At 52.7% G+C, this 230,686-nt stretch carries 201 protein-coding genes, 1 tRNA gene, 3 pseudogenes and 1 riboswitch (1 of these 206 running past the window's edge); of the genes and pseudogenes, 96 read left to right on the top strand and 109 right to left on the bottom strand.

The window, feature by feature from the left end; translation table 11 throughout:
* The 4 genes from igaA to hslO all read left to right on the top strand — a co-directional run.
* Positions 1 to 1,590, top strand: the 3' portion of a protein-coding gene (gene igaA / locus HV243_RS01565; protein WP_049040650.1) for an intracellular growth attenuator protein IgaA. 546 nt of this gene lie to the left of the window's left edge; the window shows 1,590 of its 2,136 coding nt (coding positions 547-2,136); the start codon falls outside the window, past its left edge; it ends in the stop codon at positions 1,588 to 1,590.
* A 62-nt stretch (positions 1,591 to 1,652) separates the two neighbouring features.
* Positions 1,653 to 2,321: a GMP/IMP nucleotidase gene (gene yrfG / locus HV243_RS01560; RefSeq protein ID WP_019078147.1), complete on the top strand. Its 669-nt coding sequence runs from the start codon at positions 1,653 to 1,655 to the stop codon at positions 2,319 to 2,321.
* Between the two features lie 10 nt (positions 2,322 to 2,331).
* Positions 2,332 to 2,733 carry a ribosome-associated heat shock protein Hsp15 gene (gene hslR, locus HV243_RS01555; RefSeq protein ID WP_019078146.1) on the top strand — a complete coding sequence of 134 codons (402 nt, stop codon included), beginning with the start codon at positions 2,332 to 2,334 and terminating at the stop codon, positions 2,731 to 2,733.
* Between the two features lie 24 nt (positions 2,734 to 2,757).
* On the top strand, positions 2,758 to 3,636 hold the full coding sequence (gene hslO / locus HV243_RS01550; protein ID WP_053388958.1) for an Hsp33 family molecular chaperone HslO: 879 nt from the start codon (positions 2,758 to 2,760) through the stop codon (positions 3,634 to 3,636).
* An 82-nt stretch (positions 3,637 to 3,718) separates the two neighbouring features.
* Here hslO and HV243_RS01545 read toward each other — a convergent pair whose 3' ends face one another.
* Positions 3,719 to 5,437, bottom strand: a complete 1,719-nt coding sequence (locus HV243_RS01545; protein WP_053388952.1) for a DUF4153 domain-containing protein — start codon at positions 5,435 to 5,437, stop codon at positions 3,719 to 3,721.
* A 378-nt stretch (positions 5,438 to 5,815) separates the two neighbouring features.
* On the opposite strand from HV243_RS01545, the gene pckA reads away from it, so the two are divergent.
* Entirely contained in the window at positions 5,816 to 7,438 is a 1,623-nt protein-coding gene (gene pckA, locus HV243_RS01540; protein WP_016154801.1) for a phosphoenolpyruvate carboxykinase (ATP), read from the top strand.
* 74 nt (positions 7,439 to 7,512) lie between these two features.
* Here the strand turns inward: pckA and envZ are convergent, their stop codons facing one another.
* Entirely contained in the window at positions 7,513 to 8,865 is a 1,353-nt protein-coding gene (gene envZ, locus HV243_RS01535; RefSeq protein WP_029139732.1) for a two-component system sensor histidine kinase EnvZ, read from the bottom strand.
* Positions 8,862 to 9,581, bottom strand: coding sequence for a two-component system response regulator OmpR (gene ompR, locus HV243_RS01530; protein WP_001157751.1), 720 nt, complete (start codon positions 9,579 to 9,581; stop codon positions 8,862 to 8,864). The genes envZ and ompR overlap by 4 nt, the downstream gene beginning before the upstream one ends.
* Positions 9,582 to 9,806: 225 nt before the next feature.
* Between ompR and greB the strand changes: the two genes are divergently transcribed.
* The 6 genes from greB (at position 9,807) to HV243_RS01500 (ending at position 17,154) form a co-directional block, all read left to right on the top strand.
* Positions 9,807 to 10,280 (top strand): transcription elongation factor GreB, encoded by a 474-nt coding sequence (gene greB, locus HV243_RS01525; RefSeq protein ID WP_016154802.1) that lies wholly within the window; start codon positions 9,807 to 9,809, stop codon positions 10,278 to 10,280.
* Positions 10,281 to 10,378: 98 nt separating this feature from the next.
* Positions 10,379 to 12,712 (top strand): Tex family protein, encoded by a 2,334-nt coding sequence (locus HV243_RS01520; protein WP_016154803.1) that lies wholly within the window; start codon positions 10,379 to 10,381, stop codon positions 12,710 to 12,712.
* A gap of 430 nt (positions 12,713 to 13,142) precedes the next feature.
* Positions 13,143 to 13,370, top strand: a complete 228-nt coding sequence (gene feoA / locus HV243_RS01515) for a ferrous iron transporter A (RefSeq protein WP_003023519.1) — start codon at positions 13,143 to 13,145, stop codon at positions 13,368 to 13,370.
* Between the two features lie 18 nt (positions 13,371 to 13,388).
* Positions 13,389 to 15,707 carry a Fe(2+) transporter permease subunit FeoB gene (gene feoB / locus HV243_RS01510; protein ID WP_053388953.1) on the top strand — a complete coding sequence of 773 codons (2,319 nt, stop codon included), beginning with the start codon at positions 13,389 to 13,391 and terminating at the stop codon, positions 15,705 to 15,707.
* 11 nt (positions 15,708 to 15,718) lie between these two features.
* Positions 15,719 to 15,955, top strand: coding sequence for a [Fe-S]-dependent transcriptional repressor FeoC (gene feoC / locus HV243_RS01505; RefSeq protein ID WP_047358169.1), 237 nt, complete (start codon positions 15,719 to 15,721; stop codon positions 15,953 to 15,955).
* Between the two features lie 236 nt (positions 15,956 to 16,191).
* Complete coding sequence (locus HV243_RS01500) at positions 16,192 to 17,154, top strand: Rpn family recombination-promoting nuclease/putative transposase (RefSeq protein WP_053388954.1); 963 nt, start codon at positions 16,192 to 16,194, stop codon at positions 17,152 to 17,154.
* Positions 17,155 to 17,198: 44 nt separating this feature from the next.
* Here the strand turns inward: HV243_RS01500 and bioH are convergent, their stop codons facing one another.
* Positions 17,199 to 17,969 carry a pimeloyl-ACP methyl ester esterase BioH gene (bioH, locus tag HV243_RS01495; protein ID WP_016154806.1) on the bottom strand — a complete coding sequence of 257 codons (771 nt, stop codon included), beginning with the start codon at positions 17,967 to 17,969 and terminating at the stop codon, positions 17,199 to 17,201.
* Between the two features lie 37 nt (positions 17,970 to 18,006).
* Here bioH and gntX point away from each other — a divergent pair, with 37 nt between their 5' ends.
* From gntX to gntT, 3 genes are all read left to right on the top strand, one after another.
* Positions 18,007 to 18,690, top strand: a complete 684-nt coding sequence (gene gntX / locus HV243_RS01490) for a DNA utilization protein GntX (protein ID WP_016154807.1) — start codon at positions 18,007 to 18,009, stop codon at positions 18,688 to 18,690.
* 58 nt (positions 18,691 to 18,748) lie between these two features.
* Positions 18,749 to 19,324, top strand: coding sequence for a Fe-S biogenesis protein NfuA (gene nfuA, locus HV243_RS01485; RefSeq protein ID WP_003023509.1), 576 nt, complete (start codon positions 18,749 to 18,751; stop codon positions 19,322 to 19,324).
* Positions 19,325 to 19,703: 379 nt separating this feature from the next.
* Entirely contained in the window at positions 19,704 to 21,020 is a 1,317-nt protein-coding gene (gene gntT / locus HV243_RS01480; protein WP_003023507.1) for a gluconate transporter, read from the top strand.
* An 80-nt stretch (positions 21,021 to 21,100) separates the two neighbouring features.
* On the opposite strand, the gene malQ is transcribed toward gntT, so the two are convergent.
* Both malQ and malP read right to left on the bottom strand, forming a co-directional pair.
* The gene (malQ, locus tag HV243_RS01475) at positions 21,101 to 23,188 is read right to left on the bottom strand and encodes a 4-alpha-glucanotransferase (RefSeq protein ID WP_053388955.1); all 2,088 of its coding nucleotides are present in this window, start codon (positions 23,186 to 23,188) and stop codon (positions 21,101 to 21,103) included.
* A gap of 9 nt (positions 23,189 to 23,197) precedes the next feature.
* Positions 23,198 to 25,591: a maltodextrin phosphorylase gene (gene malP, locus HV243_RS01470; RefSeq protein ID WP_053388956.1), complete on the bottom strand. Its 2,394-nt coding sequence runs from the start codon at positions 25,589 to 25,591 to the stop codon at positions 23,198 to 23,200.
* A gap of 629 nt (positions 25,592 to 26,220) precedes the next feature.
* Between malP and malT the strand changes: the two genes are divergently transcribed.
* Positions 26,221 to 28,926: an HTH-type transcriptional regulator MalT gene (gene malT / locus HV243_RS01465; RefSeq protein WP_053388957.1), complete on the top strand. Its 2,706-nt coding sequence runs from the start codon at positions 26,221 to 26,223 to the stop codon at positions 28,924 to 28,926.
* 41 nt (positions 28,927 to 28,967) lie between these two features.
* Here malT and HV243_RS01460 read toward each other — a convergent pair whose 3' ends face one another.
* The 3 genes from HV243_RS01460 to glpE form a co-directional block, all read right to left on the bottom strand.
* Positions 28,968 to 29,726, bottom strand: coding sequence for a DeoR/GlpR family transcriptional regulator (locus HV243_RS01460; protein WP_003023499.1), 759 nt, complete (start codon positions 29,724 to 29,726; stop codon positions 28,968 to 28,970).
* A gap of 15 nt (positions 29,727 to 29,741) precedes the next feature.
* Positions 29,742 to 30,572: a rhomboid family intramembrane serine protease GlpG gene (gene glpG / locus HV243_RS01455; protein WP_016154811.1), complete on the bottom strand. Its 831-nt coding sequence runs from the start codon at positions 30,570 to 30,572 to the stop codon at positions 29,742 to 29,744.
* Positions 30,573 to 30,742: 170 nt separating this feature from the next.
* Positions 30,743 to 31,069 (bottom strand): thiosulfate sulfurtransferase GlpE, encoded by a 327-nt coding sequence (gene glpE, locus HV243_RS01450; RefSeq protein WP_003023495.1) that lies wholly within the window; start codon positions 31,067 to 31,069, stop codon positions 30,743 to 30,745.
* A 198-nt stretch (positions 31,070 to 31,267) separates the two neighbouring features.
* On the opposite strand from glpE, the gene glpD reads away from it, so the two are divergent.
* Positions 31,268 to 32,776, top strand: a complete 1,509-nt coding sequence (gene glpD / locus HV243_RS01445) for a glycerol-3-phosphate dehydrogenase (protein ID WP_047358174.1) — start codon at positions 31,268 to 31,270, stop codon at positions 32,774 to 32,776.
* 108 nt (positions 32,777 to 32,884) lie between these two features.
* Here glpD and glgP read toward each other — a convergent pair whose 3' ends face one another.
* The 6 genes from glgP to asd all read right to left on the bottom strand — a co-directional run bounded on the left by glgP (position 32,885) and on the right by asd (position 43,724).
* Positions 32,885 to 35,332: a glycogen phosphorylase gene (gene glgP, locus HV243_RS01440; RefSeq protein WP_016154813.1), complete on the bottom strand. Its 2,448-nt coding sequence runs from the start codon at positions 35,330 to 35,332 to the stop codon at positions 32,885 to 32,887.
* 19 nt (positions 35,333 to 35,351) lie between these two features.
* On the bottom strand, positions 35,352 to 36,785 hold the full coding sequence (gene glgA / locus HV243_RS01435) for a glycogen synthase GlgA (protein WP_016154814.1): 1,434 nt from the start codon (positions 36,783 to 36,785) through the stop codon (positions 35,352 to 35,354).
* Positions 36,785 to 38,080, bottom strand: coding sequence for a glucose-1-phosphate adenylyltransferase (gene glgC / locus HV243_RS01430; protein ID WP_016154815.1), 1,296 nt, complete (start codon positions 38,078 to 38,080; stop codon positions 36,785 to 36,787). Before glgC ends, glgA begins: the two co-directional genes overlap by 1 nt.
* 13 nt (positions 38,081 to 38,093) lie before the next feature.
* Positions 38,094 to 40,070 (bottom strand): glycogen debranching protein GlgX, encoded by a 1,977-nt coding sequence (glgX, locus tag HV243_RS01425; protein ID WP_019078135.1) that lies wholly within the window; start codon positions 40,068 to 40,070, stop codon positions 38,094 to 38,096.
* Positions 40,070 to 42,253: a 1,4-alpha-glucan branching enzyme gene (gene glgB, locus HV243_RS01420; protein ID WP_016154817.1), complete on the bottom strand. Its 2,184-nt coding sequence runs from the start codon at positions 42,251 to 42,253 to the stop codon at positions 40,070 to 40,072. The genes glgX and glgB overlap by 1 nt, the downstream gene beginning before the upstream one ends.
* A gap of 364 nt (positions 42,254 to 42,617) precedes the next feature.
* Positions 42,618 to 43,724: an aspartate-semialdehyde dehydrogenase gene (gene asd / locus HV243_RS01415; RefSeq protein WP_053389189.1), complete on the bottom strand. Its 1,107-nt coding sequence runs from the start codon at positions 43,722 to 43,724 to the stop codon at positions 42,618 to 42,620.
* Between the two features lie 190 nt (positions 43,725 to 43,914).
* Here asd and yhgN point away from each other — a divergent pair, with 190 nt between their 5' ends.
* Together yhgN and HV243_RS01405 are read left to right on the top strand one after the other, a co-directional pair.
* Complete coding sequence (gene yhgN, locus HV243_RS01410) at positions 43,915 to 44,508, top strand: NAAT family transporter YhgN (protein WP_003023480.1); 594 nt, start codon at positions 43,915 to 43,917, stop codon at positions 44,506 to 44,508.
* Positions 44,509 to 44,994: 486 nt separating this feature from the next.
* Positions 44,995 to 45,441 (top strand): hypothetical protein, encoded by a 447-nt coding sequence (locus tag HV243_RS01405; RefSeq protein WP_053389190.1) that lies wholly within the window; start codon positions 44,995 to 44,997, stop codon positions 45,439 to 45,441.
* A gap of 94 nt (positions 45,442 to 45,535) precedes the next feature.
* Here HV243_RS01405 and gntU read toward each other — a convergent pair whose 3' ends face one another.
* The 5 genes from gntU to HV243_RS01380 all read right to left on the bottom strand — a co-directional run bounded on the left by gntU (position 45,536) and on the right by HV243_RS01380 (position 50,623).
* The gene (gene gntU, locus HV243_RS01400) at positions 45,536 to 46,876 is read right to left on the bottom strand and encodes a gluconate transporter (protein WP_053389191.1); all 1,341 of its coding nucleotides are present in this window, start codon (positions 46,874 to 46,876) and stop codon (positions 45,536 to 45,538) included.
* A complete protein-coding gene (gene gntK / locus HV243_RS01395; protein WP_003023475.1) occupies positions 46,876 to 47,406 on the bottom strand; it encodes a gluconokinase in 531 nt (176 codons plus the stop codon). The genes gntU and gntK overlap by 1 nt, the downstream gene beginning before the upstream one ends.
* A gap of 141 nt (positions 47,407 to 47,547) precedes the next feature.
* Positions 47,548 to 48,543, bottom strand: coding sequence for a gluconate operon transcriptional repressor GntR (gntR, locus tag HV243_RS01390; protein ID WP_016157654.1), 996 nt, complete (start codon positions 48,541 to 48,543; stop codon positions 47,548 to 47,550).
* A gap of 223 nt (positions 48,544 to 48,766) precedes the next feature.
* A complete protein-coding gene (gene yhhW / locus HV243_RS01385) occupies positions 48,767 to 49,462 on the bottom strand; it encodes a quercetin 2,3-dioxygenase (RefSeq protein ID WP_016154822.1) in 696 nt (231 codons plus the stop codon).
* Between the two features lie 123 nt (positions 49,463 to 49,585).
* Positions 49,586 to 50,623: an oxidoreductase gene (locus HV243_RS01380; protein ID WP_053389192.1), complete on the bottom strand. Its 1,038-nt coding sequence runs from the start codon at positions 50,621 to 50,623 to the stop codon at positions 49,586 to 49,588.
* A 456-nt stretch (positions 50,624 to 51,079) separates the two neighbouring features.
* Here HV243_RS01380 and yhhY point away from each other — a divergent pair, with 456 nt between their 5' ends.
* The 3 genes and pseudogenes from yhhY to HV243_RS25445 all read left to right on the top strand — a co-directional run.
* Entirely contained in the window at positions 51,080 to 51,568 is a 489-nt protein-coding gene (gene yhhY, locus HV243_RS01375) for an N-acetyltransferase (protein WP_016154824.1), read from the top strand.
* 46 nt (positions 51,569 to 51,614) lie between these two features.
* Positions 51,615 to 52,496 (top strand): annotated as a pseudogene (locus tag HV243_RS25685) (hypothetical protein); the annotation flags it as partial.
* A pseudogene (locus HV243_RS25445) lies at positions 52,491 to 52,602 on the top strand (hypothetical protein); the annotation flags it as partial. The pseudogenes HV243_RS25685 and HV243_RS25445, both read left to right, overlap by 6 nt.
* An 82-nt stretch (positions 52,603 to 52,684) precedes the next feature.
* On the opposite strand, the gene ggt reads toward HV243_RS25445, so the two are convergent.
* The gene (gene ggt, locus HV243_RS01365) at positions 52,685 to 54,430 is read right to left on the bottom strand and encodes a gamma-glutamyltransferase (protein ID WP_046274514.1); all 1,746 of its coding nucleotides are present in this window, start codon (positions 54,428 to 54,430) and stop codon (positions 52,685 to 52,687) included.
* Positions 54,431 to 54,548: 118 nt separating this feature from the next.
* Between ggt and HV243_RS01360 the strand changes: the two genes are divergently transcribed.
* Positions 54,549 to 54,989 (top strand): DUF2756 family protein, encoded by a 441-nt coding sequence (locus HV243_RS01360; protein WP_016154827.1) that lies wholly within the window; start codon positions 54,549 to 54,551, stop codon positions 54,987 to 54,989.
* Here HV243_RS01360 and ugpQ read toward each other — a convergent pair.
* The 11 genes from ugpQ to livK all read right to left on the bottom strand — a co-directional run bounded on the left by ugpQ (position 54,986) and on the right by livK (position 65,455).
* Positions 54,986 to 55,729 carry a glycerophosphodiester phosphodiesterase gene (gene ugpQ, locus HV243_RS01355; RefSeq protein WP_019078127.1) on the bottom strand — a complete coding sequence of 248 codons (744 nt, stop codon included), beginning with the start codon at positions 55,727 to 55,729 and terminating at the stop codon, positions 54,986 to 54,988. The genes HV243_RS01360 and ugpQ overlap by 4 nt on opposite strands.
* Positions 55,726 to 56,796 carry a sn-glycerol-3-phosphate import ATP-binding protein UgpC gene (locus HV243_RS01350; protein ID WP_016154829.1) on the bottom strand — a complete coding sequence of 357 codons (1,071 nt, stop codon included), beginning with the start codon at positions 56,794 to 56,796 and terminating at the stop codon, positions 55,726 to 55,728. The genes ugpQ and HV243_RS01350 overlap by 4 nt, the downstream gene beginning before the upstream one ends.
* A gap of 2 nt (positions 56,797 to 56,798) precedes the next feature.
* Positions 56,799 to 57,644, bottom strand: coding sequence for a sn-glycerol-3-phosphate ABC transporter permease UgpE (gene ugpE, locus HV243_RS01345; protein ID WP_003023450.1), 846 nt, complete (start codon positions 57,642 to 57,644; stop codon positions 56,799 to 56,801).
* Positions 57,641 to 58,528: a sn-glycerol-3-phosphate ABC transporter permease UgpA gene (gene ugpA / locus HV243_RS01340; protein ID WP_016154830.1), complete on the bottom strand. Its 888-nt coding sequence runs from the start codon at positions 58,526 to 58,528 to the stop codon at positions 57,641 to 57,643. Before ugpA ends, ugpE begins: the two co-directional genes overlap by 4 nt.
* Positions 58,529 to 58,640: 112 nt before the next feature.
* The gene (ugpB, locus tag HV243_RS01335; protein WP_053389195.1) at positions 58,641 to 59,957 is read right to left on the bottom strand and encodes a sn-glycerol-3-phosphate ABC transporter substrate-binding protein UgpB; all 1,317 of its coding nucleotides are present in this window, start codon (positions 59,955 to 59,957) and stop codon (positions 58,641 to 58,643) included.
* Between the two features lie 248 nt (positions 59,958 to 60,205).
* Positions 60,206 to 60,487 carry a hypothetical protein gene (locus HV243_RS01330; protein ID WP_019078125.1) on the bottom strand — a complete coding sequence of 94 codons (282 nt, stop codon included), beginning with the start codon at positions 60,485 to 60,487 and terminating at the stop codon, positions 60,206 to 60,208.
* Between the two features lie 101 nt (positions 60,488 to 60,588).
* A complete protein-coding gene (gene livF, locus HV243_RS01325) occupies positions 60,589 to 61,302 on the bottom strand; it encodes a high-affinity branched-chain amino acid ABC transporter ATP-binding protein LivF (protein WP_085951092.1) in 714 nt (237 codons plus the stop codon).
* 17 nt (positions 61,303 to 61,319) lie between these two features.
* Positions 61,320 to 62,087, bottom strand: a complete 768-nt coding sequence (gene livG / locus HV243_RS01320) for a high-affinity branched-chain amino acid ABC transporter ATP-binding protein LivG (RefSeq protein WP_003023438.1) — start codon at positions 62,085 to 62,087, stop codon at positions 61,320 to 61,322.
* Positions 62,084 to 63,361, bottom strand: a complete 1,278-nt coding sequence (gene livM, locus HV243_RS01315) for a branched chain amino acid ABC transporter permease LivM (RefSeq protein ID WP_016157662.1) — start codon at positions 63,359 to 63,361, stop codon at positions 62,084 to 62,086. The genes livG and livM overlap by 4 nt, the downstream gene beginning before the upstream one ends.
* Positions 63,358 to 64,284 (bottom strand): high-affinity branched-chain amino acid ABC transporter permease LivH, encoded by a 927-nt coding sequence (gene livH, locus HV243_RS01310; protein ID WP_003023435.1) that lies wholly within the window; start codon positions 64,282 to 64,284, stop codon positions 63,358 to 63,360. Before livH ends, livM begins: the two co-directional genes overlap by 4 nt.
* A 61-nt stretch (positions 64,285 to 64,345) precedes the next feature.
* Positions 64,346 to 65,455, bottom strand: a complete 1,110-nt coding sequence (livK, locus tag HV243_RS01305) for a high-affinity branched-chain amino acid ABC transporter substrate-binding protein LivK (protein ID WP_053389196.1) — start codon at positions 65,453 to 65,455, stop codon at positions 64,346 to 64,348.
* Between the two features lie 424 nt (positions 65,456 to 65,879).
* On the opposite strand from livK, the gene panM reads away from it, so the two are divergent.
* Positions 65,880 to 66,263 carry an aspartate 1-decarboxylase autocleavage activator PanM gene (gene panM / locus HV243_RS01300; RefSeq protein ID WP_053389212.1) on the top strand — a complete coding sequence of 128 codons (384 nt, stop codon included), beginning with the start codon at positions 65,880 to 65,882 and terminating at the stop codon, positions 66,261 to 66,263.
* Positions 66,264 to 66,420: 157 nt separating this feature from the next.
* Here the strand turns inward: panM and livJ are convergent, their stop codons facing one another.
* The 5 genes from livJ to ftsY all read right to left on the bottom strand — a co-directional run bounded on the left by livJ (position 66,421) and on the right by ftsY (position 72,150).
* The gene (gene livJ / locus HV243_RS01295; protein WP_029139730.1) at positions 66,421 to 67,524 is read right to left on the bottom strand and encodes a branched chain amino acid ABC transporter substrate-binding protein LivJ; all 1,104 of its coding nucleotides are present in this window, start codon (positions 67,522 to 67,524) and stop codon (positions 66,421 to 66,423) included.
* Between the two features lie 267 nt (positions 67,525 to 67,791).
* The gene (gene rpoH, locus HV243_RS01290) at positions 67,792 to 68,646 is read right to left on the bottom strand and encodes an RNA polymerase sigma factor RpoH (protein ID WP_005121585.1); all 855 of its coding nucleotides are present in this window, start codon (positions 68,644 to 68,646) and stop codon (positions 67,792 to 67,794) included.
* A 255-nt stretch (positions 68,647 to 68,901) separates the two neighbouring features.
* The gene (ftsX, locus tag HV243_RS01285; RefSeq protein WP_016154839.1) at positions 68,902 to 69,960 is read right to left on the bottom strand and encodes a permease-like cell division protein FtsX; all 1,059 of its coding nucleotides are present in this window, start codon (positions 69,958 to 69,960) and stop codon (positions 68,902 to 68,904) included.
* Positions 69,953 to 70,621, bottom strand: coding sequence for a cell division ATP-binding protein FtsE (gene ftsE, locus HV243_RS01280; protein ID WP_003023420.1), 669 nt, complete (start codon positions 70,619 to 70,621; stop codon positions 69,953 to 69,955). The genes ftsX and ftsE overlap by 8 nt, the downstream gene beginning before the upstream one ends.
* A gap of 2 nt (positions 70,622 to 70,623) precedes the next feature.
* Positions 70,624 to 72,150: a signal recognition particle-docking protein FtsY gene (gene ftsY / locus HV243_RS01275; RefSeq protein WP_053389197.1), complete on the bottom strand. Its 1,527-nt coding sequence runs from the start codon at positions 72,148 to 72,150 to the stop codon at positions 70,624 to 70,626.
* Positions 72,151 to 72,426: 276 nt separating this feature from the next.
* On the opposite strand from ftsY, the gene rsmD reads away from it, so the two are divergent.
* Both rsmD and HV243_RS01265 read left to right on the top strand, forming a co-directional pair.
* Positions 72,427 to 73,023, top strand: coding sequence for a 16S rRNA (guanine(966)-N(2))-methyltransferase (rsmD, locus tag HV243_RS01270; RefSeq protein ID WP_016157666.1), 597 nt, complete (start codon positions 72,427 to 72,429; stop codon positions 73,021 to 73,023).
* Entirely contained in the window at positions 73,013 to 73,288 is a 276-nt protein-coding gene (locus tag HV243_RS01265) for a DUF1145 family protein (protein WP_016154842.1), read from the top strand. Before rsmD ends, HV243_RS01265 begins: the two co-directional genes overlap by 11 nt.
* Positions 73,289 to 73,372: 84 nt before the next feature.
* On the opposite strand, the gene HV243_RS01260 is transcribed toward HV243_RS01265, so the two are convergent.
* Entirely contained in the window at positions 73,373 to 73,747 is a 375-nt protein-coding gene (locus tag HV243_RS01260) for a DUF2500 domain-containing protein (protein WP_016154843.1), read from the bottom strand.
* A 141-nt stretch (positions 73,748 to 73,888) separates the two neighbouring features.
* Between HV243_RS01260 and HV243_RS01255 the strand changes: the two genes are divergently transcribed.
* Both HV243_RS01255 and zntA read left to right on the top strand, forming a co-directional pair.
* Positions 73,889 to 74,515, top strand: coding sequence for a lysoplasmalogenase (locus HV243_RS01255; RefSeq protein WP_016154844.1), 627 nt, complete (start codon positions 73,889 to 73,891; stop codon positions 74,513 to 74,515).
* Positions 74,516 to 74,589: 74 nt separating this feature from the next.
* Positions 74,590 to 76,788, top strand: coding sequence for a Zn(II)/Cd(II)/Pb(II) translocating P-type ATPase ZntA (zntA, locus tag HV243_RS01250; RefSeq protein ID WP_053389198.1), 2,199 nt, complete (start codon positions 74,590 to 74,592; stop codon positions 76,786 to 76,788).
* 46 nt (positions 76,789 to 76,834) lie between these two features.
* Here zntA and tusA read toward each other — a convergent pair whose 3' ends face one another.
* The gene (gene tusA / locus HV243_RS01245; protein WP_003827551.1) at positions 76,835 to 77,080 is read right to left on the bottom strand and encodes a sulfurtransferase TusA; all 246 of its coding nucleotides are present in this window, start codon (positions 77,078 to 77,080) and stop codon (positions 76,835 to 76,837) included.
* Between the two features lie 168 nt (positions 77,081 to 77,248).
* Between tusA and HV243_RS01240 the strand changes: the two genes are divergently transcribed.
* Together HV243_RS01240 and HV243_RS01235 are read left to right on the top strand one after the other, a co-directional pair.
* Positions 77,249 to 77,914, top strand: coding sequence for a 7-cyano-7-deazaguanine/7-aminomethyl-7-deazaguanine transporter (locus HV243_RS01240; RefSeq protein WP_019078120.1), 666 nt, complete (start codon positions 77,249 to 77,251; stop codon positions 77,912 to 77,914).
* 72 nt (positions 77,915 to 77,986) lie between these two features.
* Positions 77,987 to 78,544, top strand: a complete 558-nt coding sequence (locus tag HV243_RS01235) for a DcrB family lipoprotein (protein WP_016154847.1) — start codon at positions 77,987 to 77,989, stop codon at positions 78,542 to 78,544.
* Between the two features lie 3 nt (positions 78,545 to 78,547).
* Here HV243_RS01235 and HV243_RS01230 read toward each other — a convergent pair whose 3' ends face one another.
* Positions 78,548 to 79,765: an MFS transporter gene (locus tag HV243_RS01230; RefSeq protein ID WP_047358184.1), complete on the bottom strand. Its 1,218-nt coding sequence runs from the start codon at positions 79,763 to 79,765 to the stop codon at positions 78,548 to 78,550.
* 133 nt (positions 79,766 to 79,898) lie between these two features.
* On the opposite strand from HV243_RS01230, the gene HV243_RS01225 reads away from it, so the two are divergent.
* Together HV243_RS01225 and acpT are read left to right on the top strand one after the other, a co-directional pair.
* Positions 79,899 to 80,948: an AI-2E family transporter gene (locus tag HV243_RS01225; RefSeq protein ID WP_047358185.1), complete on the top strand. Its 1,050-nt coding sequence runs from the start codon at positions 79,899 to 79,901 to the stop codon at positions 80,946 to 80,948.
* A gap of 62 nt (positions 80,949 to 81,010) precedes the next feature.
* Positions 81,011 to 81,601 carry a 4'-phosphopantetheinyl transferase AcpT gene (gene acpT / locus HV243_RS01220; protein ID WP_046274499.1) on the top strand — a complete coding sequence of 197 codons (591 nt, stop codon included), beginning with the start codon at positions 81,011 to 81,013 and terminating at the stop codon, positions 81,599 to 81,601.
* Here acpT and HV243_RS01215 read toward each other — a convergent pair.
* Positions 81,593 to 82,099 carry a phenolic acid decarboxylase gene (locus tag HV243_RS01215; RefSeq protein ID WP_016157682.1) on the bottom strand — a complete coding sequence of 169 codons (507 nt, stop codon included), beginning with the start codon at positions 82,097 to 82,099 and terminating at the stop codon, positions 81,593 to 81,595. The genes acpT and HV243_RS01215 overlap by 9 nt on opposite strands.
* Positions 82,100 to 82,198: 99 nt before the next feature.
* On the opposite strand from HV243_RS01215, the gene HV243_RS01210 reads away from it, so the two are divergent.
* The 3 genes and pseudogenes from HV243_RS01210 to nikR all read left to right on the top strand — a co-directional run bounded on the left by HV243_RS01210 (position 82,199) and on the right by nikR (position 83,552).
* Complete coding sequence (locus HV243_RS01210; protein WP_053389199.1) at positions 82,199 to 83,059, top strand: LysR family transcriptional regulator; 861 nt, start codon at positions 82,199 to 82,201, stop codon at positions 83,057 to 83,059.
* Positions 83,056 to 83,136, top strand: a pseudogene (gene nikE, locus HV243_RS25440) (nickel import ATP-binding protein NikE); the annotation flags it as partial. The gene HV243_RS01210 and the pseudogene nikE, both read left to right, overlap by 4 nt.
* 14 nt (positions 83,137 to 83,150) lie before the next feature.
* On the top strand, positions 83,151 to 83,552 hold the full coding sequence (gene nikR / locus HV243_RS01205) for a nickel-responsive transcriptional regulator NikR (RefSeq protein ID WP_005121550.1): 402 nt from the start codon (positions 83,151 to 83,153) through the stop codon (positions 83,550 to 83,552).
* Positions 83,553 to 83,631: 79 nt separating this feature from the next.
* Here nikR and HV243_RS01200 read toward each other — a convergent pair whose 3' ends face one another.
* The 3 genes from HV243_RS01200 to HV243_RS01190 are packed head-to-tail and all read right to left on the bottom strand — an operon-like array spanning position 83,632 to position 88,567.
* Complete coding sequence (locus HV243_RS01200) at positions 83,632 to 84,756, bottom strand: ABC transporter permease (protein WP_046274497.1); 1,125 nt, start codon at positions 84,754 to 84,756, stop codon at positions 83,632 to 83,634.
* Entirely contained in the window at positions 84,756 to 87,503 is a 2,748-nt protein-coding gene (gene rbbA / locus HV243_RS01195; protein WP_053389200.1) for a ribosome-associated ATPase/putative transporter RbbA, read from the bottom strand. The genes HV243_RS01200 and rbbA overlap by 1 nt, the downstream gene beginning before the upstream one ends.
* Complete coding sequence (locus tag HV243_RS01190; protein WP_181603924.1) at positions 87,500 to 88,567, bottom strand: HlyD family efflux transporter periplasmic adaptor subunit; 1,068 nt, start codon at positions 88,565 to 88,567, stop codon at positions 87,500 to 87,502. Before HV243_RS01190 ends, rbbA begins: the two co-directional genes overlap by 4 nt.
* Positions 88,568 to 88,978: 411 nt before the next feature.
* Positions 88,979 to 89,162, top strand: a riboswitch (M-box (ykoK) riboswitch).
* Positions 89,163 to 89,217: 55 nt separating this feature from the next.
* On the opposite strand from HV243_RS01190, the gene HV243_RS01185 reads away from it, so the two are divergent.
* Positions 89,218 to 90,231, top strand: a complete 1,014-nt coding sequence (locus HV243_RS01185; protein WP_016154873.1) for a magnesium transporter — start codon at positions 89,218 to 89,220, stop codon at positions 90,229 to 90,231.
* A 38-nt stretch (positions 90,232 to 90,269) separates the two neighbouring features.
* Here the strand turns inward: HV243_RS01185 and HV243_RS01180 are convergent, their stop codons facing one another.
* On the bottom strand, positions 90,270 to 91,463 hold the full coding sequence (locus tag HV243_RS01180; protein ID WP_149330495.1) for an NAD(P)/FAD-dependent oxidoreductase: 1,194 nt from the start codon (positions 91,461 to 91,463) through the stop codon (positions 90,270 to 90,272).
* Between the two features lie 229 nt (positions 91,464 to 91,692).
* Here HV243_RS01180 and pitA point away from each other — a divergent pair, with 229 nt between their 5' ends.
* On the top strand, positions 91,693 to 93,192 hold the full coding sequence (gene pitA / locus HV243_RS01175; RefSeq protein ID WP_016154875.1) for an inorganic phosphate transporter PitA: 1,500 nt from the start codon (positions 91,693 to 91,695) through the stop codon (positions 93,190 to 93,192).
* A gap of 64 nt (positions 93,193 to 93,256) precedes the next feature.
* On the opposite strand, the gene uspB is transcribed toward pitA, so the two are convergent.
* Positions 93,257 to 93,592 carry a universal stress protein UspB gene (gene uspB / locus HV243_RS01170; protein ID WP_003023371.1) on the bottom strand — a complete coding sequence of 112 codons (336 nt, stop codon included), beginning with the start codon at positions 93,590 to 93,592 and terminating at the stop codon, positions 93,257 to 93,259.
* A 393-nt stretch (positions 93,593 to 93,985) separates the two neighbouring features.
* On the opposite strand from uspB, the gene uspA reads away from it, so the two are divergent.
* Together uspA and dtpB are read left to right on the top strand one after the other, a co-directional pair.
* Positions 93,986 to 94,423: a universal stress protein UspA gene (uspA, locus tag HV243_RS01165; RefSeq protein WP_003023368.1), complete on the top strand. Its 438-nt coding sequence runs from the start codon at positions 93,986 to 93,988 to the stop codon at positions 94,421 to 94,423.
* A 281-nt stretch (positions 94,424 to 94,704) separates the two neighbouring features.
* On the top strand, positions 94,705 to 96,177 hold the full coding sequence (gene dtpB / locus HV243_RS01160; protein ID WP_016154876.1) for a dipeptide/tripeptide permease DtpB: 1,473 nt from the start codon (positions 94,705 to 94,707) through the stop codon (positions 96,175 to 96,177).
* A 200-nt stretch (positions 96,178 to 96,377) separates the two neighbouring features.
* On the opposite strand, the gene HV243_RS01155 is transcribed toward dtpB, so the two are convergent.
* Complete coding sequence (locus HV243_RS01155) at positions 96,378 to 96,881, bottom strand: Rrf2 family transcriptional regulator (protein WP_016154877.1); 504 nt, start codon at positions 96,879 to 96,881, stop codon at positions 96,378 to 96,380.
* 232 nt (positions 96,882 to 97,113) lie between these two features.
* Between HV243_RS01155 and HV243_RS01150 the strand changes: the two genes are divergently transcribed.
* Complete coding sequence (locus HV243_RS01150) at positions 97,114 to 98,313, top strand: NAD(P)/FAD-dependent oxidoreductase (RefSeq protein WP_053388687.1); 1,200 nt, start codon at positions 97,114 to 97,116, stop codon at positions 98,311 to 98,313.
* Positions 98,314 to 98,357: 44 nt separating this feature from the next.
* Here HV243_RS01150 and rsmJ read toward each other — a convergent pair whose 3' ends face one another.
* Both rsmJ and prlC read right to left on the bottom strand, forming a co-directional pair.
* Positions 98,358 to 99,107 carry a 16S rRNA (guanine(1516)-N(2))-methyltransferase RsmJ gene (gene rsmJ, locus HV243_RS01145; protein WP_046274491.1) on the bottom strand — a complete coding sequence of 250 codons (750 nt, stop codon included), beginning with the start codon at positions 99,105 to 99,107 and terminating at the stop codon, positions 98,358 to 98,360.
* Positions 99,108 to 99,115: 8 nt separating this feature from the next.
* Entirely contained in the window at positions 99,116 to 101,158 is a 2,043-nt protein-coding gene (gene prlC / locus HV243_RS01140) for an oligopeptidase A (RefSeq protein ID WP_053388688.1), read from the bottom strand.
* A 214-nt stretch (positions 101,159 to 101,372) separates the two neighbouring features.
* Here prlC and HV243_RS01135 point away from each other — a divergent pair, with 214 nt between their 5' ends.
* Positions 101,373 to 102,215, top strand: a complete 843-nt coding sequence (locus tag HV243_RS01135; RefSeq protein ID WP_016154881.1) for a 23S rRNA (adenine(2030)-N(6))-methyltransferase RlmJ — start codon at positions 101,373 to 101,375, stop codon at positions 102,213 to 102,215.
* Positions 102,216 to 102,319: 104 nt separating this feature from the next.
* Positions 102,320 to 103,672 (top strand): glutathione-disulfide reductase, encoded by a 1,353-nt coding sequence (gene gorA / locus HV243_RS01130; RefSeq protein WP_046274489.1) that lies wholly within the window; start codon positions 102,320 to 102,322, stop codon positions 103,670 to 103,672.
* A gap of 66 nt (positions 103,673 to 103,738) precedes the next feature.
* Here the strand turns inward: gorA and dinQ are convergent, their stop codons facing one another.
* Together dinQ and HV243_RS01120 are read right to left on the bottom strand one after the other, a co-directional pair.
* Positions 103,739 to 103,822 carry a damage-inducible type I toxin DinQ gene (gene dinQ, locus HV243_RS01125; RefSeq protein WP_003837776.1) on the bottom strand — a complete coding sequence of 28 codons (84 nt, stop codon included), beginning with the start codon at positions 103,820 to 103,822 and terminating at the stop codon, positions 103,739 to 103,741.
* Positions 103,823 to 104,203: 381 nt separating this feature from the next.
* Positions 104,204 to 105,598, bottom strand: a complete 1,395-nt coding sequence (locus tag HV243_RS01120; RefSeq protein ID WP_016157700.1) for a cytochrome-c peroxidase — start codon at positions 105,596 to 105,598, stop codon at positions 104,204 to 104,206.
* A gap of 425 nt (positions 105,599 to 106,023) precedes the next feature.
* Here HV243_RS01120 and HV243_RS01115 point away from each other — a divergent pair, with 425 nt between their 5' ends.
* Positions 106,024 to 107,673 carry an alpha,alpha-trehalase gene (locus tag HV243_RS01115; RefSeq protein ID WP_016154885.1) on the top strand — a complete coding sequence of 550 codons (1,650 nt, stop codon included), beginning with the start codon at positions 106,024 to 106,026 and terminating at the stop codon, positions 107,671 to 107,673.
* A gap of 27 nt (positions 107,674 to 107,700) precedes the next feature.
* Here HV243_RS01115 and HV243_RS01110 read toward each other — a convergent pair whose 3' ends face one another.
* Complete coding sequence (locus HV243_RS01110) at positions 107,701 to 109,290, bottom strand: STY4199 family HEPN domain-containing protein (protein WP_053388689.1); 1,590 nt, start codon at positions 109,288 to 109,290, stop codon at positions 107,701 to 107,703.
* Between the two features lie 167 nt (positions 109,291 to 109,457).
* Between HV243_RS01110 and HV243_RS01105 the strand changes: the two genes are divergently transcribed.
* On the top strand, positions 109,458 to 110,012 hold the full coding sequence (locus tag HV243_RS01105; RefSeq protein ID WP_053388690.1) for a GNAT family protein: 555 nt from the start codon (positions 109,458 to 109,460) through the stop codon (positions 110,010 to 110,012).
* A 71-nt stretch (positions 110,013 to 110,083) separates the two neighbouring features.
* Positions 110,084 to 110,434: a lysozyme gene (locus HV243_RS01100; protein WP_053388691.1), complete on the top strand. Its 351-nt coding sequence runs from the start codon at positions 110,084 to 110,086 to the stop codon at positions 110,432 to 110,434.
* Positions 110,435 to 110,452: 18 nt separating this feature from the next.
* On the opposite strand, the gene HV243_RS01095 is transcribed toward HV243_RS01100, so the two are convergent.
* Together HV243_RS01095 and HV243_RS01090 are read right to left on the bottom strand one after the other, a co-directional pair.
* Complete coding sequence (locus HV243_RS01095; protein WP_053388692.1) at positions 110,453 to 111,055, bottom strand: response regulator transcription factor; 603 nt, start codon at positions 111,053 to 111,055, stop codon at positions 110,453 to 110,455.
* A gap of 547 nt (positions 111,056 to 111,602) precedes the next feature.
* A complete protein-coding gene (locus tag HV243_RS01090) occupies positions 111,603 to 112,361 on the bottom strand; it encodes an SDR family oxidoreductase (RefSeq protein WP_053388693.1) in 759 nt (252 codons plus the stop codon).
* A 119-nt stretch (positions 112,362 to 112,480) separates the two neighbouring features.
* Here HV243_RS01090 and HV243_RS01085 point away from each other — a divergent pair, with 119 nt between their 5' ends.
* The 3 genes from HV243_RS01085 to HV243_RS01075 all read left to right on the top strand — a co-directional run bounded on the left by HV243_RS01085 (position 112,481) and on the right by HV243_RS01075 (position 116,073).
* Positions 112,481 to 113,380 (top strand): LysR family transcriptional regulator, encoded by a 900-nt coding sequence (locus HV243_RS01085; RefSeq protein ID WP_016157706.1) that lies wholly within the window; start codon positions 112,481 to 112,483, stop codon positions 113,378 to 113,380.
* A gap of 47 nt (positions 113,381 to 113,427) precedes the next feature.
* Complete coding sequence (yhjD, locus tag HV243_RS01080) at positions 113,428 to 114,456, top strand: inner membrane protein YhjD (protein WP_016154892.1); 1,029 nt, start codon at positions 113,428 to 113,430, stop codon at positions 114,454 to 114,456.
* Positions 114,457 to 114,750: 294 nt separating this feature from the next.
* Positions 114,751 to 116,073 carry an MFS transporter gene (locus tag HV243_RS01075; RefSeq protein ID WP_003023312.1) on the top strand — a complete coding sequence of 441 codons (1,323 nt, stop codon included), beginning with the start codon at positions 114,751 to 114,753 and terminating at the stop codon, positions 116,071 to 116,073.
* 93 nt (positions 116,074 to 116,166) lie between these two features.
* Here HV243_RS01075 and HV243_RS01070 read toward each other — a convergent pair whose 3' ends face one another.
* Both HV243_RS01070 and pdeH read right to left on the bottom strand, forming a co-directional pair.
* Positions 116,167 to 118,227 (bottom strand): AsmA family protein, encoded by a 2,061-nt coding sequence (locus tag HV243_RS01070; protein ID WP_053388694.1) that lies wholly within the window; start codon positions 118,225 to 118,227, stop codon positions 116,167 to 116,169.
* A 76-nt stretch (positions 118,228 to 118,303) separates the two neighbouring features.
* Complete coding sequence (gene pdeH / locus HV243_RS01065) at positions 118,304 to 119,071, bottom strand: cyclic-guanylate-specific phosphodiesterase (RefSeq protein ID WP_016157708.1); 768 nt, start codon at positions 119,069 to 119,071, stop codon at positions 118,304 to 118,306.
* 230 nt (positions 119,072 to 119,301) lie between these two features.
* Between pdeH and HV243_RS01060 the strand changes: the two genes are divergently transcribed.
* Positions 119,302 to 120,231, top strand: coding sequence for a sugar kinase (locus HV243_RS01060; RefSeq protein WP_016157709.1), 930 nt, complete (start codon positions 119,302 to 119,304; stop codon positions 120,229 to 120,231).
* A gap of 64 nt (positions 120,232 to 120,295) precedes the next feature.
* Here HV243_RS01060 and HV243_RS01055 read toward each other — a convergent pair whose 3' ends face one another.
* The 4 genes from HV243_RS01055 to HV243_RS01040 form a co-directional block, all read right to left on the bottom strand.
* A complete protein-coding gene (locus HV243_RS01055) occupies positions 120,296 to 121,789 on the bottom strand; it encodes a pitrilysin family protein (protein ID WP_053388695.1) in 1,494 nt (497 codons plus the stop codon).
* A 222-nt stretch (positions 121,790 to 122,011) separates the two neighbouring features.
* Positions 122,012 to 123,298 carry a C4-dicarboxylate transporter DctC gene (gene dctA / locus HV243_RS01050; protein WP_003023301.1) on the bottom strand — a complete coding sequence of 429 codons (1,287 nt, stop codon included), beginning with the start codon at positions 123,296 to 123,298 and terminating at the stop codon, positions 122,012 to 122,014.
* Positions 123,299 to 123,455: 157 nt separating this feature from the next.
* The gene (gene hmsP, locus HV243_RS01045; protein WP_032931922.1) at positions 123,456 to 125,462 is read right to left on the bottom strand and encodes a biofilm formation regulator HmsP; all 2,007 of its coding nucleotides are present in this window, start codon (positions 125,460 to 125,462) and stop codon (positions 123,456 to 123,458) included.
* Positions 125,463 to 125,688: 226 nt separating this feature from the next.
* Positions 125,689 to 125,796: a type I toxin-antitoxin system toxin Ldr family protein gene (locus tag HV243_RS01040; RefSeq protein ID WP_016154898.1), complete on the bottom strand. Its 108-nt coding sequence runs from the start codon at positions 125,794 to 125,796 to the stop codon at positions 125,689 to 125,691.
* Positions 125,797 to 126,221: 425 nt separating this feature from the next.
* On the opposite strand from HV243_RS01040, the gene megL reads away from it, so the two are divergent.
* On the top strand, positions 126,222 to 127,418 hold the full coding sequence (megL, locus tag HV243_RS01035; protein WP_003023295.1) for a methionine gamma-lyase: 1,197 nt from the start codon (positions 126,222 to 126,224) through the stop codon (positions 127,416 to 127,418).
* Between the two features lie 117 nt (positions 127,419 to 127,535).
* Positions 127,536 to 128,834, top strand: a complete 1,299-nt coding sequence (locus tag HV243_RS01030; protein ID WP_053388696.1) for an amino acid permease — start codon at positions 127,536 to 127,538, stop codon at positions 128,832 to 128,834.
* Between the two features lie 33 nt (positions 128,835 to 128,867).
* Here HV243_RS01030 and HV243_RS01025 read toward each other — a convergent pair whose 3' ends face one another.
* From HV243_RS01025 to HV243_RS00980, 10 genes are all read right to left on the bottom strand, one after another.
* The gene (locus HV243_RS01025) at positions 128,868 to 130,070 is read right to left on the bottom strand and encodes a sigma 54-interacting transcriptional regulator (protein ID WP_053388697.1); all 1,203 of its coding nucleotides are present in this window, start codon (positions 130,068 to 130,070) and stop codon (positions 128,868 to 128,870) included.
* A 176-nt stretch (positions 130,071 to 130,246) separates the two neighbouring features.
* Positions 130,247 to 131,251 (bottom strand): dipeptide ABC transporter ATP-binding subunit DppF, encoded by a 1,005-nt coding sequence (dppF, locus tag HV243_RS01020; protein WP_053388698.1) that lies wholly within the window; start codon positions 131,249 to 131,251, stop codon positions 130,247 to 130,249.
* Entirely contained in the window at positions 131,248 to 132,231 is a 984-nt protein-coding gene (gene dppD / locus HV243_RS01015; RefSeq protein WP_019078085.1) for a dipeptide ABC transporter ATP-binding protein, read from the bottom strand. Before dppD ends, dppF begins: the two co-directional genes overlap by 4 nt.
* A 10-nt stretch (positions 132,232 to 132,241) precedes the next feature.
* Entirely contained in the window at positions 132,242 to 133,144 is a 903-nt protein-coding gene (gene dppC, locus HV243_RS01010) for a dipeptide ABC transporter permease DppC (RefSeq protein WP_016154902.1), read from the bottom strand.
* A 9-nt stretch (positions 133,145 to 133,153) separates the two neighbouring features.
* Positions 133,154 to 134,173: a dipeptide ABC transporter permease DppB gene (gene dppB / locus HV243_RS01005; RefSeq protein WP_016154903.1), complete on the bottom strand. Its 1,020-nt coding sequence runs from the start codon at positions 134,171 to 134,173 to the stop codon at positions 133,154 to 133,156.
* A gap of 161 nt (positions 134,174 to 134,334) precedes the next feature.
* Entirely contained in the window at positions 134,335 to 135,942 is a 1,608-nt protein-coding gene (dppA, locus tag HV243_RS01000) for a dipeptide ABC transporter periplasmic-binding protein DppA (protein WP_016154904.1), read from the bottom strand.
* On the bottom strand, positions 135,857 to 136,093 hold the full coding sequence (locus HV243_RS00995; RefSeq protein WP_137398959.1) for a hypothetical protein: 237 nt from the start codon (positions 136,091 to 136,093) through the stop codon (positions 135,857 to 135,859). The genes dppA and HV243_RS00995 overlap by 86 nt, the downstream gene beginning before the upstream one ends.
* Before the next feature lie 487 nt (positions 136,094 to 136,580).
* A tRNA-Pro gene (locus HV243_RS00990) sits at positions 136,581 to 136,657 on the bottom strand.
* Between the two features lie 91 nt (positions 136,658 to 136,748).
* Positions 136,749 to 138,443, bottom strand: a complete 1,695-nt coding sequence (eptB, locus tag HV243_RS00985) for a kdo(2)-lipid A phosphoethanolamine 7''-transferase (protein WP_053388699.1) — start codon at positions 138,441 to 138,443, stop codon at positions 136,749 to 136,751.
* Positions 138,444 to 138,653: 210 nt separating this feature from the next.
* Complete coding sequence (locus HV243_RS00980; RefSeq protein WP_016154906.1) at positions 138,654 to 139,856, bottom strand: MFS transporter; 1,203 nt, start codon at positions 139,854 to 139,856, stop codon at positions 138,654 to 138,656.
* On the opposite strand from HV243_RS00980, the gene HV243_RS00975 reads away from it, so the two are divergent.
* The gene (locus HV243_RS00975) at positions 139,855 to 140,031 is read left to right on the top strand and encodes a hypothetical protein (protein ID WP_165500021.1); all 177 of its coding nucleotides are present in this window, start codon (positions 139,855 to 139,857) and stop codon (positions 140,029 to 140,031) included. The genes HV243_RS00980 and HV243_RS00975 overlap by 2 nt on opposite strands.
* A gap of 76 nt (positions 140,032 to 140,107) precedes the next feature.
* Here the strand turns inward: HV243_RS00975 and HV243_RS00970 are convergent, their stop codons facing one another.
* Entirely contained in the window at positions 140,108 to 140,809 is a 702-nt protein-coding gene (locus HV243_RS00970; RefSeq protein ID WP_053388700.1) for an autotransporter outer membrane beta-barrel domain-containing protein, read from the bottom strand.
* 159 nt (positions 140,810 to 140,968) lie between these two features.
* Between HV243_RS00970 and tag the strand changes: the two genes are divergently transcribed.
* Positions 140,969 to 141,538, top strand: a complete 570-nt coding sequence (gene tag, locus HV243_RS00965; RefSeq protein WP_016154908.1) for a DNA-3-methyladenine glycosylase I — start codon at positions 140,969 to 140,971, stop codon at positions 141,536 to 141,538.
* Positions 141,528 to 141,968, top strand: coding sequence for an N-acetyltransferase (locus HV243_RS00960; RefSeq protein ID WP_016157718.1), 441 nt, complete (start codon positions 141,528 to 141,530; stop codon positions 141,966 to 141,968). Before tag ends, HV243_RS00960 begins: the two co-directional genes overlap by 11 nt.
* Here HV243_RS00960 and HV243_RS00955 read toward each other — a convergent pair.
* A complete protein-coding gene (locus HV243_RS00955) occupies positions 141,937 to 144,270 on the bottom strand; it encodes a molybdopterin guanine dinucleotide-containing S/N-oxide reductase (RefSeq protein ID WP_047358206.1) in 2,334 nt (777 codons plus the stop codon). The genes HV243_RS00960 and HV243_RS00955 overlap by 32 nt on opposite strands.
* A gap of 159 nt (positions 144,271 to 144,429) precedes the next feature.
* Between HV243_RS00955 and HV243_RS00950 the strand changes: the two genes are divergently transcribed.
* From HV243_RS00950 to ghrB, 6 genes are all read left to right on the top strand, one after another.
* Positions 144,430 to 145,092 carry an OmpA family lipoprotein gene (locus HV243_RS00950; RefSeq protein ID WP_016157720.1) on the top strand — a complete coding sequence of 221 codons (663 nt, stop codon included), beginning with the start codon at positions 144,430 to 144,432 and terminating at the stop codon, positions 145,090 to 145,092.
* A 101-nt stretch (positions 145,093 to 145,193) separates the two neighbouring features.
* Positions 145,194 to 146,210: a LacI family DNA-binding transcriptional regulator gene (locus tag HV243_RS00945; protein ID WP_005133828.1), complete on the top strand. Its 1,017-nt coding sequence runs from the start codon at positions 145,194 to 145,196 to the stop codon at positions 146,208 to 146,210.
* Positions 146,211 to 146,309: 99 nt separating this feature from the next.
* Positions 146,310 to 147,059, top strand: coding sequence for a xylose isomerase (locus tag HV243_RS00940; protein WP_053388701.1), 750 nt, complete (start codon positions 146,310 to 146,312; stop codon positions 147,057 to 147,059).
* Between the two features lie 3 nt (positions 147,060 to 147,062).
* A complete protein-coding gene (locus tag HV243_RS00935) occupies positions 147,063 to 148,001 on the top strand; it encodes a sugar kinase (protein WP_053388702.1) in 939 nt (312 codons plus the stop codon).
* A 70-nt stretch (positions 148,002 to 148,071) separates the two neighbouring features.
* A complete protein-coding gene (locus tag HV243_RS00930; RefSeq protein ID WP_003827389.1) occupies positions 148,072 to 149,352 on the top strand; it encodes an MFS transporter in 1,281 nt (426 codons plus the stop codon).
* 22 nt (positions 149,353 to 149,374) lie between these two features.
* Positions 149,375 to 150,349: a glyoxylate/hydroxypyruvate reductase GhrB gene (ghrB, locus tag HV243_RS00925; protein ID WP_016154914.1), complete on the top strand. Its 975-nt coding sequence runs from the start codon at positions 149,375 to 149,377 to the stop codon at positions 150,347 to 150,349.
* A 58-nt stretch (positions 150,350 to 150,407) separates the two neighbouring features.
* On the opposite strand, the gene HV243_RS00920 is transcribed toward ghrB, so the two are convergent.
* A complete protein-coding gene (locus tag HV243_RS00920; protein ID WP_016154915.1) occupies positions 150,408 to 151,118 on the bottom strand; it encodes a DUF3053 domain-containing protein in 711 nt (236 codons plus the stop codon).
* Between the two features lie 380 nt (positions 151,119 to 151,498).
* On the opposite strand from HV243_RS00920, the gene HV243_RS00915 reads away from it, so the two are divergent.
* The 3 genes from HV243_RS00915 (at position 151,499) to cueP (ending at position 153,009) form a co-directional block, all read left to right on the top strand.
* Positions 151,499 to 151,789: an HTH-type transcriptional regulator gene (locus tag HV243_RS00915; RefSeq protein WP_016157726.1), complete on the top strand. Its 291-nt coding sequence runs from the start codon at positions 151,499 to 151,501 to the stop codon at positions 151,787 to 151,789.
* A 279-nt stretch (positions 151,790 to 152,068) separates the two neighbouring features.
* Positions 152,069 to 152,281 carry an RNA chaperone/antiterminator CspA gene (gene cspA, locus HV243_RS00910; protein WP_000014594.1) on the top strand — a complete coding sequence of 71 codons (213 nt, stop codon included), beginning with the start codon at positions 152,069 to 152,071 and terminating at the stop codon, positions 152,279 to 152,281.
* A 188-nt stretch (positions 152,282 to 152,469) separates the two neighbouring features.
* On the top strand, positions 152,470 to 153,009 hold the full coding sequence (gene cueP, locus HV243_RS00905) for a copper-binding periplasmic metallochaperone CueP (RefSeq protein ID WP_016157727.1): 540 nt from the start codon (positions 152,470 to 152,472) through the stop codon (positions 153,007 to 153,009).
* A gap of 63 nt (positions 153,010 to 153,072) precedes the next feature.
* Here the strand turns inward: cueP and glyS are convergent, their stop codons facing one another.
* From glyS to HV243_RS00890, 3 genes are all read right to left on the bottom strand, one after another.
* Positions 153,073 to 155,142 (bottom strand): glycine--tRNA ligase subunit beta, encoded by a 2,070-nt coding sequence (gene glyS / locus HV243_RS00900; RefSeq protein ID WP_053388703.1) that lies wholly within the window; start codon positions 155,140 to 155,142, stop codon positions 153,073 to 153,075.
* 9 nt (positions 155,143 to 155,151) lie between these two features.
* Complete coding sequence (gene glyQ / locus HV243_RS00895) at positions 155,152 to 156,063, bottom strand: glycine--tRNA ligase subunit alpha (protein ID WP_001168551.1); 912 nt, start codon at positions 156,061 to 156,063, stop codon at positions 155,152 to 155,154.
* A gap of 95 nt (positions 156,064 to 156,158) precedes the next feature.
* Entirely contained in the window at positions 156,159 to 156,467 is a 309-nt protein-coding gene (locus HV243_RS00890; protein ID WP_016154920.1) for a YsaB family lipoprotein, read from the bottom strand.
* A 173-nt stretch (positions 156,468 to 156,640) separates the two neighbouring features.
* Here HV243_RS00890 and HV243_RS00885 point away from each other — a divergent pair, with 173 nt between their 5' ends.
* Positions 156,641 to 157,636 carry an acyltransferase gene (locus HV243_RS00885; protein WP_046275799.1) on the top strand — a complete coding sequence of 332 codons (996 nt, stop codon included), beginning with the start codon at positions 156,641 to 156,643 and terminating at the stop codon, positions 157,634 to 157,636.
* A gap of 40 nt (positions 157,637 to 157,676) precedes the next feature.
* On the opposite strand, the gene yiaA is transcribed toward HV243_RS00885, so the two are convergent.
* The 4 genes from yiaA to xylA all read right to left on the bottom strand — a co-directional run bounded on the left by yiaA (position 157,677) and on the right by xylA (position 161,498).
* A complete protein-coding gene (yiaA, locus tag HV243_RS00880; protein WP_016154922.1) occupies positions 157,677 to 158,114 on the bottom strand; it encodes an inner membrane protein YiaA in 438 nt (145 codons plus the stop codon).
* Positions 158,115 to 158,483, bottom strand: coding sequence for an inner membrane protein YiaB (gene yiaB, locus HV243_RS00875; RefSeq protein WP_047415855.1), 369 nt, complete (start codon positions 158,481 to 158,483; stop codon positions 158,115 to 158,117). It lies immediately after the preceding gene.
* Positions 158,484 to 158,649: 166 nt separating this feature from the next.
* A complete protein-coding gene (gene xylB, locus HV243_RS00870; protein WP_053388704.1) occupies positions 158,650 to 160,104 on the bottom strand; it encodes a xylulokinase in 1,455 nt (484 codons plus the stop codon).
* 71 nt (positions 160,105 to 160,175) lie between these two features.
* Positions 160,176 to 161,498 (bottom strand): xylose isomerase, encoded by a 1,323-nt coding sequence (gene xylA / locus HV243_RS00865; RefSeq protein WP_016154925.1) that lies wholly within the window; start codon positions 161,496 to 161,498, stop codon positions 160,176 to 160,178.
* A 365-nt stretch (positions 161,499 to 161,863) separates the two neighbouring features.
* On the opposite strand from xylA, the gene xylF reads away from it, so the two are divergent.
* From xylF to xylR, 4 genes are all read left to right on the top strand, one after another.
* Positions 161,864 to 162,856, top strand: a complete 993-nt coding sequence (xylF, locus tag HV243_RS00860; RefSeq protein WP_016154926.1) for a D-xylose ABC transporter substrate-binding protein — start codon at positions 161,864 to 161,866, stop codon at positions 162,854 to 162,856.
* Positions 162,857 to 162,965: 109 nt separating this feature from the next.
* Positions 162,966 to 164,507 (top strand): xylose ABC transporter ATP-binding protein, encoded by a 1,542-nt coding sequence (locus HV243_RS00855; RefSeq protein ID WP_053388705.1) that lies wholly within the window; start codon positions 162,966 to 162,968, stop codon positions 164,505 to 164,507.
* Complete coding sequence (xylH, locus tag HV243_RS00850) at positions 164,485 to 165,666, top strand: xylose ABC transporter permease XylH (RefSeq protein WP_016154928.1); 1,182 nt, start codon at positions 164,485 to 164,487, stop codon at positions 165,664 to 165,666. The genes HV243_RS00855 and xylH overlap by 23 nt, the downstream gene beginning before the upstream one ends.
* Before the next feature lie 80 nt (positions 165,667 to 165,746).
* The gene (gene xylR, locus HV243_RS00845) at positions 165,747 to 166,925 is read left to right on the top strand and encodes a D-xylose utilization transcriptional activator XylR (RefSeq protein ID WP_016154929.1); all 1,179 of its coding nucleotides are present in this window, start codon (positions 165,747 to 165,749) and stop codon (positions 166,923 to 166,925) included.
* Positions 166,926 to 166,967: 42 nt separating this feature from the next.
* Here the strand turns inward: xylR and HV243_RS00840 are convergent, their stop codons facing one another.
* Positions 166,968 to 167,792 carry a protein bax gene (locus HV243_RS00840; protein ID WP_016154930.1) on the bottom strand — a complete coding sequence of 275 codons (825 nt, stop codon included), beginning with the start codon at positions 167,790 to 167,792 and terminating at the stop codon, positions 166,968 to 166,970.
* A gap of 316 nt (positions 167,793 to 168,108) precedes the next feature.
* Here HV243_RS00840 and malS point away from each other — a divergent pair, with 316 nt between their 5' ends.
* Together malS and avtA are read left to right on the top strand one after the other, a co-directional pair.
* Positions 168,109 to 170,139, top strand: a complete 2,031-nt coding sequence (gene malS, locus HV243_RS00835) for an alpha-amylase (RefSeq protein ID WP_053388706.1) — start codon at positions 168,109 to 168,111, stop codon at positions 170,137 to 170,139.
* A gap of 134 nt (positions 170,140 to 170,273) precedes the next feature.
* Positions 170,274 to 171,566 carry a valine--pyruvate transaminase gene (gene avtA, locus HV243_RS00830; RefSeq protein ID WP_242672055.1) on the top strand — a complete coding sequence of 431 codons (1,293 nt, stop codon included), beginning with the start codon at positions 170,274 to 170,276 and terminating at the stop codon, positions 171,564 to 171,566.
* A gap of 36 nt (positions 171,567 to 171,602) precedes the next feature.
* Here avtA and HV243_RS00825 read toward each other — a convergent pair whose 3' ends face one another.
* Both HV243_RS00825 and HV243_RS00820 read right to left on the bottom strand, forming a co-directional pair.
* Entirely contained in the window at positions 171,603 to 172,076 is a 474-nt protein-coding gene (locus HV243_RS00825) for a 4Fe-4S dicluster domain-containing protein (protein ID WP_053388707.1), read from the bottom strand.
* A 236-nt stretch (positions 172,077 to 172,312) separates the two neighbouring features.
* Entirely contained in the window at positions 172,313 to 173,053 is a 741-nt protein-coding gene (locus HV243_RS00820) for a MipA/OmpV family protein (protein ID WP_053388708.1), read from the bottom strand.
* A 121-nt stretch (positions 173,054 to 173,174) separates the two neighbouring features.
* Here HV243_RS00820 and HV243_RS00815 point away from each other — a divergent pair, with 121 nt between their 5' ends.
* Positions 173,175 to 174,128 carry a LysR family transcriptional regulator gene (locus HV243_RS00815; protein ID WP_016157735.1) on the top strand — a complete coding sequence of 318 codons (954 nt, stop codon included), beginning with the start codon at positions 173,175 to 173,177 and terminating at the stop codon, positions 174,126 to 174,128.
* 47 nt (positions 174,129 to 174,175) lie between these two features.
* On the opposite strand, the gene HV243_RS00810 is transcribed toward HV243_RS00815, so the two are convergent.
* From HV243_RS00810 to HV243_RS00770, 9 genes are all read right to left on the bottom strand, one after another.
* A complete protein-coding gene (locus tag HV243_RS00810) occupies positions 174,176 to 175,312 on the bottom strand; it encodes an HlyD family secretion protein (protein WP_181603922.1) in 1,137 nt (378 codons plus the stop codon).
* A gap of 5 nt (positions 175,313 to 175,317) precedes the next feature.
* A complete protein-coding gene (locus HV243_RS00805) occupies positions 175,318 to 175,641 on the bottom strand; it encodes a DUF3302 domain-containing protein (protein ID WP_016154947.1) in 324 nt (107 codons plus the stop codon).
* Between the two features lie 184 nt (positions 175,642 to 175,825).
* The gene (aldB, locus tag HV243_RS00800) at positions 175,826 to 177,364 is read right to left on the bottom strand and encodes an aldehyde dehydrogenase AldB (RefSeq protein WP_019078065.1); all 1,539 of its coding nucleotides are present in this window, start codon (positions 177,362 to 177,364) and stop codon (positions 175,826 to 175,828) included.
* A 92-nt stretch (positions 177,365 to 177,456) separates the two neighbouring features.
* Positions 177,457 to 178,608, bottom strand: coding sequence for an L-threonine dehydrogenase (yiaY, locus tag HV243_RS00795; protein WP_053388709.1), 1,152 nt, complete (start codon positions 178,606 to 178,608; stop codon positions 177,457 to 177,459).
* A 188-nt stretch (positions 178,609 to 178,796) separates the two neighbouring features.
* Positions 178,797 to 180,641: a selenocysteine-specific translation elongation factor gene (gene selB, locus HV243_RS00790; RefSeq protein ID WP_053388710.1), complete on the bottom strand. Its 1,845-nt coding sequence runs from the start codon at positions 180,639 to 180,641 to the stop codon at positions 178,797 to 178,799.
* The gene (gene selA, locus HV243_RS00785) at positions 180,638 to 182,029 is read right to left on the bottom strand and encodes an L-seryl-tRNA(Sec) selenium transferase (RefSeq protein ID WP_016154951.1); all 1,392 of its coding nucleotides are present in this window, start codon (positions 182,027 to 182,029) and stop codon (positions 180,638 to 180,640) included. Before selA ends, selB begins: the two co-directional genes overlap by 4 nt.
* Positions 182,030 to 182,127: 98 nt before the next feature.
* Positions 182,128 to 182,736: a glutathione S-transferase gene (locus tag HV243_RS00780; protein ID WP_046275795.1), complete on the bottom strand. Its 609-nt coding sequence runs from the start codon at positions 182,734 to 182,736 to the stop codon at positions 182,128 to 182,130.
* 70 nt (positions 182,737 to 182,806) lie between these two features.
* Positions 182,807 to 183,943 carry an HlyD family secretion protein gene (locus tag HV243_RS00775; protein ID WP_016157740.1) on the bottom strand — a complete coding sequence of 379 codons (1,137 nt, stop codon included), beginning with the start codon at positions 183,941 to 183,943 and terminating at the stop codon, positions 182,807 to 182,809.
* A 2-nt stretch (positions 183,944 to 183,945) separates the two neighbouring features.
* Entirely contained in the window at positions 183,946 to 184,308 is a 363-nt protein-coding gene (locus HV243_RS00770) for a DUF3302 domain-containing protein (protein ID WP_047359011.1), read from the bottom strand.
* Between the two features lie 533 nt (positions 184,309 to 184,841).
* On the opposite strand from HV243_RS00770, the gene mtlA reads away from it, so the two are divergent.
* The 3 genes from mtlA (at position 184,842) to mtlR (ending at position 188,714) form a co-directional block, all read left to right on the top strand.
* On the top strand, positions 184,842 to 186,758 hold the full coding sequence (gene mtlA / locus HV243_RS00765) for a PTS mannitol transporter subunit IICBA (protein ID WP_016154956.1): 1,917 nt from the start codon (positions 184,842 to 184,844) through the stop codon (positions 186,756 to 186,758).
* Positions 186,759 to 186,978: 220 nt separating this feature from the next.
* Positions 186,979 to 188,127 carry a mannitol-1-phosphate 5-dehydrogenase gene (mtlD, locus tag HV243_RS00760; protein WP_016154957.1) on the top strand — a complete coding sequence of 383 codons (1,149 nt, stop codon included), beginning with the start codon at positions 186,979 to 186,981 and terminating at the stop codon, positions 188,125 to 188,127.
* The gene (gene mtlR / locus HV243_RS00755; protein ID WP_005120486.1) at positions 188,124 to 188,714 is read left to right on the top strand and encodes a mannitol operon repressor MtlR; all 591 of its coding nucleotides are present in this window, start codon (positions 188,124 to 188,126) and stop codon (positions 188,712 to 188,714) included. The genes mtlD and mtlR overlap by 4 nt, the downstream gene beginning before the upstream one ends.
* Positions 188,715 to 188,726: 12 nt before the next feature.
* Here the strand turns inward: mtlR and HV243_RS00750 are convergent, their stop codons facing one another.
* Positions 188,727 to 188,933 (bottom strand): hypothetical protein, encoded by a 207-nt coding sequence (locus tag HV243_RS00750; RefSeq protein WP_016154958.1) that lies wholly within the window; start codon positions 188,931 to 188,933, stop codon positions 188,727 to 188,729.
* Between the two features lie 292 nt (positions 188,934 to 189,225).
* Here HV243_RS00750 and HV243_RS00745 point away from each other — a divergent pair, with 292 nt between their 5' ends.
* The 8 genes from HV243_RS00745 (at position 189,226) to trmL (ending at position 201,232) form a co-directional block, all read left to right on the top strand.
* Positions 189,226 to 189,588: a YibL family ribosome-associated protein gene (locus HV243_RS00745; protein ID WP_016154959.1), complete on the top strand. Its 363-nt coding sequence runs from the start codon at positions 189,226 to 189,228 to the stop codon at positions 189,586 to 189,588.
* 487 nt (positions 189,589 to 190,075) lie between these two features.
* Positions 190,076 to 190,717 carry a DUF3251 domain-containing protein gene (locus HV243_RS00740; RefSeq protein ID WP_181603921.1) on the top strand — a complete coding sequence of 214 codons (642 nt, stop codon included), beginning with the start codon at positions 190,076 to 190,078 and terminating at the stop codon, positions 190,715 to 190,717.
* Positions 190,718 to 190,760: 43 nt separating this feature from the next.
* On the top strand, positions 190,761 to 195,266 hold the full coding sequence (gene sadA / locus HV243_RS00735) for a trimeric autotransporter adhesin SadA (RefSeq protein ID WP_181603920.1): 4,506 nt from the start codon (positions 190,761 to 190,763) through the stop codon (positions 195,264 to 195,266).
* A 294-nt stretch (positions 195,267 to 195,560) separates the two neighbouring features.
* Entirely contained in the window at positions 195,561 to 197,216 is a 1,656-nt protein-coding gene (lldP, locus tag HV243_RS00730; RefSeq protein WP_053388712.1) for an L-lactate permease, read from the top strand.
* On the top strand, positions 197,213 to 197,989 hold the full coding sequence (gene lldR / locus HV243_RS00725) for a transcriptional regulator LldR (protein ID WP_003024170.1): 777 nt from the start codon (positions 197,213 to 197,215) through the stop codon (positions 197,987 to 197,989). The genes lldP and lldR overlap by 4 nt, the downstream gene beginning before the upstream one ends.
* Entirely contained in the window at positions 197,986 to 199,176 is a 1,191-nt protein-coding gene (gene lldD / locus HV243_RS00720) for an FMN-dependent L-lactate dehydrogenase LldD (RefSeq protein ID WP_016154962.1), read from the top strand. The genes lldR and lldD overlap by 4 nt, the downstream gene beginning before the upstream one ends.
* Positions 199,177 to 199,371: 195 nt before the next feature.
* On the top strand, positions 199,372 to 200,712 hold the full coding sequence (locus tag HV243_RS00715) for an aromatic acid/H+ symport family MFS transporter (RefSeq protein WP_016154963.1): 1,341 nt from the start codon (positions 199,372 to 199,374) through the stop codon (positions 200,710 to 200,712).
* A gap of 46 nt (positions 200,713 to 200,758) precedes the next feature.
* Positions 200,759 to 201,232: a tRNA (uridine(34)/cytosine(34)/5-carboxymethylaminomethyluridine(34)-2'-O)-methyltransferase TrmL gene (trmL, locus tag HV243_RS00710; RefSeq protein ID WP_016157744.1), complete on the top strand. Its 474-nt coding sequence runs from the start codon at positions 200,759 to 200,761 to the stop codon at positions 201,230 to 201,232.
* Between the two features lie 181 nt (positions 201,233 to 201,413).
* On the opposite strand, the gene cysE is transcribed toward trmL, so the two are convergent.
* From cysE to HV243_RS00685, 5 genes are all read right to left on the bottom strand, one after another.
* Positions 201,414 to 202,235 (bottom strand): serine O-acetyltransferase, encoded by an 822-nt coding sequence (cysE, locus tag HV243_RS00705; protein WP_016154965.1) that lies wholly within the window; start codon positions 202,233 to 202,235, stop codon positions 201,414 to 201,416.
* Positions 202,236 to 202,312: 77 nt separating this feature from the next.
* Complete coding sequence (gene gpsA, locus HV243_RS00700; RefSeq protein WP_016154966.1) at positions 202,313 to 203,332, bottom strand: NAD(P)H-dependent glycerol-3-phosphate dehydrogenase; 1,020 nt, start codon at positions 203,330 to 203,332, stop codon at positions 202,313 to 202,315.
* Positions 203,332 to 203,799 (bottom strand): protein-export chaperone SecB, encoded by a 468-nt coding sequence (gene secB / locus HV243_RS00695; protein WP_003024155.1) that lies wholly within the window; start codon positions 203,797 to 203,799, stop codon positions 203,332 to 203,334. Before secB ends, gpsA begins: the two co-directional genes overlap by 1 nt.
* 46 nt (positions 203,800 to 203,845) lie before the next feature.
* A complete protein-coding gene (gene grxC / locus HV243_RS00690) occupies positions 203,846 to 204,097 on the bottom strand; it encodes a glutaredoxin 3 (RefSeq protein ID WP_003024152.1) in 252 nt (83 codons plus the stop codon).
* Positions 204,098 to 204,148: 51 nt separating this feature from the next.
* Positions 204,149 to 204,580, bottom strand: a complete 432-nt coding sequence (locus HV243_RS00685; RefSeq protein ID WP_005120473.1) for a rhodanese-like domain-containing protein — start codon at positions 204,578 to 204,580, stop codon at positions 204,149 to 204,151.
* A gap of 247 nt (positions 204,581 to 204,827) precedes the next feature.
* On the opposite strand from HV243_RS00685, the gene gpmM reads away from it, so the two are divergent.
* From gpmM to HV243_RS00670, 3 genes are read left to right on the top strand one after another with little or no spacing between them, the layout of a single operon-like run.
* Positions 204,828 to 206,372 carry a 2,3-bisphosphoglycerate-independent phosphoglycerate mutase gene (gpmM, locus tag HV243_RS00680; RefSeq protein WP_053388713.1) on the top strand — a complete coding sequence of 515 codons (1,545 nt, stop codon included), beginning with the start codon at positions 204,828 to 204,830 and terminating at the stop codon, positions 206,370 to 206,372.
* 33 nt (positions 206,373 to 206,405) lie between these two features.
* Positions 206,406 to 207,665, top strand: a complete 1,260-nt coding sequence (envC, locus tag HV243_RS00675; protein ID WP_242672056.1) for a murein hydrolase activator EnvC — start codon at positions 206,406 to 206,408, stop codon at positions 207,663 to 207,665.
* 3 nt (positions 207,666 to 207,668) lie between these two features.
* Complete coding sequence (locus tag HV243_RS00670; RefSeq protein ID WP_053388715.1) at positions 207,669 to 208,601, top strand: divergent polysaccharide deacetylase family protein; 933 nt, start codon at positions 207,669 to 207,671, stop codon at positions 208,599 to 208,601.
* On the opposite strand, the gene HV243_RS00665 is transcribed toward HV243_RS00670, so the two are convergent.
* The 3 genes from HV243_RS00665 to kbl all read right to left on the bottom strand — a co-directional run bounded on the left by HV243_RS00665 (position 208,602) and on the right by kbl (position 212,062).
* Entirely contained in the window at positions 208,602 to 209,639 is a 1,038-nt protein-coding gene (locus tag HV243_RS00665; protein ID WP_046275752.1) for a glycosyltransferase, read from the bottom strand.
* A 191-nt stretch (positions 209,640 to 209,830) separates the two neighbouring features.
* On the bottom strand, positions 209,831 to 210,856 hold the full coding sequence (gene tdh, locus HV243_RS00660; RefSeq protein WP_181603919.1) for an L-threonine 3-dehydrogenase: 1,026 nt from the start codon (positions 210,854 to 210,856) through the stop codon (positions 209,831 to 209,833).
* A 9-nt stretch (positions 210,857 to 210,865) separates the two neighbouring features.
* The gene (gene kbl, locus HV243_RS00655) at positions 210,866 to 212,062 is read right to left on the bottom strand and encodes a glycine C-acetyltransferase (protein ID WP_053388716.1); all 1,197 of its coding nucleotides are present in this window, start codon (positions 212,060 to 212,062) and stop codon (positions 210,866 to 210,868) included.
* A gap of 215 nt (positions 212,063 to 212,277) precedes the next feature.
* Between kbl and rfaD the strand changes: the two genes are divergently transcribed.
* Genes rfaD through HV243_RS00620 form a run of 7 tightly spaced genes read left to right on the top strand, consistent with a single transcriptional unit; the run spans position 212,278 to position 219,539 of the window.
* Complete coding sequence (gene rfaD / locus HV243_RS00650; protein ID WP_003827312.1) at positions 212,278 to 213,210, top strand: ADP-glyceromanno-heptose 6-epimerase; 933 nt, start codon at positions 212,278 to 212,280, stop codon at positions 213,208 to 213,210.
* A gap of 2 nt (positions 213,211 to 213,212) precedes the next feature.
* On the top strand, positions 213,213 to 214,259 hold the full coding sequence (gene rfaF, locus HV243_RS00645) for an ADP-heptose--LPS heptosyltransferase RfaF (RefSeq protein WP_046275755.1): 1,047 nt from the start codon (positions 213,213 to 213,215) through the stop codon (positions 214,257 to 214,259).
* A 3-nt stretch (positions 214,260 to 214,262) separates the two neighbouring features.
* Positions 214,263 to 215,231: a lipopolysaccharide heptosyltransferase RfaC gene (rfaC, locus tag HV243_RS00640; RefSeq protein WP_047358803.1), complete on the top strand. Its 969-nt coding sequence runs from the start codon at positions 214,263 to 214,265 to the stop codon at positions 215,229 to 215,231.
* Positions 215,232 to 215,247: 16 nt separating this feature from the next.
* A complete protein-coding gene (locus tag HV243_RS00635; RefSeq protein ID WP_181603918.1) occupies positions 215,248 to 216,531 on the top strand; it encodes an O-antigen ligase family protein in 1,284 nt (427 codons plus the stop codon).
* A complete protein-coding gene (locus tag HV243_RS00630) occupies positions 216,524 to 217,537 on the top strand; it encodes a glycosyltransferase family 2 protein (RefSeq protein ID WP_046275757.1) in 1,014 nt (337 codons plus the stop codon). Before HV243_RS00635 ends, HV243_RS00630 begins: the two co-directional genes overlap by 8 nt.
* A gap of 1 nt (position 217,538) precedes the next feature.
* On the top strand, positions 217,539 to 218,594 hold the full coding sequence (gene rfaQ, locus HV243_RS00625) for a lipopolysaccharide core heptosyltransferase RfaQ (protein ID WP_046275758.1): 1,056 nt from the start codon (positions 217,539 to 217,541) through the stop codon (positions 218,592 to 218,594).
* The gene (locus tag HV243_RS00620) at positions 218,595 to 219,539 is read left to right on the top strand and encodes a glycosyltransferase (RefSeq protein ID WP_046275759.1); all 945 of its coding nucleotides are present in this window, start codon (positions 218,595 to 218,597) and stop codon (positions 219,537 to 219,539) included.
* A 26-nt stretch (positions 219,540 to 219,565) separates the two neighbouring features.
* On the opposite strand, the gene HV243_RS00615 is transcribed toward HV243_RS00620, so the two are convergent.
* Genes HV243_RS00615 through HV243_RS00600 form a run of 4 tightly spaced genes read right to left on the bottom strand, consistent with a single transcriptional unit; the run spans position 219,566 to position 223,592 of the window.
* The gene (locus HV243_RS00615) at positions 219,566 to 220,576 is read right to left on the bottom strand and encodes a glycosyltransferase (RefSeq protein ID WP_046275760.1); all 1,011 of its coding nucleotides are present in this window, start codon (positions 220,574 to 220,576) and stop codon (positions 219,566 to 219,568) included.
* Positions 220,577 to 220,627: 51 nt separating this feature from the next.
* On the bottom strand, positions 220,628 to 221,647 hold the full coding sequence (locus tag HV243_RS00610; protein ID WP_046275761.1) for a glycosyltransferase: 1,020 nt from the start codon (positions 221,645 to 221,647) through the stop codon (positions 220,628 to 220,630).
* A 30-nt stretch (positions 221,648 to 221,677) separates the two neighbouring features.
* Positions 221,678 to 222,475: a lipopolysaccharide core heptose(I) kinase RfaP gene (gene rfaP / locus HV243_RS00605; protein WP_046275762.1), complete on the bottom strand. Its 798-nt coding sequence runs from the start codon at positions 222,473 to 222,475 to the stop codon at positions 221,678 to 221,680.
* A complete protein-coding gene (locus HV243_RS00600) occupies positions 222,468 to 223,592 on the bottom strand; it encodes a glycosyltransferase family 4 protein (RefSeq protein ID WP_046275763.1) in 1,125 nt (374 codons plus the stop codon). The genes rfaP and HV243_RS00600 overlap by 8 nt, the downstream gene beginning before the upstream one ends.
* A gap of 424 nt (positions 223,593 to 224,016) precedes the next feature.
* On the opposite strand from HV243_RS00600, the gene waaA reads away from it, so the two are divergent.
* Both waaA and coaD read left to right on the top strand, forming a co-directional pair.
* Entirely contained in the window at positions 224,017 to 225,294 is a 1,278-nt protein-coding gene (gene waaA, locus HV243_RS00595; protein ID WP_016154983.1) for a lipid IV(A) 3-deoxy-D-manno-octulosonic acid transferase, read from the top strand.
* Between the two features lie 8 nt (positions 225,295 to 225,302).
* Positions 225,303 to 225,782, top strand: coding sequence for a pantetheine-phosphate adenylyltransferase (gene coaD, locus HV243_RS00590; protein ID WP_047358802.1), 480 nt, complete (start codon positions 225,303 to 225,305; stop codon positions 225,780 to 225,782).
* A gap of 47 nt (positions 225,783 to 225,829) precedes the next feature.
* On the opposite strand, the gene mutM is transcribed toward coaD, so the two are convergent.
* The 4 genes from mutM to radC all read right to left on the bottom strand — a co-directional run bounded on the left by mutM (position 225,830) and on the right by radC (position 228,104).
* Complete coding sequence (gene mutM, locus HV243_RS00585) at positions 225,830 to 226,639, bottom strand: bifunctional DNA-formamidopyrimidine glycosylase/DNA-(apurinic or apyrimidinic site) lyase (protein ID WP_019078041.1); 810 nt, start codon at positions 226,637 to 226,639, stop codon at positions 225,830 to 225,832.
* Between the two features lie 98 nt (positions 226,640 to 226,737).
* A complete protein-coding gene (gene rpmG / locus HV243_RS00580; RefSeq protein WP_003024094.1) occupies positions 226,738 to 226,905 on the bottom strand; it encodes a 50S ribosomal protein L33 in 168 nt (55 codons plus the stop codon).
* Positions 226,906 to 226,925: 20 nt separating this feature from the next.
* A complete protein-coding gene (rpmB, locus tag HV243_RS00575; RefSeq protein ID WP_003024071.1) occupies positions 226,926 to 227,162 on the bottom strand; it encodes a 50S ribosomal protein L28 in 237 nt (78 codons plus the stop codon).
* A gap of 276 nt (positions 227,163 to 227,438) precedes the next feature.
* Positions 227,439 to 228,104, bottom strand: coding sequence for a DNA repair protein RadC (gene radC / locus HV243_RS00570; RefSeq protein WP_016154986.1), 666 nt, complete (start codon positions 228,102 to 228,104; stop codon positions 227,439 to 227,441).
* Positions 228,105 to 228,276: 172 nt separating this feature from the next.
* Here radC and coaBC point away from each other — a divergent pair, with 172 nt between their 5' ends.
* From coaBC to slmA, 3 genes are all read left to right on the top strand, one after another.
* On the top strand, positions 228,277 to 229,497 hold the full coding sequence (gene coaBC, locus HV243_RS00565) for a bifunctional phosphopantothenoylcysteine decarboxylase/phosphopantothenate--cysteine ligase CoaBC (protein ID WP_088583168.1): 1,221 nt from the start codon (positions 228,277 to 228,279) through the stop codon (positions 229,495 to 229,497).
* Entirely contained in the window at positions 229,475 to 229,933 is a 459-nt protein-coding gene (gene dut / locus HV243_RS00560; protein ID WP_016154988.1) for a dUTP diphosphatase, read from the top strand. Before coaBC ends, dut begins: the two co-directional genes overlap by 23 nt.
* 116 nt (positions 229,934 to 230,049) lie before the next feature.
* The gene (gene slmA / locus HV243_RS00555; protein WP_016154989.1) at positions 230,050 to 230,646 is read left to right on the top strand and encodes a nucleoid occlusion factor SlmA; all 597 of its coding nucleotides are present in this window, start codon (positions 230,050 to 230,052) and stop codon (positions 230,644 to 230,646) included.
* The last annotated feature ends 40 nt before the right edge of the window (positions 230,647 to 230,686 follow it).

Raw genomic sequence — 230,686 nt, 5'->3', positions numbered from 1 at the left:
GAACTGCTGAATATTCGCCAGGAAACCCATGAAGAATATGCGCTTAGCCGCCCATCGGGATTGCGCGAGGCGTTACTGATTGCCGCATCGTTCCTGCTGTTCTTTTTCTGTTTGATAATCCCGGATACGTTTGTTCCGTGGACAGTTGGTGGCGCGGTGCTGCTACTGGGGGCGGGTCTGTGGGGGCTGTTCGCCCCACCGTCTAAAACCGCCCTGCGGGAAATTCATTGTCTGCGCGGTACGCCGCGTCGCTGGGGGCTGTTTGGCGAAAACGACCAGGAGCAAATTAATAATATCTCACTAGGTATTATCGATCTGATTTATCCACCGCACTGGCAGCCTTACATCGCACAAGATCTTGGCCAGCAAACGGATATTGATATTTATCTCGATCGCCACGTTGTTCGCCAGGGACGTTTTTTATCGCTGCATGACGAAGTCAAAAACTTCCCGTTACAGCACTGGCTGCGCAACGCCGTCATCGCGGGCGGCTCGTTGCTGGTGCTGCTGATGCTGCTGTTTTGGATCCCGCTGGATATGCCGATAAAGCTTACGCTTTCCTGGATGAAGGGCGCACAAACTATCGAAGCCACCAGCGTTAAACAGCTTGAAAACGCGGGCGTTCGCGTGGGTGACACGCTGCATCTGAGCGGTACGGGTATGTGTAACATTCATACCCAAGGGAGCTGGAATGCGCAGCCTTCCGCGCCGTTTATGCCTTTCGATTGCACGCAAATTATCTGGAATGACGCGCGCGCATTACCGCTGCCTGAGTCCGATCTGGTGAATAAAGCCACCGCGCTCACGCAGGCGGTAAACCGCCAACTGCACCCCAAAGCGGATGATGACTCTCGCGTCAGCGCATCGTTACGCTCGGCAATTCAAAAGTCCGGAATGGTGTTACTGGACGATTTTGGCGAGATCGTCCTGAAAACGGCCGATCTGTGCGCGGCCAAAGATGAATGTGTACGTTTAAAAAATGCACTGGTTAACCTTGGTAACAGTAAAGACTGGACGGCGCTGGTGAAACGGGCGAACGCAGGCAAACTGGATGGCGTGAACGTGCTGCTGCGTCCGGTAAGCGCGGAGTCGTTGGATAATCTGGTGAATACCTCTACGGCGCCGTTTATTTCACGCGAGACTGCGCGAGCGGCCCAGACGCTGAATAGCCCAGCCCCTGGCGGTTTCCTGATTATCAGCGACGAAGGCAGCGATCTGGTCGATCAGCCGTGGCCGACAACCTCGCTATATGACTATCCCCCACAGGAACAGTGGAACGCCTTCCAGCGTCTGGCGCAGATGCTGATGCAGACGCCGTTTCGCGCGGAGGGGATCGTCACCAATATTTCGACCGACGCCAATGGCACCCAGCACATTGGCCTGCACCGTATCCCGGATCGTTCAGGATTATGGCGCTACCTTGGCACGACGCTGCTGATGTTCTCCATGCTCGGATGCGCTGTCTACAACAGTATACAGGCTTTCAGACGCTACCAGCGTCACCGCTCCCGCATCACGGAAATTCAGAGCTACTACGAAAGTTGCCTGAATCCAACGCTGATTGACAACCCGGAAAGCCTGATTCGATAACACGCTCGCGCGACAGGATATGCTACCCTGTCGCGCATCATGTTTTCTTCTGGGGAGTTTCCATGCAGATCAATATTGCCTGGCACGATGTCGATACCGTGTTGTTAGATATGGACGGCACGCTGCTCGACCTGGCATTCGATAACTATTTCTGGCAAAAACTGGTGCCGGAAACCTATGGCGCGAAACAGGGTATCTCTCCCCAGGAAGCCCAGGACTATATTCGTCAGCAGTATCATGCCGTGCAGCATACGCTAAACTGGTACTGCCTGGATTACTGGAGCGAATGCCTGGATCTTGATATTTGCGCCATGACAACGGAACAGGGACCGCGCGCCGTTTTGCGTGAAGATACTGTACCGTTTCTTGATGCCTTAAAAGCCAGCGGCAAGCGCCGTATTTTGCTCACCAACGCGCATCCCCATAACCTGGCGGTGAAGCTGGAGCATACCGGTCTGGCCTCACACCTTGATTTATTACTTTCCACCCACACATTTGGTTATCCCAAAGAGGATCAGCGGTTATGGCACGCTGTGGCTGAAGAAACGGGAATGAGTGCAGAGAAGACGCTGTTTATTGACGACAGCGAACCCATTCTCGACGCCGCTGCTCTGTACGGTATTCGTTACTGCCTCGGCGTGACCAATCCCGACTCAGGCATCGCGGAAAAACAGTACGCACGCCATCCGTCACTGAATGACTACCGCCGACTGATCCCCTCACTGATGTGAAGGAGACGCCATGAAAGAAAAGCCCTCTACTGAAGTCAGGCTGGATAAATGGCTGTGGGCTGCACGCTTTTACAAAACGCGTGCGCTAGCCCGCGAAATGGTTGAAGGCGGTAAGGTGCATTACAACGGCCAGCGCAGCAAACCGAGCAAGATTGTCGAGCTGAACGCCACCCTCACCCTGCGCCAGGGAAATGACGAGCGAACGGTCATTATCAAGGCTATTACCGAGCAGCGTCGCCCGGCCACGGAAGCCGTTACGCTGTATGAAGAAACTGCGGAAAGCGTAGAAAAACGCGAAAAAGTGGCTCTGGCGCGTAAACTTAACGCGTTAACCATGCCGCACCCGGACAGGCGACCGGACAAGAAAGAGCGCCGCGACCTGTTACGATTTAAACATGGCGACAGCGAGTGACTGTCACCTGCAAGAGAGATGATTATGCCGCAACATGACCAATTACATCGTTATCTGTTTGAAAACTTTGCCGTGCGCGGCGAGCTGGTGACCGTTTCGGAAACCCTGCAACAGATCCTCGAAAATCATACTTACCCGCAGCCGGTCAAGAACGTGCTGGCTGAACTGCTGGTCGCCACCAGCCTGCTCACCGCCACGCTGAAGTTTGCCGGTGATATCACCGTACAGCTGCAGGGCGATGGTCCGCTGAGCCTGGCCGTCATTAACGGCAACAACAATCAGCAGATGCGCGGCGTGGCCCGTATGCAGGGCGATATCCCTGAAGGCGCTGATCTCAAAACGCTGGTAGGCAACGGCTACCTGGTGATCACCATTACCCCAGAAGAAGGCGAGCGCTATCAGGGCGTGGTTGGTCTGGAAGGCGACACGCTGGCCGCCTGTCTGGAAGATTACTTCATGCGTTCTGAACAGTTGCCGACACGTCTGTTTATCCGTACTGGCGACATCGATGGCAAACCCGCTGCTGGCGGGATGCTTCTGCAGGTAATGCCGGCGCAAAACGCGCAGGCAGATGATTTCGATCACCTGACAGCCCTGACCGAAACCATCAAAACCGAAGAGCTGTTAACGCTCCCGGCCAACGAAGTGCTGTGGCGCTTGTACCACGAAGAAGAGGTTACTCTCTACGATCCGCAGGACGTTGAGTTCAAATGCACCTGTTCACGCGAACGCTGCGCTGGCGCACTGAAAACGCTGCCGGACGAAGAAGTGGACAGCATTCTGGCGGAAGAAGGCGAGATCGATATGCACTGCGATTACTGCGGGAGCCACTATCTGTTTAATGCCATGGACATTGCTGAGATCCGTAGCAACGCTTCCCCGGCGGACCCGCAGGTACATTAATCACCACTGCCTATCCGGCCCACAATCGTCGACCGGATAGGCGTTCGCACCGCCATCCATCAAAACGCTATCTGCAACACGCTCACTCGTTGTAATAATTCATCGGCAATCGGGTGCCATCAATGGTGATATCACGCCAAACTCTGGGGGCTGAATTCAGTTGATGATTCGCCACCGCCTGCAGCAGTTTATCCTTATTGAATCCTGCAGGTAGCTGACCTGATGCGATGAGTTCCCATTTATCCTCTTTCCTGGCAAAGACCAGACTCTCACCATCGCCAAAAGCATACAGCACCTGCTCAGGCTTACCATCAGCATTGAGGTCCTGATCGACCAGGACGCATGCATCCTGCTCAACGCAGGATGTAATGCGGTAGCTCTGCCCTTTGACAAACGCCCAGAAGGTCTCATCGGGTTGCCTGCTACCCGGAGCTATCATCACTTTCGGCGCTAGTTGAGTGATAGTCAGGTTCTGCATGGGATCGCGACGTCCTTGCAGCAGAGAATTTAAGTCGCGCCGACGCTTACTGTCTTGGTTAAACGCCGCATCTTTTTGTAATGCCTCCAACGCCGCACGTCCCGGTTTTCCGCTATTACCCAACATATACAGGCTGACCTGATCCGGCTTAATTTTGCCGCTATGATACAGCCCCATATGGCTGTTGACGCTGATGCACCAGGCATCAATAACCGGCGACGACAGCAAAATCAACAGCCCCAACGCCAGCAACGACACGCAAAGAATCACCTTCCCCTGAAGCTCAAGCGAATTGCGCCCACGGCGTAAAATACTCGCCAGATAGCCAAACGACCAGAGCAGCAGCACGCAGACCACCAGCACGCCATATAAGCGCTCGGGCGTCCAACCGTACTGTTGAATTCGCACCCACAGTGACCAACCGGCAATCAGCATATAGATGGGCGCGACAACCAGGGCGCATTTGATCAGGTAGCGTAACGCGGCTGGATAGGGAAGCGCCTCTTTCTGCGGCTCGCGAACGATAGCCATCAACAGCAGCAGGAGCAGCGCCAGCGTTGACATCAACCCGGCCGCAGACACCCGCTGCGAGATAGCCTCCAGGCCGGTGAAGGGCAAGGTCAGTACAAACATCAGCGCCAGCAGCGCGACCAGGGGTAACAGACCGGTGGCGATCAAAGTCAGTAACTTTTGGACCGCCGCAACCAGACGCGACTGCGTGCGGGTCAGTACCACCGCCAGTGCGGTAACCAGGCCAAAGGCCACGTAGCCAAACCAGTCGGTATCAAAGAAAAGTGTGTCGAAGAAAGTAATACCAACGAGCTTAAACATCTCGCTCCATAGCAGGAGCACCATCCAGAACAGACCGTTGGCGACAAAGACAATCAGTAACGTCAGCGCATTAAGCCACAAACTAGCATAAAACTGCGCATAGCGGGCCTGCTGGCGGGATGCGTGGAGCGAGTACTGAATCCATGGCAATGCCAGCATCGCCATCAGCAGTAAGCGCCAGCCGTACAACATAAAAATATCATTTTGCCGCCACTTATCGCTGCCCTCGACTTGCCACTTTAGCCAGACGCTCATCGCCAGCACGACAACAAAGATCAGCGCCATCCAGTACCACAGCGCACGTTGTTTGAAAGAGACAACGGTGAGTAAAAGCGCCGAAGAGAGAGCAATTGTCGCGGGCATGCCATAGAACAGCCAGCCGTCATTATGCGGCACCAGATATGTCATCAGCAGGTAGCACAATATCCCCTGTAACAGGCCGATAGATATCATGCCCCAGCGAGTAGTACGTGAAAGTTCAACACTATCCATGTCGTCACCCAGAATGAAGAGAAAAGGTAATTATTGCATCAACTTCACAATTTTGAGCATTGATAGGCCGATCCCGGACCACTGCGACGGGAAGTGAATCGATATTGTTTATGTATGAGTTACGTTATTTTCTTACGTGAATGCGATTACACTCACAAGTTTCCCGCCAAAAACACTCCCTATTAACGTTTTAAGAACATTTTCCACAACAAAAAAGGGTTTCCTGCCATAATATCCGCCTCTTTGTGACAGGAGTCGCAGCGCATTCGGTTATCCGTGATTTTCCCGGATGCGTAAATCTATGAGCCTTGTCGCGGTTAGCAATCCCTAAAAAACCTTACTATTCCAGGTAATACATATTGGCTAAGGAGCAGTGAAATGCGTGTGAACAACAGTTTAACCCCGCAAGATCTCAAGGCTTATGGTATCAATGACGTTCAGGATATCGTTTACAATCCAGACTACGACACGCTTTTCCAGGAGGAACTTGATCCAAACCTGGAAGGTTATGAGCGTGGCGTGTTAACAAACCTGGGCGCCGTTGCCGTTGATACCGGTATCTTTACCGGACGTTCGCCAAAGGATAAGTATATTGTCCGTGACGACACCACGCGCGACACGCTCTGGTGGTCCGACAAAGGTAAAGGTAAGAACGACAACAAACCGCTCTCCCCGGAAACCTGGCAGCATCTGAAAGGATTAGTCACCCAGCAGCTTTCCGGCAAGCGTCTGTTTATCATTGATGCATTCTGCGGCGCTAACGCCGATACCCGCCTTTCCGTACGCTTCATTACCGAAGTAGCCTGGCAGGCGCATTTTGTTAAAAACATGTTCATCCGCCCAAGCGACGAAGAGCTGGTTGATTTCAAACCTGATTTCATCGTGATGAACGGCGCTAAATGCACTAACCCGCAGTGGAAAGAGCAGGGTCTGAACTCCGAAAACTTCGTGGCTTTCAATCTGACTGAGCGTATCCAGTTGATTGGTGGCACCTGGTACGGCGGCGAAATGAAGAAAGGTATGTTCTCCGTAATGAACTACCTGCTGCCGCTGAAAGGCATTGCCTCCATGCACTGCTCGGCAAACGTCGGGGAAAAAGGTGATGTGGCAGTCTTCTTTGGCCTGTCCGGCACAGGAAAAACAACGCTGTCCACCGATCCGAAACGCCGCCTGATTGGCGATGACGAACACGGCTGGGATGACGACGGCGTGTTTAACTTTGAAGGCGGTTGCTACGCGAAGACCATCAAACTGTCTAAAGATGCCGAGCCGGAAATCTACAACGCAATCCGTCGTGACGCGCTGCTGGAAAACGTCACCGTGCGCGCAGATGGTTCCATCGACTTCGACGACGGTTCCAAAACCGAAAACACCCGCGTGTCCTACCCGATTTATCACATCGATAACATCGTTAAGCCGGTGTCAAAAGCGGGTCACGCCACCAAAGTGATCTTCCTGACCGCCGACGCGTTTGGCGTGCTGCCGCCGGTCTCTCGTCTGACGGCAGACCAAACCCAGTACCACTTCCTGTCTGGCTTCACCGCCAAACTGGCCGGTACCGAACGTGGCGTCACCGAACCAACCCCAACCTTCTCAGCCTGCTTTGGCGCAGCATTCCTGTCACTGCACCCAACGCAGTACGCAGAAGTACTGGTGAAACGTATGCAGGCGGCAGGTGCGCAGGCATATCTGGTTAACACCGGCTGGAACGGTACCGGCAAGCGTATCTCTATCAAAGATACCCGCGCGATTATCGACGCTATCCTGAACGGTTCGCTGGATGACGCAGAAACGTTCCGTCTGCCGATGTTTGACCTGGCTATCCCAACCGAGCTGCCGGGCGTGGATACTCGCATTCTCGATCCGCGTAATACCTATGCTTCTCCGGAGCAGTGGCAGGAAAAAGCCAACGCGCTGGCAAAACTGTTTATCGAGAACTTCGAGAAATACACCGATACCCCTGCGGGTGAAGCGCTGGTTAGCGCCGGACCGAAGCTGTAACAAAGAGTGCCGGATGGCGGTTTCGCCTTATCCGGCCTACAGCAACAAAAAGGGAGGCATTTCGCCTCCCTTTCTTATGCGTCTTTCGTGATGCCCTGCGCGCGAGTGAAGGGAACCGGAAGCCAGGCGCGGATCGACAACCCTCCTCGTTCACTGGTGCCAATTTCCAGCATACCGTTATGGTTATCGATAATACGCTGCACAATCGCCAGACCCAGGCCCGTGCCGCTGGTACTACGCGCGCTGTCGCCGCGGACAAACGGCTGGAACAGGTGTTTACGCTGCTCCGGCTTGATGCCCGGACCATCATCTTCTACCTGGAACCAGGCGCGATGCGTCTCCGTACCGCTGCTGACCTTAATCCAGCCGTTGCCGTAACGGGCGGCGTTAACCACCATATTGGCAACCGCACGCTTGATCGACAGCGGGTGCATTTTCACCTGAATGCTGCCCGGCAGCAGCGCAGTTTCGATTTCACGTTCATAGCCGCTTTCCGCTGCGACCACTTCGCCTAACACCGAGTTCAGATCCGCCATCTCCATCGGCATCTCCTGACCGGTACGCAGATAATCGATAAACTGCTCGATAATGGCATTACACTCTTCGATGTCCTTATTGATGGATTCCGCGAGATAACCATCCTCTTCGCCCATCATTTCGGTCGCCAGACGAATACGCGTCAGCGGAGTACGTAAATCGTGGCTCACGCCCGCCATTAACAGCGTACGGTCATCGGCCAGCTGCTTCACCCCCGCGGCCATATGGTTAAAGGCACGGGTAACAGAGCGCACCTCTGAAGCGCCATACTCACGCAACGGCGGCGGAATGATACCTTTCCCCACCTGCAGCGCTGCATGTTCAAGATCCACCAGCGGTCGGTTCTGGATACGGATAAACAGCCACGCGCCACCGATAGCCAACAGCATAATCGCCAGCGTGTAGCGGAACAGCGGTGAGAAATCGCCCTGATGGATCTCCGTCAGCGGCACGCGTACCCAGATATTGGGCGACAGCCAGGTTTTCAGCCATACGACCGGCGAGCTTTTGTTCACCTCAACGCGGACTTCCGTCGGACCGCCCAGTTGCTGCGCCATCTGATGGCTTAAGAATTCATAGTGTTGCGCCCAACGCAGTCCAGCTTCTTCAGCGGCCTCGTTGGAATAGAGGGAAATACCCAGCTCACGATAAATTTCCCGGCGGAATGCGGGCGGCACCACCAGTTGCGTACCGTCCTCCAGCTGCAGTTTATCGGTCATCAGCATACGAACTTCGTAGGCCAGGACCTTATTAAACTGCTGGAGGCTCGGCAGTATCGCGAAGTTCAGCACTACCAGGTAAGTCGTCACCAGGCTGGCAAACAGCAAGGTGACGATGAGCAATAACGTGCGGGCAAACGAACTTCGTGGCGAGAAGCGCATTCGCCTCATGCTTTAGAACCGTCCGGAACAAAGACGTAGCCGAGACCCCACACGGTCTGAATGTAGCGCGGATGCGCCGGGTCCTCTTCCACCATACGACGCAGGCGAGAAATCTGGACGTCGATAGAACGCTCCATCGCCGAATATTCACGACCACGGGCCAGGTTCATCAGCTTGTCGCGGGACAGCGGCTCGCGCGGGTGGCTTACCAGCGCTTTCAGTACTGCAAATTCCCCGCTGGTGAGCGGCATTGGCTCATCTTCACGGAACATTTCACGCGTACCGAGGTTCAGTTTAAACTTACCAAAAGCAATGACCGCTTCTTCCTGAGAAGGCGCGCCCGGCAGTTCGTTCGCCTGACGACGCAGTACAGCGCGAATACGCGCCAGCAGTTCTCGCGGGTTAAACGGTTTCGGAATGTAATCGTCAGCGCCGATTTCCAGCCCAACGATACGATCGACTTCTTCACCCTTCGCCGTGACCATAATGATCGGCATCGGGTTGCTTTGACTGCGCAGGCGACGGCAAATAGACAGGCCATCTTCTCCCGGCAGCATTAAATCCAGCACCATCAGGTGAAAGGACTCACGGGTCAGCAGACGATCCATCTGCTCAGCGTTAGCGACGCTTCGAACCTGGAAGCCCTGCTCGGTCAGATAACGCTCCAGAAGCGCACGCAAGCGCATGTCGTCATCGACCACCAGAATCTTATAGTTCTCTTGCATTGTTATTACTCCCAAAGGTTCGCAACAATTAAGTGTATATTCTTAAGAAAGCTAACGTGAGTCACCAGCGAATTCTGGTATGAATTCCAGGCTAAATTGTTACAAAGCATATTAAACAGCAGCTTAAGTATACAATGTTTCTCGCAATACATTATTTATTCTGTTGATATGCTCGCGTAATACTAATTGTGCGCATCATCACAGAGTCGAAGGTAAAACAATAAGATGAAAACGCCCCTGATAACCCGCGAAGGGTATGAAAAACTCAAACAAGAGCTGAATTACCTCTGGCGTGAAGAGCGCCCGGAAGTCACTAAAAAGGTTACCTGGGCCGCAAGTCTGGGTGACCGCAGCGAAAATGCCGACTACCAGTATAATAAAAAGCGTCTGCGTGAGATCGACCGCCGTGTCCGTTATTTGACCAAGTGCATGGAGAATTTGAAAATCGTCGATTACTCCCCGCAGCAAGAGGGCAAAGTCTTCTTTGGCGCGTGGGTCGAGATTGAAAATGACGATGGCGACATCCGTAAATTCCGTATTGTCGGCTACGATGAGATCTTCGGTCGTAAAGATTACATTTCTATCGACTCACCGATGGCGCGGGCGCTGCTGAAAAAAGAGGTCGGCGATCTCGCGATAGTCAACACCCCTGGTGGTGAAGCCAGCTGGTACGTGAACGAAATTGAATATGTTAAGTGAGACCGGAACAATCCGAAGCCCCGGTAGATGACTGGCATTTTTGCCAGTCAATCCGTATAACTATCCCCTGATTTTTTATCCTATAGACGAAGCTATCCATGATGAATGATTCTTTCTGCCGCATTATCGCAGGTGAAATTCAGGCTCGTGCTGAACAGGTAGAAGCTGCCGTTCGCCTGCTTGACGAAGGGAACACCGTGCCGTTTATCGCACGTTATCGTAAGGAAATCACCGGCGGTCTGGACGATACGCAACTGCGTAATCTGGAGACCCGTCTGGGATATCTGCGTGAACTGGAAGACCGCCGTCAGGCAATCCTGAAATCTATCGGCGAGCAAGGCAAACTGACCGACGATTTGGCGAACGCGATCAACGGCACGTTAAGTAAGACCGAACTCGAAGATCTCTATCTGCCGTACAAACCTAAGCGCCGCACCCGTGGGCAGATAGCCATTGAGGCCGGACTGGAGCCGCTGGCAGATCTGCTGTGGAACGAACCGTCCCATGACCCGGAAACCGAAGCCGCAAAATATCTCAACGCCGAAAACGGCGTGGCCGATACCAAAGCTGCCCTCGATGGCGCACGCTACATTCTGATGGAGCGCTTCGCCGAAGACGCTGCGCTGCTGGCAAAAGTGCGTGATTATTTGTGGAAAAACGCCCATCTGGTTGCCGCCGTGGTTAGTGGCAAAGAAGAGGAAGGCGCTAAGTTCCGCGATTACTTCGATCACCACGAACCTATTTCTACCGTTCCATCCCACCGTGCGCTGGCCATGTTCCGTGGTCGTAACGAAGGCGTGTTGCAGCTTTCACTAAATGCCGATCCGCAATTCGATGAGCCGCCAAAAGAGAGCCACGGCGAGCAGATTATCCAGGATCACCTGGGACTGCGCCTGAACAACGCCCCCGCTGACAGCTGGCGTAAAGGCGTTGTTAGCTGGACGTGGCGCATCAAAGTGCTGATGCACCTTGAAACTGAGCTGATGGGTACCGTGCGTGAACGTGCGGAAGATGAAGCGATCAACGTCTTTGCCCGTAACCTGCATGACCTGCTGATGGCCGCCCCGGCCGGGCTGCGCGCCACAATGGGTCTCGATCCGGGTCTGCGTACCGGTGTAAAAGTGGCGGTGGTTGACGGTACCGGCAAGCTGGTCGCGACCGACACTATTTATCCGCATACCGGCCAGGCAGCCAAAGCCGCCGTTGCCGTGGCGGCGTTGTGTGAAAAATACAACGTTGAGCTGGTCGCGATTGGTAACGGCACGGCGTCGCGCGAAACCGAGCGTTTCTTCCTCGACGTGCAGAAACAATTCCCGAAAGTGACCGCACAGAAAGTGATTGTCAGCGAAGCCGGGGCATCGGTTTACTCTGCTTCCGAGCTGGCGGCGCTGGAGTTCCCGGATCTCGATGTTTCGCTGCGTGGCGCGGTGTCTATCGCCCGTCGTTTGCAGGATCCGTTGGCGGAGCTGGTGAAAATCGATCCGAAATCTATCGGCGTGGGCCAGTATCAGCACGATGTAAGCCAGACGCAGCTGGCGCGCAAGCTGGATGCGGTGGTGGAAGACTGCGTGAATGCCGTCGGCGTCGATCTGAATACCGCCTCCGTGCCGCTACTGACCCGCGTTGCTGGCCTGACGCGCATGATGGCGCAAAACATCGTCGCCTGGCGCGATGAGAACGGTCAGTTTCAGAACCGTCAGCAACTGCTAAAAGTTAGCCGCCTGGGGCCAAAAGCCTTTGAACAGTGCGCGGGCTTCCTGCGTATCAACCATGGCGATAACCCACTGGATGCTTCTACCGTTCACCCGGAAGCTTATCCGATTGTGGAACGCATTCTGGCCGCAACCGAGCAATCGCTGCGTGACCTGATGGGCAACAGCAACGAACTGCGCAATCTGAAAGCAGCCGATTTTACCGACGAACGCTTCGGGGTGCCGACCGTCACCGACATCATCAAAGAGCTGGAAAAACCGGGCCGCGACCCGCGTCCTGAATTTAAAACCGCGCAGTTTGCTGATGGCGTAGAAACCATGAACGATCTGCTGCCGGGAATGATTCTGGAAGGGGCAGTCACTAACGTCACGAACTTCGGCGCGTTTGTTGATATTGGCGTTCATCAGGATGGTCTGGTGCATATCTCTTCATTGTCGAATAAGTTCGTCGAAGATCCACACACCGTGGTGAAAGCGGGCGACATTGTGAAAGTGAAAGTGCTGGAAGTTGACCTGCAACGTAAGCGTATCGCACTGACCATGCGTCTGGACGAGCAGCCGGGTGAAACCAATGCGCGTCGCGGCGGCGGGAATAACGATCGCACTCAAAGCAATCGCCCGGCGCCAAAAGCCGCGAAACCTCGTGGTCGTGACGCACAGCCTGCGGGTAACAGCGCCATGATGGATGCGCTGGCGGCGGCAATGGGTAAAAAACGCTAGTGTGACTTTTTTGCCGGATGGGGGGATAACCTCCTTATCCGGCTAACTTGTCGCAATTAATTTGTAAGCCGGATAACACGCGTGAGCGTCGCCATCCGGCATATTTAGTCTATTTCCCGCTTTTACCGCCATATATTTATCACTTCATTAACAGATGAAACCTTAATTAAACATTAAGATCCTCACTAATTATTTCCGTGAATCATTCGTTCTCAACCAGAATAAATATTGAGGAATATCAAAATTGGCGCAAATTATTATCCAATTGTACATTCCGTCACATTTATTCTATTGATGATAGAAACCATTCTCATTATCATTGATCTGTTGATTATTTACTCTTTCCTTACGTTGGCTAATCATCTGGCCTCATGCCGCCTTGCCGCCCCATGAGGTAATCATCCAGTTAGCGAGATATAAGTAGGTCCCTATGCAATTCACTCCTGACAGTGCGTGGAAAATTACCGGTTTTGCCCGTGAAATCAGCCCGGCTTATCGTCAGAAACTGTTGTCACTTGGCATGCTACCCGGCTCCTCTTTCAACGTGGTACGCGTCGCCCCACTCGGCGATCCTATCCATATCGAAACGCGTCGCGTAAGTCTGGTATTGCGTAAGAAAGATCTGGCGTTATTAGAAGTGGAAGCGGTTTCCTGTTAATACAGTGAGTCTATAAAAATGAAAAAACTAACCATTGGTTTAATTGGCAATCCTAATTCCGGCAAGACTACTTTATTCAACCAGCTTACCGGCGCACGCCAGCGTGTAGGCAACTGGGCTGGCGTTACCGTTGAGCGTAAAGAAGGTCATTTCGCAACGACGGACCACCAGGTCACGCTGGTTGATTTACCCGGCACCTATTCTCTGACGACAATCTCATCCCAGACCTCTCTCGATGAGCAGATCGCCTGTCACTATATTTTAAGCGGCGACGCGGATCTCTTGATCAACGTGGTCGATGCTTCAAACCTTGAACGCAACCTCTACCTGACGTTGCAACTGCTTGAGCTGGGCATCCCCTGCATCGTCGCGTTGAATATGCTGGATATTGCCGAGAAGCAGCAAATCCGTATCGATATCGATGCCCTCTCCGCTCGCCTTGGCTGCCCGGTGGTTCCGCTGGTATCCACCCGCGCCCGCGGCATTGAAGCGCTGAAACTGGCGATCGATCGCTACAAAGAAAACGACACCGTCGAGCTGGTTCATTATGCCCAGCCGCTGCTGCAGGAAGCGGATTCCCTCGCCGATGCGATGGCCAAAGATATGCCGTTAAAACAGCGCCGCTGGCTGGGCCTGCAGATGCTGGAAGGTGATATCTACAGCAGGGCCTACGCGGGTGATGCCGCGCAAAACCTTGATGCCGCCATTGCACGTCTGAGCGAGACAATGGACGATCCGGCACTGCATATCGCCGATGCGCGCTATCAGTGCATTGCCGCTATCTGCGATACCGTCAGCAACACCCTGACGGCAGAGCCGAGCCGCTTCACCACCGCAGTAGATAAAATCGTCCTCAACCGCTTCCTCGGGCTGCCGATTTTCCTGTTCGTGATGTACCTGATGTTCCTGCTCGCCATCAACATTGGCGGCGCGCTGCAACCGTTGTTTGACGTCGGCTCCGTAGCGCTCTTTATCCATGGGATTCAGTGGATTGGCTACACGCTGCACTTCCCGGACTGGCTCACTATCTTTTTGGCGCAAGGTCTTGGCGGCGGGATTAACACCGTGCTGCCACTGGTACCGCAAATCGGCATGATGTACCTGTTCCTCTCCTTCCTTGAAGACTCCGGTTACATGGCGCGCGCCGCGTTTGTAATGGACCGTCTGATGCAGGCGCTGGGACTGCCGGGCAAATCGTTTGTCCCGCTGATCGTCGGCTTTGGCTGTAACGTACCGTCAGTGATGGGCGCACGTACGCTGGACGCCCCGCGTGAACGTCTGATGACCATCATGATGGCGCCGTTTATGTCTTGTGGCGCTCGCCTGGCGATTTTCGCCGTCTTTGCCGCTGCGTTCTTTGGTCAGAACGGTGCGCTGGCGGTCTTCTCACTGTACGTACTGGGCATCGTTATGGCGGTATTGACCGGCCTGATGCTCAAACACACCATCATGCGTGGCGAAGCAACGCCGTTCGTGATGGAGCTGCCGGTGTACCACGTGCCGCACATTAAGAGTCTGATTATTCAGACCTGGCAACGCCTGAAAGGCTTCGTTCTGCGTGCGGGTAAAGTCATCATCATCGTCAGCATTTTCCTCAGCGCGTTTAACAGTTTCTCGCTGAGCGGAAAAATCGTCGACAACATCAACGACTCTGCTCTGGCTTCCGTCAGCCGCGTAATCACGCCGGTCTTCAAGCCGATTGGCGTTCACGAAGATAACTGGCAGGCAACCGTAGGTCTGTTCACCGGCGCGATGGCGAAAGAAGTGGTTGTCGGTACGCTGAACACGCTCTATACCGCAGAAAACATTCAGGAAGAAGAGTTCAACCCGGCAGATTTCCACCTCGGTGACGAGCTGCTCGGCGCGGTAGATGAGACCTGGCAAAGCCTGAAAGACACCTTCAGCCTGAGCGTACTGGCTAACCCTATTGAAGCCAGCAAGGGCGACGGTGAAATGGCTACGGGTGCAATGGGCGTGATGGGCGAAAAATTTGGCAGCGCTGCCGCCGCTTACAGCTACCTGATTTTCGTGTTGCTGTATGTGCCATGTATTTCGGTAATGGGCGCTATTGCACGTGAATCCAGCCGTGGCTGGATGGGCTTCTCGATTCTGTGGGGCCTGAACATCGCCTACTCTCTGTCGACGCTGTTTTATCAGGCGGTCAGCTACAAAGAGCACCCGACCTACAGCCTGGTGTGCATTTTAGCTGTCATCCTGTTTAACATTGTGTTGCTGGGCCTGCTGCGTCGAGCTCGCAGTCGCGTGGATCTCGCACTGCTGGCGACCAACAGGACGGCAAGCTCCTGCTGTTCCAGCACCACTGGCGACTGCCACTAAGGTTATCGACAATGGCATCGCTTATTCAGGTTCGTGATTTATTGGCTTTGCGGGGACGCATGGAGGCAACTCAAATTAGCCACACGCTGCACACCCCGCAGCCCATGATTGACGCCATGCTGAATCAGTTAGAAAAGATGGGTAAAGCGGTGCGGATTCAGGACGATGCCGACGGGTGTCTTTCCGGAAGCTGCAAGAGTTGTCCGGAAGGTAAAGCCTGCCTGCGCGAGTGGTGGGCTTTGCGCTAGTTCGATGCCGGATGGCGCTACGCTTCCGGTCTAAAAATGACTGCAAACGTCCTGTCCGGATAAAGCGTTTATGCTGATATCCGGCTTTTTGCGTAATGGATTCCACAAAGATGTCTCTGTTTCAGCAAAGCAGATCTATCCTCCAGCCTGTCGCGCATCGTTATCAACTCGTGAATGATTACTGGCGACCAGGGAAGTAGAGTCTCGTCATCTTGTTTCTCAGGTGACGGATCGCCATGAATACTGACACGACTGCTACGCCGCATGACGCGATTTTTAAAACGTTCTTAAACCACCCTGCTACCGCACGCGACTTTCTTCGGCTCCATCTTCCAGCCTCTTTGCAAAAACTGTGCGATCTGAAAACGCTACAACTGGAATCGGGCAGCTTTATTGAGGACGATTTGCGCACGTACTATTCCGATGTGCTGTGGTCATTAAAAACCCGCGAAGGCGATGGCTATATTTACACCATCATTGAGCATCAGAGCACCGCCGATGCCCATATGGCATTTCGGCTGATGCGTTATGCCATTGCGGTTATGCATCGCCATTTGGCTGCAGGTCACAAGAAACTCCCGCTGGTGATACCCATGCTTTTTTATCATGGCGCGGCAAGCCCATACCCCTACTCACTCTGCTGGCTGGACGAATTTGACGACCCAAAGGCCGCCAGACAACTTTATACCTCAGCGTTTCCACTGATCGATATCACCGTGGTTCCCGATGACGAGATCATGCAGCATCGCCGGATGGCGCTGTTGGAACTCATCCAAAAACATATTCGTAAACGCGATTTGATGGGACTGGTAGAAAAACTGGCCATCCTGATTATTAAAGGACACGCTAATGACAGCCAGTTGAAAGCCTTGTTTAATTATCTAATGCAGGTCGGGGACACCGCACATTTTACCGAGTTTCTTCATGAGGTCGCCGAACGTTTACCCCAACATAAGGAAAAGTTGATGACTATCGCCGAAAGATTACGACAAGAAGGGCATCTTAATGGTCTTCAGGAAGGTCATATGAAAGGGTTACAAGAGGGATTACAAGAAGGGTTACAAACGGGCTTACAACAAGGTAAACGAGAGGAAGCTTTACGTATTGCATCAACCCTGCAGGCTGATGGTATCGACCCGCTGACCATCTTCAGAATTACCGGCCTGACCGCTGAGGATCTGGCTACGCGCAGCCATTAATCTCAAGCCCGGTAAGCGCGGCTCTACCGGGCAACACAACAGATTTATAGGCGTTTTTTTAACGCCACCAGCGCTGCGCAGAACTCTGCAGGATGCGAGATAAACGGTGCATGCGCCGCTTTAGCAAATATCAACGACTCGCTATGCGGCCACAGGGCATCGAGCATTGGGACCACTTTGCGCGGAACCAGTCCATCGAGATAGCCGTACAACCGCAGAAAAGGCATGTCCACAGCGCACAGAGGCTCACGCAGATCGACCGTTTTCAGGATCTCCAGTCCGCCATTGAGCACCTCGACATTCGGCATGGGTAACGCCAGCACTGTTTTCTTCAGTGCCCGCGCATCCTGACGCGCGGTGTCCGTGCCCATCGTCTGCAACGCCAGAAAACGTTCCACCGTACGCTGGAAATCTTCGCTCAACTGCTGCTGGAAACCTGCCAGCACTTCTGGCTTGATACCCGGCCACTCGTCGCGCGCGCTAAAGCAAGGGGAAGACGCCACGGTCACCAGCGCCTGAACACGTTCAGGATGGGTTAACGCCACCTGGCTTGCGACCAGCCCGCCCAGACTCCAGCCAAGCCAGATGGCTTTCTCCGGTGCCTGTTTTACTACCCGCTCAGCCATCTCTTCCAGCGACATTGCGCCGAACCCCTGGCTGCGACCAAATCCCGGTAAGTCGACAAGATGCAGCGTGAAATGCGAACTCAATTCCTCGCTTATGCAATGCCACACTTGCGCATTCAGTCCCCATCCGTGCAGCAGCACAAGATGGCAATTTCCCGAACCCTGGGTCTGCCACCAGATGTCATTCATCAGTTATTGTTCTCTTTTAGCCTGAAAGGATGCTTCTATGCTAACAGTACCGGGATTGTGCTGGCTATGCCGAATGCCCCTGACGTTAGGGCATTGGGGGATCTGTTCAGTCTGCACACGGGCAACGCATCAGCACGTCAGCCGGTGCCCTCAATGTGGACTCCCTGCCGCGCATACCGTCGTTCCCTGCGGGCGCTGTCTGCAAAAACCACCGCCGTGGCAGCGACTGGTTACCGTCAGCGACTATGCTCCGCCATTGAGCGGGCTTATCCACCAGCTCAAGTTTTCCCGACGTGGCGAAATGGCCCCCGCTCTTTCACGCTTGTTGTTGCTGGAGGTATTACAGGCCCGGCGCGTCAGCGGTCTTCCTCTGCCGGACAGGCTCGTCAGCGTCCCGCTCTGGCAACGCCGGCACTGGCGCAGAGGGTTTAATCAGAGCGACTTACTGTGTCGTCCCCTGGCCCGCTGGCTGGGCTGCGATTGGGACAGCCGGGCCATCACGCGGGTTCGGGCAACCGCCACACAGCACCATCTCAGCGCCCGATTACGTAAACGTAACCTGAAAAACGCCTTTCGCCTTGAATTGCCAGTGCAGGGACTCCATATGGTCATTGTGGATGATGTCGTCACTACCGGAAGTACCGTCGCGGAAATCGCGCAGCTGCTTTTACGCAACGGCGCGGCGACTGTCCAGGTATGGTGCCTGTGTCGAACCTTGTAGAGCCTCGATGATGGGCGTATTATAACCAAGTAAAATAGTCAACTATTAGGCCATTACTATGATCCATATTTCCGATGCTGCACAAGCGCACTTTGCCAAACTGCTGGCAAATCAGGAAGAAGGGACACAAATCCGCGTATTTGTGATTAATCCCGGCACGCCTAACGCTGAATGCGGCGTTTCTTATTGTCCGCCGGACGCCGTGGAAGCAACCGACACCGCCATTAAATTTGACCTGCTGACCGCATATGTTGATGAACTGAGCGCACCGTATCTGGAAGATGCAGAAATCGATTTCGTTACCGACCAGTTAGGCTCCCAGCTGACCCTGAAAGCACCAAACGCCAAAATGCGTAAAGTTGCCGATGATGCGCCGCTGATGGAACGCGTGGAGTACATGCTGCAATCGCAGATCAACCCACAGCTGGCAGGTCACGGTGGTCGCGTCTCTCTGATGGAAATCACCGATGAAGGCTACGCTATTCTGCAGTTTGGCGGCGGATGTAACGGCTGTTCAATGGTGGATGTAACGCTGAAAGAAGGTATCGAGAAACAGCTGCTGGCTGAATTCCCTGAACTGAAAGGCGTTCGCGATTTAACCGAACACCAGCGCGGCGAGCACTCTTACTACTAACGCCTCAACCTGTAGAGTTTCCGTAGGCCCGTTAAGACGCATCCGCGCCGCCATCGGGCATTGATGCCGGATGGCAGCGTAATCGCTTTATCCGGCCTACAACCTTGCATTTTTCCGCATATTTCCTGCAACAATCCCCCTCATAATTTGACCAGCCTCTCATAATTTAAATTTTGCCTGCCCAGGTGATTTTCAAGCGCCGCATGTTACCCGTATCATTCGCATCAGCACCTAACACACACATAACAGCCAGCTAAACTGATTAGTTTTGAAGGCAACCAGCATTGGTGCTGAGAATGCTCTGTTCCCGGTCGGGACAATCGGAATTTGTCATCTAAACACTGACGTTACCCATAACAAAGTAAAGGCCAGGTAAATCATGCCATTAGTCATCGTTGCTATCGGTGTAATCTTGTTACTCCTCCTGATGATCCGTTTCAAAATGAACGGTTTCATCGCTCTCGTCCTGGTGGCGCTTGCTGTCGGATTGATGCAAGGGATGCCACTGGATAAAGTCATCGGTTCGATTAAAGCCGGTGTCGGCGGAACCCTTGGCAGCCTCGCCCTGATTATGGGTTTTGGCGCCATGCTGGGCAAAATGCTGGCGGACTGCGGCGGCGCACAGCGCATCGCAACCACCCTGATTGCTAAATTCGGCAAAAAACATATTCAGTGGGCGGTGGTATTAACCGGCTTCACCGTCGGTTTTGCCCTGTTCTACGAAGTCGGCTTCGTGCTGATGCTGCCGCTGGTGTTCACCATCGCCGCTGCTGCCAACATCCCGCTGCTGTATGTTGGCGTGCCGATGGCTGCTGCGCTGTCCGTAACTCACGGCTTCCTGCCGCCGCACCCAGGTCCGACCGCTATTGCCACCATTTTCCATGCAGATATGGGTAAAACCCTGCTGTTTGGTACGATTCTGGCAATCCCGACCGTTATTCTCGCCGGTCCGGTGTACGCTCGCTTCCTGAAAGGCATCGATAAGCCAATCCCGGAAGGTCTGTACAGCGCGAAAACGTTTACCGAAGAAGAGATGCCTGGCTTTGGCGTCAGCGTCTGGACCTCCCTGGTACCGGTTATCCTGATGGCGATGCGCGCCGTGGCGGAGATGATTCTGCCAAAAGGCCACGCTTTCCTGACGGTGGCAGAATTCCTGGGTGACCCGGTCATGGCAACGCTTATCGCGGTGCTGATTGCGATGTTCACTTTTGGTCTGAACCGTGGACGTTCGATGGATCAGATCAACGACACGCTGGTGTCCTCCATCAAAATCATCGCGATGATGCTGTTGATCATTGGTGGTGGCGGTGCCTTCAAACAGGTCCTGGTGGATAGCGGCGTGGACAAGTACATCGCGTCAATGATGCACGGTTCAAACGTTTCTCCGCTGCTGATGGCATGGTCTATCGCTGCGGTACTGCGTATCGCACTGGGCTCCGCAACCGTAGCGGCGATCACCGCTGGTGGGATTGTGGCACCGCTGATTGCAACGACCGGCGTAAGCCCTGAGCTAATGGTTATTGCGGTTGGTTCCGGTTCCGTCATTTTCTCCCACGTGAACGATCCAGGCTTCTGGTTGTTCAAGGAGTACTTCAACTTGACCATCGGTGAAACCATCAAGTCATGGTCAATGCTGGAAACCATTATCTCCGTCTGCGGTCTGGTAGGATGTCTGCTGCTGGGTATGGTGGTCTGATAAAACTGTGCCGGGTGGCGCTTCGCTTACCCGGCCTACCTGCTATCACCCTAAAAAAGCCGGGGAAATCCCCGGCTTTTTTACTTCTTCTTCGCGGCCGCTTTTCGGCGCTTATCCAAATCCTTAATCAGCTTGTTCACACCGTCATCGGCAAACATCTGCTCCAGCGTGGCGGTGAGCTTACGCCGCCAGTTTTTGTACTGGTTGCTGGTCCCCGGAATATTGACAGGCTCAGCCATATCCAGCCAGTCTTCCGGTTGCAGGCCCAACAGCGCACTGTTACTGTCAGCGATGTAGCGTTGCATGCCGCGATTAAGAATCGGCGTCATCGACATCAGTGACGCCTTGTGACCAGCACGTTTTGGCAGGCACCCGTATTTGTGCAGCGCGTCCAGCAGCCCCTGTTTCGCCAGTTCTCTGTCCTGATACAACCCACGCAACACGACTTCATCCGGATACAGACCCAGTGCCTTACCCAGCGTCAGATCGCCGCTATCCCAATAACCTTTAAGCGTAGGAAGGTCATGCGTCGCCGCGACTGCCATTGATTGTTCCGGGTACGCTTTCGGCGCGCGGAAATTTTTCTCATGGTCATTCTCAAAATAAAGCACTTTGTAGGAGTACACGCCGCTATCACGCAGCTTGCTGACGATCTCTACCGGCACAGTCCCCAGATCTTCACCAATTACCATGCAGTGATGACGTTTACTTTCCAGCGCCAGAATTGAAAGCAGATCGTCGACCGGATAATGCACGTAGGCGCCGTGATCGGCAGTTTCACCGTAAGGGATCCACCACAGACGCAGCATCGACATAACATGGTCGATACGCAACGCACCGCAGTTCTGCATATTGGCACGCAGCAGTTCGATAAACGGTTCGTAAGCGCGTGCCGTGATGATATGCGGATCCATCGGCGGCAATCCCCAGTTTTGCCCGAGCGGACCGAGAATATCCGGCGGTGCGCCAACCGAGGCTTTCAGGCAATACAACTCGCGGTCGCACCAGGTTTCCGCCCCGCCTTCGGCCACGCCGACAGCCAGATCGCGATATAATCCAATCGGCATCGCAAAGCCCTGGCTGGTTTTCCAGCAGTCAGCAAACTGGGTATACGCCAGCCACTGCAACCACAGGTAGAAATCCACTTCATCACGATGCTCTTCGCAAAAGCGTTTTACCTCTGGCGAATCCACCGACTGGAAAGCTTGCGGCCACACCGGCCAGCCCCAGCGCAGTGCGTCCTCTTTCACCTGATGTGCATGCAGCGCGTCAAAGGCCGCCTGCCAGTACAGGCTATCCCCTTCCTGAGTCACAAACTGACGAAATGCCGCCATCTGCTCATCGTCACGTGCAGAGAAGCTTTTCCACGCCATACGCAGCGCTGTCATCTTCAATGCGGTAACGGCAGAATAATTAACCCACTCGGTATCACGCGCGCGTTGCAGAGCTTGCTGAGTCGCGGGTTTCTGCCACCAGGCCTGCGCCTCTTTACTCAGGCGAAAATCGTCTACTGCGTTCACATCTATATAAATAACGTTCAACCAGCGGCGTGACGACGGGCTGTACGGACTGGCACTCTCCGGGTTCGCCGGATACAGCGCGTGAATCGGATTCAGGCCGATAAACGCGCCGCCGCGTTGCGCCACCTCCACCAGCATGGCACGGAGATCGCCAAAGTCGCCAATCCCCCAGTTTTTTTCTGAACGCAGGGTATAGAGCTGAACGCATGCGCCCCACAGCTTCTGCCCGGCTAATAGAGCCTGCGGCTCATAGCAGCGTTTCGGCGCGACGATGATGCGGCAATGGGTACGCAACTCCCCCTGGGTGAGGGTAAGCGTGTGATACCCTTCCGGCAGCTTCGCCGGAAGGTTGAACGATTTACCGCCGACGGCATGCCCTTTGTGCTGCACGCCCTCTTCGGTGGTCAGCAGCCAGGTAAACTCTCCGCGTCCCTCAACTGCCAGCGGCATTTTCTTACCAGCGGTATAAACCATGACATTCGGCACCGGGGTCACCGCCACCTGAGCGGTGGCGGTGGAGCGATGCATAGCGTCAAGCAAACGCCGCTTGGTTTCGACGCCAATAGACTGCGGTTTACCGTGGGCATTAATGTAATTGGGGCTAATCCCCGCCGCCAACGCGGCATTATCCAGACGTTTGCTTTCCATCGCGATTCCTTAACGTTTCGCCTGCCAGATACGAGTCTGATAATCGCGGATGGAGCGATCCGAACTGAACATGCCGCAACGCGCGGTATTCAGAATCGCCGCCCGGGTCCAGGCTTCCTGGTCACGATACAACACGTCAACCTGCTTCTGGGCTTCAACGTAGGCCGCGAAGTCCGCCATTACCAGATACGGGTCACCGCCCTGCTTGCCGATACTGTGCAGCATCTGGTCGAAGGCATGTTTATCGCCGTCGCTATACTTCCCGCTTTCCAGCTCTTTCAGAACAGCATCCAGCACTTTATCTTTCTTACGCCATTTCACCGGGTCGTACCCTTTGGCCTTGAGCGCCTTCACCTCTTCCACGGTATGACCAAAGATAAAGATATTCTCGTCACCGACCTTCTCGGCGATTTCGACGTTTGCGCCATCCAGCGTACCGACGGTTAACGCACCGTTCAGCGCCAGCTTCATGTTACCGGTGCCGGAAGCCTCTTTCCCGGCGGTGGAGATTTGCTCAGAGATATCTGCCGCCGGGATCAGCATTTCCGCCGCCGAGACACAATAATCCGGCAGGAATACGACCTTCAGCTTGTCGCCCACTTGCGGGTCGTTATTGATGGTTTCTGCAACCTTGTTAATGGCGAAGATGATATTTTTCGCCAGGTAGTAACCCGGAGCGGCTTTCGCGCCAAACAGGAATACGCGCGGCACGCGATCGGCCTGCGGGTTCTCACGGATTTCTTTGTATAACGCCAGAATATGCAGCAAGTTGAGGTGCTGACGCTTGTACTCATGCAGGCGTTTAATCTGAATATCAAAGAGAGCGTTAGTCGTTATCTCAATACCGGTACGCGCTTTAATAAACTTCACCAGACGCGCTTTGTTCGCCAGCTTGATGTCACGATACTGCTGACGAAACTTCGCGTCGTCGGCGTATTTTTCCAGGTTAATCAACTGATCGAGGTCGTTGGCCCACTCTTTTTTCAGCGATTTATCCAGCAGCGCGGCAAGTGCCGGGTTGCACTGCTTAATCCAGCGACGCGGAGTAATCCCGTTAGTGACGTTATGGAATTTGTTCGGCCAGAGCTGATGATATTCCGGGAACAGATCCTTCACCACCAAATCGGAGTGCAGCGCCGCCACGCCGTTAACCGCAAAGCCGCTGACCACACACATGTTGGCCATACGCACCTGTTTGTTATGCACCACCGCCAGCTTCGCCCAAATTTCAGCGTCACCCGGCCAGGTTTTATCGACCAGCTTCTTAAAGCGGTCGTTAATCTCTTTGATGATTTGCATATGGCGCGGCAGTAGTGCTTTCACCAGCTTCTCGTCCCAGCACTCCAGCGCCTCTGGCATCAAAGTGTGGTTGGTATAAGCAAAGGTCTTACTGGTAATAGCCCACGCATCGTCCCAGCTCATCTGGTGCTCATCAATCAGCACACGCAGTAGCTCAGGGATGGCGATGGTCGGGTGAGTATCGTTGAGCTGAATCACCTCAAAATCAGCCAGCTCATGCAGTTTACGCCCTGCCAGATGATGGCGGCGCAGAATGTCAGCTACGGAGCAAGCGCACTGGAAGTATTGCTGCATCAGGCGCAGCTTTTTACCCGCGGTGTGGTTGTCATTCGGGTACAGCACTTTGGTGAGTTTTTCAGCGTCGATGCCCTGCTGCTCTGCGCGCAGAAAATCGCCGTCATTAAATTTGGTCAGGTTAAACGGATGCGCGTGACTGGCCTGCCACAGACGCAGCGGTTGCGCCACGCCGTTACGGTAGCCGAGAACCGGTAGATCCCAGGCCTGGCCGGTGATAACAAACCCCGGCTCCCAGTGCCCTTCTTTGGTGACCTTGCCGCCAATCCCTACTTGCACATCCAGTGCCTCGTTGTGACGGAACCACGGATAGCTGCCGCGATGCCAGTCATCCGGGGCTTCCATCTGCTGCCCATCGGCAAATGACTGACGGAACAGGCCGTACTGGTAGTTGAGACCATAGCCCGTCGCCGATTGACCGACTGTCGCCATCGAATCAAGGAAGCAGGCCGCCAGGCGTCCCAATCCACCGTTACCCAGCGCCGGGTCGATCTCTTCTTCCAGCAGGTCGGTCAGGTTGACGTCATGCGCTTTCAGCTCATCGCTCACCGCCTGATACCAGCCGAGATTGAGTAAGTTGTTGCCAGTCAGACGGCCAATCAAAAACTCCATCGAGATGTAGTTAACATGGCGCTGATTTTTTGCCGGCTTCGCCGCAGGCTGGGCGCTGAGTAACTCAGCCAACGCCCCACTCACTGCCTGCCACCACTGGCGCGACGTCATTTCTTGAGCCGACAGTAAACCGAAGCGCTGCCACTGACGCGTCAGGGCAGCCTGAAATTGATCTTTGTTGAAAGTAGGCTGTGACATAGGGGTTCCAGATCCTTAGGTAATAAAACAACGTTATCGCTAGTTTGCCAGGCTCGTTGTTGACCTTCCTCATCCTGGCACGGATTAGGCAGGGAGGAGGAGCGGGGATGAGCATAAAAGTGTGATCGCTGCCACTTAAAGGGGGTGTTATCGCCCGTAAATTCGCGTAAGTCCGGCATAACGCCCCTGTAATGCCCAACGGACGACGCATTAATAACAAGAGATAAATCGACAATATCAAATAGAGGGGTGACGATGGGAAACAATCTGTAAACAGAGAAATAGTTTCTAACCTGAAATATCCAAGGTGGATAAGATAATTCACATAAAACTTTTAAGTCGGCCACAAAATTCGGCTCTTTACATTAAGCAACTGAGTAACCTTATAAAAAGGGAGGTATTTTTCGGCTCAGCCAAAATACCGATGGATCCAGTCGCCACGCCTGTTGTGACTCTTTAAAGCAATTAATGTAATAGATGTTTAGATTTGTGACATAGTGCAAAATCAGACACACAAAAAGTCCGCTTAGCTTGCATAAAACACTAATCTGGCCGACCTTATATCTATTAATTACGAAGCGCAAAAAAAATCATTTTTCCCCATTTTCACACAGTGAAGTGACTAACTTATGTTGATTCCGTCTAAATTAAGTCGTCCGGTTCGACTCGACCATACGGTGGTTCGTGAGCGCCTGTTGGCTAAACTTTCCGGCGCGAACAATTTCAGGCTTGCCCTGATAACAAGTCCTGCTGGTTATGGAAAAACAACGTTGGTTTCACAATGGGCAGCGGGGAAGAACGACTTAGGCTGGTACTCTCTGGATGAAGGCGATAATCAACAAGAGCGCTTTGCCAGCTATCTGATCGCCGCTATCCAGCAGGCAACCGGTGGACACTGCACCACCAGCGAAGCGATGGTGCAAAAGCGCCAATACGCCAGCCTGACGTCACTGTTTGCGCAGCTATTTATTGAACTGGCCGAGTGGCATCGCCCGCTCTACCTGGTAGTGGATGATTATCATCTCATCTCCAATCCGGCAATTCACGAAGCGATGCGTTTCTTCCTGCGTCATCAGCCTGAGAACCTCACGCTGGTCGTGCTGTCGCGTAACCTGCCGCAGTTGGGTATTGCCAACCTGCGAGTACGCGATCAGTTGCTGGAGATAGGCAGCCAACAGCTGGCGTTTAACCACCAGGAAGCCAAACAATTTTTCGATCGACGTTTGTCCTCGCCTATCGAAGCGGCAGAAAGCAGCCGGATGTGCGATGACGTTGCTGGCTGGGCCACGGCGTTACAGCTGATTGCCCTCTCCGCCCGCCAGAACAACCACTCTGCACACCAGTCCGCACGCCGCCTCGCCGGGATCAACGCCAGCCATCTGTCCGATTATCTGGTTGATGAAGTGCTGGACAGCGTCGACCTCGGCACCCGTCATTTCCTGCTGAAAAGCGCCATTCTGCGCTCAATGAACGACGCACTGATCGTCCGGGTCACCGGGGAAGAAAACGGCCAGATGCGGCTGGAGGAGATTGAGCGCCAGGGATTATTCTTGCAGCGGATGGATGACGTCGGTGAGTGGTTCAGCTACCACCCGCTGTTTGGCAGCTTTTTACGCCAGCGCTGTCAGTGGGAACTGGCAAGCGAACTGCCCGAAATACACCGCGCCGCCGCTGAAAGCTGGATGGCGCAAGGCTTCCCCAGCGAAGCTATCCACCACGCGCTGGCGGCAGGCGACGCGCATATGCTACGCGATATCCTGCTTAACCATGCGTGGGGACTGTTTAACCACAGCGAACTGACATTACTGGAAGAGTCGCTGAAAGCCCTGCCGTGGGAAAGTCTGCTGGAAAATCCGCGTCTGGTTCTGCTGCAAGCCTGGCTGATGCAAAGCCAGCACCGCTACGGCGAGGTTAATACCCTGCTGGCGCGCGCTGAGCAGGAAATGAAAGGCGACATGGAACCGACGCTGCACGCCGAATTTAACGCCCTGCGTGCGCAGGTCGCGATTAACGACGGCAATCCTGACGAAGCCGAGCGCCTGGCAAAGCTGGCGCTGGATGAGTTACCCATCGCCTGGTTCTATAGCCGTATCGTCGCCACCTCGGTACATGGTGAAGTCCTGCACTGTAAGGGCGATCTCACGCGTTCTCTGGCGTTGATGCAGCAAACCGAGCAAATGGCACGCCACCATGACGTCTGGCATTACGCGCTGTGGAGTTTAATTCAGCAAAGTGAAATTTTTTTTGCCCAGGGCTTTTTACAGGCCGCCTGGGAGACTCAGGAAAAAGCGTTTCAGCTGATCAAAGAGCAGCATCTGGAACAGTTGCCGATGCACGAGTTCCTGGTGCGTATTCGCGCGCAGCTGCTGTGGGCATGGGCGCGCCTGGACGAATCGGAAGCGTCTGCCCGCTCGGGTATTGAACTGCTTTCCACATTCCAGCCGCAGCAACAGCTACAGTGCCTGGCGCTGCTGATTCAATGTTCGCTGGCCCGGGGAGATCTGGATAATGCGCGTAGCCTGCTCAACCGCCTGGAAAACCTGCTGGGTAACGGTCACTATCACAGTGACTGGATCTCGAACGCCGATAAGGTACGGGTGATTTACTGGCAAATGGTGGGCGACAAAAACTCGGCCGCCAACTGGCTGCGCCACACGCCGAAACCGGAATTCGCCAATAACCACTTTCTGCAAAGCCAGTGGCGCAACATCGCCCGCGCGCAGATCCTGCTGGGCGAGTTTGAACCGGCTGAGATTGTGCTGGAAGAGTTGAATGAAAATGCGCGCAATCTGCGCCTGATGAGCGATCTGAACCGTAACCTGCTGCTGCTTAATCAGCTCTTCTGGCAGGCAGGACGCAAAAATGACGCACAGCGCGTGTTACTCGACGCGCTGCAGCTGGCGAACCGCACCGGATTTATCAGTCACTTTGTCATTGAAGGTGAGGCCATGGCGCAGCAACTGCGTCAGCTGATTCAGCTCAATACCTTACCGGAACTCGATCAGCACCGCGCCCAGCGTATTTTGCGTGAGATTAACCAGCATCACCGCCATAAATTCGCCCACTTCGATGAAGGATTCGTTGAGCGTCTGCTTACTCACCCGGAAGTACCGGAGCTTATCCGGACCAGCCCGCTGACCCAGCGCGAATGGCAGGTTCTGGGACTGATTTATTCGGGCTACAGCAACGAGCAGATCGCCGGAGAATTGGCCGTCGCGGCAACGACCATCAAGACGCACATCCGCAATTTGTATCAAAAGCTCGGCGTCGCACACCGCCAGGATGCGGTGCAACATGCGCAGAAACTGCTGAAAATGATGGGGTATGGGGTTTAGTTAATGCCTGATACGCTACGCTTATCAGGCCTGGAATTAACTTAGCACAGCTCTAACTGAATATGATGGTCCGCAATAACCTGCATCACGCCAGCTGGCGGCAGCGTGTCGGTATACACCGCATCCACCATGCTGATACTGCCCATATTCACCATCGCGTTACGCCCAAACTTCGAGTGATCCACCACCAGCATCACATGCCGTGAATTCTCAATAATCGCGCGCTTGGTGCGAACTTCGTGATAATCAAACTCCAGCAGGGAGCCATCGCTATCGATACCGCTAATCCCTAAGATGCCGAAGTCCAGGCGGAACTGAGAAATAAAGTCGAGGGTCGCTTCGCCCATAATACCGCCGTCGCGGCTACGCAGTTCGCCACCGGCGAGTATGATGCGGAAATCCTCTTTCGCCATCAGCGTATTCGCCACATTGAGGTTGTTGGTCACAATGCGTAAATTGCTGTGATTGAGCAGCGCGTGAGCCACCGCTTCCGGCGTAGTGCCGATATCAATGAACAACGTAGAACCGTTCGGGATCTGCGTGGCAACTTTGCGGGCAATGCGCTCTTTTTCCGCCGTCTGTGTCGCTTTACGGTCATGCCACGGGGTGTTGACCGAGCTGGAGGGCAGCGCCGCGCCACCGTGATGGCGCAAAATCATGTTCTGATCGGCCAGATCGTTAAGATCTCGGCGAATCGTCTGCGGGCTGACGGAGAAATGCTCCACCAGCTCCTCAGTACTGACGTATCCCTGTTTCTTTACCAGCTCGATGATCGCGTCATGTCGTTGTGTTTGCTTCATTATTGTTCCCTGAAATTACGTTCGTTTTCGTACATTCATAGTATCGGCAAACGCCATTGCCAGACCCACGGCCAGCCCGGCGATATGTGCGCCGTTCGCCATCGACATGCCGAACACATCAAACCAGCCGGCAACAATCCAGATCAAAGCAAAGATAATCAAACCACGCTGCAGGAAAATACCACTTTGTGGATCGCGCTCGCCGCGCAACCACACATAACCCATCAGCGCATATACCACGCCAGACAGCCCACCAAACCACGGGCCGCTAAATTTCTGCTGAACGTAGCCGCTTAGCAGGGCGCTGATCACGGTAATTACAATCAGTTTTCCGCTGCCCAGACGCTTTTCTACCGCACCGCCGAGATACCACCACCACAGCAGGTTGAACAGAATATGCATCAGCGAGAAGTGCATAAAAGCGTGGGTGAAATAACGCCAGAATTCAAATTTCAGCGAAGGGTCAAACGGCCATGCCAGCCAGAGCATCACGGTCTGGTCGCCCAGCGTGTTCATCGCGATAAACACCAGCACACACGCGGCCATCACCACCCAGGTTACCGGGCCTGCGCGTTCGCGCAATGTGGCCAGGAACGGATAACGCTGGTAGCGCAGACCGCTGTCGGTATGACCCGACTGCCAGCTTGCCGCGAGGTAACGCGGATCGCCTGGATTCTCCAGAAACCGCGCCAGCTCAGCATGCACTCGCTCAGCCTGGGACTCATCCGCCAGCCAGACATCCGTTTGCTGATGTTGTTGAATCGTCAGGATAACGCCCTGTGTCGCCATATAATCAACAAATGCCTGCGCCACGCGGGGGTTAGCAAAAGAGGTAATCATCAACATGGTTGCTGTCGCTTATTCCACACAAAAGAGGACAGTATATATACCCTTCTTACTTCGAGCTGCATCTTTGTTGGCTTTCCTCACTCACTCCGGTCACATACTGTTCGTACGCGCCCGGAGATTTGCTGCGTCGCCGTCGCGATGCAACTCGAATTAATTTGGGTATAGTCTTACGAACCGTATGCCACTTCTGCCGGAAAATGTCGATGCCAGGCGTCGAAGCCGCCGTCAACACTGTAAACCGCGTCATAGCCCTGCTGAAGAAGATATTGCGCCGCGCCTTTACTGCTGTTGCCGTGATAACACATTACTAACACGGCGGTGTCGAAATCATGCTCGCGCATAAATGACCCCAGCGTGTCGTTCGTCAGATGAAACGCCTGCGGGGCGTGACCCATCGCATAGCTTTGCGGGTCGCGGATATCCACTAACACCGCGGCCCCCTGGTGCAGCTTCTGATGCGCTTCTTCGACATTAATACATTCAAACTGATCCATTGCTCTCTCTTCTTTATATTGCAGGTGACGCTTTTCAGACATGTTACTTCTTAGTGTACGTCCCGACGGCAATTAAACGCCATAATGTTATATGTATCACTGTAAATTGTTTATCCGATGTTACCAATGGCGCGATTCTTTGCTATTATGCTCGATAACGAACATTAATGAGCTATAACGAAAGTGCGAGAGGCCAGCATGGAAACCAAAGATCTGATTGTGATAGGTGGAGGCATCAACGGTGCCGGTATCGCGGCAGATGCCGCTGGACGCGGTTTATCCGTGCTGATGCTGGAAGCGCAGGATTTAGCCTGTGCCACCTCTTCCGCTAGCTCCAAACTCATCCACGGTGGCCTGCGCTACCTGGAACACTACGAATTTCGCCTGGTGAGCGAAGCGCTGGCTGAGCGTGAAGTGCTGTTGAAAATGGCACCGCATATCGCCTTCCCGATGCGCTTTCGTCTGCCCCATCGCCCGCACCTGCGTCCAGCGTGGATGATCCGCATTGGTCTGTTTATGTACGATCATCTGGGCAAACGCACCAGTTTGCCGAGTTCGACCGGTTTGCGTTTTGGCGCAGATTCCGTAATGAAACCTGAGATTGTGCGCGGTTTCGAATATTCTGACTGCTGGGTAGACGATGCGCGACTGGTTTTGGCAAACGCCCAAATGGTCGTACGCAAAGGCGGAGAGGTGTTAACCCGCACTCGCGCTACCTCCGCTCGCCGTGAAAACGGTTTGTGGATTGTTGAAGCTGAAGATATCGATACCGGTAAAAAGCACACCTGGCAGGCGCGTGGTCTGGTCAATGCCACCGGCCCATGGGTGAAAGAGTTCTTCGACGACGGCATGCATCTGCCATCGCCGTACGGTATTCGTCTGATTAAAGGCAGCCACATCGTGGTGCCGCGCGTCCATACCCAGAAGCAAGCTTATATTCTGCAAAACGAAGATAAACGTATTGTGTTTGTCATCCCATGGATGGACGAATTCTCGATCATCGGGACGACTGACGTCGAATACAAAGGCGACCCGAAAGCGGTAAAAATTGATGAGAGTGAAATCAATTACCTGCTGAAGGTCTACAACGCGCACTTTAAGAAACAGCTGGGCCGTGACGATATCGTCTGGACCTACTCGGGCGTACGTCCGCTGTGCGATGACGAGTCCGACTCGCCGCAGGCTATCACCCGTGATTACACGTTGGATATCCACGACGAAAACGGCAAAGCGCCGCTGCTGTCGGTCTTTGGCGGTAAGCTGACGACCTACCGTAAGCTGGCCGAACACGCGATGGAAAAACTGGCGTCGTACTATCAGGGAATCGGTCCGGCGTGGACAAAAGAGTGCATTCTGCCAGGCGGTGACATCGGCGGCGATCGTGAAGATTACGCGGCCAAACTGCGCCGTCGCTACCCGTTCCTGACCGAGTCGCTGGCGCGCCATTATTCGCGCACCTACGGCAGTAACACCGAATGGATTATCGGGAAAGCCACCTCGCTTGCCGAGTTAGGTGAAGACTTCGGCCATGAGTTCTATGAGGCCGAGCTGAAATATCTGGTCGATCACGAATGGGTGCGCCGTGCGGAAGATGCGCTGTGGCGTCGCACGAAAGAAGGTATGTGGCTGAACGCTGAACAGCAGTCGCGCATGACCCAGTGGCTGGCGGAGTACATTGAGAAACAGCAGCTGTCGCTGGCGTCTTAAGACACTCGATATAAAACTGTAGGCCCGGTAAGCGTCAGCGCTACCGGGCCTTTTGCCGGATGGCGGCTAACGCCTTATCCATCCGGCCTACAGATCGTCCTGCCCTTGTTACAACCGCACCGAGTCGATATGCCAGATGTTTTCGGCGTACTCTTTGATCGTCCTGTCCGACGAGAAGTAGCCCATGTTGGCGATATTAATCATCGACTTGGTGGTCCACTCTTCCGGGTGGCGATACAGTTCGTCAACCTTATCCTGGCAATCAACGTAGCTGCGATAATCCGCCAGAACCTGATAGTGGTCGCCAAAGTTGATCAGCGAGTCAACCAGGTCACGATAGCGCCCCGGCTCCTCAGGACTGAATACACCGCTGCCAATCTGCGTCAGCACCTGGTGCAGCTCTTCGTCTTTCTCGTAATACTCACGCGGCTTGTAGCCCTGGCTGCGTAAGGCTTCGACCTCTTCCGCCGTATTACCAAAGATAAAGATATTTTCTGCGCCCACATGCTCCAGCATCTCGACGTTGGCACCGTCCAGCGTCCCAATGGTCAGCGCGCCGTTGAGGGCAAACTTCATATTACTGGTACCAGAGGCTTCGGTCCCGGCCAGCGAAATCTGCTCAGACAGGTCGGCAGCAGGAATAATCACCTGCGCCAGGCTGACGCTGTAGTTAGGAATAAACACCACTTTCAGCTTGTCACCAATTTGCGGATCGTTGTTGATCACTTTCGCGACGTCGTTGATCAGGTGAATGATGTGCTTCGCCATGTAATAGGCCGAAGCCGCTTTACCGGCGAAGATATTCACGCGCGGCACCCACTCGGCGTCAGGATCGGCCTTAATGCGGTTGTAGCGGGTGATCACATGCAGCACGTTCATCAACTGGCGTTTGTATTCGTGAATACGCTTGATCTGCACATCAAACAGCGATTTCGGGTTCACCACCACGTTAAGCTGCTGGGCAATGAGCGTTGCCAGACGTTTTTTATTCTCCAGTTTCGCACGGCGCACCGCCTGATTTACCAGCGGGTAATCGCAGTGCTGTTCAAGCTCGCTTAGCTGGCTGAGATCGGTTCGCCAGGTGCGGCCAATGTTCTCATCCAGCACCTCAGAGAGCGATGGGTTAGCCAGTGCCAGCCAGCGGCGTGGCGTCACGCCGTTGGTGACGTTACAGAAGCGAGTCGGGAAAATCTTCGCAAAGTCAGCAAACAGCGACTGCACCATCAGGTTGGAGTGCAGCTCAGAAACGCCGTTAACCTTGTGGCTCACCACCACTGCGAGCCATGCCATACGCACCCGGCGGCCATTGGATTCATCGATAATCGACGTCCGTCCCAGCAGACTGGTATCGTTCGGATACTGTTCCTGCAACGTCTTCAGGAAGTAGTCGTTAATCTCAAAGATGATTTGCAGATGGCGCGGCAGAATTTTGCCCAGCATATCGACAGGCCAGGTCTCCAGCGCTTCGCTCATCAAGGTGTGGTTGGTATACGAGAAGACCTGGCAGCAGACCTCAAACGCATTATCCCAACTGAATTTGTGCTCATCGATCAGTAGACGCATCAGCTCAGGAATCGACAGTACCGGATGGGTGTCGTTGAGGTGAATGGCGATCTTATCTGCCAGGTTGTCGTAGGTTTTGTGCAGTTGATAATGACGGTTCAGGATGTCCTGTACCGTGGACGAGACCAGGAAATACTCCTGGCGCAAACGCAGCTCGCGTCCGGAATAGGTGGAGTCATCCGGATACAGCACGCGGGAGACGTTCTCGGAGTGGTTTTTATCTTCCACCGCCGCAAAGTAGTCGCCCTGGTTAAATTTACCGAGGTTGATTTCGCTACTGGCCTGGGCATTCCACAAGCGCAGCGTATTGGTGGCGTCTGTGTCATAACCGGGAATAATTTGGTCGTAGGCTACCGCGAGGATCTCTTCAGTTTCTATCCAGCGCGTTTTCTTGCCTTCCTGCTGAATACGCCCGCCAAAGCGCACTTTGTAGCGCGTATTGTGGCGTTTGAATTCCCACGGGTTACCGTATTCCAGCCAGTAGTCCGGTGACTCTTTCTGTCGGCCATCAACAATGTTCTGTTTGAACATGCCGTAGTCATAACGAATACCGTAGCCGCGTCCCGGCAGACCCAACGTAGCCAGTGAGTCCAGGAAGCAGGCCGCCAGGCGCCCGAGGCCACCGTTGCCAAGACCAGGGTCGTTTTCTTCATCGATCAGATCTTCAAGATCCAACCCCATACCTTCCAGCGCATTTTTGACATCGTCATAAATACCCAACGATAACAGTGCATTGGAAAGTGTGCGGCCAATCAGAAACTCCATTGACAGATAATAAACCTGTCGAGTTTCCTGGGATAATTGCGCACGGTTAGAACGCAGCCAGCGCTCCACGAGACGATCGCGCACCGCGAACAACGTGGCGTTCAGCCACTCATGTTTATTGGCAATGACCGGGTCTTTACCAATCGTGAACATCAGCTTGTAGGCGATAGAATGCTTAAGTGCCTCTACGCTGAGTGTGGGCGATGCATAAGTAAATGGAGCATTCATATAGGTGATTCCTGGATATCTATTTCAAACGATAGTAAAGCTCACGGTATGACTTCGCCGCGACTTGCCAGCTAAAATCCATGGTCATGGCCTGACGTTGTACAAACCGCCACAGCGAAGGCCGGGACCACAATACGAAAGCACGCCGAATCGCGCGTAGCAGCGACCAGGCATTACTATCTTCAAATACAAACCCACTGGCGATACCATCCGCCAGGTTTTCCAGCGAACTGTCAGAGACCGTATCAGCCAGCCCACCGGTGCGCCGCACCAGCGGCAGCGTGCCGTACTTCAGTCCATACAACTGCGTTAAGCCACACGGCTCAAAACGGCTGGGGACCAATATAACGTCGGCCCCACCCATGATGCGGTGCGAGAAGGCTTCGTGATAGCCAATCTGTACGCCCACCTGTCCAGGATGTTCCGCCGCCGCGGCGAGGAAACCTTCCTGTAAAACCGGATCGCCCGCACCAAGCAATGCCAGCTGTCCACCCTGCTCTAACAACCCCGGTAGCGCTTCCAGCACCAGATCCAGCCCTTTCTGACTGGTCAGGCGGCTGACTACGGCAAATAACGGCACTTTGTCGTTAACCTTAAGTCCCATCGCGATCTGTAGCTGGCGTTTGTTCTCCGCTTTCTCTTCCAGCGTTTCACGCGTATACCGCGACGCCAGCAGCAGATCGGTTTCCGGGCTCCAGATTTTTTCATCAACGCCGTTCAGCACACCGGAAAGACGTCCTTCACGATGACGCTGCTGCAACAGACCTTCCATGCCGTAGGCAAACTGCGGCTCGGTAATTTCCCGCGCGTAGGTCGGACTGACCGCCGTAATGTGGTCGGCGTAGTACAACCCGGCCTTCAGGAAAGAAATCTGCCCGTTAAACTCCAGTCCGTGCACGTTAAAGAACGACCATGGCAATTGGATGTCATCCATATGCTTTGCATAAAACATGCCTTGATACGCCAGGTTGTGCACAGTGAACACCGATTTCGCCGGATGGCCGCGCGCCGCCAGATACGCCGGGGCCAGACCGGCATGCCAGTCGTGCGCATGCACCACATCCGGGCGCCAGAATGGGTCAAAGCCACAGGCCATTTCACTGCCGACCCAACCCAGCAGCGCAAAACGCAGCACGTTATCGGTATATGCAAACAGGTTAGTGTCGTGATACGGGCTACCGGGACGGTCATAGAGATGCGGCGCGTCAATCAGGTAAATGCCCACACCGTTGAAATGCCCGAACAACAGCGTAATACGTCCGGCGAAGGTATCGCGACGCGTCACTACCTGCGCATCGGGAATGCCGCGACGGATATCAGGAAACGCCGGGAGCAGCACGCGGGCATCCACACCGTCCGCGATTTGCGCTGCGGGTAACGCCCCAATAACATCCGCCAGTCCCCCGGTTTTTAACAAAGGGAACATCTCTGAACAAACGTGTAAAACCTGCATTATCGCTCCTGTTTGATCTGCAGTTTGCGCAGCATTTCACGCGTGACCAGTACAATACCTTCCTCTGAACGGTAGAAACGACGAGCATCTTCTTCCGCGTTTTCACCAATCACCATGCCTTCAGGAATAACGCAGGCGCGGTCGATAATGCAACGACGTAAGCGGCACGAACGTCCCACCCACACTTCAGGTAACAACACTGCCGAATCAATGTTACAGAATGAATTCACCCGCACTCGCGGGAACAGAACGGACTGCACTACCACCGAACCAGAAATAATACAGCCGCCGGAGACCAGCGAGTTCAGCGTCATTCCGTGGCTACCGGAACGGTCCTGAACAAATTTCGCTGGCGGCAGTGATTCCATATGCGTACGGATTGGCCAGTCCTGGTCGTACATATCCAGTTCAGGCGTCACCGAAGCCAGATCGAGGTTTGCTTTCCAGTAGGCTTCCAGCGTTCCCACATCGCGCCAGTACGGCTCGGATTCCGGGTCAGACTGTACGCAGGACAATGGGAATGGATGAGCATATGCCATGCCAGCTTCGGTGATTTTCGGGATGATGTCTTTGCCAAAATCGTGACTGGATTTTTCATCGAGATCATCTTCCGCCAGCAGTTCATACAGATAATCGGCGTCGAAGATGTAGATCCCCATACTGGCAAGCGATTTGGTCGGATCATTAGGCATCGCTGGCGGGTTGGCAGGTTTTTCAACGAACTCGATAATTTTATCGGTGTCGTCCACGTCCATTACGCCAAACGCGCTGGCCTCTTCAATAGGCACTGGCATACAGGCCACTGTGCAACGCGCGCCTTTCTCAACGTGGTCGATCAGCATGCGTGAGTAGTCCTGCTTATAAATATGATCGCCCGCGAGGATCACCACATATTCCGCTTTATAGCGTCGAATGATGTCCAGGTTTTGGGTCACCGCATCCGCCGTACCGCGATACCAGTTTTCACCCTGCATCCTCTGCTGGGCAGGCAGCAGATCGACGAACTCGTTCATCTCTTCGCTAAAGAACGACCAGCCGCGCTGAATATGCTGCACCAGCGTGTGTGACTGGTACTGAGTGATCACGCCGATACGGCGGATCCCGGAATTAAGACAGTTGGATAAGGCAAAATCGATAATGCGGAACTTACCGCCAAAGTGCACGGCAGGCTTGGCACGCTTATTGGTTAAATCTTTCAGGCGAGTACCGCGGCCACCGGCCAGGATCAGGGCAACAGATTTTAATGGCAGCTGGCGCGCCAACATTACACGATCGTTCTTCTCTAAACTTACCATGACTAACTCCTTTTTATCTTCTCTGGAACACACACAGTCCGTGCGCAGGTCCCTGCCAGACCGCCGTAAGCACCGGATTATCCTCTCCGGCAAATGGGGGAATGGCGTGCCATTCCCCTTCAGGTAAAACGATATCTGTCACCTCAAGCGTGGCGTTTATTGCAATCAGGAAACGATCTGAAAGCAGGATTTGCATCTGCCTCGGGCCGTTATGCCACTCATCCGCACTTAAGGGTTGTGCGTACTTATTCAGCCAACGAACATTTCCATCGCCCTCTTCCCACCAGCAATCGCCTGTTAATGCAGGTATTTGCCGGCGCAGATGAATCAACGCGGCGGTAAATGTGGTTAGCCCACTGTTTGCCTGCTGCCAGTCCAGCCAGGTTAAGGCGTTATCCTGGCAGTAAGCGTTATTATTACCGTGCTGGCTATGACCATGCTCATCACCCGCCAGCAGCATCGGCGTTCCCTGGGAGAGCAACAGCGTGGTTAACAGCGCATGAATGCTGTCGCGCCGCCGCTCAATCAGGTCCAGCGAGCCGCCTAATCCTTCTTTACCATGATTGTCACTGTAGTTATTGCTAGTGCCGTCGCGATTTTCCTCACCATTCGCTTCATTGTGCTTATTTGTGAAGCAAACGCAGTCGCGTAGCGTAAAACCGTCATGCGCGGTCACCAGATTGACCGTGGCGCTGGGATTGCGGCCCGGGCGTTTAAACACGTCGCTGGATGCGGCAAAACGTCCGGCAAACTCGCCCAACGAGAGATTACGCTGGAGCCAAAAACGTCGCGTTGCATCGCGGAAATGGTCATTCCACTCGGCAAACGGCGGGGGGAAATTCCCCACCTGATACCCGCCTTCACCAATATCCCACGGTTCCGCAATCAGCTTGGCGCGTGAGAGCAGCGGACAGTTTTGGATCGCGGTAAACAGCGGAGCATCCTGACGAAACTCAGGCGTACGCCCCATGACGGAAGCCAAATCAAAACGAAAACCATCCACATGGCAGGTTTCAACCCAGTAGCGCAGGCACTCGCATGCGTATTCCACAACGCCAGGATGGCTCAGATTGATGGTGTTCCCACAACCGGTCCAGTTGTAGTAATCGCCATCATCTCTGATCCAATAATAGCTACGGTTATCAATTCCGCGCAGCGAGAAGACAGGTCCTTCGAGATCCAGCTCGGCGCTGTGGTTCAAAACGATGTCGAGAATGACCTCAATACCCGCTTTGTGCAGCGCTTTTACCGCGTCGCGAAACTCATCAAGCGCACTCTCCGGCGAGCTGGCATAGGCCGGATGCAGCGCGTACATCGCCACCGGGTTGTAGCCCCAGTAGTTTGACAGGCCCAGTCGCTGAAGCCGCGGTTCGCTGGCGAAATGCGCCACCGGTAACAGCTCCAGCGCGGTAATGCCGAGGCGCTTGAAATAGTCGATCATCACCGGATGACCCAGCGCTTTGTAGGTCCCGCGAATCTCTTCCGGCAGGTCAGGATGCAAATACGTCAGCCCTTTGACATGCGCTTCGTAAATTACGGTATTGCCCCACGGCGTGCGCGGCGGGGCATCATCCTCCCAGTCATAATGGTCGGACACCACCACGCCCTTCAGCGCGATGGCGGCGTTATCATGATGATCCGGTTCATTCAGCCCACCATGCAGCAGTGGGTTATCTTTTAACTCGCCATCCACCCGACGCGCGCAAGGGTCAAGCAGCAGTTTCGCCGGATTAAACCGGTGGCCCTGCTGCGGTTGCCACGGACCATGTACGCGATAGCCATAGCGTAGACCGGGACGGGCGTTGGCCAGATAGCCGTGCCAGACATCGCCGCTACGCCCCGGCAGGTCGTAGCGGAGTTCGCAGCCTTGCTCATCGAATACGCATAATTCAACGCGTTCAGCGTGGGCCGAAAAGAGGGTGAAATTGACGCCATGGCCGTCATACGTTGCACCATGGGGGGTGGCGTTGCCGGTTGCCAGTTGCGTCATTATCCCTCCCGCACCAGCCAGATCGTTGCCAGCGGTGGCAACGTCAGGCTCAGTGAGTGCTGACGACCATGACTGGCGATTTCATCGCTGTGCACCGCGCCGCCGTTACCGGTATTGCTACCGTGATAATGCATCGAGTCGGTATTGAGGATTTCGCGCCATTTGCCCGGCTGATTGATACCGAAGCGATAGCCGTGGCGAGGTACTGGCGTAAAGTTGCTGATAACGATGATTTCATTACCGACTTTGTCACGACGAACGAAAGCCAGCACCGAACGTTCTTTGTCATCCACCACCAGCCACTCGAAGCCATAAGCGTCAAAATCAAGCTCGTGCAGCGCTTTGTGATGACGATAGGTAAGGTTCAGATCGCGCACCAAACGCTGTACGCCGTGGTGCCAGTTATCGCCGCCTTCCAGCAGATGCCAGTCGAGGCTGGCGTCATGGTTCCACTCACGCCCCTGAGCAAACTCGTTGCCCATAAACAGCAGTTTCTTGCCCGGGAAGGCCCACATCCAGCCGTAGTAGGCGCGCAGGTTGGCAAACTTCTGCCATGCGTCTCCCGGCATGCGATCGAGAATTGATTTTTTACCGTGTACCACTTCATCGTGCGACAGCGGCAGGACAAAGTTTTCGGTGTAGTTGTACAGCATGCCGAAGGTCAGCTTATCGTGATGGAACTGACGATGAACCGGATCCAATTTCATGTAGTCCAGCGTGTCGTGCATCCAGCCGAGGTTCCACTTATACCAGAACCCTAAACCGCCCATATCCTGTGGCCTTGAAACGCCGGCAAAGTCGGTGGACTCTTCCGCCATGCTCACGGCCCCCGGCACCTGCTCGCCAAGAATACGGTTGGTATTACGTAAAAACTCAATGGCTTCGAGGTTTTCACGACCGCCAAATTCGTTCGGGACCCACTCCCCTTCTTTACGGCTGTAGTCGCGATAAATCATCGACGCCACGGCATCTACGCGCAGCGCATCGATACCAAAACGTTCAATCCAGTACAGGGCATTGCCCACCAGATAGTTACTGACTTCACGGCGACCGTAGTTGTAGATCAGCGTGTTCCAGTCCTGGTGATACCCTTCGCGCGGGTCGCTGTGCTCATACAGATTGGTGCCATCAAACTCTGCCAGACCAAAGTCGTCCGACGGGAAATGGCCCGGCACCCAGTCGAGAATGACGTTCAGTCCGGCCTGATGCGCGGCATTCACAAAATAGCGGAAATCATCACGCGTCCCGAAACGACGGGTCGGCGCATACATACCGGTAGGTTGGTAGCCCCAGCTACCGTCGAACGGATGCTCATTAATCGGCAACAGTTCGAGATGGGTAAAGCCCATCCACTTGACGTAAGGCACCAACTGATCCGCCAGTTCGCGGTAGCTCAGCCAGAAGTTGTTATCGGTATGACGACGCCATGAGCCCAGGTGCACTTCATAGATAGAGATCGGCGCGTCAAACTGGTTGGCTTTTTTTCGCTCCTCGCTTTGCACCACTTTTTCCGGCAGACCGCAGATAAGCGACGCGGTTTCCGGGCGCATTTGCGCTTCGAAGGCGTAAGGGTCCGCTTTGATTCGCAGCTTACCGTTCGCATCGATCATCTCGTATTTATACAGTTGACCATGCTGCGCGCCGGGGATAAACAACTCCCAGATACCGCTTTCTTTGCGCAGGCGCATCGGGTGGCGACGGCCATCCCAGTAGTTGAACTGCCCAACCACTGACACGCGTTGAGCGTTAGGCGCCCAGACGGAGAAGCGCGTACCAGTTACGCCATCCATGGTATCCGCATGCGCGCCCAGCGTTTCGTAAGGTCGCAAGTGCGTACCTTCAGATAACAGCCAGGCATCCATATCCTGGATCAGCGGGCCAAAACGATAAGGGTCATCAATCAGATTCTCCTGTCCATGCCAGACAACAGCTAACTGATAGCGAAAGAAATTTTTACGGCGGGGAAGTACAGCACAGAAAAAACCGCGAGAGTCGAGGCAGTCCAGCTTGCCGACTTTGCGTCCGGTTTTGGGTTCGATCACCCACACTTCGGTGGCGTCAGGTAATAGGGCGCGGACTTCAAGTCCAGCGTCAGTTTGGTGCATACCGAGTACGGAAAAAGGATCCGCAAAATGGCCTGCAATTAGCGCATTAATCACGTCTCTATCGATACGAACGGACATGGTTGTCATCCTGTTTTATGGTGTCACGCCTTCCAACTGATCTTCGACATCAGGTAGTGACACTTTTTTTGACCTGAACGGCGCAGCACAATTGTGCATCCTCTCTGCGTCGTCCCACCTTCAGGCAACAACTTAATACCTCCGGTACTAAGTCACCCTTAAAGAATAGCCAATGCTTTATCTTACTCCTGGTAAAAAATGAAACATCTGCGCTTACTCCTGTATTACGCAAAAAAATGGGTGACTCAGCACCCATTGTTAAAACACGCAATCACTCTGCCGGAAAGCCGTATTGACTGATCCGGCCAGGTGGTTCGCGTCGTTTGTAGGCCTGATAAACGTGGCGTCATCAGGCCGTCCCACATTACGCCAACTGACGCAGCATACGGCGCAATGGCTCCGCAGCACCCCACAGCAACTGGTCGCCCACAGTAAAGGCTGACAGGAACTCCGGTCCCATATTCAGCTTACGCAGACGGCCTACTGGCGTGGTCAGCGTGCCGGTAACGGCCGCCGGGGTTAACTCACGCATGGTGATATCCCGATCGTTTGGCACGACTTTGGCCCACGGATTGTGCGCTGCCAGCAGTTCTTCCACGGTCGGAATAGACACATCTTTTTTCAGTTTAATGGTGAACGCCTGGCTGTGGCAGCGCAGCGCACCGACGCGCACGCACAGACCATCAACCGGGATCACGGAAGAGGTGTTAAGAATTTTGTTGGTTTCAGCCTGTCCCTTCCACTCTTCGCGGCTCTGACCGTTATCAAGTTGTTTGTCGATCCACGGAATCAGGCTACCGGCCAACGGTACGCCAAAGTTATCAACCGGCAGTTCACCGCTGCGGGACAGGGTCGTCACTTTACGTTCGATATCGAGAATAGCAGAGGAAGGGGTTGCCAGTTCATCGGCCACATGGCCATACAGATGACCCATCTGGGACAGCAGTTCGCGCATATGGCGCGCGCCGCCGCCGGAGGCCGCCTGATAGGTCGCCACAGAAACCCAGTCAACCAGGTCATTGGCAAACAGGCCACCGAGGGACATCAGCATCAGGCTAACGGTACAGTTACCGCCGACAAAGGTCTTAATACCTTTGTTCAGGCCGTCAGTGATGACATCCTGGTTAACCGGATCGAGAATGATGATGGCATCGTCTTTCATGCGCAGCGAAGAGGCCGCGTCAATCCAATAACCCTGCCAACCGCTTTCACGAAGCTTTGGATAGATTTCGTTGGTATAATCGCCGCCCTGACAGGTCACGATGATATCGAGCGCCTTCAGCGCATCCAGATCAAAAGCGTCCTGAAGCGTGCCGGTCGTGGTTCCACCGAATGTCGGTGCCGCCTGCCCGAGCTGGGAAGTAGAAAAGAAAACAGGGCGAATGGCGTCGAAGTCACACTCCTCAACCATGCGTTGCATGAGAACAGAGCCGACCATACCGCGCCAGCCGATAAAACCAACATTTTTCATAGCGTTTTTTCCTGCAGAGATGTGTGCTGTGTATGCTAACCAGTATCCTACTGGCCTATCCTTCACCATACAAAAAGCAGCCAAAGTCGCAAGTGAAATTAATCAATGATAGCGAAGCCATCAGTAATGCGACTTATCCCGCTGCGCAAGCAAGCAGAAAGTCCGCGGTAATAGTAAGGGAATTTGAGTTATGAATGAAATCATTTCAGCGGCAGTTTTATTGATCCTTATTATGGACCCGCTCGGAAATCTGCCCATTTTCATGTCCGTATTGAAACATACCGAACCGAAACGCCGCCGCGCGATTATGATTCGCGAGCTGTTCATTGCGCTGTTGGTGATGCTGATATTCCTGTTTGCTGGCGAGAAAATACTGGCATTTCTTAACCTGCGCGCGGAAACCGTATCGATCTCCGGGGGCATCATTTTGTTCCTGATCGCCATTAAGATGATTTTCCCCAGCGCCACCGGGAATAGCACCGGGCTTCCGGCAGGCGAAGAGCCGTTTATCGTGCCACTGGCGATTCCGCTGGTAGCGGGTCCAACAATCCTGGCTTCATTAATGCTGTTATCACATCAGTATCCGAACCAGATGGGGCATCTGGTGATTGCTCTGCTGATCGCCTGGGGTGGTACTTTTGTGATTTTGCTGCAGTCTTCGCTGTTTTTACGCCTGCTGGGCGAGAAAGGGGTTAACGCACTGGAGCGCCTGATGGGGCTGATTCTGGTGATGATGGCTACCCAGATGTTCCTCGACGGCGTACGGATGTGGATGAAGGGGTAATCTCCCCTTTTTGGCTCAGATAGCATGTTACCCGGAGAACAGTTCCGTTCACGTTATGCTCATTACTTCTCTGAGATCTCGTCACCAGTGAACGTGTTAAGGGGGCTACGCAACCCCCTTAACAATCCAGGCTCTCCGGCACCGCTGTAATTTCAGGTATTCCTTACGCTTTTAACTCGCTGAAAAAACGTATTTTCATTTCTGCGAGGTGCATTCCGGAATGCCCTCTTGTCAGCATCGCGGATTGGCATTATCTTCTCGCTGCACCTGCAAAATCAGGTGCCAGGATTGGTCCCCTGATTACCTCATTCGCGATAAAATTCACTTTTGTCGTGCGACCAGCTACACCTCAATGGTGGGCTGGACGGTGGCGTCGTAAGACGCGCCGGTATCCAATGAGGCCGGTAGGACCAACTCCGTTCAGCCCGCCACCAAAAGGTTGGTCCCTTAGGTGGCGGTAAAATTTGACTCATTGGAGGCTGCCCTATGGCGACTACCCCTCTCTTTTCACACTCTTTATTTACCCTGCCCTTTAGCCCTGCCACGGATTTCACCGAACTGGCGGATAACTGCGAGCGTTTTGTCGAAGGGCTGGTTGAATGCCATGACCCGGTTGAAAAACTGGCGATTTGTGCACGTCTGTCGGCCTGTCTCGCGTTATTGCAACCGACCTTAACGGAGTCTGTACCGCAGCATCTGCAAGCGAGCCTGACGGTAGAAACATTCCCGACCCGTTTTCCCCTTTTCGAGCCGGAACCAGACCAAATGGGGCGCTACTGTCAGTTATTAACGCACCTGCTGATGAGTAAAACGCTGTCTGACGAGATGGAACGAGTGACGGGTGACTTACTGCAGGATCTGGTGGGCTATTTCGCCGATACGCTAAAAGCGCCGCGCTGGCTGAAAACAGAAGAAGGGCTGGTCGTGCTATAAAAAAGCCGGGTAGCGCTTGCGCTTACCCGGCCTACGGTGTGGATGTGTGCTCGTTTCCAGGCCCGGTAAGCGCAAGCGCCACCGGGCAATGCCATCAGCTCAACAGCTGAAAGGCAATCATACCGACAATCGCACCGACCGTGCCGAGAATAGTTTCCATCATCGTCCAGGTCTTCAGCGTTTGCGCTTCGGTCGCACCGGTAAATTTACCGAACAACCAGAAACCGGCGTCGTTAACGTGGCTGACCACGATAGAGCCGCCCGCGATACAGATAGACAGTGCCGCCATCTGGGCACCGGAGTAGTTCAGTAGCTCAATCACCGGCATCACCAGACCGACCGCCGTTAAGCAGGCCACAGTCGCGGAACCCTGAATGATACGCACCGCCGCCGCCAGCACGAAGCAGGTGATAGCAATCGGCAGGCCCATACCGGTTAACGCTTCGCCCAGCGCCGGACCGACGCCAGAATCAACCAGAACCTGTTTGAACACACCGCCCGCACCAATCACCAGCAGAATAATCCCCGCCGGCTGCAGCGCATGGCCACAGATCTCCATCACGCGGTCTTTTGGCATGCCCTGGCGTACCGCCAGACCGTAAATCGCCACCAGACAGGCAACCAGAATCGCGGTAAACGGGTGACCGATAAACTCGAACCATTCATAGGTTGTAGAACCGACCGGAACAAAGCGTGCGGCGATAGTTTTCAGCCCCACCAGTACCAGCGGCAGCAGGATAAGCGATAAGCTGAAGCCAAAGGACGGCATTTTGCCTTCGCCCAGATGCGGCTCGGAAATATCTTCCGGTACGTGCAGCTCGACGTAACGGCTGATGAAATTCCCCCACAGCGGCCCGGCGATAATCATGCCCGGAATCGCGGCACACAGGCCAATCAGGATCATCCAGCCAAAGTCGGCGTGCATCTGAGAGGCCAGCAGCATCGGCGCAGGCCCAGGCAGCAGGAATGCCGCAGCAGCCGCCACCCCCGCAAACAGCGGGATCACAAGCTTAACCAGGTTTGTCCCCGTATGGCGCGCCATTGAGAATGCCACGCTAATCAGCAGCACAATCGCCACCTCAAAGAACAGCGGCAGCGCGCAAATCAGACCGGCCAGGCCAATCGCATAATGTGCGCGGCTGTGACCGAAGGATTTCAGCATTTTGACGGCAATCTGATCGACAGCTCCGGTCTCATGCAAAATCTTGCCGAACATCGCCCCCAGCGCCACAACAATCGCCAGGAAACCGAGCGTGCCTCCCATCCCTTTTTCCATGGTCGCCGCGATTTTATCGAGCGGCATACCGGAAAAGAGACCTGCACCAATGGATACCACCATCAAAGCAACGAAGGCGTGCATACGCGCCTTCATCACTAAAAACAGCAGTAATAAAACGGACCCTACTGCTGTTAAAACAAGCGTTAATGTACTCACTACTTACTGCCCTGGTTAATAACCTCAATGGTGCTGGCGACCACACCGTCCAGTGGTTGATCGATATCGACCACCAGTACATCGTTTTCATTCGCACCCGGTTCTTCCAGCGCTTCAAACTGGGTCACCAGCATCTGCGTTTTGAAGAAGTGGCCTTTACGCGCTTTCAGGCGGCTTTCGATAACGTCAAAATCCCCTTTCAGATAGATGAAAGAGAGGTTCGGGTTACCGTCGCGTAACTGGTCGCGATAGACTTTTTTCAGGGCGGAACAGACGATCAGCGAAACCTTGTTGGTACGCTGCATCGCAAAGGCGGCGTCATTCAACGCCTGTAACCACGGTTTGCGGTCGTCATCGTTGAGTGGCTCACCAGAAGCCATTTTCATGATGTTGCTGCGCGGATGGAGAAAATCGCCATCAAGAAACGCGGCCTGCAGTTGATGCGCCACTTCGCTGGCGACAGCAGATTTACCGCTGCCCGATACGCCCATCAGAACGTAAACGTGGTGATCATGATTAGTCGTGCTCAAAGCGTTGCCCCCACTGGTACAAGAATCAGGAAATTGTTACGGGTAACTGTTATCGGTAACATTGTCCAGCCGGATAAATAGAGAAGCAATATCCATTCGTGCTCGAAGTGTATAAGTGTGAGCTACTTCAAACTTGTTGGCTTAAATAGATCCGCCCGGTGACAAGGTGAAACCTAAATCTAACATTTTAGGTGTGACGGCCTCACCGCGGATGCGCGCCAGCAGACGTTCTGCGCCAATGCTGCCCATGCGTTCACGCGGCGTGAGCACGCTCGCCAGACGCGGCTCCATCACCTGCCCGATGTCGTGACCGTGGAATCCGGCAATCGCCATGTCATCAGGGATTTTCAGCCCTAAACGCTGGCATTCGAAGGCCGCCCCTACCGCCAGGTCATCGTTGGTACAAAAGACACCATCGAGCTGCGGGTATTCACGCCGCGCCTGACGGATAAGTTCAATACCGGAGGAGTAGGAAGAGGACTGCTCCACCATCACGCTGTACGGCACCAGGTCGGCATCGCGCATTGCCTGCTCGTAGCCTCTCTGTTTGATGATAGTACGTTCATCAAGGCGTGCGCCAAGATAGGCAACATGACGGTGCCCGCGGGCGATGATAGCGGCTGTCATCTGACGCGCGGCTTCGAAGTTGTCGAAGCCCACGGCAATATCAAGACATGGGGACTGGCTGTCCATCAGCTCAACCACTGGGATACCGGCAACCTCAATCATTTTCAGCGTACGGGGCGTATGGCTACGTTCGGTGAGGATCAGGCCATCAATATTCCACGACAGCATCGATTCCAGACGCTCTTGTTCCATCTCAGGCTTATAGCCGTAGTGCGCCAGCATGGTTTGATAACCATGAGCGTCAGTGACAGCCTCAATGCCGCGTAGCACTTCAGCAAAAACCTGGTTGGTGAGAGACGGTAACAGCACGCCGATAGCGCGGCTGGTGGCGTTAGAAAGGATATCAGGAGCGCGATTGGGAATATAACCCAGCTCATCAAGTGCAGCGGCAATTTTGCCCCGCAGCGCCACGGAGACCTGCTCCGGGTTACGCAAAAAGCGGCTGACCGTCATTTTGGTCACGCCCACGCGGTCGGCTACATCCTGAAGTACGGGTCTTTTCTTTTTCATCGTCCTGAAGCGTTAAAAAGGGATAGATTCCCCCAGTTTACCACGGACGTGCGTGAACCTTCGCAGAGAAAAAAAGGAGTTTTTTATTGTGAGAAATACACAAAATCATTCGAGTTGCATCAAGGCGGCGACGCAGTAAATCCCCGGGAGCGTACATTAAGTACGCGACCGGGGTGAGCGAGGAAAGCCAACACAGATGCAGCTTGAAGGATGCCGTGTATTTTTATACTGGCGGCAGATCAAACAACAACACTTCGCTGTCGCTGTCGGCATGAATAGAAATGGCCTGCTCATCCCAGATTGCCAGACCATCGCTGGTGGTCGCTTTGGTCCCGTTAATTGTCACGTTACCTTTTACTACCTGGATCCAGACGCGGCGTTCAGCGGCAATCTGATGCACCGACTGCTCATCTTTGATCAGTGCCCAACGGTAAAGCTCCATATCCTGGTACACTTTCAGCGAGCCATCACGGGCATCCGGCGACAGCACCAGTTGTTTACCCTGAGCGGCATCAAAACGGCGCTGCTCATAGCGTGGGGTAATACCGTTTTCCTGCGGCATGATCCAAATCTGATACAGATGCAGCTTCTCAGTATTGCTCGGGTTGTACTCCGAGTGACGGATCCCCGTCCCGGCGCTCATTATCTGGAACTCACCGGCCGGAACCTGCTCTTTGTTCCCCATGCTGTCCTGATGTTCCACCGCGCCTTCCAGCACGTAAGTCAGGATTTCCATGTCTTTATGGGGGTGAGTGCCAAAGCCCTGACCTGCGTCGATCACGTCATCGTTAATCACGCGCAGTGCCGAGAACCCCATAAAGTTTGGGTCATAGTAGTTGGCAAAAGAGAAGGTATGCCAGGAATCGAGCCAGCCATGATTAGCGTGGCCACGGTCATTAGCTTTGCGTAAGTAGATCATTGTGTTCACCCCCAGATGTTTTCGATGGAGTAAGTGTGGACTCAATCCGCCGGGGATCATAGAGGGTGAAAATTGACTCCTCTGTTCAAAAAAAATGAACAAGCCCAGTGGAGTCTGCGCAAGCTATTTGGCGAGAGTTATCGTCGCCGGAGAAGCCTGTTCAAAGGCGCGTTCGAGGAGTTCCAGGTTGGTAAGAACTTCAGATTCCTTGACGTAATTAGGCGTACCGGTTGTCAGCGTCTGGTAAAGCGCATCATAGACGCGACCATAGTCCCCCACTTCCGGCTGCACCTCTTCTTTTACCGTCAGGCCGTCATCATTGACGTACTCCAGCATCCCAATGGAATCGTCAGCCGCGAAACCTGGCTCACCTGGCATGATATTGGCCTTCAGGCTGGTTTCCTGCTGGTCGATGCCGTACTTCACAAACGAGCCTTTGGTACCGTGAACGATAAACTTCGGATAGTCGATTTTCACCAAGTGACTGGTTTTAACAATGGCTTTCAGAGAGCCGTAGAACAGCTGTGCTTCAAAGGTATCGTCCGGATTCGCTTTATTGCGCAGGCTGCGGATGTCATAGGCCACGCAATCGGGACGACCGAACAGCGAGATAATCTGATCCATGGTGTGTACGCCCAGACCATAGAATGCGCCGTCCTGCGGCAGTCCCGGCTTGGTTTCCGCCTCGGGGCGGTAGTAATCGAAATGGCTTTCAACCTCAACAATTTCGCCGAGCTTGCCGCTCTCAATCGCTTTTTTAGCGGTGAGGAAGCAGGAATCAAAACGACGGTTCTGATATGGCGTAACGGTCAGCCCTTTGCTTTGCGCCAGTTCGAACAGTGCTTTTGCTTGCGCAAGCGTCGGCGTGAAGGGTTTCTCAACCAACACGTTTTTACCCGCTTCCAGCGCGCGTTTGGCGTATTCAAAATGGCTGTCAGCATGGGTACAGACGATCACCAGCTTCACCTGCGGATCGTTTAAGATCTCGTCAAGGTCACTGGTGAAGTGAATATGTGAATATTGTGGCGTCTGCTCTTCCGGCTTGGCGTGGCGGCGAAAAATGTGCGCGACATGCCAGCTATTTTTGCGGTTGAGGACGTACGGCAAATGGTAGCGAGTGGTGCTTTTACCAAAACCAATAAATGCGCAGTGTAAGGTCATGAGACGATCCTTTCGAAGGTGATTGTCTACACCATAGCGCAAAGCGGCTGGAGACTGAATGTTGGATTCTTTGCCGGATGGCGCTTGAACTGCACCACAGGGCGACAGGATCGGCCGTCGGCGTCGCAGGCAGTTTGTTCACGGCAAGCGCGCAGGGCCCGGAGCGTACTAAATGTACGTGAGGAGCACGAGCACTTCCCGGGGACGAAATGGCAAGTAAGCCAGGCAGACACAAAACCTCAAAAAAAAAGCCAGCAAAAGCTGGCTAAAGTAATACTGGAAGCAATGTGAGCAATGTCGTGCTTTCAGGTTCTCCGTAGGGGTTCCCCTGAACGCAGAGCAATAATAATCATTCTCATTCGCACTTGTCTACTTCTTTTTACAAAAAAATGCAGTTGACGGAATTTTCTTTCTCAGCGAGTGTAAATACACAATTAACCCTGCTGGAGATAAGGAATGAGTGAGATAGTGATACGCCACGCTGAACCGAAAGATTACGACGCAATTCGTCAGATCCACGCCCAGCCGGAGGTGTACCACAACACGCTACAGGTTCCTCATCCTTCCCTCGAGATGTGGCAAGCGAGGCTAACCGAGCAAGCCGGGGTCAAACAACTGGTTGCCTGTATTGACGATATCGTCGTGGGGCATCTCTGTATTGAGGTCGCGCAGCGTCCGCGCCGCAGCCATGTGGCCGATTTTGGTATCTGCGTGGATGCTCGGTGGCACAATCGCGGCGTTGCCAGCGCGTTGATTCGCACGATGATCGACATGTGCGACAACTGGCTGCGCGTCGAGCGTATTGAGCTAACGGTATTTGTTGATAATGAGCCGGCCGTGGCGGTGTATAAGAAATACGGCTTTGAAATCGAAGGCACAGGTAAGAAATACGGCCTGCGCAACGGTGAATACGTGGATGCCTACTTTATGGCGCGTATGAAATAAAATTAAGGGCGAGTCTTATCGCCCTTCTTATTGAAAGGACGCAAGAGTGAAAAAGTACCTTCTCCTGGTGTTGCTGGCAGCACTCTCCCCTGCTTTCGCCACTACCGTACAAAATCTCGATTCCGTGCCCAGCGCTATTCAACACCCGGAAGGTAAACAGATTTTTGCTGAGCAAATGGCGGGAGCAACCCCTGCCAAAGGATTTGGCGAGCTTCCACAGGGATTATCTGAGAACGCGTGGATTGCCTGGGTTGCGCCGAATGAAGATCCTGACAACCTGATCCTCACGGGTGCCAAAGCCTGGGGCAAAGACGGCAAATATATCGGTGTCGCCTGTTTCGCCGACAATCCGGCCGACGCCGGGCAGGCAAAGAAATACGCGGATAACAACTGTCCGGAAAACTACAGCAACGGGCGCGCCAATAAATTATATCTCGGCGTTTTTTCCTGGCAGAACCAACAGCTAACGCCGATTGCACGCTCGGAAAAACCATTAAACCAACTCTCTGAGTGGAATAAAACCGCCGAAAAAGAGAGCGATGATGAGTCCGTCAGACCGCTGGCCTATTATACAAAACTGGATCTGGCACCGTACCGGATCGCACCCGATACGCTGGCGTTTGGGGTGCGCGGTGGATACTCTGAGGCGTATTCCGGCGGCGGCGCATTTTATGAAGTGCTGGAGCTCTATGCGATCAAAGATAACAGGATAATCAACGTGTATTCCGACCTTGTTTATCAATATACGGACATCGCCGGAGAGTGGAATAAAGACGGTACAAGACAGCACGACATCAGCGAAAGTAAATATATCCTCAAAATGCGTTCGGCAAAAACGCACGAGTTTTATGATTTAGAGCGAGTAAACCTGCAGGATAAAAGCAGCCAAATATTCCGCTGGTCTGAATCGCTGCAGCGATATGCGCCATTCATCATCGATAAAAGATAGCGGTGAAATCGTTGGTTTAGGCACTGCCTGGCCGCTGGAGAAATATTTACAAGACTACGAAAAGAGCAAAACAACACGAAGCTAAGGTTACCTGGAGACAAAGAATTATAATAACTGCCATTGGGCCTTCCAAACCGGCCCTCTTCCAGCGAAGAGGGCCATTATCCTCAGTAACCCGCCGTTAAATCATCCACGGAACGCGGGTCGGACGCGCCATACAGTGCGCCATCCGGTCCAACCATAATGCTCTGCGTGCTGCCCATCGCTTCTTTCAGCGCCACTTTCTGTCCTTTTTGCTCCAGCAGCTTGATTGTATCCGGGCTGAAGCCCTTCTCGATGCGAAGCTCGTCCGGCAACCACTGATGATGGAAGCGTGGTGCATTGGTCGCTTCGGCGACGTTCATCCCGAAATCAATGCTGTTGACCACCATTTGCAACACAGTAGTGATAATTCGGCTCCCGCCTGGGCTGCCGGTAACCAGCCAGGTTTTCCCATCTTTTACCACGATAGTCGGCGACATAGATGACAGCGGACGCTTCTTCGGTCCGACCGCGTTGGCATCGCCGCCTACCAGACCGTATACGTTCGGTACGCCCGGCTTGGCAGAGAAGTCGTCCATTTCATTATTGAGCAGAATGCCAGTGTTACCCGCCACAATACCGGTCCCGAAGGTGGTATTCAGGGTATAGGTCACCGCCACGGCATTGCCGTCTTTATCCACCACCGAGAAGTGAGTGGTCTGATTGCTTTCATACGGGGCGAGCTTGCCAGGTTTAATCTGGCTGGAAGGCTTAGCCTTGTTGATATCAATCTGATCGGCAAGCGTTTTAGCATAGGCTTTGTTGGTCAGTGCCTGCCATGGCACTTTCACAAAATCGGGATCGCCCAGATACTCCGAGCGGTCAGCGTAGGCATACTTCTCCGCTTCAGCCATGACCTGCATGGCGTCGGCGCTGCCAAACCCGTATTTCTTCATATCAAAGTTTTCAAGAATATTGAGGATCTGCACGATGTGAATACCGCCAGAGGACGGCGGCGGCATGGAGAAGACCTGATACCCGCGATAGTCACCGCTAATCGGCGTACGCTCCACGGCTTTATAGCTGGCTAAGTCCTCTTTGGTCATCAGCCCGCCGTTCTTCTGCATTTCCCCGGCGATCTGATCGGCAATAGCGCCTTTATAAAACGCATCAGGGCCGCTTTCGGCAATCATTTCCAGGCTTTTCGCCAGGTTCTTTTGCACCAGCTTATCGCCTTTTTTCAGCGGCTCACCGTCTTTCCAGAAAATGGCTTTGCTGTTCTCGTGATTAGGGAGCACTTCACTGCCATAGGTTTTCAGATCGTCGGCCAGTGCGTCATTAACCACAAAGCCCTCTTCCGCCAGCTTCATCGCCGGACGTACCACTTTGTTCAGCGGCATCGTGCCGTATTTCTCCAGCGCCAGCGAGAAACCCGCGACGGTACCTGGCGTACCGGATGCCAGATGCGACGTCAGCGACTTTTTCGCATCGGCGTTGCCCTGCTCATCAAGGAACATGTCGCGGGTCGCGCCAGCAGGGGCCATTTCGCGAAAATCAATCGCCGTGGTGTTACCGTCTTTGGTACGCAGCAGCATAAAACCGCCACCCCCCAGATTGCCCGCCTGGGGATGCGTCACCGCCAGCGCGTAGCCAACGGCCACGGCGGCATCGACGGCATTCCCACCCTGTTTAAGAATATCCACCCCCACCTGAGTGGCAAGCGCATCCACGGAGGCCACCATCCCCTGCTGTGCACGCACGGGATGGAACACATCCTCCTCAACACCGTATGATACCGGCGGCGGCGCAGCCGGAGCGGCCGCAACGCTAAAACAACTTCCTGAGAGCAGAGCAGCAATGGCTACCCGGCGTAAAAACGTCGGTTTTATCATCGTTATTCTCCAGATGTATGGGGGTCAGCCCCCACTAAGCCTGGTGCATAACTCTGAAATAATCATCGTAACGGCGAGAAAGGAGTAAACTTAAGAGATCCCCGAGAGGAGAAAAGCGATGAAACGACTCTTACTTTTAGCCATGCTGTTGCCGTTTGCAGGCTTTGCACAGCCCATCAACACCATGAATAACCCGAATCAACCCGGTTATCAGATCCCGAGCCAGCAGCGTATGCAAACCCAAATGCAATCGCAGCAGATTCAGCAGAAAGGGATGCTCAATCAGCAGTTGCAAACGCAGACGCGTATGCAACAACAGCATATGGAAAACCAAATCAATTCCAACTCCCAGCGCGTCCTTCAGTCTCAGCCTGGCGAGTTTAATTCCAGCCAGCAGCAAATGCTGCCCAACAGCAACGGTGGGATGTTAAGTGGACCCCGTAACCCGGACAGCTCGCTGAATAAGCAACATATGCTGTCGGAGAAAAAGAACGGCGACATGCTGAAGCCCTCCAGCACGCCGCAGCCTAACGTTCCGTTAAAAACAATTGGGCCTTAACAGGGCTGGAAATCCGGACCAATCGTATCAATGGCATCGGTACAGATGCAGTCCACTCCCCAGCGCAGCAGTTCCGCCGCGCGCTGGGGTCGGTTGACGGTATACACCAGAATACGCAGCCCTGCGTCGCGCAGCGCATCCACGCGCGCTTCATCCAGCAGCTTGTGATTAAGATGAATAGAGACGCAACCCAGCCGCGTTGTCAGCTCACGCCAGTCCTCGCGCCACTCATCAAGCAGTAAGCCTCTCGGCAGTTCAGGCGCCGCCTGCTGCGCCGCTGCAAGCGCGTCAATTTCAAAGGATGACAACAGCGGTGGTGTCATTCCCGCCCACAGTTCCCGAGCGGCCAGCGCTACGGCTTTGCCGGTTAACGTTCCGGTGCCGGTGGTGGGTTTAATTTCAATATTCGCCATCATACCGTGCTGACGGCAGCGCTCGGCCACTTGCGAGAGCAGCGGTAGCGGTTCGCCTTTAAACTCACCGCTAAACCAGCCACCGGCGTCCACGCGCAATAAATCCTGCCAGTTCAGCTCGCCTGCCACACCCCAACCATTGCTGGTGCGTTCCAGGTTGTCGTCATGCAGCAAGAAGATCTCACCGTCTTTCGACAATTTAGCGTCAAACTCAATCATGGTATGCCCGTATCGCGCCCCCATGTCGATCGCCGCCAGGGTGTTTTCCGGTGCCAGCTTACCGCCGCCGCGATGGGCGACGATATGGGGGTAAGGCCAGTTACTCATACGCGTTGTCCTGTTTCGCCATCAAAAAGATGCAGATGATTTTCTGGCAGATGCAGCCACAGCGTGCTGCCTGCCGTCGGGCGATGCTGATGCGCCAGTCGCACCACCAGCTTTTGCTCACCCCAACGTCCGTGTGCCAGGTTATCCGCTCCCAGCATTTCCAGCGTGTCGACGACCAACGGCACGCCGCCTTCGGCCTGCGAGCTTAGCGCAATATGCTCCGGGCGGATACCCAACGTCATGTTGCGCCCACCAGACTCCCTCGCGCTTCTGCCGAGGGGCAACGTCATGCCGTCATCCAGCTCAAAATGGGTGCCCGAGGCGCTGATGCGCCCGTCCAGCAGATTCATCGCCGGGCTGCCGATAAAACTCGCCACAAAGCGGCTGGCAGGCTTTTCATATACCTCAACCGGCGTGCCGATCTGCTCGGCAATGCCTTTGTTCATCACCATCACCCGCTGGGCGAGGGTCATCGCTTCAACCTGATCGTGCGTCACATACAGTGAGGTGGTTTTCAGTCGGCGATGCAGATGCTGTAACTCCAGACGCATCTGTACGCGCAGCTTGGCATCGAGGTTAGACAGCGGCTCATCGAACAGGAATACCGCTGGATCACGGACAATCGCCCGCCCCATCGCCACACGCTGGCGCTGACCGCCAGAAAGCTCGCGCGGACGACGCTTGAGCAGTTCACCCAGCTCGAGAATACGCGCCGCCTCTTTCACCCGTTCGGCAATATGCTCCTTGCCCATCCCGCGGATTTTCAGCCCCCAGGCCATATTTTCTTCCACGCTCATATGTGGGTAGAGCGCGTAGTTCTGAAAGACCATCGCAATGCCGCGATCCTTAGGCTCCATTTCGGTGACGCGTTTATTATCAATCCAGATATCGCCGCCGCTCACCCGTTCAAGCCCGGCCACCATCCGTAGCAGCGTTGACTTACCGCAGCCGGATGGGCCAACCATCACGATAAATTCTCCGTCCGCGACATCCAGTGTCAGCGGTTTAATCACCTGGGTTTTGCCGTCCCAGCTTTTGGTTACTGCCTGTAGTTTTAAACCAGCCATTTTTATTTCTCACTATCGACCAGGCCACGTACGAAGGCACGCTGCATGGCTAACACGATGATTACCGGAGGGATGAGCGTCAGCAGCATGGCTGCCATTACCTGATTCCACTGCGTGGTGCCTTCACCAGTAGCAATCATGCCTTTGATACCTGCCACCGCAGTGCCCAAATTGACATCGGTAATAATTAACAACGGCCACAAATACTGGTTCCAGCCGTAGATAAAGGTGATCACAAACAGCGCCGCCAGATTGGTTTTTGACAGCGGTAGTACAATATCGCGGAAAAAACGCATCGGTGACGCGCCGTCAATACGCGCCGCCTCAACCAGCTCATCCGGCAGGGTCATAAAAAACTGCCGGAACAGGAACGTCGCAGTCGCCGATGCCATTAACGGCAGCGTCAGACCCGCATAGCTGTCGAGCATTTTCAGGTTGGCGATCACTTCCACCGTCGGGAAAATACGCACCTCGACCGGCAGCATCAGCGTGATAAAAATCATCCAGAAGAACAGGTTACGCAGTGGAAAGCGGAACCAGACGATGGCGAATGCGGAGAGCATAGAGACGGTGATTTTCCCTACCGTAATACTGAACGCCATGATGAAACTGTTGAGCATCATCAGCCAGAACGGCGCGCTGTTGACGCCCACGCCGTTGACCCAGATGTATTTCATGTTTTCCAGCAGCTGTGTGCCGGGAACCAGCGTCATCGGCGTTTCAAAGACTGCTTTGTTATCCAGCGTCGCCGCGACAAACGCGACGTACAGCGGAAACAGGATCACCATGATCCCCATAATCAACATGGCATGGCTGAATATTGTCAGCCCACGACGATTCTCAATCATTGGTAACGCACCTTACTTTCCACATAGCGGAACTGCACCACCGTCAAAATAATGACCAGGAACATCAGCACTACCGATTGGGCGGCCGAGGCGGAGAGATCCAGCCCGACAAAGCCTTCGCGATAGATCTTATAAATCAACGTAGTGGTCGCCTGTACCGGCCCACCCGCCGTGGCGGCATCGATCACCGGGAAGGTATCAAAGAAGGCATAAACCAGATTCACAACCAGCAGAAAGAAGCTGACCGGTGCAATCAGCGGCAGCGCCAGCTTAAAGAAGCGGCGAACCGGTCCCGCACCATCAATCGCGGCGGCTTCAATCAGCGACCGCGGAATAGACTGTAGTGCGGCAAAGAAGAACAGGAAGTTGTAACTAATCTGCTTCCAGACCGACGCAAACACCACCAGAAACATCGCCTGACCGCTGTTTTGCGCATGGTTCCAGTCATAGCCAAACTCACCGAGAAAATGGGTAATCAGCCCGCGCCCTGGGTTAAACAGAAAGATCCACAATACGGCGGCGACGGCGGGCGCGACGGCGTAAGGCAACAGCATCAGCGTCTGGTAAAAACGGCTGCCGCGCACCACGTAATTCACCAGCGCCGCAAAAAATAACGACACCAGCAAACCGCTTACCGTGACTAGCGTACTGAACTTAATGGTGGTCCAGAATGAATCAAGGTAGTACGGGTCATGAAACAGCGCGATAAAGTTTTCCAGTCCGACAAACTGGCTAGAAAGACCAAACGGATCAACGGATTGTAGTGAGTACCACAGCGCTTCACCGGCGGGCCAGATAAAGAAAATAACGGTGATAACCAACTGCGGGGCCACCAGCAAATAGGGAAGCCAGCGCGAGCGGAACACCGGACGGGATGAAGACATGTAGGTTCTTTTCCTGGAAGGTGCCAGATTGCGGTGCAAACACCGTATCCGGCCTACAAACTACACGCATTTGTAGGCCGGATAAGTCGCAGCCGCCACCCGGCATTTCACATTACGATTTAGTCGATTGCTCAAAGCGGCGCAGTAACTGATTGCCACGCTCAACGGCAGCATCCAGCGCCTGCTGCGGGTTTTTCTTCCCGGTCCAGACGCTTTCCAGTTCTTCATCTACGATGGTGCGGATCTGCGGCATGTTGCCCAGACGCAGCCCTTTGGTGAACGGCAACGGTGGCTTGTTCAGCATCTGGCGGGTGGCGATATCAGCCCCAGGGTTCTTATCATAGAAGCCCTGCTCGCGGGTCAAGTCGTACGCGGCGGTGGTAATGGGCAGGTAGCCGGTCTTCTGGTGCCATTCGGCAGCAATTTCAGGCTTCGCCAGGAAGTTGAGGAACTGTGCCACGCCTTCGTAGGTTGCTTTGTCTTTACCCTGCATCACCCACAGGCTGGCTCCCCCGATAATCGCGTTCTGCGGCGCGCCCTTCACATCGGCATCGTACGGCATCATGCCCACGCCATAGTTGAATTTGGCGTAGTGGCGGATGTCAGCCAGAGAACCGGAAGAGGCAGTGGTAATGGCACAATCCCCGTTATAGAACTTCTCGGTAGACTCGTCTTTACGCCCGAAGTAGCTGAAATCCCCTTTTTTGTTCAACTCTTCCAGCAGGGCGATATGTTTCACCTGTTCCGGTTTATTGAATTCCAGCACCGCGTCAGTACCGTCAAAGCCGTTGTTTTTGGTGGCCACCGGCAGACCATTCCAGGCGCTGAAGTTTTCAATCTGAATCCATCCCTGCCAGCCGCTGGCGTAGCCGCACTTCATGCCTGCTGCTTTCAGCTTCGCGGTGTATTCCGCCAGATCCTGCCAGGTTTTTGGCGGCTGCTCAGGGTCTAAACCGGCTTTTTTGAAGGCATCTTTGTTGTAGTACAGCACCGGCGTGGAGCTGTTAAACGGCTGGGAGAGTAAGTGTCCGCTTTTAGAGTCGGTGTAATAACCGGAAACCGTCGGCACGAACTGAGACTCATCGAAGTTAATACCAGCCTCTTTGAATACTTCATAGACCGGTTTAATGGCTTTCGAGGCCATCATCGTTGCCGTGCCCACTTCATAAACCTGCAGTAGCGCAGGTGCGTTTCCGGTACGGAAAGCCGCAATACCTGCGCTCAGGCTCTGCTCGTAGTTGCCTTTGTACTGCGGAACAATTTTGTAGTCGGGATTGGCGGCATTAAAACGTTGCGCCAGTGAATCAACTTCTTTACCCAGTTCACCTTCCATTGAGTGCCAGAACGGGATAGTGGTGACGGCCAGAGCCTGACCTGCAAACGCCAGGCTAAGTGCCAGTCCTAAAGCTGTATGTCGTAACGATATCATCGGTTATCTCTCTTGTTGTGCCGGATGCGCGATATCACGCGTTTTATGCTCGCGGGGGTAACATGACATGCTCGAATGACAGAAAAATAACTTTTTTATTACAAAAAAAAGATAGTAAGGCGACAAACAGATGGCAAGGCGGTGAAAGCGTAGTGACAGGAAAATGCGGGGTGGTGCACAACAAAGCCGGGTAGCGCTATGTCTTACCCGGCCAGGATGACGTTATCTGTTGCAGCCAACAAGGAACATTAATCTTTACGCCAGCGTCGTTCATATTCATTCTGTAAACGCTGCTGTTCCCGCCGCTCACGTTCGCGCTGAATATCCGATTTCTCATCTTCCCAGCCCGGGCAGACAGAGGTGGTGAACACTTCACAGGGCGAGCTGGACTGGGCTAACGAGTTGTCCGGTTTCTCTTCCCAGATTGAAGGGTCGCGCGGGTCGAACGCTGGCGGTGTTAAGGCCAGGGTATTTGATGAAAGCGTCAAAAACAAACCGCCAATCATCATGCAGATACCGGAACGTATCATCCTTTCTCCATGTTCACTGTTATTATTGATAACTATTCTCAATAATAACATAGAGCAATAAAAAGGGGCCATATCAGGCCCCCTTGTCCATTCAGAGAATGTTAACCGCCCAGATACGCGCTGCGCACTGCTTCGTTAGCCAGTAACGCATCACCGGTGTCTTCCAACACCACATGACCGTTTTCCAGCACGTAGCCGCGATCGGCGAGCTTCAGCGCCTGGTTAGCGTTCTGTTCGACGAGGAAGATTGTCATCCCCTGCTCGCGCAGTTGTTCGATGGTGTTGAAGATCTGCTGGATGATAATCGGCGCCAGACCCAGCGACGGCTCATCAAGCAGCAGCAGCCGCGGCTGACTCATCAGCGCACGGCCTATCGCCAGCATCTGCTGTTCACCGCCGGACATCGTGCCCGCACGCTGAATTCGACGTTCATGCAGGCGGGGAAACAAGTCATACACCCACTTGATGCGTTCCTGAAACTGGTCCTTTTCGGCAAAGAAGCCGCCCATCGCCAGGTTCTCTTCCACCGTCATGCGGGAAAACACGCGACGCCCTTCCGGAACAATCGCTACCGCTTCGCGCATGATTTTCGCCGTCTGCCAGTCGGTAATGTCTTTCCCATCAAAGACAATTCGCCCACTTGTCGCACGCGGATCGCCGCACAGCGTACCAAGCAGCGTGGTTTTTCCCGCACCGTTGGCGCCGATAAGCGTCACGATTTCACCCTGATTGATATACAAGCTGACGTCGTGCAGCGCCTGTATCTTGCCGTAGTGGGCGCTGACTTTGTCAAAGGACAACATGACTTTTTCCATATTATGCGTCACCACCATTATGCTTCACCTAAATAGGCGCGGATCACGTCCGGGTTGTTACGAATCTGTTCCGGCGTCCCGTTCGCCAGCGGCGTGCCCTGATTCACCACGTAAATACGGTCGGAAATACCCATCACCAGCTTCATGTCGTGCTCAATCAACAAAATGGTGGTGTTGTGATGGTTACGCAGTTCAGCAATCAGCTCGTCCAGCTCTTTGGTCTCTTTCGGGTTGAGGCCTGCGGCGGGTTCGTCGAGCATCAGGATTTCCGGCTGGGTCACCATGCAACGAGCAATCTCCAGACGGCGCTGGTCGCCGTAGGCCAGGTTACTGGCCTGACGGTTGGCGTGCTCCAGCAAACCAATACGCTCCAGCCAGGTGGCGGCGCGATCCAACGCTTCACTCTGCGCGCGACGGAACGACGGGGTTTTCAACAGGCCGGAGAAGACGCCGGTTTTCAGCTGCTGATGTTGCGCCACCAGCAGGTTTTCAATCACCGTCATCTCGCGAAACAGACGCACGTGCTGGAAAGTACGCACCACGCCCATCCGCGCAATTTGCTGACCCGGCAGCCCTTCCAGATGCTGGTCGCGCAGCTTAATCGTCCCACCCGTCGGCTTATAAAAACCGGTCAGGCAGTTAAAGACCGTGGTTTTTCCCGCGCCGTTTGGCCCGATTAACGAGACGATCTCCTGTGGTCTCAGCTCCAGTTCAACGTTGTTTACCGCCAGCAGACCGCCGAAGCGCATCATCAGGCCGTTGACGGATAATAATGGCTGACTCATGCCTGCTCTCCTTTTGCTTCCCCGTTTTTCAGCTTCAACTGCGGACGGGTCATCGGCAACAAGCCCTGCGGACGCCAGATCATCATCAGTACCATTAAACCACCCAGCATTAACATGCTGTATTCATTGAAATCACGCATCAGCTCGCGTGACACCACCAGCAGGATGGCCGCGAGGATCACTGCAAACTGTGAGCCCATTCCGCCCAGTACCACAATCGCCAGCACAAAGGCCGACTCGGCAAAGGTGAAGGATTCCGGGCTGACAAAACCCTGACGCGCGGCAAACAACGTACCGGCAAAACCGGCAAACGCGGCGCTGATGGTAAAAGCGGTCAGCTTGATGCGCGTAGGGTTTAAGCCCAACGAGCGACAGGCTATTTCATCTTCGCGCAGCGCTTCCCACGCACGACCCAACGGCATACGCAGCAGACGGTTGATGACAAACAGCGAGAAGACCACCAGCAGCAGCGCCACCAGATAAAGGAAAATCACGCGGTCAGAGGGATCGTACTTCACGTTAAAGAAGTTGCTGAAGGTATCCCAGCCACCTTCACGGGCAGTACGGCTGAACTCCAGACCGAAAAAGGTCGGTTTCGGGATCTGGCTGATACCGTTCGGGCCACCGGTCACTTCAGTGTTGTTGAGCAGCAGGATACGGACGATTTCGCCGAAGCCTAAAGTCACAATCGCCAGATAGTCACCGCGCAGGCGCAGTACCGGGAAGCCGAGCATAAAGCCCGCAGCAGCGGAAACCAGCCCCGCCAGCGGCAGACAGGTCCAGAAGCCGAGTCCGTAATAGTGGTTCAGCAGCGCGAAGGTGTAAGCACCGATGGCATAGAAGCCGCCGTAGCCCAGCACCAGCAGACCGGAAAGCCCTACCACCACGTTTAAGCCGAGGCCGAGGATGATATAAATCATCGTCAACGTGGCAATATCAACCGTACCGCGCGACACCATAAACGGCCACGCCACGGCAATCACCAGCAGCGCGACCAGGAACAGCTTCTGTTTAACGGTGGAGCCATCAATCGCCGGCAGAATAAACTTCGGTCCGGAGACACTCTTCAGGCCCTTCTGGAAAGCTGGACGCAACAGTTGGAAGAGAAAAACCACGCCAGTGCCGATAAACACCCACTGCCAGCGGATATCCGCGGCGCTATCCACCACCAGTTTGGTGCCGTCAAGCTCCAACTGGACGCCCATAAAGACGCCCGCCAGGATGAAGAACATAGCGGCAGAGAGCAGCGCCATTGCAAAATGCATCGGTTTCATACTTTCTCTACCTCCGGGCGACCCAGAATACCGGTCGGCATCACCAGCAGCACCAAAATCAGCAGCGCGAATGAAACCACGTCTTTGTATTCGGTACTCAGATAAGCAGAGGAGAGCGCTTCCGCGACCCCCAGAATCAGACCGCCGATCATCGCCCCAGGAATGCTGCCGATGCCGCCCAGTACCGCCGCAGTAAAGGCTTTCATCCCGGCCATAAAGCCGATATAGGGGTTAATTACGCCGTAGAACTGGCCGAGCAGTACGCCCGCTACCGCCGCCATTGCCGCGCCAATCACAAAGGTCAGCGCAATCACGCGATCGGTATTTATGCCGAGCAGGCTGGCCATTTTCAGGTCTTCCGCGCAGGCACGGCAGGCACGGCCCATACGGGAGTAACGGATAAACAGCGTCAGCGCCAGCATCGCCAGGAAGGTTACAATCCAGATAACCAACTGCATGGTGGTGATGGAAGCAGAGAAGTTTTCGCTACTGCCGACGGTCCACTGGCCGTTAAACAGGCTGGGCAGCGCCACATCGCGCGAACCTTCCGTCAGGCTGACGTAGTTTTGCAGGAAGATGGACATCCCGATAGCGGAAATCAGCGCGATCAGGCGCTTAGAGCTGCGCACGGGCCGATACGCTACGCGTTCAATGCTCCAGCCGTAGGCGCTGGCAATCACAATCGCGCCGACAAAGCCCGCCGCGACCAGTAGCCAGCTGGAATCAATACCCATCATCATTAACGCAGCGATGATCATAAAGGAGACATAGCTGCCGATCATATACACCTCGCCGTGGGCGAAGTTGATCATGCCGATAATGCCGTACACCATCGTGTAACCGATAGCGATCAGCGCGTAGGTGCTTCCCAGCGTGACGCCGTTAAACATCTGCTGCAAGAAATAGAGGAACTGCTCGGACATAAGGTAACCTTTCTTAACCCGCCCGTTTTACACGGGCGGTGGGATAACTCGTCTTCAGCTATTACTTCGCGACGGTCGATGATCCGTCCGCGTGCCACTGGAAGACACCAAACTCAAATCCCTTCAAATCGCCTTTTTCGTCCCATTTCAGCGGCCCAATCACGGTGTCAGCCCCGTGTGCTTTCAGATCTTTCACCAGCTCCAACGGCTCTTTGCTACCGCTGCGATCCATTGCTGTCGCCAGTGACTGGACGGCTGCATAAGTGATCCACACGTACGGCCCGGTTGGATCTTTCTTGTCAGCTTTGAGCGCATCGACGATAGCTTTATTCGCCGGATCCTGGTCATAGCGTTTTGGCATGGTCACCAACATGCCTTCAGCGGCATCACCGGCAATGTTAGACAGCGACGTATTGCCCACGCCCTCAGGCCCCATAAACTGGGTATTCAGCCCGACGGAGCGAGCCTGGCGCAGCATTTGTCCCATTTCCGGGTAGTATCCGCCGTAATAAACAAAATCGATATTTTCTTTTTTCAGGCGGGCGATCAGCGCAGAAAAATCTTTTTCCCCGGCAGTGATCCCGTCAAAGAAGACGATATTGGCTTTGCCCGCTTTCAGGCTCTCCTGCACTGAACGCGCCAGGCCTTCACCGTATTGCTGTTTATCGTGAATGATGGCGATGCGTTGCGGCTTCACCTTCTCCAGAATGTATTTCGCGGCGGTCGGCCCCTGAGAGGAGTCCAGGCCCGCTGTACGCATAATGTGTGCGTAACCGCGCTGGGTAAGTTCCGGGTTGGTCGCGCCCGGGGAAATCATCAGAATGCCTTCGTCTTCATAGATATCTGATGCGGGCTGCGTGGAAGATGAGCACAGATGACCAATAACGTACTGAATGCCATCATTGACGATTTTGTTCGCTACCGCAACGGCCTGTTTCGGATCGCAGGCGTCGTCATATTCGACGGCAACCAGTTTGTCGCCTTTGACCCCGCCTTTGGCATTGATATCTTTAATGGCCTGACGTGCGCCATTAAATTCCATATCACCCCACTGCGCGACCGGACCTGACATCGCCCCGACAACAGCGACCTTGATATCCTCCGCCATGACCGCGTGTGACATTGCCAGTGCTATCACCCCTGCGATGATTGTTTTCGCATTCCGTTTCATTTTCCTGAATCCCCATTCGTGATGATGTATATATTTTGTATTTATGTGGTTAAAAAGCAGACTGTGCTTTTTTTGAACTGTACTATTTTTACCAGTCTCGTTAATGGTTTAGCGCAGTTTTTTAAGCAAATTACGGCTAAAATCTCTATTTTTCAGTCGATTAAGAAAAGATAATATTCTGCTTTTCACTATAGATAAACAAAAAAAAGTGCATTTGTCAGCATAAAATAACGGCACAAAGAGCGGAATAAAATGCTGCATTCCAGGGTATTATCCTGCCTGTTTTTCAATCTCTACTGTTTCAATCTGTCATTGTCGTTGTTACAAAACTATTAACCTGGTTAATCGCATTAAAAAGAGAAAGCATCCGGGCGAATTATTTCGGTACACTGATTCCATCTTTTGTGATTTGGACATGCTGTTAATGAAGCTGACCATCGTTCGTTTAGATAACTTTAGCGACCAGGACCTGATTGATCTGGGCAAAATCTGGCCGGAATATTCCGCCTCATCATTAAGCGTAGATGAAACGCACCAGATCTACGCCGCACGCTTTAACGAGCGTCTGTTAGGTGCCGTGCGGGTAACCCTGAGCGGCACACAAGGCGCACTGGATTCATTGCGCGTGCGCGATATCACCCGCCGTCGCGGCGTCGGGCAGTATTTGATCGAAGAAGTGATCCGGGAAAACCCTGACGTGAGTTCGTGGTGGATGGCCGACGTCGGCGTTGAAGACCGCAGCGTGATGGCCGCATTTATGCAGGTGTTAGGGTTTACGGTCCAGGAGAATGGCTGGGAGAAACGGTAGAAAACCGCCCCCAACCAATTGTATTACGAGTATTTTCCCAAGAATTTTGTGTTGCAGGCAGGCGGCAAGTTATAAAATCCCCGGAGCTTACATAAGTAAGTGACCGGGGTTGAATAACGCAGCCAACACACCTGCGGCACGAAAGGCGCCGGGAAAATCACTTGGCGTCTGTCGCCGTCCCGTTTGCATGCCAGTCAAACACGCCGAATTCGAAGCCTTTCAGGTCGCCCTTCGCATCCCATGACAGCGGCCCCATCACGGTTTCCACTGAGTTTGCTTTCAGGTATTTGGCAATTTCAGCGGGATCGTCAGACTGGTTCAGACCGGCCTGCAAAGATTGCAGCGCGGCGTAGGTGGTCCATACGAATGCGCCGCTCGGATCCTGTTTCTTAGCTTTGATAGCATCTACGATGGGTTTGTTCGCTGGAACCTGGTCGTAGTTCTTCGGTTTCGTTACCAGTAAACCTTCTGCAGATTCACCGGCGATGTTAGACAGCGACACGTTCGCTACACCTTCTGGCCCCATAAACTGGGTTTTCAGACCCGCGGCGCGTGCCTGGCGCAGGATTTGCCCCATTTCCGGGTGGTAACCGCCGTAGTAAACGAAATCGATGTTCTCTTTCTTCAAACGTGCCACCAGCGTAGAAAAATCTTTTTCCCCGGCGGTGATCCCGTCAAAGAACACCACGTTGGCGTTACCCTTTTTCAGGCCATCCTGCACCGCGCGGGCCAGGCCTTCACCGTACTGCTGCTTATCATGAATAATCGCGATGCGCTGCGGCTTCACTTTTTCAACGATATATTTGGCGGCCGTTGGGCCCTGATCGGAATCCAGACCAGTGGTACGCATTACCAGGCTATAGCCGCGCGCGGTCAGCTCCGGCGCCGTTGCCGCTGGAGTGATCATCAGAATACCTTCGTCTTCATAGATGTCTGACGCAGGCTGAGTGGAAGAAGAGCACAGGTGACCGATTACGTATTTAATCCCGTCGTTGACCACTTTGTTCGCAACCGCTACCGCTTGTTTCGGGTCACAGGCATCGTCATATTTCACCATGACCAGTTTGTCACCTTTCACGCCGCCCTTGGCATTGATATCCGCAATTGCCTGCTCTGCGCCGGTAAATTCCTGATCGCCATACTGCGCTACCGGGCCAGACATCGCCCCGACGACGGCAACTTTAATATCCTTAGCAAACGCCATATTGCTCAAAGACAGGGCGATACATCCTGCCAATAACGCTTTACCCTTCATATTCATCCTGACAATCCCCATTATTGTGGTTATTACGTGTGTTGTGATGTTGTTGTTCAGCACTTTATTTCGATTATTGGATAGCCACCCGTGCTTTAGCAGCATACTCTGCTAAAACATACCCGATTTTTATTATTTTGGAATAGCTAAATTTGACATGCAGATAACAACCTGATGACAAATAGCATAAACGTCAGAGGAGAGGGAGAGATAAAAACAAAAAACCCCGGATTTTCATCCAGGGTTTATCAGCATTTCCAGGTCGGCGGAAGATTATGCTTCGATCGCCGCACGCAGTTTTTTCATGGCGTTCTTTTCAAGCTGACGAACACGTTCAGCAGAGACGCCGTAGCGATCGGCCAGTTCTTGCAACGTCGACTTGTTGTCTTCGTCCAGCCAACGGGCGCGAATGATGTCCTGGCTACGCTCGTCCAGACCCTCCATTGCGTGGGTCAGTTTGTTCGCGGCCTGATCTTCCCAGTTATCTTCTTCAATGCCGTCGGCAAAGTTAGATGATTTATCCTGCAGATAAAGAACCGGTGCCATCGGCTGGCTGTCAGACTCGTCGTCTGAAGACATGTCAAACGTCATGTCCTGCGCCGCCATACGGGATTCCATTTCGCGCACGTCTTTGCTGGAAACACCCAGCTCACGAGCAACCATTTCAACTTCATCCTGATTGAACCAGCCCAGACGCTGCTTGGTTTTACGCAGGTTAAAGAACAGCTTACGCTGCGCTTTGGTGGTCGCGACTTTTACGATACGCCAGTTACGCAGAACGTATTCGTGGATCTCAGCTTTGATCCAGTGCACGGCGAAAGAAACCAGGCGCACACCCACTTCCGGGTTGAAACGGCGCACGGCTTTCATCAGGCCGATATTGCCTTCCTGAATCAGATCCGCCTGCGGCAGGCCATAGCCCGCATAATTACGAGCAACATGAACAACAAAGCGCAGGTGAGACAGGATCAGCGTTTTAGCTGCTTCCAGATCGCCCTGGTAATGCAGCTTTTCAGCAAGTAGCCGCTCCTCGTCAGCCGACAACATCGGCCACGCGTTCGCAGCCCGGATGTAAGATTCCAGGTTACCAACAGGGGCTAAAGCTAAATTTTGCATTTCTTTGGTCATTCAAATCCTCTCAATCTTTTCATCTGACGGGTTGGCTAAAACCAATAGCAACAACCATGCCAGAGCTTATGAGCAACGAGAATATCATTCAATCTTTTATCAGACAGTGATTTTATCCACAAGTTCCATGTCGTAATGTGTATAGATTACGCACAAAATGTGACATCACAATGAATACGCTGGGAAGAGATAACAGGGACTCTTTCCCTGCAGAGCGAACTACTCAGTGCAGGGAAAGATTATACCAGAGATTTTTTAATCGGGGGTAAAGTGGCGTAAATGTTGAACCGTGGCAAGCCAGGCTGCCACCCAGCCAATCATCGAGCACACCAGCAGTAATAACAGGCATTCATCGAATGATAAGCCGTTGATATCAAACTTAGTTCCAAAAACCTGCGCCACCTCAGTAACCGCTGACGACAGGCGCATCACCAAAATTTCTGACAAAATCAGTGAAAGAAATGCGCCGGAAAAACCGAGCAGCGCACCGCCGTAGAGGAACGGACGCAGGATAAACCCATCCGTCGCGCCAATCAGTTTCTGCACGTTAATGGTATCGCGACGCGCAAAAATACTCAGCCGCACACTGTTACCGATGACGAGGAAGACCGCCGCTACCATCAGCACGCCAATCATCGCGGAGACGCGTCCGACAAGGCCCGTCAGCGCAGCCAGACGGGCAAACCAGCTGTCATCCATGCGCACTTCATCAATACCGTTGATTTGTGCGATACGGTCGCGCAGCGTGTTCAGCGACTCCGTGCCCTGGAAGTCCAGTTTCGGGATAACTACCGCCACGGCCGGTAGCGGGTTCTCTTCCAGCATATCCAGCGCGCCGCCAAAGCCGGACCAGTTACGGAATTCGCCCAGCGCGTCATCGCGGGAAAGATAATTCACTTTCTCCACGCCCTGCTCGGCCTGCAACTGACCAACCACCCGCGCCGCTGCATCATCATCCAGCGTTTTTTGCAGGTAAACGGTGATCTGCGGAGAAGGATAATACTGGCTTGCCGCATGGTCGACGTTCTTATAAACCATGTAGCATACGCTTGGCAGCGTCAGGGAGATGGCAATAACCATCACCGTCAGGAACGTCGCCAGCGGCTTGCTTTTCAGGTCCTGTAACGCGCCCTGGAACGCGTAGCGTACCTGCTCGTTAAAGACATTGGTTTTACGCGAGTTCGGCTTTGGCGCGGCTTTCGCCCGCTTTGGCGCGTTACGACCGCCATCTCCCGGCGCGCCGCCCGATTTACGGAAGCGATCCAGTCGGCCACCGAACTGTTTGATTTGATTAATAGCGTCACGTCTATTCATGGGCCAGGCCTCCATGCAGATGTCCATCGCTCAGAACCATTTGGCGATAGGAGCGACGGGAGATCAGGCCAATATCGTGCGTGGCCATTAATACCGTGACCCCGACGCGGTTAAACTCTTCAAACAGGCGAAGGATCCCTTCCGACAACGCGTCATCCAGGTTCCCCGTAGGTTCATCCGCCAGCAATACCGCAGGTTTGTTCACTACCGCACGGGCGATGCCCACGCGCTGTTGTTCACCGCCGGAGAGCTGAATAGGGAAGTTTTTCGCTTTGTCCAACAGTCCGACCTTATCCAGCGCCGCTGACACGCGACGACGAATATCGTCCCCGCTGGCACCCGCGATGATCAGCGGGATTGCCACGTTGTCAAACACGGTTCTGTCCATCAACAGGTGGTGATCCTGAAAAATCATGCCAATCTGACGACGCAGAAACGGCACTTCACGGTTTTTCAAACGGCTGATGTCATGTCCGCTGAAGTAGATTTTCCCGGCGCTGGGCCGTTCAATTCCACAAATCAGCTTCAGCAGGGTACTTTTCCCCGCGCCGGAGTGGCCGGTCAGAAATGCCATCTCGCCAGGCTGCATATGGAAGGTAACTCCCTGCAGCGCTTGTCTCCCACCGAGATAGGCCTTGCTGACATGTTCAAAGCGAATCATTGTTAATCCTCTCGGGCAAAAAGTGCCTCTATAAAATCGTCCGCTTTAAACGGACGTAAATCCTCGATACGTTCGCCCACACCGATATAGCGGATAGGGATGCCAAACTGATCGGCAACCGAGAAGATGACCCCGCCCTTCGCTGTACCGTCCAGCTTAGTCAGGGTGATACCGGTTAAGCCCACGGCTTCATGGAACAGTTTGGCCTGGCTTATCGCATTCTGCCCGGTGCTGGCGTCGATAGTCAGCATAACTTCATGCGGCGCATCTTCGTCGAGCTTCTTCATGACGCGAACGATTTTTTTCAATTCTTCCATCAGGTGCGATTTGTTCTGCAAACGCCCTGCGGTATCAGCGATCAGCACATCTACATTACGCGCCTTCGCCGCCTGGATAGCATCAAAGATGACGGACGCGGAATCCGCGCCGGTATGCTGAGCAATCACCGGGATGTTGTTACGCTGACCCCAGACCTGCAGCTGCTCTACCGCCGCCGCACGGAAGGTATCGCCTGCCGCCAGCATCACCGATTTACCCTGCTGCTCAAACTGACGCGCCAGCTTTCCGATAGTGGTGGTTTTACCCACGCCGTTGACGCCAACCATTAAGATAACAAACGGCGTCTTGCCATCAACATTCAGCGGTTCTTCCACCTTCGCCAGAATCTCGCCCATCTCTTCTTTCAGCAGGCCGTACAGCGCTTCCGCGTCTTTGAGCTGCTTACGGCTGGCACCTTCCGTCAGATTCGCAATAATCTTGCGGGTCGTTTCTACGCCCACGTCGGCGATCAGCAGTTGTTCTTCCAGCTCTTCAAACAGATCATCGTCGATCTTTTTACCACGGAACAGACTGATAAATCCGGAACCAAGGTTTTCTTTTGTTTTCAGGAGGCTGCGTTTCAGACGCGCAAAGAAACCTTCTTTCGTTGGTTTTTCCTGCTCCTGGACTCCCTCTTCTTCTGTCGGTGCTTCTACGGCAGGTTCTTCTACCGGCACCACCATCACGGCTTCTTCAGCTGCCTCAGCAGCCAGCGCCTGCGCTTCCAGCTCTTCATCAGTCAGGTGCGGTTCGTTTTCGGCTTCTTCTTCAACCGCCTCAACGATTTCCACGGTTTCCGCTTCGGCCTGCCACTCTTCGGCAGAAACCTCTTCGGTTTTCACCTCTTCCGGCAGCGGCAATTCTTCGCGTTCGATAACCGTCGCTGCTGGCGTTTCCACAACGGGTTCTGCTGCAGGTTCAGCAACCCGCTCAATCTCCGGCTGCGATTGTTCGGCAACAGGTTCTGCTTCCGGCTGCAGTTTTTCGATTTCCGCAACCTGTTCAGTCACTTCAACAACTTCAGCTGCAAAAGCTTCCGTTTCCGCCTCGCTACGGGTTTCCTCGGCGCGCGGCGGTTCGTCAACGACGGTAGTTTCTTCAGCAACCGGTTGTTGTTCTTCGTTTTTTAATTCTGTCTCGTTTTCCGGTGCCTGCTCTTTTTGACCAAAGCCCAGCCAGGAAAAAAAGCCACGTTTTTTCTCTTTCGCCATTTGCGACTACACTCCCCCGCTGTTGCTTCATGGCACAGCGTCAACGCTATGTACATAGCAGCTAAAAAAATGATGAAATAGTCTATCACTTATACCCAATGAATTTCGAGTTACGTCAAGGCGGCAAGCGCACGAATCCCGATGAGCTTACTTTTAGTAAGTGATTCGGGTGAGTAAGTGCAGTCAACGAAGAGGTAACTTGAAAGGCGACGGGTTAACTTAACTCACATCACCGCCTGGAATGACACGTCAGCAGCGGATTGAGCAATAATTGAAATGAAAAAACCGAATCACTCTGGTAGCGGCCAGATCCGCATTATTGGCGGCCAATGGCGTGGCCGTAAACTCCCGGTTCCGGATAGTCCCGGTCTGCGCCCAACCACCGACCGCGTACGCGAAACCTTATTTAACTGGCTGGCCCCGGTAATGGTCGATGCTCACTGCCTGGACTGCTTCGCCGGCAGCGGCGCGCTGGGGCTAGAAGCCCTCTCTCGCTATGCGGCAAATGCGACGCTTCTGGAAATGGATCGCGCGGTATCACAGCAGCTACAAAACAATCTCGCCACGCTGAAAGCCCCCCATGCCCGGGTCGTCAACACCAATACCCTGACATTTTTGGCCCAGACGGGTACGCCGCATAACGTGGTGTTTGTTGACCCGCCGTTTCGCAAAGGATTACTGGAAGAAACATTAACTCTTCTGGAAACTCATGGCTGGCTGGCAAATGAAGCGTATATTTACGTTGAAAGCGAAGTAGAAAACGGTTTGCCGCCGGTTCCGGTGAACTGGTCGCTGTACCGCGAAAAAGTCGCCGGACAGGTCGCCTATCGCCTTTACCAACGTGAAGCACGAGGAGAACACGATGCTGATTAACCTGGGACGCCTGCTGATGTTGTGCGTCTGGGCATTTTTACTACTCAATATTTTCCAACCCTTTCCACGCCCGCTTAACATCTTCGTTAACGTCGCACTGATTTTTATGGTGCTAATGCACGGCATGCAACTGGCGCTGTTAAAAAGCACCATGCCTAAAGATGGCCCGCAGATGACCCGCGGAGAGAAAATCCGTATTTTTCTGTTCGGCGTCTTTGAGTTACTGGTTTGGCAGAAGAAGATTAAAGATCAGTTGAAAAAGTAACTGTGATCTTTTCGCCCGGCGGCGCTTAGCAGGCCGGGGCGACAAAATCTCCAGGCCGGACAAAGCGTAAGCCGCCATCCGGCATCAGTCAGATGAAACCTTGGCGTTCACTGTAAAATCAACAAAACGCGAACCTTTGTAACTCAGCGTTCCCTTATCCCCGACCGTTAACGCATGGTACTGCTGGGCATCCAGACGAAACGTCTGCTCGAAGCCGCCACTTTGTGGCTTAAAACTGACTTCATAGCGCATGCTGGTCCCCGCCGGGCTCACTTCCTGCTGGCGGGATCGCCGATCGTTAAGCGGTTTTTCCCGTTTGTTACTCACCACCACCTGCTTTTGCACTAACGGCGCAGTATCATTATCGGCTTTTTCACGCCGCTGCTGAACGAAGCGAAACGACGCAGCAACAACGATTAATACAATGATAACAATGAAAAAAAGTGGTGGTTTGCTCATATTATTAACCCATCAGAAAATGCGGAAATAAGCATACATTGCCTGTTATGGTGTTGTCATCTGGCAGTGTCGACCTCTACACTGAACAGTAGAGCCGTGAGCACCCCGCTTACGAAAAAATAACGAATTCAAGGAACTAAGATGCTTTGGTCGTTTATCGCTGTCTGCCTTTCCGCATGGTTGTTCGTGGATGCTTCCTATCGTGGGCCCGCCTGGCAACGCTGGGTCTTTAAACCCCTAACCTTACTCCTGCTGGCGCTGCTGGCCTGGCAGGCGCCAATGTTTAATGCTGTCAGCTATCTGGTGCTGGCTGGCCTGCTTGCCTCGCTGCTGGGCGATGCGCTGACGCTGTTACCGCGCCAACGCCTTTTGTATGCCGTGGGGGCATTCTTCCTGTCGCATCTGCTGTATACCATTTACTTCGCCAGCCAAATGACGCTGTCGTTCTTCTGGCCTTTGCCGTTGGTGCTGGTGGTGCTGGGGGCGTTGCTGATTGCCGTGATCTGGACGCGTCTGGAAGAGCTACGCATCGCTATCTGTACCTTTATTGGTATCACGCTGATGATGGTCTGGATGGCTGGTGAGCTGTGGTTCTTCCGCCCGACCGCTCCGGCGCTGTCGGCCTTTATGGGCGCATCACTCCTGTTCATCGGCAACATTGTCTGGCTGGGTAGCCATTACCGTCGCCGCTTCCGCGCCGATAACGCAATTGCTGCCGCCTGCTACTTCGCCGGACATTTCCTGATTGTTCGTTCGTTGTATCTTTAAAACGCTTGACTCTGGAGTCGACTCCAGAGTGTATCCTCCGGTTAATATGAAATGATTATCAACCGGAGGATGCCATGTCGACACCCGATTCCAGTGGCAAAAAAGCCCCACAATTTTCTTCTTTCAAGCTAGCGCCTGCGCCACAAAAGACTGACGACTGCTGCTGCGAAGGAAGTTGCGCCACCCCACCACCCGTATCCGGTACCGTAATGGGTACCCGCTACTCCTGGAAAGTGGCAGGCATGGACTGTGCAGCCTGCGCCCGAAAAGTGGAGAATGCGGTCCGCCAGGTCAACGGCGTCAACCAGGTCCAGGTTCTGTTCGCCACCGAAAAACTGGTAGTCGACGCGGGTTCCGATATCCGCCTGCAAGTTGAAAGCGCAGTGCAAAAGGCAGGCTATACCCTGCGCGATGAGCAAGCGCCAGACGCCGCCCCCGAGTCGCGGTTTAAAGAGAACCTGCCGCTGATTTCGCTGATTATCATGATGGCGATTAGCTGGGGGCTGGAGCAGTTCAATCACCCCTTTGGCCAGATAGCATTTATCGCCACCACTCTGGTAGGTCTGTATCCCATTGCCCGTCAGGCCCTGCGTCTGATGAAAACCGGCAGCTACTTTGCCATTGAAACGTTGATGAGCGTGGCCGCCATTGGCGCACTGTTTATCGGCGCGACGGCAGAAGCCGCCATGGTGCTGCTGCTGTTTTTAATTGGCGAACGCCTGGAAGGATGGGCCGCCAGCCGCGCACGTAAAGGGGTCAGCGCACTGATGGCGCTCAAGCCGGAAACCGCCACGCGCCTGCGTAACGGCGAGCGCGAAGAGGTTGCTATCAATACTCTCCAGCCAGGCGATGTTATCGAGGTTGCCGCGGGTGGGCGTTTACCTGCCGATGGCAAGCTGGTCTCCGGGTTTGCCAGCTTTGATGAAAGCGCCCTGACCGGCGAATCGATACCGGTTGAGCGCGCCACCGGCGAGAAAGTCCCGGCGGGCGCCACCAGCGTGGACCGTCTGGTAACGCTGGAAGTACTCTCCGAACCGGGTGCCAGCGCCATTGACCGTATTCTGAAATTGATTGAAGAAGCGGAAGAACGCCGCGCCCCCATTGAGCGCTTTATTGACCGTTTCAGCCGGATTTACACCCCAGCCATTATGGCGGTTGCGTTGTTGGTCACCCTTGTACCACCGCTGCTGTTTGCCGCATCCTGGCAGGAGTGGATTTATAAGGGGCTGACGCTGCTGCTGATTGGCTGCCCATGTGCGCTGGTGATTTCCACACCCGCAGCCATTACCTCTGGCCTTGCCGCCGCGGCGCGTCGTGGCGCGTTAATCAAAGGCGGGGCCGCGCTGGAGCAGTTGGGTAGGATAACGCAGGTCGCGTTTGATAAAACCGGCACCCTGACCGTCGGTAAACCGCGCGTCACGGCGATTCACCCGGCAAGCGGTATTGGCGAGGCAGAACTGCTGGCGCTGGCGGCAGCAGTAGAGCAAGGCGCGACGCACCCGCTGGCGCAGGCGATTGTTCGGGAAGCCCAAACGCGCGAACTGACTATCCCTGTCGCAAAAGATCAGCGGGCGCTGGTTGGCTCTGGCATTGAAGCACTGGTCAACGGCGAACGCGTGCTGATTTGCGCCGCCGGTAAGCAGCCTGCCGATGCTTTTGCCGGGCAGATAAGCGAGCTGGAAAGCGCGGGTCAAACGGTGGTGCTGGTGCTGCGTAACGATGCCGTTCTCGGCGTGCTGGCTCTACAGGACACGCTGCGCGACGACGCCCGAAGCGCCATCAGCGAGCTTAATCAGATTGGCGTGAAAGGGGTGATCCTGACGGGTGATAACCCGCGAGCGGCAGCAGCTATTGCCAGTGAATTGGGTCTCGAATTCAAAGCGGGTCTATTACCGGAAGATAAAGTACAGGCCGTTACCCATCTTAACCAACAGTCGCCGCTGGCGATGGTCGGCGATGGCATCAACGATGCTCCGGCAATGAAAGCAGCCACCATTGGCATTGCGATGGGAAGCGGTACCGATGTCGCGCTGGAAACCGCCGATGCCGCCCTGACCCACAACCGCCTGCGTGGTCTGGTGCAAATGATTCAGTTAGCCCGTGCCACCCACGCCAATATTCGCCAGAACATTGCGATTGCGCTAGGCCTGAAGGGGATTTTTCTCGTCACCACGCTGCTCGGAATAACCGGACTGTGGCTGGCGGTGCTGGCAGATACGGGGGCGACGGTACTGGTGACCGCTAACGCGCTGCGGTTACTACGTAAAGGATAATGCGTCTGTGCCGGACGGCTGTTGCATTAGCGCCATCCGGCTAAGATTACTGGCCTTTGCGCACCAGATAGCGGTACGGCAGAGAGTCGGTCTCTTTTGCCACCAGCTCATGCTCCATAAAGGTACAGAAGCCGGGAATGTCACGGGTTGTCGCCGGATCGTCGGCGACAATCAGCAGCGTTTCACCCGCCTGCATGCCGCGCACGGTTTTACGCACCATCATTACGGGTTCCGGGCAGCGCAGCCCCTGGGCATCAAGAGTATGGTCGGGAGAGGTAAACAGATCGCTCATCGTAGTCTCGTTCATTCAAAAACGGCGTTATTTTACGCTCTGTTGTGGCGTAAGCCAATCAGGTTAACGATTGCGTGAAAAACAACCATTGCAATGTGCTCTTAAAACAGTATCATGCGACGGTTTTTTATTGGGTTCCCTCACCCCATCCAACAAAAAGGTCACAATATGACTCCGTTTACACAATCTCAACGCGTAAAAGCGTTGTTTTGGCTATCGCTATTTCATCTGCTGGTGATCACCTCCAGCAACTATCTGGTGCAGCTACCGATCTCCATTTTTGGTTTCCATACCACATGGGGCGCTTTCAGCTTTCCGTTTATTTTCCTCGCGACCGATCTGACCGTGCGTATTTTTGGCGCACCGTTGGCACGACGTATCATCTTTGCGGTAATGATCCCCGCGCTGCTGATCTCCTATGTCGTTTCATCACTGTTCTATATGGGATCGTGGCAGGGATTCGGCGCACTGCTGCACTTTAATCTGTTTGTCGCCCGTATCGCCGCCGCCAGCTTTATGGCTTACGCGCTGGGTCAAATTCTGGATGTGCATGTCTTTAACCGCCTGCGTCAGAATCGTCGCTGGTGGCTGGCACCAACGGCCTCCACGCTGTTTGGCAACATCAGCGATACGTTAGCCTTCTTCTTTATCGCTTTCTGGCGCAGCCCAGATGCCTTTATGGCCGAGCACTGGATGGAAATCGCGCTGGTCGACTACTGCTTCAAAGTGCTGATCAGCATTATTTTCTTCCTGCCGATGTACGGCGTGCTGCTGAATATGTTACTGAAAAGGCTGGCAGATAAATCCGAAATCTCTGCATTGCAGACGAGTTAAAGGTTCATTTTCCGAGTTGTGATAAGATGGACGAATGAGCCGTTATGGCCGTTTATCGAAAGGAAGAAGTCAATGCGCAATCTGGTTAAATATGTCGGTATTGGCCTGCTGGTTATGGGGCTTGCGGCCTGTGATAATAGCGATACAAAAGCGCCAGCAGAGGGTGCTGCCGCAGAAAGTAGCGCCACCGGACAACCGGTCAGCCTGTTGGACGGTAAACTCAGTTTTTCCCTGCCAGCGGATATGACCGATCAGAGCGGCAAACTGGGCACCCAGGCGAACAATATGCACGTTTATTCTGACGCAACCGGCCAGAAAGCGGTGATTGTGATTGTTGGCGACAATACCAACGAAGACCTGGCTGTGCTGGCAAAACGCCTGGAAGATCAGCAGCGTAGCCGCGACCCGCAGTTGCAGGTCGTCACCAATAAATCTATTGAGCTGAAAGGCCACACGCTGCAGCAGTTAGACAGCATCATCTCGGCCAAAGGCCAGACCGCTTACTCTTCCGTGGTGTTGGGTAAAGTCGATAACCAACTGCTGACTCTGCAAATCACGCTGCCTGCTGACGATCAGCAAAAAGCGCAGACTACCGCAGAAAACATCATTAACACGCTGGTTATCCAGTAACGGTTAAGACGATGACTCGGCCTCCGGTGACACCACCTGAGGCCGTTTTTTTAATCGCCAGGTCAGCAATAACGCCACCGCCACCAGCCCTGCCGCCGCCAGATAGATAACCGGCACGCCCGCCCACGTCATGACCAGCCCGGCCAGCGGCCCCGTAACTCCCAGTGATAAATCCATAAACACCGTATACGTCGCCAGCGCAGCGCCCTGATTTTGCTGCGGGACGGCTTTTACCGCCACCACGCCCAGCGCCGGGAACACCAGCGAGAACCCTGCACCGGCCAGCAGGACGCCGCTTTTCGCCATCCACGGCATGGAAGCCATCCCCACCAGCAGCAACCCAACAATCTCGACGCTAAAGCAGATCATCGCCACATTTAGTCCACCTAAACGGTTGATACCATTTGGGAATAACAAGCGGGTCCCCACAAACGTGCAGCTAAAAAGCGTCAGCGCGAAAGCGGCACCGTCCCAGCCTTTGGCATCATAAAACAGGGTAATGAAAGTGGCGATCACTCCAAATCCGGCTGAGGCCAGGGCCAGCGCCATGCCGTACAACCAGACACGCCCAAGCACCGCGCGAAACGGCAACGGTTTGCCTTTGCTGGCCTTCACCGCCGGACGAGGGAGCGCCAGCAGTATTGCCAACAGCGCCACGCCCATCACGGTCAGCGCCAGTCCCTGTAAGCCACCCCAGGCATAAAACAGAACGCCCAGCGGAGCGCCTATCGCCATCGCGCCATAGGTCACGATGCCGTTCCACGAAATCACCCGTCCGATATGCATTGAACCAACGACCCCAACCCCCCACAGCGTAGAGCCAGTCCCGGCAAAGCTTTGCCCGATCCCTAGAATCACGCGCCCCAGGCATAACAGCAGCAGGCTGGCCAGCGGCCAGCCATTCGTGAAGCCCGCCAGGAAGTAGCCCAGACCACTTAAAAAACAGCCACACAGTCCGAATACCACAATCTTCTTTGGCCCCAGCAGGTCGGCATAGCGACCTGCATGTGGACGGCTCAGCAGCGTAGCGAAATATTGCAGGCTGATGACCAGCCCTGCCCAAAAAGCACTAAATCCCATCACATCATGGACATAGCCTGGCAATACAGCGAGCGGCAGACCAATGGTCAGGTAGCTGGCGAAGTTAAACATCACCACAGAGACAATACGCAGATTAAGGCGTAAACCGCTAAGCGTCGGTTCAGCGACGGGTTCGGGCATGGAGGATCACCACGTTTTCACAACAGTGTTTCATTTCTACCATGTTGCCGGGCAGAAATCAGTAGTCAGTTTAGGAATATCAGTCGCAAGCCAGCCGCTACACTTAATGCAAAAACGCAAACAGGAAGACGACATGACAACCGCCCAGCCCGATAAAACGGGTTTGCACATTCTGCTCAAACTGGCCGCTCTGGTGGTGATCCTCGCGGGTATTCATGCCGCGGCGGATATCATCGTACAGCTTCTGCTGGCCCTTTTTTTTGCCATTGTATTGAATCCGCTGGTCACCTGGTTTATTCGCCGGGGTGTACGTCGGCCGGTCGCGATAACGTTAGTCGTGGTGGTAATGCTGATCGTTCTTACGGCGTTAATCGGCGTTCTGGCGTCATCCATTACTGAATTCATGGCCATGCTGCCAAAATACAACAAGGAGCTGACGCGCAAGGTTCTGTATCTGCAAGAGATGGTGCCTTTTCTGAATCTGCATATGTCCCCGGAGCGCATGCTGCAACGTATGGACTCCGACAAGCTGATGACCTTCACAACCACGCTGATGACAAGTCTTTCCGGTGCCATGGCCAGCGTCGTTCTGCTGGTGATGACGGTGGTCTTTATGTTGTTTGAGGTGCGTCATGTCCCCTATAAGCTGCGCTTTGCGCTGAACAACCCCCAAATCCATATTGCGGGGCTCCATCGGGCGCTGAAAGGTGTTTCTCACTATCTGGCGCTGAAAACGTTGCTCAGCTTATGGACCGGTGCCATCGTCTGGCTGGGACTGGCGCTAATGGGGATTCAGTTTGCTCTGATGTGGGGTGTGCTGGCATTCCTGCTAAACTACGTGCCCAACATTGGCTCGGTCATTTCCGCCGTTCCACCCATGATCCAGGCGCTGCTGTTCAACGGCGTTTACGAATGTGTGCTGGTTGGGGCGCTGTTTCTGGTGGTGCATATGGTAATTGGCAACATCCTCGAGCCCCGCATGATGGGGCACCGGCTGGGATTATCGACGCTAATCGTCTTTCTCTCTCTGTTGGTGTGGGGATGGCTGCTTGGTCCGGTAGGTATGCTGCTCTCCGTGCCGTTAACCAGCGTGTGTAAAATCTGGATGGAAACCACCACTGGCGGTAGCAAACTGGCAATTTTGCTGGGACCCGGCAGGCCCAAAACCCGATTACCTGGATAAACTTGCAAACAGCATGTATAGAATGGTAAACAACCCCATTATTACTAAAGGTTAGCCCTGATATGTACCGGATCGTTCTTGGGAAAGTTTCTGTTTTAAGCGCTGGCACACTGCCTGCCGCACTGCGTGAGCAGGCCCCGCAAGGCGCTCGTCGTGCGCGCTGGCTGGCAGGTCGCGTGCTGCTTTCCCATACTCTTTCGCCATTACCGGACATCGTCTACAGCGAGCAAGGAAAACCGGCCTTTTCCGCCGACACACCGCTGTGGTTCAATCTCAGCCACAGCGGTGATGATATTGCCCTGCTGCTCAGCGACGAAGGGGAAGTCGGCTGTGATATTGAAGTCGTTCGCCCGCGCGATAACTGGCAGACGCTGGCAAATACGGTGTTCAGTCTCAGGGAACATGCCGAAGTTGAGGCCGAACGCCCGGAGCAACAGCTGGCGGCGTTCTGGCGCATCTGGACGCGTAAAGAAGCTATCGTGAAACAGCGTGGCGGCAGCGCCTGGCAAATTGTCAGTGTCGACAGCACCGCGCTAACCTCCTCACTCTCAGTCAGCCAGTGCCAGCTCGATACCCTGAGCCTGGCGGTGTGTACGCCCACGCCGTTTACTCTGACCGCCGACGCCGTGCAGCGTCTGGAAGCCTTAGCGTAAATTTTCCGGGAAGTTTTCCGGCAATTCACTGGCCGCACAGGCAATAACGCTGTCATTATTCGCCCCACAGTCACGCACGAAGGTGATGGTCGCAAACTCGTCAATCACCTCAGTTGGATATGCCGGACCCGCATCGCGATATGACATCATCAGCGGAATATGGTCATTCTGGAAACAGACCGTTTTTTGCGGATTGTTAATCACCCAGCGTGGGAAAAAGATGGTGCCGTGAAAGAGTTTGTCGCCCAGATTTACGATCAGGCTGACGTCGGTCCCAGTCGGTTCGGTCCATGAAATTTTATAAACACTCTCGCCAACCCGCACAATGTACGCCCGCTGATCCTTCACCCAACGATTCCCCACAATGCCGCTGTGAATACGGTAATCCAGAGTGGTGTCGTTTTTCACGTAGATCTCGTAATTCCAGCCATTATCGTAGGTATAGACCAGATGTTTGCCGACAAAGCCGCTCAAATCATGTTTATCAAAAGTGCTCATATTCGTTCTCCTCTTACTTGATGCGAGGATCTTACCGCTTCAAAAATTGGATAAATAACGCTATGTTTACATCATATTCATTCAATTTTTAGATGAGTTATGCACAAGACAACGCTGGAGCAATGGGCCTTACTGGAGAAAGTGGTGGAGCTGGGCAGCTTTGCTAAAGCTGCGGAAGAGACCAACCGTAGCCAGTCTTCGGTGAGCTACAATCTGGCGCTACTGCAGGAGCGGCTTGGCGTGACGCTGCTGACGCCGGAAGGTCGCAGGGCGGTATTAACCCCTGCGGGAGAGCTACTGTTGGGCCAGGTCAAACCGTTACTGAAGGCCTTTTTATGGGTGGAAACCCGGGCAGCAACGTTGCAAAACGGCACGCGAACGCGGCTGGATTTCATGGTAGATAGCATCTTCCCACGCAAACGCCTGTTCGCGATCCTCAAGCAGTTTCAGCTGGCGTGGCCGCAGACGCAGGTACGTTTGACCGAAGTGCTGGAGAATGGTGACGATCGACTGGCGGCGCATGCCGATGCGGACGTGATGGTCCTGACCCGACGCCAGGATATCACCGGCCGCGGCGAATGGCTGATGAATATTGACTTCGTGGCCGTTGCCCACCGCGATCACCCGCTCTGCATGCTGGATGCGCCGCTGGATGAAGACGCGTTACGCGCGTGGCCGCTGATTCGCATTGCCGATCGCGACAACCCGCAGCAAGCGGTGCGCGATGCCTGGACCTTCTCGACCATTGATGCCGCGATTGAGGCGGTGATGTATCAGGTCGGTTACGGCTGGTTGCCTGAGGAGCGAATTCAGCAGCAGCTTGAGCAGGGGCTATTACGACCGCTGCCGTTAAGCCATGGCGCTCGCCGTGCCACCCCGCTGCATCTGATCGTCAAAGACACGCTCGCGCCGCTGGATGAACAGGTAACAACCCTGCTGCGTTTATTGCGAGAGCATTAACCTTTTCCCCGGATGCCGGACGTGTGTTACAAAATACGCTATTCCCCTTACTCCCTGTGCGCCCACGCGCCACATGAAAGGTTAATTGCAGATGCAACGAGTCACCATTACCCTCGATGACGATTTACTGGAAACGCTCGACAGCCTGAGCCAGCGCCGTGGCTATAACAACCGTTCCGAAGCGATCCGCGATATTCTGCGCGGCGCACTGGCGCAGGAAACCACCCAGGAGCACGGCACTCAGGGATTCGCAGTGCTCTCGTATGTTTATGAGCATGAGAAGCGTGACCTGGCGAGCCGTATTGTTTCCACCCAACATCACCACCACGATTTATCAGTCGCCACGCTGCACGTGCACATCAACCATGACGACTGTCTGGAAATCGCTGTGCTAAAAGGTGACATGGGCGATGTGCAGCATTTTGCCGATGACGTGATTTCCCAGCGCGGCGTGCGCCACGGTCATCTGCAGTGCCTGCCGAAAGAAGAGTAATTGCTTGTTTTGTTGCCCGGCCTACATTCATTCCCGTTTGTAGGCCGGGTAAGGCGCAGCCGCCACCCGGCAATAATATTTACGCCATCGTGCCAATCGTCTTTCTGAAACGCAGCAGCGCTATCACGAAGAACGTACTGCCAATCGCCAGCAGCGTCAGGAACTGCGGCCAGACAATATTAAATCCTGCGCCGCGGTAAAGAATCGCCTGCGCAAGGCTAACAAAATGGGTAGTCGGCATCGTCAGCATAATGTCCTGCACCGCCTGCGGCATGCTTTCACGCGGTGTAGAGCCGCCGGAGAGCATCTGTAACGGCAGCAGTACCAGAATCATCAGCAGCCCCAGTTGTGGCATGGAGCGCGCCAGCGTGCCCATAAAAATGCCGATTGATGTGGTGGCGAACAGGCTCAGCGCCACTCCCAGCATAAACAGCGGTATCGAGCCTTCAATCGGTACGCCGAGCACACCTTTTACCATCAGCATCAGTGACAGACCGGAAACCACCAGCACCACCAGCCCCATCGACCAGATTTTTGCCATCATGATTTCAAATGGCGTCACCGGCATCACCAGCAGGTGCTCAATGGTCCCATGTTCACGCTCGCGAATCAGCGCCGACCCGGTAAGCACAATCGCCAGCATGGTGATGTTGTTGATAATCGCCATCACCGCGCCAAAGCGGGCGGGTTCCAGATTGGGGTTAAAGCGCATACGCATTTCCAGCGCCACCGGCAGCTCGCTGTTATCGCGGAAACGCGACACAAAGCTGTTCACCTCGCCACCGATGATATTCTGGATATAGCTGTTGCCGGTAAAGGCCTGGCTCATCCGCGTGGCATCGACGTTAACCTGAATATCCGGCTGCCGCCCAGCCAGTACATCGCGCTGAAAATCAGGCGGAATGTTCACGGCGAAGGTATAGCGCCCGGCATCCAGCCCGGCATCCATCTCATCGGCGGTAATCATCTCCGGCGGTAAAAACCACGGACGATAAAAACTGTTCACAATGCGATTCGACAACTGTGACTGGTCCATATCGGCAATGGCAATCGGCGCCAGGTGCAGCGACCCAGGCAGAACGGTCGCAGAAGAGTAAACCGAGACCGTGAAGGCGAAGACGATCAGCGTCAGCATCGCTTTGTCACCCAGCAGGCTGCGTAACTCTTTGATGCCGAGGTTATAAATATTCCGTAATCGGCGCATCACCCCTCCTGTTTTTTCAGCAGTAATACGCTCAGACCAATGACCACTGGAATGGCTACCGCCAGTGGAATAAACAGCGGCCAGAGATCGGTCAGATCCAGCGCTTTAGAGAACGTCCCGCGCGCGATGGTCAGAAAATGGCTGGTCGGGTAAATTTCGCCAATCCACCGTCCCGGCCCTTCCAGCGAGGCGACCGGGTCGATCATCCCGGAAAACTGCGTCGCCGGGATCAGCGTAATAATCGCCGTACCAAAAATGGCGGCGATCTGACTTTTCATAAACGTGGAAATTAACAATCCCAGCCCGGTGGCAATGGTGACGTACAGCAGCGCGGCCAGCGTCAGGGTCAAAAAACTCCCCTTATGCGGGACGCCGAATACAAACACCGACAGCGCGCACAGCAGCAGGAAGTTCAGCATGCCCAGCACGATGTAAGGCAACTGTTTGCCGAGTAAAAACTCGCTGCGGGTAGTGGGCGTCACGTACAGGTTGATAATCGACCCCAGCTCTTTCTCACGCACCACGCTCAGAGCGCTGAGCATGGAGGGGATCATCATCAACAGCAGCGGGATCACCGCCGGAACAATCGCTGGCAGGCTTTTCACATCCGGGTTGTAACGATAGCGAGTTTCAATGGTCATCAATCCGTTTTGCCCGCTGGTATTTGGCTGACGCGCCATCACATCCTGCAGCCAGGTCTGGTGCATCGCCTGCACGTAGCCTCTGACCGTTTCCGCACGGCTCGGCATTGCGCCATCGACCCAGACGCCAATCTTCACCGGCGTTCCACGCGCGATATCGCGGCCAAAATTTGGCGGGATCTCTATGGCTACCGCGACTTCGCCCGAGCGCATCCGTTTGTCCAGCTCGTCATAACTGGTGAGCGGCGGCTGCTCGATAAAATAGCGCGATCCCGCCAGATTCAGCGTCCACGCCTGGCTGCTGACTGTCTGGTCACGATCGAGCACCGAAAAACGCAGGTTTTCCACATCCATGCTGATGCCGTAGCCCATGATCAGCATCAGGATCACCGTGCCCATCAGCGCCAGCGTTGAACGTACCGGATCACGTCGCAGCTCCAGCGCTTCGCGGCGGCTGTAGCTGAACAAGCGCCGCAGGCTAAATCCCTGGTGCGGCGGCTGACTGTTTTCATGCACTGACGGGACATTGGCTGGCGGTAACTGAGCCTCCGGCGCCGGACCTGCCGCTTCCTGTAACCAGGAGATAAACGCTTCTTCCAGACTGGCGGCACCACGCTGTTTCACCAGCTCCTGCGGCGTACCGCTGGCCAGGACTTTTCCGGCGTGCATCAGCGACATACGGTCGCAGCGCTCCGCTTCGTTCATAAAATGGGTGGAGATAAAAATGGTCACTTTATCCTGACGCGACAGATCGACCATCAGTTGCCAGAACATGTCTCTCGCCACCGGATCGACCCCGGAGGTTGGTTCATCGAGAATGAGCATCTCCGGGCGATGGATCACCGCCACCGCCAGCGACAGGCGTTGACGGATCCCCAACGGCAGCGCGCCAGGCAACGCGTCTTCGACATCGGTCAGCGAAAAGCGCTCACTCATTTCTTGTACCCGCCCCGGGATTTCTGCTTCGGGGATATGGAACAACCGCGCGTGTAGCTCGAGGTTTTGCCGTACGGTCAGCTCGCTGTAGAGCGAAAACGCCTGCGACATATAGCCTACCCGGCGACGGGTATCGATATTCTTCGGGTCAACCGCTTGCCCAAACAGCCACGCCTCACCTTCACTTGCGGGTAGCAGCCCGGTGAGCATTTTCATGGTGGTGGATTTACCGCAGCCGTTGGAGCCGAGAAAACCGAAGATTTCCCCGCGCGGAATACGAAAGTTAACGTGGTCAACGGCCACGAACTTGCCGAAGCGCATGGTCAGATCTTTCGCCTCGATGGCAATCTCTTCCTGCTCAGCGTGATACGGCGGGATCACCACTGGCTTATGCGCCTGACGCTGGGCTTCGGGTAACAGCGCGATAAACGCCTGCTCCAGCGTGTCGGTGTTGGTTTTTTCGCGTAGCTGCTGCGCGCTCCCGGTGGCCAGCACCTCCCCGGCGTTCATCGCCACCAGCCAGTCAAAGCGCTCGGCTTCTTCCATGTATGCGGTCGCAACCAGCACGCTCATGTTGGTCTGCCGTTGGCGAATGCTGTTAATCAGATCCCAGAACTGGGCGCGGGAGAGCGGGTCGACCCCGGTGGTAGGTTCATCGAGAATTAACAGTTCCGGGTCATGGATCAACGCGCAGCACAGCCCCAGCTTTTGCTTCATCCCACCCGAGAGTTTCCCGGCCGGACGATCGCGAAACGGCGCCAGTCCGGTGCTGTTCAGCAGCTCGGTAATCCGCGCTTCGCGCTCCGCTTTGTCATGGCCAAACAGCCGGGCAAAGAAATCGACGTTCTCATACACCGACAGCGTGTGGTACAGGTTTTTCCCCAACCCCTGCGGCATCCAGGCAATGCGCGGGCAGACATCCCGGCGATGTTTCGGGTCGCGCATATCGCCGCCCAGCACCATCACGTTACCGTGTTCAATGACTCGCGCGCCGGAGATGAGCGACAGCAGGCTTGATTTTCCGACGCCATCCGGGCCAATCAGCCCCACCATACAGCGGGCGGGGATATCCAGCGTGATATTGTTCAGCGCTACCGTTTTCCCGTAATGCTGACTCACGCCGTCAAGGTGCGCCACGGGAGGAACGGGAACCAGCGCCAGATGCGTCATTGCGGCAACCTCACCATCAGGTCGTCAGGCCAGGCTCGATTTTCATCGATACGCACCCACGCCATGCCCGGCAGACCGGTTTTCACGTACTCGAGATGCTGCTGCAACAGCTCTGGCGGGATCCGCGCTTTAACGCGGAACATCAGCTTCAACCGCTCATCGCTGGTTTCAACCGTTTTCGGTGTAAACTGCGCGACGCTTGCCACAAAGCTGATGGTCGCCGGAACACGCAGATCCGGTGCGGCATCCAGCACCAGGCGCGCTTCGCCGCCAATCTTCAGTAAGCCAGCCTGTTCGGTAGGCAAGAAGAACGTCATGTAGACATCACTGAGATCGACCATATTCAGGACGCGCCCACCCGCAGAAAGCACCTCACCCGGCTCAGCAACGCGGTACTGCACGCGACCATCGCGCGGGGCTTTCAGCTCGCTGTCATCAATATCAGCCGCAATACGACGTTCGGTGGCCTGCGCAGCTTCTACGCGGGTTTGCGCCTGAATGATGCTGGTGCGAGCGGCTTCAATTGCGGCTTTTGCCGCTGAGACCTGCGCCTTTGCGGATTCCAGCGCGGCGCGTGCGCTTTCTGCCGCGGCCCGATCGTCATCCAGTTGTTGCTCAGACACGGCCCCACGCTGGGATAGCGAACGGGAACGCACGTGGCGTTTAGAAACCGACTGCAGCTCCGCCTCGCGCTGTTTTACTACCGACTGCGCGGCGCGCATTTCACTTTGCCGCTGTTCCAGCAGCGCTCGCGCCGCCGCCACCGCGCTTTCGGCCTCTTTGATTTGCGCGATCGCTTCCAGCCGCTGCTCCTGCAGCACGCGAGTATCCATTTTCGCCAACCCCTCGCCCTGACGAACGAACTGCCCTTCCGACACAAGGATCGTGTCAATTCGCCCGGCAATCTTGGTAGCAATATCCACTTCGGTGGCTTCAATTCTGCCGTTGCTGGCTGCGAACCCCTCCGGTATTCCGGCAGGACGGAGCATCCACCATGCTATCGCGGCCACCACGACCAGGATGCCCGCCCCCCACCACATCACATGACGCTTAAACTTATCCATATTCGACCCGCCGTAATCCCTGTTATCAAACGATGCGTGTCACAAAGCCCGCTGAATAGCTATTCAGCGGGAGATTCCATCCGGGATGAGAAGGAATAAGAAACTATGGCCAGAGAGCGGACAGGCGTTAAGGCAACCTGCGCCGCGCAGGAAGTGAATGACGAAAATGCTGTGAAATCGGGTAGTAATGTTGTCATCATCAGCGTTCCTGGCCGGAAATGAAACACGCATACTCATAACTGCTGTCTATTGAATACTAACACCTGGATTCAATATGTCTATTCGGTTGTAGTTTCCACTTCAGCCCTATCGCGCTCTGGCACAGGGAATATTTCGTATATCAACGATTGATAAACATTCACAACTATAAACATAATCAATAATTAGACATCGCTATAATAGTGGCTCATTTACCGATCTCGTTATGGCGAGGCTCCTGTACAAATACAAGTTACCGCCCTGCTGGTATCGAGAGAGGCCACTCAGGGAAATACAGGCATCCATCGAATCAAGGTGTTGCCAAGGTAACTTCTGACGATTACACCATCGGGCAGATACGTTGTTCAGTGCTAAAACCAGGACGTAGGGATCCGCCTGCGCTAACCCTGTCTTGTTCGCCCCTATGAGAGATTTTTATAGGGAATTACACCATGTCATCTATGCCACTCTGCGCCGCCCATCATCCTATGCCGGATTTCAATGGCGATGCTATCGCGCAATATATGCGCACCGATTTTATTACCCTGCCGGATCATCTCAGCGTGAACGGCGCTCGTGAATACTTTGTCTCCCAGCTCACAACGGATGATATTCCAGGCCAGGTCTTTGTTGTGGCTGGAAAAGCGCTGCGCGGGGTGTTATCCATCAAGCGCTTATTGCAGGAAAAAGATACATCGCTGAACATCAACCATCTTACGGACAGTTGTTTGTTTCATGTAAAGCCTGATGATGAACGGGCACAGGTCGTTGCCGAGTTAGCCGAACGCGAACTCGATCTGGTGGCTGTCGTTGAGAAAGGTGAGCTGGTCGGTTGTCTGATGGAAAAAGAGATCGCTCATCTACAGGAAGATGATGTTACCGAAGATGTTCAGCTTCAGGGGGCAACGTTGCCGCTGGAAAAACCCTACCTGGAGATTAGCCCGTGGACATTGTGGAAAAAACGTTCTGTCTGGCTCCTGCTGCTTTTTGTCGCAGAAGCCTATACCAGCAGCGTTCTTCAACATTTTGAAGAGGCGCTGGAATCTGCTATTGCACTGGCCTTTTTTATTCCACTATTAATTGGTACTGGCGGCAACAGCGGTACGCAGATCACCTCAACGCTGGTACGTTCAATGGCGCTGGGAGAAGTACGGCTGCGCGATATGGGTCGGGTGATCCGCAAAGAAGTTTCAACTTCGCTGCTGATTGCCCTGACGCTGGGTCTGGCAGGCTGCTTGCGCGCGTGGATGATGGGTATCGGAGTGGAAATCACGCTAATCGTCAGCCTGACTCTGGTTTGCATTACGTTGTGGAGCGCCGTGGTGTCATCAGTGATCCCCATGGTGCTCAAGCGTATCGGCATTGATCCCGCCGTGGTTTCCGCCCCGTTTATCGCCACGCTTATCGACGGTACCGGGTTGATTATCTACTTTAAAATCGCCCAGTATTTTCTTGGTCTGAACTAATGATAACGCCCGGCAGCCCAGGTTGTCGGGCACCACGGTCAGGCAGGTGTCAAATCCTGCGCGCATGCCCAGGCGCTCGACCACGCCCACTGGAAGTTATAGCCGCCCAGCCAGCCGGTGACGTCCATGACTTCGCCGATAAAGTAGAGTCCCGGCACTTTGCGCGCTTCCATCGTGCGCGATGACAGCTCGTTGGTATCGACGCCGCCCAACGTGACTTCAGCGGTACGATACCCTTCCGTACCGTTCGGCTGCACCCGCCATTCGGTCAGCGTCTCAACCAGCGTTTGCTGATCGCGTACATTAAGCTGCTTCAGCGAGACATCCGGGATTTGCCCTAACTGCTGTAAGCATTCCACCAGACGCTTTGGCAACTGCATTGCCAGGGTGTTCTTTAAGCTTTGATTAGGGTGTGCGCTACGTTGGTCATCGAGGAAGCTCGCGAGGTCAACATCCGGCAACAAATTAATGCTGACAAATTCACCTGGCTGCCAAAAACTGGAAATTTGCAGCACGGCCGGACCAGAAAGCCCGCGGTGCGTAAAGAGCAGGTTTTCACGAAATACGGTGCCGTCCTCGGCGGTGATAACGGAAGAAACGGATACGCCAGAGAGCACCTGAAGCTGCTCCAGTAGCGGCTTATGTAAGGTGAAAGGCACCAGCCCTGCGCGCGTAGGCAAAACGTTCAGGCCGAACTGTTCCGCAATTTTATAACCAAACGGCGTCGCGCCCAGACCCGGCATAGAGAGACCTCCGGAGGCGATAACCAGCTTTTTCGTGCCGACACTCATCCCATTCAATGCCAGGACAAAATCGTCACCATCTCGCTCAACGCTCAGGATTTCGCTACGTAACCGCATAGTTACGTTACCTTTTTCACACTCATCCACCAGCATATCGACAATTTGCTGGGCGGAATCATCGCAGAAAAGCTGGCCTAGCGTTTTTTCATGCCAGGCAATACCGTGCTTACCCACCAGATCGATAAAATCCCACTGTGTATAACGCGCCAGCGCCGATTTGCAAAAATGCGGGTTTTGACTCAAATACGCAGCCGGCTCGACATAAAGGTTGGTAAAGTTGCAGCGGCCCCCGCCAGACATGAGAATCTTGCGCCCGGGCTTTTTACCATTATCAATTAGCAGTACGCGACTACCTGCTTGTCCTGCCTGCGCGGCACAAAACATACCCGCTGCGCCAGCGCCTATAATAACGGTATCAAACCTTTCCACGTTGCGATCCTCTCTAAAAAGCGGGAGTGAATTGTAAAGATTCCTCAGTGGTCGCACCAGCACCAAACTACCGATAAAGGGTATTTATCTGAAATATATAGGATAATTCTTTAGTGGTGTGAAACAAAGCAGGAGACAAATCAAAAAAACTCTATATTTCACTTTGCCCGCGCCGCCAAAGTCACTGATAATGCGCCGCGTTCATGTCCTCAAAATGGCGTAACGTCCTATGCTACATTTGTTTGCTGGCCTGGATTTACATACCGGGCTTTTACTATTGCTTGCTCTGGCTTTCGTGCTGTTCTACGAAGCAATTAATGGCTTCCATGATACAGCCAATGCTGTCGCAACTGTGATCTATACCCGTGCAATGCGTTCGCAATTGGCGGTGGTCATGGCTGCGGTGTTCAACTTCTTTGGTGTTTTGCTGGGCGGTCTCAGCGTGGCGTATGCCATCGTGCATATGTTACCAACGGATCTGCTGCTTAATATGGGATCGTCACATGGCCTCGCCATGGTGTTCTCCATGTTGCTGGCGGCAATTATCTGGAACCTGGGTACCTGGTACTTTGGTCTGCCTGCATCCAGCTCCCACACGCTGATTGGCGCCATTATCGGTATTGGTTTAACCAATGCGCTGATGAACGGCACCTCGGTGGTGGATGCACTTAACATCCCGAAAGTTATCGGTATTTTTGCCTCGCTTATCATCTCACCTATTGTCGGTCTGGTGGTTGCAGGTGGTCTTATTTTCATTCTGCGTCGCTACTGGAGCGGTACGAAAAAACGTGCCCGTATCCACCTGACGCCGGCAGAACGTGAAAAGAAAGACGGAAAGAAAAAGCCGCCGTTCTGGACGCGTATTGCACTGATCCTCTCCGCTATCGGCGTGGCGTTCTCCCACGGCGCGAACGATGGTCAGAAAGGCATTGGTCTGGTGATGCTAGTGCTGATTGGCGTAGCGCCAGCAGGTTTCGTGGTGAATATGAATGCTTCCGGTTACGAAATTACCCGTACCCGCGATGCAATCAATAACGTCGAAGTCTTCTTCCAGCAGCGCCCTGACCTGCTTAAACAGGCCACAGGCGTAGACCAGCTGATTCCGTCCCCGACGGACGCGGCACCAGCGACGCCGACCGAGTTCCATTGCCACCCGGCGAATACCATCAACGCGCTGGAACGTGCGAAAGGTATGCTGGCGAATCTGGAAACCTACGACAAGTTAAGCGTCGAACAGCGTGGTCAGTTGCGCCGTATTATGCTGTGCATCTCTGATACCACCGATAAAGTGGTTAAGCTGCCTGGCGTAAGCGCTGACGATCAGCGTCTGCTGAAGAAACTGAAATCTGACATGCTGAGCACCATTGAGTACGCGCCTATCTGGATCATTATGGCCGTCGCACTGGCGCTGGGTATTGGTACGATGATTGGCTGGCGTCGCGTGGCAACCACCATCGGTGAGAAAATCGGTAAGAAAGGCATGACCTATGCCCAGGGGATGTCGGCGCAGATGACCGCCGCAGTCTCTATCGGTCTTGCCAGCTACACCGGTATGCCCGTTTCCACCACACACGTTCTCTCCTCTTCCGTTGCGGGAACGATGGTTGTTGATGGCGGCGGTTTGCAGCGTAAAACGGTGACCAGCATTCTGATGGCCTGGGTCTTCACCCTGCCAGCAGCAATTCTTCTTTCCGGCGGGCTGTACTGGCTCTCCCTGAAGCTTATCTAAGCGAATGCGCGGTAAAAAAGCGGGTCAGGAAACTGGCCCGCTTTTTTTGTATCTGTCGTTGGAATCAGTGCCAGATAATCAGCGCAACCATGCTGATTAGCACCAGGCCGCATAGCGCGCTGGTGAGAATGAACTGACCGCGAACCCGCTCACAGCGGCGAATAAATTCATCATCATGATGATCGCGGTAACGCTGAGCGTAGATATACCACACCAGACGCATCTGCTTGTTCGGTTGCCCATGCGAGGTAAAAAAGCCCCCTCCATCTACATACTGGTAAAGCAATGGATCGCAACCACGAAGTACTACTAGCAGTGCGCGTAGCGAAGAAAAATAGCGCGCCATATTAACAATGCAAACGACACATAAAGCCCAGAACAATGCAATGGTGCTTATCATACCCCCTCCCCGGCGACCCGCCCACGGAACTCCTTTCCGGGACTACCGCTCCCCGATACCCTGCCAAACCATTCAGTGAAGAGTACTGAAGAAACCGTTCGTATTAGTATCACGCATTCGAACGCCCCTCTAGATAGTGTAGGAGATTAGTTAATTTTTTTGCCAGAAGGTTAATCGCTATCAATGCAATTAACTAAAAAATTTGTTTAACTGCTTGGCAAGCAAGGCGGATTGACGGATTATTCTGGTCGCTATAATGTAAGGATAGTCCTTATATGGTACGTTTTTACGACTGGGCTAGCCCCGCGCGCAAGGTTCGCAGGACGCGGATGACGCGGCGGCAGAGAAACGCCAGCAGGCTAGTCATCGACAACTTATGGAAGGAGTAACACTATGGCTTATAAACACATTCTTATCGCGGTTGATCTTTCTCCGGAAAGCAAAGTTCTGGTTGAAAAAGCGGTCTCTATGGCGCGGCCTTACAATGCTAAAGTTTCCCTTATCCACGTTGACGTAAACTATTCCGACCTGTACACCGGCCTTATCGACGTGAATCTGGGCGACATGCAGAAACGCATTTCTGAAGAAACCCACCACGCGTTAACCGAGCTGTCCACCAACGCAGGCTACCCTATCACCGAAACCCTGAGCGGTAGCGGCGACCTGGGTCAGGTTCTGGTTGATGCCATCAAAAAATACGACATGGATCTGGTCGTTTGTGGTCACCACCAGGATTTCTGGAGCAAACTGATGTCCTCCGCGCGCCAACTGATCAACACCGTCCACGTCGACATGTTGATTGTTCCGCTGCGTGACGACGAAGAAGCATAAAATGCTTGCCGCCGGGATATAGCCCGGCCTGCTGCAAGTAGTTAAGCCTGTAAACGCCCGCCTGTGCGGGCGTTTTTGTTTTTATCATTCGGACACAATTAGTACATCAATCCAACAAACAAATCATAATTAGTGTGATCAACTAATTGGATCGAAAACCATCTCTATAATACTCTACTCTCGCGGACAATAGCCGCAGTCTATAACAAAATAAGACTTTTTCGGCGCGTTTAAGCATACGCGTTCATACTTTTCGGGATGGCTTTGAAAGGCGATGGAATATGAATAAAACTGCACCTACGGGCTTGCTGCAGCAACCTCGTCCGTTCTTCATGATCTTCTTTGTAGAATTATGGGAACGATTTGGCTATTACGGCGTTCAGGGCATCCTGGCGGTATTCTTTGTTAAGCAGCTAGGATTTTCACAGGAACAGGCATTTGTCACCTTTGGTGCCTTTGCTGCGCTGGTCTACGGCCTGATCTCGATCGGCGGCTACGTCGGCGACCACCTGTTAGGCACTAAGCGCACGCTGGTTCTCGGTGCCATTGTGCTGGCAATCGGCTACTTCATGACCGGGATGTCGCTGCTCAAGCCCGATCTGATCTTTATTGCTTTGGGTACCATTGCCGTCGGTAACGGGCTGTTTAAAGCCAACCCGGCAAGCCTGTTGTCAAAATGCTATCCACCAAAAGACGCCCGTCTGGACGGTGCTTTCACCCTGTTTTATATGTCGATTAACATCGGTTCGTTGCTGTCGCTGTCGCTGGCGCCGGTGATTGCCGATAAGTTTGGCTACGCGGTGACTTACAACCTGTGCGGGGCCGGGCTTATCGTCGCGCTGCTGGTCTACTTTGCCTGCCGTGGGATGGTAAAAAATATCGGTTCTGAGCCAGACCATAAGCCGCTGAATTTCCGTAATCTGCTGTACGTGCTGGCCGGTACGGTAGTGATGGTATTTATCTGCGCCTGGCTGATGCACAACGTGCAGATTGCCAACCTGGTGTTGATCGTCTTGTCGCTTGCCGTGACTATCATCTTCTTCCGTCAGGCATTCAAACTGGATAAAACCGGGCGCAACAAGATGTTCGTGGCCTTCATCCTGATGCTGGAAGCGGTTGTGTTCTACGTGCTGTACGCGCAGATGCCGACATCGCTGAACTTCTTTGCTATCAATAACGTGCACCATGAAATTCTCGGTTTCGCCATTAACCCAGTGAGCTTCCAGGCGCTGAACCCGTTCTGGGTGGTGCTGGCAAGTCCGGTACTGGCCGCGATCTATACCCGTCTGGGAAACAAAGGCAAAGACCTGACTATGCCGATGAAATTTACGCTCGGTATGTTCCTGTGCTCGTTGGGCTTCCTGACGGCAGCCGCTGCCGGGATGTGGTTTGCGGATGCGCAGGGGCTGACGTCGCCGTGGTTTATCGTGCTGGTATATCTGTTCCAGAGCCTGGGTGAACTGCTGATTAGTGCCCTGGGATTGGCGATGGTCGCCGCTCTCGTGCCGCAGCACCTGATGGGCTTTATTCTCGGGATGTGGTTCCTGACGCAAGCCGCCGCCTTCCTGATGGGCGGGTATGTCGCCACGTTTACTGCCGTACCGGAGAACATCACCGACCCGCTGCAAACGCTGCCGATCTACACCAACGTCTTCAGTAAGATAGGCCTGGTCACCCTGGCTGTCACGGTGGTGATGGCGATTATGGTGCCCTGGCTGAACCGAATGATTAATACGCCAGATAGCAGTAAATAAGCTTTTTTTATCATTAACCGCGAGTCACATCGCGGTTTTTTTTGCCTTTTAAGTCCTGCATTGTAAGAGCGTAGTTTATACAAACAGGTCATCATGCATGGACATGACCATGAACGATATTGCGTTGATTAAGACTTCAGTTTTATCACGCCAGTGGAAAACGCTTCTAACCGAGGATGAGCACCGGGCATTTTCAATCGCTACCCTTTGCGAGCGTTAATCCACTCCTGAACTTCGACCACAAAAGTGTCCGGCGCTTTGCGGTACATTTTGCGCGCCAAATCCAGAATCGTATGCTGACCGAGCGCTTCTTCCATTCGCTGCTGAGCCATATCCATTACCGAGCGCACACCACAAATGCCTTCACAGGCCCACTCCGGCGGATGCTCCTCAAATACCGCCAGCCGTTGGCGAATCTCACGACACTCAAAGATGCGCTTATCGCCATCAATGGCATTCACCACGTCCAGCACCGTAATGTGTTCAGCAGGTTTAGCCAACTGGAAACCGCCGCCCTTTCCCTCAATGCTGCGCACCAGGCCCGCTTTCGACAAACGGGTGAAAATTTTCGCCAGGTAGTCGTACGGCACGCTTTGCAGCTCGGCAATTTCCCGCACGCTCATATCCCGCGCGTCGCCCTTGCTGTCGACCATACACATCAGGCTATGAATGCCGTACTCAACCCCGGAACTGTAAAATGCCATTCTCTTATCTCAGCCAAAATGAATCTGAGTTAATTGTAGCTTTTTCGTCTCATTCATTCCAGACAGCAGCACAACCCATATTTATATAAAAACTTTAATCATATATTTATCAAATAGATAATCAAACATCCTACGACATCAGGACAAAAAGGATCCTGATCGCATTGCAATTCTTAACTACGACAAATAAAATCCGAGTAACTTATTCGTAGTCACCAGAGAGAACCCCCCAATGCGTAAACGAATTCTGATCGTGGGCGCCGGCTTTGCCGGTATGTGGGCAGCATTAAGCGCCGCACGACTGGCGGATAAACATCAGCAGGCCATTGATATTACAGTAATTGCACCACAGCCAGAGCTGCGTGTCCGCCCACGCTTTTATGAACGCGCCGTACAAACCCTGGTCGCCCCGCTGCAACCCTTGTTTGACGTTACCGGCGTCAACTTCCTGCAAGGTCACGTCGAGCAGATCATCCCGGACTCTAAAGAGGTGAGCTGGAAAGATGCCAACGGAGAAATTCATCTGCGCCGCTACGACCGCCTGGTACTCGCCAGCGGGAGTCACGTTAACCGCGACGCCGTTGTCGGTGCAGCCGAGCATGCGTTTGACCTCGACCAGCTCGAGAGCGCCACCGCACTGGAGCAGCACATTACAGACCTGGCATTACAGCCGGAAAGTGAGACTCGCAATACGGTGGTGGTCTGTGGCGGCGGCTTTACCGGGATTGAGATGGCGCTGGAATTACCTGGTCGTCTGCGTGAGATTCTGGGTGCCGATGCTAAGACCAGAGTGGTCGTAGTTGAGCGCGGTGCTCAGCCTGCCGGGCGCTGGAGCCAGGAATTACGCGACGTGATAATCAAAGCCTCCGCTGAACTGGGCATCGAATGGTTGGTAAATGCAGAAGTAGAAAGCGTGGATGCCGGGGGCGTAACGCTGAAAGATGGGCAGGTTATTGCCTCTCAAACAGTTATCTGGACCGTCGGCGTGCAGGCCAATAGCCTGACAGCACAGATTAACGCCCCGCGCGATCGACAGGGCCGCCTGCATGTGAATGCCAATCTGCAGGTCGTGGGTCATGATGATATCTACGCCACTGGCGATGTGGCCTACGCCGCCACCGATGACAAAGGCAACTATGCGTTAATGACCTGCCAGCACGCTATTTTGTTGGGTAAATTTGCCGGTAATAACGCCGCTGCAAGCCTGCTAGGAGTAGAACCTTCACCGTACCGTCAGGAGATGTACGTCACCTGTCTGGATCTCGGCGCGTGGGGCGCGGTGTATACCGAAGGATGGGATCAGCAGGTCAAACTCACTCGCGCAGAAGCGAAGAAACTGAAAGTATCGATTGTCAGTGAACTGATTTATCCGCCGAAAGCGGAAAGAGCCGTCGCATTTGAGATGGCTGACCCATACGCACCGTTTGTTTAAGCAGTAATGCCGGATAGCGGCTAACGCCTTATCCGGCCTACAAACTACGCGGTCCCCGCGTAAATATCAAACCGATGCCCTTTCGTGACTACCGCGTTCGGCGTGGCGACACCCGCCAGCGGCGGTGCGTAATCCGGGCGCTTCACTACCACACGTTTAGTGGCTAGCTGACGCGCAGGCTCCAGCAGCCCATCCGCATCCAGGTCCGGCCCCACCAACGACTGAAACACGCGCATCTCTTTTTTCACCAGCGCGCTTTTCTGCTTATGCGGGAACATCGGGTCGAGGTACACCACCTGCGGACGCGGGGTGATATCGGTTAACGCCGTCAGGCTTGAGGCGTGGATCAGTTGTAAACGTTCCTGCAGCCACGGACCGATTTCCGGGTCTGCATACCCTCGCGCCAGGCCATCATCCAACAGAGCTGCAACGACCGGGTTACGTTCCAGCATCCGCACGCGGCAGCCTACTGAGGCCAGCACAAACGCATCGCGCCCCAGCCCCGCAGTCGCATCAACCACATCCGGCAGGTAATCGCCTTTAATGCCAACCGCCTTCGCCACCGCTTCGCCGCGACCACCGCCAAATTTGCGCCGATGAGCCATCGCACCGCCAACGAAATCCACGAAGATACCGCCGAGTTTGGGCTCATCACGTTTGCGCAGTTCCAGATGTTCCGGTGTCATCACCAGCGCCATCAGGTTATCTTCATCGTGCGTAAGATTCCAGCGGGCGGCAAGAACAGATAAGGCGCCGTCTCCGGCGCCTGTTTCATCTACTAAGCAGATTTTCACGTGAATAATCAGCCTTTAATCCCGTAATGCTCCAGCATTGCATCCAGTTGCGGCTCACGGCCACGGAAGCGCTTGAACAGTTCCATCGGCTCTTCAGAACCACCACGGGTGAGAATGTTATCGAGGAACGATTGTCCGGTTTGACGGTTGAAAATCCCTTCATCTTCAAAGCGAGAGAATGCATCCGCCGCCAGCACGTCGGCCCACAGGTAGCTGTAGTAACCCGCCGCATAGCCACCAGCAAAAATATGGCTGAAGGCATGCGGGAAGCGGCCCCACGTTGGGCCCGGCACCACGGCGACCTGCTTTTTAATTTCCGCCAGCGTTTCGAGGATTTTCGCCCCTTGCTGTGGGTTAAACTCCGCATGCAGACGGAAATCAAACAAGCCAAACTCCAGTTGACGCAGAATAAACAGCGCCGCCTGGTAATTTTTCGCCGCCAGCATTTTATCCAGCAACTCCTTGGGCAGCGGCTCACCGGTCTCAAAGTGACCAGAGATAAATGCCAGCGCTTCGGGCTCCCAGCACCAGTTCTCCATAAACTGGCTCGGCAGTTCGACCGCATCCCACGGCACGCCGTTGATACCTGAAACACCGGCGGTTTCGATACGGGTCAGCATATGGTGCAGACCGTGGCCGAACTCGTGGAACAGGGTGATCACTTCATCGTGGGTAAACAGCGCGGGTTTGCCGTTCACCGGGCGGTTAAAGTTACAGGTCAGGTAGGCAACAGGCTTTTGCAGCGTACCGTCGGCTTTACGCATCTGGCCGACGCAGTCGTCCATCCACGCCCCGCCACGTTTATGTTCACGGGCATACAGGTCAAGATAGAAACTGCCGCGCAGTTCGTTGTTTTCGTCATACAGTTCGAAGAAACGTACTTCCGGGTGCCAGACGTCAACATCAGTGCGCTCTTTAGCGGTAATGCCGTAAATACGTTTAACCACTTCAAACAGGCCGTTAACGGCTTTGTTTTCCGGGAAGTATGGACGCAGCTGCTCGTCGCTGATGCTATAGAGGTGCTGTTTTTGTTTCTCGCTGTAGTAAGCGATATCCCACGGCTGCAGCTCATCGACACCAAATTCCGCTTTCGCGAAGGCGCGCAGTTGAGCCAGCTCTTTCTCGCCCTGAGGACGGGCACGTTTCGCCAGGTCGGTAAGGAAGTCGAGTACCTGCTGCGGGTTTTCCGCCATTTTGGTGGACAGAGATTTAAAAGCGTAGCTTTCAAAGCCCAGCAGCTGTGCCAGCTCGTGGCGCAGCGCGAGGATCTCTTCCATTATCGGGCTGTTGTCCCATTTACCAGCGTTTGGCCCCTGGTCAGACGCGCGAGTGGAGTAAGCGCGATACATCTCCTCACGCAGCCCCTGGTTATCACAGTAGGTCATCACCGGCAGGTAGCTTGGGATATCCAGCGTTAACAGGTAGCCTTCCTGCTGTTTAGCATCAGCCTGGGCTTTTGCAGCCGCCAGCGCGCTTTCCGGCATGCCGGAGAGTTCCGCTTCATCAGTCACCAGCTTAGTCCAGCCCATCGTGGCATCGAGGACGTTATTGCTGTAGAGATTGCCCAGCTCAGACAGGCGGGTGGCAATCTCACCATAGCGCAGCTGTTTTTCCTTCGGCAGACCAATACCAGAAAGCTCGAAATCGCGCAGCGCGTTATCGACCGCTTTTTTCTGTGCGGTGTCCAGGGTGGCGTAATGATCGCCGTCACGCAGGTCGCGGTACGCTTTGTACAGACCTTCATGTTGTCCAACCCAGGTGCTGTATTCAGACAGCAGCGGCAGCGTTTGTTCGTAGGCTTCGCGCAATTCCGGGCTATTCTTCACCGAGTTCAGGTGGCTAACCGGAGAGAAAATACGTCCCAGCACATCGTCAACTTCCGCCAACGGCTGGCAAAGATTTTCCCAGGTGTACGGCGCGCCCTGCGCAACCACTCGCTCAACGTTTTCGCGGCAATCGTTCAGCGCCTTAGTCACGGCAGGCACGACGTGCTCAGGCTGAATTTTAGAAAATGGCGGCAGTTCGAAGGGGGTCAGCAATGGATTGGTCATTAGCGCGGTCCTGTTGAAAAGAGTGAATGAAGCGCGTATCCGGCGCTGTGCATATTAATTTGTACAATGGGGTTAAGTGTAGAGGATTTCAATGCCAGGCGTTGCGCTTTCGCGGCAGTGACGACTTTTCTGTATACTGTGGCGATACGCTTTATTTTCGCCCGATATTGCGCTGTTTTCGGGCCTACGTTTATAACCTGGAACACGTTTACCCATGCTGAGTTATCGCCACAGTTATCACGCTGGCAACCACGCCGACGTCCTTAAACACACCGTCCAGAGCCTGATCATCGAATCGCTTAAAGAGAAAGAAAAACCGTTTCTCTATCTGGATACCCATGCTGGCGCAGGCCGTTATCAGCTGAGCAGTGAGCATGCCGAACGTACCGGTGAATATCTGGAAGGGATCGCCCGTATCTGGCAGCAGGACGATTTGCCTGCCGAACTGGAACCCTACATTGGCGTGGTGAAGCACTTCAACCGTAGCGGCCAACTGCGCTACTACCCCGGCTCTCCGTTAATTGCTCGCCAGTTGCTGCGAGAACAGGACAGCCTGCAATTAACGGAACTGCACCCGAGCGACTTTCCTTTGCTGCGCGGCGAATTCCAGAAAGATGAGCGCGCACGCGTGGCCAAAGCCGATGGTTATCAGCAGCTAAAAGCAAAATTACCGCCGGTTTCCCGTCGCGGGCTGATCCTTATCGATCCCCCCTACGAAATCAAAAGCGACTACCAGGCGGTGGTGACCGGTATTAACGAAGGCTATAAGCGTTTCGCAACCGGCACCTATGCGCTGTGGTATCCGGTAGTTCTGCGCCAGCAAATCAAACGCATGATCCACGACCTGGAAGACACCGGTATCCGCAAAATTCTGCAAATTGAGCTGGCGGTGCGTCCGGACAGCGATCAGCGCGGCATGACGGCGTCCGGTATGATTGTAATAAACCCGCCGTGGAAGCTGGAGCAGCAGATGAACAGTGTCCTGCCGTGGTTGCACAGCAAACTGGTTCCGGCAGGAACCGGTCATACGTCGGTAAGCTGGATCGTGCCGGAGTAATCGCAGTCATCGGTGGAACCTTTTAATTTCAGGTATACAATCGCGAATATTTTGGCGGATGGCGTAACGCTTCTCCGCCCTACAATGAACATGAAGGAGCGGTCATGACCAAGCACTATGATTACATCGCTATTGGCGGCGGCAGCGGCGGTATTGCCTCCATTAACCGTGCAGCAATGTACGGCCAGAAATGCGCGCTGATTGAAGCTAAAGAGCTAGGCGGCACCTGCGTTAACGTTGGCTGCGTACCGAAAAAAGTGATGTGGCATGCCGCACAGGTCCGCGAAGCAATCCACATGTACGGGCCGGATTACGGTTTCGACACCACCATCAATAAGTTCGATTGGGATAAACTGATCGCCACGCGTACCGCTTATATTGATCGCATTCATACCTCGTACGACAACGTGCTGGGCAAAAATAATGTCGATGTGATTAAAGGCTTTGCCCGCTTTGTGGATGCCAAAACCATTGAAGTGAACGGTGAAACCATTACTGCCGATCATATTTTGATTGCTACCGGTGGTCGCCCGAGCCATCCGAGCATTCCGGGTGTGGAATACGGTATCGACTCCGACGGTTTCTTTGAGCTGCCCGCGCTGCCAAAACGCGTGGCCGTTGTTGGCGCAGGCTACATCGCCGTTGAACTGGCGGGCGTAATTAACGGTCTGGGTGCACAAACGCATCTGTTCGTGCGTAAACACGCGCCGCTGCGCAGCTTCGACCCGATGATCGTCGACACGCTCGTTGAGGTGATGAACGCCGAAGGCCCGACTCTGCATACTCACGCGATACCAAAAGCGGTCGTTAAAAACGCTGATGGTAGCCTGACCCTGCAACTGGAAGATGGTCGTAGCGAAACGGTAGATTGCCTGATTTGGGCGATCGGTCGTGAACCTGCCACCGACAACTTCAACCTGGCGGTTACTGGCGTGAAAACCAACGAAAAAGGCTACATCGTCGTTGATAAATTCCAGAACACCAGCGTGCCGGGTATTTATGCCGTCGGCGATAACACCGGGGCCGTTGAGCTGACGCCGGTTGCCGTTGCCGCGGGCCGTCGTCTGTCCGAGCGTCTGTTTAACAATAAGCCGGACGAACATCTGGACTACAGCAACATCCCGACCGTGGTCTTCAGCCATCCGCCTATTGGTACCGTGGGCCTGACCGAGCAGCAGGCTCGCGAACAGCACGGCGATGATCAGGTGAAAGTGTATAAATCATCGTTTACCGCGATGTATACCGCTGTCACCACCCACCGTCAGCCGTGCCGCATGAAGCTGGTTTGCGTCGGTCCGGAAGAGAAGATTGTCGGTATTCATGGCATTGGTTTTGGGATGGATGAAATGCTGCAAGGCTTCGCGGTCGCTCTGAAAATGGGCGCAACCAAGAAAGACTTTGATAACACCGTTGCCATTCACCCAACGGCATCTGAAGAGTTTGTCACCATGCGTTAATCGCGCTTCAGGAATGTTAAAGGGCAAAGAGGGGTTAGCTCTTTGCCCTTAGTTACGTTTCCGCTATTAGTTCAGCAGTTGCAGCAGATAGCGGATCAGCTCCAGCAACGCGATTAACGCTCCCAGAACGATGATTGCTTTATCAATCACCCGTTTTCTCCATCAGAGGGAGTGAGAATGCATCCGCTTACTCATCCATTGCCTGTCACGGCGCATGTCCCAGTGTTAGATGATGGAACTCTCACTCCGGCCAGAGCATCGGCCAACGGCACCACCCGTACAGCCGATCAGGACTTAGAAAGCGTTTAGCGCGCGTCCGGAATGAAAATGCTTCAGAGCTAACTGGATAAGTATACAGTTGTTTTAATCAAAACAACCAGCGTATTCTTGCAATACTACCGGTATGGTAATACGATTGAAGGGTTAGATGATGGAACTCTCACTTCGGCCAGAACCACCAACTCGGGCTGAAGCGTAAAAAAACCGACGCGAAGTCGGTTTTTTTACGTCCGAATCTGGACCACAGAGAAATTATTTACCCTGCATATACGGTGTATATACCCCATTAAGGCTTTCGAGGAATGCCACGATATCGTCGATATCTTCCTGAGGCAGTTCTTTACCCACCTGATAACGCAGCATCAGTTTTACCGCGCCGTCGAGCGTAGGCACATCACCGCGATGGAAATAAGGCGCAGTCAGCGCAACGTTACGCAATCCAGGGACTTTCTGACGCAGCTTGTCACGTAATTCATTGGTGACGTTCATGCGGCCAATATCTGCAGCAGTGACCTCGCCGAAATTAAAGTCCTTTTTCAGACCCAATGGCTCAAATGAACGTCCGCCTAAAATAATACCGCCATGACAGGTCGCGCACTTATTATCTTTAAACAACTGATAGCCATGTTTTTGCTGAGCGGTTAAGGCCGCTTCATCACCACGCAGCCATTTATCAAACGGCGAATTTGGCGTAATCAGCGTTTTCTCAAACTCAGCAATCGCATCGGTAATATTATCCCCACTGAATCCCTGCGGATAAACGGCAATGAACTCTTGCTTAAGTTGCGGATCCTTGTCCAGTTTCTGGATAATTTCATCCCAGGATTTAGACGCCATTTCGATAGGGTTCAACGGTGGGCCACCGGCCTGCGCCTGCAGTGTTGGCGCACGGCCATCCCAGAATTGCTCAACGTTAAAGACCGAGTTAAATACCGTTGGCGCATTGATAGGGCCAACCGCGCCGCCGACACCGATTGACGTTTTCCGGCCATCCACGCCGCCCGCATTCAGGGCGTGACAGTGCGCACAAGAAATCGTGCTGTCGCCGGAAATACGCGGGTCATGGTAAAGCGTAAAACCAAGCGCTACTTTGCGGGCATCGGTCGGGATGCTTTCCGGTATCGGCTGTACAGGTTCATTACGATGCTGCGTGGCAGTATCGTTACTGGCGTAGTACTGCTCACGCTGTTTCGCAATCCAGCCCAGGATCTCTGCTCGCTCCGTATCGCTTACTTTGCCAGCCCAGTGCAATGCGGTATAACGCGTCGGCGGCATGGTCTCGTACTGCATCACCCACTCAATTTTATTCAGATCGCTTTGCGAAACGGGTTTATCCGCGACCAGCGCCGCACGAACGGCCTCAAGATTGAATGATTTGTATCCCAGTTGAATATCGTAATTCATCAACTGCTTAGCGACGGGAAAAGAAGAATAGAAAGGTAATTCAGCCGAAGGAGTGTGACAATAATCGCATCCTTTTTCACGTAAGAACCCTAGTACTTTATTATTTTCTTCCAGCGTAGAGGCCTGAACATCAGCCTGTTTACTCCGTTGATTATCGTGATACCACACATAACCGGATAATCCAAAATAACAAATCGCGACGCCAGCTATGGCAATCACGGTAAGACGGGTAATGATTTTCATTATTTTACCCTCACCGTTGTGAGTTATTGTGACCCAGAAAATTAGAATAATTAATAGACAGTCTTTGTCAGACCTGACCATCATAGGAAATGAGGGAATTACTATTTTGATAAGTATCAAGCAATTACATGGAGGAGAACTATCGATAGAATAGCCTGTGCCTATTATAGAGTTAAACGTTACCAGGTTGTGTTCACACCTCGTTGCAATCGAATGTTCTGAAAATGGAATATCCTCAGGTTGTGCAGAATTCAGAATTATTCATTATTTTCATTAGGATAGATTTATTTTTTGGATATTGCGCAGCACTAAAATGTGATCGACCGCACGCTTTACTCACCAGATACCGAAGCGAATGTCTACGCTTAATTGACGAGCGGGCAATAGCCTTAATCTTTCAACGTCCATCGGAGGTCTTTCGCATTATGCTCAACCAGAAACTACCCCACGCCCCTTCTGAAGAAATGACGATCGACATCGATCTGCTTTATGAAATGGATCCGTGCGAGTTAAAGCTGGATGAAATGATTGAGGCGGAGCCTGAACCAGAGATGATTGAAGGGTTACCCGCCTCAGATGCGTTAACTCCCGCCGATCGTTACCTCGAGCTGTTTGAACACGTTCAGTCGTCGAAACTGTTTGCCGATAGCAAAACCTTCCCCGACTGTGCGCCGAAAATGGATCCGCTGGATATTTTGATCCGCTATCGCAAGGTTAAACGCCACCGCGACTTTGATCTGCGACGCTTCGTCGAGAACCACTTCTGGCTCCCGGAAACGCCCTCCAGTGAATATGTTTCTGACCCGGCAAATTCGCTGAAAGAGCATATCGATCAACTGTGGCCGGTGCTGACGCGCGAACCACAGGACCACATTCCCTGGTCCTCGCTGCTGGCGTTACCGCAGTCATATATTGTGCCCGGCGGACGTTTTAGTGAAACCTACTACTGGGATTCCTACTTCACCATGCTGGGTCTGGCGGAGAGCGGTCGCGAAGATCTGCTGAAATGTATGGCGGACAACTTTGCCTGGATGATTGAAAACTATGGTCACATCCCGAACGGTAACCGTACTTACTACCTGAGTCGTTCGCAGCCGCCGGTCTTTGCGCTGATGGTCGAACTGTTTGAAGAGGATGGCGTACGCGGTGCGCGTCGTTACCTTGATCATCTAAAAATGGAGTACGCGTTCTGGATGGATGGCGCAGATTCCCTGGTACTCAACCAGGCCTACCGTCACGTGATCAGAATGTCGGACGGCTCCCTGCTCAACCGCTATTGGGACGATCGTGATACGCCGCGCGATGAGTCGTGGCTTGAAGACGTCGAGACTGCCAAGCATTCGGGTCGCCCACCCAATGAAGTGTATCGGGATTTGCGCGCGGGCGCGGCCTCCGGCTGGGATTACTCCTCGCGCTGGCTACGCGATGCAGGCCGTCTTGCCAGCATACGCACCACTCAGTTCATCCCTATTGATCTGAACGCGTTCCTCTACAAGCTGGAGAGCACTATCGCCAATATTTCCGCACTGAAAGGCGACAAAGAAACTGAGGCGCAGTTTCGCCAGAAAGCCAATGACCGCCGCGATGCGGTGAATCGCTATCTCTGGGACGATGAAAACGGCTGCTATCGCGATTACGACTGGCGGCGCGAACAAATGGCTCTGTTCTCTGCCGCCAGTATTGTTCCGCTGTATGTCGGCATGGCAACGCATGAACAAGCCGACCGACTTGCCAATGCGGTCCGCAGTCGCCTGCTAACCCCCGGAGGGATTTTAGCCACGGAGCATGAAACGGGTGAGCAATGGGATAAACCCAACGGCTGGGCGCCGCTGCAGTGGATGGCGATCCAGGGTTTCAAACTTTACGGCGACGACCATCTAGGGGATGAAATCGCCCGTAACTGGTTGAAAACGGTGAATCTCTTTTATCAGGAACACCACAAGCTTATCGAAAAATACCACATCGCCGACGCCGCGCCGCGCGAAGGCGGCGGCGGAGAATATCCGTTACAGGACGGCTTTGGCTGGACCAATGGCGTGGTGCGCAGACTCATCGGTCTGTATGGCGAACCCTAGCAGCTGACGGTCTGAATTATCAGACGGTCAGTTAATCGCATCGTACAGTTCGGCGTGAATTTTCTGCCATTTCTTGTTCTCTGGGCTTGGCTGCGCGCGAACGCGTAGCTCGGCCTGTTCAAGGTCATACTGCTGACGCGCGACAACCGCCGGCACCGAACAAAAACTTTGCAGGTAGCTTTTATGCAGCGATGTGAGTGACGCCCCATTCGCCATCGCATGGCTGACCGTGGTCATAAAATGCCGACATGGCTTACTCTCACTCATCTGCGAAGGGTAACGCAGCAGCAGCCTCAACACCTCGGTATTGCCTGCCGAGAATGCCTGCTCCGTCCACGCCAGCTTCCAGTCCATCCCGCCCTGCAGGAAAAGTGACGTCACACGGGTGTCGTTGCGCTCGATAGCCGCGCGCATGTTAAAGGCATCCCAGGTGATGCCCATTCGGGTCACCGACTCCCGCGCACCAGGGGCATCACGCCGTGGCTCCTCCTGCACGATTTCAACGGATTGCCCGGAAGACGCTTGTGGCGCTGGCGAAGTGAATAACCAGAACGCGCCCAGCGAAATCACCAGCACCATCACACCGACCGCTACCCACAACATGCCGGAAATCAGCTGTTCACGTTCTTCCGCCGTGCGCCTGGCCCGCTTCTCCGGCGGATCGATACTGTCTGCGATTTCCTGTTTATCGCCCCCCGCCTGCTCGTCTTTTTGCTTTGCGCTTTCCCAAAACTGGCGAACCATCGCCTCATCGGACTCCATATACGACGCAGGATTAATGCGCGTTCGCCGTTCTTCAAATGCCCGCTGCACAGGGTGAGTAATCTGTCGGTACTGGCAATCCAGCAACAGCAGTTGTACTGAGGTTAGCGGCTGCTGCGCGATAACGCAGTTACGGGCCAGGCGGCAGTCATCCAGGAACATCCTCAGCGTGATACGTGGCTCAACAAACGACATGAGCACCGAGGTGTCGTTAAAAATCTCGCTAAAATGCCGAACGAATAACTTCTTATCGACAACCATCAGCGCCAGTTCGCTAAACATCATGCCGTCCAGCGCATCCCGACTTTCCCCCAGCTTTAACCAGCGACGCAGACGTTCACCGCCAAAGTGCTGTTTCAGGAAGCTGTTGAGCGGATGTTGATCCGGCCATACCCGCGCAATCAGGGATTTGAGGGTTAATTCTATTGCGCGAAGCTGACGCTGCGCCCGCATCTGCGCATCCGGCTCTGCACGTTCAATCTCGGTTGGATACTTCAGGAGGGGCTGTTGCTGGCGCAACTGTTCCAGAGAAGCGACAAAGCGCAGCGCAGAAATCAGCTGGTTTTCGCTGACGTCCTGGCCATTTTCATATTGCGGCACGCTCTGCTGAAGATGGCGTAGCCGCAACGTGAACTGACTCAATTGCGCGTCATTCATCTGCAACCGCCTGGCGACAACGCCCCAACCTCCCAGATTCAATCGCGCCTGGTCAAGCTGCTCAAGAAACCAGCGTGGATCTTTACCCTCTGCGACGCGCACGCCAAGCATCAGTAAAATTTCTACCGAGGCTTGCCGGATTATCCCCAAACAATGTTCGAATGGTGTACATGTCGCCTGTAACGCGCTATTGGTCATTATCTTCCCTAAAAGGACCCAAAAAGTGCGGCCTCACAATGGTGTGTAGTTATCTTTTTTAAATGCAGCGCTGTGCCGCCACAGACTAAAACATATTCATATAGTAAATAAATATGTTTTACAGTGACTTCCACACAATCATTGAAAATTATTCTGGAGATAAGCCTGTGCCTGTACTGAAAACCTCGCGTTTGATCTGCCGCCCGCTCACGCATGACGACTGGGCGTTTTTCTTAACGTTACAGCAGAACGCAGATGTGATGCGCTTTGTCGCTGACTCGCGTACCGAAGAGGAGATACGGACAGTCTTTGACTCCCGCTTGCCTAAATGGTCTCCCGGCAGTCCACACTGGCTGTGCCTGGTCCTGTGCGATAAGGCATCGGGCGCATCGCTTGGGGTAAACGGATATATTCAGGATAGAAATGAATGTGCCGAGGTCGGCTTTCTGCTCACTCCCGAGGCGCAGGGCAAAGGTTATGGCGCTGAATCCCTGCATGCCGTTTGCGATTATGCGTTTACCGCCGGAGGACTACGCCGACTGACGGCCTGCGTCACCGCAGGAAACGATGCCTCACGGCGTCTACTGGAAAAGGTCGGGTTCATTCTCGAAGGCACGCTGCGAGAAAGCTACTGGCTACATCAAACCTGGCATGATGACTGGATTTTCGGCCTGTTAAAACAGGAATATCAGCCGCCCGCGCCATCAGGCGTTTTGCTGTAAAAAATGGCTGGATGGCGGCTGGCGTAACGGGGTGTGTTTCTTAAAATAGGTCTTTTTGTACAGAGATTATTATGCCGCTGCATTCGACGCATTTCACGCCCGCCTGTATCGCATTTATTAAGCAATGGCAGGGCCTGTCGCTAGAAAAGTATCAGGACAAAAAGGGGATCTGGATCATTGGCTACGGGCACGAAATCACCGCAGATGAATCCTTTGATGCCCCAATTATGCTGATGCAGGCCGAAACATTGCTGCTCGCGGATATAAATATCTGCGAGGCATTCATCCATAAGGAAATGCCGCAAATACAAGATCGGTTTCAACAGGAAGCGTTAATTGCATGGATGCTCAGCGTGGGGATTAGCCGGTTTTGCACTGCTGAATTCTGGCCGGGGGCTATTTCACAGCCAGAAACAGTCTGACTGTGAAATATTTTCCCATTATAGGGTGTCGTTTAGCATCATTGCCGCCTGCGTACGGTTTTTTACCTCCAGGCGCTGATACAGCGATTCAAGATGGGCTTTTACCGTTCCTGTACTGATATTTAATAATCGACCAATTTGTTTATTAGATTCTCCGGCGGCCAGCATCGTCAGAATCTCCCGCTGACGCGCGCTGAGCAATCTGATATTTTGCCCGCCACATTCGGTCGCTGCGATGCAATCTCTGGGGATAAACATCATACCTATCGCGACGCTATTGAGTGCCAGCGTGAAGGTTTCCGCATCAGAATCGCGCGGAACAATGGCCAGCACGTTTAATTGCGTGACTTCCTGTAGCCATTTTTTACGGCAGTCCGTTGCGGTTACCAGCACTTTTACCTTCGCAAAGCGCTCTGCTATCTGTTGCAGCAAGCTACGGCAGAACTCAGCGTCAAAATCTCCATCCAGCATTACCAGTGCATCAGGATTCTCTTCCAGCGTCCGCCAAAGATCATCTGCCTGACTGACACCCTGAACATTCACTCCTGGAATACGCTCTTGCAAAATTACATTCATTCCATGAATAAATATTGACTGCCTGTCAAACATTATTAACTGCATTATTTATCTCCGTCTGAATAAGATATTAGCCTTAACACGCGGAAGGGTATTATCCGAGGGGCAAAATATGAAGTCACCATTTGGCGGAGGCCATTTTACCGATAGACGGAGAAGAAAGAAGCAGACGTTATAAATAGTTACAGCTGAAACCAAAGAATCACACAAAGGATCAAAATCGGGGTCAAATATTCAGAAAATCCTTAATATTTGATGTTCAAACCTGGATTATTAATATTAATAACCCGGAGTTTATATTCTTAGCTAAAAATAAGGAACTCACGATAACAGACAAATATGTTACAAAACAAAATATCGCATTAAATGATCATTCGGGCATGAGAATGGGGAGGTGATCATGGTTTCTGATGCAACAAATCCACTCCCGAAGAAGAATGAACTCTTCAGAACGTTTATCCCCGATCTCTTTCAGCACCGCGATTGCGGTATCAGATTCCAAATAATACCGGCTAACGCCACCAGTTATATTTTGACTTCTGATGGCGCGCCGGTTTTCGATTGCTCAAAAGGCTAAGTAAGAGGCGGTCGATTACAGGAACATCCCGCCAGAGACTTCGATACGCTGTGCCGTCATCCAGGCCAGCTCATCGCTGAGCAACGCAGCAATGGCGTCGCCAATATCGTCCGGTAACCCAACACGCCCCAGCGCCGTCTGCGATGCAATATAGGCATTCAATTGCGCATTATCCCGCACGTTTCCGCCGCTAAAATCCGTCTCGATTGCCCCAGGCGCAATAATATTCGCCGTAATGCCGCGCTCTCCCAGCTCTTTCGCCTGATAACGGGTTAACACCTCCATCGCCCCTTTCATGGCAGCGTAAGCGCTGTAACCCGGTAGCGCAAAGCGCGACAATCCGGTCGAGACATTAAGAATGCGTCCGCCGTTGTTGATCAGCGCCAGCAGGTTCTGTGTCAGGAAAAAAGGTCCTTTAAAATGGATGTCCAAAAGCTGGTCAAATTGCGCCTCAGTGAACGCCGGATACGGTGCGTTAATACCAACTCCGGCATTGTTCAATAAATAATCAAAGGTGTCGCTTTGCCAGTGCGTTTGTAGGGTTTCCTGCACCTGTTTGACAAACTGAGGGAAAGTGGAAATATTTCCGACGTTCAACGGTAATGCTGCAGCTTTACCGCCAGATTGGCGAATTTCATTTACAACTTGCTGCGCTTCTTTTTCATTGCTGTTCCACGTCAGGATGACACCAATGCCTTTACTCGCCAGCTTTAGCGCCGCGTTTTTACCGAGTCCACGGCCGCCGCCGGTCACCAATGCGATACGTTGCGTCATAAGAAACCTCATTTCAGGTGTTGTGAAGATTGAGACAAAGCTTATTAGGTGCTAGAAAAACAATAAATACCGCTTACTGCGCATTACTGTTTCATTTAGAACAACAATAGGGCATGAGAATGGATAAAATTCACGCAATGCAGTTGTTCATCCGCGTCGCAGAACTGGAGAGCTTTTCGCGCGCGGCAGACACCCTCGGACTTCCTAAAGGTAGCGTATCGCGTCAAATCCAGGCCCTGGAAAATCACCTGGGCACACAGTTGTTGCACCGCACAACCCGCCGCGTTCAGCTCACGCAAGACGGCATGATCTATTACGAACGAGCGAAAGATTTGTTGAGCAATCTCGATGAACTGGATGGGCTATTCCATCACGACCCGGCCAGCATCAGCGGCAAGCTGCGCGTCGATATGCCGGTTGGTGTGGCGAGAAATCTGGTGATGCCCCGCTTACCGGCCTTCTTGCATCAGTATCCGGGGCTTGAGCTCGAACTTAGCAGCAGCGACCGCCTGGTGGACCTGATCCGCGAAGGCTTCGACTGTGTGGTACGCGTGGGGACGCTGAAAGATTCAGGGCTGATTGCGCGCCCGCTGGGGAAACTCACGCAGATTAACTGCGCCAGCCCGCAATACCTCGCCCGATTTGGTTATCCAGAAAGCCTGGAGGATTTAGCCTCGCATGCGGTGGTGCACTACTCAGTCAATTTGGGAACACGTGCGCAAGGCTTTGAAGTAGCGACAGACAACGGTGCTAAATGGGTTAAAACCGGCGGCATGCTGACGGTGAACAGTACCGAAACGTATCATGCGGCATGTCTTGCCGGTCTTGGCATTATTCAGGTACCGCGCGTGGGCGTGCGTGATGCCCTGCGCGCCGGTACGCTGATTGAAGTATTGCCGCAATATCGCGCCGAACCATTACCGGTTTCATTGCTCTATCCGCATCGCCGTAACCTCTCCCGCCGCGTACATCTGTTTATGGAATGGCTGACCGGCGTGATGAAAGACTATGTGGACTGACAAGCTATACTGTCCTGAGAATGAACAGAACAAGGATTACTGCCCTGATGACGCAGGAAAAAGAGATTAAACGCCCCATTCAGGAACTTGAGCACGCACCAATCCCAAAAATTGAGACCCTGGAGCGTAAAAATACAGAAACCAACGGTAAGACCAACCAGGCGCTGAAAACCGCCCTGACCTTCGCCGATAAAATTCAACGCCAGCCCATGATTGCCCATCTGATTCGCGCCGCGGAGAGATTTAACGATCGTATGGGAAATCAGTTTGGCGCCGCCATTACCTACTTCTCGTTTCTGTCGATGATCCCTATCCTGATGGTGTCGTTTGCCGCCGCGGGTTTTATTCTCGCTTCGCACCCTACGCTGTTGCAGGATATCTTCAGCAAAATCCTGCTCAACGTCAGCGATCCGACGCTCGCCTCCACGCTGAAAAACACCATCAATACCGCCGTTCAGCAACGCACTACCGTCGGTCTGGTGGGTCTTGCCATCGCGCTCTATTCCGGAATTAACTGGATGGGAAACCTGCGCGAAGCTATTCGTGCCCAGTCGCGGGATGTCTGGGAGCGGACCCCACAGGATCAGGAAAAAATTTGGGTCAAATATCTGCGTGATTTTGTCTCATTGATTGGCTTACTGATTGCGCTAATTGTTACGCTGTCCATTACCTCCATCGCCGGTTCCGCCCAGCAGATGATTATCTCTGCGCTGTATCTCGACGGCATCGAATGGCTGAAGCCCGCCTGGCGGCTGATCGGCCTGACCATCTCTATTTTCGCCAACTACTTGCTGTTCTTCTGGATTTTCTGGCGGCTACCGCGTCACCGACCGCGCAAAAAAGCGCTCATTCGCGGCACGTTTATCGCGGCACTGGGGTTTGAAGTCATCAAAATGATCATGACGTACACGCTGCCATCACTGGTGCAATCGCCGTCAGGCGCGGCGTTTGGTTCCGTACTTGGACTGATGGCGTTCTTCTACTTCTTCGCCCGTCTGACTCTGTTTTGCGCTGCCTGGATTGCCACAGCGGAGTACAAAGACGACCCGCGTATGCCGGGGAAAACCCACCGCTAATCTTTGTTAACTGCCGGATAACGCTACGCTTATCCGGCCAACCCAATGCTTACGTCGAAATTCTGCGCATTATCAGAATTAAAATCCAGCCCGTAACTTTTGTTTAACCAAAAACCAGTTTTATCATCCAAGTTTTAAATTATGTGAAGCATTTCATGGAAGTGAAATCTCCAGCCTAAAAATTATCCCCTTTTTGCTCCGTTTTTGACCAATCGCAAGGTTTGTTACAGATTGAAATGTCTCTTTTGCTGTGCGTAATATGGCCTTTCGTTCGACCAAAAATAAGAAAATATTATGCAAGCAACAGCCACAACGCTCGACAACGAACAGGAACATACCCCGGTAAACTCGCGCAATAAAGTCGTCGTCGCCTCACTCATTGGCACTGCCATTGAGTTCTTCGACTTCTATATCTACGCCACCGCCGCGGTGATCGTGTTCCCCCATATCTTCTTCCCGCAGGGGGATCCGACCGCGGCAACGCTGCAGTCCCTTGCCACCTTTGCTATCGCCTTTGTGGCACGGCCTATCGGTTCTGCTGTGTTCGGGCATTTTGGCGATCGCGTAGGGCGTAAAGTCACGCTGGTTGCCTCACTGCTCACTATGGGGATCTCGACGGTTGTCATTGGCCTGCTGCCGGGCTATGAAACTATCGGTATTTTCGCCCCGCTGCTGCTGGCGCTGGCGCGTTTTGGTCAGGGTTTAGGACTGGGCGGTGAATGGGGCGGCGCGGCGTTACTGGCGACGGAAAACGCACCGCCGCGTAAACGCGCGCTGTACGGATCATTCCCGCAGTTGGGCGCACCTATCGGCTTCTTCTTCGCCAACGGCACTTTCCTGCTGCTCTCCTGGCTGCTGACCGACGAGCAGTTTATGAGCTGGGGCTGGCGCGTACCGTTCATCTTCTCTGCGGTGCTGGTGATTATCGGTCTGTACGTTCGCGTTTCGCTGCATGAATCCCCAGTCTTTGCCAAAGTGGCTGCGGCGAAAAAACAGGTGAAAATCCCGCTGGGTACCCTGCTGACAAAACATGTCCGCGTGACGATCCTCGGCACGTTCATCATGCTGGCGACCTATACGCTGTTCTATATCATGACCGTCTATTCCATGACGTTCAGCACCGCCGCGGCGCCTGTAGGGCTTGGCCTACCGCGTAATGAAGTGTTGTGGATGCTGATGATGGCGGTTATTGGCTTTGGCGTCATGGTGCCGGTGGCGGGCCTGCTGGCCGATGCGTTTGGTCGTCGCAAGAGCATGCTCATCATCACCACGCTTATTATTCTGTTTGCGCTGTTTGCCTTTAAACCGCTGCTCGGCTCTGGCAATCCGGTGCTGGTGTTCGCCTTCCTGTTGCTTGGTTTGAGCCTGATGGGTTTGACATTTGGTCCGATGGGCGCGCTACTGCCGGAGCTGTTCCCGACCGAAGTGCGCTACACGGGGGCGTCGTTCTCGTACAACGTTTCGTCGATTCTTGGTGCTTCCGTTGCCCCTTACATTGCCGCATGGCTGCAGGCGAATTACGGTCTGGCGGCGGTCGGTACGTATCTGGCATCAATGGCGGCGTTAACGCTGATTGCGCTGCTGTTAACCCACGAAACCCGCCATCAGTCATTGTGATTCTTTGGCTGTAACCACCGTCTGCGGCCTACGTTGAGCATGAAATGTAGGCCGCAGAAGTGAAGCGTTAGCGCCATCCGACAACGGCAAAAATCACTTCTTCATTTGCGACAAAATGGTCCGGCATTGATTAGCGTCCCCTTCAGAAGGTGAAATCAGCGCCAGCAAGGCCGCCGCGGGCGTCACCAACGTTGCCAGCGCGGCAGCAACCGCACCGCGCGCAATCAGCGGCCCGGCCTTCACGCCGGCCTGCGGATTCTTAAAGGTGCCGCGAACATACAGCGGCGAACGCAGGGTAATAATACGAATGCCTTTGCTCTCCGGATCGATGGTTAAATCCAGTTGCTCCGACGCAAAACTCGCCGTACCAGTGACATTAATGACCGCGTTTTCCGTGTCGAAGGCAAAAATCTGCGGGCGGGCTACGCCGTTAACAATATCCAGATTCGCCGCCGCGCAGTTCACCCGCACCTCGTCATCACCAAATATCTGTCCAACAAGATAGTTGCCCAGATTCAAGCCAACAATTTCCATCAGATTCCGGCTGATCAAACCGTCGTTCATCAGCAGCTTCAGGTTGCCATTGCTGTTACCAAGCAGCGCCGCTACCGAGTTTCCGCTCCCGCTAAACCTGGCGTCACCGTTCATTTCACCGAGCGTTTTCTGCATCAGCTCCACATCCGGCATCAGCGCTTTTAACTTCAGGCGGCGAGCCTGGATATCCGCCTGCCCCCGCATCGGCTTTTTATCCCCTTCCAGATGGATGCTGGAGACAATGCTGCCTCCCGCGAGGCCAAATTTCAGCGGCTGCAGGCGCAGGTCGGCATTTTTCAGGATGATATGGGTGGAGAGATCGCTGATCGGCAGGCTACTGCCGTGCTCAATACGCCGTCCTTTGAAACGTACGTCAGCGTCCATCACGTTCCATTTGTCGGTTTCAAAACGGTCATACGGCAAGACCTTGTCCGCGGGCTGGACGCTCTTCTCACCTTTGCGCTGTTCAGATTGTTTGGCCCGCTCGGCCCCTTTGCCTGAATCCACACCGATCAGCGGCCCCAAATCAGCCAGCCTCAGTTGGCGTGACTCAACATCCCCTTTCAGCATTGGGCGCGGCTTACCGGTGGTATAGGCCAGCGTTCCGTGAATATCGCTGTCGCCAATTCGGCCATTAAAATCGCGGTAATCAAAAACAGAGGATTTTTCCGGGTCAATTTTCGCGACCAGATGTCCGTCGGTTTCAAACGGCGGCGTATCCGGGAGCAGCACGCCGGTCAAATCGTACAAATCCCCTAGCGAATCTCCCGAGAATTTAAGCCGCAGATCCGCCCCGCCCATATTCATCGGATCGTTTATCGTACCCATAAACGCCACACGCGTATTACCCGAACGGAAATCAGCCTGAATCGGGAAAGGAGTTCCTTCACCGCGCAGCGCCAGCATTCCGCCTATCTTCCCGCGACCGCTTAGCGGTTCGCCGTTATATCGGCCTTGCGCTTTCAGACCAAACACGTAGTCCTCAATGTGGGCGTTGCTCTCTTTACTTTTTGCGCCAGTCACTTCGCTAAAGGGCAACGGCTTACCCAGCGGATCGACCAGGATCTCAATCTCTGACTTCGTCACCTTATCGTTAATGGCGATGCGCCCTTGGTCGAACAGAATGTTATCCAGCCGGAAAGACCAGGCTGATGGCGGCGCTTTGGGATCGCGGTTTTCATCCCCTGCCAGGTTAAAGGTCCAGTTATTGTTTTTCTCCGACAGGCGGATAAGCCGCGCATCGGGTTTTACCAGCTTGATCCACGGGAGCCAGACGGTTTTTGTCAGCAATGCCAGTGGGGCGAGCGTGGCTTCAACGCGCGGGAGATGCACCATGGTGACGTCAGGAATGTCCGGCGGGTTGCCGAGAATGATATCCTCAGCATGAACATGCGGCCACGGAACCCAGCTACGCCAGCCGGTTTCCTGTTTTTGGCGTTCCCAAACCACGCCCAGGTCACCCCGTATGGCGAAGGGACGGTTGAGTTCTGTAGAGACTTTCTGGTTGATGGTCGGTTTGAGCCGGTTCCAGTCAAATGTCGCAATCACGATGATGAGTACGACGATCAACAACAAGAAAACCCCTATTACTGAAGTGGTTATTTTGCCTGTTCTCGTCATGTTTAACCTCCTTACTTTCTTCCTTGCCTGTCCTAAAGATAGTCCAGCAGAGGAAAGGAGGCGCTCTACATCCTTATCAAAGCGACAGAATTACGTCTTCAAGGGTATCCAGAGGCACTGGACGAGAGAGAAAATAGCCTTGCGCAGCGAAAGCCGGAGAGTTTTGCACATCACGCCACTCTTCCAGCGTTTCAACGCCTTCGACAATCACACCGCGGCAATAGCGGTTCATTAGCTGTAACAGCAGCGTAAAGAGATTGCGGCCCTCCGGCGTCTGGCGCAGCATGACAAACAGATCCCGCGCCACTTTGATATAGTCGTAACTCACTTCGCTCAGAGCCGAGAAGTTTGCCATTCCGGTGCCAAAATCATCCAGCCAGAGCGGGCCAAACTCGCACATTGAGGCGAACGACGAGCCTTTCGGCAAGCGGATATGTTCCACCAGTTCAAAGCGCAGCCACGGCAGACATTCGATGATTTTCAGGATTTCGGGATCCTGGCGCATTGCAATCAGCGTTGGCCCGTCGACATTCACGGATGCCAGCAGATCGTGGGCTTTGAAAAACGCCCCTTTTTGTTCAAGCTGTACAAGCTGCTCTTTCACCACATCTACACGATGTCGTACGGCCACTTCGGCGAAATAGCGGTCCGGCGCGATACGTTGGGAGGGGTTTTCAGGATGGCTCACGACGGTCAGCAGCTCAACGGCCATCAGCCGTCCGTTGGTCTGATAAATCGGCTGGTAGGTGTAAGCACGCTCGCACTGCAGCCAATAGCGTCTCTCCTGCAAGTTTTCAATACTCGCATCGAGCGTAATTAGCTGCTGGGTAACCTGCTTTATCATCTGAGATGTCCTGTAAATAAGAGTGTGACTGATCGGACTCGTCAAAGGTTATCGGCGCTCAGGCGAAGAACTTTACGTTCAGCCCTACGCAAAATAGAAACTAAGCGGCAAAAAACGACGCAGAACACGTGCTGGCTCAAAAAAATAATGGAACGATGTTTTAATATAGTTGACCACTTAACACCCACAGCGCACACTAACGCTAATTTTTTTCAGAGCAGGTTACGACTATGTCCAGAAAGATTGCCGTGATTGGCGAATGCATGATTGAGCTGTCACAGAAAGGCGCTGACGTTCAGCGCGGATTCGGTGGCGACACGTTGAATACATCCGTTTATATCGCCCGTCAGGTCGATGCTGCGGCACTTTCCGTACACTATGTGACTGCGCTGGGTACCGACAGTTTTAGCCAACAAATGCTGGAATCCTGGCAGAGCGAAAATGTGGATACCTCATTAACCCAACGCATGGAAAACCGCCTGCCGGGCCTCTATTACATTGAAACCGATAGCACCGGCGAGCGCACCTTCTATTACTGGCGTAATGAAGCCGCCGCAAAATTCTGGCTTGAGAGCGAACAGTCCGCCGCTATTTGCGAAGAACTGGCGACATTTGACTATCTGTATCTGAGCGGAATCAGCCTGGCTATTTTAAGCCCGGCAAGTCGTGACAAGCTGCTGTCGCTGCTGCAAGAATGCCGCGCCAACGGTGGAAAGGTCATTTTTGACAATAACTACCGCCCACGTCTGTGGAGCAGTAAAGAAGAGACCCAGCAGGTGTATCAGCAAATGCTGGAATGCACCGATATCGCGTTCCTGACGCTGGATGATGAAGACGCGCTGTGGGGTGAAAAACCGGTTGCCGAGGTGATTGCCCGTACTCACGCGGCTGGCGTACAGGAAGTGGTTGTGAAACGCGGTGCTGACTCTTGCCTGGTTTCCATCGCAGGCGAAGAACTCATCGACGTTCCGGCCGTAAAACTACCGAAAGAGAAGGTTATCGATACGACCGCTGCGGGTGACTCCTTCAGCGCCGGATATCTGGCGGTACGTCTGACCGGTGGCGATGCCGCTGATGCCGCAAAACGTGGCCACCTGACGGCAAGCACCGTTATTCAGCATCGCGGGGCGATTATTCCTCGCGACGCCATGCCGCAATAATCTGGCGTTCTGGCAGGCCGGATTAGACGTTAACGTTGCGTCCGGCCTGCAGGTCACGATTCCCTTATTGCACCGGCGGGATGTCCGTCACTTCAGGATGTGATTCATCCGTTTCTACCGACGTTGCCGCGGCGGTAACCGGCACCATAATGCTATCCCACGTCGCCTGCAGATCCTTCATATTGAATTCAGGTTCACCCTTCGGCTGCAACAGAATTAACGCCATATCTTGCGACAGTTGCTGACGCAGGTCCTGATTCAGCATCTCAACACTCAGGTTGTTCAGGAAGCTCTGACGTAAACGCTGATACTGTTCAGGCGCAATATCTACGACCTGGTTTTGCAGCGAGCGCAAACGCTGGCTGATCAAAATATCGGTATTGGTGCGACCATAGGTGGCAAACAGCTTCTGCAGTTCCAGATTCTTTTGCGCCACCAGCGCATTAAATTCTTCTTCCGGCAGCCCCTTATCGCGCACTTTGGCCAGCTCACGCGCAACCGTGCTGAGGTTCGCGTTCAGCTTACCGTTCGGTGATTCAACGTTAATGGCACATTGCGCGCGCAGGAACAGCACCCGACAGTCAAAGCCAAGGCCAATGTCTTTGGCATTGTTTTTGGTGAGCTCCTGCTGAATGTGCCAGAACAACGCTTCACGGGCTAAATCAGCGCGCCAGTAACGTAACAGCGCGGCAGATTCACGGATCGGCTGCCACGGCGTATCCCACATAATAGACAGGCGATCCTGACGTACCGCATCGGTCATTATGCTTACGGCCTCTGCACGCAGCGGAGAGAGCGTGGGTACCGGCGCAGGCGTTTCACGTTTACCTTTTAATTCGCCAAAGGTTTTATTGATTTGATCAGCCACGCTGCGCGCATCTACGTTACCGACGATAATCAGCGTCATCGCATCCGGGGTATACCATTTCTGGTAGAAGGACTGGATTTTCGTCGCATCAACAGGCGTTTTCAGCGGATCGGCAGGATCGTGACCCAGCAGCGTCGATCCCTTCAGACGATAGCGCCACCATCCCTCTTTGGTATCTGACGGCCAGGTTGCAACCATATCTTCGCTACTCAGCGCATGATTGACCGATTCAGGGGTGATGCTCAGATTACCGGAAATATTCGCCAGATAAGAAAGTGACTCTTTCAGCAGATCGTTGCGGCTGTTAGGCAGACTGAGGTTATACAGCGTGGAATCATAGGAAACGATAACGGGCGGCATGGGACGACTGGGATCGAACCCCTGCTGCCACAGAGAACGGGCTTGCGTAGCATCGAGGCCACCGCTTTGCGTCAGCGCGATACGCGGGATCGCATGGCTGAAACCACTCTGTTGTGTACTTTCGGTGAGTGAACCGGTATTGACCAGCAGGCGAACCTCAATACGGTCGCTGGGGCGCTGGGGAGTGGCTAAAACTTGCCACTGTAACCCATTTGCCAGCGTGCCCTGTTGCCACGCCGGGTCAGGCTGGAGCGCATCTGCCTGCACATAGCCGGCAGTGGCCATCATCAGCAAGCCGCCCGCTAAAAGTCGAATTTTTGTGCCCTGCATGTGAACCCCTGATCAACTATCCTGGAAATAAAAAGACAGCCCGCGAGAGGACTCTCTGAATATGACGTTAAAAACACTTCGTGTTAGACCGCAAGAACATAAAAATGTCACGGAGGAAGTGAAAAAATCCCGACGCCGCCGAATCGGCGGTTTCAGGCACAGGGGTTAATTATGCGCAAACGCCCGCAGTCCTGGAAGGGACTACGGGCATAAGTGGAGAGATTAAGAGGATATTTCGTGCGTTTTGCCATCCGGCGCACGATTATTCAGCACATCATCCAGCTTTTTATGGTCCAGTTCTTTCACCCATTTCGCTACTACAACAGTTGCCACACCGTTACCGACCAGGTTAGTCAGCGCACGGGCTTCAGACATAAAGCGGTCAATACCGAGAATCAGCGCCAGACCAGCAACCGGTAAATGGCCCACAGCGGAGATAGTCGCGGCCAGAACAATGAAGCCACTCCCGGTCACACCCGCAGCACCTTTTGAAGAGAGCAGGAGCACCACCAGCAGGGTTATCTGATGGAAAATATCCATATGGCTGTTGGTGGCCTGAGCGATAAATACCGCCGCCATCGTCAGATAGATTGATGTCCCATCAAGGTTAAACGAGTAGCCCGTGGGTATAACCAACCCGACTACCGACTTGCGACAGCCCAGTTTTTCCATCTTATCGAGCATACGCGGCAGCGCGGACTCGGAAGAAGAGGTGCCCAGAACGATCAGCAGTTCTTCACGGATATAGCGGATGAATTTGAAAATGCTGAAGCCGGTTGCGCGCGCAATCGAGCCCAACACCACAACCACAAACAGAATACAGGTGATGTAGAAACAGATGATCAACTGACCCAACTGCACCAGCGTCCCGACGCCATATTTACCGATGGTAAAGGCCATGGCACCGAAAGCACCGATCGGCGCCAGGCGCATGATCATGTTGATGATGCCAAAAATAACCTGCGAGAAGCTTTCAATCACGTTGAAAATCATCTGGCCTTTGCTACCTAAACGATGCAGCGCAAAACCAAACATAACCGCAAACAGCAATACCTGCAGGATGTTGCCACTGGCGAACGCGCCAATGACGCTACCCGGGATAATATCCATCAGGAAGCCTACGATCCCCTGGTCTTTTGCCTGTTCGGCGTAAATCGCAACCGCTTTGGCATCCAGCGTCGCCGGATCGACGTTCATACCGGCACCGGGTTGCACCACGTTGACGATGATAAGGCCGATGATCAGCGCAATCGTACTGACAATTTCAAAATAAAGCAGTGCAACCGCACCGGTGCGGCCTACGGCTTTCATACTTTCCATGCCTGCAATGCCGGTCACGACAGTACAGAAGATGACAGGTGCGATGACCATTTTGATGAGCTTCACGAAAGCATCACCAAGTGGCTTCATTTGGGCGCCTAATTCAGGGTAGTAATGGCCAAGGAGGATACCTATGGCAATTGCTGTCAGGACCTGAAAGTAAAGGCTTTTGAATATAGAGGTTTTCATAGGGTGTCCTTAAAGTAAAAACCACAGGTCTTGTAAGGTTTTGTTTAACCTGCGGCCTTAAAGTAACACCCACACAACATGACAGAAATGCGCCTGGATCATAATTGATACAGAAATGTTAAAAATTTTGAGCTGGCTCGCACAAGCGAGACCTTTTTTAACTTTTGTAATCAGCGTTTTTCGGCGTCAGATAACGTTCTTCGAAGATATTCGCCGGAACCGGCCGGGCAAACAGGAACCCTTGTGCCACTTCTACCCCCGCTTGTGATAACCATTCGCGTTGCGCTTCGGTTTCGACGCCCTCAGCGATCATCTGCAAATTGAGGCTATGTGCCAACTGAATGATGGCGGAGATCATGCTGCAATCTTCAGGGACGCCATCGACAAACATCTTATCGATTTTGAGTACATCCACCGGGAGCGACTTCATGTGCTGCAGCTGCCGCAGACCCGCATAGCCCATACCAAAATCGTCCAGCGCGATACGCACGCCCGCGTTGCGCAGCGGGCGTAAAATAGCCACAGCGGCATTAGGATCATCAATGTGCCGGCTTTCGGTCACTTCCAGAATCAACGTCCCAGGCTTGATGCGATAGCGGTTTAGCAACTCCAGCAGATCCGACACCATACTCGGATGCATCAGCTGTAGTGCAGACAGGTTCACCGAGAGCGGCAGCATCAGGCCGCGTTCCTGCCAGGCTGACAGCTGGCGGCATGTCTCCTCCAGCACCCAGTAACCGACCGTCACCATCAGGCCACAGGACTCAATCCTGTCGATTAACCCTTCTGGCAGCTCCCAGCTTCCATCTGGCTGCTGCATTCGCAATAATGCTTCTGCGCTCAATACCTTACCGCTGGACATCTCCACCTGCGGCTGCATCCAGAGCGCAAACTGATGGTTATCCAGCGCGGTAAGAATATCGTTCTCTTCCGTCAAACGCTGTTGCGCCTCTTCCATCTGCAACGGGTCAAAGAACTGAATCCGGTTTTTACCCTTGTGACGCGACGTTAACACAGCTGAGAGTGCGCGGTGGTAAAGCTGTTCTGCGGTCAAATCGCCATTAAACATCGCCACCCCAATGTTGCAGGTTGGACGGAGTTGAATGCCCTGAATCGGCAATCTCTCGTTAACGATAGTGAGTACTTGCTGACCTAGCGTAATAGCGTGCCAGGGTTCTTTCACACCATGTGCGATGATGGCAAAGTCATAGCCGCTCACCTGGGTAAGCACCATTCTGGGGGCCAATACTGACTTCAGCTTTTCAACCAGCGTAAGCAGCAGGATTTCCCGCTGGGTCTCGGATAACACACCCGCGGTATCACGCAGGGTTTCGCAGGTGACAATCATCAACGCCGTTGTCTGCTGGCGGTTCACAACCTGCTCCAGCAGCGCCATCAGAAACGACTTGTTGGGCAGCTCAGAAACCGGGAATCGCATTGAATGGTCGCTTTGCTCTTCGCTGCGGCGCTGAATCAGTTGCTGATTGAGGTTGTAGCTACGCACCAGCAGGCCAATCTCGTCGTCCTGATGCAGACGCGGCAATGCCAGCTGATAGCCAATCAGATCCTGCTGGGGAATGTCGTTCAGCTCACGCGCTATTTTACGTAATGGATGCAAAATCAATCTGTTAATACACCATGAGATGGCTACCGTGAGTATTAACGAGAGAAGTAAGTAAATGGTCACTAACGTGGAGAGCGTACTCATCACAAACTTGTACATACGGTACGAGTCCGCCTGCAGCACCAGATACGCCAGCGGTTGCGGATTCGCTGAACGCTCAAGAGAATAGACCGGCAGCGAAATTTGTACCGGAAGTTCAAACAGGCGAGTCACCGTAACCGGAACCGGGCGTTCAGGAATAAAGCTCATCCGCAGCGCCTGAAACTGATTCGGAAGCACCACATCGGCGCGACTGACCACGCCTGCTGGTCGAATACTTCTTAAAATAGCTTCTGCTTCGGGAATATCCCCTTTCAGGATCGTGCCCGACAGAGGCTCACGGACGGAGCGAGCGATACTTTCCAGTTGCGTAGCCGTGTTGTAGCGATTCTGCTGGACCAGATGGAACAACAAAACGGTGCAAAAAATAAACACAAACACCATGACAACGGCCGCAACCATTGCCATCTGCTTAATTGTTAACGAGCGACTGACACGCAAACTGACTCTCCACGGATAGACGAAACTGCCGTCAGAGTATACCCGATCGTAGCGGTATTAAGAGAGGCGGTATCTGAAAACTTCCCAGCATGCATTATCCCGACAGGATAGGCACCTGGCGACGAGATTTATCTGCATTTAAGCCGAAAAAGGCCGCAAGATTCCCCCCTGCGGCCTGGTTCGGGCGCATGTTGCCATCACGGCAGACAGACGCCCGCAAGATGCATTACTTCCTGTTACGCAGCCAGCTCACAATCAGGCTGGCAATAATGCCAGCGATGATCGGAGCCGCTAAATCGTGCCAGAAGGCCACGCCTAACTGTGCGAGCGTCATATAGCCGCCTGTGTTGCAATGGCAACTGTTCGCGGCTATTCTTAACTTGTCTGGAGTCAAGTTAGCCCCCGTCTTGTTGCCTGGTTTATACCTAACAACGTGCGGGGGTTTTCTCTTTCCAGCAACCGATGCCGCCGGGGATCAAGCCCCCGCAACATTGCGCCTCACCGGGAATTCCCGGCTTGCCGCTGATTCTACGGTAGCCTACTTGCCATATCACTGCGCAATATACGGCTCTGCGTAGCGCCTCGCATTTCACCTGTTTTCTCACCATTACGCTGGAAAGATTCTTGCCAGTTGGCAACATTCCTGCCGCTCCTCAATACAGAAAAAGACATATCTCATTGATATCTATACTTTCATTTTCTGGCACAGCGATTGCTATTTGATTGTGAGCTGTTCTGTTCCGAATCAAAGGAGATATCATGTCTGACTGTCGTACTTACGGATTCAACACCCAGATCGTTCACGCGGGGCAACAACCCGACCCTTCTACTGGCGCGCTCAGTACGCCTATTTTCCAGACTTCAACGTTTGTTTTTGACAGCGCCGAACAAGGTGCCGCCCGCTTTGCGCTCGAGGAGTCCGGGTACATTTACACCCGTTTGGGTAACCCCACCACCGATGCGCTGGAGAAAAAGCTGGCGGTACTGGAAAGAGGTGAAGCCGGGCTGGCAACCGCATCCGGTATTTCTGCCATCACCACCACGCTGCTGACGTTGTGCCAGCAGGGCGACCATATCGTTTCCGCCAGCGCGATTTACGGCTGCACCCACGCGTTTTTGTCGCACAGCATGCCGAAGTTTGGGATTAACGTCAGCTTCGTCGATGCGGCAAAGCCTGAAGAAATCCGCGCCGCCATGCGCCCGGAAACCAAAGTAGTGTATATCGAAACGCCCGCTAACCCGACGCTGTCGCTGGTCGACATTGAAACGGTAGCCGGTATCGCCCATCAACAAGGCGCATTGCTGGTGGTGGATAACACCTTTATGTCACCGTACTGCCAGCAGCCTTTACAGCTAGGCGCGGATATTGTGGTACACAGCGTCACTAAATATATCAACGGTCACGGAGACGTGATTGGCGGCATCATTGTTGGTAAGCAGGAGTTTATTGACCAGGCGCGGTTTGTTGGTCTGAAAGATATCACCGGCGGCTGCATGAGTCCTTTCAACGCGTGGCTGACGCTACGCGGCGTTAAAACACTGGGGATTCGTATGGAACGCCACTGTGAAAACGCATTGAAAATCGCCCGCTTCCTCGAGGGGCATCCATCCATTACCCGCGTTTATTATCCTGGCTTGTCTTCACACCCGCAGTATGAGCTGGGCCAGCGACAGATGAGCCTGCCAGGAGGAATTATCAGCTTCGAAATCGCTGGCGGCCTCGAGGCTGGCAGACGGATGATCAATTCTGTAGAATTGTGCCTCCTCGCGGTCAGTCTCGGTGATACCGAAACCCTCATTCAGCACCCAGCGTCTATGACACATTCGCCCGTTGCGCCAGAGGAACGGCTTAAAGCAGGTATTACCGACGGGCTTATCCGTCTTTCTGTGGGTCTTGAAGATCCAGAAGATATTATTAACGACCTTGAACACGCCATCAGAAAGGCAACATTCTGACCATTATGACCTGAACCGACGCCGATCGGTTCAGGTTGTTGAGAATCAAGGCACAACAGTCTGGTAATACGCGCAATCCTGTTTCGGGGAGAGCGCGTATTTTGGGCAGGGGGTTCTATGCAGGACGACACATTACAACTAAGCAACAATACAGCAACCACCGTACCATTCTCAAAGAAAATACCGTTTACGAAATATGACTTTGGCTGGGTATTACTGTGTATCGGCATGGCAATTGGTGCTGGAACGGTACTGATGCCGGTACAAATAGGCTTAACAGGCATTTGGGTATTTATCGTCGCCTTTATTATTGCCTATCCAGCAACCTATATTGTGCAGGATATTTATTTAAAAACATTATCAGAAAGTGAAACTTGTAATGACTATACCGATATTATCAGTCATTACCTGGGAAAAAACTGGGGCGTATTTCTTGGCGTCATCTATTTTTTGATGATTATTCACGGCATATTTATCTATTCCTTATCCGTGGTTTTTGACAGTGCCTCATATATCAAAACCTTCGGCTTAACCGATGCCGATCTTTCACAATCGATAATCTATAAAGTGGCCATTTTTGCCGTGCTGGTGGCCATTGCTTCCGGGGGAGAAAAGCTGCTGTTTAAAATCTCCGGCCCGATGGTGGTAGTCAAAGTGGGGATCATCATCGTGTTTGGTTTTGCGATGGTTCCGCACTGGAACTTCTCTAATATCAGCGCATTCCCTGAAGCATCGGTCTTCTTTCGCGACGTATTGCTGACCATCCCGTTCTGCTTCTTCTCGGCGGTGTTTATTCAGGTGTTGAACCCAATGAACATCGCCTACCGCAAGCGGGTAGCGGACCGGGTTCTGGCCACCCGCATGGCAATACGCACACATCGCATCAGTTACATTACGCTGATTGCGGTCATTCTGTTTTTCTCATTCTCTTTTACCTTTTCTATTAGTCATGAAGAGGCCGTTTCGGCCTTCGAACAAAATATTTCCGCACTGGCGCTGGCAGCGCAAGTCATTCCTGGGCAAATTATTCATATCACCTCAACGGTGCTAAATATCTTCGCCGTATTAACCGCATTCTTTGGTATTTATCTGGGGTTCCACGAGGCGATTAAGGGTATTATTCTTAATGTTCTGAGCCGTATTATTGATGTGGAGAAAATTAATCCCCTGGTGCTTACGCTGGGTATTTGCACCTTTATTGTTATCACCCTGGTGATCTGGGTGTCATTTCGTGTATCGGTACTGGTGTTCTTCCAGTTGGGTAGCCCACTTTACGGGATTGTGTCGTGTATTATTCCGTTTTTCCTGATCTATAAAGTAACGCAACTGGAAAAACTACGCGGGCTGAAAACCTGGCTAATCCTGTTGTACGGGATCCTGCTGTGCCTGTCGCCATTATTGAAGCTGATTGACTAATCCGTTTACAGCGCCGTCAGTCACTGACGGCGCTTAACTCACACTCTCCAGTTGATAGCTGCGAATTTTATTCAGTACCGTGGTATGTGACACCCCCAGCGCTTTAGCGATATGCCGCGACGACACATTCTCTTCCACCATCTGTTCAATAAGCTGGCGTTCAGCACACAAAACCTGTTCTTTAAAAGGACGTTCTGTCGGCGTCAGCTCAACAGCAGGCAAATTCACCATCCCTAATTCTTCCCGCGTAATGAAGTCGGATTCCGCCATCAGCATCAGGCGAATGATGGTATTTTCCAGTTCGCGAACGTTTCCCGGCCAGGTGTGATGATGCAGGGCATCAAAGCAGGCTTTATCCAGAATGATCCGTCGCTGGAATTCCTTCGCGTATTTCTGCACAAAGTGGCGAATCAATAGGCTGATATCCTGCGGGCGCTCCCGCAGGGGCGGAATGGTCAGTGAAAGTACATTGATGCGGTAATAGAGATCGGCGCGCAGCAGACGTTGTTCCACCATCTCTTCCAGATTGGCGTTGGTTGCCACAATAATGCGCACATTGACCGGAATAATTTGCGCCCCGCCAACGCGACGAATCCCGCCATCCTGAAGTACGCGCAGTAATTTAGCCTGTAAGCTCAGCGACATTTCACCAAATTCATCGAGAAAAAGGGTGCCTTTATCGGCCATTTCAAACAGCCCTTTTTTGCCTTTACAATCTGCACCGCTAAAAGCCCCTTTCTCATAGCCAAAGAATTCACTCTCCATCAACGACTCAGGTAGCGCAGAGCAGTTGACCGGAATAAACGGATAAAAACGTCGCTGCCCGGAATTATGGATAGCCCGGGCCAGAAGTTCTTTGCCAGTACCCGTATCGCCGCGGATCAAAACGGTATATTTGCTGTCGGCAATTTTTATCGCCTTTTCGATAAGCGAGTGCATGCTCTGGCTGCTACAAATAATGTCAGAGAAATAGCGCGGGCGTTCCGGCTCAGGCGTTGACAGTTCGCTTATCTCTTCACACAGGTAAGCGACGTTAATAATATCGGCGCGCCGGCCTAAACAGGATTGCACGCAGGAAATATCCTGTAACTGACGGCACCAGGATTTAATCAGGATCCGTCCAGGCGTGACTTTCATGGAGATGATATTGATATCGCAGCAGGAAAATTCCTTCAGGACATCCTCAACCATCGACAGACGATCAATTGTTTTAATATCCCAGCGTATCGTGACCACATTTGCTCCTGACAGTTAGCAACTGCGAAATAGATATTTCTGTGACGAGAGGAAATCTGACTACATTTTAGACGCTGTGGAATAATGTTCTGCCAGAGGACTCACATTGTGGACGTAAAAACAAAATATAAAAAAACCGGAGCACAAGGCTCCGGTTATCAGGTCATAACCCACGTTTATTGCTGTGGATTTTCATCCTGGTCAACAGCGAAACAGGCCACGAGTTGTCCACCGTAATCCTTCAGCTGCGGCTGAAGCTGGGTACACGGACCAAAACGCCGACGGCAGCGGGCATTGAACGCACAGCCCGGCGGTGGATTCAGCGGGCTTGGCAGCTCACCGGTCAGCTTGATACGCTCGCGGCGATCGTCCGGGTTCAGGCGTGGCGTCGCGGAGAGCAGCGCCTGCGTATACGGATGACGCGGATTATTGAAGATCTGATCCTTCGTTCCTTTTTCCACACAGCGGCCTAAATACATCACCATCACCTCATCGGCAATGTGCTCTACCACCGACAGGTCATGCGAGATAAAGACGTATGACAGCCCCAGTTCCTGCTGCAAGTCCATCATCAGGTTCAGCACCTGCGCACGAACAGAAACGTCCAGCGCCGAGACCGGTTCGTCGGCAATCACCACGTCTGGATCAAGCATCAGCCCGCGAGCGATGGCAATACGCTGACGCTGACCGCCGGAGAACATGTGCGGATAGCGGTCGTAGTGCTCGGTTTTCAGCCCCACTTTCGCCATCATCGCCAGCGCTTTTTCACGACGCTCCTCTTTACTTAGCATGGAGTTGATCAGCAGCGGCTCTTCCAGAATCTGCCCTACTTTCTTGCGCGGGTTCAGGGAACCGTAAGGGTTCTGGAACACAATCTGGATTTTCTGCCGGCGCAGCTTCTGCGCCTGCGGGTCGTGCTTAAGCAGATCCTGCCCCTGATAATACAGCTCACCGCCGGTCGGGACTTCAATCATCGTCAGCAGGCGACCAAGGGTGGATTTCCCACAGCCCGACTCTCCTACCACCGCCAGCGTTTTGCCGCGTTCCAGGGTAAAGGAGACGCCGTCCAGCGCTTTCACCAGGCGTTCCGGGGCGAACATCCCCTTCTTCACCGGGTAGTGTTTTTTCAGGTCAATTGCCTGCAACAGCGGCTGTGGCAAAGCGGCCTTTTGCGTACTCATAGCCCAGGCCTCCCGGCATCATCAAGTGGGTAGTGGCATTTCGACTGACGACCGCCTTCCAGCAGGTTCAGTTCAGGTTCTTCAGCGCGGCATTTGTCAGTCGCATAGGGGCAGCGCGGGTTCAGTAAACAACCGGTCGGGCGGTCATATTTACCTGGCACCACGCCCGGCAACGAAGCCAGACGCGCTTTATCCTGAGCGAACTCCGGCAACGCGCGCAGCAACGCCTGGGTATACGGATGACGCGGCGCGCGAAAAATATCCTGCGCGGCCCCGGTTTCCACTACCTGCCCGGCGTACATCACAATGATCTTGTGCGCCGCTTCGGCCACCAGCGCCAGGTCGTGCGTGATTAAGACCAGCGCCATGTTCTCTTTTTGCTGCAATTCCAGCAGTAGCTCGATGATCTGCGCCTGAATGGTCACATCCAGCGCCGTTGTCGGTTCGTCGGCAATCAACAGCTTTGGACGACAGGCAATCGCCATCGCGATCATCACGCGCTGGCTCATCCCACCAGACAACTGGTGCGGATAGACATCCAGACGCGAGGCCGGATCGGGGATCCCCACCAGCGTCAACAGGTCAATCGCCCGCTGAATACGCGTTTTTTTGTTGCCGCCCTGGTGCACCTTAATGGCTTCCATAATTTGGTAGCCGACGGTGTAGCACGGGTTAAGGCTGGTCATCGGGTCCTGGAAGATCATCGCCACTTCCGCGCCCACTAACTGGCGACGCTCTTTCTCAGAGATGCGCTTCAGGTCACGACCATTAAACTCCAGATTTTCGGCCATAACGCGGCCTGGGTAGTCAATCAATCCCATGATCGCCAGCGAGCTGACGGACTTACCAGAGCCGGACTCCCCTACAATGCCAACCACTTCACCCTGGTTCACGCTGTAACTAATGCGGTCTACGGCACGGAATTCGGACCCCACATCGCCGAAGTGCACCGATAATTTATCTACATTTAATAACGCCATCTCGAACCTCTTACTGCTTCAGTTTGGGATCGAGCGCGTCACGCAGACCGTCACCCATCAGGTTAAATGCCAGCACCGTCAGCAGGATTGCCAGCCCCGGGAAGGTCACGACCCACCAGGCGCTTTGGGCAAATTGCAACACGTCAGAGAGCATGGTGCCCCATTCCGGCGTAGGCGGCTGTGCGCCCATCCCCAGGAAGCCGAGGGCAGCCATATCGAGAATGGCGTTAGAGAAGCCAAGCGACGCCTGAACAATCAGCGGCGCAAGACAGTTAGGAAGAATATTGACGAACATCTGGCGCATCGCACCGGCTCCGGCCACGCGGGATGCGGTAACGTAGTCGCGGTTAACCTCCACCAGGACGGCGGCGCGCGTCAGACGCACATAGTGCGGCAATGCCACGAACGTCAGCGCCAGCGCGGCATTGCCAATCGAGGGCCCAAATACCGCCACCAGCACCAGCGCCAGTAACAGGCTCGGCAGTGCCAGCATGATATCGACCACACGCATGATGACGTTATCGACAATCCCACCAAAGTAACCGGCAATCAGCCCGAGAATCACGCCCATCAGCAGGGAGAGCACCACCACCAGACAGCCGACCAACAGAGACAAACGCGCACCGTACATCAGGCGGGACAGCACATCGCGGCCCACATCATCAGTACCAAACAGATGCGCCATGGTACCGCCTTCCTGCCACGCAGGAGGAGCCAGCAGCGTATCGCGGAACTGCTCTGCCGGGTTGTACGGCGCGAGGACGTTGGCAAAGACCGCAATCAGGATCATCACTACAACGTACACCAACCCAACAACCGCACCTTTGTTGCGTTTAAAATAGTGCCAGAACTCCTGCAGCGGGGTCATGGGCACCGGTGCAGCAATAACTTTATTTTCAGTAACCTGTGACATGATGGCCCCTTACTTCCTATGCCGAATACGCGGGTTCACCACGCCGTACAGCAGGTCTACCAGCAGGTTGACGAGGATAATCATCGTCGCGACCAGCAGTACCCCGCCCTGTACCACTGGATAATCACGGCGTTGTAGCGCATCGATCAACCAGCGTCCCAGTCCCGGCCACGAGAAAATAGTCTCGGTCAGGATCGCCCCAGCCAATAACGTACCGACCTGCAGGCCGATAACGGTCACAACGGGCAGCATCGCGTTACGCAGAGCGTGAATGATGATGACGCGCATACGGGTCAGGCCTTTGGCGCGTGCGGTACGAATGTAATCTTCACCCAGTACTTCCAGCATCGATGAACGAGTCATACGCACAATTACCGCCAGAGGAATGGTACCAAGCACCATTGCCGGCAGGATCATATGCGCCAGCGCATCGATAAAGTTGCCCTCTTCACCCCAAATGGCGGTGTCAATCAGCATAAAACCGGTCAGGGGATTGGAATCATCAAGGAACACCATGTCGCTCACCCGACCGGAAACCGGCGTCAGGTTCCACTGCACGGAAACCAGCATGATCAGCATCATGCCCCACCAGAAAATCGGCATGGAGTAACCGGTCAGCGCCAGGCCAACGGCAGTGTGGTCGAAAATTGAGCCGCGCTTAACGGCAGCAAGTACACCCACCGGAATACCCACCGCAACGGCGAAAATCATCGCGCAGACGCCAAGTTCCAGCGTTGCTTTAAAGCGAGGAACGAACTCTTCCCACACCGGTAATCGGCTTTTCAGCGAGATACCTAAATCACCATGCATAACCCCCCAGATGTAATGGAGGTACTGCTGCCACATCGGTTTATCCAGACCGAGTTCAGCCAACAGTTGAGCATGACGCTCAGGGGAAATTCCACGCTCACCCGCCATGATCATTACCGGATCGCCGGGGATCATATGAACGAAAGCAAAGGTGAGAAGAGTGATACCGATAAACGTGGGGATGACGAGTCCCAAACGTCGGAGAATGAACTGCAACATAACCCGGATTCTCTCTAATGACGCACGGCCTGGAACCGTGAATCTGTATTGCTCACAAATCTTATCTCCCCCTCCAGCGAGAGGGAGATAAAGCATTACTGTCAGGTGGCGCTACGGTGACCCGACTTAACGGTCCGTAGCGCTGCCTGGCTTGCTTTTAATTATTCGACAGAGACGTTTTCGAAGTGATGTTTGCCTAATGGATCAACCACATAGCCTTTCACTTCTTTACGCACTGGTTCATACACGGTGGAGTGAGCAACAATCAGAGCCGGGGCCTGATCGTGCATAACAACCTGAGCTTGCTTGTACAGTTCAATACGTTTGTTGTGATCGTCGGTCGCACGCGCCGGCTGGATCAGATCTTCAAACGGCTTGTAGCACCAGCGAGAGTAGTTGGAACCGTCTTTCGCTGCCGCACAGCTGAACAGGGTGGCGAAGAAGTTGTCCGGATCCCCGTTGTCACCGGTCCAACCCATCATCACCGCCTGATGCTCACCCGCTTTGGCGCGTTTCAGATATTCGCCCCACTCGTAGGTCACAATCTTGGCCTGAACGCCAATTTTCGCCCAGTCAGCCTGAACCATTTCCGCCATACGGCGGGCGTTCGGGTTGTAAGGACGCTGTACCGGCATGGCCCACAGCTCAACGGTGAAGCCTTTATCCTGACCCGCTTCCTTCAGCAGCGCTTTAGCCTTTTCAGGATCGTAGGTGTAGTCTTTAACGTCGTCGTTATAGCCCCACATGGTCGGTGGGATCAGGTTTTTCGCGGCAACGCCAGCGCCCTGATATACCGCTTTAATGATGGCTTCTTTGTTCACCGCGTAGGTCAGCGCCTGACGGACTTTCACGTCATCAAACGGTTTCTTCTCGGTGTTGAAAGAGAGGTAGCCAACGTTCAGACCGGCCTGCTCCATCAGGTTAATGTTTTTATCCTGCTTCATGCGCGCGATATCTGCCGGGTTCGGGTACGGCATCACCTGGCACTCGTTCTTCTGCAGTTTGGCGTAACGCACGGAAGCGTCAGGCGTAATGGAGAAGACCAGACGGTCAATCTGTGGCTTGGTGCCCCAGTAACCTTCGAATGCTTTATACAGAATACGGGAGTCTTTCTGGTACTGCTGCAGCTGGAACGGACCGGTCCCAATTGGGTTCAGATCCACTTTCTCCGGGGAACCGGCTTTCAGCATGTTGTCTGCATATTCTTTGGAAAGAATAGAAGCGAAGTCCATCGCCAGGTCAGCCAGGAAAGGCGCCTCCGGGCGAGTCAGCACGAACTGAACGGTTTTATCGTCCACTTTTTTCACTTCGGAGATCAGATCTGGCAGACCCATCCCTTCGAAGTATTCATAGCTACCGCCAGAGACTTTGTGGTACGGGTTCTGGGCATTTTTCTGACGATCGAAAGAGAACACCACGTCATCGGCGTTTAAATCGCGCGTCGGTTTGAAATCTTTGTTGTCCTGCCACTTCACGCCCTGGCGCAGGTGGAAGGTATAGGTTTTACCGTCTTCGCTGATTTCCCACTTCTCAGCAAGGCCCGGGATCACTTCAGTTGTACCGGTTTTGAACTCGACCAGGCGGTTATAGATCGGTACGGAGCTGGCATCATAGGTCGTGCCAGAGGTGAAAAGCTGTGGGTTAAAGCCTTCAGGAGATCCTTCTGAACAATAAACCAGAGTTTTAGCCTGTACGCTTGCGGCGCAGGTCATAGCCACCAGGCTCAGACCAAGCTTCAGCATCCCTGACTTCTTCAAGGAAATACTCATTCTTCTGCTCCAAATGTGATGTTTGTTGTTTTACCCTTTGCAGTGGGTTTGCACCGCCTGGCCTTTTTTGTTTTTTACCCGGCCGGGTCGGCGTTAAGAGGATAGGGATTCCGTTCACATAAGCGACTGAGTTGCAGTGCGGATTCTCCATGAAATGCCCCTCATGCCCTACAATCTGTCAACAGAATGTGAAAACGTCAATACAGGTAACCGTGATTTACACCAACGGTGAGAATTCGCAAACAAAGATTAAAAAAAGTGCAGAAGGACATTTTCAGCAGGGAAATTTGTGCTACGCGCACTATGCCAGAATAAACATCTTCATATTTCGCAACATTTGGTGATTAACATTTATGCAAATTATTAAAACTTTCTAAATTAATGCTGCATATCTGAGCGATTAATGCCATGAACGCTAAAGCGCACAGCGGAAAATGCCAGGTTCAGCCATAAGTAGCGCAAAAAAAGTTTCAAGCAAATATAAAAAAAGGCAATGGAATATGTCACAGAATCGTTAACAGTCAGTGGGAAGTGGTGCACAATTTTTGCAGATAAAAGGAAGGTCAATTTTGGTCGGAGAGAGAGGATTACTCGCCACTAATGCAAAAAACCCTGCTCGTTGAGCAGGGTTTTGAATTTGGTCGGTGATAGAGGATTCGAACCTCCGACCCCTTCGTCCCGAACGAAGTGCGCTACCAGGCTGCGCCAATCACCGAATGCGGGGCGCATCTTACTGCTCAGCCGCGCCCCCGTCAATCCCTTAGTATCAAAATGCCATTTGATCGGCGAGAAAGTCAGCAGCCCAATTACTGAGCCGTAACCTTCTTCGCGTCCGGGATACGGCACCAGTTGTTATTCTCGTTAATACCGCCATTTGGCGAGGTATAACCGAGGCAACCCAAGATAGTGTCGTACAGTTCCACATGACGACGCGGCACCTTCATATCAGCTTCTTGCTTCAGGTGTGCAAACGCCTTCGCATGGTCTGGGTCTTCCAGATATTTATCTGACATCCACACCAGCATAGGAACGCGGAACTGCTCTGGCGGAGCCATTTTACGCGGCGTACCGTGCAGGTGCTCACGCTCGTTAATCGACTCACCGTGATCGGCGGCGTAGAACACTATCGCTTTCTTATCCCGCAGTTGATCAAACACTTTGGTAATAAAGTGATCAACATAGGTTACCGAGTTATCAAAAGAGTTAATCATCTCGGCTTTCGAGCAACCGCTATCCACATTGACACACTCCGGCTTCCACTGCGCATAGTCGCGGGTGTAGCGCTGCGTGTAGTTAAAATGCGAACCTTTGGTATGCAGAATAATCAGACGTTTGCCATCATCGTCATTCGGTTGCAGAGACTGCTGCATTTCGGTAATCAACAGCATATCGTCAACGTTCTTGCCACGGTTACGCGGCTCTGCGCCAATCTGCTCTCGGTAAGCGATGTTCTCCGCCATAGTATTGCTGTAGAACCACATCTCGCTTTGCATCGCGTAGAGGTCTGTCTTGAACCCTAACTGACCGAGCACGGAAAAGACGTTTTGTTCTTTCAGGGTACGCTGCGGGTTTTCTTCCGCCCCACCTTCACGCACAAACATACAGCGCAGCGAAAGCTTGGTCGCTGTGTCACAGGAATATCCACGGAACGCGGCCAGGTTTTTCTCCTGGGCGAGCCTTGGCGTGGTATTTCGCTCATAGCCAAAAATCCCCATATGGTCCCAGCGGGTGGTTTCGCCGATAATAAAGACCACATAGGTGTCGTCGAGGTTCTTGGGCTCAACATAGGTAAATTTCTTCGCCGGGTTCATCAGCGATTTGTTGTCTGAGGATTCATCCACCTGTGCCCAGGCGTACAAACCCAGCGCAGAGAGCCAGTTTGACGGCAAATAAGAGTTCGCCACAACCCCGCCATAGCTGGGTAAATCGATACCAGTTTCTCGCTCCACGCTTCTCTGTTGCATGCTCAGCAGGCGAATGGGTACCCATACCATCAGGCCAGCCAGTAAAACTACCGCTACGCTACGCCACCTCATGCCCGGTGTACGAATTTGTCTCATCAACGTGTAGCGGCAGCGGTTACTCCAAATCAGCACCAAGGGAATAATACTGACCGAAACCAGCCACACGATGAAATGCCAGCCGACGACTTCTTTCGATAAATCAATATCCGTGGTCATTACGGAGGCGATAATACCGTAACCAATTACCACGTTCAGGAAGGTCATATAATAACTGGCGCCGGCAGAACACAGCACCACACAGGTTGCCAGGACACGCCAGGCGCGGCGGCCAAACAAAGAGAGAAGGCGTAGTAAAAAGAAGGTCACCAGCACAGTGCCGGCCAATTCAACAACCGCGGAGAGTCCTTTCCAGACGGTAAAATCGTGCGCATATCCGCTAAAGCGACGGAAAAATACAGCACAGTTCATAAACAAACCGATATAGATTGCCAGCAAGAAACTGAGTTTCTGCTGCGTCATCGACTTAATGTATCTCATGCAAACAAACCCTGGAAATCGGGATAAAAAACCCTGAGCAGCGATCAATCAGACCTGACAGAGGAAAAATGCGACAACAGCAGAGGTGAAATGTCTACGGGCGCGGGTAAGTAGACCACAGGAGGGAGCAAAAGTGCTTATAGAGAATGAAAATGGCGCATAAATTTTTGTAAATATATGCGCCAGGTATTAATCATACTAATAATAGATTTAGGCGTGCGCCTCGGTATAGACGCTACGTTGTGGCTGACGAATAGTGGTAGAAAGCGCCAGCGAAATGATTAACAGCGCAAAGATGACGCAGAAGGTCACATAGAACCCGCCAAACAACGAGGCGATAATGGAACCGCAAATGCTACCGATACCGAAGCCCAGGTAAATAACACCGTAGTTTTTAGCCAGGTTATTCAGACCGAAGAACTCGCTGACCAGTGACGGGAATACGGTGATGGTGCCGCCAAAGTTAAATGCGACACAGGCAATTGCCATAAAGAAGGTTACGTCATTCAGCGGTGCGAACAACAGTGCAGCCATACCGACCAGCGAAACGACCTGACCAATGGTGATCACGCGAATACGGGAGATTTTATCGGACAGAATCCCCAGCACCAGACGACCCGACAGGTTCGCGATAGAAATGACGGTAACCGCATTCGCCGCCGTCGCCACATCCATATGCGCCAGGCTTTGTGCGATATCTTTCGCCACGCCAATGACGTACAGACCGCTCATACACGCTGTCAGGAACATGACTGCCAGCATCCAGTACTGCGGTTTGCGCATGGATTGCGCCAGGGTGTAGTCGTTCTCAACCACGCCATTCTTCGCTTTCACTTCCTGATTCGGCGCATCTTTCATCAGCGTGGAGCCAAAGACGATCATCACCAGTACGATCGCACCCCAAATCATGAAGGTTTTTTCCAGGCCCACGGTGCTCAGCAGTTGGCTGTCGATAAATTTAAAACCGAGGCTGCCAAGGCCATAAGAACCGATGGCAAAGGCGGAAATCAGCCCTTTACGCTCAGGGAACCATTTTACGCAGTTGGAAAGCGTTAACAGGTAACCTGCGCCATCCGCCAGACCAACCAGCACACCAGCGCTCAGCCACAGCATAATCAGGCTGTTGGAATGGGCGGTTAAGAAGAAACCGACGCCGAGTAAAATACCGGAGGCCATGGTGACGCGTTTCACGCCAAAACGTTCCTGCAGCTTGCCGGCAACGGAAGAGGAAATCGCCAGCCCGAGGCTCAGCAGGCCAAAGGAAAATGCCACCTGACTTACCGGCGCATCGAGCTTAGAAGAGAGCGCGCCATTAAACAGGCTCCAGGTATAAACAGAACCTAAAGCAAATTGGGTAATAATCGTGCCGATCAGTGTTAGCCAGCGAGTACGCTGATAATCAGAAGTTTTCATGGCAGTCTTCCTGCATAAGCAAAATGGGAAATTCTCTGCCAACAACCATACCGAAGCGCTTTTATGGCCAGGAGAAAACGGCATGAAATGCCGCCAGGACGGAATGAAATGCCTGGAATGCGGAATGAATGACGAGACAAAAAGTCGGGTTACTGAATTTTATCGTAAGAGTTAGTACACGCTATCGCTGAGGGGCGTGTGATTGTTGATCTCAATATGTAACAGAGATGTTTATATGATGATTGTTTGCGTTAAAATTTGGCACTCACTCCCATGGTGTACATATAGTCGCTGTTATTGGCGCTATTTTCCGCCTGCGAAAGCGCCGCGTAAGCCGCCATGTGCCGGTTCAACAGCATATCTGCGCCAACGGTAACATCCAGCCAGTTACCGTCTTGACCCGCCGCCGTCATGCGACTGAGGCCCGACTGCGCTTTCCAGATATTCTCGCCAAACTGCTGGTTATAGCTGATTTGTGCCCACGGTCGCACATCACCGAACTGAGAATTGACTCGCCAGCCTAACGTGCTGACGCTGGCATGCCACAGCGGATCGTTCTGCGTTACCGACGTCACGCTATCGCCAAATTCGTTGTAAGTAGACGTGGTCGAACCGTCATAATGCAGCGCGGCCACCGGACCGGTCGTCACCTGCCCTGAAAGCGGAAAGTTCCAGCCCATACTCATGCCGCTGGTCGCATCCATAGGCGTTTCATCCGCCAGATTCACCACGGGACCCGCCACGTTTTGAGTGGAGCGAATACGTTCTTCCAGAATGTCGTTATAACGTGGTTGGTGATCGCTGTCCCATGTATAACGTTCAGCCGTATGCCCTGACATCGCATCAACGATATATTCTTGTTGCCAGCCATATGCTGTATTGATGAACAGCGCACAAACTACGACGCTCGCCAGAGTTAACCTTTGGCGACCACTACTGTTTCTTATAATCATCAACGCGACTCCAGAAAAGAGCCGAATTCGGCGATATTATTGTCATTGTGTGAAGGATATCGGGCCCATCAGGCCCTGTATTAAATATTGTCTTTTTAGCTGGCGCGTCAAGGCGGGCCGAATGAAATTTTTACGCCAGTAAAAACAGCGAGGAAGAATATGCAGCGTTGCGGATGGGTCAGCCAGGACCCACTTTACATTGCCTACCACGACAAGGAATGGGGCGTCCCCGAAACAGATGGCAACAAGCTGTTCGAAATGATCTGTCTGGAAGGCCAACAGGCCGGTTTATCGTGGATCACCGTGCTAAAGAAACGGGAAAATTATCGCCACGCCTTCCACCATTTTGACCCGGAAAAAGTGGCGGCCATGACCGAAGAGGATGTGGAAAGACTGGTACTGGATGCTGGCATTATTCGCCATCGAGGAAAAATTCAGGCCATTATCGGCAACGCTCGCGCCTTTCTGACCATGGCGCAAAACGGAGAATCGTTTAGCGAGTTCGTCTGGTCGTTTGTTGATAACCAACCGCAACTGACCCGCGCCGCCAACCTGAGCGATATTCCCACCTCTACACCTGCGTCAGATGCACTGTCTAAAGCGTTAAAAAAACGCGGATTTAAGTTTGTCGGCACCACCATCTGTTACTCCTTTATGCAGGCATGCGGCCTGGTCAATGACCATGTCACCACCTGTATCTGTTACCCGGGAGAACAACATGATTCGTGAATCAAAGGCTGACGATCTACCGTCGATTCTGGCGCTGTGGATGGAAAGCACGATCCATGCCCATCCGTTTATCGAAGAACGCTACTGGCGCGAAAGTGAATCCATCGTGCGGGATGTTTACCTGCCAGCCGCACAAACCTGGGTATGGGAAGAAGAAGGGGTGCTCAAAGGCTTTGCCAGCGTCATTGACGACCGCTTTCTCGGCGCGCTGTTCGTCGCGCCTGCCGCCATCAGAAGCGGGATCGGCAAAGCGCTGGTGCAGCATGTGCAGCAGCGCTTTTCGTTACTCAGCCTCGAGGTCTACCAGAAGAATCAATCAGCGGTGAACTTCTACCATGCGCTGGGTTTTCGCATTGAAGATGGCGCATGGCAGGAAGAGACTCACCATCCCACGTGGATTATGGGCTGGCAGGCGGATCAAACGCCGTAAGCGTCAACGTTGGTCCGCTGTATTTTTCGAGCCACGCCAGCGCAGTGTTGCCCGCACAGCCATTCCCCAGCTTCGAGCTGGGGAGATCTTTGGTCAGCACGTTGACGGCGCCATTTTTACAAATACCGTTGGCGGCAAGATCCAAATCAGGCCAGGCGCCCTCATGAATACAGATGACACCGGGTTTAATTCCCGTCGTCACGACCGCTCCCGCCAGAACGTGCCCACGCTGGTTCCACACTCTGACCGTGTCGCCATCCGCAATACCGCGCGCTTTGGCATCCTGCGGATGAATCGTGACGGGCTCACGATCCGCTACCGCATACTGTTCGCGCAACGCGCTGTAATTTAGCTGACTGTGCAAACGGTGCGCCGGATGGGCGGAAAGCAGCTGTAACTGGCCCGGCTCGGCGTTACCGAACCACTCATCCGGCTCCAGCCACATCGGATGCCCCGCACAGTCCGCGTAACCGTAACCGGCAATCCTCGCGGAGTAGATTTCAATTTTACCGCTGTCCGTTTTCAGCGGATGCGCCTGTGGGTTGCGGCGAAAATCCGCGAAACGGATAAACTCCGCGCTGGCGGCGTTTTCCGGCATTTCGATCAGCGCATTCCGCTGCCAAAACTCGGTGAATGGCGGCAACGTCACCTGCTGGCTAGCCCCACGCTGCCCGGCAATGTTGTAAAAAGTCTCCAGCCATTCCAGCTCGCTTTTGCCTTCGGTAAATCGCTCATATCCGCCCTTCTCCCAGCGTTCACTCAGCTCGGCAAAGACATCAAAATCATTTCGCGCTTCAGCCTGCGGCGATACAACCTGCTTCATCGGCACCAGATGCTGGTTGCTGTAATCGCCGGTCATGGTCAAATCATTACGCTCAAAAGACGTCGTCGCCGGCAGCACGATATCGGCATGCTTCGCTGCGGCTGTCCAGAAACACTCCGAGATAACCACCAGCTCCGGTTTTTGCCAGGCGCGAATCAGACGGTTGGTGTCCTGATGATGGGTGAAGTTGGCGCCGCCCGCCCACCACAGCATACGGATGTCCGGGAAATGGCGGTCCATACCGTTGTGCTGATAAAAACCACCGGGGTTCTCCAGCGCTTCAACAATTCGCGCCACCGGGATTTTATCTACCGCGTCGGTACCGTTTTTAACGCTGCCCTGCATTGAAGCCAGCACCGCAGCACGGCGCGTTGGGTTGCCGCCGTTGGCAAAATGGTACGACAGCCCAAAGCCCCCGCCAGGTGTCCCGATTTGCCCGAGCATGGCAGCCAGCGTGACAATCATCCAGTGTTTCTGCTCGCCATACTGCTGGCGTTGCATACCCCACCCCGCCATCAGCATGGTGGTGTTTTGGTGAAATATCGCCGCAAGTTCACGTATTTTCGCCGCCGGAACACCACAAATTCCCGCGGCCCATTCTGCCGTTTTTGCAACATCGTCAGATTTGCCCAGCAGATAGTCGGCAAAACGGTCATATCCGGTCGTACACCGGGCAAGAAAGTCCGCGTCGTGCCAGCCGTTTTCCACCAGCGTATGCGCGATACCCAGCATCAGCGCCACGTCGGTCCCCATATGCGGAGCGATCCATTCCATCTTCTCGCCAAAGAAATCGACGCTTTCCGATCGCATCGGATCGATACAGATCAACCGCTTCCCGCTGCCACGCAGTGCCTCAAAGTAAGCGAGGCCCTGCTCGTCGGAGGCGTTCCAGGCAATTTTCAGGGTATTCAGTGGATTGGCGCTCCATAACACCACCACTTCGCTGTTCTCCAGCACCACCGGCCAACTGGTCTGCTGCTGGTAAACTTCGTTACCGCCCACCACGTACGGCATGATGGCCTGCGCAGCGCCTGTCGAGTAATCCCCCAGATGCCCGGTATAACCGCCCGCCAGCGCCATATAACGCTGTAGCAGGGTTGCGGCTTTGTGTAACACGCCGTTGGAACGCCAGCCGTAGGAACCGGCAAAAATCGAGGCCGGGCCGTAGCTGTCACGGATGCGTTTATGCTGCGTATGGATAAGATTCAGCGCGTCGTCCCAACTGACACGAACAAATTCATCCTGCCCGCGCACCCCCTGCGGATCCTCCGGCGAGGCGAGAAAGCCTTTACGCACCATGGGAAAACGTACCCGCGTTTTACTGTGTACCTGGTCGCGCACCACGGTTTGCAAAGAGTTGGGATGGGCGGTGGGCAGCGCGCCGCGAGAGGAGAAAACTGTCTCGCCATCGGTTTCGACGAGAATAGGTCCCCAGTGGGCGGCGGTTAACACCGAGTAATGTGCGGGTGAATTAGCCAAGATGGCGCTCCTGAATGCGATGTGACGGCTTATTTATTATGCCGTTCAATGTTACTTACAAATTTCAGAGTCTTCCCTGGAATTTTCTTCATGTTCACACGTCATAATCAACCGCCACGGTCGCTGTGGCAAAGAAGAAAAAGTCATTAAGGAATTAAGATGAAGAAACGTGTTTTTGTTATTGCTGCCATCGTGAGCGGCGCCCTGGCGGTTTCTGGCTGCACAACAAACCCTTACACCGGCGAACGCGAAGCGGGTAAATCCGGCATTGGCGCGGGTATTGGCTCTCTGGTCGGCGCGGGTATTGGCGCACTCTCTTCTTCGAAGAAAGATCGCGGCAAAGGCGCGCTGATTGGTGCGGCGGCTGGCGCGGCCGTTGGCGGCGGTGTCGGCTATTACATGGACGTGCAGGAAGCAAAACTGCGCGACAAAATGCAGGGAACGGGCGTCAGCGTGACGCGCAGTGGCGATAACATCATCCTGAATATGCCAAATAACGTCACCTTCGACAGCAACAGCAGCAACCTGAAACCTGCGGGTGCCAACACCCTGACCGGCGTGGCAATGGTACTGAAAGAGTACAATAAAACCGCCGTCAACGTGCTCGGCTTCACCGACAGCACCGGCAGTCAGGATCTAAATATGCGCCTGTCGCAGCAGCGCGCGGACTCTGTGGCCAGCGCCTTAATCACTCAAGGCGTCGCCGCTAACCGTATCCGCACTCAGGGTATGGGCCCGGCAAACCCGATCGCCAGTAACAGCACGGCGGAAGGTAAAGCACAAAACCGCCGCGTAGAGATCACCTTAAGCCCGCTCCAGTAACGTTTTGTGCCGGATAATGGCAGCGTCTTATCCGGCATGAAGCACTTGCCATCGTTGATTTTCGCGTTAAGGTGTTGTCACCAAATTTAGGGAAATCAGCGATGAGCAAATCAACACGGGCAACCATCAGCGATGTGGCGAAAGCCGCAAAAACCGGCAAGACCAGCATTTCACGCTACCTCAACGGTGAAAAGCACCTGCTTTCCGACGCGCTACTGGCCCGCATTGAACAAGCCATTGCCGATCTCGACTACCGTCCCAGCCTGATGGCAAGAGGCCTGAAACACGGTCGTACCCGTCTGATTGGTCTGATCATCGCCGATATTACTAATCCCTACTCCGTCAACGTGTTAAGCGGGATTGAAGCCGCCTGTCGCGATAAGGGCTTTACCCCGCTGGTGTGTAACACCAACAACGAAGTGGATCAGGAGCTGCATTATCTCGACCTGCTGCGCAGCTACCAGGTCGAAGGGATTGTGGTCAACGCCGTTGGAATGCGCGAAGAGGGGCTGAACCGCCTGCAACAGTCTGCGCTACCGATGGTACTGATTGACCGTAAAATCCCCGATTTCGCCTGTGATATGGTCGGGCTGGATAACACCCAGGCGGCAACGGTTGCCACTGAACATCTGGTCGAGCAAGGCTTTGAAGCCATCCTGTTCCTCAGCGAACCGCTGGGCATGGTGAATACCCGCCGCGAACGCCTGAGCGCTTTTCGCGCCACGCTCGCACAGTACCCCGGCGTTATCGCGCAAAATGCCGAAGTCCCGCTAACGGACAATACGCAACTGGATGACACGCTGCGCCAGTTTCACCAGCAGCATCGGGGGATGCGCAAAGCCGTTATCTCTGCCAACGGCGCTCTCACGCTGCAGGTTGCCCGCGCCCTGAAGCGCATTGGCCTTAACTGGGGCAGCGATATCGGCCTGCTCGGTTTTGACGAACTGGAATGGGCGGAGCTGGCGGGCGTCGGTATCACCACGTTGAAACAACCCACATGGCAGATTGGCTACACCGCCGTTGAGCAGGTTGTACGCCGAATTGATGGCGGCTCTGCTGCCATTCAGGAACAGGTATTCTCCGGCGAGCTGATCGTGCGCGGCTCAACCGCCCGTTAAATTTCCTTCGTGATGGTGATCATAAATTCGACATCATGAGCTTTTCTTTGGAACCGGTTCCATCTAGCGTTATAACAAGAATGCTAGTCTGGAGTTTCCATGAAAAGAAAAATTATGGTGGTTACCGCCGCCTACGGCTACGACCAGGTGCGGGCCGCAGGCGGGCAAACGGCAATGTTGCCCATCATTGCCGAAGCCGGTGCTGACGGCGTCGAAATCCGCCGCGAGTTATTAACCGACGCCGAGCTGAAAACGCTGTCCACAATGGCCTCTGCAATCGAACTCTTCGGCCTGCTGGCCTGTTATTCAGCGCCTGAACCGTTATTCCTTGAGGATGGGAACCTGAATCCCCGACTTCCGCAGCTCCTCGAAGAAGCGCAGGCCCTACAGGCACTGTGGTTAAAAGTCTCTCTCGGTCATTTTTCCCATACCGAACAGTTCGACGATTTACGTGAATGGCTGGACAACAGCGGTATGGAGCTGGTTGTGGAAAACGATCAGACCGCCTGCGGACGCCTGCAGCCGATGCAACGTTTCAATGAAGCCTGTCAGACGCAAAACCTGCCGATATCTCTGACTTTCGATATGGGCAACTGGCTGTGGGTTGGCGACTCCCCGGAACAGGCCGCGCAGAACCTGGCGCCAACCGTCGGATATATCCATGTCAAAGCCGCAGTTACGCATCGCGATAACTACCGTGCCGTACCGCCTGATGAAGCAGATTCACGCTGGCTGGCGCTGTTAAAAACGCTGCCCAACGATGTTCCGCGCGGTATTGAGTTCCCCCTGGAAGGGCAGGATTTGACGGCGGTTACCCGCCACTACGTCGAGCTGTTACGCAAGGAGTAACACATGAAAAATTCACTGGATGCGGTCACTATTGGTGAAGCGATGGCGATGTTTGTCGCCACGCAAACCGGCGAACTGACGGATGTAGAGCAGTTTATCAAGCGCGTTGCAGGCGCTGAACTCAACGTGGCGACCGGTCTTGCTCGTCTGGGCCTGAAGGTCGGCTGGGTGAGCCGCGTAGGCAACGACAGTTTTGGTCGTTTTATCGTTAAGTCGCTGGAAAAAGAAGGGATAGATGCGCAGGGAGTTACCCAGGACGGGCGTTACGCTACCGGCTTTCAGCTTAAATCTAAGGTCGAAAATGGAACCGATCCCATTGTGGAGTATTTCCGCAAAGGGTCCGCCGCCAGCCACCTCAGCGTTGAGGATTATCACGAGGACTATTTCGCCAGCGCGCGCCACTTACACCTGAGCGGCGTGGCGGCAGCGCTTTCTGCCAGCTCCTATGAACTACTGGCGCACACCGCCCGCACGCTGAAAGCCCAGGGGAAAACCATCTCGTTCGACCCAAATTTGCGTCCGGTGCTGTGGAAAAGCGAAGCCGAGATGGTGGAAAAACTGAACCGGCTGGCATTCCAGGCTGACTGGGTTTTACCTGGATTAAAAGAGGGGATGATTTTAACCGGCCAACAGACGCCTGAAGCCATCGCCGACTTTTATCTGCGTCACGGAGTGAAGGCCGTGATCATCAAAACCGGGGCTGATGGTGCCTGGTACAAAACAACCAGCGGTGAACAAGGTTGCGTTGCACCGGTAAAAGTCGACAACGTGGTCGATACGGTCGGCGCAGGCGATGGCTTTGCCGTGGGCGTTATCAGCGCTCTGCTGGAAGGCCGTTCGCTGCATCAGGCGGTGACCCGCGGCAATAAAATCGGCGCACTGGCCATTCAGGTTCAGGGCGACAGCGAAGGATTACCCACACGTGAACAATTAGGGGAATAAACTCCCGGCCAACTCTGTCTCTGTACCCTACATACAGAGGCGGCGTATCAGCATAACCAGAGGGCAGTCTATGAATAGCTCAACTAATGCAGCAAAACGCTGGTGGTACATTATGCCAATCGTGTTTATCACGTATAGCCTGGCGTACCTTGACCGTGCGAACTTCAGCTTCGCCTCCGCCGCCGGTATCAACGAGGACCTCGGCATTACCAAAGGGATCTCTTCCCTGCTGGGCGCTCTGTTTTTCCTCGGCTATTTCTTCTTTCAGATCCCAGGCGCGATTTACGCAGAACGGCGCAGCGTACGAAAACTGATTTTTGTCTGTCTGATCCTCTGGGGCGCATGCGCGTCGTTAACCGGTATGGTCAGCAATATTCCAATGCTTGCCGCCATCCGCTTTATTCTTGGCGTCGTTGAAGCCGCGGTGATGCCCGCAATGCTGATTTATATCAGCAACTGGTTTACGAAATCCGAGCGCTCGCGCGCTAACACTTTCCTGATCCTCGGTAACCCGGTTACCGTCCTGTGGATGTCTGTGGTTTCCGGTTATCTGATCCAGGCGCTGGGCTGGCGGGAAATGTTTATCATCGAGGGCTTCCCGGCCATCATCTGGGCGTTCTGCTGGTGGGTATTGGTAAAAGACAAACCGTCTCAGGTCGGCTGGCTGTCAGAATCTGAAAAAGCCGCCCTTCAGGCGCAACTGGAAAAAGAGCAGCAAGGCATCAAAGCCGTGCGTAACTATAGCGAGGCCTTCCGCTCACGTAACGTCATCCTGCTGTGCATGCAGTATTTCGCCTGGAGTATTGGCGTCTATGGTTTTGTCCTGTGGCTACCGTCGATTATCCGCAACGGCGGCGCAAATCTGGGCATGGTAGAGGTTGGCTGGCTGTCATCCGTACCTTATCTGGCGGCGACGGCGGCGATGATCCTCGTCTCCTGGGCCTCCGATAAGCTGCAAAACCGTAAACTGTTTGTCTGGCCGCTGTTATTGATAGCCGCTTTCGCTTTTATCGGCTCCTGGGCCGTGGGTGCAGACCACTTCTGGATTTCTTACACGCTGTTAGTTATTGCGGGTGCGGCAATGTACGCCCCATATGGCCCCTTCTTCGCCATCATCCCGGAAATGCTGCCGCGCAACGTCGCCGGGGGTGCAATGGCGCTGATTAACAGCATGGGCGCGCTAGGCTCATTCTTTGGTTCATGGTTTGTCGGCTACCTCAATGGCGCAACCGGCAGCCCATCCGCCTCGTACATTTTTATGGGGGTAGCGCTTTTTGTCTCAGTATGGCTAACTTTAATTGTTAAGCCTGCTAATAATCAGCAATTACCTATTGGCGCACGCCACGCTTAAATTTTAACTTACGGAGATTCGCATGAAGCCGTCCATTATTCTCTATAAAGCGTTACCTGACGATTTACTGCATCGCCTGGAAGAGCATTTTACTGTGACTCATGTGCCTAACCTGCGCCCGGAAACGGTCGCACAGCACGCCGAGGCTTTTGCCAACGCGGAAGGTCTGCTGGGTTCCAGTGAAGCCGTCAATACCGCCCTGCTGGAGAGAATGCCCAGGCTTCGTGCGACATCCACGATTTCCGTAGGCTATGACAACTTCGACGTCGATGCCCTCAACGCGCGCAAGGTGCTGTTGATGCACACGCCAACCGTGCTGACGGAAACTGTCGCCGATACGGTAATGGCGCTGGTGTTAAGCACCGCTCGCCGCGTGGTAGAAGTTGCTGAACGGGTGAAAATTGGCGAGTGGACCAAAAGTATCGGGCCGGACTGGTTTGGTACGGATGTACACCACAAAACGCTGGGGATTGTCGGCATGGGCCGTATTGGTCTGGCGCTGGCGCAACGCGCGCATTTTGGTTTTAGCATGCCGATTCTTTATAACGCGCGCCGTCATCACCAGGAGGCGGAAGAACGCTTCAACGCGCGTTACTGTGACCTCGATACGCTGTTGCAGGAGTCCGATTTTGTCTGCCTGATCCTGCCATTAACCGCAGAAACGCATCATCTGTTTAGTACCGAACAGTTTGCCAAAATGAAGTCCTCCGCCATTTTCATTAACGCCGGGCGTGGGCCAGTGGTCGATGAAAAAGCGCTGATTGCCGCCCTGCAAAGCGGGGAAATTCATGCCGCAGGCTTGGATGTGTTTGAGCAGGAGCCATTACCAGCAGACTCACCGCTATTGGCGCTGCCAAACGTGGTAGCCGTGCCGCACATAGGTTCAGCGACGCACGAAACGCGCTATAACATGGCGGCCTGTGCGGTGGATAACTTAATCGATGCGCTGCAAGGACGCGTTGAGAAGAATTGCGTGAACCCGCAGGTCGCGCCATAAACAAAAGGCCGGGTAGCGCTTACGCTTACCCGGCCTTTTATGTATTACAGCGCCTTCATTACTGAGCGGCATTCACCGCAGCAGTCCAGGCCTGATTAAATGCCTGATGCTGAGAGGCCAACGGGCCAATCAGCGTGTTGTACTGACTTGCCTGCTGTGAAGTTGGGAACTGAATACCGTTAGCGACAAAGCTCACCTGCGTATCCTGCTGTGCCACAAAATCACCGACCTGTACTAACTGCTGCGTGAAGATTTGCGCGGCAGGGATCAGCGGCTGTAGCGCCTCTGAAGGTACAGTGACGACTTTATTGTAGACCTGGTCAAAGACCGGCTTCAGATCCTCGCCCTGCTTCAGCGCGCCATGCGCAGCATCTGCCTGCAGTTTCGCATTCTGCAACTGTTGCCCTAATACACCCAACGCACCATTTGCCTGACGCAGCGGTTCACGCTGAGTCACATAATCCTGAGGAACACGAATCGCATTTACGCTATCAACCACCGGGCGCAGACCGGAGTCCATTGCCTGATTAACCTGCTGCGAATAGCCATACAGAATCGCGTAATCGGACACAAACGGGCCAAACTGTTTTTTCTGATCGGCGGTCAGCGTTGGTAAACGCTCTCCGCTACGCATTGCAGTATTCTGCAGAAAATCGATAAACGCTTTGCGTTGATCGCCTTCTTTATCAAAACACCCACTCAGGCCAACTACCATTAAGAGCGCCAAAACAGGCGCAAACCAGCGAGAGCAGGACTTACCTGTCGCCATTTTAATACTCCTTTCACCCAAAAATGCGCACAACGACACCCGCGTGCCTGACGTTGACAAGGATAGTCCAGGTCAGCCCCGCAAGATACCCTTTCCGCGTAATCTTGTGGGGGAAAATAACCGCTCCCGCCACCCATCGTTTTGCTACACAATGCGCCATTTACCACACGACGTCATATTTTAGTCATCTTTACAATTGGGATCGATCGTTCGCAGATCCCGACCTTTATCAGTTCGTTAGCCTGCAAAAGATTGTCGACCCCGATCCGCTGAAACGAATCCATCACACAAACCTAAAATCCGGCTTCATTTTTTCCGACTACTCTTAATGAGCTTCGATGAAATTCACGATCCCGCTGTGTGATTTGTAGGAGTTCTCAATGGAATACAAAGATCCTATGTTTGAACTGCTGAGCAGTCTGGAGCAGATTGTTTTTAAAGATGTATCGCAGACGGTTACTCTGACGCAAAAAACCAACCCTTTCACCGAATTTGAACAGCTACGACGAGGGACAGGTTTAAAAACAGATGATTTTGCCCGGGTGATGGGCGTGACGGTCGCGACGGTTCATGAATGGGAGTCTAAACGCGTAAAGCCTTCCAATACCGAATTGAAGTTAATGCGCCTGATTCAGGCAGACCCAAGATTAAGTAAACAACTGATGGATTGAACTATTTTTCAATTTTACTTATGAACGGTCCTGTAAAAGGGCCGTTCCCTTAAGGAGGTTATCCACAAAAAAGAAAATAGTAGTTGCATCCACATGCGTAAAATGAGTTAATGCCCTCAACGGTTTGACGTACAGACCATTACAGCAGTTAGTAAGGCAAGTCCCTTCAAGAGTTATCGTTGATACCCTTCGTAGTGAGCATTTCCTTTACTGTTAAAAAATCTGTAAAGCACGCCATATCGCCGAAAGGCACACTTATTTTTTAAAAGGTAATACACTATGTCCGGTAAAATGACTGGTATCGTAAAATGGTTCAACGCTGACAAAGGTTTCGGCTTCATCACTCCTGACGATGGCTCTAAAGACGTGTTCGTACACTTCTCTGCTATCCAGAACGATGGCTACAAATCTCTGGACGAAGGTCAGAAAGTTTCCTTCACCATCGAAAGCGGCGCTAAAGGCCCGGCAGCTGGCAACGTAACCAGCCTGTAAGCTTAATAAGCTCAAAATTCTGAATCCCTGCCAAACGGCGGGGATTTTTTTTTATCTGTACTTCGCAAGACTCCCCGCCCAAACGCTTCTTTGCATTACTTTACCCGTCCTCCCTTTGACCTTTCCCTAAGGGCAAGCTTTATAGTGAGCCAGTCTGTATTCCACAATATTCACAAGGAATTGAAGCTATGTCGAAATCCTCACTGCTGCTGGTTTTAGGTTTGCTCACTACCGCTAGCGCGTTCGCAGCAACTCCGGAAGCTGCTTTTCTGGCGGAACACGGGCTCAGCGGTAAATCCGTCGAGCAAATCGTCGAGACCATTGACCAGTCGCCACAGAACCGCCCGCTGCCGTACTCAGCATCTATCACCAGTACCGAACTGAAGCTCTCTTCGGGCGATCAGATTTATACCCTACCGCTCGGTGACAAGTTCTATCTGTCATTTGCCCCTTATGAATGGCAAACACATCCTTGCTTCAACCACAGCCTTTCTGGCTGCCAGGGCGAAATGCCGGAGAAGGCATTCAATGTCAAAGTGACGGATAACAAGGGTGAGGTGGTGGTACAAAAAGTGATGAAGAGTGGTCGAAATGGCTTCGTCGGGGTATGGCTACCGCGCAATATGGCAGGCACAATCGCGGTAAGTTACAACGGTAAAACGGCAGAGTATCCCATCAAGACGATGGAAGACAGCCAGACCTGTCTGACAAAATTACAGCTGCGCTAACTACATACAAAAAAGCCGGATGGCACAATGCTTATCCGGCTTTTCTAAGTCAGCTCAGGAGCGTTACTGCAGCAGAGAAATATCCGCTACGCGCAGGAACAGTTCGCGCAGTTTTGCGAGCATAGACAGACGGTTAATACGCAGATCTTTATCTTCCACGTTGACCATCACTTTCTCGAAGAACGCATCAACCGGTTCACGCAGTTCCGCCAACTCAACCAGCGCTTCCTGGTAACGACCAGTTGCAAAGACAGGCTCCAGCTTATCGCGCAGCACCACAACCTGCAGCGCCAGCGCAATTTCTTCCGGCTCTTTCAGCGTTGCCGAATTTACGCGGTCATTCAGCGTCTCTTCAGACTTCGCCAGGATGTTCGATACACGCTTGTTCGCTGCAGCCAGCGCGGACGCGGCTTCCAGCGTACGGAAGTGCGAAACCGCCTTCATACGTGCGTCGAAATCAGCCGGACGAGTCGGACGACGCGCCAGTACTGCCTGAATGGTATCGACGGTGTAACCTTCATCCTGATACCAGGCGCGGAAGCGACCGAGCATAAAGTCGATCACATCATCCACCACGTTGGCGTTAGTCAGCTTGTCGCCATACAGACGAACCGCTTCTTCGGTCAACGTTTGTAGATCCAGATTCAAGTTCTTCTCAACGATGATACGCAATACGCCCAGCGCGGCACGACGCAGCGCAAACGGGTCTTTGTCGCCTTTTGGATGCTGACCGATACCGAAGATACCCGCCAGGGTGTCCATCTTATCGGCAATCGCCACGGCACAGGCAACCGGATTAGATGGCAGGTCATCACCGGCAAAACGCGGCTGATACTGCTCGTTCAGCGCCACAGCGACATCTTCCGCTTCACCATCGTGACGCGCGTAGTGCATGCCCATCACGCCCTGAGTATCGGTGAACTCGAAGACCATGTTGGTCATCAGGTCGCACTTGGACAGCAGGCCAGCACGCGTTGCGTGGTTAACGTCAGCGCCAATCTGACCAGCAATCCAGCCCGCCAGCGCCTGGATACGGTCAGTCTTGTCGCGCAGCGTACCAAGTTGCTGTTGGAACAGCACGGTTTGCAGACGCGGCAGATGGTCTTCCAGACGTTTTTTACGGTCAGTATTGAAGAAGAATTCGGCATCCGCCAGACGCGGACGAACCACCTTCTCGTTACCGGAGATGATTTGCTGCGGGTCTTTGGATTCGATGTTGGCAACGAAGATAAAGTTCGGCAGCAGTTTGCCGTCGTTCGCGTATACCGGGAAGTACTTCTGGTCACCTTTCATGGTGTGTACCAGCGCTTCGGACGGAACAGCGAGGAATTTTTCTTCGAACTTCGCGGTCAGCACGACCGGCCATTCCACCAGCGAGGTGACTTCTTCCAGTAGGCTTTCACTCAGATCGGCGTTGCCGCCAATTTTACGCGCCGCGTCTTCAGCATCAGCTTTGATTTTGGCTTTACGCTCAGCGTAATCCGCAATCACTTTGCCGCGCTCACGCAGAATTTCTGGGTACTGATCGGCATTATCGATGGTGAACTCCGGCTCGCCCATAAAGCGATGTCCGCGGATCACGCGATCGGACTGAATACCCAGAATAGTTGCCGGAATAACTTTATCGCCCAGCAGCAGCGTCACGGTGTGAACCGGACGCACGAAGTGAACGTCAGACGCGCCCCAGCGCATCAGTTTCGGGATCGGCAGCTTCGCCAGTGAGGTGGCGATCATGTTCGGCAGCAACGCTTCAGCGCTTTCGCCTTTCACATGCGCGCGATACAGCAGCCACTCGCCTTTGTCGGTGGTCAGACGCTCAGCCTGATCAACCGTGATGCCACAGCCACGCGCCCAACCTTCGGCCGCTTTGCTCGGATGACCGCTGGCGTCAAACGCCTGGGCGATAGCCGGGCCGCGTTTTTCTACTTCACGGTCGGGTTGTGCTTCAGCCAGGGCAGCGACTTTCAACGCCAGACGACGCGGCGCGGCGAACCACTCCACGTTGCCGTGCGCGATGCCAGCATTATCCAGCTCCGCGGTAAAGTTCGCAGCAAAGGACTCAGCCAGGCTGCGCAGTGCTTTTGGTGGCAGCTCTTCAGTGCCGATTTCCACCAGAAAAGTTTTCTCAGACATGGCCGCCTCTTATTTGTCTTTGTTACACATCGGGAAGCCAAGGGCTTCACGGGAAGCGTAGTAAGCTTCTGCCACTGCTTTGGTCAGGGTGCGAATACGCAGGATATAGCGCTGACGCTCGGTGACGGAGATGGCTTTACGCGCATCCAGCAGGTTGAAGCTATGGGCGGCTTTCAGAATACGTTCATACGCAGGCAGCGGCAGCGGATTTTCCAGCGCCAGCAGCTGCTGCGCTTCTTTCTCGTACTGCTCGAAGCAGGTGAACAGGAAGTCCACGTCGGCGTATTCGAAGTTGTAGGTGGATTGCTCCACTTCGTTCTGATGGAACACGTCGCCGTAAGTGGTTTTACCCAGCGGGCCGTCGCTCCAGACCAGGTCGTAAACGCTGTCTACGCCCTGAATGTACATGGCCAGACGTTCCAGACCGTAGGTAATTTCCCCGGTCACTGGTTTACATTCCAGACCACCAACCTGTTGGAAGTAGGTGAACTGCGTGACTTCCATGCCGTTCAGCCACACTTCCCAACCCAGACCCCAGGCACCCAGCGTTGGGTTTTCCCAGTTATCTTCCACGAAACGGATATCGTGAATGGTCGGGTCCATACCCAGCTCTTTCAGAGAACCCAGGTACAGCTCCTGAATGTTGTCCGGAGACGGCTTAATCACTACCTGGAACTGATAGTAGTGCTGTAAGCGGTTCGGGTTTTCGCCATAGCGGCCGTCGGTCGGACGACGAGAAGGCTGCACATAAGCAGTCGCCATCGGTTCCGGCCCCAGCGCCCGCAGGCAGGTCATTGGGTGAGATGTCCCCGCGCCGACTTCCATGTCCAATGGTTGAACGATGGTGCAGCCCTGGCGAGCCCAGTAATCCTGTAAGGTCAGGATCAAGCCCTGGAAGGTCCTGGTATCAAACTTTTGCATATTATTTCGTGCTGGATACGTGTGGATTTAAAGGAAGCGGTCAGTATACCCGCTGGCTGCAAGATATACAGTACGAAACGGGAAAAAGGGGGAACTTAGCGCATGGAAAGGTGTAAAAACTGCCCGTCTGCATCAAAAGAGCAGACAAAACTCTCTTTACGGAAGGTAGAACCACGCATCTCATAGCTGCCCTGAAATTGTTCCAGACCGGAGATATCAATTTTCTGCACACCAGTGTTGTAGATTTGTGCCGCCTCATTTTTACACAGTGACTCCATATCCAGCGAACGTGTTGCACTGACTTTGATCTTTTGCGCCTTCTGCGCGGGTGCAGGCGGCTGGGTGTCGGCGCACGCAACCAGTAAAAGGGTAACGATCGCGGAAAAGAAATACTTCATCATCATTTTATTAGCGCCTGGTTTGCTGGTCAGTCTTATTATTAAGTGTCTGGAAACGGATGCTATTTTGAGAATCTCATCAGACCATCTCAAGCTTTAGCGTAAGAACTCGGATTTTTCCAGTGAGCTACGCTCGCAAATTTTCGGTCAGACTTTTTTTAATGGATACAGAGGAACTGATGCAGCCCAAAATATTCTGGATTGATAACCTGCGCGGGATAGCCTGTCTCATGGTTGTGATGATCCACACCACAACCTGGTACATCACCAATGCGCAAAGCGTCAGCCCGTTGAATTGGGATCTGGCCAATGTGCTCAATTCAGCTTCTCGCGTCAGTGTCCCGTTGTTCTTTATGATTTCGGGCTATCTGTTTTTTGGCGAGCGCAGCGCCAAACCGCGCCATTTCATGCGCATTGCGCTCTGCATCCTGTTTTACAGCAGCGTGGCGCTGGCCTACATCCTGCTGTTTACCTCGATCAACGCTGAGCTGTCGCTGAAAAACCTGCTGCAAAAGCCGGTGTTCTATCACCTGTGGTTTTTCTTCGCGATCGCCGTAATCTACCTGGTTTCCCCGCTGATACAGGTAAAAAATATCAGCGGCAAGATGCTGCTGGCGCTTATGGTGGTGATTGGGGTGATTGCCAATCCCAATACTGTCTCACAAAAAATTGGCGGTTTTGAGTGGCTTCCCATCAACCTGTACATCAGTGGCGACACCTTCTACTACATCGTGTACGGTATGCTAGGCCGAGCGATTGGTATGATGGATACGCACAAACGCGCACTTACCTGGCTCTGTGCGGCGTTGTTTATCACCGCAGTGTTTATTATTTCTCGAGGCACGTTGCATGAATTGCGTTGGCGAGGCAATTTTGCCGATACCTGGTATCTCTATTGCGGCCCGGCGGTGTTTATTTGTGCCGCCTCCCTCCTGACGCTGGTCAAAAATACGCTTAGTACGCGCACTCTGCCGGTACTGGGCCTTATTTCCCGCCACTCCTTGGGTATTTATGGCTTTCATGCGCTGATCATTCACGCGCTACGCACCAACGGTGTAGAACTCAAAAACTGGCCGCCGCTGGATATGCTATGGATTTTTAGCGCCACGCTGGCGGGAAGTTTACTGTTGTCTGTATTGTTGCAGCGCATCGATACGCGCAGACTGGTGAGCTAACAATAAAAGCCCTCGATCGGTAACCATCGAGGGCATACGATCACTCCGTAAAATCGTCTGCGACTGCCAGCGTTTCTTTTGGATGCTCAAAGCCACTATCACGGATATTTTTCTGCACCGCAACGGTACCAAACAGGCTTAAAAAGAAGGCCAGGCCGTAAAACCCTTTCTCGTTTAGCAGCAGCGTGGCATTCCACAAACCGATAACCAACAATGCAACCGCAATAATAAACGCGGCAAGACAGGTTATGTAGTAAATCGGCGTAGTCGGGATCCCCTCATATTTATCCCGTACCGTCTTTTGATACGACGCAGCAGAAAACAAACCAAGCACCAAAACAGCAAAGTAATACCCCTTTTCATTCAACTGCATATCGGCATTCCACAACCCCAGCAGATAAACCACAATGCCGCCGAGAAGCGCGACCCATGACACAATACTAAATGCCGGTGAATAAGTTGATGTCCTGTTTTCCATTTAGAGTTCCGGTCCTTTAGATAAATATTCTGCTGAACGCATGAGTAAAACTTGTCCCAGTAAACATACGATGAATGCCAGCGGGAACAGCCCCTTTTCGAGGGGTGATAATGGGACATTCAATACGCCCACCAACAGCACCCCTACCGTGATGAGCGCCACCATCTGACATACAGAGGCGAAGTGTTCATCGTTCTGATTGAGATTTTCTGCACGCTGATAAACGTACGTCACAAACATTCCCGTCATTAGCACAGCGAAAAAATAACCTTTGCTACTTAATAACGGGCATGCCCGCCATAAGCCAATAACGTAAATCAATGCACCAGAGAAGAATAATATCCATGGCAACAGCCTTGTCGTCTTCATTGGGACCTCCTTATTCATCATGGATACAATATGAATAACCCGCTAAAGACAACACAGAAAAGGTCACTACGCCGGACTTTCAGAATAAATTCATGCGTGCTAATTATTAATTAGATTGAAATATATATTTGATAAATCCCCTCGGTTTATCAGAGGGGATTTAGGGTCAGGACATCAGCGGTTGTAATTGCTGATAGATTCGGCGGAAGGTTTCCCGACGCTGTTGGTAAAGGGCATGGCGCTCGACATCAGGATAATGCGTCTGCTCCAGCGTAAGCTGAGGCAGAAGGTCTGATAATGGCTGCTGCGGATTAATGGCAATTTGCGCCAGACGCGCCGCACCGAGAGCAGGGCCGACATCGCCGCCGGTACGGTAATCCAACTGCAATCCGCTGATGTCAGACAGCATCTGACGCCAGTATTCGCTGCGCGCCCCGCCGCCAATCAGCGTAATGCTGGAGGGCTGCACGCCGCAGGCGTGTACCACGTCCATACCCTCAGCCAATGCAAAACCAACGCCTTCCAACACCGCCTGAGCCAGCTCCGCCGGACCATGCTGATGCGTCAGACCGAAAAATACGCCTTTCGCCTGCGGGTTGTTGTGCGGCGTACGTTCACCGGACAGATAGGGTAAAAACCAGACCGGCTCAGCATGTTCATCCGCCTGTTGCGCTGCGGCTATCAACGCAGGAACACTCGCCAGTCCGGTTAATTTTGCCGCCCAGTCCAGGCAGGATGCCGCACTTAGCATCACGGACATCAGGTGCCATCGTTCAGGCAATGCATGGCAAAAGCTATGGACCGCGCTTTCCGGTTTGCTGAGAAAGCCGTCGCTGACCGCAAAATAGACCCCGGAAGTACCCAGCGATAGCATCGCCTGACCGGCATTCATCATGCCCACGCCAACCGCCCCCGCTGCGTTATCCCCGCCTCCGGCGACCACCGCAACCTCCTGCATTCCCCAGGCCCTGGCGACTGCTGGCAACAATGTTCCGGTAATCTCACTGCCTTCATAGAGCGCAGGCATATGCGCACGAGTCAGCTTACAGGCTTCCAGCATGACATCACTCCAGTCACGCTTCGCAACATCCAGCCACAGGGTACCAGCCGCATCAGACATATCGCTGGCGAAATCGCCGGTCATACGCAGGCGCAGGTAATCTTTCGGCAGCAGGACTTTATCAACCCGGCTAAAAATCTCCGGTTCGTGGCGCTGTACCCACAGCAGCTTTGGCGCGGTAAAGCCAGGCATCATCAGGTTGCCGGTGATGGCACGAGACTGCGGAACCAGGCTCTCCAGCATGACGCACTCTTCGGCGCAGCGACCATCGTTCCACAGGATAGCCGGGCGTAATACCTTCTGTTGTGCATCCAGTAGCGTCGCGCCGTGCATCTGTCCGGCAATTCCCAACGCTTTCACCTCGCGAAGTGAATGCTGCCGACCCAGGGCTTTCACAGCGCGATCCGTTGCCAGCCACCACTGTTCTGGGTCTTGTTCTGACCATAACGGGTGCGGGCGCGAAACGGTGAGTTTCTCTGTTTGCGAAGCGACCACATCGCCCTGCTCATTGAGCAGAATGGCCTTTACGCCTGATGTGCCAAGATCTATCCCGATATACATAGGGCATCGTTCCTTAAAGAAAGGCCCGGTCGCGCGAGCTGACCGGGCTTACGGACATGCTCAGAGACCCGTTATTTGTCGAACAAATAATGGTTCACCAGATTTTCCAGCAATTCCTGATGACCGCTCTGGTGCACTGGCGCCAGGTTGTGTTGTTCAGCGTACTGCGCAATTTCCGTCAGCGTCATCTGCCCTTTCAGAATTTGCTGGCCCAGCTCACCATTCCAACCGGCATAACGTTTAGCCACGCGCTGATCCAGACCACCGTCTTCAATCATACGCGCCGCAATTTTCAGCGACAGCGCCATGGTATCCATCGCGCCAATATGACCATAGAACAGATCGTATTTATCGGTACTCTGACGACGAACCTTGGCATCGAAGTTCAGGCCACCGGTGGTGAAGCCGCCGGCTTTCAGGATTTCGTACATCACCAACGCATTCTCTTCTACGCTGTTCGGGAACTGGTCAGTATCCCAGCCCAGTTGCGCGTCCCCACGGTTGGCATCGACAGAGCCAAACAGGCCCAGTGCGATAGCGGTGGCGATTTCGTGATGGAACGAGTGACCCGCCAGCGTGGCGTGGTTGGCTTCGATATTCAGTTTGATCTCTTTTTCCAGACCGAACTGCTTGAGGAATCCGTATACGGTCGCCGCATCGTAATCGTACTGGTGCTTGGTCGGTTCCTGCGGCTTCGGCTCGATAAGCAAAGTGCCCTGGAAACCGGTTTTGTGTTTGTGTTCCACGACCAGTTGCATGAAGCGACCAATTTGCTCACGTTCCTGCCGCAGATCGGTATTCAGCAGCGTTTCATAGCCTTCACGACCGCCCCACAGAACGTAGTTTTCACCGCCTAATTTATGCGTGGCATCCATAGCCGTAACCACCTGCGTGGCGGCCCAGCTGAACACTTCCGGATCCGGGTTCGTGGCCGCGCCCGCGCCGTAACGTGGGTTGGTGAAGCAGTTTGCCGTTCCCCACAGCAGCTTCACGCCGCTCTGCTCCTGTTTTGCCGCCAGTACATCAACCATCTGCGCAAAATTGTTTTTGTACTCTTTCAGCGACGCACCTTCCGGCGAGACATCCACGTCATGGAAGCAGTAGTAGGGCACGTTCAGCTTGTGGAAAAACTCGAACGCCACGTCCGCCTTGCGCTTCGCTAATTCCAGCGCTTCACCGGGCTGCTGCCACGGGCGATTAAATGCACCAACACCAAACATATCTGCACCATTCCAGCAGAAAGTGTGCCAGTAGCAGGCAGCAAACCGCAGGTGATCTTCCATACGCTTGCCTAACACTAACTCATCAGAGTTGTAGTGGCGAAATGCTAATGGATTAGTTGATTTGGTGCCTTCATAACGAACGCGCTCAAGCTGGTCAAAATAGGCTGGCATAATGAACTCCATAATCAGGTAATGCGGCGGGTGATGGATAATGTCGTAATATTGGGCACTCCCCACCTATTGCTCAATTATGTTATTTCATACTGCCATTGAGATAATTCACAAGTGTGCGCTACTTCTCAAAATAAAATCTGAACAATTTAAAAATTGTTACTTATCAAACTTAAATGCAACCCAGGTAACGAATCATTTAAAATACGATCCCGGTCATAAATCAAGAAATAAACCAAAAAACGTAATTGGAAGATAAAAATCTATAATTGCCTTCCCGCCGTTACCTGTTAAAACTCTGCTACGTCTTATGCTGTGATTGTTACTTTTACTGCTGTTTCCCCCCTACAAAAGGCATCACGATTATGAAGATGAAGAACATTTTACTTGCTGTTTGCACATCCCTTTTACTCACCAGTGTCGCAGGTCATGCCAAAGAAGTAAAAATCGGTATGGCGATTGATGATCTCCGCCTGGAACGCTGGCAGAAAGATCGCGATATTTTCGTCAACAAAGCTGAATCGCTTGGTGCGAAAGTATTTGTACAATCGGCGAATGGTAATGAAGAAACCCAAATGTCGCAGATTGAAAACATGATAAACCGGGGCGTGGATGTCCTTGTGATAATCCCTTACAACGGCCAGGTATTAAGCAATGTTATCAAAGAAGCAAAACAAGAAGGGATCAAGGTGCTGGCTTACGATCGCATGATCAATGATGCTGACATCGATTTTTATATCTCTTTCGATAATGAAAAAGTAGGTGAATTACAGGCTCAATCATTAGTCAATATTGTTCCCGAAGGGAATTATTTCCTGATGGGTGGCTCACCCGTTGATAACAACGCGAAGCTGTTCCGCGCTGGACAAATGAAAGTATTAAAACCTTATATCGACAGCGGAAAAATTAAGGTGGTGGGCGATCAATGGGTTGACGGCTGGTTACCGGAGAATGCGTTGAAGATTATGGAAAATGCGCTAACCGCCAACAATAACAAAATTGACGCAGTAGTTGCCTCAAATGACGCCACAGCTGGCGGTGCGATTCAGGCGCTGAGTGCGCAAGGATTATCAGGAAAAGTCGCTATTTCCGGACAAGATGCAGACCTTGCAGGCATCAAGCGCATTGTCGCCGGGACTCAAACCATGACGGTTTATAAACCTATTACATTGCTCGCAAATACCGCTGCGGAAATCGCCGTCGAACTGGGAAATGATCAACAGCCTAAAGCAGATACTTCGCTGAATAATGGCCTGAAAGATGTCCCTTCCCGACTACTCACACCTATTGATGTTAACAAAGATAATATTAACGAGACCGTCATTAAAGACGGATTCCACAAGAAAAGCGATCTGTAAGCCATGTGCCCTCTGCAAATCAGAGGGCAATAAAACGTGGTGTCAAATTCGCCACGGATAAACGTGAATGTCCACGCAGGGTTCTCTTATTGGCTTATGTGGAGCAGTTATGCCATATCTTCTTGAAATGAAAAACATTACCAAGACATTCGGCGTAGTGAAGGCGGTTGATAACGTTAGCCTTAGGATCAATGCTGGCGAAATTATTTCATTATGCGGTGAAAATGGTTCGGGTAAATCGACGCTGATGAAAGTTCTGTGCGGAATTTACCCGCATGGAACCTACGAAGGCGAGATCATTTTTGCTGGCGAAGCCATCCGTGCCAGCCATATTCGTGATACCGAACGTAAGGGTATTGCGATCATCCACCAGGAATTAGCCCTGGTGAAAGAGTTAACAATACTGGAAAATATTTTCCTCGGTAACGAAATGACCCGTAACGGCGTTCTTGATTACGAGATGATGACGTTACGCTGTCAAAAATTACTCGATCAGGTCAGTTTGTCTATTTCGCCAGATACGCGCGTGGGCGATTTAGGATTAGGGCAACAACAGCTGGTAGAAATTGCAAAAGCGCTGAATAAGCAGGTCCGCTTACTTATTCTGGATGAACCAACGGCCTCCCTCACCGAGCAGGAAACTGCAATACTGCTGAATATTATACGTGACCTACAACAGCATGATATCGCCTGCATTTATATTTCACACAAATTGAATGAAGTTAAGGCCATCTCGAATACCATTTGCGTTATTCGCGACGGTAAACACATCGGCACACGCGATGCGACCAACATGACTGAAGACGATATTATCACCATGATGGTTGGTCGTGAGCTCACCGCACTTTACCCCAGCGAGCCTCATACCACGGGAGAAGAGATTTTACGGGTTGAGAATCTGACAGCCTGGCATCCCGTCAATCGCCATATAAAACGCGTCAACGACATTTCTTTCTCACTCAAGCAGGGCGAAATTCTCGGCATTGCCGGACTCGTCGGTGCAGGACGTACCGAAGCCGTACAGTGTCTGTTTGGCGTCTGGTCTGGTCGTTGGGAGGGAAAGATTTTTATTGAAGGCACTCAGGTGCATATCCATAACTGCCAGCAAGCTATTGCTCATGGCATCGCCATGGTGCCTGAAGACAGAAAAAAAGATGGCATTGTTCCGGTGATGGCTGTGGGGAAAAATATCACACTGGCTGCACTCGATAAATTTACCGGGAGCATGAGCCATCTTGATGATGCCGCTGAACAAAAATGCATTCTGGAATCGCTTCAACAGCTCAAAGTAAAAACATCGTCCCCCGACCTTGCGATCGGGCGTCTGAGCGGAGGGAATCAGCAAAAAGCGATTCTCGCGCGTTGCCTCCTGTTAAATCCCCGGATTCTCATTCTTGATGAACCCACCAGGGGTATTGATATCGGCGCCAAATATGAAATCTACAAACTCATCAACCAGCTCGTCCAGGAAGGCATTGCCGTGATTGTCATCTCCTCTGAATTACCTGAAGTGCTCGGACTAAGCGATCGCATCCTCGTGATGCATGAAGGAAAACTGAAAGCTAACCTGGTAAATCATAACCTGACTCAGGAGCAGGTGATGGAAGCCGCATTAAGGAGCGAACATCATGTCGAAAAACAATCCGTCTGAAGCGAAACTTTCTCCCTCTATCACAGGTGGTTTCCCAGCAATAAAATCGCTTAACTTGCAAGTCTTCGTCATGATTGCGGCGATTATCGTGATTATGCTGTTTTTCACGTGGACCACTGATGGCGCATACCTGAGCGCACGTAATGTCTCGAACCTGCTTCGACAGACTGCGATTACCGGTATTCTTGCCGTGGGTATGGTGTTTGTGATCATTTCCGCTGAAATCGATCTCTCTGTCGGTTCCATGATGGGATTATTGGGCGGCGTAGCGGCGATCTGCGATGTTTGGCTAGGCTGGCCTTTACCGCTGACGGTGATCGTGACCCTGACTCTGGGATTGCTCCTCGGGGCATGGAATGGATGGTGGGTTGCTTACCGCAAGGTTCCGTCGTTTATCGTCACCCTTGCGGGAATGCTGGCTTTCCGCGGTATTCTGATTGGCATCACCAACGGCACCACCGTATCACCCACCAGCGCAGCAATGTCTCAGATTGGTCAGAGCTACTTGTCTGATGGCACAGGCTTTGTCATCGGTGCTCTCGGCTTAATGGCGTTTGTTGGCTGGCAATGGCGAGGCCGTATGCGTCGCCAGGCGTTAGGACTTGCCACTCCCGCATCAACGTCGGCTGTGGGTCGCCAGGCATTCACAGCCATTGTCGTCTTAGGGGCAATCTGGCTATTAAACGATTATCGTGGTGTTCCAACGCCCGTCCTGCTGCTGACGCTGCTGCTGCTCGGTGGGATGTTTATGGCCACGCGCACTGCATTCGGTCGGAGAATTTACGCCATTGGCGGGAATCTGGAAGCCGCCCGCCTTTCAGGTATCAACGTTGAACGCACCAAACTTGCCGTCTTCGCTATTAATGGTTTGATGGTCGCCATTGCCGGGCTCATTCTTAGCTCCCGGCTTGGCGCAGGTTCCCCTTCCGCAGGGAACATTGCAGAACTGGATGCCATTGCCGCATGTGTCATCGGGGGAACCAGCCTGGCGGGAGGGGTCGGGAGTGTTGCTGGCGCCGTCATGGGCGCATTTATTATGGCTTCTCTCGATAATGGAATGAGTATGATGGACGTCCCCACCTTCTGGCAATACATAGTGAAAGGAGCGATATTGTTGTTGGCGGTATGGATGGACTCAGCAACCAAACGTCGTTCCTGAATTTAAGAAGTGGGTGTATCTCAATGCCGGTTAATGCAACCGGCATTGTCTTTTCTACATGATTCAGCAGGAAAAGAACCATGTTTTATAAACGTCATCGTATTACGTTGTTATTTAATGCCAATAAAGCCTACGACCGTCAGGTGGTTGAAGGGGTTGGCGAGTATCTGCAAGCGTCGCAATCGGAGTGGGATATCTTCATAGAAGAAGATTTTCGTGCTCGCATTGATAACATTAAAGAGTGGTTAGGCGACGGCGTTATTGCCGATTATGACGATGATGATATTGCGCAATTACTTGTCGATGTGGATGTTCCGATCATTGGCGTTGGGGGTTCCTACCATCTGCAGCAAGATTATCCACCAGTACATTACATTGCCACCGACAACCATGCTTTGGTTGAAAGCGCTTTCCTGCATCTGAAAGAGAAAGGGATTAACCGCTTTGCATTTTATGGTCTTCCGGCTTCAAGCGGTAAACGCTGGGCCGCAGAACGTGAATATGCGTTTTGCCAGTTGGTTGCCAAAGAGAAGTACCGCGGCGTCGTCTATCAGGGGCTGGAAACCGCGCCGGAGAACTGGCAGCACGCGCAAAATAGGCTGGCGGACTGGCTGCAAACCTTACCTCCACAAACTGGGATTATCGCCGTCACCGACGCACGTGCGCGGCACGTTCTGCAGGCCTGTGAACATCTGCATATTCCGGTACCGGAAAAACTGTGCGTCATTGGTATCGATAACGAAGAGCTGACCCGTTATCTGTCACGAGTCGCCTTGTCCTCCGTCGCTCAGGGGGCCAGACAAATGGGGTATCAGGCAGCCAAACTACTTCACCGCCTGCTGGCTCACGAAGAGATACCCTTACAGCGCATTCTGGTTCCTCCTGTACGCGTTGTTGCGCGTCAGTCTACAGATTATCGTTCACTTACCGATCCTGCCGTTATTCAGGCGATGCATTACATTCGCAACCATGCCTGCAAAGGTATCAAGGTTGATCAAGTGTTGGACTCAGTAGGGATTTCACGTTCGAATCTGGAGAAGCGCTTTAAAGAAGAGGTCGGAGAGACCATTCACGCCGTGATTCATGCCGAAAAGCTGGAAAAGGCGCGCAGTCTGTTGATTTCTACCACGCTTTCAATCAACGAAATTTCACAGATGTGCGGCTATCCGTCTCTGCAGTATTTCTATTCGGTATTCAAGAAAGAGTACGACACGACGCCAAAAGAGTATCGCGATGTGAACAGTGAAGTGTTGCTATAAGGATGATAGCCGGAGGGCGAAGTCGCCATCCGGCACTCGAAATTACATATGCGCGGCGATTAAACGCTGGTTGTCCTGATACATTGCGAACAGATAGTTGTTATAACTCTGTCCCTTAGTGGAATAACCCTTCAGCTTATGAATCATCGCGGTGGCGGTGACTTCCTGATCGGCTTTACGCAACTGCGCACGTGACTTACGGAAGGAAGAGTAGGCCGGATGCGTATTCAAATTAATGACGTAAGCATTCACCGACTCTTTCACTGATTCAAACTGTGAGTAGCCTTTCACCTTACCCGGTGCATTGTTACAACGACCCTTGCCACATTTCATGCCAAACAGGTTGTTGTTGCTCCGCGCCAGCTTCGACGTACCCCAGCCGCTTTCTGCCGCAGCCATGGTTGCCACCATACTGGTCGGGATAATGTCTACACGCTCAAGCAGCGTATTCCACGGAATTTTACGCGTGTTACCAGACCAGTTCACCTTGTAGCGCTTCGCGATGTCTTTCATACGCGTACGCTCAGTCGGTGACCAGCGGTTCTGGTACTGTTTTGAAATCAGCCAGTTACGGTCCGCCGTAATGGCAGCATTTTGACTGGTAATATAAGGCATAACTGTCCGGAGAAACGCTTTTTTCCTTGGTGTTCCGGAAGGGTATTTTCGCAAATCAGGAAGTGAACTACTCTTTGCACTATTGCGAGAATACTCTTGTTTACTGCTAACCTGTTTATTACTTGCCTTGGTTATCTGGGGCTTGTGACTCGTTGTCGCCGTGTGTGTCTTTGCCAGCACCTCACCCGAAAATGCAACGGTGAGTAACATAAGAATCATTGCCCCATATCGTCGAATGGGAGTCAATATCATTAGGTCTCCTGGTCGGATTTATACATTCCAACACCTTATATTTTTCACAAAAATGAGAGATGAATCTCAAATCATATCAAAAATAGCCGTCAAGAGCACCCTCAGGAATAGTCCAATTCTGAAACTATGTCACGTATTAACAGTTCTGGGTGCCATTAATTCGAAGAAAATGTGGAGGTTATCGCAAAATAAGTTCATTTTTTGCGCGCGATCGCTCACCCTCACTTCTCCTCCTGGCGGAATCAACTCAAAGGAGGAGTTTCCGGCCTGATTTCACTGGCAAACTGGCGAAAATCGCAGCATCAAGGACAGCACTATGAAACTTGCCGCCGTTGCGCTGGCGCTAATGCCCGGCATTGCCATCGCCTCATCATGGACGTCTCAAGGACTTCCCACCTTCGAAGCGGAAGGTACGGGTAAATTCGTCAGCCATGCAGCGTTGACGAAGGGTACCCGTCCTTTAACCCTGAATTTTGACCAACAGTGCTGGCAGCCTGCTGATGCGATAAAACTCAACCAGATGCTGTCGCTAAAACCTTGTGAAGGCGCGCCGCCACAGTGGCGTTTATTCAAAGACGGCGATTACACGCTGGAAATCGATACCCGCTCCGGTACGCCGACGCTGATGCTGTTGGTAAAAAGTGCTAAGGACACCGTCACCACCCAGATTCGCCAATGCCCGAAATGGGACGGTTCACCATTAACGCTGGACGTGAGCCAGACCTTCCCGGAAGGTGCAGTGGTGCGTGATTTCTACAGCCAGCAAACGGCAACGGTAAAAAACGGGTCGATTACCCTACAGCCCGCCGCAACCAGTAACGGGCTGTTGCTACTGGAACGGGCGGAAACCGATGCCCCCGCTGCTTTCGACTGGCATAACGCCACGGTGTATTTCGTCCTGACGGACCGCTTTGTGAATGGCGATCCGAGTAACGACCACAGCTATGGGCGTCGCAACGACGGCATGCAGGAAATTGGCACGTTCCACGGTGGCGATTTGCGCGGGCTCGCCAGCAAACTCGACTACCTGCAACAGTTAGGCGTCAACGCCCTGTGGATCAGCGCGCCGTTTGAGCAAATCCACGGCTGGGTCGGAGGTGGCACCAAAGGGGACTTCCCCCACTACGCTTACCACGGCTACTACACCCAGGACTGGACCACGCTTGACGCCAATATGGGAAACGAAGCGGACCTGCGTGCGCTGGTTGATGGCGCACACCAGCGCGGCATCCGTGTCTTGTTTGATGTGGTGATGAACCATACCGGCTACGCCACGCTGGCGGATATGCAGGAGTATCAGTTTGGGGCACTGTACCTATCGGGCGATGAGCTGAAAAAAACGCTCGGGGAACGCTGGACGGACTGGCAGCCAGCCGCCGGGCAAAGCTGGCACAGTTTCAATGATTACATCAACTTTAGCGATAAAGCTGGCTGGGAAAAATGGTGGGGAAAAAACTGGGTCCGCACCGATATTGGCGATTACGACAATCCTGGCTTTGACGACCTGACGATGTCGCTGGCCTTCCTGCCCGATCTGAAAACCGAATCCACCACGCCTTCCGGGCTGCCAAACTTTTATCAGCACAAGCCGGATACGCACGCCAAAGCCATCGCCGGTTACACGCCCCGGGATTATCTGACGCACTGGCTCAGTCAGTGGGTGCGTGATTATGGAATTGACGGATTTCGGGTTGACACCGCTAAACACGTCGAGCTTCCCGCCTGGCAGCAGCTAAAAACACAAGCCAGCGCGGCGCTGGTCGAATGGAAGAAAGCCAATCCGGAAAAAGCGCTGGATGATAACCCCTTCTGGATGACTGGCGAGGCCTGGGGTCACGGTGTGATGCAAAGCGACTATTACCGTCACGGCTTCGATGCGATGATCAATTTCGACTACCAGGAGCAGGCGGCAAAGGCCGTCGATTGTCTGGCAAATATGGACCCCACCTGGCAGCAGATGGCGGATAAATTGCAGAACTTCAACGTCCTGAGCTATCTCTCCTCGCACGATACACGTCTGTTCCGCGAAGGTGGAGACAACGGCGCCGAGCTATTGCTGCTGGCACCTGGCGCGGTTCAACTCTTTTATGGCGACGAGTCGGCCCGCCCCTTTGGCCCAACCGGCTCAGACCCATTACAGGGTACGCGCTCAGAGATGAACTGGCAGGATGTGACCGGGAAATCTGCCGCCAGCGTCGCCCACTGGCAGCGAATCAGTCAGTTCAGGGCCAGGCATCCCGCCATTGGCGCCGGTAAACAAATCACGCTGCCGCTGACGCAGGGATACGGATTTATTCGTGAGCATGGCGACGATAAGGTGATGGTGGTGTGGGCCGGTCAGCCCTGATCCCGGCAGGCTTCTCGCTGTGCACGCAGCGGGAAGCTTTACTCAACATTAAAAACCAGCCAAATAAAAATCAGTAGCACAAAATCTCAATCCGGCCTGATACCCCTGATTTGCACCCTGCCATGGGTAGCGCTATGGTTAGCCACTTTATTACTCAGTTCGACAGACCACCTGCTATGACATTCTCACTTTTTGGCGACAAATTTACCCGCCATTCAGGCATCACACGCCTGATGGAGGACCTTAACGACGGTTTACGCACCCCAGGCGCCATCATGCTCGGTGGCGGCAATCCGGCGCAAATTCCAGAGATGCAAAATTACTTTCAATCTCTGCTGGCAGATATGCTGGAAAACGGCAAAGCCACTGATGCGCTTTGCAATTACGATGGTCCACAAGGTAAAACCGAGCTGCTGTCTGAGCTGGCGAAACTGCTACGTGAGAAGCAGGGTTGGGATATCGAGCCACAAAATATTGCACTGACAAATGGCAGTCAGAGCGCATTTTTCTACTTATTCAATCTGTTCGCCGGACGCCGCGCCGACGGAACAACGCAAAAAGTGTTGTTCCCGTTAGCTCCGGAATACATTGGCTATGCCGATTCCGGGCTGGAAGAAGATCTTTTTGTCTCCGCGCGTCCAAACATCGAACTGTTACCAGAAGGTCAGTTTAAGTATCACGTTGATTTTGAACACCTGCACATCGGTGAAGAGACGGGCATGATCTGCGTGTCACGTCCGACAAACCCGACAGGCAACGTGATCACCGATGAAGAGCTGATGAAGCTGGACCGGCTGGCCAACCAGCATGGGATCCCGCTGGTGATTGATAACGCCTATGGCGTACCGTTCCCCGGCATCATCTTTAGCGAAGCGCGCCCGCTGTGGAACCCCAACATTGTGCTGTGCATGAGCCTTTCCAAGCTGGGTCTGCCAGGCTCCCGCTGCGGCATCATTATCGCGAATGAAAAAATCATCACCGCCATCACCAACATGAACGGCATTATCAGTCTCGCGCCTGGCGGAATGGGTCCGGCAATCATGTGCGAAATGATTAAGCGCAACGACCTTCTGCGCCTGTCCGAGACGGTTATTAAGCCGTTTTATTATCAGCGCGTTCAGGAGACGATTGCGATCATTCGCCGCTATTTATCTGAAGATCGCTGCCTTATTCATAAACCGGAGGGCGCGATTTTCCTGTGGTTATGGTTCAAAGATTTGCCTATCACTACCGAACTGTTGTATCAGCGTCTGAAAGCGCGCGGCGTGCTGATGGTTCCTGGTGACTACTTCTTCCCGGGTCTGGATAAACCCTGGCCGCATACCCATCAGTGTATGCGGATGAACTACGTGCCAGAACCGGAGAAAATCGAAGCTGGAGTGAAGATTCTGGCTGAAGAGATCGAACGCGCCTGGCAGGAAGGCTAACGCAAGTCCCGACCTAACGACAGGTCGGGACTCACATTACTGTGGAAGTGAACACAGACGCTGGCGCTGAATACTGACGGCATCTATACACTGCAACGCGCTGGTCGGGCAGGCTTCGACACACGCGGGTCCCGCATCACGGTGCCAGCATAAATCGCACTTTATCGCCTGCACCCGAGACGAGCGGGCGACGACATTCATTGCCCCAAACGGGCAGGCCAGCATACAACTTTTACAGCCAATACAACGCGTCTGTTCAACGAAGATATGCCCATGTTCACGACGAATTGCGTGCGTCGGGCAGACATTTGCACAGGGAGCGTCCTCGCATTGATGGCAGGCGACTGCCGTCGTAAAGGCGTCGTCTTTGATCACGCGGATGCGCGGGGTAAACGCAGTGGAAGAGACCGACGCGCAGTCCTGGTTTTGCTGGTGCGCGACGACGCAAGCAACTTCGCAGGTACGACACCCAATACATTTTGCCGCATCCGCCATAATAAACTCGTTCATTGCTCCCTCCGTCTGCGTGAAAACCACAGAGTGCCAGAGAGGTTGCCCCTGACGCCTTGATCGGACAGGGGAAACGGTTAAATATTGTCAGGTGCCTGAACAACTATGGCGATCCGCCTAATCGCGAACGGTAAAGCCCAGCTCATTAGAAATGGCCGGATGACGATGCTTCGGGTCTTATCCGGACTACCACATTGAAAAGATTGCCCTCCTCCCTGAGGACAAACGGGTGAGAATCAGAAACGCCAGGTCAGACCGGACATAAAGGTAAAGCTGTCATCACGGTCAACCATCGGGCTATTTTTAATATCATCTGGCAGCGCACTATAGTTGGCGCTGGCCAGCAGCGTCAGATTGCTGGTCAATGCGTATTTAGCGGAAAGGCCAACATACGGTGTCCAGCTATCGCCAGGGGAGTAACTTGATAACCCACTACGGCGGGATTCATTGCCAGAGATGCCGTAGTAATATTCGTTGAAGTTTTCGTCATAGTAGAGCACGCCAATCGCCGGCGTCAGCGTCAGCTTGCCCATCGGCATTTGGCGAAACAGAGACATTTCCCCAACCCAACCGTTGCTGTTGTCCAGCACATCCGCTGCTGCGGAGACTTTCACACTGCCCCATTTCTCATGGTGATACCATGCAGCACCCGCCATCGCGGTTGCGTCACGCTTGTTCAGTTGCTTCATCGCTTGATCGTCGTTATCACCCGGATCAAACTCAAGCGGCATGTACGAGGCAGTAATGCTAAATTCATTACTTTCATTTTTTGAAAGAATATAACCTAACGTTGTTTGCCTAAAATAAAATGATTCACTTTCATAACTGACAAGCGGTACTGCGTGAACGTTATCATTATATCCACGATAAGGAGATTCGTTATATACAACGCCGCCGCCAATAGAAAATTCTGCGGCAGTTGCGCTCGCCATAAATGAAAAGGCGAATAGCGCCACAATATTGCGTTTAATTAACATGCCCACATTCCATTTTAAAATAAGATACAAAACGCGTGCATAATAATGCTTACAATTTCATCGGTGCAAGATTCATATTTATATAGTAATATATACAAACATATATATATTGGGTTTGGCGATGAACAAATTACAACTCAAACACCGGGAACTGAAGATTATTTCGGTAATTGCTGCCAGTGAAAACATCAGTCATGCCGCTACGGTTCTCGGCATCGCACAAGCCAACGTTAGTAAGTATCTTGCTGATTTTGAATCCAAAGTTGGACTAAAGGTATTTGATCGCACCACTCGACAGCTCACCCTCACACCGTTTGGTACAGCGCTGCTTCCTTACATCAATGACATGTTGGACAGAAACGATCAGCTCAATAATTTCATTGCTGATTATAAGCACGAAAAACGTGGCCGGGTAACCGTATATGCTCCGACGGGCATAATTGCTTATTTATCGCAACATGTGATCGCAAAAATTCAGGATATTGGTGGAATTAGCCTCTCACTTAAAACATGTAACCTGGAACGAAAGGCATTTTTTGAAGGTGTCGACTTCCCTGAAGATTGTGATATTTTAATTACCTATGCGCATCCTAAAGATGAATCTCTGGTTGCCAGTTTCATTACCAAATATGCGGTGACGGCTTTTGCCAGCCCTGAGTATATCAAAGCACATCCTATTAGTAGCCCTGATGAACTGGAAGAACATTCCTGTATCCTGATTGATTCCATGATGATAGATGAGGCTAATATCTGGCGTTTCACTTCTGCCGGAGGCAAGGAGATGCACGATTATCGGGTAACCGGAAATTATGTCTGCGACAATACACAGTCTGCACTGGCGCTGGCACGTAACCATCTGGGCATTGTTTTTGCGCCAAATGCGAGTGTGCAAAAAGATGTTGAATCCGGGTCGCTGGTTCCATGTTTCTCAGAACAACATGAATGGTGGCTGGATTTGGTGGTGATTTTCCGCAAACGTGAATATCAGCCATGGCGGGTACAGTTTATTCTTGATGAGATGTTGGCAGAGATCCGCCAGCAACTTACTCAGGCGCTGGAACAGCAGCCTGAGTAAGCGAATTAGGGTACCAGGTTCAAAATGGTAAGCAAAATAGCCTGCGCCTAGTGATCGAGATACAGATAATGCACCCAACTGGTCATACGCAGCAGAACCTTACGCATCACTGACACATGGGTGAAGTGATCAGAATAAACCGCGACCTGCGCATAAATCCCATCAGGCAGAGCGTTCACATCCACATTATCATTCAGCTCAATCGTGGCGATCACCCCCTCCGATCCGGGCGTAGAATTTAAGGATTGCAGCACCCCATTCGACTGATATGTCCCCCCCGGTACGGCCGGACTGATGGCAGCCAGTTTGCCGCTGAAAACCTTACCCGGCAAGGCGTTAAACACCACCTCAGCTTCATCGCCTGGCTCCAATCGCAGCAACGAGTTTTGCCGGAACTGGGCGATAATTTGCCGTTTTTGATCCGGGATAAACACCATCACCGGACGCATAGGCAGCGCGGCGGCATAGGTTCCCGGTCGCATCAGCACCTGCGTAACGTAACCATCGCTGGGCGCGCGAACCACTGTCTGGTCCAGGTTGAACTCCGCTTCGGCTAACTGCGCTTTCAGGCTGGCAATTTGCGAATTCTCACCCTGCACCAGGCTGTCTAACTGACTCTGGATTTGCTGTTGTTCCGCAACGGAGGATTTCACCGCTGCTTCCTGCGCCAGATAGTTTTGCCGCGCCGCATCGATATCGCGTTCAGAAAAAGGATTGACCTTTGCCTGACACCCCTGCGCATAGCGCTGGTAATCTTTAGCTAGCTTGTCACGCGTAGCCTTTGCCCGCTGCGTGTTGGCTTGCATTTCGTCTAACTGCGCCACCAGCACCTGCTCTTTATGTTGTGCGGTGACAATATCAGCTTTCAGGCGATCAACTCGTGCCTGATAACGTCCCGGATTAAGTTTAAACAGTACCTCACCTTTTTTGATCAGCGTATTCTTCTTATCCGTCACTTCCGTCACGACCCCCGTGACCTGCGGTACTACGGGAATAGAAATTACTGCCTTTTGCGCCTTAAATGTATACGGATGGTTATAATTCATCAGTAATATAAGCCCGCAAACAATGAATATACCGCCCAATGCTGCAGTGGGTACTGTCCATTTATTGGCAGGAATTTTAAAAATCTTAAATATTGACCATGCGCACGCCACATAGGTCAGAACGATCAATAAATCCATCGATATTACTCCGCCGGAGAGGTCTTCGCCTCACCCAGTTTCTTTTCCAGATCGGCAACCCTGGCCTGCAACTGGATCAGGGAAGAATCCGCGCTTTGCATACCCCACCCGCGTTCCGGGCGATAAAGCGTTGCCCAGATCCATAAAAAGGGCCACATGACATGTAAGGTAAACAAACTCACCCAGCCCGCGACATGTATTGCGTCAGCATGAGGATGGTTACGTTTCTTTGCAATGAGATAGGGAATATCATGCAGAATAATAATCCCGTAAAAAATGACCAGGAATACAAAAATAAGCACTCCTAATGCAAAATAATTAAGGAACATATTTGCCTCAGGGATTTAAATTGAAAATTCGGCTGCAATTTGATTTACACAATAGAGTTGATAATAGTAGTGGAATGACCAGATTGGATGCAATCGTCTTATTTATATAACGATATATGGGTTTATATATAACTGCAGAATAAAGATATGCCCGGCGCAAAACCGGGCAATAAGTGATGAGAAATTAAAATAGTCCCAGCGGTTTATCTGAGTAGCTCACCAGCAGACATTTGGTTTGCTGATAATGCTCGAGCATCATCTTATGCGTCTCGCGCCCGATGCCTGACTGCTTATAGCCACCGAATGCCGCATGGGCCGGGTAAGCATGGTAACAGTTGGTCCAAACACGCCCCGCCTGAATCCCACGGCCCATCTTGTACGCCAGATTTCCGTTACGGCTCCAGACACCAGCGCCAAGCCCATATTGGGTGTCATTGGCGATTTCCAGCGCCTCTTCCATGGTTTTAAAAGTCGTGACGGCCAGCACGGGCCCGAAGATCTCTTCCTGGAAAACCCGCATGTTGTTCTTGCCAAACAGAATGGTTGGTTCGAGGTAATAACCTTCTTTTAAGTCGCCATCCAGTTGCTTGCGCCGCCCGCCGGTGAGAACATCAGCCCCTTCTTTCTTACCAATATCGATGTAATTCAAAATGGTTTCCAGTTGACCATGCGAGACCTGCGCACCCATTTGCGTCACGCTGTCTAACGGGTTGCCGCTGCGAATACTCTCCACCCGGCGAATAGCTCTTTCCATAAAACGTTCGTAAATAGATTCCTGTACTAACGCACGGCTCGGACAGGTACACACTTCACCCTGATTGAAGGCAAACAGCGCGAAACCTTCCAGCGCTTTGTCAAAAAACGCATCTTCTTCATCCATCACATCAGCGAAGAAGATATTGGGCGATTTCCCACCCAGCTCCAGCGTGACGGGAATAATGTTCTGCGTGGCGTATTGCATGATCTGCTGCCCAACTTCCGTTGATCCGGTAAACGCCACTTTCGCAATGCGCTTAGACGTCGCCAGATACTCACCGATTTCCCCACCCGCACCGTTTACCACGTTTACCACGCCTGGCGGGAGCAGATCGCCGATGACTTCCATCAGCAACAGCACGGACAGCGGCGTGAGGCGCGCGGGTTTAAGCACGACGCAGTTACCCGCCGCCAGCGCGGGCGCCATCTTCCAGCTGGCCATCAGCAGCGGGAAGTTCCACGGGATAATTTGCCCTACCACGCCAAGAGGTTCATGGAAGTGATAAGCCACGGTCTCGCTATCAACCTCGCTTATTCCCCCTTCCTGCGCACGAATACAGGAAGCGAAATAGCGGAAATGGTCAATCGCCAGCGGAACATCTGCCGCGCTGGTTTCGCGGATGGGCTTACCGTTATCCCAGGTTTCTGCCGTCGCCAGCAGTTCCAGGTTTTGCTCCATACGATCGGCGATTTTGAACAGTATCGCCGCCCTGTCCTGCACGGATGTCTGCGCCCACTTGTCTTTTACTTTGTGCGCGGCATCCAGTGCCAGATCGATATCCTTTTTGCCGGAAGAGGCCACTTCGCACAGTAATTGCCCGGTTACCGGCGTCAGGTTTTGGTAATACTCGCCGTCCACCGGGGCAACCCAGTCACCGCCGATAAAGTTATCGTATCGGGCTTTTAACTTCAGAGGGTAACCATACTCGCCGGGATAAATACGCGTTGAAGGGGGGTTATTGGTCATGACCGTCTCCTTGCTGTAGGGGTACTACAAGGGTAGACGGGGCTGGCGAATTATTCGCCAGCCATTTACTGCTTTACGACAGGTATCACGAATTACATAGCAGCGCGATAAATCGCCATGATTTCTTCATGAGTCGCCTGAATCGGGTTAGTGAAACCGCAGGCATCTTTCAGAGCATTGGTCGCCAGTACGGCAATATCCTCTTCCTTCACGTTCAACTCACGCAGACCGGCCGGGATATTCACTTTCTGCGCCAGTTCGCGGATCGCCGCGATGCAGGCTTCCGCCCCTTGCTCTGCGCTCAAGCCAGCAACGTCCACGCCCATTGCCGCAGCGCAATCACGCAGGCGAGCGGCAGCCACTTTGCTATTGAAGACCTGCACATGCGGCAGCAGCACTGCGTTACATACACCGTGCGGCAGATCGTAGAAGCCACCCAACTGGTGCGCCATTGCGTGCACATAACCAAGAGAAGCGTTGTTAAAAGCCATGCCCGCGAGGAACTGCGCGTAAGCCATGGCTTCGCGCGCCTGAGCATTGCTGCCATCTGCAACGGCGACCGGCAGGTTTTCCGCAATCATGGTGACCGCTTTCAACGCGCACGCATCGGTAATCGGCGTTGCAGCAATAGACACGTAGGCTTCAATGGCGTGGGTCAGCGCATCCATACCGGTTGCCGCTGTCAGGGACTTCGGCATGCCGACCATCAGCGAGGAGTCATTAACGGACAGCAGCGGCGTAACATGCTTATCCACAATCGCCATTTTAATGTGACGTACTTCATCGGTAATGATGCAGAAACGGGTCATCTCAGATGCCGTGCCCGCGGTGGTGTTAATGGCGATCATCGGTAGTTGTGGTTTTGCAGAACGGTCCACACCTTCGTAATCGCGAATATCACCGCCGTTAGCCGCCACCAGCGCAATGCCCTTCGCACAATCGTGCGGAGAACCGCCGCCGAGGGAAATAACGCTATCACATTCATTTTCTTTCAGTATATGCAGGCCAGCAGCGACGTTACTGGTCGTGGGATTAGGATGCGTACCGTCGAAAATTACGCTGAAAATATCACGTTCCTGTAATGCTTTTTGAATCTCGCCAGCCATACCTAATTTTGTCAGCATGGCATCAGTGACAATCAGCGTACGACGAAAACCATATTCCGCCATTGTATTCATTGCGTCTTTTAATGAATTAGCGCCGATTACATTCACGGAAGGAATAAAAAATGTTGAAGCAGCCATTGTACGATCCTTAATTACTCTAAAGAGTCAGGAAGCATACGAGTGAAATATCCAACAAAATATGATCGTGGTTGTTATTTTAATAACACCCACAATTAAAAAGCACATTAGGTTCATAATCTAATGTGCTTATTTCAATCAATATTTATTTTGTATTAATTCATTTAATTCCTGAATTAATTGTTTCATTACTTTTCGGGAAACAGCAAAGCATCGCGTAATAAATGATCATTTCCCCGGCGACGCGTAAAACCAATGCGGTCAAAATATTCCAGAATCTGGATAGCCAATTTGCGTCCAACGTTAAGCCTGTCGCGGAAATCGGCAGCACAGGTCGATCCTTTCTCCTGATCCAGTTCGCGGATCATATTGGCAAAGGCCACAATACGATCATTACGGTAATAGCGATCTTTGACGATCGCGGTGATGATGCCCTGCTGCGCTGCTTGTCGTAACGCCACACGCATCATCTGCTCATCTGTGCCCGTCTGTTTTGCCAAATCGCGCACCCACCACGGCTCATCGCCAAAAAGCGGTTCTGCTTTTTGCCAGATAGCCTGCTGCTCTTCGCTGAAACCGGCCTTATGATCCGGCAAATGCAGCCAGCCATGATGGCTATGGATGGCACCGCTCTCACGCATCTTTTCAATCAGCAGCAGGACCAACGCTTCGTCTTCCATCGGCAAAGCCATACGGCGCAGGCGTTCTCGCCCAGGTCCTGGTTCATCACGGTGCTGCTCGTGGTACGTCGCCAGCGTATCAAGGACTTTCCGCTGCCAGCGCGCTGCAACGGCAGCATTCAACAGACTGTATCCCGCCTGAATAAAGCCATGCAGCTCAATCAACGGACGCATACCGTTGCCGTTGAGCTGACGCGCCCAGGCGAAGTCAGGAATATTCACCGCCCCGCGCGTCAGATGTAGCGCCAGAGCTTCGCCGTCACTCTGTACCTTCTCCAGCGCTGCCAGCCACTGCAAATATTCCGGCTTACGCTTCCCGCGACGCGGCGGATTGAGCGTTACCACGCGCGCGCCAGCCAGCGTCGTGCGGGCCGAAATATCGCGTAGCACCAGACGGTCGTTATCGGCGAGCCAGAGCGGTGTATCAAATACCAGTTCCGCCAGCGTCCCTTCAAGCAGCGAGATTCTCCCGGTGACGTGGCTGGCCGCGTGGTGAATATGCAGCGGTTGCCACTGCATCAGCGGCGCGGCATGCTCTAAAGAGACAATCACGCGGGTAAACGCCTCTGGCGGTGCATCGGACAGCAGCCAGTCGCCGCGGTTAAGCTCTTCTTTTTGTGCATCACCGGCAATATTCAGCGCAATACGTTGCCCCGCCTGCGCGCGATCGGTGGCCTGATTTTGCGCATGCAAGCTACGTACGCGCATCGGTTTGTTGACGCCCGTGAGCCACAGCGTGTCACCAACAGTCACTTCACCGCTAAGCGCCGTCCCGGTCACCACCAGACCCGCGCCTTTGACCGTAAAGGCACGGTCAATCGCCAGGCGAAAGCTGCAATCGCGGGCATGCTCGCGCGACGTTAATTGCTGTAAATGATCGCGCAGTTCTTCGATTCCACGACCTTCACTGGCAGCCGTCACGAACAGAACCGCATCGGCGAATCCATAGTTCTCAAGCGCAGTATGCACCTCAGTACGTACCGCGTTGATGCGATCGTCATCCACGCGATCGGCTTTCGTGAGCGCCACGGTGATCTGCGGGTTGCCCGTCAGTTGCAGAATTTGCAAATGCTCACGCGTTTGCGCCATCACGCCGTCATCACACGCCACCACCAGCAGCGCATGGTCGATCCCGCCGACACCCACCAGCATGTTGGACAAAAACTTTTCGTGTCCGGGAACATCGATAAATCCCAGAATCCTTCCGTCCGGCTGCGGCCAATAGGCATAGCCGAGATCGATGGTCATGCCGCGCTTTTTTTCTTCCGGCAAACGGTCGGCATTCACGCCGGTAATCGCCTGTAATAACGTTGTTTTTCCGTGGTCAACGTGTCCGGCGGTTGCAATAATCATTTCAGCATCATCTCCATAAACCGGGTCTCGTCCTCAAGGCAGCGCAGATCCAGCCATAAGCGACCATCATAAATTCGCCCAATGATCGGCACGGGCAGCGCACGCCAACGGGCGGCCAGTGCTTCGAGGCGGCTACCGCGCCCGTCATGTGGCGTAAAGGTTAATGCCGCGCTGGGCAGCCTATCAACAGGTAGCGAACCGCTGCCTATCTGCGATAAACAAGGCATAACGTTCAGGGCGAATTCGTCGCCGTAATGATCAGCAAGCCGTGCCTGTAATTGTTGTGCCTGCGCGTGGACAGCCTCCTGCGAGCGGGTGAGCTGGCGTAACGTCGGCAACTTCGCTGCCAGCGCTTCCGGGTGCAGGTAGAGCCGCAGCGTCGCTTCCAGCGCAGCCAGCGTCATTTTATCAGCCCGTAATGCACGTTTCAGCGGATGGCTCTGTAAGCGCGCGATCATCTCTTTTTTACCGACAATAATCCCTGCCTGCGGCCCTCCCAGTAATTTATCGCCAGAGAAGCTCACCAGGCTAACGCCAGCGGCAATCAGCTGTTGCGGCATCGGCTCCTGCGGTAATCCATACTGGCTGAGATCGACCAGCGAGCCGCTGCCGAGATCCGCCACTACCGGAACATCCAGCTCCTTGCCAATAGTGGCCAGCTCTGCCTCATCCACCGACTTCGTAAAGCCTTCGATGCTGTAATTACTGGTATGCACTTTCATCAGCAGACCGGTGTTTTCATTTACCGCCTGACGATAATCTTTCGTGTGGGTCCGGTTGGTGGTACCCACTTCGCGCAGAATACATCCGGCCTGACACATCACGTCAGGAATACGAAACGCGCCGCCAATTTCTACCAGCTCTCCGCGTGAAACGACCACCTCTTTGCCGTTAGCCGTGGCCGCCAGCATCAGCAAAACCGCTGCGGCATTGTTATTGACGATACAGGCGTCTTCCGCCCCCGTCAGACGGCAGAGTAAATCCGCCAGGGCCCGATCCCGATGTCCACGCCCGGCATCATCCAGGCTGTATTCCAGCGTCACTGGCGTGCGCATCGCCTGCACCACCGCCTCGATCGCTTCTTCGGCCTGCGATGCGCGACCAAGATTGGTATGCAGCACCGTTCCGGTCAGGTTAATTACCGGACGCAGCGCACTTTGCGATTCTCGTTCCAGCCGGGCGCAGGCCTCTTGCGCCCAGTCCTCACACCATGCCGGGAGCGCGTGCGTGTCGCGAATAGCTTCTCTGGCTTCGTCGAGCATGTGACGCAGCAGGTCAACCACCCGGGTATGACCGTGAGACTCACGTAAAGCTGGGAAGGCGCTATCGCGCAATAAACGATCGATCGCAGGAAGCTGGCTGTAGAGTGAACGCATGTCGGTTGTCATGAAAGGGCCTGGCTGTTGGTGGCCCTCTCCACCGTGGAGAGGGATATCGATATAGGAAGGATTGTACCGTGACTTTGCTTAGGCGAGTATAATGTGTATCAAGCCTTTGGCGGTTCCGTACGGGCAAAACTTTCGCGTTGAAAGAGCGTTTCCACCAGTTTGACCAGACGCGGGCGATCAACACACCAGCCGGGCGCAACCCGACGGAAATTGAGATAACCGACGGCACAGGCAATCGCAATGGTTGCCAGGTTAACCGTATCCGTTTTCAGCGTACCCTCCGCCAGATAACCTTCCAGCATATCCAGACTACGGGTAATCTTTTCTCGCTGGCGTAACAGTTCGGTTTCTGACTGCTGTGCGACGGGGCGAGCCTGTTCGCGTACCGAGACTAAACCGGCATCCATAATGCCATCGGCCAGCGCTTCCAACTGGCGTACCTTCAGCGCCGCCAGTGGTTCACGCGGCAGCATCGCTGGCGCAATATCCAGCAGTTCTATGTATTCCGCGATAATCGGAGAGTCAAACCAGTACTCGCCCTCATCGGTAACCAACGCGGGCACTTTTCCTAACGGGTTATAGCGTGCCACGCCGTTATCTGCGTTATAGGGGAGTTCATTCACAAATTCGAAGGTGATGCCCTTTTCCAGTAACAGAATAGAAATTTTACGCACAAAAGGGCTGGTATAGCTGCCAATGAGTTTCATGCCGGGTCCTTTTTGCCAACAAAAATATCAGTATGGCTCAGGTCAGTGCAAATGGCAGGTGATGGCGGTCTCAATGATCCAAATAAAGGTAATGCATCCAGCTGGTCATGCGCAGCAGCACTTTACGCATCACTGAAACGTGAGCGAAATGGTCGGAATAGACCGCCACCTGGGCATAGATACCGTCCGGCAGCGCATCCACATCGGCATTGGGAGCCAGCTCAATCGTGGCCAGCACGCCATCGGTACCCGGCACCACCGTTAAGGACTGTAATGCTCCCTGCGCCTGATAAGAACCGCCCGGAACAACCGGCAGAATGCTGGTGAGCTTGCCGGAGAATACCTGGCCTGGCAGCGCGTTGAAGACCACTTCCGCTTCATCACCCGGTTTAAGGCGCAGCAACGAATTCTGGCGGAATTGCGCCACGATTTGCCGTTTTTGTTCCGGAATAAATACCATCACCGGGCGTAGAGGCAGCGCGGCGGCATAGGTCCCGGGCCGGATAAGCACCTGTGTTACATAACCGTTGCTGGGCGCACGTACGATAGTCTGCTCAAGATTGTATTTGGCTTCAGCGAGCTGGGCGCGCAGAGACGCAACCTGAGATTGCTCTCCATTGACCATACTGTCTAACTGGCTCTGAATCTGCGTCTGTTCAGCAACGGAGCCTTTGACCAGCGCATCCTGCGCCAGATAGTTTTGCCGGGCATTGTCGATGTCGCTTTCAGAGAATGGATTAACCTTCGCCTGACTACCCTTCAAATAGCGTTGATAATCTTTATACAGGCGATCTCGTTCAGCGGAAACGCGGGTGGTATTGGCTACGGCTTCAGACAGCTGCGCTTTCATATTGTCGATGTTGTGCGTAGCGGTCACCAGGTCGGCCTGCAGCCTGTCGACCCGCGCCTGATAACGAACGGGATCGAGTTTAAATAACACCTCGCCTTTTTTAATCAGCTGATTATTTTTATCTGTCACCTCACTAACAATTCCGGTGACCTGTGGGGTAACAGGAATTGAAATAACCGCCTTTTGCGCCGTAAAGGTATACGGGTGGTTATAGTTCATTAATAAAATGAGTCCCGCCACAATAAACACCCCACCTAATGCGGCGGTAGCAAGCGTCCATTGATTTACCGGAATACGGAATATTTTAAAAATGGCCCAGGCGAATGCCACATAGGTCAGGACAATCAACAAGTCCATGATCAAATCTCCGGAAAGGTGGAGTTATCGTTTTTTTTCTCCCCATCCAGTCTATTTTCCAACTGGGTGATGCGCGCGGCCAGCGCGGCAATTTCAGGGTCAGGTTCCTTCCCGGACGGCGCGATGTGTGACTGCATTCCCCAGCCTCGTTCTGGCTGATAGAGCGTGGCCCAGATCCACAGGAAGGGCCAAATAACATGCAGCGTAAATAAGCTCACCCAACCCGCCGTATGGATGGCATCGGCATGGGGATGGTTGCGCTTCTTAGCCATGTTATAGGGAATATCATGGATGGCGATGATTCCGTAAAACAGAACCAGAAAAACGAAGATCAGCACACCTAACGCGAAATAGTTTAGAAACATACCCGCCTCGTATTCACGCTAATCAGAGCTTTCAATTGCAGGCAGCCGAAAGGAGTCATGGCTGGTAATTTGAACATAATTGCAGTTAGCCATTTCCGCCATACCACCAGGGTATAAATTTTCAGGTTGATGGCTTGCGGGGTAGTTGCAAGAAATAGGTGATGAAACAGAATCCGCTCCAGATCACACCAGGAGAAATCCAGACAAATATTTATTGCGAAGTAGATCACAAATACCCAACAAACAGCCAAAGCAAAAGCGTGAACAACTTCACACTTAACGCCCATTTTTAGCCAATTCTTGACCTGTGATGTTTTTTTGTACCGATATTTTGTGATGAAAATCACATTAACTAACGCCATACACCCTATATTTACGTGACAAACGTCACATAAAAAGCCGTCGACTGGACAGTTGAACGATTCAGTGCCAGATTTCGCAGTATCTACAGGGTCCGGCTACCTCCTGCCGCTACATTAACAAACCTCGGGCTTTTAGCCTGCGCGACAGCAAACATAAGAAGGGGTGTTTTTATGTCATCCGATATTAAGATCAAAGTGCAAAGCTTTGGTCGATTCCTCAGTAACATGGTGATGCCAAATATCGGCGCGTTTATCGCGTGGGGTATTATCACCGCATTATTCATTCCGACAGGGTGGTTGCCGAACGAAACGCTGGCGAAGCTTGTCGGCCCAATGATCACCTATCTGCTGCCGCTGCTGATCGGTTATACCGGTGGTAAGCTGGTTGGCGGCGAGCGTGGCGGCGTGGTGGGTGCTATCACCACCATGGGCGTTATCGTCGGTGCCGATATGCCAATGTTCCTCGGCGCGATGATCGCAGGTCCGCTGGGCGGCTGGGCTATCAAACATTTCGACAACTGGGTAGACGGTAAGATCAAGTCCGGTTTTGAGATGCTGGTGAATAACTTCTCCGCAGGCATCATCGGGATGATCCTCGCCATTCTGGCATTCCTTGGCATTGGCCCATTGGTTGAAGCACTGTCCAAAATCCTGGCGGCAGGCGTTAACTTCATGGTTGTCCATGACATGCTGCCGCTGGCGTCTATCTTCGTTGAACCGGCGAAAATCCTGTTCCTCAACAACGCCATCAACCACGGTATTTTCTCACCGCTGGGTATTCAGCAGTCCCACGAGATGGGCAAATCCATCTTCTTCCTGATTGAAGCTAACCCGGGTCCGGGTATGGGCGTTCTGCTGGCATACATGTTCTTCGGTCGCGGCAGCGCTAAGCAGTCTGCAGGCGGCGCGGCTATCATCCACTTCCTGGGTGGTATCCACGAAATTTACTTCCCGTACGTGCTGATGAACCCGCGTCTGATCCTGGCCGTTATCCTCGGCGGTATGACTGGCGTATTTACCCTGACTATCCTGAACGGCGGCCTGGTTTCTCCGGCTTCTCCGGGTTCTATCCTGGCCGTACTGGCAATGACGCCGAAGGGTGCTTACTTCGCGAACATCGCTGCTATCTGTGCCGCAATGGCTGTCTCCTTTGTCGTCTCAGCCATTCTACTGAAAACCAGCAAAGTGAAAGAAGATGATGACATTGATGCCGCTACTCGTCGTATGCACGACATGAAAGCGGAATCCAAAGGTGCATCTCCGCTGGCGGCTGGCGACGTGACTAACGACCTGAGCCATGTGCGTAAAATCATCGTTGCCTGCGATGCGGGTATGGGCTCCAGCGCCATGGGGGCGGGCGTACTGCGCAAGAAAGTGCAGGATGCCGGTCTGTCTCAGATTTCCGTCACCAACAGCGCGATTAACAATCTGCCGCCGGATGTCGATCTGGTCATTACTCACCGTGACCTGACCGAACGTGCGATGCGCCAGGTGCCTCAGGCACAACACATTTCGCTGACCAACTTCCTCGACAGCGGCCTGTACGCCAGCCTGACCGAACGTCTGGTTGCTGCACAGCGCCACAACGTGAACGAAGAGAAAGTCCGCGATCACCTGAAAGACAGCTTTGAAGAGGGTGATACCCACCTGTTCAAACTGGGTGCGGAGAATATCTTCCTCGGCCGTAAAGCCACTAACAAAGAAGAAGCGATTCGCTTTGCCGGTGAGCAACTGGTGAAAGGCGGCTACGTTGAGCCAGAATACGTCGAGGCGATGCTGGACCGCGAAAAACTAACCCCGACTTACCTCGGTGAGTCCATCGCAGTGCCGCACGGTACGGTTGAAGCCAAAGACCGCGTACTGAAAACCGGCGTGGTGTTCTGCCAGTACCCGGAAGGCGTGCGCTTCGGTGAAGAAGAAGACGATATTGCCCGCCTGGTCATTGGTATCGCCGCACGTAACAATGAACATATCCAGGTGATCACCAGCCTGACCAACGCTCTGGATGACGAATCCGTGATCGAACGTCTGGCCCATACCACCAGCGTGGATGAAGTTCTGGAACTGCTGGCTGGTAAAAAAGCTTAACCATTAAGTATCTCCAAAATAGTTCGAGCTGCAGAAAGGCGGCAACGCAGCAAATCCCCAGGAGCGTACATAAGTACGTGACTGGGGTGAGCGAGGAGAGCCAACGCATCTGCAGTTCGAAATATTAAGGCGATATCCTCTCCCTTGTGGAGAGGGTTAGGTTGAGGGAAACGCCTCACCCCAGCCCTCTTGGGTAAAAACATTAATGAAGGTTAATACTATGAAAGCATTACATTTTGGCGCAGGTAATATCGGTCGTGGCTTTATCGGCAAACTGCTGGCGGACGCGGGGATACAACTGACGTTCGCGGATGTAAACCAGGTCGTGCTCGATGCCCTGAATGCCCGTCATAGCTATCAGGTTCATGTGGTGGGTGAAAACGAGCAGGTTGATACCGTTTCCGGCGTCAACGCCGTGAGCAGCATCGGCGATGATGTTGTCGACCTGATTGCCCACGTAGATTTAGTCACTACCGCCGTCGGTCCGGTCGTGCTTGAGCGTATCGCTCCGGCCATCGCCAAAGGGCTGGTTAAACGCAAGGCGCAGGGCATCGCCACTCCGCTGAATATTATCGCCTGTGAAAACATGGTGCGCGGAACCACCCAGTTGAAAGGCCACGTTATGAACGCGCTGGCAGATGAAGACAAATCCTGGGTTGAAGAACATGTTGGCTTCGTCGATTCCGCCGTGGACCGCATTGTTCCCCCTTCGGCTTCTGCGACCAACGATCCGCTGGAAGTCACCGTCGAAACCTTCAGTGAGTGGATTGTCGACAAAACACAGTTCAAAGGCGAACTGCCTGACATCCCGGGAATGGAATTAACTGATAACCTGATGGCATTTGTCGAACGTAAACTCTTCACGCTGAACACCGGGCATGCTATAACCGCGTACCTCGGAAAATTGACCGGTCATCAGACCATCCGTGACGCGATTCTCGACGAGAAAATCCGTGCAGTGGTAAAAGGTGCGATGGAAGAGAGCGGCGCGGTACTGATCAAACGCTATGGCTTTGATGCAGCAAAACATGCGGCATACATTCAGAAAATCCTCGGTCGCTTTGAAAACCCGTATCTGAAAGATGACGTTGAGCGCGTGGGTCGTCAGCCGCTGCGTAAACTGAGCGCGGGCGACCGTCTGATTAAACCGCTGCTAGGCACGCTGGAGTATGGCTTGCCGCACGCGAATCTGGTCACCGGTATTGCTGCAGCGATGCACTATCGCAGTGAAGAAGATCCGCAGGCCCAGGAACTAGCCGCGCTGATTGACGAAAAAGGTCCACAGGCCGCGCTGGCACAGGTTTCCGGTCTGGATGCTAACAGTGATGTGGTGGCGGAGGCGGTTAACGCATATAACGCAACCAAATGATAGAGAATGTGGCGCAGGTCAGCCTGCGCCCAAATGACAGATTGTCAGATATGCAGGCAATAATGGAACAAACGCAGGCCTTTGAAAATCGTGTGCTTGAGCGTCTGAATGCTGGCAAAACCGTACGCAGCTTCCTCATCACCGCCGTAGAACTGCTCACCGAAGCGGTGAATATCCTTGTGCTTCAGGTATTTCGCAAAGACGACTATGCGGTAAAATATGCCGTAGAACCCCTGCTCGACGGCGACGGTCCGCTGGGCGATCTTTCCGTTCGTCTGAAGCTAATTTACGGTCTGGGCGTACTCAGCCGGCCGGAGTATGAAGATGCGGAGCTTCTGATGGCGCTGCGGGAAGAGTTAAACCATGACGGTAATGAATACGCGTTCACCGACGACGAAATTCTTGGCCCGTTTGGCGAACTCCACTGCGTGACGGCACTCCCGCCGCCACCGCAGTTTGATACCTCAGACTCAGGTTTGCACGCAATGCAGATTCAGCGCTACCAGCAGATGGTACGCTCCACGATGGTACTTTCCCTGACCGAGCTGATTTCTAAAATCAGCTTAAAAAAAGCCTTTCAAAAATAAGACCCTGCAGGCTTACTTCTCTTCCTGCTGCGGTCGATACAGCTGCCGATAATACGCCAGACGTTGCAGATACAGCTGCGCATTCTCCTGCGGTATTTCAGTAGGGACAACGTTGCGCGGTGGTGTTTTATTCAGATATTCGCGAAAAGCCTGGCTTGAAGCCATAAAATCGACCGTCTTATCAATAAGGGCCGAAACGTTCTCACCTATTTTCGCCATAATCTTCCCTCCTCCATGTATTAACCGCGCTCAGCCTGCGCGGTTGCTCATTTAAGTTTAGGATCGGTTGGGCGATTATATTGAGGAAAACGTGCTTCACTATGAACCCGTCAATAAAAAGCACCACGGCCGACCTTATCACTTAAAATTCCATATTAATCAAAATATTAGTATTTTCATTAGCTGAATAATACTTGCAACATTTGATTATTTATCTTCGATTAGTTGTGAATAATCCCGCTCTGCGCGCATACTATAGGATATTCATCCTATTTTTATCAGAAGCTATCCTATGAAAGAAGTCGAAAAAAACGAAATTAAACGCCTGAGCGATCGTCTGGACGCTATCCGCCACCAGCAGGCAGACCTGTCCCTGGTTGAAGCCGCCGACAAATATGCCGAGCTGGAGCAAGAGAAAGAAACGCTGGAAACCGAGATCGCGCGTTTGCGTGACGTCCACGGCCAGAAGCTGAGCAAAGAAGCGCAAAAGCTGGCGAAACTTCCTTTCCGTCGTGCTATCACCAAAAAAGAACAGGCCGACATGGGCAAGCTGAAGAAGAGCGTGCGCGGCCTGATCGTCGTTCACCCGATGACCGAGCTTGGCCGTGAAATGGGCCTGAAAGAGATGACGGGCTTCGCGAAGAGCGAGTTCTAAGCACTCCCGCATCACAGGCTCTCAAGACACCCGTCGAACGGCGGGTGGCTTGAGAGCATCGGGCTATATTCCGAATTTTTTCTTGTAAATATTTACACCGCTTATATACAAGTTCATTTTTAACGGCAATCTCTGCTTTTCAGAAAAAAAATCCCACCATCATGTCTGTTTGTATTTATACAATGAATTTTTCCATCCTCTTTTTTCATGACCCGCAGAATATAATTGACCCACAAAATTAAATAACATTATCATCTATAAAACAATGCCCCTATATATAAATATTATGATTATATTTTTATAAGGCATTGCTATGGGTAATTAATAAATAATATTGGGTATTTTCAAAATTTCATATAAGCAATGAATATTTTCATTATAACCATACGTTAATGGGTTATTGGCAATGCCCGCAGAATGGTGAGTTAGCTGTATAAATAACAGACGACTATTTACACCATATAAATTATAAATAAGGATATTTTATATGAACAATAATGGAAAATTTGTTCCGCTGCTTGTTTTGGGATTCACATTCTTGTTATCGGGTTGTGATTACTTTGCAGATAAACACCTTGTCGAAGAACTAAAAAAACAACAAAAAGAACAAGAAGAAAAGATAAATTTACTAGAAAAACAACAAACTACGATTATCAACGCAACACAAAAGGTCGCCGAAGTCGTTGGACGCATTGAACGCAAACAACGGCTATTCGACTACACAGAACTGGACCCATCACAAACGCACTATTTTATTATTAACAACGGCAATATCGGCTTAGCCGGGCGTATTCTATCTATTGAGCCAATAGATGATGGGAGTGTTATTCATCTTGATTTGGTTAACTTACTCAGCATTCCCGTATCAAACCTGGCGTTTAATATGACATGGGGTACGAAAAAACCTTCCGAGGCAAAAGATCTGCCTCGCTGGAAACAACTCCTGCTCAACACGCAAATGGATTCGACAATAGAACTCTTACCGGGAGCATGGACAAACGTCACGCTGACATTAAAAGGCGTATCGCCCAATAATCTTAAGTATCTAAAAATAGGCATTAACATGAAAAATGTTATTTTTGACAGAATACAACCTATTAAAGATACAAAAAAGAAATCAAAAAAATAATAGCCATTGATACAACTATTTTATAAAAGGAAAGCACTTATCCATGAACAAAATATTTAAAGTCATCTGGAATGCCGCTACGGGAACATTTATTGTCACCAGCGAAACCGCAAAAAGCCACGGCAAAAAAAGCGGTCGCAAAAAGCTGGCTGTTTCCGCACTCATCGGTCTTGGCAGTATTATGGTCTCAGCGGATGCGCTGGCCAACGCGGGGAACGATACCGGAAGCGGTGTTACCGTATCAGGTACAACGGGAACAGGGTGGGTTGCAATTGGTACCAATGCCACAGCCAATACTTACACCAGCGAAGATGGCGCAAGCGCCGCGATGGGTTATAAGGCCGATGCGATGGGGAAATGGAGTACCGCCATTGGTTCATACAGCCAATCCTCCGGCGACTCTTCGCTAGCGCTTGGCGTAAAATCGGTTTCTGCCGGTGACCGGGCCATTGCAATGGGAGCCTCTTCCTCAGCCGGTGGAGATTATTCGATGGCAATGGGTGTTTATGCCAATTCGAGCGGTGCAAAATCGGTTGCATTAGGTAATCAATCCACTGCGAGCGGAGCAACATCCGTTGCATTAGGTAATCAATCCACTGCGAGCGGTGACGACAGCACTGCATTTGGTAATGGCGCAAAAGCGATAGGCACCAGCTCAGTTGCCCTTGGCACAGGCTCTACCGCCCTGGAAGACAATTCCGTCGCCGTGGGTAACAGCACCACTCAACGGCAGATCACCTATGTTGCTAAAGGCGACATCAATTCCAGCAGTACTGATGCCGTCACAGGTGCGCAAATTCATTCTTTAAGTCAATCCGTCGCCAACCGACTCGGCGGAGGGGCTTCCGTTAATTCTGATGGTACAGTGAATGCTCCCCTCTACGAGGTAGGCACAGGCACCTACAATAACGTAGGCAGTGCATTAAGTGCACTTAACACTTCTATCATTAACACAGGTGCCTCTGTCGCAGGATTAACCGAAGACGCGCTGTTGTGGAATGACAGCACCAGTGCCTTTAGCGCTAACCACGCGGGAAGCACCAGCAAGATCACCAATCTGGCGGCAGGCACCCTGGCCGCAGACAGCACCGATGCCGTTAACGGCTCCCAGTTGTTTGATACAAATGAGAAAGTGGATCAGAACACTACTGATATCGCCACCAATACCGACAGCATCAACCAGAACACTGCCGATATTACCGCCAATACCGACAGCATTAACCAGAACACAACCGATATCGCCGCTAATACGACCAGCATCAATCAGAACACTACTGATATCGCCGCTAATACGACCAGCATTAACCAGAACACAACCGATATCGCCGCTAATACGACCAGCATCAATCAGAACACCACTGATATCGCCACCAACACCACCAATATCAATAACCTGAGCGACTCTGTTACCACGCTCACCAATGATGCCTTGCTGTGGGATGCTAACTCTGGCGCATTCAGCGCTAACCACGCGGGAAGCGCCAGCAAGATCACCAATCTGGCGGCAGGCACCCTGGCCGCAGACAGCACCGATGCCGTTAACGGCTCCCAGTTGTTTGATACAAATGAGAAAGTGGATCAGAACACTACTGATATCGCCACCAATACCGACAGCATCAACCAGAACACTGCCGATATTACCGCCAATACCGACAGCATTAACCAGAACACAACCGATATCGCCGCTAATACGACCAGCATCAATCAGAACACCACTGATATCGCCACCAACACCACCAATATCAATAACCTGAGCGACTCTGTTACCACGCTCACCAATGATGCCTTGCTGTGGGATGCTAACTCTGGTGCATTCAGCGCTAACCACGCGGGAAGCGCCAGCAAGATCACCAATCTGGCGGCAGGCACTCTGGCCGCAGACAGCACCGATGCCGTTAACGGCTCCCAGTTGTTTGCCACCAACGAAAATGTGTCTCAGAACACCACTGATATCGCCACCAACACCACCAATATCAATAACCTGAGCAACTCAGTTACCACGCTAACCGATGATGCCCTGCTGTGGGATGCTGACTCTGGAGCATTCAGCGCTAACCACGCGGGAAGCGCCAGCAAAATCATTAATGTCGCCGCCGGGGAACTTTCTGAGGACAGTACAGACGCGGTGAACGGCTCACAGTTGTATGAAACCAACCAGAAGGTAGATCAAAACACATCAGATATTGCAGATATTAATACGACGATCACCAATCTTGGTACCGATGCACTGAGCTGGGATGAGGCAACCAATTCGTTCTCCGCCAGCCACGGAAGTAGTACGGCAAACAAAATCACCAATGTCGCCGCCGGGGAGCTTTCTGAGAGCAGCACCGACGCGGTTAACGGTTCGCAGCTGTTCGAAACCAATGAAAAAGTGGATCAGAACACGACCGATATCGCCGCCAATACCACCAACATATCTCAGAACAGCACCGCAATTGAGAACCTGAATACTTCTGTCACCGACATTAATACGTCCATTACCGGCCTCACTGATAATGCTCTGTTATGGGACGAAGACATCGGGGCTTTTAGCGCAAACCACGGTGGAAGTACCAGTAAAATAACCAATGTCGCCACCGGGGAGCTTTCTGAGGACAGTACAGACGCGGTAAACGGCTCACAGTTGTATGAAACCAACCAGAAAGTAGATCAAAACACCTCTGCTATTGCGGATATCAATACGTCCATCACCAACCTTGGTACCGATGCACTGAGCTGGGATGACGAAGAGGGTGCGTTCAGCGCCAGCCACGGTACCAGCGGTACCAATAAGATAACCAATGTAGCAGCAGGTGAAATCGCCAGTGACAGTACTGACGCCGTTAATGGCTCTCAGCTCCATGAAACTAACATGCTGATTTCTCAGTATAATGAATCTATTAACCAAATAACCGGTGATACCAGCGAAACCTATATCACGGAAAATGGTACCGGCGTGAAATACATCCGCACGAACGATAACGGGCTTGAAGGCCAGGATGCATACGCAACGGGTGAGGGCGCAACAGCAGTGGGTTACAACGCCGTCGCATCCGGTGCTTCGAGTCTGGCGCTTGGAGAAAACAGCAGCAGCAGCATTGAGGGCAGCATCGCCTTGGGCAGTGGCTCCAGCTCTAACCGCGCTATTACAACCGGCATACAAGCAACGAGCGTAACAAGCGATGGCGTCGTCATTGGTTACGATACAACAGACAGAGAGTTGCTGGGCGCGTTGTCATTGGGGACGGATGGAGAAAGCTATCGTCAAATTACCAACGTTGCGGACGGCTCTGAAGCGCAAGATGCGGTAACAGTTCGTCAGTTACAAAATGCTATCGCCGCCGTTTCCACGACGTCGACACAATATTTCCACGCTAACTCGGATGAGGAAGATTCCCTGGCGGTGGGTGAAAACGCGATAGCCGTCGGCGCGAAAACCATCGTCAATGGCGATTCGGGAGTCGGTATTGGCTATGGCGCAGTCGTAGATCAATCTGCCTTCAACGGCATTGCCATTGGTTCAAACGCACAGGTAAATCACGCCAACAGCATCGCGCTCGGCAGCAATTCACAAACCACCGTCGGCGCACAAAGCAGCTATACCGCTTACAACATGGATACGCCACAAACGTCAGTGGGCGAAGTTTCTGTAGGCAGTGGCGATGGCCAGCGGCAGATCACCAATGTTGCAGCAGGAAGCGCAGACACCGATGCCGTAAACGTTGGTCAATTGAAAGTCACTGACAGCCGTGTTGCCGCAAATACCGAAAGCATCAATAACCTGAATACCCAGGTTAGCAACCTTGATACTCGCGTCACCAATATCGAAAACTCTGTCGGCGATATTGTCACTACGGGGAGCACCAAATACTTCAAGACCAGTTCAACAGGTGCCGATGCAAATGCCCAGGGTGCAGACAGCGTCGCGATGGGTTCCGGATCTATTGCGGCTGCTGAAAACAGCGTGGCGCTAGGCACAAATTCCGTCGCAGATGAAGCTAATACGGTGTCTGTCGGCTCTTCTACTCAACAACGTCGTATTACCAATGTTGCCGCAGGGGTGAACAACACTGACGCGGTTAATGTGGCGCAACTGAAAGCCTCAGAAGCAGGTTCCGTTCGTTATGAAACCAATACCGATGGCTCGGTTAACTACAGTGTGCTCAACCTGGGAGACGGGAGTGGCGGTACCACTCGGATCGGCAATGTTTCAGCGGCGGTGAACGATACGGATGCGGTGAACTATGCGCAATTGAAACGCAGCGTAGAAGAAGCAAACACCTATACCGATCAAAAAATGGGTGAAATGAACAGTAAAATCAAAGGAGTAGAAAACAAGATGAGCGGCGGTATTGCCTCAGCAATGGCCATGGCCGGTCTTCCACAAGCTTACGCACCGGGAGCCAACATGACCTCGATTGCTGGGGGTACGTTTAATGGTGAAAGTGCCGTCGCACTCGGCGTGTCTATGGTGAGTGAAAGCGGGGGCTGGGTTTATAAATTGCAAGGAACCAGTAACAGCCAGGGCGATTACTCTGCAGCCATTGGTGCTGGCTTCCAGTGGTAATGAAGTAACAATACTCCCGACATCAAAGGCAATGGCATCATGCCATTGCCTTTTCACTTCTCTTTGTTGTCCTCACCCGCAATTGGCCCTACCAATTTTAGCCAGATCCTACCAGCACCTCACATTTCATTAAAATGTGAGTACAATACCGTTGCCAATAAATAACATTTGATTAACCATTCATTGTCATTACCCCTACACAACAATATTGGCAGGGCCACTTTTACACATAATGTGACCAGGAGATGAGCACAGACTCATTCCATTATGTCGGCGGCCCCCAGGAGACCTGCAATGAATCTCTGGCAACAGAACTACGACCCGGCCGGTAACATCTGGCTTTCCAGTCTGATCGCATCGCTCCCTATCCTGTTCTTTTTCTTCGCCCTGATTAAGCTCAAGCTGAAAGGCTATGTTGCGGCGTCATGGACGGTGGTGATCGCTCTGACGGTCGCCCTGCTGTTTTACAAAATGCCGGTCGATCACGCTCTGGCTTCCGTGGTGTACGGCTTCTTCTATGGTTTGTGGCCAATTGCCTGGATCATTATCGCCGCGGTATTCGTCTATAAAATCTCGGTGAAAACCGGGCAGTTCGACATCATCCGCTCCTCAATACTCTCGATTACCCCGGACCAACGTCTGCAAATGCTGATTGTCGGTTTCTCCTTTGGGGCATTCCTCGAAGGGGCGGCAGGATTTGGCGCTCCGGTAGCGATTACCGCTGCACTGCTGGTTGGTCTGGGCTTTAATCCTCTGTACGCGGCAGGTTTGTGCCTGATCGTAAACACCGCTCCGGTCGCTTTTGGCGCAATGGGCATTCCGATTCTGGTTGCCGGTCAGGTTACCGGGCTGGATAGCTTCGAGATTGGTCAGATGGTGGGCCGTCAGTTACCGTTCCTGACCATTATCGTGTTGTTCTGGATTATGGCGATTATGGATGGCTGGCGCGGCGTAAAAGAGACCTGGCCTGCGGTGATGGTCGCTGGCGGCTCGTTTGCTATCGCGCAGTACCTCAGCTCTAACTTTATCGGGCCAGAACTGCCGGACATTATCTCGTCTCTGGTTTCGCTGGTCTGCCTGACGCTGTTCCTGAAACGCTGGCAGCCGGTACGCATCTTCCGCTTTGGCGATATGGGCGCTTCACAGGTCGATCAGACGCTGGCTCGCACCCACTATACCGCTGGACAGGTGGTCCGCGCCTGGTCTCCGTTCCTGTTCCTGACCGCCACCGTCACGCTGTGGAGCGTACCGCCGTTTAAAGCGCTGTTTGCGCCAGGCGGCGCGATGTACCACTGGGTGGTCAATATTCCGGTTCCGTTCCTCGATAAGCTGGTTGCCCGTATGCCGCCGGTTGTACACGAAGCCACAGCCTACGCGGCGGTGTATAAATTTGACTGGTTCTCCGCGACCGGTACCGCGATTTTGTTTGCCGCCCTGCTGTCTATCGTCTGGTTGAAGATGAAGCCGTCCGCAGCGCTGCAGACTTTTGGCAGCACGCTGAAAGATCTGGCATTACCTATTTACTCCATCGGAATGGTGCTGGCATTCGCGTTTATCTCAAACTACTCCGGGCTTTCATCAACCCTGGCGTTGGCCCTGGCACACACCGGCAGCGCGTTTACCTTCTTCTCACCGTTCCTCGGCTGGCTGGGGGTATTTCTGACCGGGTCCGACACCTCATCAAACGCACTGTTTGCCGCCCTGCAGGCTACGGCTGCTCAGCAAATCGGCGTTTCGGATGTGCTGATGGTGGCGGCAAATACCACCGGCGGCGTGACCGGCAAGATGATCTCGCCGCAATCTATCGCTATCGCCTGTGCGGCAGTGGGATTAGTGGGGAAAGAGTCTGACCTGTTCCGCTTTACCGTGAAACACAGCCTGATTTTCACCTGCATGGTGGGTGTGATTACCACGCTGCAGGCCTATGTCTTAACCTGGATGATTCCATGATAGTGATGCCCAGACGCCTGTCAGACGAAGTCGCATCTCGTGTGCGGGCGCTGATTGAAGAACAACAGCTGGAGGCGGGCATGAAGTTGCCCGCTGAGCGCCAACTGGCCGTACAGCTCGGCGTATCGCGTAACTCGCTGCGCGAGGCGTTAGCAAAGCTGGTCAGTGAAGGCGTACTGATTAGCCGTCGTGGCGGCGGGACGTTTATCCGCTGGCAGCATGAGGCCTGGTCTGAACAAAACATCGTTCAGCCGCTGAAAACCCTGCTGGCTGACGATCCTGATTACAGTTTCGATATTCTGGAGGCCCGCCACGCCATCGAAGCCAGTACCGCCTGGCACGCAGCCATGCGGGCCACCGCCGCGGATAAAGAGAAAATCAGGCTCTGTTTCGAGGCCACGCAAAGCGAAGATCCGGATCTCGCCTCGCAGGCTGACGTTCGTTTTCATCTCGCCATTGCGGAAGCCTCGCACAACGTGGTGCTGTTGCAGACCATGCGCGGTTTCTTCGACGTCCTGCAGTCTTCGGTAAAACAGAGCCGCCAACGTATGTACCTGGTACCGCCCGTATTTTCTCAACTGACGGCGCAGCATCAGGCCGTGCTGGACGCCATTGTTGCCGGGGATGCCGACGGGGCGCGTAAGGCCATGATGGCGCACCTCAGTTTTGTCCACACCACAATTAAACGATTTGACGAAGATCAGGCCCGGCAGGCGCGTATTACTCGCCTGCCCGGTGATCCTGGTGAGAATAGCAGGGAGAACAACACATGATTATTTCAGCAGCCAGCGACTATCGCGCCGCAGCCCAGCGCATCCTGCCCCCCTTCTTGTTCCACTATATTGACGGCGGGGCGTATGCCGAGCACACCTTGCGCCGTAACGTGGCAGACCTGTCAGAGGTGGCGCTGCGCCAGCGCGTACTGAAGAATATGTCCGACCTGAGCCTGGAAACCAAGCTGTTCAACGAAACACTCTCCATGCCGGTAGCCCTCGCGCCTGTCGGCTTATGCGGCATGTACGCACGCCGGGGCGAGGTTCAGGCCGCCGCCGCCGCTGATGCCAAAGGCATTCCGTTTACGCTTTCCACAGTGTCCGTATGTCCGATTGAAGAAGTCGCCCCGACCATCAAGCGTCCGATGTGGTTCCAGCTGTATGTTCTGCGCGATCGCGGTTTTATGCGTAACGCACTGGAGCGCGCCAAAGCGGCGGGTTGCTCCACGCTGGTCTTTACCGTCGATATGCCAACGCCTGGCGCACGCTACCGTGATGCCCATTCCGGTATGAGCGGCCCAAATGCGGCACTGCGGCGCTACTGGCAAGCAGTCACTCATCCACAGTGGGCATGGGACGTTGGTCTGAACGGTCGCCCGCATGATTTAGGCAATATTTCGACTTATCTTGGCAAACCCACCGGCCTTGAAGATTACATCGGCTGGCTGGCGAATAACTTCGATCCGTCGATTTCCTGGAAAGACCTCGAGTGGATCCGTGAATTCTGGGATGGTCCGATGGTGATCAAAGGGATCCTCGATCCTGAAGATGCCCGCGACGCCGTACGCTTTGGCGCGGATGGCATCGTTGTCTCTAACCACGGTGGCCGTCAGTTAGATGGCGTGCTGTCTTCAGCTCGTGCGCTGCCCGCCATTGCCGATGCGGTGAAAGGCGATATCACCATTCTGGCTGATAGCGGGATCCGCAATGGTCTGGACGTTGTACGCATGATAGCGCTGGGCGCGGATAGCGTGCTGCTGGGGCGTGCTTATCTGTACGCGCTAGCGACCCACGGCCAGGCCGGTGTGGCGAATCTGCTGAACCTGATCGAGAAAGAGATGAAGGTGGCGATGACCCTGACCGGTGCGAAGTCGATTAGCGAAATCAGCCGTGATTCGCTGGTACAGGAACTGGGTAAGAGCCTGCCTGCCGCGCTGGCACCTCTGGTCCAGGGTAGCGCAGCGTAACAACATCCCCGTAAACCCCATTTTCTGAATGGTCGGTCTGTTTTCAGCCCGACCATTTTTTATCCAAAAATAACGACTAGTTAACATTTACAACCAATATATTTGACAACTTTTTATCCACCTGCCAAATGTATAGACAAGCTAATACAACAGCATTTTATACATATAACAATCATCATAACTGGCGAGGGTGACATGGCTTATTCCGGAAAAGTGAATATCCAGCAGGCGATAGATGACAGTGCTTTTTCGCGTTTCCACTGGGTCATTATTGTCCTGGGTTTTCTGGTTTTAGCCATTGACGGCTTCGATACGGCGGCGATGGGCTATATTGCCCCCACGCTTTCAGCCGACTGGGGCATCAAGAAACAAGATCTTGGACCGGTGTTAAGCGCCGCGCTATTGGGCCTCTCATTTGGTGCCCTGCTGGCCGGACCGATTTCCGATCGTATGGGTCGTAAGCGCGTCCTGGTCTTTTCCTGTCTGTTCTTTGGCCTCGCCAGTCTGGGAACCGCCTATGCCCAGACGCTGAATATGCTCACGTTTTGGCGCTTTCTCACCGGGCTTGGGCTTGGCGCGGCAATGCCCAATGCCATCACCCTGGTGTCAGAATTCGCCCCGAAACGCTGTCGTTCAATGGCGATTAACACCATGTACTGTGGCTTTCCATTAGGGGCTGCGGGCGGCGGCGTGATCTCCTCCTGGCTGATCCCCAACTACGGCTGGCACAGTGTTCTGCTTGCTGGTGCGATCGCCCCACTGGTCCTCACCGTACTGTTGGTGCTGTTCCTGCCGGAGTCGGTTAAGTATCTGGTTCACCGCGGTAAAGGGGTTGCACAGATTAAACGCATTGCTCAACGTTTTATGTCGGGAAGTCTGGAACAGGTTACCCAGTTTTATCTGGATGAAGACCGTATCACGGTCAAAAAAAGCAGCGTGGCACAGTTATTTAGTATGCCCTGGCTGCCGGGTACGCTGATGCTCTGGATGACCTACTTTATGGGGCTGGTTATCTATTACGTGCTGCTGAGCTGGATGCCAACGCTGATGCTGGGAATGGGCTATCCGCTGGCCGAATCCGCCTGGCTGACATCGCTGTTTACCTTTGGCGGTACGGCGGGGATCCTGCTGGCCGGTTGGTTAATGGACCGCTGGGAAGCCCATAAAGTGGTCTCACTCGGCTTCATTCTGACGATGCTGTTTGCCCTCGCTCTCGGGTTTGAACATAACCACATCATCTTGTTCGGCGCACTGATCTTCCTGATGGGGATTACCATGAACGGCGCGCAGTCCGGGCTGCAGACGCTGGCCGCCACGTTTTATCCAACCCACTGCCGTGCGACGGGCATTGCCTGGATGCAGGGCGTGGGCCGCTTCGGCGGCGTAGCCGGAACGATGATGAGCGCCCAGTTGCTTTCCCTGCAATGGCAGGCAGACAGTATCTTAATGTTCCTCAGCCTTCCGGCCCTGGTCGCTGCTGCCGCGACAATTTACAAGCTGCAACGCTATAAACCGCAGACGCTGACCGTCGCATAGTACCCGCTCTTTCTGCTATTCTGCCCCCCGTTATCAAGGGGGCAGTATGCTTAACATCGTTTTATTCGAACCAGAAATCCCGCCAAATACCGGCAATATTATCCGTCTTTGCGCCAACACCGGCTTTCGTCTGCATATTATAGAGCCAATGGGCTTTACCTGGGACGACAAGCGCCTGCGTCGCGCGGGGCTGGATTACCATGAATTTACCGCCGTGCTACGCCACCCTGATTACGCCGCCTTCGTCGCCGCAGAACATCCGCAGCGCCTGTTTGCTCTGACCACCAAAGGTACGCCAGCGCATAGCGCGGTATGCTATCAGGACGGGGATTATCTGATGTTTGGTCCGGAAACACGCGGTCTGCCAGCCAGCATCCTTGACGCGCTGCCGGCCGAACAAAAAATTCGTATTCCGATGATGCCAGACAGTCGCAGCATGAACCTGTCAAATGCGGTGTCGGTGGTGGTGTATGAGGCCTGGCGCCAGCTAGGGTATCCGGGCGCGGTACTGCGTAGCTGATGATTGTTGGATGGCGGCTAGCGCCTGATCCGACCTACATTAATTTGATGGAATTCATTTTGAGCGTTATCGGCGCAGACAGATTGAACATGGACTGCGCACAGTCACCGGAGCGTACACGCAGTCCGTAAGGATGACGAGCACAGCTCAGGTTCAATCTGCCAGGTAAGATAGCTCGAAATCAGATACCATCTCCATACTCAAAAGTATGATGTATCCCGTTGAAATGCTGATCCATATCCATGGACGGCTTATCGCTGTCAGGCTTACCGACGATGCGTGCCGGAACGCCTGCTGCAGTGGTATGCGGGGGTACCGGCTGTAAAACGACGGAACCTGCGCCAATCTTCGCGCCGCGCCCGACTTCAATGTTGCCGAGAATTTTTGCTCCCGCGCCAATCATCACGCCTTCACGAATTTTCGGATGACGGTCACCGCCGGCTTTACCGGTCCCGCCCAGCGTGACGGATTGCAAAATAGAGACGTCGTTTTCAATCACGGCAGTTTCACCGACCACAATACCAGTGGCGTGATCGAGCATAATCCCACGGCCAATTTTTGCCGCCGGGTGAATGTCTACCTGGAAGCTAACGGACACCTGATTTTGCAGGAAGATCGCCAGCGCCTGACGCCCCTGATGCCACAGCCAGTGACCGATACGGTAGGCCTGAAGCGCATGAAAGCCCTTCAGATACAGAAGTGGGGTGGAATATTTATCGACAGCCGGATCACGCGTGCGTACCGCCTGAATATCACAGGCCGCTGAGGCAATCATTTCAGGATCGGCCGCGTAGGCCTCTTCCACGACTTCGCGAATGGCAATGGCGGGCATGATCGGAGAAGCGAGTTTATTCGCCAGCATATAGCTCAGCGCACTGCCGAGGTTTTCATGCTTGAGCAGCGTTGCGTGGTAAAAACTGGCCAGCATTGGCTCACATTCCGCCAGTGCCCGGGCTTCCGCTTTAATGTTTTTCCAGACGATATCCAGTTCTTCACACGGCATTGCGTACTCCAGAAGATAGCAAAACGACCGACCCGTTCTTCGCGGGTCGGGTCGTTATATTCAACAGTTCCTTACAGCTAGTGGCGACTCAGCTCGTCCCTGCGTGCACGGCCTAATAACGTCAATGCTGCCTCGCGCGCGTTTTTTCCGCAATACAATACTTGATAAATTTCCTCGGTTATTGGCATCTCAACACCAAAACGGTGCGCCAATTCACGAACTTCTTTCGTATTGCGGTAGCCTTCAACCACCTGACCAATCTTGTCCTGCGCCCCCTGCACGTCCATCCCCTGGCCGAGCATCATGCCAAAACGACGGTTACGCGACTGGTTGTCGGTACAGGTCAGCACCAGATCGCCTAAACCCGCCATCCCCATAAAGGTGGCAGGATCGGCACCCAACGCCGCGCCAAGGCGAGACATTTCGGTCAGTCCACGGGTGATCAATGCGGTTCGCGCATTCGCGCCGAAACCGATGCCGTCAGACATCCCCGCGCCAATCGCAATAACGTTTTTCACCGCGCCGCCAAGCTGCACGCCAATGAAATCCGGATTGCTGTAAACGCGGAAGCTCTTGCCGCAGTGCAGCAACTGCTGGAGATCGTCAGCAAAGGTGTCGTCCGTCGAGGCCAGAGAAATCGCCGTCGGCATGCCCGCCGCCAGCTCTTTGGCGAACGTCGGACCGGAGATAACTGCCAGTGGAATAGAATTCCCCAGCGCTTCACGCGCGACGTCCTGCAGCAGGCGTCCCGTTTCCGCTTCCAGACCCTTTGTCGCCCAGACCAGACGCGCGTCAGGACGCATCAGCGGTTTGATGTTCCGCAGCACTTCGCCAAAGACGTGGCTCGGCACCACCACCAGAATATTACGACTGGCGGCCAGCGCAGTGGCTAAATCACTTTCCAGGCGCAGCGTTTCGGGAAAAGGCACATCAGGGAGGAACGCGACGTTGCAGCGATCGTGCTCGAGGGTCGCGATATGTTTCGGATCATGGCCCCACAGGACAACCTGATGGCCATTTCTTGCCAGGGTGATGGCAAGAGCGGTGCCGTACGAGCCGGCACCAATCACAGTCATTGAAGCATTACTTTGGTTCATCAGGCATCCTGATGTTCTTCAGTACCTTCGCCAGCCTGCTGCTGTAAATAGTTCATGAACAGCGCATCAAAGTTGACCGGCGCAAGGTTCAGTTGCGGGAATGTACCGCGGGAAACCAGGCTGGTGATGCATTCGCGGGCATACGGGAACAGAATGTTCGGGCAGTATGCACCAAGGCAATGCGCCATCTGAGTCCCTTCAATACCACTGATGGAGAAAATACCGCCCTGCTGAACTTCACACAGGAACGCAGTTTCTTCACCCAGAGATGCCGTTACGGTGACACGCAGCACTACTTCATACACATCATCTGCCAGTTGGGTAGATGCGGTATCAAGATCCAGTTTAACCTCTGGCTGCCAATCTTTCTGGAAAACATGTGGTGCATTTGGCGCTTCGAAAGACACATCCTTGGTATAAATACGTTGGATCTGGAAAGCCATTTCAGTGTTATTTTGTTCTGACATGTTGAGAAAACCCTTTAGTGTTGTCCTTTAAATACTTCGGTACGCCTTAACGCAGCAGTGGATCCAGTCCACCACGTGCATCCAACGCATACAAGTCGTCACAACCACCAATGTGCTGTGCATCAATAAAAATCTGCGGAACCGTTGTACGGCCACTGCGCTTGATCATCTCTTCACGCTTCACGGCATCGCCGTCAATCGGAAGTTCCTGGAAACTCACACCCTTGCTGTTCAACAGCGCCTTTGCGCGATGGCAAAACGGGCAGGTCGCTTTGGTATAGATCTCAATATTGGCCATGACTTATCTCCAGTGTTCTTTTACCCTGAGGCATGAAAGAAGACGGGTAAATTACTTGCCGCGAACCAGTGGCAGATTCTCGCCACTCCAGCCCGCTACGCCGTCTTTCAGTACAGATACCTGCTCAAAACCGGCTTTAATCAGCGCAGTTGCTGAATCCTGGCACTGCATACCAGAGCCATCAACCACAATAACAGGTTTGTTTTTGTGTTTTTCCAGCTCACCAAAATTGTTGGCTTTGATTTCGCTCGGCAGCAGGTTAGTGGAGCCCGCGATATGGCCTTTGCGGAAGTCGTCGCGCTGACGTAAATCCACAATCACCGCATCTTCTTTGTTGATAAGACGAGTGGCTTCTCCGCGCGTAATTACCTTCACTTTCGAAGTCAGGCTCTTAAACGTGGTAAATAATACAGCCGCCAGTAACGCAATCCAGGCGATACTCAATACAGGGTGGCGACTAACAAATTGCATAATTTCTTGCATGGGGGGTAACAACTCCCGACTTAGTGATTAAAAAACCAGGAAAGGAGTATACCTGCGCGTTGGCGCAAATACAGCCAGAGCGTGCATTGGATTGCATTTTTGCGGGGCGCTACGGAAAAAAAAACGTAAATCCGCGCCCTCTGCGACACGCTCTGGTCGATTATTTGATCTTCTGGGGCTATTTTATCGATTCAGCTGTAGTAAAATTACGCAATTATTTTTGTCTATTGAGTGTGAGGTTGTCGCAATGTCGGTTTCTAAAAAACCTATGGTACTGGTGATTCTGGATGGCTATGGCTATCGTGAAGACAGCCAGGATAACGCCATCTTTAATGCCAAAACCCCGGTAATGGATGCTCTGTGGGCAAAACGTCCGCATACCCTGATTGATGCCTCTGGCCTGGAAGTCGGCCTGCCCGATCGCCAGATGGGCAACTCCGAAGTGGGTCACGTCAACCTGGGCGCGGGCCGCATCGTGTATCAGGACCTGACCCGTCTGGATGTTGAAATTAAAGAACGGACTTTCTTCGCTAACCCAGTGCTGACCGATGCGGTCGACCAGGCAAAAAATAGCGGCAAAGCGGTTCACATCATGGGCCTGCTCTCTGCTGGCGGCGTTCACAGCCACGAAGATCACATCATGGCGATGGTCAAAATGGCAGCTGAACGCGGTGCTGAGAAAATCTATCTGCACGCTTTCCTTGATGGCCGTGATACCCCGCCGCGCAGCGCTGAACATTCGCTGCAGAAATTCGAAGAGAAATTTGCCGCGCTGGGCAAAGGCCGTGTAGCGTCCATCATCGGTCGTTACTACGCCATGGACCGCGACAACCGTTGGGATCGCGTTGAACAGGCTTATGACCTGATGACGCTGGCAAAAGGCGAGTTCCAGTTCGCTACGGCTGTTGAAGGCCTGCAGGCTGCTTATGCCCGCGACGAAAACGACGAATTCGTGAAAGCGACCGTGATTCGTGCTGAAGGCCAGGCTGAAGCCGCCATGGAAGACGGCGATACGCTGATTTTCATGAACTTCCGTGCTGACCGTGCGCGTGAAATCACCCGTGCGTTTGTTAACGCTGACTTCGACGGCTTCGCCCGTAAGAAAGTCGTTAACCTCAACTTTGTGATGTTGACCGAATACGCAGCCGACATCAAAACTGCTGTTGCTTACCCACCAGCGTCTCTGGCCAACACCCTTGGCGAGTGGATGGCGAAGAATGACAAAACGCAGCTGCGTATTTCCGAAACTGAAAAATATGCCCACGTGACCTTCTTCTTTAACGGCGGCGTAGAAGAGCCGTTCAAAGGCGAAGATCGCATCCTGATCAACTCGCCGAAAGTCGCGACCTACGATCTGCAGCCGGAAATGAGCTCTGCTGAGCTGACCGAGAAGCTGGTTGCTGCGATTCAGAGCGGAAAATACGACACCATCATTTGTAACTACCCGAACGGCGACATGGTTGGTCACACCGGGGTGATGGAAGCTGCGGTTAAAGCGGTTGAAGCGCTGGATCACTGCGTTGAGCAGGTGACTAAAGCGGTTGAATCCGTTGGCGGCCAACTGCTGATCACCGCAGACCACGGTAACGCAGAGCAAATGCGCGATCCGTCCACCGGTCAGGCACATACAGCACACACCAACCTGCCCGTTCCGCTGATTTATGTCGGTGGTAAAAACGTCAAAGCAGTTGAAGGCGGCAAACTTTCTGATATCGCCCCGACGATGCTGACGCTGATGGGTATGGAAATCCCGCAAGAGATGACTGGTAAGCCGCTGTTCATCGTGGAATAATCCCTCCCCATGAGGGGAAAGGCGATTGATACCATCACTTGGGCCGTGAAACTGCAAAAGCTTTCAGTCAGGCCCTTGTTCTACGCCAGCGCGCTTAGCGCTGGCGTATTGCTGTGCGCCATTTCCGCCCACGCGGACGAGCGCGATCAGCTCAAATCTATTCAGGCTGATATCGCGGCAAAAGAACGCGCGGTACGCCAACAACAACAACAACGCTCCACTCTCCTCGCTCAACTTAAAGCTCAGGAACAGGCCATCGCCGTTGCCGCCAGGCAACTACGCGAAACGCAAAACTCGCTGGCGCAGCTGAATGCACAAATCACAGAGATGAATGCCGCCCTCGCGAAGCTGGAAAAACAGCGGGCTGCGCAAGAGCGTAGCCTGGCAGCCCAACTTGACGCAGCGTTTCGCCAGGGCGAACACACCGGTATTCAGCTCATTCTGAGCGGGGAAGAGAGCCAGCGCGGGCAACGCCTGCAGGCCTATTTCGGCTATCTGAACCAGGCGCGGCAGGAAACCATCGCGCAGTTGAAACAAACCCGCGAAGAAGTCGACTCGCAAAAAGCCGAGCTGGAAGATAAGCAGAGCGAACAGCAGACGTTGCTGTACGAACAGCGCGCTCAGCAGGCTAAGCTGGAGCAGGCGCGTAATGAACGCAAGAAGACGCTCTCGGGTCTGGAGTCATCGATTCAGCAGGGTCAGCAGCAACTGGGCGAAATGCGCGCCAACGAATCACGCCTGCGCAACAGCATTGCTCGCGCCGAAGCCGCAGCCAAAGCACGCGCGGAACGTGAAGCTCGCGAGGCGCAGGCCGTACGTGACAAACAGAAGGATGCGTCACGGAAAGGCTCAACCTACAAGCCAACCGAAAGCGAAAAATCACTGATGTCCCGTACCGGCGGTTTAGGTTCCCCACGCGGCCAGGCATTCTGGCCCGTTCGTGGCCCAACGCTACATCGTTATGGCGAACAGTTGCAAGGTGAGCTACGTTGGAAGGGGATGGTTATTGGCGCATCCGAAGGCACCGAAGTTAAAGCCATTGCCGATGGTCGCGTCATTCTGGCGGACTGGTTGCAGGGCTACGGTCTGGTGGTCGTCGTTGAGCACGGTAAAGGCGATATGAGCCTTTACGGTTATAACCAGAGCGCGCTGGTCAGCGTCGGTACGCAGGTTCGCGCCGGGCAGCCTATTGCACTTGTGGGTAGCAGCGGCGGACAGGGCAGGCCGGCACTCTATTTCGAAATTCGTCGCCAGGGTCAGGCGGTCAATCCACAGCCGTGGTTGGGAAGATAAGTTTTGCCTCAATTTCGTCGTCTATTATTCTCTCTCGCCAGCGTGCTGGCCTTCGCAACACCTGTTTTTGCTGGCAAACTTGCCATCGTTATTGATGATTTCGGCTATCGTCCACACACCGAAAATCAGGTTCTGGCGATGCCTTCCACCCTCTCCGTTGCCGTTCTGCCTAATGCCCCACACGCGCGTGAAATGGCGATTAAAGCGCATAACAGCGGGCATGAAGTTTTAATCCATCTGCCGATGGCGCCACTGAGCAAACAGCCGTTAGAGAAAGATACTTTGCGCCCGGAAATGAGCAGCGAAGAGATTGAGCGGATTATTCGCGACGCGGTAAGCAAAGTACCGAATGCGGTCGGGCTGAACAACCATATGGGCAGCGCGATGACCTCCAGCCTGTTCGGCATGCAGAAGGTGATGCAGGCGCTGGAACGCTACGATCTCTACTTCCTGGACAGTATGACCATCGGCAACAGTCAGGCAATGCGCGCAGCATCAGGAACCGGCGTGAAGGTTATCAAACGCAAAGTCTTCCTGGATGACACGCAAAACGAAGCCGATATTCGCCGTCAGTTTAATCGTGCCGTTGAGCTTGCGCGCCGCAACGGTTCAGCAATTGCCATTGGGCATCCTCACCCTTCGACGGTTCGCGTCCTGCAGCAAATGCTTTATAACCTGCCTGCGGACATTACGCTGGTTCGCCCAAGCAGCCTGCTCAATGAACCACAGGTAGACACCTCCAGACCAAACTTTACACCGCCGAAGAATGGTAAACCTGATGCGCCACGTAATCCTTTCCGCGGGGTGAGATTATGCAAACCGAAGCAGCCGTTAGAGCCGGTTTACGCCAGCCGCTTCTTCAGCGTGCTCGGTGAAAGCATCACCCAAAGCACGCTGGTGCAGTACATGCGCCTGCAATGGCAGGGCTGGCAATAATTACTCTTTAATATCCAGCGTTAAATGGGCCAGGCGGCGCGGCGTCAGTGATTTATCGCGCCACTGACTAAAGCGTATGGCCCACAATAGCACCTGATAACCCAGCTTAACGCTGCAGATATTGCTCACCATGCGCTTAAACATACCCGATACGAATACTTCAGCAATCATCCGTTGGCGGATTTTCTCGTCCGGCTCTTTACGTATGCAATGACAAACGCGTAGCGCTTCGTAAATCACCTGCTGTTTGAACTCCGGATAAATTGGAATGCGTCCAGCATAGTCGTGATTCATCTTATCCAGCAGACGGGTAATTTTAATGTAGTGGCGTTGATAGGCGAGATTTTTCAGCCCGGTGCGTGGCAGGCGGCTGACGGACGCGCCGTGCAGGAAGTATTTATACAACGGCACTTCCGTATAACGCGCGCGTTTCGCATTAAACATAAACTCTGTCGTCCAGATAATATCCTGGTGGTGTAGACCGGACAGGAAGGTCAGTCCTGCGTCGCGGATGGTCTGATGGCGGTAAACGCCCATCCAGACAACGTGCCGCCAACGGCGACTGGCTAACGCTTTGCGTAACCAGTCTGGCCCGGTCATCACGCCGGTAGAACTAATTCGATTGGTAGGAATGGATGCCCAGGTGTGGCCTGTCTCCGCAATACACCAATCAGCGTTGCACTGCGCAACATCCAGATTATCCTTCAGCGCCATAGTCATCAGCGTCTCATACATTTCCGGATAGGCAATATCATCGCCGTCTACGTACGCGATGTACTCCCCCCTGGCAACTTCCATACCGGTATTGCGCGCCGCGGATACCCCTCCATTGGGCTGGTGCAACAGGTGAACGTGCGGGTAACGATCCGCATAAGACTGAGCAAGGTCCGCTGAGTTATCCGTAGAACCATCATTAACAATGATGATCTCCAGGTTCTTCCAGGTTTGCGCAATCAGCGAATCCATACACGCAATGAACGGTTCACCCGTGTTGTAAAGTGGCATAATGACGCTCAGGAGACCAGGGATATAGGTCATATCAAATCCAGCCAAACAATAGAGTTATCGGCACTTTTTAGCATATTAAGCGGTAGATTTTCAGAAAAAATTATTAATTCTTTAGCAGAAAATGCGCCAAGCAGGAGCGAGCGTGCAAGCATAAAAAAGCCCCGGATGGTAATGATAATCAACACCCAGGGACATACGCAGAATCTACTGATTGGATAGGGTTAATCCCAGCTCAGGATCACTTTCCCTGACTGGCCCGAGCGCATCGCGTCAAAGCCCTGCTGGAATTCATCTATGGAGAATCGATGGGTGATGATCGGTGACAAATCCAGACCAGACTGAATCAATGCGGCCATCTTGTACCAGGTCTCAAACATCTCACGACCGTAGATACCTTTAATAAACAATCCCTTAAAGATAACTTTAGTCCAGTCGATGGACATGTCTGATGGTGGAATACCCAGCATAGCAATACGGCCACCGTGGTTCATGGTGTCCAGCATGGTGCGAAACGCTGGCGGCGCACCGGACATCTCCAGACCGACATCAAACCCTTCGGTCATGCCCAGTTCAGCCATCACGTCGGTCAGACTCTCTTTCGACACGTTGACCGCGCGAGTGATGCCCATTTTACGCGCCAGTTCAAGGCGATACTCATTAACATCGGTAATCACCACGTGGCGTGCGCCAACGTGCCTGGCAACCGCTGCCGCCATAATACCGATTGGACCCGCGCCGGAAACCAGCACATCTTCCCCAACCAGATCGAACGACAGCGCCGTATGCACCGCATTACCGAACGGATCGAAGATAGACGCCAGATCGTCAGAGATGTTGTCCGGAATTTTAAACGCGTTAAATACCGGGATCACCAGGTATTCTGCAAAGCAGCCAGGACGGTTTACGCCAACACCGGTCGTATTGCGGCACAGGTGAGTACGTCCACCGCGGCAGTTACGGCAATGCCCGCAGGTGATATGACCTTCGCCTGAAACGCGATCGCCGATTTTAAAGCCTTTAACTTCCTGGCCGATGCCAACAACTTCGCCGACATATTCATGTCCAACGACCATCGGTACCGGGATGGTTTTTTGCGACCATTCATCCCAGTTATAAATGTGAACGTCAGTCCCGCAGATGGCTGTTTTACGGATTTTAATCAGCAAATCGTTATGGCCGACTTCCGGTTCAGGAACGTCGGTCATCCAAATGCCCTCTTCCGCTTTCAGTTTGGATAACGCTTTCATTTCACATCCTCAGGCAATAACGCCCAGTTGTTTACCAATGCGTGTGAACGCCTCAACAGCACGCGTAATCTGCTCAGGGGTATGCGCCGCAGACATCTGGGTACGAATACGCGCCTGACCTTTTGGAACCACCGGATAGAAGAATCCAGTAACGTAAATCCCCTCTTTTTGCAGCTCGCGGGCGAACTCTTGCGCCACTACCGCATCCCCCAACATGACCGGGATAATTGCGTGATCCGCTCCCGCTAACGTAAAGCCTGCGGCAGACATTTGCTCGCGGAACTGACGTGCGTTCGCCCACAGGCGATCGCGCAGCTCGCTGCCTGCTTCGACCATCTCCAGCACTTTAATGGAGGCAGAAACAATTGCAGGAGCCAATGAGTTGGAGAACAGATACGGACGGGAACGCTGACGCAGCCACTCAACAACCTCTTTGCGCGCTGCGGTATAACCGCCAGATGCGCCGCCGAGCGCTTTACCCAGCGTACCAGTGATGATGTCCACACGCCCCATCACGTCACAGTATTCATGTGAGCCACGACCATTTTCGCCGACAAAGCCGACAGCATGGGAATCATCAACCATGACCAGCGCGTCGTATTTATCCGCCAGGTCACAAACGCCTTTCAGGTTAGCAATCACACCATCCATAGAGAACACGCCATCGGTGGCGATCAGGATATGACGGGCTCCCGCTTCACGCGCTTCTTTCAAACGAGCTTCCAGTTCGACCATGTCGTTGTTGGCGTAACGGAAACGCTTTGCTTTACACAAGCGAACACCGTCAATGATAGAAGCGTGGTTGAGCGCATCTGAGATAATCGCATCTTCTGCGCCCAGCAGCGTTTCAAACAGGCCGCCGTTGGCGTCAAAGCAGGAAGAGTAAAGGATGGCATCTTCCATACCGAGGAATGCCGCCAGTTTTTGCTCCAGTTGCTTATGGCTGTTCTGGGTACCGCAAATAAAGCGGACCGAAGCCATACCAAATCCGTGAGAATCCATACCTGCTTTTGCAGCTGCAATCAGTTCCGGGTGGTTAGCCAGCCCCAGATAGTTGTTCGCACAAAAGTTAATAACGTGGCTTCCGTCCGCCACGGTGATATCCGCCTGCTGGGCAGACGTAATAATGCGCTCTTCTTTAAACAATCCTTCCGCACGTGCGGTTTCGAGATCGTTCGTTAACTGTTTGTAAAAATCCCCACGCATTTCAATTCTCCAGACTGGGCAAATTTCAGCACATATTACCCAAAGCTATACGCTGATACGAGATGACGCATCATCACTTCTTCAAAATGAAGCATAAATCACGTGTACCCGTACGGCTTATCGGTGAATGGCTGAAGCCAGAGCCATGTAGTGATATGATAGAAAGTATTCGTGTCTGAGATTGTCTCTGACTCCAAAATTCGAAGGTTACATTTATGATCATCGTTACCGGCGGCGCGGGCTTTATCGGCAGCAACATCGTCAAGTCATTGAATGATAAAGGCATCACCGACATCCTGGTGGTGGACAACCTTAAAGATGGCACCAAGTTTGTTAACCTGGTGGATCTGAATATTGCTGACTACATGGACAAGGAAGACTTCCTGATCCAGATTATGGCCGGAGAAGATTTCGGCGATATCGAAGCGATTTTCCACGAAGGCGCATGCTCCTCCACTACCGAGTGGGACGGCAAGTATATGATGGATAACAACTATCAATACTCCAAAGAGCTGTTGCACTACTGCCTGGAGCGTGAAATTCCGTTCCTGTATGCGTCCTCTGCCGCCACCTACGGCGGTCGTACTTCTGATTTCATCGAATCCCGTGAATATGAGAAACCGCTGAACGTTTACGGCTACTCAAAATTCCTGTTCGACGAGTACGTTCGTCAGATCCTGCCAGAAGCCAATTCTCAGATTGTTGGCTTCCGCTATTTCAACGTCTACGGACCGCGTGAAGGCCATAAAGGCAGCATGGCGAGCGTCGCTTTCCACCTCAACACCCAGCTCAATAATGGCGAAACACCAAAACTGTTCGAAGGCAGTGAAAACTTCAAGCGTGATTTCGTTTACGTAGGCGATGTGGCTGCGGTGAACCTGTGGTTCCTGGAAAACGGGGTTTCCGGCATCTTTAACCTTGGTACCGGTCGTGCGGAATCTTTCCAGGCCGTTGCCGATGCAACGCTTGCGTACCACAAAAAAGGCAGCATTGAGTACATCCCATTTCCGGAAAAACTGAAAGGTCGCTATCAGGCGTTTACCCAGGCCGATCTAACTAATCTGCGCGCTGCGGGCTATGACAAGCCGTTTAAAACCGTTGCTGAAGGTGTAACAGAATATATGGCCTGGCTGAACCGCGACGCGTAAGTATGAAAATTTTGGTGGTAGGCCCGTCCTGGGTGGGCGACATGATGATGTCGCAAAGTCTTTATCGCACGCTTAAGGCGCGCTATCCCCAGGCGATAATCGACGTGATGGCACCTGCATGGTGCCGTCCGTTATTGTCGCGCATGCCTGAAGTTAACGAAGCTATCGCCATGCCGCTTGGACACGGCGCGCTGGAGATCGGCGAGCGGCGTAAACTCGGTCATAGCCTGCGTGAAAAACGCTATGACCGCGCCTATGTGCTGCCTAACTCGTTTAAATCCGCTCTGGTACCGTTTTTTGCTGGCATTCCCCATCGTACCGGTTGGCGTGGTGAAATGCGCTACGGCCTGCTAAACGATGCGCGCGTGCTGGATAAAGATGCATGGCCGCTGATGGTCGAACGCTATGTAGCCCTGGCCTATGATAAAGGCGTAATGCTGTCAGCTAAAGATTTGCCGCAGCCTCTGCTATGGCCGCAGTTGCAGGTAAGCGAAGGTGAAAAGTCCCTGACCTGTCGCCAGTTTTCCCTTTCTGCCGAACGCCCCATCATCGGCTTTTGCCCTGGCGCGGAATTTGGTCCAGCGAAACGCTGGCCACATTACCACTACGCAGATCTGGCGAAGCAGCTGATCGATGAAGGCCATCAGATTGTGCTTTTTGGCTCTGCAAAAGACCATGAAGCCGGAAATGAGATCCTGGCGACGCTGAGCGTTGATCAGCAGCCCTGGTGCCGTAATCTGGCAGGCGAAACACAGCTGGAGCAGGCCGTCATTCTGCTCGCCGCCTGCAAAGCGGTGGTCACCAACGACTCTGGATTAATGCACGTTGCCGCAGCGTTGAATCGACCTCTGGTAGCGTTGTATGGCCCCAGCAGCCCGGATTTTACTCCGCCGCTTTCACACAAGGCGCGCGTGATTCGCTTGATTACGGGTTATCACAAAGTACGCAAGGGCGATGCAGCAGAAGGCTATCATCAGAGCCTGATTGACATCACACCCCAGCGCGTGCTGGAAGAACTTAACGACCTGTTGTTACAAGAGGAAGCCTGACGGATGCGGGTATTGATCGTTAAAACATCGTCTATGGGCGATGTACTGCATACGTTACCGGCATTAACCGATGCGCAGCAGGTCATGCCGGATATTCAATTTGATTGGGTAGTGGAAGAAGGCTTCGCGCAGATCCCATCCTGGCATGCAGCCGTTGACCGGGTTATTCCAGTGGCGATCCGCCGCTGGCGTAAAGCCTGGTTTTCAGCGCCGATTAAAGCCGAGCGTAAAGCCTTTCGCGATGCGGTGCGTTTACATCAGTATGACGCGATAATTGATGCGCAGGGTCTGGTTAAAAGCGCGGCGTTGGTTACGCGTCTGGCACGTGGCATCAAGCATGGTATGGACTGGAGCACGGCGCGCGAACCATTGGCGAGCCTGTTTTATAATCGCAAACATCACATTGCCAAACAGCAGCACGCGGTAGAACGTACGCGTGAATTGTTCGCCAAAAGCCTGGGATATTCCAGGCCCCAGTCGCAGGGTGATTACGCTATCGCTCAGCATTTTCTGAAAGAACGTAATGCTGATAAGGGCCAGTATGCCGTATTTCTGCATGCCACAACGCGTGATGATAAGCACTGGCCAGAAGCCAACTGGCGGGAGCTAATTGGCTTGTTAAATAACGCTGGCATACGTATTAAACTGCCATGGGGTGCTCCTCATGAAGAAGCACGAGCCCGTAGGCTGGCAAATGGTTTTTCTTATGTTGATGTTCTTCCACGGATGACTTTGGGAGAGGTCGCTCGCGTACTGGCGGGGGCAAAATTTGTGGTGTCGGTTGATACAGGCCTGAGTCATTTAACCGCTGCGCTGGATCGCCCTAATATTACGTTGTACGGTCCAACGGACCCAGGATTGATTGGTGGGTATGGGAAGAATCAATACACACAGCTGAGCCATTCCGGAAAATTGCAGGATCTGGACGCTAGCTTAGTCAACGTATCGCTGGTTGATAATAATTTGCTTTAACTTTAAGAGATGAACCATGCTTCGCCAACACATGTTTTCTCGCTTTATTTGTAGTATAAAAAACAATCCATTCGATTTTATATACTTCTTATTTTATGCCGGGATCCTGGCAACCCTTGCGATGGTGCTGGTCAATCCAGATGAAGCGCTGAAGGTATTTATTTTCTCCACAGCTCTGTCTCTGCCGCTTTTAGGAAAAAACATAAAGCATGTGTGCAGTAACAAACAAAACCTGGTTTTGCCTTTTATGTTGCTGCTCTTCGGGTTACTCCAGATTATATGGGTAGAAATATTTAAACAACCGGGTTCAGCTTTTACCGGCGCCTACCGTTCATACCAGAACGGTGGCAAAGTGATGATTTTTGCCGCGCTGGTGATGACCATACTAACATCACAAGCACCAAGTGCTAATAAAATCCGCTTGACCAGTATCTGGGTGATTCTTACGGCAATCGGTTTGTATCTTTTCGCGGGTTATCAACTTAGTGGAGCACAAAACCCTTTAAGATACCGCGTTGCTCTTGGTTTTGAACATCAAACCGGCACGGCTTACTCTCTGACACTAATTGCATTATTAGCCTCGCAAGCGATCATTAATCTGCGCCTGAGACATACGGTTTCACTGTACTTGTTACATTTTTTGATCTCACTGGCGGTCATCATCACCACACAAACTCGGGCTGCGATTTTGGTATATCCGCTCCTGAGTATCGGACTATTTTTCATCCACTACCGCCACAACCACAACATACTGTTAAGGGCGCTACTGGGTTTTGTAATACTGGTCGGGATTGCTGCGATCCCCTTAAAACCAGTCATTGAAAGTCGCTACCAGAACTTCCTGATCGATCTGCACTCTTATAATCAAAACAACAGCAATACCTCTATTGGTGCGCGACTTGCGATGCAACGGGCAGGAATTGAAGCAGGGAAAGGTCATCACTGGGGGCAGTCACTTGAACAACGAGGGGCGGAAATTCAGCGACTTGCCGTCCAGGATACTTCCCTACAAGGGACGCTTAAGTTCATTAACGTACATTTGCATAACGAAATTATTGATACCTTTTCGCTAAAGGGCATCTCCGGGGTTATTGTGCTACTCTTGCTCTATACCGCTATGTTTTTAAGAGCTTACTGGCAACGTAGTCCTCTATTGTTCGTCATCTCAGGCGCTATCGCTATCTATGGCTTGAGTGATTTATTATTGTATGCCAAGGGTGAAGCCTTGAGCAGCATGCTGGCGTTATGTATTGCAGCAGTGCTGAGCTCGAATCCAACGAGAGAATCATGCTATGAATAGCGCTTCAGGTTATTTACTGAGCATTATTATACCTACATACAATAATGCTGAACTCATCACGGCGACGTTGGCGTCGATCCATCAGAGCATCACTGATGATGTGGAGATAATAATTGTTAATGATGGCTCAACAGATTTAACTGAAGAACGTATCAAGGCATTTTATCGTGAGCAGAAATGCCACAACGTTAAGTATATTAGCCAAAAAAATCAAGGCGTTGCAATCACTCGTAACGTTGGCCTTACCCATGCGACAGGGAAATATATTGGGTTTATTGACAGTGACGATATTGTCTGCACAGATTATTTCACTATCCTTCTTCCTAAATTGAGAGACGAAAAATATGATATTCTCGAATTTAATCTAACCAGAGATATGAACAATCTGTATCAGAATTCATCTGGTATAAAAAATGATATTAATCAGCACGAAATTATATTATCGGATGATGATTATACCCCTCTACTTCCAATATTCCGGGCAGGACAATGGCATCTCATGACAAAAATCTTCCATCGTAACGTTATTGGTAACGATCGATTCGAAGAACATCGTCGGTATGAAGACATGATTTTCTGCCCTTTCCAATACTTTAAATGCCATAAAATATTAAAGATTGAGAATAAACTATATTTTTACCGGTTAAATGATAAGAGCATTACCGAGAATATTATTGATAGCGATGCGGATAGTATCTTTTTTGCTATGCGGAAAATGTATAATTATATAAATAAAAATAACGCAAAACGTACTGTTGCCACACTAATGATCATCAACTGTTTTCTGGAAGGACGCAAACTATTACGCAAGAAAAAAGGTTATTATCGTTATAGTGAAAGTATGCTGAATGATATTCATAATGCGCTTGCATCCTGTGACACAAAAATTGTTAATAAAAAAATAATTCTTAAGATGAAATATCCCCATATTGACCGCTCCATTTCAGAAATGAGATATAAGGTATTATCTGCTTGCAAGAGCTTATTTTTTCGAAAAGGAATTTAACATGTTTGAAAAAATTGACCATGTGCTTATTTGCAAGCTCAAGTTTTATGGGGATGTTCTGTTAATCACGCCCGTCATTGCCAGCATTCGGGCTCGTTATCCACAGGCTAAGATCGATCTGCTCCTCTATAAAGATACCAAAGCAATTCTGGCCGCCCATAAAGATATCAATAATTTTTATCTCATTGAGAAAAAACAAGGCCTGTTGGCAACAGTAAAAAATTATCTTTCAGTGCGTCAACAACTGAAGAAAAATCACTATGACTTGATTATTAACCTCACAGAACAATGGCCAATTGGAGCACTTATCGCCTCTTTACGCCTTCCTTCAATTGCCTTTAAGCGCGATAAAGAGCAGTGGAACCGACTTTTTACGCGAGTAACGCCATCCGTTGGGACGCATATTGTTGAACAAAACCTATCTATTCTAAAAGGCATTGGGTTTAGCGAAGCAGAACTCAAGAAAGAGATGTCACTGAGTTATCTTCAGGAGGATTATCAACATCTGGTATCTCTGTTGCCTACACTGCCTGCGCAAAAATATGTCGTTATTCAACCCACTGCCAGACAAGAGTTTAAATGCTGGGATGATGAGAAATTCGCTCATGTTATAGACCATCTGCATCAGCGTGGTTTACATGTTTATCTTACCTGTGGGCCTGCATTGAGTGAGCAGCAACAGGTCCAGCGTATTGCTGCACTGTGTCAATCGTCTCCTGACCTGACGCTGGCAGGTAAAACGACCTTTCTGCAACTGGCCGCGTTGATTGACCATGCTGTTTTGTACATTGGTGTCGATTCTGCACCTATGCATATGGCCGCAGCGCTAAGGACACCGCAGGTATGCCTGTTTGGCGCCACCAATTACCGACAATGGAAGCCGTGGTCTGATAAAGCCGTATTGATTTGGGCTGGCGAGTACCATCCGATGCCTTCGCGAGATGAACTCGATCGGTCAAAAAAATATCTAACTTGGATTCCGGAACAGGTCGTGATTGACGCTATCGATACGGTACTTCATGATAGTGACAATGTTAAAGGTAATGAGAAAGCATAAATGGACAGCAAAAATAACGTTATTAATATTGCTTACTGTACAGATGCCAATTATCTGGAATATGTAGCAGTGTCCATTATGTCGGTCATAATGAACAACCCAGAGCAAGACCTGTCATTTTTCGTCTTTGTCTATGATGTTACTGACGAAGAAATCAATAAACTACGTTCAACCAGTGATAAAATTCAGGTTATCAATATCGATAAAGAAGAGATTGAAAAGTATAATAATGACTTTGCAATCAAACACCTGAACCGCTCTACCTATATGCGTCTGGCCGTACCGCGCTTACTAAAAGATAAAATAGAGCATTTTATCTATTTAGATGCTGATACACTATGTTTTGATAAGCTCAATGATATTAACAGCATTGATATCAGCAACGTCATTTGCGCAGTCAGCCACGACTCCCTCGATATTCATGATACAAAAAATGCTAAACGCTTGGGCCTTAGTACTGATCATTATTTTAATGCTGGCTTTTTATATATTAACATTGAAAATTGGATCAAGTTTGATATTGAAAATAAAGCAAATACAGTGTTATTTGAACAAGGTAAATCCTTGCCTTATTTTGACCAAGATGCTCTGAATATCGCAATTGACGGCAACGTTAAGTTTATTGATAAACGATGGAATTTCTTATTTAACTGGTTCACAGATCAGCAAAAAGACACCTTTTTTTATCAAAAAGATATCTTGCCTCGCATCATTCATTTCACTGGTGGAAGAAAACCTTGGTATAAAGAACATACTGGGCTTTCACAGCAACTTTTTCTTTTCTACCATCACTTCACACCATGGCGAGACGCTGAAATGCGCTCTTATGCTCCGCGTATGAGGCCTACTGATTACCGGGTTTACTCGCGCCAGGAAGCCAAAAAGGGAAATTACTACGCTTCTCTCAAATGGTATATGAAATACCTTAAGGCTAAATTACGTTAAAAAAAACTCCCTTACGGGAGTTTTTTTTACTTACTCTTTAACTTTTCCCGCAAATAACCAATATAGCTAATTATCGAGTTGAAATACTTCCCTTGTAATCTTTCATGACGTGATTTCTTTTTATACTGTTTTGGCGTTCTAGCTGGCAGCAATGGAACATCCGTCCAAGGTGAAGCTTTCCAGGCATCAACAAAAAACTGTGCTGAAGGGTAATTTGCCCATGAATTCCAGGGTTTAGTTACGCCAATATAATGGATAAGGATCGTATCATCAGTTATATATTCTTTATAACTTGATGTGTCCTTACTTTTAAGTTCTTGTTTAATTCCGTAAATTGCATCATAAATTCTTGGTAAAAAAATTGTCTTACCAAAAAACATTATATTTAAGACATCCTGATCCAGAAAAGCGAATTTCCTGGTCTTATCCAGGAGGATCGAAAATGCTTTAGTAAAGAACTTTTGTTTTTTCCATTCCTTTAAATTTGCATATATAACACCAGCATTGAAGTATTGTTCGTTAAATTCCGGAGTATTAAGCCTCTGCGCGGCATACACCCGACTATATTCAACATCCTGAATAACCGCTGCAACATGATGTTCCAGGGTGATTTGTGTTAACTCAACAAGTGACCCTTTACATACAACATCAGCGTCAATATAGAGAAGATTATCAATATTTTCGCTAAGATACTCAAACGCGATAAATCTGAAGTAGGTCGCATGTGACCATGCATTCCCACACGGAAGGATCTTTAATCCTTCTGCATCCATCACATATACAGTTATATTGGTCGAAAACTGCTTTGCTAGTTTTTCTAATCTTTTGCGGTAATCTGAATCAAGATAATCAGTAAAAAGATGAAAATGTATGCTGATATCTTTGTTATGTAGTAAAACGGACGACATCGAAACTGCCGCTCCAAACATAAAGTTTTGATCAACCCCCCATGCAATATTGAGTTGTGGGGTTTGAGTCTCTGGAGCCCCAAAAACCTCAATGATGTCTTTAATAGACTGATTACAATCAAAATTCATGTACTACACCTTTTTAATATGCTATCTGGAAATTATTTGCACTTCTATTAACTAATGAGACCGTGCATTATGTAGTTTGTTCTTTATATACATAACATGACTAAGCACCGAGCGGATATATTTACGCTGCACTCTCTCATGCCGGGATTTACGCTTATACAATTTTGCAGTGTTTGCATTTAATAAAGACTTTCCTGCCCATGCAGATTTTTTATATGCGTCGATGAAGAATTTAGCCACCGGATATTTTGCCCAAGTATGCCATGGCTTAGTGACACCGACATAATGTATTAAAACAGTATCATCTGTAATATAATCCTGGTAAATTTTATCGTTTTTATTTTTTAGTTCCTGATCCACGCCATAAATGCAGTTAAAATCCCGTCTCAGGAAAATCACATTACCGACAAATAATATATTTAGAACATCCTGATCAAAATACAGAAGTTCCTTTTGGCGTTTATCTAAGATAGAAAATGCCTTCGTCAACAACTGCTGTTCACGCCAAACTCCAAGATTCGCAAATACCACACCAGAATTAAAATAACCGTTACTCAGCTCAGGAATACCAAGCCTGTTACCGGACTTAATACGCACTTCATCAATATCATTGATAACAGCAGCATATTCCCCACAGAAATTAACCTCGGTAAGTTCGCGTAGAGAACCTTTGCAAATGACATCAGCATCAAGATACAGTACAGAACTTAACTCGGTACTTAAATATTCAAATGCGAAATAACGATAATACATTGCATAAGTCCATGCTTTCGTACTCGGCAACTCACGAAATGCCGCATTATCGAACACAAGAACAGTCACCGTCGTACTGTACATTTGTGTCAGGCGTTTTACGCTCTCCAGATAATCATCATCTATATAGTCTGTTGCTATATAAAAGTGAATATCAATATCAGGATTATTCACTAATACTGAGGTCATAGAAATGCCGGATCCAAATAAAAAATTACGATCGACACCATACGCAACACTTAGTTTTTTAGTCTTCTCATGCGCAGAGCTGTCGATAACGTGTTTTTGAATGATTAGCTTCTGGAAATCAATGTTCATAATAAAATAGCCTCAAACTTCATATGGTATTTATAGCGCTTTTCTTATTGTTCTTTGTCTTATTTTTTGCGCTTTTGTGACAGCCTGTTCAAACAACCGGACTTCCTGACGAAAGATTTCGCGCAGTGGCATCGAAAAATAGACACGTAAAAAACGGTAGATATCTCTGGACGTCAAACCGATCTCCAGTGAAGAGAAATAGAGTCCGATCAAATCCTTATCCCGCCAGCGTCGCGGTACATGCTGACGTATTTGTGCACGATGCAAATCAATCACAGAGAGTTTGATATCCGCAACATCTGCCGGCATTGGCTGTTGGAGTAGGAAATGGCAAATATAGCAATCCCGATGATTTACTCCGCCCCGATGCATTTTACCCACCATTTCAGCCACGCGGGTAATAATGGTCCGTTTTAATACAAAATCAGGACGCTCAATTCCCCACCTTGCACAAAAATCTTCAAGACTGATGGCAGGAGAGAGATCTTCAGTGATGATAAATGAGGTTCGCGCTAACGGATTCAGTCCTTTCTGCCCAAATGCAACACCAGTCATTGTGTCAACATTGAGTTCTTGTAAGCGATGAATTGCCAGCCACTCCCGATCTGCACCCAGTACTGGCATACGTAAAGAAATAAGGTTTTTCACCACTTCTTTAAGTGTGGTTCCATGATGATATTTAAGAAAATAACCCTTACCCATCATCTCAAAACGCAGGGTACGCCGTGTTTCCAGCGCGCGAAAAACTTCCCCATCCAGCTTTGTAACTTCCGTAAACGGGTCTTTTCCTTGCCATTGCGTGGCAAATGGTTCTTTTAACTCAATCATTATCAAGGCCTAAAATAATATCAGCAGCCTTATCCGCCAGGCTGTAGAGATCTTCTGTATCAGCAAAATGCCGAGCATTCTCGGCCCAACGACTTCTCTGCTCATTATTTTGCAGCGCATCGAAAAGTGCTGTATTCAGATTTACCTGCTCAAAAGGTTCAGGAATCACGACTCCGCATCGGGCGGCATTAATATAACCCGCATAGCCGCATACTTCTGTAGTTAATACTGGCAGCCCGGCGACTACAGCCTCCAACAAGACAATACCAGCAGCTTCCTGAACAGCAGGGTGAAGCAATAAATCAGCAGCAGACATCAATTCAGCGACATCATCTCGCCCCGAGAAGAACTGTACTTGTTCTTCGATACCCAATTGACAAGCCAGAGAACGGTAACGATCGGCCTTATCCTGACCAACAACCATCAATCGCGTACGGTGACGTATAACCTCAGGTAGCGAAGCCAATGCCTGTAATGTTCTTGGCACGCCTTTACGTTTGAAATCAGAACCCACCTGCAGGAGCAGGAACTGATCGAAACCAATACCGTTTTTTTCTCTGACAATCTGCCTGCTGTTTTCAGGTTGCTGACTATACTTTCTGTCAGGGTAGATGCCTGGTGGCAGAATACGAAAACGCTGGCTCTCAGTTTGGTAATGATGTTTGAAGTCACCAATTTGTTTATCGGTTAACATCAACAGCATGGTGCCAGCACCTTGCTGAAATGCGGCTTTTTCAAATGCAGCGTAATGCCGGTACCGACGCGTCAACTTGTAGAAAAAACCTTTCTCACGGGCAACTTTCTCCGCGTAGCAAACGTCGGCTGCGTAATACACATCCAACCCAGGCATTTTGTTAAACCCGACGACACGATCGACGGGATGCTGACTTAAATAAGCCTGAACCCACTGATAATATTGCTCGTTTTTCCCATGATTCGTTCTGGATGTGACGGGGACGAGTATAATTTCCAGTCCTTCCGGACGCTCGCCCTGCCATGACTGGGTAAACACCTGGACATGATGACCACGAGCAGCAACCGTAAGCGCTACCCGCAAGAAATCACGCTGTAACCCGCCATAGGGAAAATATTTGTACAAACAAAAAGCAATATTCATGCATTAATATCCGCATCGCGTCGCCAGACATACCCGATCTGCGACATCAGAGTCATGTAATCCTTGCATGAACCGACCAAAGATTACTTCCCATGTTTTCGAAAGGTTTCTGCCTGCTAGCTACCTGAAATTGCGCAGTAGTATATCATTTATTATCACGCATTCCGAAATGAATATTTTTTGAACAAACTTTAAAATAACCTATTAAAAACATTAAGATATAAAATGAAGCAATTCACGAGAAAATTCACGCCGCACAAGACGTTAAGTCATGTAAATGTACCAATAGACATTTTTGAAATAGCTACCGGTTAAAACAATGCCTCACGAATTCCATCGTTTTGAGACAACCTGGATAAAAATGATGGTAAAGCCACAGCTAAATACATAGAATCCCCAGCACATTCATAAGTCAGCTACCATTATGCTCGAATTGCTTTACACCGCCCTTTTCTACCTTATTCAGCCTTTGATCTGGGTACGGCTTTGGGTGCGCGGACGTAAGGCTCCGGCCTACCGTAAACGCTGGGGTGAACGCTACGGCTTTTACCGCCGTCCGCTAAAACCAGGCGGCATCATGCTTCATTCGGTTTCCGTGGGCGAAACGCTGGCAGCTATCCCATTAGTCCGCGCTCTGCGACATCGTTACCCCGACTTGCCGATCACGGTCACCACCATGACGCCAACCGGTTCCGAGCGCGTACAATCCGCTTTTGGCCCTGACGTTCAGCATATTTATCTGCCATACGATTTACCAGATGCCCTAAATCGTTTCCTGAATAAAGTTGACCCCAAGCTGGTGTTAATTATGGAAACCGAGCTGTGGCCGAATCTGATCGCGGCACTGCATAAGCGCCATATTCCGCTGGTCATTGCCAATGCACGTCTTTCCGCTCGCTCAGCTGCTGGCTACGCTAAATTAGGTAAATTTGTTGGCAGGCTACTGCGCCGAATTACGTTGATTGCCGCCCAGAACGAAGAAGATGGCGCTCGTTTTATCACGCTTGGTGCCAGAAGCAATCAGGTCACCGTTACCGGTAGCCTGAAGTTTGATATTTCCGTCACGCCGCAGTTGGCCGCAAAAGCGATTACATTGCGTCGTCAATGGGCACCTCACCGCCCGGTATGGATTGCAACCAGCACGCACGACGGCGAAGAAAGCATTATCATTGCCGCCCATCAGGCGTTATTAAACCAGTTCCCTAATCTTTTACTGATTCTGGTACCCAGACATCCTGAACGGTTCCCGGATGCCATTAACCTCGTACGCCAGGCTGGGCTAAGCTATACGACACGTTCTTCGGGCGAAGTTCCGTCATCAGGAACCCAGGTCGTAATCGGCGACACCATGGGCGAGTTGATGTTGCTTTACGGCATTGCTGACCTTGCTTTTGTTGGCGGTTCGCTGGTTGAACGCGGTGGACACAATCCACTGGAAGCCGCGGCGCACGCCATTCCGGTACTGATGGGGCCACATACTTTTAATTTTAAAGATATTTGCGCCCGCCTCGAACAGGCAAGCGGATTGATCACCGTCACCGACGCAACTACGCTGGTGAAAGAGGTCTCTTCTTTACTGACCGATGCCGATTATCGTAATTTTTATGGCCGTCACGCAGTTGAAGTTCTGTATCAAAATCAGGGCGCGCTTCAGCGTCTGCTGCAGCTGCTGGAACCTTATCTGCCACCCAAAACGCATTGAGGCAAGTCATGCAAAAACGGGCGATTTATCCAGGAACCTTTGATCCCATTACTAACGGCCACATCGATATCGTGACAAGAGCGACAAGCATGTTCGATCACGTAATCCTGGCAATTGCCGCAAGTCCCAGTAAAAAACCGATGTTTACTCTGGAAGAGCGCGTTGAGCTGGCACAACAGGCAACGGCGCATCTCGGTAATGTGGAGGTTCTGGGATTCAGCGACCTGATGGCAAACTTTGCCCGCGATAATCAGGCTAACATTCTGATCCGTGGCCTGCGTGCGGTAGCCGATTTTGAGTATGAAATGCAGCTGGCCCATATGAACCGTCATCTGATGCCACAACTGGAAAGCGTCTTTCTGATGCCGTCTAAAGAGTGGTCATTTATCTCATCGTCACTGGTAAAAGAAGTTGCCCGCCACCAGGGTGACGTAGCGCACTTTCTGCCGGAAAACGTTCATCAGGCATTATTGAGTAAACTGAAGTAATGCGTCTGGCCGGATGAGGCATACGCTACGTCCGGCCGATAATGGTGTTATTTCTGACAGCGACGGCAATAAAACGTTGTGCGCTGAGCGTGTTTTGTCGCAATGATTGGCGCGCCGCATACGCGACAGGGTTCACCTTCTCTCCCATAGACCTGCAGCTCCTGGGCAAAATAACCCGGCTTACCGTCACTTTGCAGAAAGTCCTTCAGCGTGGTCCCGCCCTGCTCGATAGAACGCAGCAAAACCGCCTTGATAACGCGCACCAGCAGTTCGCACTCATCCTGCGACAAAGATGACGCCAGACGGTCAGGATGGATACCAGCCGCAAACAGCGACTCGCTGGCATAGATGTTTCCCACCCCCACGACCAGCTTGTTATCCATCAGCCAGGGTTTAATCGCAGTTTTCTTCTTCGCACATTTCTGCTGCAGATAACCAGCATTGAAATCGTCGCTCAGCGGCTCAGGGCCAAGATGGGCGAGGACATTATGCCCATCCAGCTCTTTAGTCCACAGCCAGGCGCCAAAACGACGCGGATCGGTATAGCGCAGGACTTTGCCGTTACTCATCACTAAGTCGACGTGGTCATGTTTTTCTGCCGGAAGCTCTTCAGAAAGGATACGCAAACTACCCGACATCCCCAGGTGAATGATTACCCAGCCATCTGATAGCTCCAGCAGCAGGTATTTCGCGCGCCGCTGTACGCTCAGGACAGGTTTATCACTCAGACGATAGATTTCCTCTGATACTGGCCAACGCAAACGACCGTTACGCACAGTCGCGTGCATAATCGTTGCCCCCACCAGATGCGGCTCAATACCGCGGCGGCTGGTTTCGACTTCAGGTAATTCAGGCATAGTATCTCCGGCTGTGTATCAGGTCTCATTAATATGGGGACGGCCAGAAAACAAAAAACCCCGCCGAGGCAGGGTTTTTCTTTACATCAAAGCGGAAATTATTTGATTTTCGCTTCTTTGTATAAAACGTGCTGACGAACAACTGGATCGAACTTTTTCAGCTCCAGTTTTTCCGGCTTAGTACGTTTGTTCTTCGTGGTGGTATAGAAGTGACCAGTACCAGCAGAAGAAACCAGCTTGATTTTCTCACGAATACCTTTAGCCATGATTTATTTCCTCTTAGTACTTAGTACTTTTCGCCACGGGCACGCAGTTCAGACAGAACTGTTTCGATGCCTTTCTTATCAATAACACGCATACCTTTAGCAGATACACGCAGGGTGACAAAACGCTTCTCGCTCTCAACCCAAAAACGGTGAGAGTGCAGGTTAGGCAGGAAACGGCGTTTAGTCGCGTTCAGTGCGTGGGAACGGTTGTTACCGGTCACCGGACGCTTGCCAGTAACTTGGCAGACTCGGGACATGTCTATTCTCCAAAAATCAAATTAGCTCGAGCTTCGTATGGGGTATTGGCGCCTCGTCAGGCTTCTCAGCCCGGTTATCGCAGTTCAATACACTAAATCTTTCATCGTTGCCTCGTCATTGGACGCAACAAGAATGATTTTGCGTATTTGCGAACTCTCGATTGCCAGGCCCAAATGCCAAACCCGAGATTCTCAAAGGTGGCGTAGTATACGCTGAGTCAGCGATGTGCTCAAGTCCCGAACAGACAAAGATCCCGATGGATCGCGTAAAGTGCGTTAAATCCAACCGCGTTCCGCAAAAGAAACGTACTCTCCGCGCCCAATGACCAGATGATCAAGCACCCGGATATCCATGAACTGACAGCATTTCACAACACGCTCGGTGATGAGTTTATCTGCTTTGCTCGGCTCTGCACACCCCGAAGGGTGATTATGTGCAAGGATCACCGCAGAAGCATTCATTTTTATCGCTTCGCGGACAATTTCTCGCGGATGCACTTCAACGTGGCTTAGCGTTCCGGAAAAAAGTTTACGGTGTTTAATCACGCGATGTTGAGAATCCATAAAGATCACATAGAAGATCTCGCGTTCCTCTTGCGAAAGCTGGCTTTGCAGAAATTCACGCGCCATTTCCGGGCTAAGTATCGCACGCTCCTCTATCACCTGTACGTTGTAGTAGCGCCTTGCCAGCTCCACTATTCCCTTCAACTGTGCGTACTTCGCGATACCGATGCCCTGAACATAGCTGAAATCCATGTAATCAGCAGACAACAGGCCATACAACGAATCAAAATGCTGAAGCATCTCTTTCGCCAGCGTAAGCACATCTTTACCCAGTATCCCGGTGCGTAGAAAAAGAGCCAGTAGCTCTACGTCGGTCAGCGAACTGGCCCCCTGCGCCAACAGCTTTTCCCGAGGCATTATACGTCCTGTATTTTCCATGCTTTTCCCCTCCTTTCGCGTCCGCATAGTGGCATAACGCCAGCGGCGAATCGACGCTCTGTTTTCACTTCTTCGTAGAGCCTCGCAAACTGGAGCGCGGGCAAAAGCACGACACATTGCGGATTGTGATAAAATATCCGCCTTCTGGTGAAACCCAACAGGAAAGATCATGATGAGCCTGGCCGGTAAAAAAATCGTACTTGGCGTCAGTGGCGGGATTGCTGCGTACAAAACCCCTGAGCTGGTGCGTCGTTTACGGGAACGCGGCGCAGACGTCCGCGTGGCGATGACCGAAGCAGCAAAAGCGTTTATTACTCCTCTGAGCTTACAGGCGGTTTCGGGCTATCCCGTTTCCGACAGCCTGCTTGACCCCGCAGCCGAAGCCGCGATGGGCCATATTGAACTGGGGAAATGGGCCGATTTGGTTATACTGGCCCCTGCGACGGCAGACCTGATTGCCCGCGTTGCCGCAGGTATGGCCAACGATCTGGTGTCTACGATCTGTCTGGCAACGCCAGCGCCTGTTGCCGTGCTGCCGGCTATGAACCAGCAGATGTACCGCGCCGCCGCTACCCAACACAATCTGGGCATTCTTGCCTCGCGCGGTTTGCTCATTTGGGGTCCTGACAGCGGTAGTCAGGCATGTGGTGATGTCGGTCCTGGACGTATGCTGGATCCGTTAACAATTGTGGATATGGCGGCAGAACATTTTTCACCTGTCAAAGATCTGCAACATCTCAACATCATGATTACAGCAGGCCCGACGCGTGAACCGCTTGATCCCGTGCGTTATATTTCCAACCACAGCTCCGGGAAAATGGGATTTGCTATCGCGGCCGCTGCCGCAAAACGCGGGGCAAACGTCACGCTGGTATCAGGTCCGGTTTCGTTACCTACACCGCCTTTTGTCCAGCGCATTGATGTGATGACCGCGCTGGAAATGGAAGCCGCCGTGCAATCTGCGGTGCAACAACAGCATATTTTTATCGGCTGCGCCGCAGTCGCTGATTATCGCGCTGAAACTGTCGCCAGTGAAAAAATCAAAAAACAGGCAACGCAGGGTGATGAATTAACAGTAAAAATGGTCAAAAACCCGGACATCATCGCTGGTGTTGCCGCACTGGATGCTAACCGTCCTTTTGTCGTTGGGTTTGCCGCCGAAACAAATAATGTGGAAGAATATGCCCGGCAAAAACGCATCCGCAAAAACCTTGATGTGATCTGTGCGAACGACGTTTCGCTGTCTACTCAAGGATTTAACAGCGACAGCAACGCATTACACCTTTTTTGGCAGGATGGAGATAAAGTCTTACCGCTTGAGCGCAAAGAACTCCTGGGCCAATTATTACTCGACGAGATCGTGACCCGTTATGATGAAAAAAATCGACGTTAAGATTCTGGACCCGCGCGTAGGGCAACAATTTCCGCTCCCGACGTACGCCACTTCTGGTTCTGCCGGACTTGACCTGCGTGCCTGTCTTGATGACGCCGTAGAACTGGCGCCTGGCGCAACAACGCTGGTGCCAACCGGGTTAGCTATCCACATTGCCGATCCTTCTCTTGCGGCAGTGATGCTCCCGCGCTCCGGGCTGGGCCATAAGCACGGGATCGTACTGGGCAATCTGGTCGGTTTGATTGATTCCGACTACCAGGGCCAGCTGATGGTTTCAATCTGGAACCGTGGTCAGGACAACTTTACTATTGAACCGGGCGAACGTATCGCGCAGATGGTATTTGTACCGGTCGTCCAGGCTGAATTTAATTTGGTGGAAGAGTTTGAAGCCACCGATCGTGGCGAAGGTGGCTTCGGCCATTCCGGGCGCAAGTAACCCGCAGAAAAGTATCTCACAGCGTAATAACGCAATAACACACCGCAAACACCCGTTTGCGGTCGCTGTGTGGATGCCTGCCTGGCAAGAGCTTATTTTCAGGGGTATTTTGTAACATGGTAGAAAAGCAAACTGCGAAAAGGAATCGTCGCGAAGAAATACTTCAGTCTCTGGCACTGATGCTTGAGTCCAGCGATGGTAGCCAACGCATCACGACAGCTAAACTGGCGGCCTCTGTGGGCGTTTCCGAAGCGGCCTTGTATCGCCATTTTCCCAGCAAGACCCGCATGTTCGATAGCCTGATTGAGTTTATCGAAGATAGTCTGATTACCCGTATCAATCTGATTTTGAAAGATGAAAAAGACACTAACGCGCGATTGCGTCTGATCGTACTGCTGATTTTAGGGTTCGGTGAACGTAATCCTGGCCTGACGCGAATTCTGACCGGACACGCATTGATGTTCGAGCAAGACCGTCTGCAAGGCCGTATTAACCAGCTTTTTGAGCGAATTGAGGCGCAGTTACGCCAGGTTCTGCGAGAAAAAAGAATGCGTGAAGGTGAAGGCTACACCGTGGATGAAACGCTGCTGGCCAGCCAGCTACTGGCTTTCTGCGAAGGTATGCTGTCCCGGTTTGTACGTAGCGAATTTAAATACCGCCCAACGGATGATTTCGACATCCGCTGGCCGTTGGTTGCCGCTCAATTGCAGTAACACCGTTGTTGGATGGCGACCTCGCCTATTTTGCCTACGA

The organism is Citrobacter sp. RHBSTW-00599, from assembly GCF_013784065.1.
GTDB classification, from domain to species: domain Bacteria; phylum Pseudomonadota; class Gammaproteobacteria; order Enterobacterales; family Enterobacteriaceae; genus Citrobacter; species Citrobacter braakii.
This window is presented reverse-complemented; position numbering and strand designations above follow the sequence as displayed.

Bases quoted from the DNA above. Each gene is read 5' to 3' on its own strand.
- yrfG (WP_019078147.1), top strand. From the start codon at position 1,653: ATGCAGATCAATATTGCCTGGCACGATGTCGATACCGTGTTGTTAGAT.
- hslR (WP_019078146.1), top strand. From the start codon at position 2,332: ATGAAAGAAAAGCCCTCTACTGAAGTCAGGCTGGATAAATGGCTGTGG.
- hslO (WP_053388958.1), top strand. From the start codon at position 2,758: ATGCCGCAACATGACCAATTACATCGTTATCTGTTTGAAAACTTTGCC.
- HV243_RS01545 (WP_053388952.1), bottom strand. From the start codon at position 5,437: ATGGATAGTGTTGAACTTTCACGTACTACTCGCTGGGGCATGATATCT.
- pckA (WP_016154801.1), top strand. From the start codon at position 5,816: ATGCGTGTGAACAACAGTTTAACCCCGCAAGATCTCAAGGCTTATGGT.
- envZ (WP_029139732.1), bottom strand. From the start codon at position 8,865: ATGAGGCGAATGCGCTTCTCGCCACGAAGTTCGTTTGCCCGCACGTTA.
- ompR (WP_001157751.1), bottom strand. From the start codon at position 9,581: ATGCAAGAGAACTATAAGATTCTGGTGGTCGATGACGACATGCGCTTG.
- greB (WP_016154802.1), top strand. From the start codon at position 9,807: ATGAAAACGCCCCTGATAACCCGCGAAGGGTATGAAAAACTCAAACAA.
- HV243_RS01520 (WP_016154803.1), top strand. From the start codon at position 10,379: ATGATGAATGATTCTTTCTGCCGCATTATCGCAGGTGAAATTCAGGCT.
- feoA (WP_003023519.1), top strand. From the start codon at position 13,143: ATGCAATTCACTCCTGACAGTGCGTGGAAAATTACCGGTTTTGCCCGT.
- feoB (WP_053388953.1), top strand. From the start codon at position 13,389: ATGAAAAAACTAACCATTGGTTTAATTGGCAATCCTAATTCCGGCAAG.
- feoC (WP_047358169.1), top strand. From the start codon at position 15,719: ATGGCATCGCTTATTCAGGTTCGTGATTTATTGGCTTTGCGGGGACGC.
- HV243_RS01500 (WP_053388954.1), top strand. From the start codon at position 16,192: ATGAATACTGACACGACTGCTACGCCGCATGACGCGATTTTTAAAACG.
- bioH (WP_016154806.1), bottom strand. From the start codon at position 17,969: ATGAATGACATCTGGTGGCAGACCCAGGGTTCGGGAAATTGCCATCTT.
- gntX (WP_016154807.1), top strand. From the start codon at position 18,007: ATGCTAACAGTACCGGGATTGTGCTGGCTATGCCGAATGCCCCTGACG.
- nfuA (WP_003023509.1), top strand. From the start codon at position 18,749: ATGATCCATATTTCCGATGCTGCACAAGCGCACTTTGCCAAACTGCTG.
- gntT (WP_003023507.1), top strand. From the start codon at position 19,704: ATGCCATTAGTCATCGTTGCTATCGGTGTAATCTTGTTACTCCTCCTG.
- malQ (WP_053388955.1), bottom strand. From the start codon at position 23,188: ATGGAAAGCAAACGTCTGGATAATGCCGCGTTGGCGGCGGGGATTAGC.
- malP (WP_053388956.1), bottom strand. From the start codon at position 25,591: ATGTCACAGCCTACTTTCAACAAAGATCAATTTCAGGCTGCCCTGACG.
- malT (WP_053388957.1), top strand. From the start codon at position 26,221: ATGTTGATTCCGTCTAAATTAAGTCGTCCGGTTCGACTCGACCATACG.
- HV243_RS01460 (WP_003023499.1), bottom strand. From the start codon at position 29,726: ATGAAGCAAACACAACGACATGACGCGATCATCGAGCTGGTAAAGAAA.
- glpG (WP_016154811.1), bottom strand. From the start codon at position 30,572: ATGTTGATGATTACCTCTTTTGCTAACCCCCGCGTGGCGCAGGCATTT.
- glpE (WP_003023495.1), bottom strand. From the start codon at position 31,069: ATGGATCAGTTTGAATGTATTAATGTCGAAGAAGCGCATCAGAAGCTG.
- glpD (WP_047358174.1), top strand. From the start codon at position 31,268: ATGGAAACCAAAGATCTGATTGTGATAGGTGGAGGCATCAACGGTGCC.
- glgP (WP_016154813.1), bottom strand. From the start codon at position 35,332: ATGAATGCTCCATTTACTTATGCATCGCCCACACTCAGCGTAGAGGCA.
- glgA (WP_016154814.1), bottom strand. From the start codon at position 36,785: ATGCAGGTTTTACACGTTTGTTCAGAGATGTTCCCTTTGTTAAAAACC.
- glgC (WP_016154815.1), bottom strand. From the start codon at position 38,080: ATGGTAAGTTTAGAGAAGAACGATCGTGTAATGTTGGCGCGCCAGCTG.
- glgX (WP_019078135.1), bottom strand. From the start codon at position 40,070: ATGACGCAACTGGCAACCGGCAACGCCACCCCCCATGGTGCAACGTAT.
- glgB (WP_016154817.1), bottom strand. From the start codon at position 42,253: ATGTCCGTTCGTATCGATAGAGACGTGATTAATGCGCTAATTGCAGGC.
- asd (WP_053389189.1), bottom strand. From the start codon at position 43,724: ATGAAAAATGTTGGTTTTATCGGCTGGCGCGGTATGGTCGGCTCTGTT.
- yhgN (WP_003023480.1), top strand. From the start codon at position 43,915: ATGAATGAAATCATTTCAGCGGCAGTTTTATTGATCCTTATTATGGAC.
- HV243_RS01405 (WP_053389190.1), top strand. From the start codon at position 44,995: ATGGCGACTACCCCTCTCTTTTCACACTCTTTATTTACCCTGCCCTTT.
- gntR (WP_016157654.1), bottom strand. From the start codon at position 48,543: ATGAAAAAGAAAAGACCCGTACTTCAGGATGTAGCCGACCGCGTGGGC.
- yhhW (WP_016154822.1), bottom strand. From the start codon at position 49,462: ATGATCTACTTACGCAAAGCTAATGACCGTGGCCACGCTAATCATGGC.
- HV243_RS01380 (WP_053389192.1), bottom strand. From the start codon at position 50,623: ATGACCTTACACTGCGCATTTATTGGTTTTGGTAAAAGCACCACTCGC.
- yhhY (WP_016154824.1), top strand. From the start codon at position 51,080: ATGAGTGAGATAGTGATACGCCACGCTGAACCGAAAGATTACGACGCA.
- ggt (WP_046274514.1), bottom strand. From the start codon at position 54,430: ATGATAAAACCGACGTTTTTACGCCGGGTAGCCATTGCTGCTCTGCTC.
- HV243_RS01360 (WP_016154827.1), top strand. From the start codon at position 54,549: ATGAAACGACTCTTACTTTTAGCCATGCTGTTGCCGTTTGCAGGCTTT.
- ugpQ (WP_019078127.1), bottom strand. From the start codon at position 55,729: ATGAGTAACTGGCCTTACCCCCATATCGTCGCCCATCGCGGCGGCGGT.
- HV243_RS01350 (WP_016154829.1), bottom strand. From the start codon at position 56,796: ATGGCTGGTTTAAAACTACAGGCAGTAACCAAAAGCTGGGACGGCAAA.
- ugpE (WP_003023450.1), bottom strand. From the start codon at position 57,644: ATGATTGAGAATCGTCGTGGGCTGACAATATTCAGCCATGCCATGTTG.
- ugpA (WP_016154830.1), bottom strand. From the start codon at position 58,528: ATGTCTTCATCCCGTCCGGTGTTCCGCTCGCGCTGGCTTCCCTATTTG.
- ugpB (WP_053389195.1), bottom strand. From the start codon at position 59,957: ATGATATCGTTACGACATACAGCTTTAGGACTGGCACTTAGCCTGGCG.
- HV243_RS01330 (WP_019078125.1), bottom strand. From the start codon at position 60,487: ATGATACGTTCCGGTATCTGCATGATGATTGGCGGTTTGTTTTTGACG.
- livF (WP_085951092.1), bottom strand. From the start codon at position 61,302: ATGGAAAAAGTCATGTTGTCCTTTGACAAAGTCAGCGCCCACTACGGC.
- livG (WP_003023438.1), bottom strand. From the start codon at position 62,087: ATGAGTCAGCCATTATTATCCGTCAACGGCCTGATGATGCGCTTCGGC.
- livM (WP_016157662.1), bottom strand. From the start codon at position 63,361: ATGAAACCGATGCATTTTGCAATGGCGCTGCTCTCTGCCGCTATGTTC.
- livH (WP_003023435.1), bottom strand. From the start codon at position 64,284: ATGTCCGAGCAGTTCCTCTATTTCTTGCAGCAGATGTTTAACGGCGTC.
- livK (WP_053389196.1), bottom strand. From the start codon at position 65,455: ATGAAACGGAATGCGAAAACAATCATCGCAGGGGTGATAGCACTGGCA.
- panM (WP_053389212.1), top strand. From the start codon at position 65,880: ATGAAGCTGACCATCGTTCGTTTAGATAACTTTAGCGACCAGGACCTG.
- livJ (WP_029139730.1), bottom strand. From the start codon at position 67,524: ATGAATATGAAGGGTAAAGCGTTATTGGCAGGATGTATCGCCCTGTCT.
- rpoH (WP_005121585.1), bottom strand. From the start codon at position 68,646: ATGACCAAAGAAATGCAAAATTTAGCTTTAGCCCCTGTTGGTAACCTG.
- ftsX (WP_016154839.1), bottom strand. From the start codon at position 69,960: ATGAATAGACGTGACGCTATTAATCAAATCAAACAGTTCGGTGGCCGA.
- ftsE (WP_003023420.1), bottom strand. From the start codon at position 70,621: ATGATTCGCTTTGAACATGTCAGCAAGGCCTATCTCGGTGGGAGACAA.
- ftsY (WP_053389197.1), bottom strand. From the start codon at position 72,150: ATGGCGAAAGAGAAAAAACGTGGCTTTTTTTCCTGGCTGGGCTTTGGT.
- rsmD (WP_016157666.1), top strand. From the start codon at position 72,427: ATGAAAAAACCGAATCACTCTGGTAGCGGCCAGATCCGCATTATTGGC.
- HV243_RS01265 (WP_016154842.1), top strand. From the start codon at position 73,013: ATGCTGATTAACCTGGGACGCCTGCTGATGTTGTGCGTCTGGGCATTT.
- HV243_RS01260 (WP_016154843.1), bottom strand. From the start codon at position 73,747: ATGAGCAAACCACCACTTTTTTTCATTGTTATCATTGTATTAATCGTT.
- HV243_RS01255 (WP_016154844.1), top strand. From the start codon at position 73,889: ATGCTTTGGTCGTTTATCGCTGTCTGCCTTTCCGCATGGTTGTTCGTG.
- zntA (WP_053389198.1), top strand. From the start codon at position 74,590: ATGTCGACACCCGATTCCAGTGGCAAAAAAGCCCCACAATTTTCTTCT.
- tusA (WP_003827551.1), bottom strand. From the start codon at position 77,080: ATGAGCGATCTGTTTACCTCTCCCGACCATACTCTTGATGCCCAGGGG.
- HV243_RS01240 (WP_019078120.1), top strand. From the start codon at position 77,249: ATGACTCCGTTTACACAATCTCAACGCGTAAAAGCGTTGTTTTGGCTA.
- HV243_RS01235 (WP_016154847.1), top strand. From the start codon at position 77,987: ATGCGCAATCTGGTTAAATATGTCGGTATTGGCCTGCTGGTTATGGGG.
- HV243_RS01230 (WP_047358184.1), bottom strand. From the start codon at position 79,765: ATGCCCGAACCCGTCGCTGAACCGACGCTTAGCGGTTTACGCCTTAAT.
- HV243_RS01225 (WP_047358185.1), top strand. From the start codon at position 79,899: ATGACAACCGCCCAGCCCGATAAAACGGGTTTGCACATTCTGCTCAAA.
- acpT (WP_046274499.1), top strand. From the start codon at position 81,011: ATGTACCGGATCGTTCTTGGGAAAGTTTCTGTTTTAAGCGCTGGCACA.
- HV243_RS01215 (WP_016157682.1), bottom strand. From the start codon at position 82,099: ATGAGCACTTTTGATAAACATGATTTGAGCGGCTTTGTCGGCAAACAT.
- HV243_RS01210 (WP_053389199.1), top strand. From the start codon at position 82,199: ATGCACAAGACAACGCTGGAGCAATGGGCCTTACTGGAGAAAGTGGTG.
- nikR (WP_005121550.1), top strand. From the start codon at position 83,151: ATGCAACGAGTCACCATTACCCTCGATGACGATTTACTGGAAACGCTC.
- HV243_RS01200 (WP_046274497.1), bottom strand. From the start codon at position 84,756: ATGCGCCGATTACGGAATATTTATAACCTCGGCATCAAAGAGTTACGC.
- rbbA (WP_053389200.1), bottom strand. From the start codon at position 87,503: ATGACGCATCTGGCGCTGGTTCCCGTTCCTCCCGTGGCGCACCTTGAC.
- HV243_RS01190 (WP_181603924.1), bottom strand. From the start codon at position 88,567: ATGGATAAGTTTAAGCGTCATGTGATGTGGTGGGGGGCGGGCATCCTG.
- HV243_RS01185 (WP_016154873.1), top strand. From the start codon at position 89,218: ATGTCATCTATGCCACTCTGCGCCGCCCATCATCCTATGCCGGATTTC.
- pitA (WP_016154875.1), top strand. From the start codon at position 91,693: ATGCTACATTTGTTTGCTGGCCTGGATTTACATACCGGGCTTTTACTA.
- uspB (WP_003023371.1), bottom strand. From the start codon at position 93,592: ATGATAAGCACCATTGCATTGTTCTGGGCTTTATGTGTCGTTTGCATT.
- uspA (WP_003023368.1), top strand. From the start codon at position 93,986: ATGGCTTATAAACACATTCTTATCGCGGTTGATCTTTCTCCGGAAAGC.
- dtpB (WP_016154876.1), top strand. From the start codon at position 94,705: ATGAATAAAACTGCACCTACGGGCTTGCTGCAGCAACCTCGTCCGTTC.
- HV243_RS01155 (WP_016154877.1), bottom strand. From the start codon at position 96,881: ATGGCATTTTACAGTTCCGGGGTTGAGTACGGCATTCATAGCCTGATG.
- HV243_RS01150 (WP_053388687.1), top strand. From the start codon at position 97,114: ATGCGTAAACGAATTCTGATCGTGGGCGCCGGCTTTGCCGGTATGTGG.
- prlC (WP_053388688.1), bottom strand. From the start codon at position 101,158: ATGACCAATCCATTGCTGACCCCCTTCGAACTGCCGCCATTTTCTAAA.
- HV243_RS01135 (WP_016154881.1), top strand. From the start codon at position 101,373: ATGCTGAGTTATCGCCACAGTTATCACGCTGGCAACCACGCCGACGTC.
- gorA (WP_046274489.1), top strand. From the start codon at position 102,320: ATGACCAAGCACTATGATTACATCGCTATTGGCGGCGGCAGCGGCGGT.
- HV243_RS01120 (WP_016157700.1), bottom strand. From the start codon at position 105,598: ATGAAAATCATTACCCGTCTTACCGTGATTGCCATAGCTGGCGTCGCG.
- HV243_RS01115 (WP_016154885.1), top strand. From the start codon at position 106,024: ATGCTCAACCAGAAACTACCCCACGCCCCTTCTGAAGAAATGACGATC.
- HV243_RS01110 (WP_053388689.1), bottom strand. From the start codon at position 109,290: ATGACCAATAGCGCGTTACAGGCGACATGTACACCATTCGAACATTGT.
- HV243_RS01100 (WP_053388691.1), top strand. From the start codon at position 110,084: ATGCCGCTGCATTCGACGCATTTCACGCCCGCCTGTATCGCATTTATT.
- HV243_RS01095 (WP_053388692.1), bottom strand. From the start codon at position 111,055: ATGCAGTTAATAATGTTTGACAGGCAGTCAATATTTATTCATGGAATG.
- HV243_RS01090 (WP_053388693.1), bottom strand. From the start codon at position 112,361: ATGACGCAACGTATCGCATTGGTGACCGGCGGCGGCCGTGGACTCGGT.
- HV243_RS01085 (WP_016157706.1), top strand. From the start codon at position 112,481: ATGGATAAAATTCACGCAATGCAGTTGTTCATCCGCGTCGCAGAACTG.
- yhjD (WP_016154892.1), top strand. From the start codon at position 113,428: ATGACGCAGGAAAAAGAGATTAAACGCCCCATTCAGGAACTTGAGCAC.
- HV243_RS01075 (WP_003023312.1), top strand. From the start codon at position 114,751: ATGCAAGCAACAGCCACAACGCTCGACAACGAACAGGAACATACCCCG.
- HV243_RS01070 (WP_053388694.1), bottom strand. From the start codon at position 118,227: ATGACGAGAACAGGCAAAATAACCACTTCAGTAATAGGGGTTTTCTTG.
- pdeH (WP_016157708.1), bottom strand. From the start codon at position 119,071: ATGATAAAGCAGGTTACCCAGCAGCTAATTACGCTCGATGCGAGTATT.
- HV243_RS01060 (WP_016157709.1), top strand. From the start codon at position 119,302: ATGTCCAGAAAGATTGCCGTGATTGGCGAATGCATGATTGAGCTGTCA.
- HV243_RS01055 (WP_053388695.1), bottom strand. From the start codon at position 121,789: ATGCAGGGCACAAAAATTCGACTTTTAGCGGGCGGCTTGCTGATGATG.
- dctA (WP_003023301.1), bottom strand. From the start codon at position 123,298: ATGAAAACCTCTATATTCAAAAGCCTTTACTTTCAGGTCCTGACAGCA.
- HV243_RS01040 (WP_016154898.1), bottom strand. From the start codon at position 125,796: ATGACGCTCGCACAGTTAGGCGTGGCCTTCTGGCACGATTTAGCGGCT.
- megL (WP_003023295.1), top strand. From the start codon at position 126,222: ATGTCTGACTGTCGTACTTACGGATTCAACACCCAGATCGTTCACGCG.
- HV243_RS01030 (WP_053388696.1), top strand. From the start codon at position 127,536: ATGCAGGACGACACATTACAACTAAGCAACAATACAGCAACCACCGTA.
- dppF (WP_053388698.1), bottom strand. From the start codon at position 131,251: ATGAGTACGCAAAAGGCCGCTTTGCCACAGCCGCTGTTGCAGGCAATT.
- dppD (WP_019078085.1), bottom strand. From the start codon at position 132,231: ATGGCGTTATTAAATGTAGATAAATTATCGGTGCACTTCGGCGATGTG.
- dppC (WP_016154902.1), bottom strand. From the start codon at position 133,144: ATGTCACAGGTTACTGAAAATAAAGTTATTGCTGCACCGGTGCCCATG.
- dppB (WP_016154903.1), bottom strand. From the start codon at position 134,173: ATGTTGCAGTTCATTCTCCGACGTTTGGGACTCGTCATCCCCACGTTT.
- dppA (WP_016154904.1), bottom strand. From the start codon at position 135,942: ATGAGTATTTCCTTGAAGAAGTCAGGGATGCTGAAGCTTGGTCTGAGC.
- HV243_RS00995 (WP_137398959.1), bottom strand. From the start codon at position 136,093: ATGGAGAATCCGCACTGCAACTCAGTCGCTTATGTGAACGGAATCCCT.
- eptB (WP_053388699.1), bottom strand. From the start codon at position 138,443: ATGAGATACATTAAGTCGATGACGCAGCAGAAACTCAGTTTCTTGCTG.
- HV243_RS00975 (WP_165500021.1), top strand. From the start codon at position 139,855: ATGGCAGTCTTCCTGCATAAGCAAAATGGGAAATTCTCTGCCAACAAC.
- HV243_RS00980 (WP_016154906.1), bottom strand. From the start codon at position 139,856: ATGAAAACTTCTGATTATCAGCGTACTCGCTGGCTAACACTGATCGGC.
- HV243_RS00970 (WP_053388700.1), bottom strand. From the start codon at position 140,809: ATGATTATAAGAAACAGTAGTGGTCGCCAAAGGTTAACTCTGGCGAGC.
- tag (WP_016154908.1), top strand. From the start codon at position 140,969: ATGCAGCGTTGCGGATGGGTCAGCCAGGACCCACTTTACATTGCCTAC.
- HV243_RS00960 (WP_016157718.1), top strand. From the start codon at position 141,528: ATGATTCGTGAATCAAAGGCTGACGATCTACCGTCGATTCTGGCGCTG.
- HV243_RS00950 (WP_016157720.1), top strand. From the start codon at position 144,430: ATGAAGAAACGTGTTTTTGTTATTGCTGCCATCGTGAGCGGCGCCCTG.
- HV243_RS00945 (WP_005133828.1), top strand. From the start codon at position 145,194: ATGAGCAAATCAACACGGGCAACCATCAGCGATGTGGCGAAAGCCGCA.
- HV243_RS00940 (WP_053388701.1), top strand. From the start codon at position 146,310: ATGAAAAGAAAAATTATGGTGGTTACCGCCGCCTACGGCTACGACCAG.
- HV243_RS00935 (WP_053388702.1), top strand. From the start codon at position 147,063: ATGAAAAATTCACTGGATGCGGTCACTATTGGTGAAGCGATGGCGATG.
- HV243_RS00930 (WP_003827389.1), top strand. From the start codon at position 148,072: ATGAATAGCTCAACTAATGCAGCAAAACGCTGGTGGTACATTATGCCA.
- ghrB (WP_016154914.1), top strand. From the start codon at position 149,375: ATGAAGCCGTCCATTATTCTCTATAAAGCGTTACCTGACGATTTACTG.
- HV243_RS00920 (WP_016154915.1), bottom strand. From the start codon at position 151,118: ATGGCGACAGGTAAGTCCTGCTCTCGCTGGTTTGCGCCTGTTTTGGCG.
- HV243_RS00915 (WP_016157726.1), top strand. From the start codon at position 151,499: ATGGAATACAAAGATCCTATGTTTGAACTGCTGAGCAGTCTGGAGCAG.
- cspA (WP_000014594.1), top strand. From the start codon at position 152,069: ATGTCCGGTAAAATGACTGGTATCGTAAAATGGTTCAACGCTGACAAA.
- cueP (WP_016157727.1), top strand. From the start codon at position 152,470: ATGTCGAAATCCTCACTGCTGCTGGTTTTAGGTTTGCTCACTACCGCT.
- glyS (WP_053388703.1), bottom strand. From the start codon at position 155,142: ATGTCTGAGAAAACTTTTCTGGTGGAAATCGGCACTGAAGAGCTGCCA.
- glyQ (WP_001168551.1), bottom strand. From the start codon at position 156,063: ATGCAAAAGTTTGATACCAGGACCTTCCAGGGCTTGATCCTGACCTTA.
- HV243_RS00890 (WP_016154920.1), bottom strand. From the start codon at position 156,467: ATGATGATGAAGTATTTCTTTTCCGCGATCGTTACCCTTTTACTGGTT.
- HV243_RS00885 (WP_046275799.1), top strand. From the start codon at position 156,641: ATGCAGCCCAAAATATTCTGGATTGATAACCTGCGCGGGATAGCCTGT.
- yiaA (WP_016154922.1), bottom strand. From the start codon at position 158,114: ATGGAAAACAGGACATCAACTTATTCACCGGCATTTAGTATTGTGTCA.
- yiaB (WP_047415855.1), bottom strand. From the start codon at position 158,483: ATGAAGACGACAAGGCTGTTGCCATGGATATTATTCTTCTCTGGTGCA.
- xylB (WP_053388704.1), bottom strand. From the start codon at position 160,104: ATGTATATCGGGATAGATCTTGGCACATCAGGCGTAAAGGCCATTCTG.
- xylA (WP_016154925.1), bottom strand. From the start codon at position 161,498: ATGCCAGCCTATTTTGACCAGCTTGAGCGCGTTCGTTATGAAGGCACC.
- xylF (WP_016154926.1), top strand. From the start codon at position 161,864: ATGAAGATGAAGAACATTTTACTTGCTGTTTGCACATCCCTTTTACTC.
- HV243_RS00855 (WP_053388705.1), top strand. From the start codon at position 162,966: ATGCCATATCTTCTTGAAATGAAAAACATTACCAAGACATTCGGCGTA.
- xylH (WP_016154928.1), top strand. From the start codon at position 164,485: ATGTCGAAAAACAATCCGTCTGAAGCGAAACTTTCTCCCTCTATCACA.
- xylR (WP_016154929.1), top strand. From the start codon at position 165,747: ATGTTTTATAAACGTCATCGTATTACGTTGTTATTTAATGCCAATAAA.
- HV243_RS00840 (WP_016154930.1), bottom strand. From the start codon at position 167,792: ATGATATTGACTCCCATTCGACGATATGGGGCAATGATTCTTATGTTA.
- malS (WP_053388706.1), top strand. From the start codon at position 168,109: ATGAAACTTGCCGCCGTTGCGCTGGCGCTAATGCCCGGCATTGCCATC.
- avtA (WP_242672055.1), top strand. From the start codon at position 170,274: ATGGTTAGCCACTTTATTACTCAGTTCGACAGACCACCTGCTATGACA.
- HV243_RS00825 (WP_053388707.1), bottom strand. From the start codon at position 172,076: ATGAACGAGTTTATTATGGCGGATGCGGCAAAATGTATTGGGTGTCGT.
- HV243_RS00820 (WP_053388708.1), bottom strand. From the start codon at position 173,053: ATGTTAATTAAACGCAATATTGTGGCGCTATTCGCCTTTTCATTTATG.
- HV243_RS00815 (WP_016157735.1), top strand. From the start codon at position 173,175: ATGAACAAATTACAACTCAAACACCGGGAACTGAAGATTATTTCGGTA.
- HV243_RS00810 (WP_181603922.1), bottom strand. From the start codon at position 175,312: ATGGATTTATTGATCGTTCTGACCTATGTGGCGTGCGCATGGTCAATA.
- HV243_RS00805 (WP_016154947.1), bottom strand. From the start codon at position 175,641: ATGTTCCTTAATTATTTTGCATTAGGAGTGCTTATTTTTGTATTCCTG.
- aldB (WP_019078065.1), bottom strand. From the start codon at position 177,364: ATGACCAATAACCCCCCTTCAACGCGTATTTATCCCGGCGAGTATGGT.
- yiaY (WP_053388709.1), bottom strand. From the start codon at position 178,608: ATGGCTGCTTCAACATTTTTTATTCCTTCCGTGAATGTAATCGGCGCT.
- selB (WP_053388710.1), bottom strand. From the start codon at position 180,641: ATGATTATTGCAACCGCCGGACACGTTGACCACGGAAAAACAACGTTA.
- selA (WP_016154951.1), bottom strand. From the start codon at position 182,029: ATGACAACCGACATGCGTTCACTCTACAGCCAGCTTCCTGCGATCGAT.
- HV243_RS00780 (WP_046275795.1), bottom strand. From the start codon at position 182,736: ATGAAACTCATTGGCAGCTATACCAGCCCTTTTGTGCGTAAAATTTCT.
- HV243_RS00775 (WP_016157740.1), bottom strand. From the start codon at position 183,943: ATGGACTTGTTGATTGTCCTGACCTATGTGGCATTCGCCTGGGCCATT.
- HV243_RS00770 (WP_047359011.1), bottom strand. From the start codon at position 184,308: ATGTTTCTAAACTATTTCGCGTTAGGTGTGCTGATCTTCGTTTTTCTG.
- mtlA (WP_016154956.1), top strand. From the start codon at position 184,842: ATGTCATCCGATATTAAGATCAAAGTGCAAAGCTTTGGTCGATTCCTC.
- mtlD (WP_016154957.1), top strand. From the start codon at position 186,979: ATGAAAGCATTACATTTTGGCGCAGGTAATATCGGTCGTGGCTTTATC.
- mtlR (WP_005120486.1), top strand. From the start codon at position 188,124: ATGATAGAGAATGTGGCGCAGGTCAGCCTGCGCCCAAATGACAGATTG.
- HV243_RS00750 (WP_016154958.1), bottom strand. From the start codon at position 188,933: ATGGCGAAAATAGGTGAGAACGTTTCGGCCCTTATTGATAAGACGGTC.
- HV243_RS00745 (WP_016154959.1), top strand. From the start codon at position 189,226: ATGAAAGAAGTCGAAAAAAACGAAATTAAACGCCTGAGCGATCGTCTG.
- HV243_RS00740 (WP_181603921.1), top strand. From the start codon at position 190,076: ATGAACAATAATGGAAAATTTGTTCCGCTGCTTGTTTTGGGATTCACA.
- sadA (WP_181603920.1), top strand. From the start codon at position 190,761: ATGAACAAAATATTTAAAGTCATCTGGAATGCCGCTACGGGAACATTT.
- lldP (WP_053388712.1), top strand. From the start codon at position 195,561: ATGAATCTCTGGCAACAGAACTACGACCCGGCCGGTAACATCTGGCTT.
- lldR (WP_003024170.1), top strand. From the start codon at position 197,213: ATGATAGTGATGCCCAGACGCCTGTCAGACGAAGTCGCATCTCGTGTG.
- lldD (WP_016154962.1), top strand. From the start codon at position 197,986: ATGATTATTTCAGCAGCCAGCGACTATCGCGCCGCAGCCCAGCGCATC.
- HV243_RS00715 (WP_016154963.1), top strand. From the start codon at position 199,372: ATGGCTTATTCCGGAAAAGTGAATATCCAGCAGGCGATAGATGACAGT.
- trmL (WP_016157744.1), top strand. From the start codon at position 200,759: ATGCTTAACATCGTTTTATTCGAACCAGAAATCCCGCCAAATACCGGC.
- cysE (WP_016154965.1), bottom strand. From the start codon at position 202,235: ATGCCGTGTGAAGAACTGGATATCGTCTGGAAAAACATTAAAGCGGAA.
- gpsA (WP_016154966.1), bottom strand. From the start codon at position 203,332: ATGAACCAAAGTAATGCTTCAATGACTGTGATTGGTGCCGGCTCGTAC.
- secB (WP_003024155.1), bottom strand. From the start codon at position 203,799: ATGTCAGAACAAAATAACACTGAAATGGCTTTCCAGATCCAACGTATT.
- grxC (WP_003024152.1), bottom strand. From the start codon at position 204,097: ATGGCCAATATTGAGATCTATACCAAAGCGACCTGCCCGTTTTGCCAT.
- HV243_RS00685 (WP_005120473.1), bottom strand. From the start codon at position 204,580: ATGCAAGAAATTATGCAATTTGTTAGTCGCCACCCTGTATTGAGTATC.
- gpmM (WP_053388713.1), top strand. From the start codon at position 204,828: ATGTCGGTTTCTAAAAAACCTATGGTACTGGTGATTCTGGATGGCTAT.
- HV243_RS00665 (WP_046275752.1), bottom strand. From the start codon at position 209,639: ATGACCTATATCCCTGGTCTCCTGAGCGTCATTATGCCACTTTACAAC.
- tdh (WP_181603919.1), bottom strand. From the start codon at position 210,856: ATGAAAGCGTTATCCAAACTGAAAGCGGAAGAGGGCATTTGGATGACC.
- kbl (WP_053388716.1), bottom strand. From the start codon at position 212,062: ATGCGTGGGGATTTTTACAAACAGTTAACGAACGATCTCGAAACCGCA.
- rfaD (WP_003827312.1), top strand. From the start codon at position 212,278: ATGATCATCGTTACCGGCGGCGCGGGCTTTATCGGCAGCAACATCGTC.
- rfaF (WP_046275755.1), top strand. From the start codon at position 213,213: ATGAAAATTTTGGTGGTAGGCCCGTCCTGGGTGGGCGACATGATGATG.
- rfaC (WP_047358803.1), top strand. From the start codon at position 214,263: ATGCGGGTATTGATCGTTAAAACATCGTCTATGGGCGATGTACTGCAT.
- HV243_RS00635 (WP_181603918.1), top strand. From the start codon at position 215,248: ATGCTTCGCCAACACATGTTTTCTCGCTTTATTTGTAGTATAAAAAAC.
- HV243_RS00630 (WP_046275757.1), top strand. From the start codon at position 216,524: ATGAATAGCGCTTCAGGTTATTTACTGAGCATTATTATACCTACATAC.
- rfaQ (WP_046275758.1), top strand. From the start codon at position 217,539: ATGTTTGAAAAAATTGACCATGTGCTTATTTGCAAGCTCAAGTTTTAT.
- HV243_RS00620 (WP_046275759.1), top strand. From the start codon at position 218,595: ATGGACAGCAAAAATAACGTTATTAATATTGCTTACTGTACAGATGCC.
- HV243_RS00615 (WP_046275760.1), bottom strand. From the start codon at position 220,576: ATGAATTTTGATTGTAATCAGTCTATTAAAGACATCATTGAGGTTTTT.
- HV243_RS00610 (WP_046275761.1), bottom strand. From the start codon at position 221,647: ATGAACATTGATTTCCAGAAGCTAATCATTCAAAAACACGTTATCGAC.
- rfaP (WP_046275762.1), bottom strand. From the start codon at position 222,475: ATGATTGAGTTAAAAGAACCATTTGCCACGCAATGGCAAGGAAAAGAC.
- HV243_RS00600 (WP_046275763.1), bottom strand. From the start codon at position 223,592: ATGAATATTGCTTTTTGTTTGTACAAATATTTTCCCTATGGCGGGTTA.
- waaA (WP_016154983.1), top strand. From the start codon at position 224,017: ATGCTCGAATTGCTTTACACCGCCCTTTTCTACCTTATTCAGCCTTTG.
- coaD (WP_047358802.1), top strand. From the start codon at position 225,303: ATGCAAAAACGGGCGATTTATCCAGGAACCTTTGATCCCATTACTAAC.
- mutM (WP_019078041.1), bottom strand. From the start codon at position 226,639: ATGCCTGAATTACCTGAAGTCGAAACCAGCCGCCGCGGTATTGAGCCG.
- rpmG (WP_003024094.1), bottom strand. From the start codon at position 226,905: ATGGCTAAAGGTATTCGTGAGAAAATCAAGCTGGTTTCTTCTGCTGGT.
- rpmB (WP_003024071.1), bottom strand. From the start codon at position 227,162: ATGTCCCGAGTCTGCCAAGTTACTGGCAAGCGTCCGGTGACCGGTAAC.
- radC (WP_016154986.1), bottom strand. From the start codon at position 228,104: ATGGAAAATACAGGACGTATAATGCCTCGGGAAAAGCTGTTGGCGCAG.
- coaBC (WP_088583168.1), top strand. From the start codon at position 228,277: ATGAGCCTGGCCGGTAAAAAAATCGTACTTGGCGTCAGTGGCGGGATT.
- dut (WP_016154988.1), top strand. From the start codon at position 229,475: ATGATGAAAAAAATCGACGTTAAGATTCTGGACCCGCGCGTAGGGCAA.
- slmA (WP_016154989.1), top strand. From the start codon at position 230,050: ATGGTAGAAAAGCAAACTGCGAAAAGGAATCGTCGCGAAGAAATACTT.